The organism is Chitinophaga flava (assembly GCF_003308995.1).
GTDB classification, from domain to species: Bacteria; Bacteroidota; Bacteroidia; order Chitinophagales; family Chitinophagaceae; genus Chitinophaga; species Chitinophaga flava.
The window spans coordinates 230,687-461,372 of the sequence record NZ_QFFJ01000002.1; the positions used below are offsets into that span (position 1 = coordinate 230,687).

The following is a 230,686-nucleotide window of genomic DNA, read 5'->3' on the forward strand; positions in this document are numbered from 1 at the left end:
TGTTGTTATATCCCCAGAGGTACACGTCCTTTGTATCACCGGTCTTATATTGCTCAGTAAGATTTCCCTTTTCATCATAAGCTGAAAAATTCGTTTCTATATAATCCTGCGGGGTATTATACTGACGGTAAACACCAGGATGAATTTTATTTCCGTTGAATAAACTGAAACTGAGTTTTCCGCCACTGGTAATTGCTGTGGCTACTGAATCCACGTTTTCCAAAGGCTGCAGATAATTTTTACCCAGTAAGGAGGCCTTCATGTTTTGTTCAGCGGGTGTGAGTCCCCATACAAAATCTGTATTGGCAGTATAAGGATAGTGGTAAGTGTTGCTTTTTATAGTACCATCGCTTTGTCCGGTCTGTACCTGCCTGAGTAACAGCTGGTCTTTATAAAGATCATAGTTATTGGTTGTAACGGTGACAAATGTACCGGCGGGGGTGAACAAGGAATCTATTTTACGATTGAGCACGTAACTGCTTACTGTAGTTTGAAAAAAATTGCAGTCGGCATTATAAGGTATTTCACTCTGATTACGAGGCCATTCCCTGTCTGTATGCCATTGATCCATAAGATCATGGTAATACGACTTAAATCTTATACCGGTTGCACCACCCGGACTTGCTGCGCCATAATCATATGTTGTCCGTTTCACAAGCGTCCCGCTCCGATTATAGAAGCGTTCACTCAACAACAAGCCCCTCGATGAGCTATTGTCAACAGGTGGAACCAGTGGAAAAGCGTCAAAGGATTCATCTGCCAGAAAACTAAAGGTTCTGTCTACCCAACCATTTCCATCTTCAATGGTCCTCACTTCAGGGTATACAACATACGATCCCCCCTGTGCTGCCAGCGGATAGTTACTGGTCGCGTGCAAAGCCAAAAACCTACCACTCATCGATCCCGGATTCTGCGACGAGATAAAATGTAGAGGAGTGCTTAACAAGCCACAGGTGTAAGTTGAGTCGGTAGAATACAGTTGATATCTATATCGTGTTGTATTGGTTTTATTGCTCACCGGATCATAGTCCCTGATTTCTTTCACCCTGACACCACCTACATTCAGATTGTTTTTATTAAAGTATCCATAGGGCGTATCAATAGAATCTGTACGTAAAGTCGATTCTACCCAACTACCGTTAATAGCTGTGAGTGAGCAGGTATTACCATATTTATATACCTCTATCCGGTAATATCCATTTTGTATATCCAGTGTCCAGGGGGATAACCCATAGAGATTATTTATCTCATAACCATACGCATCACCAGGGTAGTTAAGCTTAAATAACTTCATATGAACACTACTGCAATCATATCCGTTAGCATCTAGAAAGAGGTTTAGCAAGGCTCCTCCATCGGTGCTGTTGATGGTAAATTCGTGCACCATACAGGGGGCCGGATCATCAATATAATTAAGGAAGTCTGTCCGGGTGAATTGTTGTGTCAGCGTATAAAGATCATCCTGGTAATGTTCCCAGTTGGTTATCTGCAGCGCAGTGTTTCCTTCATATGAGAACTCCCGGTATCCACCGGTAGGGAAAATAATTTTGGTAAGTATATTGGAAGCCGCATAAGCTGGTACTGCGGAGCGGTCCGCCTGTCCCGAACCATGGTACGTTACACCTTTATACTTGTAAACATAATTGGGAAAATAGACGTAACTATTGTATTGATTATTAAAATACCCCCAATGGTCCACTGCACCAGACATTCTAGCTGGTAAATTGAAGTCCTCATTATATTCAAATTTATACACTGCACTATCTGATCCAATACCGCCAGATTCGGTAAATCCATTCAATTTGAGTCTTCTGACAGAAACATCTTCAGCTGCGCTAAAATATCCCATGTTAAAAGCTACCCGTTTTCTGAGTATCCCGTTTAAATCATACAACTCAATGCTGTTTACTTTAGGTACCCATTTATTTTCATCCATCCGGTTGGTATCTGTGTTCAACAAGATGTAGCCAGTACTCCCATCAATACGGGATAATTGGTATTCGCCAACCCTGGTTTGTACCAGGGCCCTGTCACTGCTTACATTAAAGCCGGAAATGAGATCTAGTGGTGCGACCTCCAAAAAGCCGCCAGAGAAGGTGTTGAATAGGCCTCCGGAAAGTATATAACTATACTTTAATATACTTTCCTCGTTCATATCATATACCTCAGTCAGGTACCAGCTATAAGAAGATGTCCCTTGTTTTGTATTACTCGGGTTACTAACACTTGTGTAAGTATAGTCACTTGTGTTGTAATAACTGGCTGTCTTGTTTTTATTTTTACCAAAGTAGTATTTACGTCCGTTTTCATCTGTAATGATCCAATGCCGGATGCCATTATTCGGGATACCAGCAGTATCATATTCTATTTTGATCCCTGCGTTATCAGAGATAAGAATACTGCCATCTTCCCGGAATAAAAACTTTCCACTCTTACCATTAAAATTGTAATAGAATATGTCCGGTTCCTGGTCTCGTGGAAGGATTGTGGCGTCCCATACATCTGTGAGATTGGCACAATTGAAAGCGGATGGCTTGATATAGCTTAGGCGACCATATAATCTGTCGTCTTCTATACCATTCACAGTTTGTACAATTCTACCCGCTCCATCAGAGAGACTAAAACCCTGGCCTACGCAGCCAGGCGCTTCTTCCACCCGAATGCCTCCTGTGTTGTTATATTCCAGCGATATCGCCGCTCCCAGAGAGCCGCTTTGTAAACTCATTAAAGGAAAGCTAATAGGAACCGTTCCTGTATAGTTGCCAACAGGGCGTTCCAGCACTTTAAAAATGGATGCTGCATTCGGAGAAAGCGGCTTGACCTGGGGGATATTATTCTGAAATTGTGCTGTGGTATTGAAAAACAGCATACATAGGAACATGCTGAGTACAGGGAATTTACAAAACATAACAACAATGATGTATAGGTCAGAAAATTTCGGGGATACAGGTTCGTCAACAGTTCGATTCCAAAGGTCTATGGTCTATTTGCCTACCAGAGCGCTATTTTTTTCTTTCAGGGTATTGATTTGTTTTTGCATATCAATTATGTACAGTGTCAATTCTTCTACCTTTTGTAACAATTGTTTATTAATGGCGCCAATATCCACCCCCTCTTTTTTAACTTCCTGTTCGGTCGGAATATTAGGCAGGTGTCCATTCTTCTTAATGAAGGTTTCCACATATTGTAAAGAAGGTAGATTATAATCGGTACTAAATACATAATCAGGCCATTCTGTAGCAGTAACCTTCACCCTTTGTGCGGTGATAGTTCCTGCTACCGCTAATTTCGACTGCGGGTTGAGCGTACCAATACCAACATTCCCATTGTTAGCGTTGATGATCGTATTGTTTCCTTGATTGTTAATTTGTACGGGTTTGTTTGCAAAGCTCTGTATATAGGCAAAGTTACTATCTGCTCCTAATCCCAACCTCATTCCAGCTTGTAAAACACGCAGCGCATAAGTAGTAGAAGTATTGAGATCAATCATGCTCCCATTTTGAATTTCCGCATTTCCATTAACAAGAAGTGCGTGTATACCATCATCAACAGGATTATTAATAAGCGTTCTACCACCTGTAGTTACTACTCCTCCAAGGTTATTTAAAAAGAGTGGTAAAGGTCGATTCAGGGTTCTGTCATATGCTCTTACCACACCACCTGTATCTGACTTGTATAATAGCTCGAGTCCACTTCCACTCAATGGCATCTTGTTTTGCCCGCTTATAATCAGGTAGTTATTCGTGACATTTCCACTATCTGTTACACTTTTCAAAGTTTCCTGTGCATTTACAGACATGGATAAATAAGTAAGGCAAATAAGTAGGAGTTTCCTTTTCATAGATTTTATAGATTAAGTATCAACTTACCCGGAGTATGGTTGTTTGGGATGAGCGAATTGTATGGGATTAAAATGCCAGAATGGTGGCGCGCTAGGGCCTGGGGTATCCAGCTTATTTATACTTACTAATAGGCCGTTGGACCATAAAAATAAGCACGTTTATCGAAGGTAATTAGCAGTACTGTTGTTGGATCGCAGCAATATTGGGAAAGTAAAATATGTTGCAGAAATAGGGTTGAGATGAGAGGATTGTTTAAATATGGAGCCCCATCATTAATAAATCTAGGACTTAAGTCCTGGATTTATTAATGATCCTTCATACGCTAATATCCGGGATTCTGATTGATATTTGGATTGGCGCTTGTTTCTGCTTCCGGAATCGGTTGTAATCTCCTGAAATCTGTTGTTTTCACTGTCGGATAACTGGTATATCCTTTTACGCCCATATTCTGCCGGGTTATTTCTGCGTTGGTCCTGGTGAGATCAAAGAAACGGAGCCCTTCAAAGGCCAGTTCCTTGCGTCTTTCACGGAGGATGGCATCTGTCAGTGAAGTGCCGGTATAGGTGTAGGCAATGAGTTTGTTGTCTCTGTTTTGTGCTACCTGGTTCAGATACAGCAGGGCAGTGGTTTCGTCACCGAGCCGTGCATAGGATTCGGACAGCGTTAGTAATACTTCGGCGTAACGTAAGAGCTTTATTTCGTCTTTATCGGTTTTGGCGGCATTTTGATATTTGTTGACGAAGTAGGCCTGGTAGCTACCTCTGGTACCGTCGATAATCAGTCCACGGCGTTTATCCGTTGCCGTATATAACGCATAGGTATCATCGGTCACGAGCAGGTCGCCGAGGCCACTGCGGGAATAGATGTAATCCAGGCCTTCCGGACCGTTATTGGCGGCGGCGGAGTTGTTGAGTTCAAAGATGGATTCCAGTTTATCAGTACGGGCTGCTGCGCCGCCCCAGTAGGCATTGAAGCTGGCATCATCGGTGGCAAGGGTGTAGCCGCCGTTTTTAACCACCAGCAGGGCGGCATCGCGTGCATTGGCATAGTCGCCTTTGTAAAGGTAAGCTCTTGCCTGCATCGCTTTTACGGCATACTTCGCAATGAAGTTGGAGTTGGTGGCATGGATAGAAGGTGTTACATCCGGCATGATCTTGTAGGCACTGTCGAGGTCACTGATGATCTGGTCGTATACCTGTGCTACGCTATTACGTGCCGGCGTGATAAAGGCTCCTCCTATATCGGTGGAGAGTGTGATCAGCGGAACACCATCGGCAGCAGGTTTTACGGTGTAAGGTGTAGCAAACCAGTTGACCAGATTCAGATAACACAGGGCTCTGATGGCATAGGCTTCCCCTCTCAACTGGTTTATATTGTTGTTGACATTGAGACGGGAGCCAATGATCCGGTTGGCCTGCAGGATACTGTAGTAGCTCTGTGACCACAGTAGTTTGGCTTCAGGGCTTCCGGCTACAAAAGTATAACTGTACTGGGTAAGTAGCCTGCTGGAATTGGTGCTGCTGAGATACACATTATCTGCCAGCAGATCACCGAATACCACTGCGTTTCGGCCAAACAGGAAGTAGTTGTCCAGATTGCGGTATAAGCCTGCCAGTGCTTCCATCATATCGCCGTCGGTAAGAATCCCTTTTGATACCGAAACGGAAGTAGAAGGCTCTTCATCCAGAAAACTTTTGCCACAGGAAGAGATCAGCAACATGCCGGCAAGCAGCACTGACAGGTATCTGTATTTGAATTTGTTTTTCATCTGATAAAAAAATTTTAGAATCCGACATTAATCCCGAACGTGAAAGTTTTATACTTCAGCATATTCTGGTAGTCAAAGCCTGAGTAGCTGACTTCAGGGTCAAAAGGAAGGCGGTCGTCGAAGGTTTTTGTCCATAGATTGGTACCACGTCCGTATACATACAGTTTGTTGATGCCTAGTCGTTTTGCCAGTGCTATTTTACTGAGATCATAACCTATGCTGAGATTTTGTAAGCGGATATGATCACCGCGATACAGCCGGTAGGTACTGGTGGAATTATCGGTGGTGGTGGAGTATTTGGGAACATCTGTCTGCTGGCCGGGAGTAGTCCAGCGGCGGTCATAGATGAACTGGTACTTGTTGTAGGTGTAATAGGCGCCGGAGGTAAAGTATAGATCAGACGCACCGTATACCCAGTAGCCCAGATTATAGTTGAAGTCTACGCCTACGCTGATGCCTTTGTAGGTGAACACATTGCTGAAGCCACCCACATATTTGGGGATAGACTGACGGTCGAGTACCACGTAGGCCGCTTTCGAAATATCGGTGGTAGTAGTGCCATGACTGCCATCTGTATAATACAGCGGACTTCCAGTCTGTGGATCTACACCGGCAAACTCCTTCAGGTAATAGTTATTGAAGCTGTATCCTTCTTTTAGATAAAACATGTCGTTGCGTTCCGGAGTGCCTTTGGGGAGCCGGGTGATCTCGTTTTTGTTAAGGGCCAGATTAAAATTGCTGTACCAGTTAAAGTCTTTGTATTTCAGTACATCGCCTTTAATGGTAAATTCCCAGCCTTTGTTGAGCATGGCGCCTACGTTCTGGCTTACACTGCCGAAACCGGTGGTGAGTGAGGTATTCACGGCGCGGATAAGTCCATCGATATTATTGCGGTAATAGTCTACGGTTAGTATAAAGCGGTCATTGCTAAAGCCGATATCGGCGCCGGCATCAAATTTTTTGGAGGTCTCCCAACGCAGATCGGTATTACCGATGATGGAGTACTGGCTGCCATTGTAGCCGGCGTAACTGTAGCTGCTGCTGTAGTTGATTTGTGGCATCCAGTCGTAGTTGCCGAGGTTGGCGTTGCCGGTGGTGCCATAGGATGATCTGAGTTTGAGTGAGGAAAGGATATGTTGTTGCTGGAAGAATCCTTCTTCGTGTACATTCCAGGTGCCGCCTACAGAGTAGAAGCTGGCGTTGCGATTATTGCTGGGAAACCGGGAAGAGCCATCTCTGCGGAAGGAGGCGTTGAGTGCATATTTATTCCGGTAGTTAATGCCAGCATTGGAATACAGCGAGGTGAAAGCGTAGTTGCTGTACTGGCCATAGGCGCCTACGGCAGTAGCTGCGTTGCTGAGGGCTGTCAGGTCTTCATGGGCAGATGGAAAACCGTTGCCTACGGCTGCCAGCAGGTATTTTTTGGATTTCTGGGCTTCATAACCAACAGAAGCGGTCACATAAAAATTATCATATCCGGGTATATTGTAACGGTAGTCCAGCTGGTTGCGGGTGAGCCAGTTGAAATAACGGGAGTAATAGTTTTTGCTGGTACCGCCGGCGGAAACGCCATCACCCATGACCGGGTTCAGGAAAATAGTTTCCTCAAGTGTATTGTAGTCCACGCTGAAATAGCTGGTATAGGTAAGCTGGTCCCATATATTCCATTTCAGTTTGGTGTTGCCTAGTACTCTTGTTTCAGAGAGGCGTTTGCTGTCGTTTTTAGCGATCCATAAAGGATTGTATACGCCCGGGAAGTTAGTGTTGCCACTCAGGCTGGTGTTGATAGAGCCGTCGTCGTTATAGGCCAGCTGAAAGGGTCTTAATACGCGGGCGGCATAGGTAGGATTACCGGAGTATTGTGTGCTGTACGGTGTGTTCTGGTCTACGTTAGACACGTTGATACCTGCAGACAGCAGGAAACGTTTATTGATCTGATGGTCGAAGTTGATCAGGCCGGAGATTCTTTTGAAATCGGCGCCGATGGTGGTGGCCTGCTGATCGAAGTATCCGGCGGAGGCAAACAGTTTGGTTTTTTCGGTACCGCTGTTGACACTTACATTGTATTGTTGTTGACGTCCATTGCGGGTTACGAGGTCGTACCAGTTGTTGCTTTTGCCACTGTTTAAACCGTATTTGTCAGCGAGGTCTTTTACCTGGGCATCGGTATAACCGGAATTGGTGAGGCCTTCTCTGAACAGTTCTGCGTATTGATTGGCGTTGAGGGGCTGACCTGCATGCGGCAATCCTATAGGGCTGGAAGTACCTGCTTCGGCGTCTGCTCTGACCTGTGTTTTGCCGAAGCGTCCTCTTTTGGTGGTGATCACAATAACGCCGGTGCTGCCGCGGGAGCCATAGAGAGCAGTGGCGGCGGCATCTTTCAGTACATCGATGCTTTCAATATCGTTTTGATTGATGCCGGCAAGTGCGTTGGAGGTGGTAACGGTACCTGATAATGCGCCGGAGTTGACAATCATACCATCTACCACAATCAGTGGATCTGATGACAGGGACAGTGATCCCAGGCCACGGATACGGATGTTGACGTTGGCGCCGGGTTGCCCGCTGGTCAGCGGAGCCGATATGCCGGCTACTTTTCCCTGCAGGGACTGCATAAAGGAGGAGAAAGGTTTGTTTTCGAGTGCACTTCCGCTGATGGTGCCGATAGCACTGGTATTGGCGGCTCTGGTGGTGGTACGGTAACCGTCTGTTACCACTACTTCATCCAGCAGGCGTATGCCAGGCCTGAGTCGTACATTGACAGTGCTGTTGCCTGCTTTTATTTCCTGGGGAAGATAACCCATCATGCTGAAGAGCAGGACAGCGCCACGGGGTACCTGTTTAAACTGATAATGGCCTCCTGCGTCTGTAGTGGTAGCTTGTGAGGTGCCGGATACTTTTATGAGTACGCCCGGCATGGGAGTGCCGCTGCTGTCTGTGACGATACCGCTTACGCTCACTGTGTCGGATAAATTGCGGAAGGTATTACCGGCAGCGGATGTCCGGAGGTTGCACAGGAAAAGGAAAAACAGAGCCAGCGTGGCCATCAGCGGCCATCTCGGAGTACCAGGTTTGCGGATGCTTCCGGGGAGCAAGGCATAGATATGACCCCTGGCATGGATGTTAAAAACCATATGTTTTAATTACAGGTTAAAAATAGAATACCCGGGACCGGATATACCGGCCCTTATGTTGGTTGCTTAGGTCTGTGGTTGTACCGGCATGCCTTTCCCGCGATCAATGTTCACATAAAAATCCTGTATCAGTTTTTTGCTGATGATAACATGAAATTCAATATTGCTGGTATGACGGATGTTTAAATCGGCAGCCAGAGAGGATGCCGGTTTTGTTGGTTGATAAATTTGATAATTTCCCCGCTGGCCAGGAAAATGCTCCGGTGCTTTGCAGGATCGTATTAATTTATTTGTATACGAATATACATTTATTTTGTATACAAAAAATTAAATTTTGAAAAAGGAATGGTAACAGTAGTCTTTCCTGTTTGTTTATTGAAAAAGCTAAAATGATAAAATAAGTCCCTGTTTATGGGAAATGTTTACTTGATTTATGTTGTTTTGTTTACAAAATGTATCTATAATTGTGGTCGGCTTTGGCCGACCGTTTATCTGTGAATGTAATTATCAACCAGCATGTGCACCATGAAAAATTGCAGCCGATCAGCCTTTTCCCTGTTGTTATTACTGCTAACCCTCACCAGCCTGGCACAACAGCAACAATGGGATGCTGATAAAGCAGCTGTCAATTCCAAAACCACCGAAATCATCAAAGGCCCCGGTAACATCAGATGGGCCACGCTGAAAAAAAATACGCCAAATGATCCTTCTACCCCCGACCTGACCTTTACAATAAACATCCCACGGGAAGGTACCTACGAAATAACCACCGTAGCCACCACCGAACAAAACATGGACACCCTCATAAAACAAGGGAAAGTACCTGGCATACTTCTGAAAATACAGGTCAACCAACAACGGCCTACACAACGCATCGTATTCGATTCCTGGAACCACGGCTCCCAGACTGCCGGTAAATTCGACCTGAAAGGAAAACAACAGAAAATCAGCATATGGCTTCCAAAAGGTATCCGCCTGCAATCCATCGGTCTTAAAACATATACGCCCCCCGCAGTACCCGCCGCCGCCCAACAGTATAAACCTTCCATCATCCCGCCGGCAGCAAGACCCCGCTTATGGCTAAACGAAAAGTCCTTGCCCATTGTCAGAGCCCGGCTCAATACCGGCGATAACCAACCTGCCTGGAATAAAGTAAAAGAAGCAGCCCTCCGGCCTTTTCCCTTTGCCTACAATCCCCAACAGGAAATATTTTACAACGAAGCCGCAGAGAAAGCTGCCGAAATGAAAGCTTTCTACTACCTCATGACCAGCGACAAAAACATAGGAAGGGAAGCAGTGCAGCTCATGATACACTACCTCACCATGCTGGAATTCGGCAATGTAAAATATGGTGATATCACCCGCGAAATAGGCCGTGCCATCTATACCGGCGCATTGGTATACGACTGGTGTTATGATCTGCTCAGCAGCGGGGAAAAACAAATACTGTATCAAAACATGATGCGGCTGGCCCGGGAAATGGAAATAGGCTGGCCCCCCTTCGATAACAGCGCCATCAATGGTCATGGCAACGAAGCACAGGTCAACCGCGACCTGCTGGCCATGAGCATCGCCATATATGACGAAGATCCGTTGCCCTATCAGTATACTTCCTACATCATCCTGGAGCAGCTCGTACCCATGCGCCGGTTTGAATATACCTCGCCCAGACACAACCAGGGCGTGGATTACGGCGCTTATCGCTTCGGATGGGAAATGCACGCCGCCTGGCTTTTTTACCGCATGACCGGACAAACCGTATTTGATGATAACATCAAAAACCTGCCTTCCTGGTGGCTGTATATGCGCCTGCCGGATGGCACCATGTTGCACGATGGAGATATGTTCAGTGTAAGGGCCCATCGCCGGCCCGGCTACTGGAAACAGCCGCAGACCATGCTTCTCAGCTATGCTTATGCCAATGATCCGCTGATAAAGGGAGAATTTGAAAGAGAAGGTGGTCTGCCCGACAACCCCGTGTTATTCCTGCTGGTGAACGATCCTGCGCTGAAAGCAGATACCAGCCTGCAATCACTTCCACTCACCCGGGACTTTGGTCCGGTGATAGGTGGCATGATCGCCCGCACCGGATGGAACAATGCTCCCGGCAGCAATGATGTGATCGCTCAGATAAAAGGAGGGGGCTATCATTTTGGTAATCACCAACATGCCGACGCAGGCAACCTACAGATATATTATCACGGCATGCAGGTAGGAGATATTGGCCTGTATCTGTCTTACGGTACCCCCTACGATTTTAATTTCAATAAACGCTCTGTTTCTCATAGCATGATGCTGGCCAGAGATCCTGCAGAACCGCTGCTGTTCCGGACGACAGCCAATGATGGTGGTTCCCGTTTTAACCAGCGTTTTCCGGTTACCCCGCAGGAAACGATCTCCGATCCATGGTTTAACTACGGTACTGTGTTGTCTGCAGCTTACGGCCCCTCCGCCCAAACGCCGGACTACAGCTATTTTATGGCTGATCTGACTGCAGCCTATACGAATAAGATGAGCAATTATACGCGTGGTTGCTGTTTCCTGTCGCTTGGCAGAGAAGACGTGCCGGCAGTCATCATCCTCACCGATGATATGACTACCACCCAATCTTCCTTTAAAAAATACTGGCAGATCAATACACTGAAAAAACCACTGCCTACACCAACAGGTTTCCAGCTCCATAATGAAGTAGATAACGTAACCGGCTATACGTATGTGGACATGCTCTTGCCATCAGCCAACAAACGCAAGGTTGTAATCCTGGGTGGAGACAGTGCTGCCAGCACGTTTGGGACGCCCTATGCTGTTAATACAGCTAATCCTGAAGCAAATGGATATCGTATCATGGTATCTCCCGGGAAAGAAAATAAACGGGACCGCTTCCTGACAGTTTTTCAAATGGCGCAGCAAGGAGCTGCTCCATTGCCGGTACACTTTTATGAAACAGCGCAGTGTTATGTGATCTCTCTGGCCGACCGCTTGGTGGTGATGCCCCTCGGCGCCCATATGATAGATAGTACCTTGCAGCTCCCCATTCCCGGCGCCGGGCCCTGTGAGGTAGTACTGAACGGCATGACACCTGGCTTTTGGAATATAAAAGGAAAGAATAATACGGTGGATATCAATGTTAATATTATCCCCGGCAAAAACACCTGTACTTTCCAGGCTGCTGCAGGAGAGGAATACAGCATTTCGCCCGGCCGCTCTTATGAAGGAAAGCAGATGAAGTTACCCTAATGTCTGGCCGGAGACAGCCACCAATTGTTTGATATCGGTGATACAAATCTTTTTGCCGTGTGTAGTCAGTATGCCGGCTGCTTTAAAGGATGAGAGCAGTCTGGCTACATTCTCAATGCCGGTACCTACCATATTGGCCAGGTCACTGCGTGAAACCTGCACCAGGATATCTTCTCCGGGAGCTGTCTCATCTTTGAACTTCTCCCGTAAAACAATCAGCGTAATGGCAAGTCGTTCTTTGACGGTGCGTTGGGTAAAGGCAGAGATGGTGTTGGATAGTACAGTAAATTCGTGGCTCAGTGTTTTCAGCAGTCTGCGTGCCAGTACGCGGGAGCTGCTCAGCAGCTGCAGAAAATCTTCTCTGGGAATGAGGGCAATCACACTGTCTTCGATGGCTGCCGCAGAATCCGGATAGATACCGCCGGCCAGCAGCGTATGATAACCCACCAGTTCACCGGTATTAGCAACATAGATGATCTGCTCCTTACCTGTTCCGTCTGCCCGGTATTTTTTTACTTTTCCTTTTTTTATGTAGAAGATATTGGTAGCGATTACTCCTTCCCTGAAAACTACTTCCCCTTTATGATAACGCAGGTCTGTCATCCGGGAGCAGAGAAACATGTATTCCTCTTCCGGAAGACCAGTTAAAATAGACTGTGATTTGAAATTCCATTTGTCAATGGGAAAAAGGCCTGCCAAACTCATCTGTAGTGGATATGATCAAAGGTAACTTTTAATTTTAAAATGCTAGTTTTGGGCGCTATGAGCATCCGGGACATCTTTCCAATAGACAAATGGAATTTCAGGAGCGAATCGGTGCTCACCGATCTGCCGCCGGAGGTGTATGAACTGCTGATGGCTCACCGGGAAGAAAGGAAATATAGAAAGAATGAAATCCTCTTCCGGGAAGGTGCTTTCCCTTCGGGCATTTTTTATATTGTCAGCGGGAAAGTGAAAAAATACAAGGCAGACAAGGATGGCCGGGAACAGATTGTTTACCTGGCCCATAGTGGCCAGCTGCTGGGTTATCATGCTGTGCTCTCAGAGGAGCGTTATCCGGACACCGCTGCTGCTATAGAAGACAGTACCATCGCATTTATCTCCAAAGAAGACTTCCTGCGTGCACTCGATCATTCTCCTTTATTCACCACCAGATTGCTGACTGCGCTTAGTCACGAGTTTGCTGTATTGGTTAATAACCTGACCATGTTTGCACAAAAAACAGTCAGGGAAAGGTTGGCGTTGCAGTTGATTATTGTCGGGGAAAAGTTCAGAATAGCAGGAGAAGAGGGGATGCCGGTAATCATTGATCTGAGCAGGGAAGACCTGGCCAACCTGGTAGGTACCGCCAGGGAAAATGTAATAAGAGTGCTGAAGGAATTCAAAAAAGAAGGGTTACTCGAAACCCGTGGAAGGAAAATTATTATCAGCGATATCAACCGGCTGGTGGATATTGCAGGGCAGCCATAGTACGGCGGACCTTATACATCATCTTCAGCATCCGGATGCGAAACAGATCGTAAAAAACAGTTATCACCAATACGCTGGCCGGCAGATAAAAAGTAGCGTAATGTAGCCGCAGAAAAGCATAACCTCCAACGATACCACCTGCCAGAAAAAAGAAAATAATCACCAGACGCAGGGTCACCTTTTTGCGGATATCTGTCTGATGGTGTTGTCGTGTGGATAACAATGTGTACAGATCAATGCCCAGATCGGTGAACATTCCTGTCAGATGCGTGGTGCGCACCACATAGCCGGAGATGGCCGATACCAGCGCGTTTTGCATGCCCATGGCAAAAAGAAGACTCCCCGCAAAAAATTCTGTTTTAACGATACTGTGATCAAAAGTATGCCCCAGGCTACCTACCATGATGAGGATGCTGATTTCACAGAGTATAGGAATCACATACCGCCATCTTTTAAAACGCCCTGTTTTATTGACACAGTAACTGGAGAAAAATGCACCCACCAGAAATAACAGTAACCATAAACCTACCATACGGGCGGCCCGGAAGTCGCCTGTAGCAAGCTTCTGGGCCAGCAACGCTGCATGTCCGGTGACATTGGTGGTCAGTACGGCAAAGGCGAAAAGCCCTGCCGCATTGACCATGCCGGCCGTGAAACATAACAGTATGGCCAGTCGTAGGTTGTGTCTGTAATTTCTTTTTTTTCCCGTATGGCGTAACATAGGGTCAACATTTTCAGGGTCTTTTGATCCACATCTTTAAAAGGAAATCCACACTGGCATCTACCAGCTGGTATTCAGGTGGTAGCTCATCTTCCATACTGTGAAAGGTGACAACACGTGTTCCCGCAGGCTTATATAACAGCCCCTGAAACATCTGCCGGCAGTAGTAATGATACAGGCTGGCAGAATATTCCATAGTATGATCAATATGTCCTTCGTCTGCCAGGTTTTCGAAGAAAGCATTGTAAAAATAGAAATGATCAAAATCGTCAAAATCTATCTGAGTGAAATTACCATTGATAAAATGCACATTCTCCAAACCGGTATGTTGTTGGGCTGCCTGTGCAAAATGATGTAACTCCCTCCGTTGTTCGATACCATAAAAAGTGGCCTCCGGATAATGATGGCCGCCTATCAAACAGAATTTACCGACGCCACTGCCTACGTCCAGTATTTTTTTTCCTTCGCCTCCGGCCAGAAACCTTGCTGATTTCCGGGCTACTTCTACCGGCGTCCAGTGACGCTTGGACAGCCGCTGTATCCGCTCCGGATATAACCAGTCAAAAGCTGCATCATTAACAGACCACACAGGTCTCACTGTAATATCTTCCATGTTTGGATGCAAAGATAGCAGTAGTGGCTTTCTGCAGTGGTGATACTTTTCAATAAAAAAATTGCAAAAGATCACTTTATCGGAGACTGGGGGCAGTTAATATTGGATAAGAAGAAGATAATTTCTACAAATGCAACCCATTGATTAACACCTAAATTTAAAACCTGAAAAAAATCAACCTTAATACTAACCGCATCACTGGCTGGTTTCATAGGAAGCCGGTCCCGGACATCGGCCTGAAGGCTTCCCGGGCTGTTCCGTCAGGGAAAAGCCATTAATAGTTGCAGGAATTAAATACGTAAATCATCTTCATAAAATATGAAAAAACTGCTGATAGGCATGCTGGCATTGGCGATGGCCAATATCGCTGCTGCACAGAAATTTGAAGGGCTGGCCCCTACACCACCGATGGGCTGGAACAGCTGGAATACTTTTCAGACTGCCATCAATGAAAAAATGATCATGGAAATGGCGGATGTACTGGTTTCCTCCGGTATGAAAGACGCCGGTTACAACTACCTGGTCCTCGATGACGGCTGGATGACCATGGAGCGGGATAGCCTTGGAAACCTCGTCCCTGACCCAAAGAAATTTCCACATGGCCTTAAAGCGGTAGTCGATTATGTGCATGCGAAAGGACTGAAGTTCGGTATGTATAACTGTGCCGGTACTTTAACCTGCGCCAAATATCCGGGCACACGTGGGTATGAATATCAGGATGCCCGCAACTATGCGGCATGGGACATTGACTACCTGAAATATGACTGGTGCAATACCCATGGCATCAACGCTAAAGAAGCCTATACGACCATGAGCAACGCCCTGCGTAAAGCCGGCCGCCCTATGATTTTCAGTATCTGCGAATGGGGTGTCAACAAGCCCTGGGAATGGGGCGCCCCTGTAGGTCAGCTCTGGCGCACCACGGAAGACATCTACCAGGTGTTCGACTCTGTACATAGCCACGGCACCTGGGATGCGCTGAGCGTTATGCGTATTGCCGATCTCCAGGATTCCCTGCGCCGCTACGCCGGTCCTGATCACTGGAATGATCCGGATATGCTGGAAGTAGGCAATGGGATGACCTATGCAGAAGACAAGACCCATTTCTCTCTCTGGGCCATGATGGCCGCTCCGCTGATGGCTGGCAATGATATCCGCAAAATGACAAAGGAAACAAAAGAGATCCTTACAAATAAAGATATCATCGCCATCGACCAGGACCCGCTGGGGATACAGGGATTTAAATATTCAGATAAAGACAGTCTGCAGATATGGTTCAAACCATTACAGCATGGCGACTGGGCTGTTTGTTTTCTGAACAGAAGCAGTCATGATGCAGCTGTCAGCTTCAATTGGAAACAAACACCTGTAGTAGACAATGTCTTTCATCACACTTTAAATACAAACATTCAATACACCCTGTACAACGTATGGACAGGTAAAAATGAAGGCACTACAAAGAAACCTTTCAGCGCTACCATAAAACCACATGATGTAGTGATGTTCAGATTAAAGCAATAGCAAAGACGAATGAAAAACCACTTACTGGCCCTGTGGATCACCTGTTGCAGCATCGCAGCACAGGCGCAGGGCCCCACTTTTACCACCACCGATACCGCCATGCAACAGGCCAGTAACTGGGCCTTCCAAATGGTACAACATTACAGGGGCAATCCAGCTGATCCCATAGGACCCTGGTATGAAGCGGCCCTGCCATCCCGCAACGCTTTTTGTATGCGCGATGTGGCACATCAAACTATCGGCGCCTCCATCTGCGGCCTGGACAAGGAAAACCGGAACATGCTGACAGCCTTCGCCCGGAATATTGCCGCCAGCAGAGACTGGTGCTCTTTCTGGGAAATCAACAAATACGGAAAACCTGCACCGGAAGACTATAGAAACGATAAAGAATTCTGGTATAACCTGAATGCCAACTTTGATATCATCTTCGCCTGCTGGAAACTGTATAACTGGACAGGCGATAAACGCTACATAGAAGAACCGGTGTTTGTCAATTTCTTTGAGAAAACCGTTCAGGAATACATCCATCAATGGACCCTGCAGGCAGATTCCCTGTTGACACGTCCGCTGCATCCCAATGCCCCGGCATCTTTCAACAACGCTGATTATTTCCATCGCTGCCGCGGCCTGGCATCCTATGTGGAAAACGTACCAGACCTGAAAGCAGGCGTAGACCTGATCGCCACCATTTACCGGGGATTGCTCTCGTATTCATCTATCTTGAGTTTACAAGGAAACACTACCAAAGCCGCTCTGTATAAACAGATGGCAGAACACTACCGGGAAAAAATCGATCAAAACTGGTGGAATGAAAAAGCTGCTCGTTATTATACCTGGTATGATGGCGCTGGTCAGTTCGGGACCGGTGAAGGTGAAATGTTCTTGCTCTGGTTCGATGCGCTGAAAGATACCGCCAGAAGCCGTCATACAATCACCCATCTTGTTTCCAATCCCTGGAATGTGGAAACTACATCCTATCTTCCTGTCATACTGTATAAACAGGGCTACTGGCAAAAAGCCGCTGATTATATCCTGCAACTTGCAGATAAAGCCACGCCCAGAAGAGAATATCCCGAAGTATCCTTTGGCGTAGTGGAAGGCATCGTCAGCGGGCTAATGGGAGTAGAGCCGGATGCGTCCCACCAGCGTATCACAACGCTATACCGCGGCGCCACAGGAAACAATACCACCCTGGATGGCCTCCGGGTGCTAAACACGACCATAATGGTCAACCATGCTGATAAGAAAACCATCTTCCACAACAAGGGAAAACAACCTCTGTTATGGAGAGCTGCCTTTGCAGGTAACTATGATAAAATTATCCTGCATAAGACAGCTAGACGCGCCAGTCATCGGAAAGACAATAGTGGGAACATGATTTCATATATTGACGTTAAAGTAGAAGCAGGAGAGAAGGTGGAAGCAGATGTGAATTGAGCCCGGTATTAACTTTTGCATATTAACGACTTAACTAATTCTCTTTATAAATGGGCAGCTCCAAAGCCAGATAAGTCTTTGGAGCTGCCCATTTGCTTAGAGCAAATCGTAACTATTACATGTTACGCATAAGAAATAACTATCTACTTCGTTTTATAAAAAAAACTCCCTTCTTCAACCGTGGGCTTCCAGTTTTCGGATTTCAGGTTATCTACTTTCAGGTTGTCAAAAAGTTTTTTGCTACCGGTGATTGTCATGGTAAACTGGTTTTGATCATGCATATTCTTTTGATCCAGTATATAGCCCAACCGGTATTCATTTTCCTGTACAATCTTTTCGATCAATGGCGTTAAATATTCACTGATTGCTTTAGGACTGGAGAATGCGCCCGTGTTTGGAAATTGTATTTCAAAACTACCTTCATACCTGAATTGAGGACTGTAGGCAAAAAGAAAAGTCGTGTCAGATTTTTGTTTGGCTAAATACTGTTTGTATTCTTCCTTATTTGAAAATGTAACCTTTTCCATTTTGTAATCAAATGGATATTTCTTACTGAGTTTTTTAACCTTTTCAATATCAAATTTATAGGTGTGCCCGTCGTACAAGGCACTCTTCAGGGTGGGATTCACAATCCAGGACTTCACCAGGCTGTAGTTTTGAATGATGCTGACAAAGAATGGTGGATTTTCCATTGAATTTTGTACTTCAGCGCCGGTGGTTAGTTCTGTCATCACTGTTTTTATTTCCGCAGGATTATCTATATAGAAATTCAGATGCTTAGAAGTTTTTGCTTTGTCATAGGGTGGATAGTACCCTATGAGTTTTGTGTTATTGTCGACCTTTAATGAGTCGAACATCGGACGCTCCTGCGCTGATAGGGTTAGGGATAAAACGAGGGTGGTAATTAAAAAAGCTGGCTTAAGTATAGGTTTTGTTTTCATGATGCTGTAGTTGTCTATATAAGATAAAATAAGATGGGCATATAAACAAAAGCACTGTAGGATTGGTACCGGTTTTCTGACATCTAATGCAACCACCAAAAGCGGGCAGGCATTGTAGTTTTTATTGCGCAATCTGTCCTTTAAACACCACTAAATACATTGAGCAACGCTAAATGAGCTCATCCCGGAACAGGAATGATGCTTGTCTGAAGAAAGGAGTAATGTTGAAGATATCGAGCGTACCAATAGGGCCTGAAGATGGCTTGGATATTGCAAAAAATCCTTCCAGGTCGGTTTGTTTTAACCAATATAGATAATTCGTATGTCAGGTAATGGTGAAATAAAGGTTGAACTGAAGGGTGGACCGCAGCTGATGGCGATTCTGCAGGTTCCCGAGGCTGCTAAAGGATTGGTGATTTTTGCACATGGAAGCGGAAGCAGCCGGTTAAGCCCCAGGAACAATTTTGTGGCAGATATCCTAAATAAACACCAGATGGCAACCCTGCTTACCGATCTTCTGACTCCTGCAGAAGATGAAATATATGAAAACCGCTTTAATATCAATCTTTTGAGTAATCGCTTGATAAAAGTATCAGAATGGTCGATGGAACAAGCTGCGCTGCAGCAATTGTCTGTTGGTTATTTTGGTGCAAGCACTGGTGCTGCAGCGGCTTTGCAGGCTGCTGCGCAGAACAACAGGATTGAGGCTGTAGTAAGCCGTGGTGGCCGTCCTGATTTGTCAAAAAATCTGTCACAGGTACAAGCACCAACATTGTTAATCATCGGTTCGCTGGATATAGCTGTCATTGAGCTGAACAAGCAGGCTTATGATGAGCTTCGGTGTGAAAAGAAAATAGAGATCGTACAAGGTGCTTCACATTTATTTGAAGAGCCCGGGACCCTGGACAGCGTATCCAATCTCGCTGCTGATTGGTTTGAACGATATTTAATCAGGAAGTTTCCTGGCAGCCCACTTTAAAAAAAGGGTTATGTACTTTATTGATCGATATGATGCAGCAATGCAGTTGGCAGATAAATTAGAAAAGTACAAGGGGGAAACCGGTGTGGTGCTGGCCGTGCCGAGGGGAGGCGTTCCTATAGGCTATTACCTGGCTAAGCACCTGGATTTTGCATTGGACTTACTGATGGCCAAAAAGATTGGTCACCCTTTGCATGAAGAGTATGCTATCGGTGCAGTGGGATTGGAAGATGCCTTTATAGATGAGAAAGACAATATACCTAATGAATACCTTAAAGCACAAATAGACCTTATTCGTTTTGAACTAAAGGAACGTTATAAGAGATTCATGAACAGAGAGGAACCGGTGGATATAAGTGGCAAAACAGCTATTGTGATCGATGATGGGATTGCAACAGGAAGAACTATTTTAGTCACCCTGAGAATGCTGCGTAACAAGCACCCCAAAAAGCTGGTAGTGGCCGTACCTGTTTCCTCTCAGGAAGCTGCGGAACGCATTAAAAGGGAAGTGGATGAGTTTATATGTTTGTATATGCCTGTCCCTTTTTACGCAGTAGGCAGGTTTTACGAAAATTTCAGACAGATTGATGATGAAGAGGTGATGACCCTGTTAAGGGAATTAAATGAAAGAGATAGACAAGCTGAGTAACACCCACTTTTAAAAATACGTCATCCCTATACTGATCGTTTTATAAAAGCAGTATTTTGTGATATAACATTTATCACGAATCTCTTTTGTATCATGATTTATTTAACGCAGCTTTATAGACTCAGAGCTTATGGAACGCTACCATTACTTCAGACAGTTTCACGATATCAGTTTGGCAGATTATCATTTGCTGATAGAAAATCTGCAACACCGCTCCTTTAAAAAAGGCGATTCCATTATTGTACCAGGACAGATTCAACGGGATCTTTACTTTGTAAAAAGCGGCGTACAGATGGCTTCCTTTGAGGGCGACAAAACTTATGTCATTGACTTTAGTTATTTCCCTTTCTTATGTGCTATCGCTGAATCCTTTTCATTTCAGGTACCTTCCAAATACTTTTTAACCTGCCTGACAGACAGTGAATTGGAGTATATCAGTTACGAACAGCTACAAGGACTGCTTGACCAATCCCAGCAAATAGAAAGACTCTTCAGACGAATGATCGAAGCTATGTTGGCTGGTATGGTTGATCTTCATATTAACCTTCGCGCCATGACCATAGAAGAACGGTACAGGGTATTTTGCCAGAGAAGCCCGCAACTGCTGCATCTGGTGCCACACAAGTATATTGCCTCTTATCTGGGTATAGACCCGACGAATTTTAGCAAGTTATTTAATCAGGTGAAATTTTGATCTTGGTGTAGACCAAGAATTGTTTGTCCGTCGCTTCGGAGCTTTGTAACAAACAAACACAAAGCTATGAGTACTATCGAAACCAGTGGAAGCTATGCAAAGGTAAACGGACTGGAAATGTACTACGAAGTGCATGGACAAGGAAAACCGCTTCTTCTTCTACCCGGAGCAGTCTCCGGAGTCAATACCGCCTTCGGTAACCTGATTCCGCTACTGGCAACAGACAGGCAGGTCATAGCCCTGGAGTTTCAGGGCTATGGACATACAGCGGATATCCCTGAACGCCCGCTTTCATACGAACAATTTGCAGATGATGTTATTGACCTACTGCATATGCTGAATATAAGAGAAGCAGATATTTTTGGATACAGCACCGGAGCAGGAGTAGCATTGCAGATAGCCATGCGCCAACCAGCTCTTGTCAGTAAACTTATCCTGGCTTCCGTTACTTTCAATAGCAGCGGGCGCCATCCGGAACTCATTGGATTGGAAGCCCTGCTTACTACCGAAGGCATGAAAGGTACTCCCTATGAGGCAGAATATCTAAATACCGCCCCGCGGCCACAGGACTGGCCTCGGCACCTTGAAAAAGTAACAGCATTCAACAAAAGGATGCAGGAATGGTCTGCCGATGACATCCGAAAAATTAAGGCTCCTGCATTGATTATCGCTGGTGATGCAGATATCGTCCGGCTGGAGCATGTGGTGGAATTGTATAAACTATTGGGAGGCGGTAGTATGGGTGAGTTGTCAATGCCCGATTCACAACTGGCCATATTACCCGGCACGATGCATACTACATTAACAAAGAAAACCAATTTATTAATGGCAATGATTCCCGGTTTTCTCTGAAAGCCTTTCCTGATCTGATCTATATTGCTCCTTAATATACCACGCTAATAAACCCTTTCTTTATCCCCATACCATTACCAAACCGGATCACATAATAATAAGTATCTACGGCCAGGGGCTTGCCATTCACTTTGGCATTCCAGGAATTATCGTAGTGTTTCTTTTCATAAATGATCTTACCGAACCGGTCAAATATCTGCACTTCATTATCAGGATAGAGATCGATATTCTTTACAATCCAATAATCATTAATACCGTCTCCATTGGGTGTCACGATATTAGTGGCGGTTATTTCATTCAGGTTGTCTGTTGCTACCAGCGTGAAAGTTTGCGTGGCAGTTAGCCCGTATTGATTTGCACCGGTAACGGTATAGGTAGTGGTGGCAGATGGTCGTACGGTAAGGATGGCCGTATGTTGCCCGTCGATAATGCCATTGGCATCTGCCCACTCATAGGTGAAGGCGCCGGTGGCAGTCAGTACTGCTGTTTCGCCTTTGGAGATACTATTTCCCTTATCGCTCCGTATGCTGAGTACCGGTGCGGTGTTATTGGCAATCTCCAGGGGGTGGCTTACTGGTGTGGCGGCCATGTAGTTGTTATTCCCTGGCTGACTGGCGGTGATCGTTACTGTACCCGCCCCAAGTATCTGCACCTGGTTATTATTGATGATGGCCGCAATAGCCGTATTACTACTGGTATAAAGGATCGGCAAGCCGGAGCTGGCCGTAGCAGTAAGTGTAAATACCGGATCAGTACTTAGTTTGGTTGGCAGTGCCGTGAAATGTATGCTTTGACCAGCCAGGCCGATGCTGAGTATGCCATCTGTAAAGCGGATATCATAGTTCTTCGCTGTGGCCCCGCTGGCGGTGATTGGATAATTACCTGCCGGAGAGCTGACAGTAGCCGTGGTGTTTAGCTGAACGGGTGTAGTCAATACTGTTTCATCGTCCCTACCCACAAAGCCACTATAGCTTGCATGCAGCGGTGGATTAGGATCCCCGAATATCCTGGATTGGTTGTCTGCTGTGATAGTTAACAACCGCTGCTTGATGACCAGATTGGCAGGGGTATACTGTAAGTCGTAATTGCTGTTAAGACTTAAATCGTTTTGACCAATGGCATAGGTACCGACATTTTCACCAACTATACGACGTAAACTACCTGTAAAGGCATCACCATTGATTAGCGCTGGCGTACAAGTATAAGTCAATGCCGGATCAGTGTCTCCATAGTTTTTGTTTTGTGCATTTGCGGTAACCGTAATTGTTTTTTTGTTGATGATAAGATTTGCGCCGGTATAATTTAAAACGTAGTTGTTGCTCAATGCCAGACTAGCTTTATTAATGACATAAGTACCGATGTTTTCCCCCGGGTTGCGGCTTAGACTACCTGTAAAAGCATCGCCATTCACCAGAGCCGGCGTATAAGTATAAGTCAGAGCCGGATCAGTGTCTCCATAAGTTTTGTTTCGTGCATCCGCTGTAACTGCAATTGTTTTTTTGTTGATGATAAGATCAGCACCGGTATAGTTTAACACATAGTTATTGCTCAATACAAGGCTGGCCTGGTTAATGGCATAAGTCCCGGCATCTTCGCCTGTTATCCTGCTCAGGCTCCCTGAAAAGGCATCACTGTTTACTAAACCCGGGGTATAGGTATAGGTCAGTGCTGGATCTGTATCTCCATAAATCTTATTTTTTGCATCAGCTTTCACTGTGATAGTTTTTTTATCAATCGTAAAATCAGCGCCGGTGTAAGTCAGTGCGTAATTATTGCTGAGTGTCAGTGTGTGCTGTGTGATTGCATAAGTGCCGGTACCTTCCCCCGGATCGCGGCTAAGCGCGCCGGAAAAACTATCACCATTGACTAAAGCGGGTGTATAGGTGTAAGTCAATAGCGGATCTGCATCGCCATAGGTTTTGTTTTTAGCTTCCGCTGTCAGGGTCACGCTCTTTTTGCCAATACTCAGGTTAGCGTTGGTATAATTGATCGTGTAATTATTACTCAGGGCCAGGGTATTTTGATTGATGGAATAATTACCGACATCTTCCCCGGTTGTTCTGGTCAAACTGCCGGTAAAGACATCGCTGTTCTGTAAAGCTGGCGTATAAGTATAAGTCAGTAAAGGATCTGTATCGCCATAGTGCTTGCTTTTAGCATCAGCTGTTACGTTGATCGTTTTTTTGCCGATCACCAGAGCTGCGCCGTTAAAGGCAAGAAGATAATTGGAGTTGAGGTTTAAAGTGCCCTGCCCGATAGCATAACTGCCCACATCCTGTCCTGCTGCGCGGCTCAGACCACCGGTAAATACATCGCCATTGATCAAAGCCGGTGTGAAAGAATAGGTGAGTGTGGGATCACTATCTCCATAAGTCTTGCTTTGTGCATCGGCTGTTACTGTGATGGTTTTAGGATCGATCACCAGTGAAGCATTGTGATAGTTCAAGGTGTAGTTATTATTCAGTACCAGTGTGTTCTGGTTGATAGGATAACTACCGGTATTTTCTCCTGCTGTACGGGTCAAACTACCAGTAAAGGCATCTCCGGTGATTAAAACAGGGGAATAGGTGTAAGCCAATACAGGGTCTGCATCGCCATAGGTTTTGTTTAGTGCGGTGGCATATACATCGATGGGCTTTTTGTTAATGCTAAAGTTTGCCCCCGAATAATTAACGATGTAGTTATTGCTGATGGACAGACTGCCCTTTTGGATGGCATAGTCACCGATGTTTTCACCTGCATCACGACTCAATACACCCGAGAATGCATCGCCGCTTTTTAGCGCCGGGATGCAGGTATAGGTCAATACCGGATCAGCATCGCCATAGGTCTTACTTTTTGTATCAGCTGTTACCATGACCGTTTTTTTGCTGATAGTAAGAGTAGCAGGGGTGTAAGTAATGGCGTAATTGCTGCTTAATGCCAGGGTGTTCTTGTTAATAGCATAATTACCTGCGTTCTCACCGGGCGTACGATTGAGCCTACCGGTAAACTGATCACTGCCGATCAGGTTGGGTGTGTAGGTATAAGTTAGAACGGGATCCGGGTCGCCATAAGTCTTGTTTTGGGCATCGGGAGTCACCGTGATGTTTTTGGGATAGATAACAAGAGGCTGTACAACATCACTCGCCGCTGAGTAGGATGAATTACCTGCCTGACTGGCAACGATGGACGTGTTACCCGCTTTCAGTATGATGATGGTATTCCCTTGAATCTGCGCAATGGAATTGTCCAGGCTGGAAAAAGTGACCGGGTTACCGGAACCGCCGCCGGTGGCGCTGAGCGGGATGGGATCATCACCATAGTAGTGGTTAGTTGAAGGCAGGGAAAACTGGATGACCTGCGCGATCATTGCCCTGGTCACTGTGATGGTGTAGGTTTTGATGGTGGTTCCATTCTGGGCTGTCACCTTTACGTTGATGGTGTTGTCACCCGTGTTTAAAGGCAGATCAGGCGTTGCTGTACCGCTGACCACCGTGCTGAAACTCCCACCGTTGATCTGTACAGCAATCGTGGCATTGGGCTCCGCTTTGGTGGGGGTAACGGTAATGCTGGTGACGGAATTATCTACCGTAACCTGGTAATTGGTGGTAGCGGAATTAAAGCTTAGGGTGCCTGTACTGAGCGTCAACGCCGACAGGTCGGCATTGGCAGACTGGTAAATATAAACCCAGGCGGAGCCGTTGCTCATAAGGTCTGCCGGTCCGCCGGTAATAGCCGTAGTGCCATCCGCACTCAGGTCTACAGAAGTCCCCAGTCTGGAGGGCTTTATCGGGTTAGCACCTACCAGTTTATTGCCGGATTGGGTCCAGCTGCTACCTGTACGGCTAAACGTCCAGATGGCGCCTATCAGGCTATTATCGCTGGAACCTCCCTCTATTAGGGTATTCCCGTCGGCACTCACCCCTACAGAGCTGCCCTGCCGGGCCTTGCCTACATTGCCTGTTCCCACCAGCTTATTACCTTGCTGGCTCCAGGTGCTGCCACTGCGGGTAAATACCCATACGGCGCCAATGGAACCATTATCGCCAGGTCCGCCTATCACAGCCGTATTTCCATCGGCGCTGATGGCGGTGCATTGGCCAAACTGGTTAGTAGAGGTCGCGTCTGAAGGAGTGAACCGGGAACCCTGCTGGGTCCAGGAGTTGCCACTACGGGTAAATATCCATGCCCATAGTCCATTGGATCCCATCAGGGCAGTGTTACCATCTGCACTAAGTGCCACACTATATCCCTCGCCGGTGCCCGGAAATCCGGTAAATACAGCCAGCTTGGAGCCTTGCTGGCTCCATATGCCAGCACTGCGGGTAAACACCCACATGGCGCCCTGCTGGTTGTTATCCATATATCCACCCACCAATGCTGTATTCCCATCTGCACTCAGCGCCACATCGAAACCCTGCTGGGCTGCGCCTGTATTGCCTGTTCCTACCAGCTTATTGCCCTCTTGTGTCCAGGTATTGCCACTTCGGGTAAATACCCATACCGCGCCCTGCTGGCTATCATCCATGTTTCCGCCTATCAGCACTGTATTCCCATCTGCACTGATCGCTACGGCGTTGCCTTGCTGAGATGCACCTATTCCTCCACTACCGGTAAGCGTGGCCGCTTTTGACCAGCCTCCTCCGCTACGGGTAAAGATCCAGGCCATCCCCTGATTGCTATTACCAGCTGGTCCTCCCACAATAGCCGTATTCCCATCAGCGCTGATCGCTACTGATTGTCCCATATGAGGGGTTCCTCCTGGACCCATGAGCTTGCCGCCCTGTTGAATATTGGGTACCGGAGTTGGCACCACAGTAAAACTCGTGGCACTGGTCGCATTGCCATCCGCCGTGTTTACTACCACCGCTGCGGTAGTAGTGCCTGGCATTACCATCACCACTACCTCGGTAGCACTTACTGAAACAGTGATCGCGTTCACGCCGCCCACACTTACGGTGGGGCCATTATCCAATCCTGTCCCTTGAATTTTTATCAGCGTACCTACAGGCCCCGAAGCTGGTGCAAACGAATTAATCATCGGTGCAGCTCCCGCTGCCAGGGCTAATATCCCTAAAATGGTAAGTAAAAGTATCTTCTTCATAAATGACTTGGATGGGAATACAAAGGAAGCTTATCCTTACCGAAATATATAAAAATCTATGCATGCAAAATATGCACAGAATAGTAAAAATTATGAATGTGTATAATAATCAATGGGTTAAATAAAAAAGCCTTTTTGTGTTACAGGAGGACGCTTACCATCCTAACCAGTTTTTTTATTACACGCGGCCCTTATTTCACTGCTTTCATTTTGCAGTCTTTAACATAAGTATGGAACAATTGCTAGTGCTGGAATTTATTTTTGGATGAAGCAAATTTTTATCTTCCTGAAAGAAATTATAGATACCCTGTTTGCGTTCATGCCAGGTGTTCAGCCAGTTTTCCATTGCATCTGGCGTGGTTATGTTGAAGTCTGTCCCCGGTGCGGCTGTTGCTTTTGCTATGATCTCTGCGGTAGTCATTCTTTTCTGCTCCCGCATTACAATTTTCGGTTGTAGCGCATCGATCTCATTGATCAGAGATTGGATAAACTCCAGAAACACGGTTTCTTCAGTAAAACGAACAGGGTCTATTGTTTGAAAACGGGACGAAAGCTCGCTGATCAACGGGCCACGGTAACTAACGCGATAGCCTATAGGAAGTGCTTCATCGCTGCCACTCCATTTTAGGAAGGTTTTCTACATTTAATTAAAAAGAGTGGGTAGTTTTCGGATACTTCTGTAATTTCAAATAATCCAACCTGGTCAAACGCTGCATGGATCGATTCTCTATCGTAGAAAAACATTTTAACTCCACCAAACATTTCGTAACGGTCCTTGCTTAAAAACTTGCCTTTGCCATAGGTGTCAGCTTCTTTCGAGATCACTGTAAAAACCATGTAGCCATTATCAGACAACTGATTATAGCAATCACGGATTAATTTCTTCCTTTCATTACTATTCAATAAATGAATTAGAGCGTAGCAAAATATTCCATCATATCTGTAATTATCAAATGGCATATCAGTTACAGAGCCATGATGAATAATCATATCTGTACCATAATGTTTTCTTGCCATGTCGATAGCAGTTTTTGATATCTCAATTCCTGTTACGGTTATCCCATTGTCTCTGAAAACCTGGGCATTCCGGCCATAACCTATTCCAGGGATAAGCACATTCCTTACCGCTTTTTCAACAAAAAAATCTTTTGTCAACAGGGCTGAATTCGATGGCTCAAAACCCCACATCTCCTGCTTTTCTGTAAAGGCGGTTTCCCAGAACTCTGGTTGCCCGGTTTCATCCTTCATGTTGAATATTTTAAGTTGCAATAAAGGTACAAAAAGACATACACCGTCTGATGTTGGAGCATTTGTCTTTGTTACGCTCTTTGAGAAATACAGTTGTATTAAGGAATTTAACTCATTAAATTTCTGGCTGTTTTACTTGTTAATATTAAGATATTTTACATTCGTGCGAGGCTTCGTTATAATGAAATATTTTCCTTATTTTCGTTACAAGTAGCATCTTACAGATTATTTAACCCCAAAAAATTGCAACATGAGTGTTAATAACGGAGATGGAAATAGCCCTTACCAAGGTTCTTTAGTTTTCACTAACACAACACTCTCATTTAAAGGAACTACCATTCAACTAAGAAATGTTACCCGGTTTACTACCTATCAGGTGAAACGATCTCACAGAATATCTCTAATATTACTTATAACGTCTATCATAGTATTTTTTCTGTCCTTCTCATGGAAAGGAATGGGCTATATTACAGTTATCACAGGAGCAATTGCCGGATTTGGAATCTATGAATATTTTCGGCTTAAATTATATGCGCTTGTCATTGAATTAAATTCTTCTTCTCACTATACATTCAGTAGCGTAGACAAGGAAGGCATTTTAGAGGTCTGCAGAAGACTTACTGCTGCTATGACAAGTGAAGCTCCAGTCAATACGACTGTAAATTTTAACAGTGACAAGATAGTATTTGGCGACCATGTGGCTCGCGATAAATACGAAGTGAATGATTCAAATATTGCTAAAATGGGAACATTCAACAATAATACTGAAACACCAATATGAGTAAGAATGATGAAGTTATGGGAGACAAAATAACTATAAATAACTCCGCAATCGGAGCTGTAGGAAGTGGTGCCGTTAACTACGGAAACGTGACTTCCTCATCAGAAAATTATGATTATAGTTTAATGCTTGAAGAAATCATAAAGCTTAAAGATGCGATTCGCGCAATGTCACAAAGTGATGCGCAAATACTTGCCTTATCTGTCCTCATTCAGGCCGAAGAAGGAGCATCAAGCCAAAATGGGCCGGTCATGATAGGTGCGCTGCGGAAATTGAGTTCTTGGGTATTTAATGTGGCGAAGGATATAGGAGTGAATGTTATTTCAAACTATATAGGGAAATAATATTCATTATTGAAATCCGGTTAACTGCATTTCCGGTTATTAGTTGGTATAATGAAAAAGAGAATTTAGTTAAACTGGATTTTGTTAAAAATCCATAAACAGAAAAAAGGCTTCCAAGTATTACTTGAAAGCCTTTTTTTCGTAGCGAGATCGGGACTTGAACCCGAGACCTCAGGGTTATGAATCCTGTGCTCTAACCACCTGAGCTACCTCGCCATATCCGTCTGTCTTGAACAGTCATTCTCAAAACGGGAGTGCAAAGATAACGGCTAATAAATGAAAAATCAAAATGTACAGTCCGTTTTTTTTATAATTTTTTTTCCTCATCATCGGCTGCGTCGGATGGTGGGTTGCTGGAATCCTTTGTGGTAGTACCTTTCCACTTGATCAGTACTTCTTCTTCGATAGAGCGGATATGCAGATCACGTTGTGGGAAAGGTAGTTCTATACCGGCTTTATTGAGGGCGTCATAGATAAAAGTCAGTACCCGGCTTTGTAGTGAGCCGGCGTTGCCCAGGTCGGAGATCCAGAAAAACACCTGGAAATTGACGGCGTTGTCGCCAAACTGGGACAGCTGTATAACTGGTTCTGGAGAGGTGAGTATCCCTTCCTGGTTGGTGAAGGCGCTTTTGATGATGGTGGTCACCTGTTCAATATTGCTGCCATAACCTACGCCCAGCATGAAGTTGACGCGACGGGCACGGTTGGTCAGGGTCCAGTTGATGAGTTGTTGGGAGATGAGGTCGGCATTAGGTACTACAACGGTAGAGCCGTCATAGGCAGAGATTTTACTCGAACGGATACCGATCTCTTTTACGATACCGGAGCGGGGACCGATCTCTATCACATCACCTACTTCTATAGGTTTTTCAAAAGCCAGAATGATACCGGATACGAGGTTGTTGACGATATTCTGTAAACCGAAGCCAATGCCTACGCTGAGGGCGCCGATAACGATCGTCAGTTTGTCCATGGGTATGCCGGAGGCTGCGAAAGCCAGCAGAATACCGCCGGCGAGTACGGCCAGCCTCAGCAATAACAGGGTGGAACCAAACCGCGGTTTCTGTGTAGGGGTGGCGCTCTGGCCGGTATTGCCAAACATATAGGCGATCAACTGGGAGGCTACAAAGGCGATCCATATCACCAGCACAAAAATGATCACGCTGCTGAAGGTGAAGTCTGAATTACCGATATGTCGACTGGTAGAAAGAAACTGGATGATATCGGCGGAAATAGCATCATACAGATAGAGGTTGCGGGCTACAATGATGAGCCAGCCAACGAAAGCCAGCACGGTCAGGAATGTCTTCAGTTTGGTTTGCACATCCTGGTAGTCCATAAAGGAGATGAAAGTGCTGGAGTTTTTGTTGGCTTCTACCTGGAGGAAAACCGCTTCCAGTAATATCTTCACCAGTACATAAAGGTTGAGGGCCATGACAGTATTCACAACCGCGCTGGACCCGAAAATTTTGGCGCTGCCTACCCGCGCTAACAGCACCATCAGCAGGGAAAGAGCGCTGGTGGCGATAAACAGCTTGATAACAGGCCGGGTATATTTCGGTTGGACAAAACTGGTCAGGGTGGTTTCTTTCAGCAGGCGGAAACCCAGCAATATACAGAGAACTGCGCTGATGAGCAGGCCCCATTGCTCGGCATAGGTCACTTCTATCAATAGATTATTGAGAGAATAAACGAACAACAATACCATCAATAGTTGCCAATACCGGAACAGTGTTTTGGGTAGATCGGTTTTGAAGAGATAGCTGAGCGCAAACATAGTAAGTGCCCAGATGATTTGAGTGTAAAGGATAGGGTAGCGGACTGATAGTACCGACGACAACGTAGTCACAAAAATAATAGTACAGGCTATCGGGTGCCGGTATACATAACGGGCATGGTGCAGGATGGCTTCCGCTTCCTGTTCGGGGTGGTTACGCTGTACATGATGCACATTGCTCCGTGTCCATAAGGCAAAGAGGGTGGCTAGGAGTATCCACACGATGAATATCGGCCACTGTATAGAAAAAAATATGGTCAGCACACGGGTGCTTTTATGAAGGGAACGATCTACTACCGGAAAAAATTCGAGAGGGTTGATGCTGTCGCGATGTGGCCTCCAGATGTAGCGATAGTCCTTTGAAAACATATTGGCAGAAAACTGTTGCAGCCGGTAATCACTGTCTTCCAGCAGATTGGAAACATCGATATAGCGGTTGGCGATCTTGTTTTGTAACAGTCCTATTTTAACCAGGCTGATTTTATTGGCACTGTCTACCGATCGGTATTTGACGATCAGGCGGGTGAGTTGTCCTATGTAGAAGCCATACAACTCATCTTCTGCCGGAATACTACGCATGGAAGTATCCTGGCGTAGGGAATGGAGCGTGTCGTTGATAGCTACCAGCTGGTTATAAAAGGAAAAGAGGTTGTTCTGCCAGCCGCTGAGTCTACGCTGTAGTTGTTCGAGCATCACCTTGTTAGTGTAAATATCGTTGACGTTGGGAGTACGTCCCAGCCCGGCAATATTCTCGCGGATAAGTGCCAGGGATGTATCTATCAGTGGTATCTCCCTGCTGATGTTGATAGTGTCAAACCCGCGGCGCAGGCTGCTCATCAGCTGATTGAGCAGCAACGTATAACCTTCGATCCGGCTGATGATAACCGCAACGGCGGTATCAGATTTTTTGAGTTTAGAGGTGTCCCGGGCCAGATTGCTGATATTTTTACGGATAGTGGCACTGTCTATGGTGGCCATGTGGATGGTGTGGGGGATGGGAGTTGTTTTTTTGCGCTGCGCGCTGAGAGGTAGGGCGATGATCAACAGGAGCAATACCAGCAGGGGCCGGCAGCAACGCTGCAATATGGATATAACCTTAATGGACATATGAATAGTGTGAGAACGGATGATATCCCTTACAGGAACATTTTTTACGCCTAAATGTTTCACACGCCAGAACATTTCCTTTACCTGTCCGTTAAGTTTTTAGGCAGATGCCCCGAATGCTTGTGAGGTAGATATTTACGCAGTAATTTGTAGGAATCGAAAACTCGTTTATGAAAAGAGAAGCTATTGTTGCAGCCCTGAGAAAAGACCTGGAGCCATGGGATGTTATTGTGGCCGGTGGTGGTGCTACCGGCCTTGGTGCTGCCCTGGAGGCCGTCACCAGAGGATATCGTACCCTGCTGCTGGAACAGGCCGACTTCGCGGCCTCTACTTCCAGTAAAAGCACCAAACTCGTACATGGAGGTGTCCGTTACCTGGCACAGGGTGATGTGTCCCTGGTAAGAGAAGCCAGTATAGAACGCGGCCGCCTCGCCCACAACGCTCCCCACCTCGTCCGTAACCTCAGTTTCGTGATTCCCACTTTCAACGCCTGGGAAAACATAAAGTATACGATCGGCCTTAAAATGTATGACTGGCTGGCCGGAAATCTCAGTCTTGGAAAGTCAGTACATATCTCCCGCAAAGATACCCTGGATAAGCTCTCTACCTTGAAAAAAGACCGCCTCGCCGGCGGCGTCCTGTACCACGATGGCCAGTTCGATGACAGCCGCCTCGCCATCAACCTGGCCCAGACCATCTCCGATAAAGGCGGCACTGTATTGAACTACATGAAAATCACCGGCCTCCGCAAAGATGGAGAAGGCAATATCAGCGGACTGACGGTAAGGGATACACTAAATGATGGCCCGGAAATTTTCCTCAATACCAGGGCGGTGATCAATGCCACCGGTGTTTTTGCAGATGATGTCCTGGAAATGGACAACCCCGACGCACCTAAATCTATCGCGGCCAGTCAGGGTGTTCATGTGGTACTCGACAGCAGTTTTCTGCCTGGCCACAATGCACTCATGATACCGTCTACCAGCGATGGCCGCGTGTTGTTTGTAGTGCCCTGGCACAATAAGGTGGTAGTAGGTACCACCGATACACCGGTCAATCACATCAGCCTCGAACCACATGCACTAGAAGCTGAAATCAACTTCATCCTGCAAACAGCCGGACAATACCTCGTCCGGGCGCCCCAACGCAGCGATGTACGCAGCGTATGGGCAGGCCTGCGACCACTGGCTGCCGCCAAGGCAGAAGGTCATAAAACCAAAGAGATATCCCGCAGCCATAAAATCATCGTGGCCGCCTCCGGCCTTGTCACTATCATTGGTGGTAAATGGACTACCTATCGCCGCATGGCGGAAGATGTGTTGCATCAACTGGAAAAATCCCTGCGCTGGAAACAAACAGAATCCCAGACCCAGGAAATGCTGGTCCATGGCGCCACTCCTAATGTCAACTGGGACGATCCCTGGTATTTCTACGGCAGCGATGCACTATATCTGCATCAGCTGGTAGCCACCCAGCCCGATATGCAGGAAGTGCTGAGCGAACCATATTATATTTTAAAAGCACAGGTAGTATGGGCTGTAAGAGAAGAAATGGCCCGGAATATTGCGGATTTCTTGGCCAGAAGGGTACGCCTCCTGTTTCTGGATGCCAGAGAAGCTTTACGTATAGCCCCCGCCGTTGCCGCTATTATGGCAACTGAACTGATTAAAGATGAACGCTGGGTAAACGAACAACTGAAAACCTTCGAAACCCTCGCTCAAGGGTATATCTTATCCTGATATATGATTTAGGGATTTGAAGAAATCTCCAAATCCCTAAATCAAAAAATCGTACATCAAATTCCTACATCCACTTTACTTTTTCTGCCAATGGCTTGATTCGTTTTCCTGGCTGTGCCGGTTCGTCGGTATAACCCAGATAAAAGAATCCCAGCACCTGGTCATCATCTCCCAGGCCCAGATAATCCTGCATGGCAGGATGGTAGGTCATACCTCCTGAACCCCAGTAGGCGGAAATGCCCTGAGCAGTAGCGCCCAGCCACATATTCTGCACAGCGCAGGATACTGCTGCCACCTCTTCTACAACAGGAATTTTAGGATTGCTGCCCCGTTTCATGCAGATGGCAATCACGTGAGAGGCCAGGTTACCCTGATCTTTCAGTTTGTCGTAGTTGCCGGGGATGAACTTGTCGGCAGCCGTATGTTGTTTGTACAGGTCGGCATGGTCAGCACAAAACTGCTGTACTTTGTCTCCACTGTAAACAATAAAATGCCAGGGCTCTGTATAGCCATGGGTAGGAGCCCAGTCAGCCAGCTGCAGCAGTTGTTGTATGGTATCGTCGGCCACTTTTTTACCGTTCATGCTGGTGGGTTTCACCGTGCGGCGGGAGGCAATTATTTTTTCCAGATAGCTGGTCGTTGTATTTATTTCCATGATCTTGTTTTAATCGGTTAAATGTTTTCCAGGGCAGTTTTCATGGCTGCCGGCAGTTTCATAACTTTCCGGAGGTTATAGTCAAAGCATATCATGCCGGTTTTGGCATCGGCGATAGTAATAGACTGGCCATTGCGCTGGGTGGTAATATGATAGAATAACTCAAAGCCAAACGCACTATATTCCCCGGCAGCCATTTCCACGGTGAAGATATCTCCGTGAAAACCTTCGCCTTTATAGGCAACGGCTACGTCGCTCATAATCAGGCCGGTATTGGCTTCCAGGTCTAGTTCTTTGTAGCCGGCCTGCTGCACAAACTGCATACGGGCTTCGTGCATAATAGAGAGGATGGCATCATTGCCTACATGTCCTCCATAGTTAACATCCTGTATCCTGATAGGTATCGTTGTGCTGAATCCGAGTTTTTCCGGTAAGTCTATTTTTATTCTGGCCATTATTTTTTAGGTAGATGGTTTTGATGTAGAGGATGATTTTAAAATCAAAAAATTCCTAAATCACAAAATCGTAAATCAATATGATTGCAGGAAGGCCACGAATTTTTCGAAGGCCCGGCCCCGGTGGCTGTATTGGTTTTTCTCTGTCAGGTCCATTTGGGCGAACGAACGGTCTGCTCCTTCCGGAATAAAGATAGGATCGTAGCCGAAACCTTTTTCTCCCATGGTATGGGTGCTGATATGGCCCTGGCTGACACCTTCAAACTGATACTCCTTGCCATCCAGTATCAGGGAGATGACGGTACGGAAACGGGCCGCTCTGTTGGTGACACCTTCCATTTCAGTCAGCACCTTGGCGATATTGTCGGAGGCCAGCTTCTGTTCGCCGGCATAGCGGGCGCTTAATACACCCGGAGCGCCCTGAAGGGCATCTATTTCCAGGCCGGTATCTTCCGCAAAACAGTTCTGTCCCGTCATCTGGTGGATGGTGCCGGATTTCTCCCTGGCATTTTCTTCCAGTGTGTCGTGTGGCTCGGGGATATCGATATCAATACCGGCTTCATGCAGGGTAATGATCTCAAAGTGATCACCCAGCATAGAACGGAATTCTTTAACCTTGTTCTCGTTATTGGTAGCAAAAATCAGTTTCATCTTCAAATAGCAAAAAAATTATATAATAACCTAGATACCTAATAGTTGTTTTAGTCCGGCCCATAATTTGGCTTTCAGTATTTTGTCGGCCCCGATCAGCTGGAGCTCATCAGAAAGCAGCAGGGTAGTGGAGTTGGCAGTCACTATCTGATACAATGGCGCATCAGTAAGGCCTAACGGCCCCGATGCTGTGCCAAATACAATGGCCTTCTCTATTTTTACGGCAGACTGCCAGCCAGCGAAGCCCAGTTGAGGGTAGTGAGAGGCGTTAATAAGCGACACATCCTGCATGCTTAGTTTACAGGCATTTAATATATTGGTAAGGAGGTTGAATAATTCATCATTTAAGTAGGCTTCATTTTCGTTTTGTATGAAGAGCGCAATGTTTTTTTGATTTTCTCCTAAATATTTGACTTTCGGCACCTCAATTTGCTGCGCTGCAACCGGCATGCTTTTCCCGGGAATGATGGGCTGGGTGAAGATTTTAGCCAGATAATACGGATCAAGTTCCAATTGCTCGAGCGACATATTATTATGATTTAATTTAATATTAAAGTCCGGCGTAGGGAAAAATCAGTTTATTTGCACTGCCGTAGGCCGCAACTGCGCCCTACCCCGGGACGAAAGTGTAAAAATATTGAGATAAAATTGATTAACCATGATGGTAGCTAAATCAACAGTAAAGGAAGAAGCATTACAGAAGATCAAAGTCACAAAAACTACGCATAGCCGTTTAAGTGAAGTAGATTTTAATAATCTGGTATTCGGTAAAAAATATGCAGACCACATGCTGGTTGCTGATTTTGATGGAAAAGCGTGGGTAAATGCCGAAATCATGCCTTTTCAGAACTTTTCTGTAAGTCCTTCCAATGCAGCCTGGCACTATGGACAGGCTATCTTCGAGGGCATCAAAGCCTATAAAGATCCTCAGGACAACCCGATGATTTTCAGGCCTTACGATAACTACAGAAGATTTAATACCTCTGCGGAAAGAATGGGGATGCCCGAAGTACCCGAGTGGCTGTTTATTGGTGGCATGGACATGCTGATAGATCTGGACCGCAACTGGATCCCTACAGGACCTGGCTGCTCCCTCTATCTGCGTCCCTTTATGATTGCCGCTGATGAGTTTATCGGTGTACGTCCTTCCGATACCTATCGTTTTGCCATTATCAATTCTCCATCCGGACCATATTTCAATAAGCCGATCAAACTGCTGGTGCAGGACAAATATGTACGTGCTTTCCCGGGTGGCGTTGGATATGCTAAAGCTGCGGGTAACTATGGTGGTACCATGTATCCTACCATGCAGGCCAAAAAGCAGGGCTACGACCAGATTCTCTGGGTAGACGGCTATGAACATAAATACCTGCAGGAGTGCGGTACCATGAACGTATTCGTGATCATCGGCAATACAGCCATTACACCTGATCTGTCTCAGGGTACTATCCTGGAAGGGGTAACCCGCGCCAGCGTAATCGACCTGCTCAAAGATCTGGGCCTCACCGTGGAAGAAAGACCTGTTTCTATTGATGAAGTGGTGAACGCCTATAAAAACGGTACCCTTAAAGAAGTATTCGGTACTGGTACTGCCGCTGCACTGGCTTACGTAGAACAGCTGGATTACCTCGATACTGAGATCAAACTGGATACTGCTACCTACAAAATCGGAGCTGAAGTTATCCGCCGTCTGGATGCCATCCGCACCGGCCGTGAAGAGGATAACCGTAACTGGAATTATCATGTAGGCAATGAATAAGGGAATTACATATTATTAAAATAATGAAAATAGGCCGTTTTAAACGGCCCTATTTTTTTATGGTAGTTTCTGAAGGAAATCATACCTTTGCAATCCGGATTTTTGATGTCCTCTTTTATACCAAGATAGATTACCCAGTCTCCGACTACAGGAAATTCAAAGCCGGTAAAAAATATTCGAAACAATTTTGTTATTCACATATATAGTTTTACCTTTGCCCTCCCAAAATCCCTTATGGGAAATTTGGATGTCATTGTAAACCGACATAAAAAACTAGGTAAAGAATGCCTACTATACAACAATTAGTAAGAAAAGGAAGAGAAATTATCCGGGCTAAGTCCAAGTCCAGGGCATTAGATAGCTGCCCTCAGCGTCGCGGTGTTTGTACCCGTGTGTACACAACCACGCCTAAAAAACCTAACTCCGCTTTACGTAAAGTGGCAAAGGTACGTTTGACCAATAAAGTTGAGGTGATCGCTTATATCCCAGGTGAAGGTCACAACCTGCAGGAGCACTCTATCGTACTGATCCGTGGTGGTAGGGTAAAAGACTTACCAGGTGTTCGTTACCACATTGTTCGCGGTTCCCTGGATACTGCCGGTGTGAAAGACAGAAAGCAGAGCCGTTCCAAATATGGTACTAAAAAGGAAAAGGCTAAAAAATAATCAATTATAAATAGTCGTAATTTTCAATAATGAGAAAGCAAGCTGCAAAAAAATTGCCTCTGGCTCCGGATCCTCGGTTTAACGACAAGCTGGTAACACGCTTCGTTAATAACGTAATGGAACAAGGAAAGAAGAGCATTGCCTATAAAATTTTCTACGATGCTGTGGATAAGGTGAGCCAGATGACCGGAGAAAACGGTTATGAGGTTTGGAGAAAAGCATTAAACAATGTTACTCCTGCTGTTGAAGTTAGAAGCCGCCGTATCGGTGGTGCTACCTTCCAGATCCCTGCTGAGGTTCGTCCTGATAGGAAAGTTTCCCTGAGCATCAAATGGCTGGTTCGTTTCGCTGGTGAAAGAAACGGTAAGAGCATGGCAGATAAACTGGCCAATGAAATCGTAGCAGCAAGCAAAGGTGAAGGCGCAGCGTTCAAGAAAAAAGAAGATACTCACCGCATGGCGGAAGCTAACAAGGCTTTCTCTCACTTCAGAGTGTAGTTTTAGCCCTCACGGGCAACTCAATATATTTGGCAAACAGTTCCTCTTCGGAGCTGTTTGCCTTTTTATGTGTGGATAAGTAGTGCTTTTAGTGTGAATAACCCCTGCATTACCCCGTTGATAAACTAAGCCTCCCACTATCATGGCGGATTTGCCAGGACATCATTTGGCATGATCTAAATGTGGATAACTGCACAATTTCCGTATAAACAGCCCGGTATTTCAACTGCTCCCCCGGAGTTCTCCCTGATCCTCCCCTTATCTGCTGTCCCTCTACACTCGTTGGTTTTTAAACCTCGGCTTTAATACGCATGCCGTGTTGAATGGTTGCCAGTTCCCATATTTATCCCCCGTCAACAACATTTCAATACCTCCTTGTCGACCACTGACATCTGGCCCGTTTCAAACTTTCCTCCCGGACATAAAAAAGCCGTCAGGAGATCCTGACGGCCTTTACTAATTGGATAGATATACTGCTTATCTCACATTGACCAATACCTTAATCTTCCCAATCTCACCAGTAAATTCTTGTAATGCCTTTCCGATCGCCTGGCCAGTTTTCAGAACACCCAGATCTGCTTTCATAGCATAACCAGGTTTGCTGGCTGTAACCAGGATATCCCCACGATGAATCGGACCGTTTTCATTGCATACCTTGGTAGGAATCACACCAACCACGCCCAGTGGCACCTTGTTGGAAATATCTGTGTTGATATCCTCCTCTGACATTAACACCCCGGGTTTGGTGGCATATACACCTACCACCAGGGATGAATATGCACCGGTGGACTTTTCGAGGGTACGGTCTGTACCTGTAGCAATCGCCATCACATCACCCGGCTCGTATTGTTGTATGTTACCGGTTACATCAAAAGCTTCAGCCATATCCGCACCTCCTGTTTGGGTACCGCCATTAAAGAAACCTCTACCTGTATTGTCTATACGGGCTACATTGATACTTTGTTTTTGAAAGACAGCAAGATTACCATTGGCGCTGGGATTAGTATGATTAATAAAGAGATCATCGCCTTTCCCGTTATTGGTAATCAACAACACAGGGCTGTTACTATTACCCCCTGAATTAGTATTGATAAAGTGGGCTGCTGTCCCTGTAGAAGAACTAGTTGCCTGAAGCGCATCTCCTGTACCGCTGTTAGTAAGACTGAAAAGGCTGCTAGCAGTGCTTCCAGTACCAGCATAGGGGAGGGTAACTGCTCCTGCCGCTCCGGTTGCTCCAGTTGCTCCTTGAGGTCCTTGAGGTCCCGTTGCTCCAATTACCCCTTGATCACCTTTATCTCCCTTGTCACCCTTGTCTCCAGTCACTCCCTGTACGCCTTGAGGTCCTTGTGGTCCGGTTGCTCCAATTACCCCTTGATCACCTTTATCTCCCTTGTCACCCTTGTCTCCAGTCACTCCTTGTACGCCTTGAGGTCCTTGTGGTCCGGTTGCTCCAGTTACCCCTTGATCACCTTTATCTCCCTTGTCTCCAGTCACTCCTTGTACGCCTTGAGGTCCTTGTGGTCCAGCTGCTCCAGTTGTTCCCTGATCACCTTTATCTCCCTTATCACCAGTCAACCCCTGTATGCCCTGTAGCCCTTGATCTCCTTTGTCCCCCTTATCGCCTTGGTCTCCTTTATCACCCTTATCGCCTTTGTCACCTTTATCACCATGGTCGCCCTGATCTCCTTTATCGCCCTTATCACCTTTGTCACCTTTATCACCATGGTCGCCTTGGTCTCCTTTATCACCCTTATCGCCTTTGTCACCTTTATCACCATGGTCGCCCTGGTCTCCTTTATCACCCTTATCACCCTTATCGCCTTTGTCACCTTTATCACCATGGTCGCCCTGGTCTCCTTTATCACCCTTATCGCCTTTGTCACCTTTATCACCATGGTCGCCCTGGTCTCCTTTATCGCCCTTATCGCCTTTGTCGCCTCTATCACCCTGGTCGCCCTGGTCTCCTTTATCGCCCTTATCGCCTTTATCACCATGGTCGCCTTGGTCTCCTTTATCACCCTTATCGCCTTTGTCACCTTTGTCACCATGGTCGCCCTGATCTCCTTTATCGCCCTTATCACCTTTGTCGCCTTTATCACCATGGTCGCCCTGGTCTCCTTTATCACCCTTATCACCTTTGTCACCTTTATCTCCATGGTCACCTTGATCTCCTTTCTCACCGGGATCCCCTTTACATCCTTTTTCTCCCTGAGGCCCCTGAGGTCCGCATGACCCCGCAGGCCCTTGTTCACCCTGAGGTCCCTGAGGTCCCTGAGGTCCTTGTGGTCCTTGTTCACCCGGGTCTCCTTTCACGCCCGCTGCTCCCGGATCTCCTTTATCTCCTTTCATACCCGGACTGCCAGCTGGCCCGGTTTGTCCTACAGGTCCAATCGGCCCAACTGGTCCTGCAGGCCCCATATCACCTTTGTCGCCTTTAGCACCCGCCAGTCCGGGATCTCCTTTGGAGCCCGCTGGTCCGGAGTCTCCTTTATCTCCCTTATCCCCTTTAGGACCAGATACGCCGTTGGCAGCATACAAGGCATAAGGTACGCTCGCACAGGAAGAGGTGCCCAGCTCCTGATAGCTGCCGCCATCAGCAGAGGCTTCCACCTTGATGAATTGATTGGCATTTGCCCAGGGAACTGCACTGAAATTGCCGCTGGTGGGGTTTCCTGCGCCGATCTGCAAGGTAAAGAGCCCCAGCTGGTTGGTGGTAGTGTTATGTGTTTCCTGGTATTGTACCGGGCCGGACGGAGAGCCACCTAGAATGGTGATCCTCACTTTTATATTTTCATTGGCCAGCATAGTGCCGTTGTTATTCCTGGCCACTGCCTGGTAGTTGATCGTTTTGAGTCCGTTTTGTGCATAGAGCTGTAAGGAGAACAGTGTGCAGCAAATGATAAACAAGTATCTTTTTGTCATAACTGGTGTTTTATACAGTAATTGCTTAATGTGTTATATCTGGGGTTACAGTAGTGGTAGTATGTCTGCCGATGTTGTACATCAGTGAAAATTTCAGGGTTCTTCTTTCTCGTAAACTGTTGGAAGTGGGGATGAGGTAAGCCATATCCAGCTCCAGATTGGCCACTCTTACACCGAGGCCGCTGGTAAAATGTTGCCGGTAACCTTTATTGGGATGCTCATAAAAGTAGCCGGTCCGTACAAAGAAGGATTGTCTGTAAGCATATTCAAGGCCGCTGCCAATTGTAAACTCCCGTAGCTCTTCCTGGAAGCCTCCGGGAGCATCACCGAATGAGGAGAAAATGGCGTTGACAACACTTCGGTCGGGATCTCTGCCTTTTAATATCTGGCCGGAGCTGTCATAGAGGGGTGGGGTAGGAACAAGTAATTTGTTGATGTCTACCGCTACAGTAAACTCATGGTCACCGGTATGTACAAACGTATAACTGCCGCCTATCCGCAGGTTCATAGGCAAAAAGCTTTTCTGGCGGCTGTCGTCTGTATACGAAAGTTTAGTACCAATGTTGGTGATGCTGATACCAAAACAATACCGGTTGCTGAAATCCAGATAATCCTTGCTGTTCTGATAATAGTAGCTGACATCACCTGCCACGGCTGAGGCTGGCTTTTGCTGTAATCCGTTGAAAGAGCCCTGTCCAAGCTGACTGCGGATATAACGCATACTGATGGCCATCGACATATGTGCCCCCAGCTTGCGGGAATAGGCTCCGTCTATAGCAAATTCCCGGGGAGAGTAGTTCTGGAGCGTAGTCCCGTTTTCATCCCGGAAGGTGACTTCCCCGTAGTTAAAATACTTCATGGAAGCCCCGATACCTTCGTTTGCATTCAGATTCTTGTAGGCCGATACAAAAGCCATGTTTGACTTGTAATTGTTCAGCTCCCACATCCAGGGGGAGTAGGTGGCACTTACACCCCAGTCTCCCGCAAATACAATTTTGGCCGCATTGGCAAAAATGGAGTTGGCGTCCGGACTAATGCCTGTGGCGGCATCACCCATACCACTTGACCTGGCATCGGGGTTTACCAGCAGAAAACTTGCGCCAATATTAGGTGGCTGCTGGATTGTTTTTTGTGCATGAACGGCTGGTATGGCAGCCAGCATGCAGGAAAGAAGTAGAATTACTCGATCATGTTTCATGATTACGACGTTTAATTACTGCACAATGAGTTTTTCGAAGTAAATATTGACCCCCACTTTCAGCACAACCGTGAAGATTCCCGCTGCAAAATGGTTGACCGGTATCACTACCGTGGATTTACCCTGTCCAACCTGGTGCATCCTGTTGTACACCTCTTGCCCTGCAGTATTGAGTATCAGAATGGTGATCGCCGCGTCGGCGAGCATCTCAAACTGTATTTTTACACTGGTAAGGGCCGGGTTGGGAAACAGTATGTAGTCTTTTACAGGACTCTTCCCGGGTGGAAGGGGAGGAAGCTCGTAGGGTTGCTGAAATCCCTGCGTCAGCAGAAGCCGTCCGTCTGTAATAGGCAGTACAACCGGTTCCCCTATCGTATATTGAATCAATATCTGATTGAGGTTACCGCTGCCGCCATTACTGCCAACGACCTGCCTGTTCAGGATCAGTTGCGCGTTCGCCTGGGTGCATAGCGCTGCCAGCACCATCAGCGCAATAATGCACTTGGAGATAAACGATGTCATAAATTGTGGAGTTAAAAGGTGTGTATAAGCAATAAGAAGCTGTTTCCGACACCGGAAATGAAGGTCCGGCGCCGAAAAATGAATGCAAACGAAACAGCCACCTTATTGATTAGGAGGAATGTACAGGTGTAGCCATAAATTTTTCACTTTTGGAATGAATAGATAGATTGATAGATTGATGATGAAATGGTGACAGAAATAGATAAATACAGAAACAGACCCAGGATCAGGTATCGCCCCGGGCAAGGTATAGATATGGCAAAATTTTGATAAGCAGGTATGATAAAGCCAGGTAATCTTCTGGGGGAATTAATGCTAGCCAGATTATTCTACATGACAATGACAATATACTATGTGAAATGGAACTTGGGGGATTATGCTATTAGCACTCGATAATAACACGAATATCAACGAATTATCGATCTGAGCAAATGCTTACTTTTCCGATGGCAGATTTTGACTGAAAAATGGTAGGTATCAGTATAAAACCGGTTAAGGTATTTAATACTATTTTAATTTAAATTAATGTGTTGAAACGCCCGTGCTTGTTAAAAAGAAATAACAATTGCACAATGTCGCGCGTTTTATTTATTGCTAAAAATAAATTACCTTTGCCCCCCAAATTGCATTATTTAGTCATTTTAATATTATGGCAGACTTAAGATTTCAAAGGAACTTTGGTATTGCGGCGCACATCGATGCGGGTAAAACCACTACCACAGAGCGTATCCTGTATTACACAGGTAAATCCCACAAAATTGGTGAGGTGCACGAAGGTGCTGCCACCATGGACTGGATGGCACAGGAGCAGGAGAGAGGTATTACCATCACATCTGCTGCTACCACTTGTTTTTGGAATTTCCCAACCTTACAAGGTAAAGCTCTTCCAGACACTAAGCAATTTAAATTCAACATCATCGATACCCCAGGCCACGTGGACTTCACCGTTGAGGTAGAACGCTCCCTGCGTGTACTGGACGGTCTGGTGGCCCTGTTCTGCGCCGTTTCCGGTGTTGAACCTCAGTCTGAAACCGTTTGGCGCCAGGCTAACCGCTACCGTGTACCCCGTATCGGTTTCGTTAACAAAATGGACCGTTCCGGTGCCGACTTCCTGAACGTGGTAAAACAGGTAAAAGAAATGCTGGGTGCTAACCCCGTTCCTTTAACCCTGCCTATCGGTGCTGAAGATACTTTCAAAGGTGTGGTTGACCTGATCACCATGAAAGGTATCATCTGGGACGAAGAAGGTAAAGGTGCTACCTACCAGGAGATCGAAATTCCGGAAGACATGAAGGAAGAAGCGAACGAATGGAGAGCTAAACTGGTAGAAGCCGTTGCTGAATACGACGATACCCTCATGGAGAAATTCTTCGAAGATCCTAACTCTATCTCCGAAGCTGAAATCCACGAAGCAATCCGTAAAGCTACCATCGATATCGCTATCATCCCTATGATGTGCGGTTCTTCCTTCAAAAACAAAGGTGTTCAGAAAATGCTGGATGCGGTTTGCCGTTACCTGCCTTCTCCAATGGACATCGAAGCGGTTAAAGGTACAAACCCTGACACCGGTGAAGATATTGAACGTAAACCAGATGCTAAAGAACCACTGTCTGCACTGGCTTTCAAAATCGCAACCGATCCTTTCGTAGGTCGTCTGGCGTTCTTCCGGGTTTATTCCGGTCACCTGGATGCGGGTTCTTATGTACTGAACACCCGTACCGGCAAAAACGAACGTATCAGCCGTATCATGCAGATGCACGCTAACAAGCAGAACCCGATCGATTTCATCGAAGCTGGTGATATCGGAGCTGCTGTTGGTTTTAAAGATATCAAAACCGGAGATACCCTGTGTGATGAAAAATCACCGATTATCCTGGAATCTATGACCTTCCCAGAACCAGTTATCAGCATCGCTATCGAGCCTAAAACTCAGGCAGACGTTGATAAAATGGGTATGGCACTGGCTAAACTGGTAGAGGAAGATCCTACCCTGAAAGCTAAAACTGACGAAGAAACCGGCCAAACCGTACTGAGTGGTATGGGTGAGCTTCACCTGGAAATCATCGTTGACCGTATGCGTCGCGAGTTCAAGGTAGAAGTTAACCAGGGTGCTCCGCAAGTAGCTTACAAAGAAGCCCTGACTACCAAAGTTGAACACCGTGAAGTATTCAAAAAACAAACCGGTGGTCGTGGTAAATTCGCTGATATCCAGATCGAAATCGGACCTGCTGATGCAGAATGGCTGAAAGAAAATGACGGTAAAGCCTTCCAGTTTATCAATGATATCTTTGGTGGTGCTATCCCTAAAGAGTTCATTCCTGCTGTACAGAAAGGCTTTGAACAGTCCCTCAGCCAGGGTGTTCTCGCTAACTTCCCGCTGGTAAACCTGAAAGTGCGTCTGTTCGACGGTTCATTCCACGCAGTAGACTCCGACGCTATGTCCTTCGAACTCTGCGCCAAACAAGCCTTCCGTGAAGCTGCCCGCAAAGCTAAACCAGTTCTGCTGGAGCCTATCATGAAAGTGGAAGTTCAAACTCCTGACCAGTACATGGGTGACGTTACCGGTGACCTCAACCGTCGTCGCGGTATGCTGGAAGGTATGGACTCCAAAAATGGTGTTCAGGTTATCAAAGCTAAAGTTCCATTGAGCGAAATGTTCGGTTACGTAACGCAACTGCGTTCACTGTCTTCCGGCCGTGCTAGCTCCATCATGGAATTCTCTCACTACTCTCCGGCTCCGAACAACGTAGCGGAAGAAGTGATCGCGAAAGTAAAAGGTAAAGTAAACGCCTAATACATATTTTTTCCATAGAAAAAGGTTGTCCTGCGCAAGCGGGACAACCTTTTTTACTTACATGAACATGCTATTGTCAGTTGCCCTTTTTTTAATAAATTGAGATACATAACCTGCAACTGAACGTACTTTTTGCCAAATGCCAGGGTCCTGATCTTCAGGACCTTTTTTATTGATTTTCTTTCCATAATACTAGGGGGTACAATCTGTTTTTTCGTCATACTAGAGAAAATGCAAACTAAGAGCCTGTATTTTTTTTATTACTGATAGCCGACTTAACCACAATATGATTCTTGAATTAATACAAGTACCTCCTGCAACTGTTAAATACGAAACGGGTGAGCAGATAGCACTGGCACCCGGCCTGGATGTGATTCTGCCCTGCTGGAACCCATCAGGGCCCTGGGTGGAATCGCTGATTAGGCACTATCACGAGGTAGTCCGTCTCATGGGCGATGTCCCTGTTCAGCTGATTCTGGTCAATGATGGCTCGCTCCGTAACTTCACCAGCCAGCATATATCCTGGCTCGAAGCCGCTATCCCCGGTATTATCATCGTCAGCTATGAACAAAACCGTGGTAAAGGATACGCTGTCAGAGAAGGTGTGAAAAACGCACGCCACGCATTCCAGGTATATACCGATCTCGATTTCCCCTTCGGCGTTGACGCTGTCAGAAAAGCATACGACCAACTCCAGAAAGGCCTCGACGTAGTAGCTGGTGAAAGAGGTGCCGCCTATCTCCGGGAACTGCCCCGCAAAAGACGTGTCATTACCCGTATCAGCCGCCTGCTCAACAAAACAGTGCTCCGCCTCAAGGTAAATGATGCCCAGGCTGGCCTCAAAGGATTTAACGCTCACGGAAAATCCATTCTCCTCAATACCACCATCGACGGTTTTCTGTACGATAGTGAATTCCTCTACAAAGCAGGTAAAAATCCCCGCCTTAAAATTGGTGCAGTTGATGTATTTTGCCGCCCCGGAATTAGCTTCAGCGCTTTTAGAATCAAGCTGCTGCTGAAAGAACTTAGAAATTATTGCCGGATTATTATCAGTGCTAACTAACTATGAATCAGGAGAAAAGGATATTGATCAGTGTAGACGTGGAAGAATTTGATATCCCGGAAGAATTTGGACGGCAGGTACCCCTGCAGGAAAAACTGGAAATATCCAGAAAAGGCCTGCAAACAACCCTCGACCTTTTTGATAAATACAACGTACGAGCCACCTTTTTTATCACCGCCTACTGGGCCCAGCATTACCCGGAACTCATCAGGCAGGTGGCCGCCAAACATGAGATCGCTTCTCATGCCTATTATCACAGCTCCTTTTCTGATGCCGACCTGGAAGGGTCGCGCTTAGCCCTGCAGGAAATCAGTGGCCAGCAGGTACGTGGATTCCGTATGCCCCGCCTTCGGAAAGTAAACTTGCAGGCCCTTAAAGAAGCCGGATACCTCTACGACGCCTCCCTTAACCCTACCTGGCTGCCTGGTCGTTACAACAACAGACATCTGCCCCGGACCATGTTCCGTGACAATAACATGTGGATCATCCCTTCTTCCGTTTCCCCTCTCATTCGTTACCCCGTGTTCTGGCTCAGTGTTAAAAACGCCCCCCTGTGGATAACCCGCCACTTTAGTAAAGCCATTCTCAGAAAGGATAACTACCTCTCTTTTTATTTCCACCCCTGGGAACTGGTGGATATCCGTAATTATGCCCTTCCTTCCTATATCAGCCGCATCTCCGGTAATAAAATGGAGCAGAAAATGGAAGGATTCCTGAAATTCCTCCAGCAACAAGGCCGTTTTTGCGCCCATATCGATATGCTGTGACCCACTGTTGAAAACTTGTGCAGATTAGAAGGGGTATCTAGCTCAACAACATCGAAGGTTGATTGTTATAGCTCATATAATAAACTTAAATATTATGGGACGGAGAAGCCCCGTAAAGTGGATTAATAAGATATTTTTATATTTTTTTTAACAAAATGAAAGCTATATAATTCATTTTCAGTAGTTTTGTTTAGTTAAGAAATGCATGTGTTTGTGATTGTTTGAAACGCTTCCTCATACCCAAATTATCCCCTGCCGCTAAGATTGTCTGGTTCATTGTCCAAATGTGAAATATCATTGGCTATGGCTGTAGAACTCAAATCCTGATTTGGGTTTTTGCCTATGGGCATATTTTATTCATTCAGTATGTTAAATGTTAAAACTAAAAAGCACACTATGAAAAAAATTCGTCTCTTAACCCTTATTGCATTCGGAGTATTGATGGGATCAACCGTTAAAGCACAGATCCAGAAGGGAAATATTATGATCGGTAGCAGTCTGACCAATCTCGGTCTTAATTTCCAGAAAGAAAGCACGGTTTTCAGCTTTGACCTTACCCCAAAAGTCGGGTGGTTTATAAAAGACGGACTGGCAGTTGGCGGATACGTGGATTTTGGTCTGACAACAAACAATCCTGGTACTAATACCCGCTATGGTGCTGGAGCCTTCGGCCGTTATTTCTTTGAAGATAAAAATATCAGAAAGCTCGAATTCTCCAAGAGAGCAAGGTTCTTCGCGGAAGCTAATGTAGGCTTTGCGGGAACCAATATCGCCAACGGAGCTTCTACCAATGGTCTTGGCATTGGTATTGGCCCTGGTCTGGCTTACTTTATCACACCAAACGTGTCGTTGGAAGGATTGCTGAAATACGACCTTACTATTGGTTTCGGTAGCTCTACTACCTCTCACAGACTCAATCTGGGCGTAGGTTTCCAGATTTATCTGCCTTCTGCAAAGGCTAAAGCCATTTACAAGGAAGAAAGAAGTGGCAAATAACTCGCAGGCAAGCAAAAAAACGACAAAAACAAGCAAAAAAGAAGGAACTGGCAGACATCGCTGATGGCGGCCAGTTCCTTTTTAGTTAGGATTCCTACTGTATTGAATGGGGTGAACAGAGAGATGACAAATGAACCGATTGAATAATGATTGAATAATGAATAGCAATTACATTTGTGGCGTAACCAGTTGATACCGGTTATTGGGATTGCCGAAAACCATGAAAAGAGTAGGCATTATGTACTTAAATTGTTTGTTATGAACTGGGAGAAATTTATCTGGTGGCTCATCAAACTCCTCTTCTGTCATCGTGATGATGATGATCATCATCCTCGCGGATAATTATCCGTTGGATGATATTGGGATCGCCGAAAACCATGAAAAGAGTAGGCATTATTTTTTAAATTGTTTGTTATGAGCTTCGAAGAATTTATCAGACTGCTCCTCAGATTGTTAGCTTGCCATTGCCACCATCGCGATGATGACGATGATGATGATCGTGGTGGCTGCAAACCTCGTGGTTGATACCCGATGAGATTTGCTCTTAACCCTAGCTTGTTTGCCACCCCCAGACCGCACGAACAATGAGAATGCCGAAAACCATGTAAAAGCGTAGCTGAGATTAAAACTTTTTTCTATGGTCATCGTGTACTCTTTACCTGTAAAAAGGTTGTAATGCGTTGCTGATGTCCGCACTGGGCGGCATTTGGCGTAAGAGCATTTTGTGTTTGTTACCCGCAGAGCCATGACTAACGTCATGGCTTTTTTTTGTTTAGTTCGGTATCCGAATGAATAAAATGAACAGTCTGGTTTTGAATGAATTAATTGAATCGTTGTTTTTTGATTGGAAGCCCCTATTTTGCGATGTGGCCAGTACCTGAGTGGCCATTGGGGACGCTGAAAACCAATAACAGAGTAAGCATTAAATCTTAACCATTTTCGTATGATAAACACAATCTGGGATGCTATCCTGAAATTCCTCCGCACAGTGTTTGGTGCCCTGTAATCCTTACAGATTCAGGGTTTTCTTTGCTTATTTACCCTGTGATTGCCGAAACACATTGTTTTCAGAAGCCATGGCTTAGCTATGGCTTCTGTATTTTAAAGCATTTTTTAGTAGGATTCCTCTCGTTTTTTAATTTTTCAGATAGAAGAAATGTCATATTCATGACGGGCTCTAACCTTCCATGGTAAATGAAAATAGCGTGTTCAGCGGATTGAACGAAGATGTATTTGAAATAAATGAAATGAATAAAATGAACGTATGTTATTCTCTGGATAGGTTTTACTTTTATCAGGTTGGTTCTCCTATGAAGCCAATTGGGATTGCCGAAAACCATAAAAAGAGTAGGCATAACAGGTGTAATTCCATTCCTTATGAATTTACTTAACCAACTGATCGCTGCCATCGTTGCACTGCTGCAATCTCTGCTGGGAGGTCTGTAATTAATGATCCCCTCGTAAGGGAATCAGTCTCTACAAGTGCACTTTTTTTCCCTTGCAACGCATTGCTCCGGGCCACAGGTAGCCCGGAGCTTTTTTTTATGCCCGGAAGGGAAGTAGAGAAGTTAGTTTGCTGCTATGCAAGGCTATTACCAATCCGCTTCGGATACTGGATGGGAATCGCCGCCAGTCCGCTATAGTATTGGAATGAACAGGATGGCCAAATTCGATGATAATGAATGAAATGAACTCATGCGTATTGAGGGATAGCCATTAAATTCGGTCCCGGATATTGAAGCTCCAACTGGGATTGCCGAAAACCAGTCAATAGAGTAGGCATTCATCTTGAAAACCTATAAACCATGGATTTGCTCAATCAACTGCTGACCCTGATTTTAAACCTGCTGAAATCTTTATTAGGTGGTATTGGTAATACTAAACCTTTGTAAGAGGATTCGGGTACTACTGTATCTGCTTTAAACTAATTCAGAAACCGCTTCATTTTGCTACAGCTTCAAATGGCAGAATGAGGCGGTTTTCTTTTTGTACCATTGCTACTTATGCTGCTACTTTTTACTCCGACTCCGGAATCCCGCTAAGCGGAACTAAAAATTTTTTGTTTTGATTTTTGTTTTCCTATATTTGTCGAAATCAGCATGTCAACTAAGCGTAAGACTTAATACGCACAAAATGAATGTTTTCGGAGGTTTAATTTCATAAAAATCCTCTCTCCATAATCCCCCTTTCCGTGACCATGGCATAGTTTGCCAGGCTTCTTTTATTTTTTTCCTGAGAATTATTTGCCAATTAAAAAAAACCGGGTTACCTTTGCCCTCCCAATTTGTAACGGGAAAAAACACTGAAGAAGTTCATTGCATATGTCTCAGAGAATAAGAATCAAGCTGAAGTCCTACGATCATAACCTGGTAGATAAGTCTGCTGAGAAGATCGTTAAAACCGTGCGTAACACGGGCGCCGTGGTAACAGGTCCAATTCCTTTACCTACAGAGAAGAAAATTTTTACGGTACTGCGTTCTCCGCACGTAAATAAGAAAGCGCGCGAGCAGTTCCAGCTCTGCACTCACAAACGTTTACTGGATATCTATACCTCCTCTTCCAGGACCGTTGATGCACTGAGTAAGCTGGATTTACCTTCTGGCGTAGAAGTTGAAATTAAAGCATAAGGACAACAGCAAGGCTGGGCAAAAGGCCCGCCTTTTATTGATTTATGGTTACTGATTGATTATCAGTTAGTAACAATTTTAACAAAAACACATAGGTCGCGCCTTCTGGGCGGCCGCCCAATAAAGTATTTAAACCGCCCATCCTGGGGATAGCTAGAAATCCCCCAGGCGCTGGGTAAAATCATATAAAAAATGAAAGGTATTATTGGTAAAAAGATTGGTATGACCAGTATCTTCGAGGCCAATGGTAAGCAAACTGCTTGTACCATTATCGAAGCAGGTCCCAACGTTGTAACTCAGGTAAAAAGCCTGGAATCAGATGGTTACAATGCAATTCAGGTTTCTTTCGGCGACAAGAAAGAAAAACACACTACAAAAGCTGAGCTTAATCACTTCGCGAAAGCAAGCACCTCTCCCAAACGCTTTGTTAAAGAATTCCGTAATCCAGACGTACTGAAAGCCCTCGGTGAATCAATCACCTGCGAAATCTTCGCTGAAGGTGAGTCCGTTGACGTTGTAGGCACTTCCAAAGGTAAAGGCTTCCAGGGTGTTGTTAAACGCCACGGATTTAGCGGTGTGGGTGAAGCTACCCACGGTCAGCACGACAGAAGCAGAGCTCCTGGTTCTGTTGGTGGTTCCTCTTATCCTTCCCGCGTTTTCAAGGGTATGCGTATGGCCGGCCAGACAGGTAACGAAAGAGTGAAAGTGAAAGGGCTGAAAATCCTGAAAATATTCCCTGAAAAGAATTATATCCTGGTAAGTGGTTCCGTTCCCGGCCACAATGGTTCAATCGTTTTAATCCAGAAGTAACATGCAAGTTGATATTTTAAATATAGAAGGTAAGAAAACCGGAAGGTCTATCGAACTTCCTGAAGAGATCTTTGGTGTGGAACCTAACAACCACGTGATCTACCTGGCTGTTAAACAGTATCTCGCCGCTCAGCGTCAGGGTACTCACAAGGTAAAAACCAGAGCTGAAGTAAAAGGTGCTTCCCGTAAACTGCACAAACAAAAAGGTACTGGTGGTGCCCGTAAAGGTAACATCCGTAACCCGCTCTATAAAGGTGGTGGTACCATCTTCGGACCTAAACCTCACGGTTGGGGTATCAAACTGAACAGAAAAGTAAAAGATCTCGCTAAGATCTCTGCCCTGTCAGTAAAAGCTAAGGAAAACAGCATCATCATCGTTGAAGATCTGGCTCTCCAGGCTCCTAAAACCAAACAATTCGTTGGTATCTTAAAGAACCTCAACATCAATGTAGACGGTAAGAAGACTATGTTCGTCACTCCGGAATACAATGACAATGTTTATCTGTCTTTAAGAAACATCCCTACTGTTGACGGTGCTATGCTGAGCGATATCAATACTTACGATATCATGAACAGCAACTACATCGTGTTCACAGAAAGCGCTGCTAAAATCTTCACCGAAGAGCCTGCAGAAGCGTAAGGGTTGAAAACCAATTAAATAACAAAGCTACAAGCTCACGGCTTAAAAGCTATAAGCTATAAGAAGATGAAACTTTCAGACGTTTTAATCAAACCGGTAGTATCCGAAAAGGTGAACAAATCCACCGAAAAATTCAACCGCTTCTACTTCATTGTTGACAAAAAAGCCAACAAACTGGAGATCAAAAAAGCAGTGGAAGAATTCTACGGTGTGTCTGTACAGGATGTTAATACTGCCGTAATGCCAGGTAAAGCAAAATTCCGCTTTACTAAAGCTGGCTTCATCGCAGGGAAAAAACCGTCTTACAAAAAGGCGATCATCACCCTCGCAGCTGGTGAAACTATAGATCTGTATGCTAACATGTAGTGCCTTTCCGGCCTAAACAGCCGGAAGATGGATGTATATGCAGATCATCAATTAATAATTATCAATAACATTTAACTTTTTAGGAAGTAATGGCACTGAAGAAGTTCAAACCAATGACGGCCGGTACCCGCTGGAAAATAGGCAACGCTTACGCTGAGCTGACCACGGATACTCCCGAAAAAAGCCTGCTCGAGCCCGCTAAAAGATCCGGTGGTAGAAACGCTCAAGGTAGGATGTCTATGCGCTACATCGGTGGCGGTCACAAAAAAGCCTACCGTGTAGTAGACTTCAAACGTGAAAAAGTAAATATCCCAGCTACTGTTAAATCGATCGAATACGATCCGAACCGTAGTGCTTTCATCGCGCTGTTAAGCTATGCAGACGGTGAAAAACGTTATATCATCGCTCCGCAAGGTCTGCAGGTTGGTGGTATCGTTGTTAGCGGTGAAAACGCTGCTCCTGAAGTAGGTAACGCGCTGCCGCTGAAAAACATGCCACTGGGTACTGTTGTTCACAACATCGAGTTGCAGCCTGGTAAAGGTGGTGCTATCGCAAGAAGCGCCGGTGCCTATGCCCAGCTGTCCAACAAGGAAGAAAAATACGCTGTACTGAAAATGCCTTCTGGTGAACTGCGCAAAGTGCTGAACACCTGTATGGCTACTGTAGGTACTGTTTCCAACTCCGACCACGCCCTGCAGTCTATCGGTAAAGCAGGTGCTAACCGTTGGAGAGGTATCCGCCCCCGCAACCGTGGTGTGGCTATGAACCCTGTAGATCACCCGATGGGTGGTGGTGAAGGTAAATCTTCCGGAGGCCATCCTAGATCCAGAACAGGTAAATATGCGAAAGGTCTGAAAACCAGAAAACCGCATAAGAGCTCTGATAAACTGATCATCAGCAGGAAAAACGGTAAAAAATTATAATATTTCGGAATTCGGGTCCCGCTAATCCCGGGACCCGAAATTGGAAAAATCATAAATAAGTAGACATGGCTCGTTCCATAAAAAAAGGTCCTTACGTAGACCAGAAATTAGAGAATAAAATCGTTAAAATGAACGCTGGCACCAAGCGTACCGTTATCAAAACCTGGAGCCGTCGTTCAACTATCACTCCTGATTTCGTTGGTCACACTTTCGCCGTACACAATGGCAACAAATTCATTCCGGTTTATGTAACGGAATTTATGGTTGGCCACAAACTGGGCGAATTTGCTCCTACACGTAACTTCAGAGGACACGCTAACAAGAAAATGTAAATTATAGTCTGAGGTTTGAGGTTTGAGGAAGGCTCAACCCAATCTCAAGCACCAGGCGTCAGACATTAAATAATAAAAGAAATTAATAACAATGGAAGCAGTAGCTAAGCTGAATAATAATCCTACATCTACCCGCAAAATGCGTTTGCTGGCAGACTTAATTCGTGGTCTGGATGTGGAAAAAGCTTTGAATATTTTGAAATTCCATCCAAAGCACCCCAGCGTTCCTTTAGAGAAACTGCTGGTATCTGCTATCGCAAACTGGAAAGTGAAGAATGAAGGTGCCCGGGTTGAAGATGCGAATCTGATCGTTAAAACCATCTTCGTGGATGGCGGCCGCACCCTGAAAAGAATGCGTCCTGCTCCACAAGGTAGAGGTTACCGTATCCGCAAGAGAAGTAACCACGTTACGATTGTGGTAGATGGTAAAAATGCACAGTAAGCGTTTCATACCAAAGAGATAGAAATTAAAACTATTTAAACTAATAGACAAATAACCAGAACATGGGTCAGAAAACAAATCCTATTGGTAACAGGTTAGGTATCATCAGAGGATGGGACTCTAATTGGTATGGCAGCAAAAAAGATTTTGCTACCAAACTGATCGAAGATAACAAGATCAGAACTTATCTGAATGCCCGTATCAACAAAGGCGGCATCTCCAGAGTTGTGATTGAAAGAACTTTAGGTAAGTTGATCGTTACTGTGCATACTTCCAAACCAGGTATCATCATAGGTAAAGGTGGTAACGAAGTTGATCGTATCAAGGAAGAACTGAAAAAACTGACTGGTAAAGAAGACGTACAGATCAATATCCTCGAAATCCGTCGCCCTGAGATGGATGCCAATATCGTTGCTGAAACTATCGCTAAACAAATTGAAAGCCGTATCAACTACAAACGTGCTATCAAAATGGCGATCGCTACTGCACTGAGAATGGGAGCTGAAGGTATCAAAATTAAAGTAAGCGGCCGTCTGGGTGGTGCTGAAATCGCCCGTGCGGAAGAAGTGAAACAAGGTCGTGTGCCCCTGCATACTTACCGCATGGACATCGACTACGCTTCCCTGTTCGCTTTGACTGTATATGGTAAAATCGGTATCAAAGTATGGATCTGTAAAGGTGAAGTACTGGGTAAACGCGATCTGAACCCTAACTTACTGAGCGGTAAAGAAGGTGATAACCGCGGTGGTGGACGTGAACACGGTGGCGAAAGAAGAGAACACGGTGGAGAGAGAAGAGATCGTGGTGGCGAAAGAAGAGGCGGTGGTGAACACCGTGGCGGTGGCCGCAGATAATCTCTGTTGGCAAAGCAATCATTAACAATTACTATTAACATTAACAATATAGACGATGTTACAGCCAAAAAGAGTGAAACATAGGAAGATGCACAAAGGCCGCATCAAAGGGAACGCTAAAAGAGGCGCTACCCTCTCCTTTGGTACATTCGGTCTTAAAGCATTAGAACCTAAGTGGATCACCGACAGGCAGATTGAAGCTGCTCGTGTAGCCCTCACAAGGCATATGAAACGTGAAGGTAACGTATGGATCCGTATATTCCCTGACAAACCTATCACTGCCAAACCATTGGAAGTAAGGATGGGTAAAGGTAAAGGTGCTCCTGACCATTGGGCAGCAGTAGTAAAACCAGGTAGAATTTTATTTGAAGCTGATGGCGTTCCTTTACAGGTAGCGAAAGAAGCAATGGAACTCGCAGCTCAAAAACTGCCCATTAAAGTAAAATTTGTAACCAGCCGCGACTACGTTGCTTAATTACAATCAATTACAAAATATTCCCCCGCCTGCAGCCCCCGCTGCAATCGGAACAAATAAAATACAATGGCAAAAGAAAAGCTGGATCTGAAAGGCCTGAACATTCAGGAGCTCCAAGAGAAAATATCTGCAGAAGAGCTGCGCCTGAAGAAAATGAAATTCGGTCACGCAATTACGCCTATCGAAAATCCCATGAGCATCCGCTCTGTGAGACGCGATATCGCACGTATGCAAACCGAACTGCGTAAAAAACAACTGGGCTTCTAAGCATTCGTATAACAAAATTTACCTCCCCCCGGAGGATTAAATATTTCAACAATGACGACCGAAAGAAAATTAAGAAAAACCAGGATTGGTGTGGTGTCCAGCAACAAAATGGATAAAACCATTACTGTTAAGGTGGAACGTAAAGTGAAACACCCTATCTATGGTAAATTCGTTAAAAAAACTACCAAGTTCATGGCGCACGACGATAAAAACGAGTGCAGCATCGGTGATACCGTGAAAATCGCGGAAATCCGTCCTATGAGCAAAAACAAATGCTGGAGACTGGTAGAAGTTATCGAAAAAGTAAAATAATTTATTATTTGTTTCAAGCTGCTGCCGGCCAACCCGGTGCCAGCCGCTGATAAAACAACAAACTCATTACGATGATACAACAAGAATCAAGACTGAGTGTCGCAGACAACAGTGGTGCAAAAGAAGTTCTTTGCATCCGCGTGTTGGGTAACTCCGGTCAGGACTACGCTAAAGTGGGCGATAAAATTGTGGTGACTGTAAAGGATGCTATTCCTGGTGGTGGCGCAAAAAAAGGTATGGTTACGAAAGCCGTAATCGTTAGAACCAAAAATAAATTACGTCGTAAAGACGGATCTTATATCCGTTTCGATGATAACGCCGTTGTACTCCTCAACAACTCAGACGAACCACGCGGTACCCGTATTTTCGGTCCGGTTGCCCGTGAACTGAGAGACAAGGGTTATATGAAAATTATCTCCCTCGCTCCTGAGGTATTATAAGATTTGTTAATTTATCCATTTTGGTATTCCGGGTTTTTCTCAGGAATACCAAAATGGATAAATGTCAAAATATTTCTTATCTTTGCAGCCCGTTTGCAAAACGACAAAACATTAATCAAGCGAAACAACTGTTTCGCTTGGCGTTTATAAATAAATCAAAGTGATGAAAACTAGATTTAAGCCTAAATTCAACATTAAGAAGGGCGACCTGGTTGCGGTGATTGCCGGCGACGACAAGGACAGGACTAAAGCACGCAAAGTGCTGGAAGTTCACCCAGACAAAGGCCGCGTTCTTGTAGAAGGCGTTAACATTATTACCAAGCATACCAAGCCTACTGCTCAGAACACCAAAGGTGGTATCGTAAAGCAGGAAGCTCCGATTGCTATCTCCAACGTGATGCTGTGGGATGCCAAAGCTGGTAAACCTACCCGTGTAAACAGACAGCGGGAAAACGGTAAATTAATTCGTATCGCTAAAAAATCAGGGGAGGTAATTAAATAATGGCTAACACTAAATATACTCCAAGACTGCAGAAAAAATACCTCGACGAAGTGGCTCCTGCGCTGATGAAGAAATTCGCTTACAAAAGCGTAATGGAAGTTCCCCGTCTGGTAAAAATTTGCCTGAACCAGGGTATCAATGGCGCAGTAGGTGATAAAAAACTGGTTGACATCGCTGTAGATGAAATGACCCGTATCTCTGGCCAGAAAGCAGTAGCTACCCTGTCCAAAAAAGATATCTCCAACTTCAAACTCAGGAAAAACATGCCTATCGGCGCCCGCGTAACACTGCGCAGCACCAATATGTTCGACTTCCTGGACCGCCTGGTATCTGTATCCCTGCCTCGTGTACGTGACTTCAAAGGTGTTAACGAAAAAGCTTTCGACGGTCGCGGTAACTACACCATGGGTATCACCGAACAAATCATCTTCCCTGAGATCGATATCGATAAAGTAACAAAAATGTCCGGTATGGATATCACTTTCGTTACTACGGCTAAAACCAACGAAGAAGCTTACGAGCTGCTGAAAGAAATGGGTATGCCGTTCAGGAATATGAAAAAAGATAATCAGTAATTCGAAACGATAATATAATTATGGCAAAAGAATCCGTAAAAGCCAGACAAAGGAAAAGAGAAGCCATGGTAGCAAAATTCGCTGAAAAGCGTGCTGCCCTGAAAGCTGCCGGTGACTACATGGCACTGGATCAACTTCCTAAAAACGCTTCTCCTGTTCGTCTGAAAAACAGATGCCAGCTGACCGGTCGTCCTAAAGGATACATGCGTCACTTCGGCCTCTGCAGGAACATGTTCCGCGACCTGGCACTCGCAGGTAAAATCCCTGGCGTAACAAAAGCCAGCTGGTAATTCCCTGATTTGGATAACTGGTAACGACCGGTTATCTGAATCATCATTTAAGTTATTTGATTCCCATCTTTTTCGATTGGATATCGCATTGTAAACATTATCAAACTATTTAAACAATGGTTACTGATCCAATAGCAGACTTCCTGACCAGAATCCGGAACGCGCAAATGGCCACTCACAGGATCGTGGAAATTCCAGCTTCCAAGCTGAAAAAACGTATCACAGAAATTCTGTACGACAAAGGTTATATCCTGAAGTACAAATTTGAAGAAGATAACAAACAAGGCGTTATCAAAATCGCCCTGAAATACGATCTTCAAACTAAAGAGCCCGCTATCAAGGAACTGCAACGCATCAGCCGTCCAGGTCTGCGTCAGTACGCTAAACCGGAAGACTTCAAACGCGTTAAAAATGGCCTCGGCGTGGCTATCATCTCCACCTCCAAAGGTGTAATGACCGACAAAGAAGCTAAAGCTCAGAACGTAGGCGGCGAAGTAGTTTGCTACGTTTATTAATATATTGGTTTACAGGTGGTTATGCTACCTGTAAACCCAAACGGCTATCTGACAATTAAGCTTTCTATACGGCGCTGAACACGGATAACCGATCAAACAATATCAAAAATATACTTAAACTCAAGTTATGTCACGTATAGGTAAAGCTCCTATCAAATTAGCAAGCGGTGTTACTGTTACTGTTTCCCCTGCTAATGAAATAACCGTAAAAGGTCCTAAAGGTGAACTGAAAAGATCCATCGACAGAGACCTGAAAGTAGAGGTGAAAGACGGAGTATTGACTGTAGTTCGTCCTACTGACCAGATCCGCCACAAAGCACTGCACGGTCTGTACCGCGCACTGATCTCCAACATGGTGGTTGGTGTTACTGAAGGCTTCAAAAAACAACTCGAACTCGTGGGTGTGGGTTACAAAGCTGCCAACAATGGTCAGCTGCTGGATCTGGCTCTGGGTTACTCTCACAATATCATCATCGAAATTCCAAAAGAATTGAAAGTGGCTACCCTGACTGAAAAAGGTCAGAACCCTAAAATTATGCTGGAAGGTATCGACAACCAACTGCTGGGCCAGGTAGCGGCTAAAATCCGTAGCCTCCGCAAACCAGAGCCTTACAAAGGTAAAGGTGTTCGCTACAGTGATGAAGTGGTTCGCAAGAAAGCTGGTAAGTCAGCAGGTAAATAATTTTTTTAACCAGCTGATCAGCCAATGGCTGATTAGCTGGTTTTAACAATATATCCCGGCAGCATCGGGATAAACAAAATAAAACTCAACAATGAGCACAAAAGTTAGCAGAAGGGATAAAATCCGCTACCGTATCCGTAAAAAGATCTCCGGTACTGCCAGAACACCGAGATTATCTGTGTTTCGCAGCAACAGCGATATCTATGTACAGCTGATCGATGATACCAACGGTACTACCCTGGCATCAGCTTCTTCCCGTGATAAGGATATCAAGGCACAGTCTGGTACCAAATCCGAAAAATCCAAAATGGTAGGCGCTGCCCTGGCTCAGAAAGCCGTTGCTTTAGGCCTCACCAAATGCATTTTCGACAGAAGCGGATATTTATATCATGGCCGCGTTAAAAGTGTAGCGGACGGCGCAAGAGAAGGCGGTCTCCAGTTCTAATTCCTGGATCCGAATTTTATCATTCTGAACAAGTAATTCTTATAAAACAAAATGGCAAAGAATTCATTCAATAAAGTAAAGGCCGGTGATCTGGAGCTGAAAGAAAAAGTGGTAGCGATCAACCGTGTTACTAAAACCACCAAAGGCGGTCGTACTTTCAGTTTCTCCGCTCTGGTAGTAGTAGGTAACGAAAACGGCGTTGTTGGTCACGGTCTTGGTAAAGCTAAAGAAGTACAACAGGCTATCACCAAAGGTATAGACGATGCTAAAAAGAACCTGATCAAGGTTCCTGTTATGCACGGTACTATCCCTCACGACCAGTTTGCTAAAGAAGGTGCTGCCAAAGTATTGATCAAACCTGCTGCTCATGGTACAGGTGTGATCGCGGGTGGTTCTATGCGTGCAGTACTGGAAAGCGCTGGCGTTACGGACGTTTTGGCTAAATCCCTGGGTTCTGCCAATCCGCACAACGTGGTTAAAGCTACTTTCAAAGCACTGGGCATGTTACGCGAACCAATCAGCGTAGCTAGAACCAGAACTGTTTCCCTGAAGAAAGTTTTCAACGGTTAATCCTTTCATAAGGTTCAACCTTCAGAAAACATATATCTCATGGGATATATTGACACTCATTATTAACAATTAAATTACTCCGCCAATGGCGGATAGGGATTTATGGCAAAGATTAAGATCACTCAAGTGAAAAGTGGTATAGACCGTCCTGAAAGGCAGAAACTGACCTTGAAGGCACTGGGGCTGACTAAAATGAACGCTACTGTTGAGGTAGAAGCTACTCCTCAGGTCCTGGGAATGGTTCGTAAAGTAGACCATCTGGTAAAAGTAGAAGCAGTTAACGCTTAATTTAAGTAACACTGCTGTGGGATTGTCCGTTGACAATCTTACTTTTACATTTGTATCTTTACAAAGACACTTTTTTATATTTAATGCGAGCGGTTAATTTCCGCGTAAGTAAAAACAATTAATTATGAATCTGCATTCATTAAAGCCTGCACAAGGCGCCGTACATAAAGAAAAACGTCTCGGACGTGGTGAGGCTTCCGGTAAAGGTGGTACCTCTACAAAAGGTAACAAAGGTATCCAGCAACGCGCCGGTTACGCCAGTAAAAGAGGCTTTGAAGGTGGCCAGATGCCTATCCAGCGCCGTATGCCTAAACGCGGTTTCAAAAACAACAACCGTGAGGAATACACCATCTTCAACCTGGGTCAGCTCGATCATCTCGTTGAAAAATATGGCCTGCAGGAATTCAATCTCGAAAACCTGTACATGAACGGCCTGGTTAACAGAACCGCCAAAGTTAAGATACTGGCTAATGGCGAACTGAAAACCAAGGTGACTGTTAAAGTGAACGCGATTAGTGAGAAAGCTAAACAGGCCATCGAATCTGCAGGTGGATCAGTAGAACTGGTATAAGACTTTACGACTGAGGAGACGCCTACGGAGTAGTGCGTCTTTTCATATTTAATAGCGCTATTAAACCTTTATCTTCCTGTGAAGAAATTTATCGAAACGATTAAGAATATCTGGAGTATCGAGGACCTGCGTAATCGCATCTTAACTACCCTGCTCCTGGTCCTCATTTACCGTGTGGGATCTTATATAGCTTTGCCCGGTATTGATGCAAACGCGCTCACTAACTTTGAAAAAAATTCTAACCAGGGAATTCTGGGACTGGTAAACATGTTTGCCGGTGGATCGTTTTCAAGGGCCTCCATTTTTGCACTGGGTATCATGCCCTACATTTCTGCGTCAATTGCTATTCAGCTGTTAACCATAGCTGTACCTTATTTCCAGAAACTGCAGAAGGAAGGTGAAAGCGGACGTAAAAAAATCAATCAGTATACCCGCATACTTACTGTGTTGGTAACCGGATTCCAGGCAAGTGCTTACGTAGCTTATCTGCGTAATCAGTCAGGTGGCGCTATTATACCCGAATATGGTACCTTCTTCTTCTGGCTCTCTACCACCATCGTCCTTACAGCAGGAACCCTGTTTGTAATGTGGCTGGGTGAAAAGATCACAGATAAAGGTATCGGTAACGGTACTTCCATTATCATCATGATGGGTATCCTCGCCCGCCTTCCGCAAGCCATCATCGCTGAATTCTCCAGCAAAGTGGCAGGCTCCGGTGGTCCGATCCTCTTCCTGATTGAAATTGCAGTCTTTATCATGATTACCGTGGGTCTGATCCTGCTCGTACAAGGTACCAGGAAAATACCCGTTAACTACGCCAAACGTATTGTGGGCAACAAACAGTATGGTGGTGTACGCCAGTTCATCCCCCTCAAGGTGAATGCAGCCGGTGTAATGCCTATCATCTTTGCCCAGGCTATCATGTTCATCCCTGCTACAGCGATCGGTTTTGCTACCAACTCTGAAAGCGCTTCCGGTTTCATCCGTGTTTTCAGTGACCATACCAATGGCTGGTACAACCTGATCTATGCTGTACTCGTGATTGTATTCACTTACTTCTATACTGCGCTGATTTTCAACCCCACTCAAATGGCGGATGAAATGAAACGCAACAATGGTTTCGTTCCCGGTGTTAAACCAGGAAAAGCTACCGCCGATTATATCGGTGCTGTGATGGACCGCATTACCCTCCCGGGCGCATTTTTCCTGGCCCTCGTGGGTATCATGCCAGGCCTGGCTGCAGCATTCAAGGTTAACAGCAACTTCGCCACCTTCTTCGGTGGTACCTCCCTGCTCATCATGGTAGGTGTTATCCTGGATACTTTGCAGCAGATCGAAAGCCAGCTCCTGATGCGCCACTACGATGGCCTCATGAGCACCGGCCGTATCAAGGGCAGAACAGCCCCGGCTAATGCATAAGTAATTGTCTGTGGGTCTTAAAAGCCCGTTCCGACAAACGCAATAAAATAGCCACAGAAGCTTCTACGCTTTGGTGGCTATTATATTTTGTTAAAGCCGCCAGCTCCCGCGGTTTTATAACCGCCCTGAAAGAGCTGACAGCAAAAGTTTACTAAAGATGATTCATTATAAGACGAAGGAAGAAATAGAGCTGATCCGCAAAAGCGCACTCCTCCTCAGTGCAGCCCTGGCAGAAGTGGCCAAAGCCCTGAAGCCCGGCATGAGCACCCTCGATGTAGACGCTGTGGCCGACAGGTTTATTGTGGAAAACGGGGCTGTGCCCTCCTTTAAAAACTATAAAGGCTTCCCCAATGCCTGCTGTATTTCTGTGAACGAGGAAGTGGTACACGGTATACCCAACAAATATGTGCTGAAAGACGGTGATATCCTCACCGTAGACGTAGGCGTATATATGAACGGTTTCCATGCCGATAGCGCTTATACCTTTGGTATCGGCAACGTAGCAGAGAATATACGCCGCCTTATGGGGGCTACCAAGGCTTCCCTGTACAAAGGCATCGAAAAGGCCATTGTAGGCAACCGGGTTGGTGATATCTCCTATGCAATACAGGAATATACCGAAAAAGAACGCGGATATGGCGTCGTAAGGGAACTGGTAGGGCATGGCCTGGGCCGTAACCTCCACGAAGATCCGCAGGTGCCTAACTATGGTAAACGTGGCAGCGGGCCTGTGATGAAAGAAGGACTGGTGATCGCCATCGAACCGATGATCAACCTGCGCAGCAAAGACGTGGAATACCTGGAAGATGGATGGACAGTGGCTACCCGTGATAAAAGTCCTTCCGTACATTTCGAGCATACCGTGGCAGTAGGAAAAGGAAGGGCAGATGTGTTGTCTTCCTTTACTGAAATCGAAAAAGCAGAAAAAAATAACCCGGAGCTGAATTCAAATTACTAAAAACTATTAGTGTATTTGGTTCATAGTTAAGGGGTTTTAAATAACGATTGACAGGCATTGATACCCGGATCGGCAATATTAATAATAATTCAGGTAAATTTTTCTATTTCAAAAGATAAATGCTATCTTTGCAGTCCTAAAAATTTTTATGGCAAAACAGGCACTCATTAAACAGGATGGAATTATATTAGAAGCCTTGTCAAACGCTATGTTCCGTGTAAAACTGGAAAATGGGCACGAGATCCTGGCCACCATTTCTGGAAAGATGAGAATGCACTATATACGCATTCTGCCAGGAGATAAGGTGGGCGTGGAAATGAGCCCATACGATTTGTCAAGAGGCCGTATAATTTTCAGATACAAATAGGCGAGGAGCGGATTTGTGAAGTCAGGCAGAGTAATTAACAAAAAATATAACCTTTTATAAAATAATAATCATGAAGGTAAGAGCTGCAATCAAAAAAAGAAGTGCGGATTGTAAAATAGTTCGTAGAAAAGGTGTTCTGTTGGTGATCAACAAAAAGAACCCTCGCTTCAAACAACGCCAGGGTTAATAGTGCCCCGGACGGAATTTGATTTTTTAATCAGAATCATAAAATCTAAAATATAAATATGGCACGTATAGCCGGTATAGATCTTCCTAAAAATAAAAGAGGAGAAATTGGCCTCACCTATATCTTCGGTATAGGCCGTTCTACCGCCCAATATATCCTGAACAAGGCGGAAATTGATGTAAACAAGAAAGTGAAGGATTGGAATGACGATGACCAAGCTGCCATCCGTAACATTATCAACGGCGAGTTTAAGGTAGAAGGTCAGCTGCGTTCTGAAGTGCAAATGAATATCAAGCGTCTGCTGGATATCGCTTGCTACCGCGGTCTGCGTCACAGGAAAGGCTTACCGGTGAGAGGTCAGCGTACACGTACCAACAGCCGTACCCGCAAAGGTAAACGTAAGACAGTGGCTGGTAAGAAAAAAGCAACTAAGAAATAATAAATAATCCCAGGTTGAAATCCCAAATTCCAAACGTGGGGTTTGGTTTCAATATCAACATTGATCGGAAGATTTGGGATCTGGAATTTCATATTTGGAATTTAAATAACTATGGCAAAAGCAAATAATACAAAAACTGCTGCTAGTAAAAAAAGGGTAGTAAAAGTAGATAACTACGGAGACGTACACATCTCCGCCAGCTTTAACAACATTATTGTGAGCATCACCAACAAACATGGTCAGGTTATCTCCTGGTCTTCTGCTGGTAAAATGGGCTTCAGAGGTTCTAAAAAGAACACTCCGTACGCTGCTCAGCTGGCTGCGCAGGATGCCGCTAAAGTTGCTATGGACGCCGGTCTGAAAAGAGCAGATGTATTTGTAAAAGGCCCTGGAGCTGGTCGTGAAAGCGCTATCCGTGCTATCGCTAACTCCGGTATCGAAGTGAGCATGATTAAAGACGTTACGCCTTTACCTCACAACGGTTGCCGTCCTCCTAAGAAAAGAAGAGTATAGCTTTATATATTTACAGATTCCAGATACCGGGCTTCAATAGAAGTTGGGTATCTGGACTTTGTAATTTATATTTATAAATTGGGTGTATGATCAGGTTTTCAGATTTTTTGAAGAGCATACATCATTAACTAAAAAATCTAAAGTATATTTAAATCATGGCAAGGTACACAGGCCCAAAGACCAAAATTTCCAGAATTTTTGGCGAACCCATTTTAGGTAATGGTAAATATTTAGGTAAAAACAGCAACCCTCCGGGTCAGCACGGTGCTAACCGCAAACGTAAACAGTTAGGCGAATACGCAACACAGCTGAGAGAAAAACAAAAAGCGAAGTACACTTACGGTCTGCTGGAAAAACAATTCCGCAACCTGTTTGACGAAGCTACCCGTAGAAAAGGTGTTGCCGGTGAAGTATTGATCAAATTGCTGGAAGCACGTCTGGACAACACTGTTTTCCGTCTGGGCATCGCACCTTCCCGCCCTGCTGCCCGTCAGCTGGTTTCCCACAAACACATCACCGTTAACGGTATCGTGGTAAACACTCCTTCCTTCCAACTGAAACCAGGTGATGTAATCAGCCTGAAAAACAAAACTGCCAACAATTCCGCTCTGACCAGCGTTATTCGTGGTAAAAATCCTAAATTCAGCTGGCTGGACTGGAATGAGAAAGAAATGAAAGGCGTATTCATTGCTTATCCTGAGAGAGAGAGCGTTCCTGAGAATATCAAGGAACAACTGATTGTAGAATTGTACTCTAAGTAATAAATATTAGTCCATGGCTTATGCCATGGACTAACTTCATATTTAAACTAATAAATCTATCATATCAATGGCAATTTTAAATTTCCAGAAACCTGATAAGATCGTATTGCAGAAGTCTACCGACTTTGAAGCTCAATTCGAATTCCGTCCATTAGAACCAGGTTATGCTGTGACTGTCGGTAATGCGTTGCGTCGCGTACTGTTGTCTTCTTTGGAGGGCTATGCCATTGTGGGTATAAAAATTGAAGGTGCTGATCATGAGTTCGCTACACTGAGAGGTGTTACTGAAGACGTTACCGAGATCATCCTGAACCTCAAACAGGTTCGGTTTAAGAAGATCGCTGAAAACGATGTAGCAAACGAAAAGATCACGCTGTCCATCAAAGGGAAAACAGAATTCCGCGCAGACATGATCGAAAAAGCCACCAGCGCTTTCCAGATCATGAACCCTGAGCTGCTGCTCTGCACCCTGGACCCTTCTGCCAAACTGGATATCGAACTGACCATCGGCAAAGGCCGCGGTTACGTGCCAGCTGAGGAAAACAAACCCAAAGATGCAGTATTCGGCTACATCGCTATCGACTCTATCTTTACGCCAATCAAAAACGTAAAGTACAGCATAGAAAACACCCGTGTGGAACAAAAAACCGACTATGAGAAACTCATCATGGAAGTTATCACAGACGGTACCATTCACCCGGAAGAAGCAGTAAAACAAGCTTCCCGTATCCTCATCCAGCACCTGATGATCATCACCGATGAAAACATCAGCTTTGATACCAAAGACGCTGAAAAAGAAGATGTGGTAGATGAACAAACACTGCAACTGCGTAAGATACTGAAAACACCACTCGAAGATCTCGATCTGAGCGTACGTGCATTCAACTGTCTGAAAGCAGCTAAAATCAACTCTCTGAGCGAACTGGTACAGTACGAGCAGGAAGAACTGATGAAATTCAGAAACTTCGGTCAGAAATCCCTCAGCGAAATCGAACAAGTGCTGGGCGAAAGAGGCCTCCACTTCGGTATGGATCTGTCCAAACTGAAACTTGAAGAAGAATAATCGAACAATACCAGATGCCTTGCGGATGACAACCATTTGCAAGGCATCCTTTATTTTTAATAAGTACCTTACAATTCCTGACACGGTGTAAGGGTAAAACAAAAAATGTCATGCGTCACGGAGTTAAATTAAACAAATTAAGCAGAACAGCCTCTCACCGTAAAGCCCTGATGTCCAATCTGGCTTGCGAATTGATCAGCCACAAACGTATCACCACTACTCTCGCTAAGGCTAAAGCCCTGCGCGTTTATGTTGAGCCGCTGCTGACAAGAGGTAAATCCGATACTACTCACAACCGTAGGATCGTGTTCAGCTACCTGCAGGACAAAGAAGCTATCACTGAACTGTTCGGTACGATCAGCGAAAAAATAGCTAACCGTCCTGGTGGTTACACCCGTATCATTAAGCTGGGTAAACGTTTTGGGGATAATGCAGAAGTAGCCCTGATTGAGCTGGTTGATTTCAACGAAATCTACGGTGCTCCAACAGAAAAAGCTGCTGCTAAGAAAACCCGTCGTGCTGGTGGTGCCAAAAAGAAAGCTGACGCTGCTGGTGCAGAGAAAGCTGCTGATGCCACTGAAGAAAAATCAGCTGAGTAATTTTATATTACGATACAAAAAAGGACAAAGCATCGCTTTGTCCTTTTTTTATGTCTAAATAAATGTATTTATTTTGTAATATTATACCGCGTTTCCCACGGGAAAAGACCATAACCTAATCCATCTACCTATGAAATACCTGCAATGCGATACCTGTTCGCACACCAATGCCCTGAAATCTGAATACCTTACCTTTTGTGACAACTGCGGTAAAAAACTACCCAATACCTTCGCCGACTGGCGTAAAGCCCATCCACTGGGTTCTTTTTCTGAATATCAGCAATCGGTAGGCATCTCCATAAAAGAAAAAAAGCCCAACAAAACTGCCATCTGGCTCAAAAAACAGCTGCAGCCCGCCAACAAGGGAAAAGTCATTGTCTTTTTCTCTCTGGTACTGGTACTGCTGGCCACTGCCGGCACACTATTCGGTAAAAGGGCGGTGTTTACGTTACTGTACGCCAAAGTGCCTAAATCCTATCTGTATTCCAGCTGGCAAACTGCCACTATCGGCCGTCAGGCACTAGAAATAAGTACCCCTGTCAAACTATGGATACATGATCAGGCCCTGGCCCCGGAAATCGCTAAAGTGACCGAATATGCCAAAAGCTACCGGAATGAAGAGGGGGGAGGCATACAGATAACAGTAAACATGTACAGCTACTGGGAAAATGTGGCGAATAACCTGGAAAACGCAGAGGATGACACGCGGCGTACCACACAGCAGGACGACCTCTCCGATATCCACTCCAAATCTATACCGGTGCTGATTTCCGGTATGTCGGGCAAACTGGAGGAAGGTAATTACCTCTACAAAGGCGGGATCAGGCTGGCATTCCAGAACCTGGTAGTGGTAAAAGGGAAGAGTCGCTGGGAGATCCTGATCCGCTACCGCGACGATGATGCAGTGGCGCCTCAGGTCGCTCAAAGGGTACTTAAATCGTTAAAAATTAAATAAACGGTCAGTAAAGGCAAAAAAAATCTGCATTTAAACCTTGCATTTCATAACTTTGCACGGTTTTTTATCCGAACCTTCAGGGCCCATAGACCCTTGAAGGTTTTTTTTAAAATATAAAACAAGAACAGATACCAGAAATGCCTCAGACAAGAACCATCCAGCCTGCCATACTGTTGCTCGACGACGGTACGGTTTTTCAGGGAAAAGCTTTTGGGAAAATTGGCACTGCCGCCGGTGAGTTAGCTTTCAATACCGGTATGACGGGTTACCAGGAAGTGTTTACAGACCCTTCTTACAAAGGACAGGTACTTATCATGAACAACTGCTATATCGGCAACTACGGCACTAAGAAAGAGGACGTAGAGAGCGGCAGTGTGAAGATAAGTGGTCTGATTGCGAAAAATATCGCGTACAACTATTCCAGGAAAATGGCCGATGAATCCCTGGAGAAGTTCCTGACCGATAACAACCTGGTGGCCATCTATGATGTGGATACCCGTGCACTGGTATCACATATCCGTAGTAAAGGTGCTATGAACTGCATCATCTCTTCCGAAACCCTGGATGTGGAAAAACTGAAGGCTGAGCTGGCTAAGGTTCCTTCCATGGAAGGATTGGCTCTTTGCCAGGAAGTGACCACCAAAGAACCTTATACCGTAGGTGATCCCAACGCCGAAATCCGCATTGCGGTGATGGACAACGGTGTGAAGAGAAACATGCTGAAATGTTTATCTGAAAAAGGTGCTTATCTGAAAGTATTCCCTACCGACACCAAATTCGAGGTATGCGAAGAATTCAAACCCAACGCTTACTTTATCTCCAACGGTCCTGGTGATCCGGCTCCGCTGAAATATGCGGTAGAAACCGTAAAACAGATCCTGGCTGCTGAAAGGCCACTGTTTGGTATCTGTCTCGGACATCAGCTGCTGGCCCTGGCCAACGGTATCCCTACTTACAAAATGCACCACGGTCACCGCGGTCTGAACCATCCGGTGAAAAATCTCAAAACAGGTCTGTGCGAGATCACTACCCAGAACCACGGTTTTGCAGTGGACGCTGCTGCTGTTGCTGCCAGCGAACAGGTGGAAGTGACCCACATTAACCTGAACGATAATACCGTAGAAGGGATCCGTATCAAGAACAAACCAGCTTTCTCCGTACAATACCACCCGGAAAGCACACCTGGTCCGTTCGATTCCCGCTATCTGTTTGATGATTTCTTTGAAATGATCAAAGCCAATAAAAAATAAGGCAGATTTTTTTCTGAATAAGACTGTATATAACTGAGACGGTCCCGAGGAATCGGGACCGTTGCATTTTAAAATTCCACGTTATGAAAACAAACGAAAATACTATGCGATTAGGCATTAGCTTTTCCGCCGTTTTATTACATAACAATATTATAAAAAAAAGGTGTGTAATAGTGAATTAGCAGGATGAAAATTTTGGTTGACAAGACCAAAATGATGATTTTCGGCAGTTTTCAGGCAAAAATTGGTTAGTTAGGACAAAAAAATACGGCTCTGTGATCAGAGCCGTTTGCCTTTATAAATTCCACGTTATGAAAAACTGATACAAAAATACGATATTTTGCTAAAACGTTTTAGTAAGCTTTATACTTTTTACAGATTGCTGATAATTCTCTTGCTGTATTGTGGATTCAAAGTTCGCTCCAAAAAAACGTTTGTTGAAATTCTGCAGGTTAAATTTTTCTTAAACAAGTTTAGATCTTGCAATCTATCGTATATGTAAATATTTTTATTTTTGAATTTTTTCTGTTCTTTTTGTTATTCTGTATCAAATGTACAAAATAAAATATGAAAAAACCAAGAGTTCAATGTTAAAAAATCGTGTTTTATTGGACAAAAACAAATATTAAATTATTTATAATATATTTTGTTTTCAACCTTCACATTTCATAACTCCTGGTTTTTTCGAATAATTATTTGTTGGTACGGCCAGGATAAACTTCCAGTGCTTTTTCCAGGCAAACTATTGCATGACGAATATCGTCCTGATTCAATACATAAGCCAGCCGCACTTCCTGCTTACCCAGTCCTGGCGTAGCATAAAAGCCGGTTGCCGGAGATAACATCACCGTTTGTTTTTCATGTTCAAAGGATTCCAGCATCCATTGGCAGAACTTGTCGGAATCATCAATCGGCAAGCTGGCCATGGCATAAAATGCACCACCTGGATTAGGACAGAACACGCCAGGAATCGCATTCAGGCCAGCCACCAGTACATCACGACGACGCTGGTACTCAGCCTTAATACCATCGAAATAATCCAGTGGCAGATCCACAGCTGCTTCACCTGCAATTTGTGCAAAAGAAGGAGGGCTCAGTCTGGCCTGGGCAAATTTCATCGTTGCGTCCAGTACTGCCTGGTTCTTGGTAACAAAAGCTCCAATACGGCCACCACAGGCGCTATAACGCTTGGAAATAGTGTCCATCAGGATCACATTGTCATCCATGCCTTCCAGGTTCATCGCTGAAAAATGGGTGCCGGCATAACAGAATTCCCGGTAAGCCTCATCGGAGAACAGGAACAGGTTATGTTTCAGACACAGCTGTTTCAATACTTCCATCTCTTCCTGACTGTACAGATAGCCAGTAGGATTGTTAGGATTGCAAATCAATATTGCCTTCGTACGTGGCGTGATAGCCGCTTCAAAAGCAGACATGGCCGGTAAGGCAAAACCTGTTTCAATGCTGGCGGTAATGGTTTTGATCTTAATCTCCGCTTCTACGGCAAAACCATTATAGTTCGCATAAAAAGGCTCAGGAACGATTACCTCGTCTCCCGGATCCAGGCAAGCCATAAACGCAAACACAATCGCTTCGGAACCACCGGTGGTGACAATGATCTGGTTGTGGTTCAGGGAAATATTGAACCGATCGTAATAAGTCACCAGTTTACGGCGATAGCTCTCATTACCCGCGCTGTGGCTATATTCCAGAACCTTGAAATCAGTATGCCGTACAGCATCAAGGATAGGTTTCGGTGTCTCAATATCAGGTTGTCCGATATTCAGATGATATACCTTCACACCTCTTTTTTTGGCTGCTTCGGCGAAGGGAACAAGTTTTCTGATGGGAGATGGCGGCATTTGCACGCCTCTCTGGCTAATGGTAGGCATAAAATTGTTTTGATCTTTTGCCTTGCAAAGATAGGGAAGATAGGGGTTAGGCAGGGCAACAAAAGTGGGGCGTATAGCAATAAAAAAGGCTGCCTCTTATGAGACAGCCTCTTAAATATTGTGCTGACAATAAGACTAGTTATTGGCTACTGTACCAGTCAGGTGCAGTTCTTTGTCCTGGTCAACGCCTTTGAACTTCACCCAGATGGTTTTGTTCTGCTGGCCTAAACCGTTGGCACTGTAGTTAGCAGTGATTTTACCCTTTTTGCCTGGCAGGATAGGCTCCTGAGTCCATTTAGGTGTAGTGCAGCCGCAGCTTGCGCGAGCAGCTTCAATCAAAATTGGTTCTTTTGAGATGTTAGTGAACTCGAAATCAACAGTTACTGGTTTGTTTAAAGCTGTTTTTCCGAAGTCCACAGTTTCTTTGGCAAATTTAACTTTTGTATCTGCCGGATTTGTCTGTGACTGTGCCCACAAAGCTGTAGTAATCAACAAGCTGGCGAATAGGGACAAGATGAATTTTTTCATTTTCATATGATGGTTTTAGCACAACTGGTTAAAAAATATAAATTTCTTTTTGACCAGAAACAAATTTACGGCCAAAAAGTAATAGTAACCTTGTAATTTATTAAAATGTTATTAAAAAAAATCAGATTATTTTAAATGGGGTATGGCTTGTGATTTTTCAACTGTATAATTAACCTTACTTTTGTGCTTTAACCAATAGGCATGATAGAAAATAAAGCACTATCTATGAATATAGAAAGCCGGTTGTCATTCGAAGAGTTCCGTAAGGAAGTGTTAAATGACTACAGGTTGGCCTGTGTAAGCAGGGAAGTTAGTTTGCTGGCCCGCAGAGAAGTTCTCACGGGTAAGGCTAAATTTGGCATTTTCGGGGATGGTAAGGAAGTGGCGCAGGTGGCGATGTCCAAATACTTCAAGCCTGGCGACTTCCGCTCCGGTTATTACCGCGACCAGACTGTTGCGTTTGCCACTGGTATCGCTACTCCCGAACAATTCTTTTCCCAGTTATACGCTGATCCTGATCAACAGCACGATCCTTTTTCCGGTGGCCGGCAAATGAACTCACATTTCGCTACGCCCAACCTCGATAAGGATGGTACCTGGCTCAATCTCGCGGACATGAAAAACTCCGCTGCAGACATGGCGCCTACTGCCGGGCAGATGCCCCGCTCCGTAGGTCTGGCCTATGCTTCCAAAATGTTCCGTGAAGTGGAAGCGCTCCATGATCTCAAACAGCTCTCCGATAACGGTAACGAAATCTGTTTCGCTACTATCGGTGACGCCTCTACCTCCGAAGGCCATTTCTGGGAATCCATGAATGCTGCGGGTGTATTGCAGGTGCCACTGGCTGTATTTGTATGGGATGATGGTTATGGTATCTCCGTACCGCGTAAATACCAAACCACCAAAAACTCCATCAGTGTAGCACTGGAAGGTTTCCGGAAAACAGATGGCACCAATGGTTTTGATATCTACAATGTAAAAGGCTGGGATTACGCCGGTATGTGTGAAGTGTTTGAAGCGGCCATCCGCAAAATACGCGAAACACATGTGCCCGCCCTCTTCCATGTGGAAGAGATCACGCAGCCGCAGGGCCACTCCACCAGCGGTTCCCACGAGCGTTACAAAAGCAAGGAACGCTTGTCCTGGGAGAAGGATTTTGACTGTAATCTCAAAATGAGATCATGGATCCTTGAAAACGCTTTGTGTGATGAGGAAACACTGGTGAATATTGAAGCAGAAGCCAAAACTACTTCACAGGATGCCCGTAAGGCCGCCTGGGAAAAATATATCACCCCTATCAAAGCGGAAGTACAGCATTTTATAGCACTGGCCACTCCGGTTGCCGATGTTGCAGGTGCCAACGCTGAACTGGTATCTCAGCAGGTGCGTGAGTTGCAGGCCAACCGCGAACCGCAGCGCAGGGATATCCTGAAAGCCGCTTCCATCATCCTGGTAAAACACAAAGCACTGAAAGCAGATCCTGTTGTGCAGGCTTTGCAACAGTATTACAATAACTATCTCCAGGCAGAAAAAGAAAACTACAATTCCTACCTGCACGCTACAGGTGCTAATTCCATACTGAACGTGCCAGTAGTGCCGGCGGCCTACAACGAAGACGCCATCACACTGAACGGGTATGAAGTGCTCAATAAATATTTCGACCAGCTGATCTCCAACAACCCGAAAGTATTTGCTTTTGGTGAAGATGTGGGTAAGATCGGTGACGTAAACCAGGCCTTTGCCGGTTTACAGCAGAAACACGGATCTCTGCGTATAACCGATACCGGTATACGTGAACTTACCATCATGGGACAGGGCATTGGCATGGCCCTCCGCGGACTGCGCCCGATAGCCGAAATTCAGTATCTCGACTATCTGCTGTACGGACTGCAGCCGCTCAGCGATGATGTAGCTTCCCTGCAGTATCGTACCAAAGGTATTCAGCATTGCCCCATCATCGTGCGTACCCGTGGGCATCGCCTGGAAGGTATCTGGCATAGTGGTTCACCGATGGGCATGATCATCAACTCTCTCAGAGGTATGAACGTATGCGTGCCCCGCAACATGGTGCAGGCAGCCGGTATGTACAATACCTTGCTGCAGGCCAACGAGCCGGCACTGGTGATCGAATCACTCAACGGTTACCGGCTGAAGGAAAAACTGCCTTCCAACCTGGAAACCTTTACCGTACCGCTGGGCATACCGGAAGTACTGAAAGAAGGTGCCGATGTAACCCTGGTGACCTATGGCTCCATGACCCGTATCGTGGAGGAAGCCATTGTAACACTGGAAGAAATGGGTATCTCCTGCGAACTGATAGATGTGCAGACCTTACTGCCTTTTGATATTCATCACAGTATTGTGAAATCACTGCAGAAAACCAACCGTATCGCCTTTATTGATGAAGACGTACCGGGAGGTGGCACTGCCTTTATGTTCCAGCAGGTAATGGAACAACAGGGTGGCTACCGTTGGCTGGATGTGGCGCCTCGTACGCTGAGTGCGCAAGCTCACCGTCCTGCTTATGGTTCTGACGGCGATTATTTCTCCAAACCTAATACAGAAGACGTAGTGAAGATGGTGATGGAGATGATGGAAGAATAGTTTCTTATCTGACTAAAATAGGCGAAGCCACCGTAAATGCATCAATCTGCATATGCGGTGGCTTCTGTTTTAAAATTAAGCAGTTATTGCAAGCTTAGTAGGTTCATTCATTATGACGCAGCAAAGGTGTGGTTTTTTTCAACAGTGCAGAAGGGGAGCAGGCTGAGTTAATAATTATTTAATTCATCATGTATATTTAGCAATCAAACAGAAGAATATGAAAAACATCGTTGTACTGGACGGATATGCATTAAATCCGGGAGACCTGGACTGGGCTCCACTGAAAGCGCTGGGCAATGTTACGATATACGACCGGACGCCGGAAAGTGAGGTGGCAGCAAGGGCGCAGGGAGCGCATATCCTGCTGACCAACAAGGCTATTATCAGCGCGGATACGATCAACAGTCTGCCATCCCTGGAGTACATCGGGGTGATGGCTACGGGCTACAATGTGGTAGATATCGCAGCGGCTACAGCCCGTAAGATACCGGTTACCAATGTTCCCGCTTACAGTACTGCTTCAGTGGCGCAGCTTACCTTTGCCCTGATACTTGAATTATGCCATCACACTGGTTTGCATGCAGAGAGTGTGAGGGCCGGAGAATGGAGCAGCAGTGTGGACTTTAGCTATTGGAAAACACCCCTGACAGAACTGCAGGGCCGTACCTTGGGTATTATAGGGTTTGGTCAGATAGGGCAGGCGGTTGCGAGGATAGCACTGGCTTTTGGGATGAAGGTGATTGCCAGTCACCGGCATCCGGAGCGTGACCGGATGGAGGGTGTAGCCTTTGTAGACCAGGCCACCTGTTTCCGGGAAGCAGATATTGTGTCGCTGCATTGTCCGCTGAATCAGGAGAACCGGGAGTTTGTGAATGCTGCGTTGTTGCGGACGATGAAGAAGACGGCTTTTCTGATTAATACCAGCCGGGGGCCGTTGATTCAGGAAGCAGACCTGGCGTTGGCTTTACAGGAAGGTGTGATAGCTGGTGCCGGATTAGATGTGTTGTCTGTTGAACCACCTGCGGCTGATAATCCGTTGGTGAAGGCGCCAGGTACGATTATTACGCCGCATATAGCATGGGCTACACTGGAGGCGAGGGGTCGGTTACTGCGGGTGGCTATCGGGAATGTAGAAAGTTTTTTGAATGGTGTGTGTCAAAATAATATCAATAAAATACAATAAAATATTATTGTATGAAATTTAGCATGTGTTTATAGTTTTTACTATTTCCCTTATAAATAACTGTTATTTTTAGTTTGATGAATGAATACACTGAACTGTTTTCTGAAACTGAACAGAATGATAACCTGTATTAGTATAATTTTGAAAACGTACATTTTACCCTTATTGATTTAAAATATATAAAAATAGTACGGTACCTTCTTCGGTCGACCGCGTTTCTAATTCAGGAAGTCACTTTCAAAATTCAACCGAAATATGAAATCACGTATTCTTTTGGTAGAGGACGATGAATTTTTTGCAAAAGTGCTCAAGCGCCAGCTGGAGCGTGCCAATTTTGAAGTTACGCATGCTGTAGATGGGCAGGCCGGTTGGGAGAAGTTTCAGGAAACGATCTTTGATCTGTGTATTCTGGATGTAGTCATGCCAAGGAAGGATGGGTTTACACTGGCCGGAGAGATCCGTGCGATGGATTTCAACATTCCTATTGTATTTACATCTTCCCGTTATATGGAGCAGGACAGGTTGCAGGGGTTTGATATAGGGGCGGATGATTACCTGGTAAAACCCTTTAATACGGATGAACTGATCAGCCGTATTAAAGTTTACATTAAACGCAGCCGTCTGCTTCGGAGTGAGAAGCGGATTGTTTATACTGTCGGTAACCTCATATTTGACTATTCCCAGCTTCAGCTGCGGCATAAAGACAATGAGGTAGACAACCACGTCCGGATCGCACCCAAGGAGGCGGAACTACTGCGCTATCTGTGTGAAAACTCTAATAAAAAGCTCAAACGGGAACATATCCTCGCCAGTGTCTGGGGTCAGGACGGCTATCTGGCACAACGGGTGATGGACGTATACCTGAGTCGTTTACGCAGGCATATTGCCATGGACCCGTCTATCAGGATTGAAACCTTCCATGGAAAAGGTCTTATGCTGGTCATCAATGAGATGGACCGCACTCACATCATTGCGAAAGCCTGAGGGCTTATTGTTTATTAAACCTGATAAAAAAAACGTCCCGGTGTATGCCGGGACGTTTTTTTATAGAGAAAAGTCATTATTTCAGATTGTAGAAAACCTGCTGTACGTCGTCGTCCTGTTCCAGACGATCTACCAGTTCCAGTACTTCTTTGGCTTGTTCTTCGCTCAGTTCCACGGTAGTGGTAGGGATACGTTTCAGCTCTGAGCTGATCACTTCCAGGCCTTTGTCTTCCAGTGCTTTGGCCATATTACCGAATTCGGTGAATGCTGCACGGATGATGATATTGCCTTCGCTGTCTTCTCCGATTTCTTCCAGACCGAAATCAATCAGTTCCAGTTCCAGTTCTTCGAGGTTCTGGCCGGCATTTTTTACTTTAAACTCACCTACACGGTTAAAAAGGAAACCTACGGAACCACTGTTACCGAGGCTGCCTCCACCTTTGGTAAAGTGCATACGCAGGTTGGCCACAGTACGGGTAGTATTGTCAGTAGCAGTATCGATGATTACTGCCACACCATGAGGGGCATAACCTTCGTATACAACTTCTTCGTAATCAGTCTTGTCTTTACCTTGTGCACGCTTAATAGCTGCGTCCACACGGTCTTTAGGCATGTTTACGCTTTTGGCGTTGAGTATGCAACGACGGAGAGCGGGGTTGTTGTCCGGATCAGGGCCGCTGGCTTTAACAGCAATGGCGATCTCTTTTCCGATTCTTGAAAATGCTTTTGCCATCTTGTCCCAACGGGCAAACATGGTTGACTTTCTTACTTCAAATATCCTTCCCATAATGGGTTATAAATTAATTATTTGTGAATGATAAACAATTGGAAGTATTTACCCCAAAAGGCTACTAAAGATGCAAATTTAGAGAACTTTCGGGGAAAATAGAGCCTCTTTATAACAGAAAACCGCCCGGGACGAGCCTGAGCGGTTTTCTGTTTATATTCTTTTATAGTTTTAGAGCAGCACCAGCAGCCTATTCACCGCGTTGGCCGATCTTACTGTTTTTCTTGCTATAGGTGAAATAGATGATGAAACCGAGTCCCATCCAGATCGCCAGCCTTAACCAGGTATCCCAGGGCAGTGCACCCATCATGATCACACAAATGATGATGCCCATGATTGGAACGAAAGGCACCAGCGGAGTTTTGAATGGTCTTACTGCATCCGGCTGTTTTTTGCGCATGATGATAATACCGATACATACCAGTACAAAGGCAAACAGGGTACCGATGCTCACCATTTCTCCCACTACATGCACAGGCACAAAAGCGGAGAAGAGGCTTACAAACACCATGAACAGCAGGTTGGATTTGTAAGGAGTACGGTATTTAGGATGTACCTGGGAGAATGTTTTAGGCAATAAACCATCTTGGGACATGGAGTAAAACACGCGGGACTGTCCCATCAGCATCACCAGGATTACGGAAGTGTAACCCGCGATGATAGCGAGGATGATAGCTTGTTGCAGCCAGCCGTACGGAGTTTTCGCAATGGCGATAGCTACCGGAGCTGCGCTGTCTTTAAATTCCTTGTAGTTGGCGAGGCCAGTCATCACATGCGAAAACAGCACGTATAAAATGGTACAGATGGCCAGAGAGCCCAGGATGCCGATCGGCATGTCTTTCTGCGGCTTTTTGGCTTCCTGTGCTGCGGTAGATACAGCATCAAAACCGATAAAGGCAAAGAACACCACAGCCGCACCACGCAATACACCAGAGATACCGAAGTGGCCAAAGCCTTCATTGGCAGGGATGTAAGGGTCGTAGTTAGCCGGGTTTATATGGCTCCAGCCCACTGCGATAAATACCAGTACCACCGCTACTTTCAGCGCTACGAGCAGGGCGTTGGTAAAGGCGGATTCTTTGGTACCGCGTATCAGCAGCATGGATAAGCATATCACAATGAAGATAGCAGGCAGGTTCAGCCAACCATGTACAGTAGTACCATCCATCATGGTGATGGTTTCAAAGGGAGAGGCTGTTAGCTGGGCCGGTAGATGGATATTAAAGTGGTGAAGGAATTTCACCAGATACTGTGACCAGCTGATGGCTACGGTAGCTGCGCCCAGTGCATATTCCAGTACCAGGTCCCATCCGATGATCCAGGCCATAAATTCGCCCATAGTGGCATAGGAGTACGTATAGGCACTACCTGCGATAGGGATCATGGAAGCAAATTCGGCATAGCATAAACCTGCAAAAGCGCAACCAATGGCGCCTATGAGGAAAGAGATCGTTACAGCTGGTCCTGAGTTATTGGCTGCAGCCAGACCGGTGAGGGAAAACAGCCCCGCACCAATGATGGCGCCAATACCCAATGCAATCAGGTTGGTAGCTGATAATGTCCGCTTTAATCCTTTTTCCGACTCGCTCGCTTCATTTAGAAGTTGGTTTAAAGATTTTGTTCTGGAAAATAAAAGACCCATACAAAAGAAAAGTTGTGGTTGATGTTTTTAAGGTAGTTTAGTTCTGTTGTGTTGTAAGTCGATCGTCAAATATAACATCTAAAATCTATAACCCTTACTTTTATTTTGCCCGGAAAAGGCTTATTTGTAGCGGCAGAACCTTATTTTTGGGAAATTTTCCGGTTACAACAATTATTAAATTTTTTAAAAAAGAAAAATCCTGGCGTCGCATGAAGAAATCATCGAATCGGCTGACATTGTTCATTTTTATCGCCATGTTGGTTGGTATTGGTACTGGTTATGCTGTTTATTCCATTTATAGCGTTCCCGCTGCTGATCTCTTAAAGAAAGGTGTGATCCTCCCTGGCGGCGAAGGAGATACTCCTCAGATCTTTGCTGATCGGATTTCTATTCTTACAGATATTTTCCTGCGCCTTGTAAAAATGATCATTGCTCCCCTGGTATTTTCTACACTGGTAGTGGGCGTGGCTAAAATGGGTGATATCAAAGCGGTTGGACGTATAGGCGGTAAAACCATGCTGTGGTTTATCAGTGCAACCTTTGTATCATTGTTTTTGGGTTTGATACTGGTAAATTTAATGAAACCGGGAGTGTCACTCAACCTACCGTTACCTGATACTCACGCTGCTTCCGGCGTTGCCAAGGCGGATATGTCGCTCAAAGGATTTTTCCATCACGTGGTACCCGACAGTGTGATCGATGCGATGGCTAAAAATGAGATCCTGCAGATCGTAATATTTGCACTTTTCTTTGGTATTGCAGCTGCTGCTGTTGGAGAAAAGGCGCAACCGGTGGTAAAACTGATGGACAGCGTAGCGCATATTATGCTGAAAGTGACCGGTTTTGTGATGAACTTCGCCCCTTTTGCCGTATTCGGTGCAATGGCGGCCATTATCGCTACAAAAGGACTGGCAGTATTAATGGTGTATGGTAAGTTCATCATACAATTTTATGCAGGTCTTTTCAGTTTATGGATAGTACTGGCTTTTGTTGGATGGATTATTCTTGGTAAACGGGTATTCCGGTTACTGGGTGGTATTAAAGATCCGCTGTTGCTGGCTTTTGGTACTGCCAGCAGTGAAGCAGCCTATCCCCGCACCATGGCAGAACTGGAGCGGTTCGGTTGTGATAACCGTATTGTAAGTTTTGTATTACCCCTGGGCTATTCCTTTAACCTGGACGGTTCCATGATGTATATGACATTCGCCAGCCTGTTTATTGCACAGGCTTATGGCATGCACCTGAGTATCGAACAGCAGATCACTATGCTGCTGGTGCTGATGATCACTAGTAAAGGTATTGCTGGTGTCCCCCGTGCTTCTCTGGTAGTGATTGCCGGTACCCTGTCGATGTTCCATATTCCGGAAGCGGGGCTGTTGTTGTTACTGGGCGTGGATCACCTGCTGGATATGGGCCGTTCTGCTACTAACGTAATTGGTAATGCCATGGCCACTGCCGTGGTATCTAAATGGGAGAATAAGCTGGGAGAAAGCGATGTTACGGATGTGTTAGTTAACAAATAGATAACAGTTTTATTCTTAATTTACGGATTCTGAAAGATTTATAAGCATGGACCAGATTTTAGAGTTTTTTAAACACCTCATTAATCCCTCGTGGATTATTGAACACGGTGGCCTGTACCTGTTACTGGCGATTATTTTTGCGGAAACCGGTTTATTTATTGGTTTTTTCCTTCCCGGCGATTCCCTGCTGTTTGTAGCAGGTATTTATAGTGAAGATCTCTGCCGGAGTTTTCATGACATGCCATTTTTTGTGGTAATGCTGATGATTGCACTGGCTGGTGTGTTGGGCAACATGGTAGGCTTCTGGTTCGGTCAGAAATCCGGTCCGTTATTATTTAAGAAAAAAGATACTTTCTTCTTTAAGAAAAAACACCTGCACCAGGCGCATGACTTCTTCGTGAAGTATGGTGGCGGCGCCATCTTCCTGGCCCGTTTCCTGCCTATCATCCGTACGTTTGCTCCTATTGTGGCCGGTATCGTGCAGATGGAAAAAAAGAAATTCATGTTGTTTAATATAATTGGTTCCTTCTCCTGGGTATTTTCCATGATGCTGGCAGGCCATTATCTTGACAAACTGTTCCCAACTCTTAAAAATCATCTGGAGCTGATTATTCTGGTGATTATTCTTGTTACCACATTGCCGGTTATAATAAAGCTTGTCTCCGGTAAGGTCAAACATCCGATTGATCACGACCCCAACAAATCGGAAGTCACCAGTGCATCAGATACGACTTTATAAAAAATTTTAAAAAATGGGCTACAATTAGCCCATTTTTTTTATTTTGAGCGTTATTTATTTTATCAACCAAATATCAAATGAAAACTGATAGCCGCTCTGTCTCTATCTTTAATATAGCCGTTATTGTTGCTTCCCTGGGCTATTTTGTAGATATCTATGATCTTCTCCTTTTTACCATTGTCCGGGTGCCTAGTTTAAAGGAACTGGGATTACCACAAAACGAAATTGATGCCGGCGCAGGTTTGTTGCTGATTAATATCCAGATGCTGGGATTGCTGATCGGAGGAATTGTTTGGGGCATCGTTGGCGATAAAAAGGGCCGTTTGAGTGTATTGTTTGGCTCCATCCTGATTTATTCCGTGGCCAATATTGCCAATGGTTTTGTGCATAGCATCAATGGTTATGTACTCTGGAGATTTGTCGCCGGTTTTGGTCTGGCAGGGGAGCTGGGGGCAGGTATTACCCTGGTATCTGAGATATTACCGAAAGAAAAGCGAGGATATGGTACGATGATCGTAGCCACAGTAGGGGTTTCCGGAGCGGTGGCGGCCAATCTGATCGCCAAGCTGGTAGGAGACTGGCGAATCTGTTATTTCATTGGTGGTGGTTTGGGCCTTTGCCTGCTGATTCTGCGGGTGAGCGTGATGGAATCGCATCTGTTCAATGAGGTGCGTTCTTCAACTGCAGCCAGGGGTAGTTTTTATGCGTTATTCACCAGCCGGGAGCGGTTTTTCAAGTATCTGAAATGTATGTTACTGGGTGCGCCTACCTGGTTTGTGGTAGGTATCCTAATTGCTTTTTCCAACAAGTTTGCCAAGGAAATGAATGTGAACGGAGCTATCAATCCTGGTGATGCGGTGGCTTTCTGTTATGCGGGGCTGACGTTGGGAGATTTTTCTTCCGGGTTGATCAGTCAGCTGTGGAGAAGCCGGCGTAAGGTAATGCTGTTGTTCCTGGTGTTTACTGGTATTATGGTAACGGTTTATCTCAATATGTTCGGTGCGCAGACCTGGATGTTTTATACGGTGTGTTTCCTGCTGGGCTTCAGTGTGGGGTTCTGGGCTATTTTTGTGACCATTGCGGCAGAGAGTTTTGGTACCAACCTACGGGCTACGGTAGCCACTACGGTGCCTAACTTTGCAAGGGGCATGTTGCCGCTGATCTCCCTGTTGTTTATACAGGTACAGCATTATTTCAGCTTCTTGCAGAGCGGGGCGATAGTAGCGGTGATTTGTATTGGTATTGCTATGATTGCTGCCTGGAAAATAGAAGAGACATTTGGAAAAGACCTGAATTATCTGGAAGAGATATAGGTTAATGGTAAGCCTCCAGCATTTTATCCAATAATTTGTTCAGCTGACCGATTTCTTTTTCGTTCAGAGATTTGAAGGAATCGTTCAGCTGATTGATTTCTGCATCGATGGCGCTGAGTAGTTCCAGGCCTTTGGCAGTAATTTTTACATCTACAGCTCTTCTGTCGAGTTCGCAGCTTTTGCGTTCTACGAAGTCAGCTTTCCTGAGTCTTTCCACGAGACGGGACACATCGCTCATTTTGTCGAGCATTCTTTCTTTCAGCAGGTTGATACTGGCGGCTTTGGGGTGTTGTCCGCGAAGGATGCGCAGTATGTTAAATTGCTGCATGGTGATGTCGTAACGTTTGAAAAACTGCTGATGGCGGGAGGTGATCCAGTTACCGACGAAGATGAGGCTTACAAGTCCCCGTTGATAATCATCTCCGAAATTTTTTTGTGTAATGAGTTTTTCAAGATTTGACATACGCTGTTGCTGAGAGTTAGCGAAATGGGTGCCTGGCTGATTAGAAGTATTTCATTTATACGATTTTATATGCAGGCTGATATCAAAATTACGAATCTTTTTTAACACAAATTAACATTGGGGGTTATGAATGATGCTGGTATTTTTCCCGGTGGGTATAAACAGTGAGGGCTGACCGGAAAGTTTTTGATAACTTTCTGATCAGCCCTGCAGGTAAGAAGTATATGCGATTATGCTGTAGCAGACTGCATTTTATCGAGCACGTCCATCACTTCCTTCACGTGTTGGGCGGAAGTGTTGAGCAGTGCTTTTTCATCTTCATTAAGTTTCAGTTCCAGAATTTTTTCGATACCGTTTTTACCCAGGACTACAGGAACGCCGAGGTAGATATCTTTCAGGCCGTATTCGCCGGTGAGCCATGCACAAACCGGGAAGATACGTTTTTCATCTTTTACGATAGCTTCAACCATCTGTGCGGCTGCGGCTCCCGGAGCATACCAGGCGGATGTGCCGAGGAGGTTGACGATTTCGCCGCCACCTACTTTGGTGCGTTGAATGATGGCTTCCAGTTTGTCTGCTGCTACCAGTTCAGTAACAGGGATACCGCTAACGGTGGTGTAGCGGGGGAGAGGAACCATGGTATCGCCGTGGCCGCCCATCAGGATAGCCTGGATATCTTTAGGGGAACAACCGATTTCTTCGGCCAGGAAGGCGCGGTAACGGGCTGTATCCAGGACACCGGCCATGCCGAACACCTTGTTGCTGTTCTTTTTGGCAGTCAGGTACGCACAGTAGGTCATTACGTCGAGCGGGTTGCTGACAACAATGATAATTGCGTTGGGAGAATGTTTGGTAATATTTTCAGTAACTGATTTAACGATATTGGCGTTGGTGGAAATCAGGTCGTCACGGCTCATACCGGGTTTACGGGGGAGGCCGGAGGTGATTACTACCACATCGCTGTTGGCCGTTTTGGTATAATCATTAGTGACCCCGGTAACCTTGGTGCTGTAATAATCAATGGGAGCTTGCTGCCATGTATCCAGCGCTTTTCCTTCAGCTGTTCCTTCCTTAATATCCAATAAAACCACTTCTTGTAGAAAATCTCTATGGGCCAGCACGTTGGCGCAGGTTGCGCCCACATTTCCTGCTCCTACTACTGTAACTTTCATTTTGTAGATAGCTTTAAAAGTGAAGAATGATTATGATAAATAAATGTAATGATTCGGGATCAGATAAGCCTGGTATGGCTTTGCTTTGGCTGGTATTCCCTATTTCTTCAGGTAGTGAACCAGGGAATCCAGTTTCACAGTGCCTTCAAAGCCCTTGATGAACTGTTGTTTTTTGTCATACAGGTAAAGTCCGGGGAAGTAATGCAGGTCATAGAAATACATGATCTGGCGGGTGGGTTCGCTGGCCATAATAACATTGGGATAATTCTTAATGTTATAATGGTCATAGTATTCCTTCATCTGTTCTACTTTAAAGGGCGTTATCATCAGGATCTGGGTACGTTTGAATTTGTCCAGGTTTTTCAGCATTTCTTCTGTCAAATGCTTGCAATGGTCACAATCTACGCTAAAAATAAAAACCATTGTTTTTTCATTTTTGCGAAGGTCGTTTTTGGTGATGGTATGCCCATCTACCATGGTGAGGGGGAATGCCGGAATGACAGGAAATTGCAGATAAGCAGGTTTGGAAGGGGCGGCACTCTGAGCCTTCAGGAACATTGGTAGACAACACAATACAAATAAAAACACATTACGCATATGCAAAAAATTTCTGTGATTTAAAATTCAATTTACCCCTTTAATGTCATTTATTGGAGAAAAAAGACGAAAATTGGGCTGAAAAGTCACTAATCTGCCTAATTTTAGGAATTAGTTGATTGTTCATATGCAAAAATTTCTACTTTTGCAATCCGTATAAATTTTTAACTTAAAATCAGTAACCTATTTATGGCTACCACCGCAGATATCAGAACAGGATTAATCATCAAGCTGGATAACAGTTTGTATTCTGTTGTAGAGTTTGGTCAAAACAAAACCGCCCGTGCTGCAGCGAAAGTTTGGGCTAAATTGAAAGGCGTTGATAATTCCCGTTCTATAGAACACACTTGGAACTCCGGTGATACCATTTTCCCGGTTCGTATTGAGAAAAAACCATTTCAGTTTTTATACAAGGATGACACCGGCTACAATTTCATGGATAATGAAACTTTTGAGCAGATTGCTATGCCCGAGCAGAGCATCGATGCACCTCAGTTCCTGAAAGAAGGTCAGGAAGTAGCAGTACAGATCAACACTGAAACTGAACAATACATGTCGGTAGAACTGCCTGATAAAATTGTGGTACTGGTAACTTACTCCGAGCCTGGTGTAAAAGGTGATACTGCTACCCGTACACTGAAACCTGCTACTGTAGAAACCGGTGCAACCGTAATGGTGCCTCTGTTTGTAGAAGAGGGTGAACTGATCCGTGTGAATACCAAGAATGGCGAATACATCGAAAGAGTAAAAGCGTAATCCGTTATTAGGTTGGATGGTCCGGATGTTTGAGTAAGCATTATTGTTTATGACGCGATATCCAGATGATTGTCCATGCAAATAACCCAATCTCGCATATTCTATATAATTTATAAACCAAAAATTGTCTACATGGACTTTAAACAGATTCAGGAACTGGTAAAGATGATCAACAAATCCAATATCAGTGAACTGAGCATTGAGCAGGACAAGTTCAAGATTACAATAAAACAGAAAGATAACGAAGTACAACAGGTAATCACTGTTCCTGCGGCCACAGCGCCCATCCAAACGGTAGCAGCTGTAGCTCCGGCAGCCGCACCAGTATCTGCAGCAGCCACGCCAGCCGCTGCTGCGCCAACTGCACCTAAAGCAGACAACCTGATCACTATCAAATCTCCAATGATCGGTACTTTCTACCGCTCTGCTGGTCCAGATAAACCTCCTTTTGTCAATGTTGGTGATGAAGTAACTGCTGGTAAAGTAGTTTGCATCATCGAAGCGATGAAATTATTCAACGAAATTGAAAGTGAAGTGAGTGGTAAGATCGTTAAAGTACTTGTTGACGATGCTTCTCCGGTAGAATATGATCAACCTTTGTTTTTAGTAGAACCGTAATAACAGCCATTAGCTTTTAGCAGTTAGCCTTTAGCCTCTGACAGTATTTTATGTTGGGTTAAAGGCTAACTACTAAAGACTAATGGCTGAATGTTATTTGCTATTACATCAACTTATAAGGAAAACAATGTTTAAAAAAATATTGATTGCCAACCGTGGTGAGATCGCCCTTCGGATTATCCGTACCTGTAAGGAAATGGGTATCAAAACGGTTGCAGTTTATTCTACTGCAGATAAAGACAGCCTGCATGTGAAGTTTGCGGATGAAGCAGTGTGTATTGGCAAGCCACAGAGCAGCGAATCTTACCTGAATATCCCTCACCTCATGGCCGCCGCCGAGATCACCAATGCTGATGCTATCCACCCCGGATATGGCTTCCTGGCTGAAAATGCCCGTTTTGCCGAAATCTGCGGAGAGCATGGTATCAAGTTCATCGGCCCCACTCCGGATATGATCCGTAAAATGGGCGACAAGATGACGGCGAAAGAAACCATGATTGCAGCCGGTGTACCGGTAATCCCCGGTTCTGAAGGCCTGCTCCAGAGCGTGGAAGAAGCCAAAGTCCTTGCTAAAAACATGGGCTTACCCGTGATTCTGAAAGCTACTGCCGGTGGTGGTGGTAAAGGTATGCGCGTGGTATGGGATGAGAGTGAGCTGGAGAATGCCTACAATATGGCAAAAAATGAAGCCCGCGCCGCTTTCAACAATGACGGTATCTACATGGAGAAATTCGTGGAAGAGCCCCGTCACATTGAAATCCAGGTTGCAGGTGACCAATATGGCAAAGTATGCCACCTGTCTGAAAGAGACTGTTCTATCCAGCGTCGTCACCAGAAACTGGTAGAAGAATCTCCTTCTCCTTTCATGACACCCGAACTGCGTGAGAAAATGGGTGAAGCTGCCATCAAAGCTGCCAGCGCTATCAACTACGAAAGCGTTGGTACTATTGAGTTCCTGGTAGATAAACACCGTAACTTCTACTTCATGGAAATGAACACCCGTATCCAGGTAGAACACGGCGTGACAGAAGAGGTGATCAACTTCGACCTGGTTAAGGAACAGATTAAGATCGCAGCCGGTATTCCTATCTCCGGAAAGAACTATACTCCTCAGATGCATGCCATCGAGTGCCGTATCAATGCGGAAGATCCTTACAACGATTTCCGTCCTTCTCCGGGTAAGATCACTACCCTGCATATCCCTGGTGGCCACGGCGTACGCGTGGACTCCCACATCTATGCTGGTTATGTGATTCCTCCGTATTACGATTCCATGGTAGCTAAAATCATCACGATGGCACAAACCCGTGAGGAAGCTATCAATACTATGGAGCGCGCACTGAGCGAATTCGTGATCGAAGGTGTTAAAACTACCATTCCTTTCCATCAGCAGCTGATGCGGGACGAGAACTTCCGTAAAGGAAACTTTACGACCAAGTTTACCGAAACCTTTAAGCTGGTATAACACTGACGGATATACGTTAATAAAAAAGTCCTCCCAACCGGGAGGACTTTTTTTGTTTTAATAGTACTTGTTTTAGTATTGATAGTGAAGCTCCGCCTGCCGGATCTGGTTATCGAAAATCTGGTATTCCTGGCCATGAGAAGGGGGACCTAGTTTAACAGGTAGCCCGAAGTTGTTGTAGGTGGTAGCTTTGAAAGGGTTGTTTCTACTGTAGTCTCTGTCAATAAACTGCCAGATGGGATGTAGCTGGTGGAAATTGATATTGTTGTCGTACTCGAAGTATTCGTCTGAAGCGGTGACACAGTTTGTGTTACAGAGGGGCGGCAATTCCTCTTCTGTCCGATGGACTTTATACAGGTTACCATCAGCATTGTAGTAAAACTCTCTGGTGGTCTTCACTGCTGGTTGGTGGTGGTATAGTTGGATGGCTATTTCCTTGTTGATTCTGTTTTTATAGTCATAGGTGAAGTGATGTATCCAGATGGTATCACCTGTTTTTATAATAGGTTCACCTTCTGGGTTGTACCTTCCAAAAACGAAACCAGTGTCTCTGATGATACGGCCGGCATTGTCGTAAACAAATTTCCGGGCAAATTCATATATGTAATAGGGCGTATCATAGGCGCCTATGACCACTGCGAGGCGGTTGTGTTTATCATACCTGAACAGCTGATTGGGATAGCCGGTGGAGACAAAACTTCGGAGGATGGCGGTAGGGTTGCCTAAGGCATTGTATGTAAAGTGTAGGGTATCAGCATGATAAGGCATTAGTCCGGTTATTTTGGAAAGTTTTACGGGCGGCAGACAGGGGGCTGATGGGTAGGGCTTCTGACATCTGGTTAGGAATAAGAGCGCGAGCAGGCTGCAGCAGAACAGGGTAAATAGATTTTTTTTCATGTGGGATAAATTTTGGGAGTTAGTGAAAAGAGCTACAGGAGAGGGCATTCGGGGTATAGGGATAAGAAGGTGGGGCGGTTAAGAGGGATAAACAAAATTAACAAAGGTGGCTGCAAAAATAAAGCCCCGGATAAAAATCCGGGGCTAATCATACACCAAAACAATCTTACGGTTTTATCGCAAGAAAAGCAGTTCTCTATATTTAGGCAGCGCCCATTTTTTGTCGTCCACCAGGAACTCCAGTTTATCGGAGTGGTAGCGGATAACATCAAAGTACGGCTTAATCTTTTCGCAGTAGTCGATCGCTTTTTGACGGCTGTCGGTCAGTTTGTTGGTGACCTTACGTTGCTCGATCATGGCCTGAACATTTTCACTGATTACGTTGATATGTTCAGATATTTTAGCGGCGATTTGTGTTTGTGCTTTGTAGGAGGCGTCTCCCAGGCCAATTTCTTTCAGTCCGCGGATGTTGCTGATCAGTTCATTGAGGTAGCTGATAGCGGAGGGCAGAATGGTGTTAGTGGCCAGGTCGCCGATTACACGGGCTTCGATTTGTACTTTTTTCACGTAGTCTTCCAGCAGGATCTCGTGGCGGGCGTGTAATTCTTTTTCTGTGTAAACGCCGGTTTCGGTATACAGCTGAGCGGCTTTTGGAGTAACCATCGCATCCAGCGCTTTAGGCGTGGTTTTGATGTTCTGTAAGCCTCTTTTTTCAGCTTCTTTTTCCCATTCGTCGCTGTATCCGTCGCCTTCGAACAGAATTTTTTCCGAATCTACAATATATTTCCGAAGAGTTTGCATGATGGCAATCTCTTTTTTCTCACCTTTTTCGATCAGGCCGTCCACTTCTACTTTAAAGTCGGTCAGGGTTTTGGCCACGATGGTGTTCAGCACGGTCATTGCGGAGGCGCAGTTGGCAGTAGAACCTACGGCACGGAACTCAAACTTGTTGCCGGTGAAAGCAAAAGGAGAGGTACGGTTACGGTCGGTGTTGTCCAGCATCAGCTCCGGAATGTGGCGGTGCAGGTCGAGTTTGAGGATGGCTTCATCCTGTTCGTCGAATTTGTTGCTTACGCGGGATTTTACTTCCTGCAGTACTTCGTAGAGGTATTTACCGGAGAATACGGAGATGATGGCAGGAGGTGCTTCGTTGGCACCCAGACGGAAGTCGTTGCTGGCGGAAGCGATCGCTGCTCTCAGCAGGTCGGCGTAGTCGTGTACTGCTTTGATGGTGTTCACGAAGAACGTGAGGAACATCAGGTTGGTTTTCGGTGTTTTACCGGGAGCCAGCAGGTTTACACCGGTGTCGGTGGCCATGCTCCAGTTGTTGTGTTTACCTGAACCGTTGATGCCTGCGAATGGTTTTTCGTGCAGCAGTACTTTCAGTTTGTGGCGTTTGGCCACTTTATTCATGATGTCCATCAGCAGGGAGTTGTGGTCCACTGCGATGTTTACTTCTTCAAATATAGGAGCACATTCGAACTGGGAAGGAGCTACTTCGTTGTGGCGTGTTCTTAAAGGAATACCCAGTTTGTAGGATTCTTCTTCGAAATCGCGCATGTAAGCGTATATACGCTCAGGGATAGAACCGAAGTAGTGGTCTTCCAGCTGCTGGCCTTTGGAAGGTGCGTGACCTACCACGGTACGGCCGGTCATGAGCAGGTCAGGACGGGCGTTAGCCAGGTTTTCATCTACCAGGAAGTATTCCTGTTCCCAACCGAGGGTAGGGGTTACTTTGGTAATATTTTTATCGAAATAGTTGCATACGTCTACTGCGGCTTTGTCGATAGCGACGAGTGCTTTCAGCAACGGAGCTTTATAGTCCAGTGATTCGCCGGTATAGGAAACAAATATAGTAGGGATGCAGAGGGTTTTACCATAACCCTGTTCCAGAATAAACGCAGGAGAAGAAGGATCCCAGGCTGTGTAGCCGCGGGCTTCGAAGGTGGCTCTTAAACCGCCGTTAGGGAAGCTGGAGGCGTCAGGTTCCTGTTGTACCAGGGCGTCGCCGTCAAAAGTTTCCAGGGCAGTGCCATCACCTTTGAGGGTGAAAAAGGAGTCATGCTTTTCAGCAGTGGTGCCGGTTAATGGCTGAAACCAGTGAGTGTAGTGGGTTACACCTTTTTTCATAGCCCAGGCTTTCATGCCGGAAGCGATTTGCTCCGCCATTTTGCGTTCCAGCTTGGTGCCATTTTTAATTGAGTTCATCAGGCTTTTGTAAGCCTCGTCACTCAGATATTCCCTTACAATTCTTCCGGCAAAAACATTGCTGCCGAATACTTCGGTGATTTTACCGTTGTGTTCGGGAAGTGTGGTGTCTACGCCAGCTAATCCTTCCAGCGCGGTGAAACGTAACGATTGCATGCTGTAATTAATTTTACACAAAAGAACACATATGCCGCTGGAAATGCAAATTATTTGTTCACTTTAACCAAAAAATTACATTTCGAAGTTAAAAAAGAGAGTTTTTTTAACAAATGAATAAAAAAAAGAGCTTGCTATGATCTGAAACTGATAAATTAAAAAATTTATAATATGATTTTAGGGCTTCAATGAACGGAGACCATATTATCCCCTCATTTTTATAGGGCTACAGCCTTACCTGAACGTTTTTAAACGCTCAAATACCACCTGCATTTATTTGAACCCATTCATCTGACCTCATCTATGGTGTCAAATGAACTTGTACCATGACTCTTGTACCCAGTTTCTTTGGCATTTGCCGTAAAATCTTGTAGGTTTGCATCTTCTTTTTAATTACTCGTTTTATATACTAAACTACATGCAAACCACCGTAGAAATTGCTGAACAGCTGGGCCTTACTGCTGACGAGTTTGAACGAATTGTATCTGTCTTGGGGCGTACGCCCAATTTTACCGAACTGAGCATGTACTCCGTAATGTGGAGTGAACACTGCTCTTACAAAAACTCTATCGTGTGGCTGAAATCACTACCTCGTGAAGGCGACCGCCTGCTCGTAAAAGCTGGTGAAGAAAACGCCGGCCTGGTAGATATCGGCGATGGATACGCGGTTGTGTTTAAAATAGAATCCCATAACCACCCCTCTGCCATCGAACCCTTCCAGGGCGCTGCTACCGGGGTTGGTGGTATTCACCGCGACATCTTCACAATGGGTGCACGTCCTATCGCGGCACTCAACTCCCTGCGCTTCGGTAATATCAACGATAAAAAAACACAGCACCTGGTGAAAGGTATCGTACACGGTATCGGACACTATGGTAACTGCTTCGGCGTTCCTACTGTAGGTGGTGAAACCTATTTCGAAGACTGCTATGGTACCAACCCCCTGGTAAACGCCATGAGCGTGGGTATCGTAAAAGTAGGCCAGACCGTTTCCGCTACCTCACATGGTGAAGGCAACCCTGTTTTCATCGTAGGTTCTGCAACCGGTAAAGACGGTATCGGTGGTGCTTCCTTCGCTTCCGCCAACATCACGGAAGACAGCGCGGAAGACCTGCCAGCAGTACAGGTAGGAGATCCCTTCCAGGAAAAGAAACTGCTGGAAGCCTGCCTCGAAGTTATCAAAACCAATGCTATCGTAGGTATGCAGGATATGGGCGCTGCCGGTATCACCTGCTCTACTGCCGAAATGAGCGCCAAAGGCGAACATGGTATGCACATCTGGCTGGATAAAGTACCTACCCGCCAGGAAAATATGAAAGGTTGGGAAATGCTGCTGAGCGAAAGCCAGGAACGTATGCTCATCGTAGTGAAAAAAGGACAGGAAAAACCAGTACTCGATATCTTCGAAAAATGGGACCTGCACTGCGTTCAGATCGGTGAAGTAACAAAAGATACCAACCTGAAATTCTATATGAACGGTGAACTGGAAGCTGACGTTCCTGCTGAAAGCCTCGTGCTCGGCGGCGGCGCTCCCCAATATCACCGCGCTTATACCGAACCAGCTTATTTCCAGAAAATAAAAGCATTCGATATCCAGAACATCCCGGATACCGACCACGCTAAATTTGTAGCTGAAAGAATCATCGCACTGCCTAACATCGCTTCCAAACGCTGGATCTACAACCAGTATGACAGCATGGTGGGTACTGCCAACGCTACTACCAACGCTCCAAGTGATGCACCGGTAGTACTGATCAAAGGCTCCAAAAAAGCACTGGCGATGACCACCGACTGTAACAGCCGCTACGTTTTTGCGGACCCGCATAAAGGTGGCCAGATCGCTGTGGCAGAAGCTGCCCGTAACATCGTTTGCTCCGGCGGTGAACCAGTAGCCATCACCAACTGTCTCAACTTCGGTAACCCTTACGATCCGGAAGTATACTACCAGTTTGTACACGCTGTTCAGGGTATGGGCGAAGCCTGCCGCAAGTTCAACACTCCTGTTACCGGCGGTAACGTGAGCTTCTACAACCAGTCTCCTGATGGTCCGGTATATCCTACTCCAACCATTGGTATGGTGGGTATCCTCGACAGCATCGACCAGCGCATCACGCTCGACTTTAAACAAGCCGGCGACCTGGTGTACCTGATCGGCCGCAGCCGCAACGATATCAGCAGCTCTGAATATCTGCACAAAATCATCGGTATCGAATTCAGCCCTGCTCCACACTTCAACCTCGAAGAAGAGCACCTGTTGCAACAGGCTATCACCAAACTGAACAAAGCAGGACTGATCCAGTCTGCACACGATGTCAGCGAAGGTGGTCTGTTCATCACCATGATGGAAAGTGCTATGTCTAAAGGCCTGGGCTTTGAACTGCACCTCAATAACAAATTCCGTAAAGATGCCTACCTGTTCGGTGAAAGCCAGAGCCGTGTAGTCGTAACCGTTAAACCGGAAGACAAAGAGAAATTCGAAGCACTGATGCACGGTCTGATAGACGCTACCGATGTTTCCGTACGCTACGAAAAAGTAGGTGTGGTAACCGGCGATCATGTGAAAGTAGACAACGAAGACTGGGGTAAAGTAAACGACTGGAAGAAGATCTATGATACTTCCATCGAAGAACACCTGAAATAGTTTTTCGTCAACGTATAAAAAAGCGAAGACCGGCATTTGCCGGTCTTCGCTTTTTTTAATGTATGAATGATAGATTTGATCAGAATGCATAACGGAAACCCAGGTTAAACCTCGCACCGTTGCCTTTGATATAGGAATCTGTTCTTACTCTGGCTTGTGACATCACCGGGTAATAATCCGCATTCAGCAGATTGTCAACCCCCAGCCGTATTGAGGCTGCTTTGTTGAAACGGTAGCCGGTATACAGGTTTACCAGATAAAAATCGCTCACCAGTCCACTACCCAGATCATAATCTTTGGTGGCCGGATTGGGGTCGAAGTGTTTGCGTACGCCGGAATAGATATAATACACGCCCAGGTCCCACTGTTTCAAAGGAGAATAGTTCACATTTACGGTCATCTTATCCGGAGTAATACGGGTGGTAGGCAGCCATGTTTTAACACCGTTTACTTCCTTTTTACCTTCTACATGAGTATAAGCAGCGCTGGCAGAGAGGTTGGGTAGTATTTGATAACCAGCTGTGAGTTCGAAGCCTTCTACCCGTTCAGGGGCACGCTCCGGAACGGCCACGCCATTCACGTCTTTCAGGCTGGTACCTAGGTTGGAGGTGCTGATAAAATAAGAGCCGGAAGCATTAAACCGGCCGATGTTGCTATTAAAACCGGCTTCGTAGTTATCGGTGATGATGGCTTTGGTTTCAATGGTGCCGATGCTGGTGGTGCCATTGCTCACGGCCTTGGCCAGTCGCAGCGTACGACCCAGATCATACAGGGAGAAGCTCTGGGAATAGCTGACAAAAGGATTAAACGCAGGGAAACGGGTATAACGCAGGCCTGCATTGAATACCAGCGCCTCATAAGGTAGATTGCCGCCTTTTACCAACACGCCGCCGGCATAGTTACCGAACTTGATGGTGGTATAGTCAGGAATATCGAGGCGGATATTTTCGTAGCGTACACCGGCTTTTACCAGAAAGTCCTTGAACAGATAAGTCTTCAGCTGTGCATAAGGCGCCAGATTTTTCATGTTCATTTCCGGTACAAAAGGCCTACCATCGGTTAATGGCTGGGCTGTTTTATCATTGAGAATATCTACACCCCAGGTAACATCACCATGCAGATTGGGATGGAAATTAAATGGAGTATTGAGATTTACGCGGGCACCCATTTTTTTGGAAGTGATGGCAGAGTTACCGGGTGGAGCGTAAAAATCAGAATATTCGAATACCGTATAGAAGTCCTGGTAGTACAGGTTTACGTTGAGGGAGGTATTCCCAACCAGATTTTTGCTGGTATAGTTCAGCCAGGCGTTATGGTTGTAGGGCGTGCCCTGTTTATCGCCGGGATTGGTACCCACTACACCAACAATGGGACTTTGTCCGAATTTTCCACCGGAATCCACGTAGGTGCTGTTCTGCATGGTACGGTAGTAGTTGTACATTACCTCCAGCCGGTTGTTGGCGTTGAAATCGTAACCCAGTTTGGCGAAGAGGTTAACGTTTTCATTCTGGCTGAGTGACTGAAAAGGAGCGATTACCTGGCCTTTGGCGTCTTTGTTGACCCCGGTTTGTTCGTAGGTACCACTGACTACATAATCAAAACGGTTGATCTTACCAGAAAACTGCTGAGTCACGCGTGCACCCAGACTATTGGCTGCATGTGTGAGGGAACCGCTGGTGCCGATGTCGGTACTGCCGCTGAAACGCTTTTCGGGATTGGCTTTGATGGTGATGAAATTAATGATGCCACCATCAGCGCCGTTGCCATAGATGGCGGTAGAGCCTTTGATGACTTCCACTCTTTCGATTACAGACACATCAATGCTGCGCATGTCTTTGTCACCATTGCGCAGGGGCGTGGATTGCGGAACTCCATCAATCATGATCAGCATACCACGGCCGCGGAGGGTTTGTCCTTTGTTGGTGGAGGTGTTGGAGCCTAATGTGAGGCCCGGCACATTCATGCTGAGGAGCTGATTGATGTCGGTGGTGATGGCACTTTGTTCACGCAGTTGTTTGCCGCTGATGATGGTGATAGAGGAAGGTACTGTGCCCAGTGTTTCCTTGTTACGGCTGGCGGTGACTACCACCTCATTTAATCCTACATCGGAAGATCTGATGGTGAGAGCCAGCGCGGTAACGCTGTCGGAGATGGTAACAGGTTGTTCCAGGGTGGTGTAACCTATGCCAGTAACGATAAGGGTATACTGACCGGGTTTTATATTGTTGATGGTAAAAGAGCCGTCAGGTCCTGAAAGAGCGTGTTTCTGAGTGCCGGAAAGATAGACGCGCAACATGGGCACCGCTGTTTGTGCGGTGTCGCGGATGGTGCCGGTAAGTTTTTGTGCATTTGCCTGTAAAGTAATCAGTAGTGCCAGAATGCCCAGGTATTGTTTCATTTTCAATGCTGATGTTTTTTAATCATGTATTTCCGGCGGTACCATATCAGGATACCGGATATGGAAAGGATGCCGGGTGTCAAGCCTAACAGGGAGTAGAGGATTTTAACAGGGATGCCGCCGTAGTTGCCGAAATGGAGCGGGGCCATGGCAGCGTTGAATTTGTCTCCAAGGGGTGCATGGCTGAAATTGACTGTTTTTTTCACGTTGCCGTTAAGGTCGAAGTGTACGGATGAGCTGTAGCGGCCCCATATGGCGGCTTCGTGGGCATGGCCAAGTATTCGTATTGGGTCGCCGGCCTTTTTGGGCGGACGGATACCCATTGCTTCAAAGCCTGGTATCTGATCAGCGGCTTTGGTCAGCAGTGTTTCGTAATCGATGGGTAGTATGGGAGCTCCGGTGTCTGAAATGCTGGTACTTTTCCGGTTGTCGAGGACTTTGAGTTCCATCATAAAACCGGTAAAGGCGATCAGGAGGTTGAACAAAAGGGCCCATACGCCTACAATACGGTGGAGGTTGCGCCAGCGCCGGGTTGGGCTGTTCCATTCCGGTTTTACGCGGAATGCAAGCACTTTAAATACTGATTTGCGGTATACCCAGCAGCCAGTGAGCAGGGAGATAAATAGCAGAATACCGGTCACCAGCATGATTTTGGCACCTGTTTTACCACTGAGCAGGGAGAAGTGCAGGTAAACCAGAAAGCCGGAAAAATAGCCGGTATTGGTATGTTGATGGATGACCTCTCCGGTATATGGGTTGAGGAAGAGGTATACTTTAAAATCGGGGCCATATTCAGCCCTTACGATGGCAGGTTCTTCCGGTGTTTGTGGCAACCGTGAGAAAAATAGATAGGGTGTTCCGCCGCGGAGCGATTTGCCGGCATTGTCCAGCAGTTCAAACAATGGCTTCCGCTGTGGACCGGGAGTAAGGTGCCAGGTTTCATGGTGGAAGGCTTCATCTATTTCTTCGCTAAAGACAAGCAGACTGCCTGTGATGCTTACAAATAACAGCATCAGGCCTGCGATGAGACCGGTGACACGGTGTATGCTAAAAAGCTTTTGATGCCAGTATTGTTTCAATTTCCTTATCAGTTTAACCAGCTGCCGGTAAAAATTTCAGGGGTGGGCACGAAAGTGCTATATCCTCCTGGTTGATAGAATCGGTAAATATCTGTTGTACCGGCTATTTGCTGCAGTGGCGCAAAGTTACTGCTGTACAGCGGGAAGCGTTTACGCAATGAGGAAAATTAATGATCGGAGTGGGAAAAAGACGATGTATCAGGTGATTAGCTGATTTATTGTTGCAGTACAATACTTTAACAAGCTATTAACAAAATACCACAATCGTGTTATATGATACTGAGAAATCTAATCTATTTTTGGAATGTATCAATGATACAATATCTGAATCTGAAAAAAGAAATCTATATAAAATACTTGGAATCACTTGGTTATTCCAAATTCTATGAAGACCATATACTCTACCATGTCCTGATGAAAATTTAGTGAAATTTTACACCTAGTGAAAGAACGATTTGAGTAGGGCTGAGGAAACTCAGCCCTTTTGTTTTTTTGTAAACAGATGATTTTAAATGAATTGTAATAAAATAACAATGCCCATCCTCGGATGGGCATTGTTATTTTATAGAAAGAAGAGTTAGAATTATACCATTGGGATTTCAGCCACCTGGTAAACTTTCTCATCAAGCTTGGCTTTTGTTTCGCTGAAAGCTTTCAGTGTCAGTTCGATATCTTCGTCTGTGTGAGCAGCAGTCGGGATGAGGCGGTAGATGATCTGTCCTTTAGGAATAACGGGATATACCACGATAGAGCAGAAGATGTTGTAGTTTTCGCGGAGGTCGAGGCACATAGCGGTCGCTTCCGGAATATCACCCTGCAGGTAGATCGGAGTAACGGGGGAGTTGGTCCGGCCGATATTGAATCCGCGGCTTTTCAGGCCGTTCTGCAGTTTAGTCACATTATCCCACAGTTTCGCTTTCATTGCCGGATTTTTACGCATCAGCTCTACTCTTTTCAGGTGGCCGATAACGATAGGCAGCGGAATGGATTTAGCGAAGATCTGGGAGCGCATGTTATAGCGCAGGTAGTTGATGATAGCTTTTTCGCCGCTGATGAAAGCGCCGATAGAAGCACCGGATTTAGCGAAGGTATTGAACAGGAGGTCGATTTTGTCCTGTACGCCTTGTTCTTCGCCGGTACCGGCACCGGTTTTACCCATGGTACCGAAGCCGTGAGCGTCGTCTACCAGCAGGCGGAATTCAAATTTATCCTTTAAGGCAGCGATTTCTTTCAGTTTACCCTGATCACCGGCCATACCGAAAACACCTTCAGTCACTACGAGGATACCACCACCCTGAGCATTAGCCAGGTCGGTTGCACGTCTCAGCTGTTTTTCACAGTCTTCGATATCGTTGTGTTTAAACACATAACGTTTACCGGGGTGCAGACGCAAACCATCCAGGATACTGGCGTGGCATTCTGCATCGTATACAATAACGTCCCTGCGTCCGCAAATGGCGTCGATGGCACTCATAATGCCCTGGTAGCCGTAGTTCAGCAAGGTGGTATCTTCTTTGCCCATGTAGTCGGAAAGCTCTCTTTCCAGCTGCTCGTGATAGGTAGTGTTACCGCTCATCATGCGGGCGCCCATCGGAGAAGCCAGGCCGAAATCGGCAGCTGCTTTCGCATCTGTAGCCCTTACTTCCGGATGATTCGCCAGCCCCAGGTAGTTGTTGAGGCTCCAAACTATTTTTTCATTGCCCCGGAATTTCATGCGGGGACCTATTTCTCCTTCCAGTTTAGGAAATGCGAAATAGCCATGGGCTCTGTCTGAATGCTCCCCAATGGGACCCATGTGTTTCAGCAGTTTCTCGAAAATATCCATACGCTATATTATGTAATAGTTAAATGCTCGCTTAAAAAGAGGCCACAAAGGTATTAAAATATTGCTTTTTGTAAAGTTCGTTTACTTTTGTCATCGTCATTTTATAACTTCCTATAACCGGTCTCCGCCGGCAAATTTACACTTATCTTATAAAAAGTAATAATATCTAATGAAAAGGACCACCCTTCTTTCCCTGGCGCTGTTTATGACTGCACCGGCTGTTTGGGCACAGAAAGCGACTTCTCCCAAACCCATCAATCATCAGGCATCAGCCCAGAACACCAAAACAACAACGAACAAACCAAAACTAGTAGTCGGCGTAGTAGTAGACCAGATGCGTTGGGATTATCTCTATCGCTATGGTAGCAGATACACCGCCGGAGGTTTTAAAAGACTGTTGCAGGATGGGTTTTCCTGCGAAAACACCCTGATCAACTATACACCTACCATCACCGCATGTGGCCATACCTGTGTGTATACCGGTTCGGTACCGGCTATCCATGGCATCATTGGCAACACCTGGTACAGCAATGAAATAGGCCGTACCATGTATTGCGCGGAAGATACTACTATGAACACTGTAGGTAGCACCTCTGCCGCTGGCAAAATGAGTCCGCGTAACATGCTGGTGACCACCATTGGTGATGAACTGCGCCTGTCCAACCATTTCCAGAGCAAGGTAGTAGGCGTAGCTATCAAAGACCGTGGCGCCATTCTGCCTGCCGGCCATAGCGCCAATGCCGCCTTCTGGTACGATGGCAGCACCGGCAACTGGGTTACCAGCACCTACTATATGAACGAACTGCCGGAATGGGCACAACAATACAATCAGCAGAAATGGCCCAAACAATATCTGGCCAAACCCTGGACTACCCTGTATCCTGTTGCTACCTATACCCTCAGTACAGAAGATGAAAAACCATACGAAGGAAAATATAAAAACAGCACTACCGGCACTTCTTTCCCGCATGACCTGAGTGCCGCAGCCAATGGTTCCATTGCTGCTTCTCCATTTGGAAACACGATGACGCTGGAATTCGCCAAAAAGGCGATGGAAGCTTATAACATGGGTAAAGGAGAAGTGACCGATTTTCTCGCTGTCAGCCTGTCTTCCACCGACTATGTAGGACATCAGTTCGGGCCTAATTCCATCGAAGCAGAAGATACCTATCTGCGTCTGGACCAGGATCTGGGAGCTTTCTTCCAGTACCTCGATGCCAAAGTAGGCAAAGGTCAGTACCTGTTTTTCATCACCGCCGATCATGGCGTGGCACATGTGCCTGGCTTCCTGCAGGAAAACAAACTGCCTGGCGGAACCTGGGACGACCGTGCTGCTGTGAAAGAACTGAATGAAAAAATAGACGCCAAATTTGGAGTAAGCGCGATCAAAGCCGTGGATAACTATCAGATATGGCTCAATAACGATGCTATCGCTGCTTCTGGCAAAAACCGCAACGATATCCAGGAGTTTATCATTGCAGAGCTGCTGAAATCACCTGCTATCGCCAAGGCTTTCCCAACCAAAGACCTGATGGTGACAGTATTACCGGAGCCTATCCGCACTATGATGAGCAACGGTTATAACACCAAACGCAGCGGCGATATTCAGATCGTATTGACCCCTGCTTATATCGATGGCGGTAAAACCGGAACCACCCATGGTTTGTGGTATCCTTATGATGCGCATATTCCGCTGGTATGGATGGGCTGGGGTGTTAAGCCCGGCAAAACCAACCGTACAGTGGGTATGACGGATATTGCTCCTACACTGGCGGCGATGTTGCATATACAGATGCCAAGTGGCAACGTTGGCCAGGTAATTCATGAGATTACTCATTAAAAGTTTATTCCTTATATTGCCTTAGGATATTGCGCATGGCCGCTGTATTAGCGGTCATGCGCAATGCATAATTTTACTGTTATGAAGTTTTTCCTGCTGCAATATGAAGTAGCTTTCCGGATAGCCACCATTACCCTCAACCGGCCGGACAAGCGGAATGCGCTCAATGGAGCGATGGTGGCGGAGCTGAGGCAGGCCTTTGCTGCTGCCGCAGCGGATGAAGATGTAAAAGTGATTGTATTAAAAGGGAATGGCGAGGCTTTCTGTGCCGGGGCCGACCTGGATTACCTGCAGCAACTGCAGCAGAATACCTATGAAGAAAACCTGGCCGACTCCAAAGAGCTGATGCAGCTTTTTAAGGAGATCTACCAGCTCGATAAAGTTGTGATCGCACAGGTGGAAGGTCATGCAGTGGCGGGTGGTTGTGGCCTGGTAACGGTTTGCGACCTTAGTTATGTGGTACCGGAGGCAATGCTGGGTTATACTGAGGTGAAGATTGGTTTTGTACCGGCACTGGTAGCGGTGTTTCTGGTACGGAAGATAGGAGAGGGCAGGGCCCGGGAACTACTGCTGACGGGCAGGCTGGTAACAGCTGAAAAAGCGGCCCGTGATGGTTTGATCACGGCTGTAGTACCTGCTGCTGAAATAACGGCACATGTGGCTAAAGTAGCCACCAGCCTATGTAATGAAGCATCCGGCAATTCTCTGAAAGTGACAAAAAAATTGATTGGCACGGTGTTGGACCTACCTATGAAAAACGGACTGGAGCATGCAGCTGAACTGAATGCAGCCACCCGAGGACATGAAGACTGTAAACGTGGGATAGCTGCGTTTCTGAATAAAGAAAAGCTAGTATGGTAGCCTGTTTTACCAGCACCGATCAACTAACCAACACACCACATACTATGTCATACCGGTTGTTTTTAACTTTTTTCCTTTTATGGCTGACCAGCCCTATACTGGCACAGCGAACTATTTCTGACGCGAAAATCATTTACAAGATGGACCTGCCGCCTGAGCAGCTGCAAACAGATGCCATGCTGGAGGGAAGTACCCTGACCCAGTATATGCGCGGGCAGCTCAGCAGGATAGACATGGATTTTAATGTTGTTAAGTATACCTACCTGATCAATACTAAAGATGAAACGCTGACTACGCTGATCGATCAGCATGGTACCAAGTATATGATCCGGGCCAAAAAAGATCAATACGAGAAAGAGCTGAAGCAATACGAGAACGTTCAGTTTAAAGACCAGCCTGAAACGCGGCAGATTGCGGGTTATACCTGCAGGAAGACTATTGGTACCCTGCCGGACGGGAATACTTTTGAGGTTTATTACACACCGGACCTTGTGCCGGAAAACAGGCATTATAACCGCCGTTTTGTAAATCTGAAGGGTATACCCCTGGAGTTTGAGATACTGACGAAAACGGGCTCTAAAATGCGTGTAATCGCTACCAAGGTAGAGCTGTTCCCTATTCCTGCTTCTTATTTTGATGTTCCCAAGACTGGTTATAAAGTAGTGAGTGCGGAGGAGTTGAAAAACATGTAATCTGCGCCAGTAAAAAGGCCTATCAAGAAGTTGTTAAACTTTTTGATAGGCCCATATTTGTATTAGAAGAAACGTTAAAGTCAACCTTTCTTAAGCGGCAGGATAATCTGCAGTTTCTGAAAGTTCATATTACCAGGCTGCTGTGGTGGTAGTACAGTGTATGGCACTACATAGGTCATATTGCCTTTGGTGTAGGTCATAACCGACTGGAAATTTATCACATTGGTATTGGTAAATTTGAAATTGGAGTTGATGCTGCCTGTAAATCTGTAACCGGCGTCCAGGGCCAGGTTTGTTTTGGGCATGGCAGTATTCAACACAAAATGGATGTTGTCAGTTTTCTTCGCCTTTTCTTTTTCATTATCTGAAGGCAAAAAGCTATTATTTGCCCATGCACTGATAGCGAACAGCGCCATAGCGCTCGCCAGGAGGCAAGACAATGAAAAGGTCTTCGATATGTGGATATTCTTTTTCATTGTAACACAAATATACAAACTTTTCGTTCTATTATATAACAAATTCTTAACGCAAGTTACAATAAATTCTTAATAAAATGTTAAAAAATTTATAAACGGTTTGTGTCGCTGCATTTTGGCGGATACATAAAAGTCTTATATTTACATTAATGAGTAAAGATTTTTCTTTTTTAAACGAGGATTTTGATGATCTGAGAGACTTGTTGCAGCAGTTTGAAAATCTGAGGGCGGGTAAATCTCACTCTTTTCTGGACGAGGACTCCTTTGAGCAGATCATAGACTATTATGACGAGCAGGACGAAGTGCCAATTGCTTTGCAAGCCGCCGAAATAGCCATCGCACAGTTTCCCTTTTCTTCTGCACTCCTTCTCAAAAAGGCCAACTTACTGATAGAAACCAAAAAGTATAAAGAAGCCTTACAGTTACTGGACAAAGCCGCCTTGCTGGACCGCAACGATATCAACCTGTATATCCTGCAGACAGACGTGTATCTGGCATTGAACCAGCATGAAAAGGCCGCGGCGGTTTTGAATGAGCAGATTGACCAGTTTGAGGGAGAAGACAAGACAGAGCTGTTACTGGAACTGGCGGATGTGTACGATGACTGGGAGGAATTTGAAAAGGTGTTTGATTGTCTGAAGATGGCGCTCGAACATGAGCCCGGCAACGAGGAGGCTTTGCATAAGATCTGCTTCTGGACGGAATTTACCGGCCGCAATGAAGAAAGTATCCGCTTGCACAACTATATCATCGATGAAGACCCCTATAATCATCTGGCCTGGTTCAACCTGGGCACAGCTTTCCAGGGCCTTAAACTGTACGAAAAAGCGATAGACGCTTACCAGTACGCGGTGGCCATTGACGAGAAATTCGACTATGCATACCGCAATATGGGAGATGCCTACATTCGCCTGCGTAAGTATGCAGACGCGATTGAAGTGCTGCAGAAGCATCTGGAGATTGCCAAGCCGGAAGATGTGATTTACGAGGCCATTGGCCACTGTTATGAGAAACAGCGTAAATACACACAGGCGCGGTACTATTATCGCAAGGCATCCCATCTGAGCCCCAACGATGACAAGCTGTATTACAAGATAGCAGCAGCTTACATGATGGAGGAAAATTGGGAGAATGCTATCAAATCGCTGCTTAATGCATTGAAAATTAACAAACAGAGTGCAGAATATAACATGAGCATCGGCGAATGTTATCTGGAAATGGGCCAGGAAAAGGAAGCGCTGTTACATTTTGTGAATGCAGTGCGTATCCGTCCGAAAAGTATGCAACCCTGGCTGCAGTTGGTAAAAGGGCTGTATATTTTTGGTTTTCTGGAAGAAGCCCTGGACCAGCTGGCCAATGCCGAAGAAAAAGCCGGCCGCAAACCGGTGTTTCAATATTACCGCGCCGCTGTCCTCATTGCCATGGGGAAAACAAAAGAAGGGCTTCTGCATCTGGAAACCGCCCTGCAACAGGCTCCCAAGATCCTGAAAAAACTGGTGGAGCTGGACCCGGCCATCCTGCAGCATGTGAGTGTAGTAGACCTGGTTGCTCAATACCGCCGGAAACGTTAACCTGTGTTATTTACTTTTAAAATAAAGTATACTTCTTATTTTTGCGCCGGCTTTTTAAATTTTGTCATGAACAAAGGCCATCGTATTTCCGGTTACTAAAATTGCAGCTAAACTATCCCGACTTATTTGCCTGGCGAAAAATAGTATGTGTTTTACTGACCAATAAGAAGATAAAAATATTTCAAATGAATTTTAATCTGACACAGATCCCGGAAAGGACAAAGAAACCCCGCAATCATGGTCTTACCATGGTGATGGACAAGGGGCTTAGTTTGGAAGAAGCAAGAAATTTTTTATCGGCGGCGGGACCCCATGTGGATATCCTGAAACTGGGTTTTGGTACTGCTTTTGTCACGCCCAACCTCCGAGCGAAAATTGAGCTTTACCAGTCGGCCAACATCCCGGTATATTTTGGCGGTACTTTGTTTGAAGCTTTTCTGATCCGTAATCAGTTTGATGAGTATGTGAAACTGATAAAAGATTATGGTATCAACTACATGGAAGTGTCTGATGGCTCTATCACCATCCCGCACGCAGAAAAATGCGGGTACATCGAAAAACTGTCCAAAGTAGGCCTGGTCCTGAGCGAAGTAGGTTCCAAAGATGCAGAACATATTATTCCTCCCTATAAATGGATCGAATTAATGAGAGCAGAGCTGAATGCCGGCTCCTCCTATGTGATTGCAGAAGCCCGCGAAAGCGGTAACGTAGGTATCTATCGCGGTACCGGTGAAGTGCGCGAAGGCCTGGTACAGGAAATCCTCACCCAGATCCCCGCCGAAAAAATTATCTGGGAAGCACCACAAAAAGCACAACAGCTGTACTTCCTGGAACTGGTAGGCTGCAACGCCAACCTCGGTAACCTCGCTCCACATGAGGTGATCTCCCTGGAAGCTATGCGCGTAGGGCTGAGAGGTGATACTTTCCACCTGTTTCTCGACAAAGAATAATTCCCGCAGGGATATTTTGATGTAGGGATCCGGTTATTTAGAATGCAGCTGATAAGACATTGTAAATAACCAGATCCCTAAATTTTTTCCATCAAAAAGTAGCATATGAAAACATATGGCCTCATTGGTTATCCGCTCAGCCACTCTTTTTCCAAAGGATTTTTTACCAAAAAATTTGAAGCTGAAAATATAACCGGGCATCAGTACGAAACGTTTCCCATCCCCGCCATCACTGAGTTTCCGGGCTTACTGGCACAACATCCGGACCTCTGCGGTCTTAATGTGACCATTCCCTATAAAGAACAAGTCATTCCTTATCTGGATGAATTAAGTGATGCTGCTGCCCGCATTGGTGCAGTCAACTGTATCCGTTTTAAAGATGGCAGAAAAAAGGGGTTTAATACCGATGTGATAGGCTTCCGTAACTCGCTGCAGCCATTGTTGCAACCCTATCACAACCGGGCACTGGTGCTGGGAACTGGCGGTGCTGCCAAAGCAGTTATGTATGCCCTCCAGGAGCTGAATATACCTTACACCGTAGTGAGTCGCAATGCCGGCGATGATACCATCGCCTACAGTTCACTAAACGAGCAGATGATGGAAACACATACGGTGATCATTAATACGACCCCACTGGGCATGTATCCCAATATCCATGAGTGTCCGGATATACCTTATCAATACATCAGTTCACATCATCTGCTGTACGATCTGGTATACAATCCACCCGAAACAATGTTCCTGCAAAAAGGCCTGGCACAAGGGGCTGTTACCAAAAACGGCCATGAGATGCTGATCCTGCAGGCAGAAGCTTCCTGGGACATATGGAATGAGCAGTAATACATCTATCTGAAAAAACAAGAGCGCAAAGAATTTTCAACATGAAAAATTCTTTGCGCTCTTTGATTTATTGGCCGTCGGCCAACTATTGTGGCTTGATCATATAATACATGCAGGTGGTCACAAAATTGCGGATAAAAGGAATAGCCGCAACAGGTTTCCATTGCTCACGGGCACTTACGCCGAATTTGTATTTATAGATGGGATTGATCAGGTAAAATCTGCGTTGGGTGATCTTATAGCCCTGGCGTTTTACAATTCTCTCGAAACGCTCGATGGAGATGCCGGTAGATTTTACTTCCATCAGGTCCTGTACGATATCGTCTTCTTCTCCAAATAACCGCAAAACACCCCGGTAAACCGGTGTAGGAAGCAGGTGTATGTAGGGCACCATACTCAGGAACTTGTTGTGGCAGATCTGCTGGTGGCCGCCATGTGGCATGTACCAGGGTGGAAAACCAAAGTACACCTGCCCGCGGGGCGTGAGCAGCTGCTTCAGGTGGCCGATAATTTTCTCCTGGTCGGGAATATGTTCAATGGCATCTTTGAGGATGATCACATCAAAAGAATGACGGAATTCTCCCAGAAAATCAACATCGTAAATATTCCTGGCAATTAATTTCAGCTGGCCGGCATCTACATACTGCTGCAGGAAACTTTTGGCTAGTTCTATCCTTGCCGGTGCAAGATCTACTCCCACACAGTTGCATCCTTTTTCCAGCAATGGTGTGAGTACGCCGCCTTCTCCGCAGCCTACCTCCATTACGCGCAGGCCCTCCATCTGTGGAAATTCCAGCTGGATAAAAGGCACTACATAGTCGCGCGAGTTGTCTACCTGCTGCTGAAAACGGAGTGTGGCGTTCTTATGGTGTTCTAATGACATGTTTGCAAAATTGCGTGAATTTATGCAAAAGCTTCAAGCTTTTGGTAGTTAACTGTTAGAATATTTTTTCATATAATATGAGCAAACATAGTATCGGCCAATATTTAACAGCTTTAGGTGATTTAGTTATCTTTGCGGGATGCAAACGACAGACAAGATGAATTACCAGGAAGGAGCTGTCATCCTGGTCAATAAACCGCTGACATGGACTTCCTTTGATGTGGTACGTAAAATAAGAAATTTAACCAAGGCTAAAATAGGGCATGCCGGTACGCTGGACCCACTGGCAACAGGTCTGCTGATCTGCTGTACTGGTAAAATGACCAAAAAAATCAACGAATACCAGGCACAGGAGAAGGAATATACCGGCAGCTTCACACTGGGCGCTACTACGCCCACTTTCGATATGGAATCGGAGCCGGAGAACTTTAAAGATATCAGTGCTATAGATGAGACCGCCTTAAAAGCCGCTACGCAGGGTTTTATGGGTGAAATCATGCAGTTGCCACCGATACACTCCGCTATCAAACAGAATGGTAAACCTATCTACCTGCTGGCCAGAAAAGGAGTGGATGTAAAAGTAGAACCCCGCAGGATCACTATTTCCGAATTCGAGATCACCAAAATAGAACTACCTGTTGTACACTTCCGGGTAGTATGCAGCACGGGCACGTATATACGTTCTCTTGCCAACGACTACGGCGCAACACTGGGCTGCGGTGCATACCTGAGTGGTTTATGCCGTACCCGTATCGGTGATTTTAAGCTGGAACATGCGGTAGATATGGAAACATTTATCGCTGCCAACAGCATCCCTAAAACGGATAACCAATAGCCAGATTCCAGATAATATTGTTCCGGCGCCATTGACTGCTGGAGAGATCCCATTCGCTGAGGTACCAGCCATTTTTATTATTGGTATTGTAAGGTACCTTCACGGGGATGCCCCAGTCAAGCCGGATCAGGAAGAAGGAGAAATCCAGGCGCAGGCCCACGCCTGTGCCAATGGCCAGGTCTTTATACAGCTTATCGAAACGGAATTCGGAGCCGGGCCTGGTCGAATCTTTGTTGATCATCCAGATATTACCCATATCCAGGAAGGTAGCGCCTTTAAGGTTGACAGTACCGCCAAACATGCGTAGCAGGTCGAAGCGGTATTCTATGTTACCTTCCAGTTTCATATCTCCGGTTTGATCAGGGAATATCTGGGCACTGGTGGAAGTATCTTTAAAAGAGCCGGGGCCCAGGGTACGCAGGCGGAATGCACGGATGCTATTAGGGCCGCCAGCGGTGAACTGTCTTACATAAGGTAATACAGAAGAGTAACTGTAAGGAATACCGATACCCGCATACAGCCTGGTGGCCAGTCCGCTGTGGTTGTTCAGTCTCCAGTAATGGCGGTAGTCTGCTTCCGTCTTCACAAAGTTTGAAATGGTTACCCGGGTGAGGGATTCCACATTGGATCTTTTACCAGTGACCGCATCTACCAGGCTGTTGATCCCATTCAGCCATAACCCTGATTCTTCAATGTTTATTCTGAAATAGCTGTAATGCCGCGGATGCAGCAGATCATTGTTGCTGAAAATAAATGAAACACTTTCGCCGCCGATGAGTGCCGGCTCAAAACTACGTTTGAGGTAAGGGTTTTTGTTTACCGTTGTATCTCTGAACTCCGGATTGAGGTTCACACCTACATAGTTCAGGATGAAAGGTCTTACAATCCAGCGTTTATATGCACTTTCATTCCAGTCATAACCATAGGTGAGGTTGATGCTGGTGATATCGAACTTTTGTATACGGGACAGGTAGTTGGCGCCCAGGGTAAGCCTGGTTTTTACGTTGGACCTGGGAGCCTGCCGGATATTAAAAGGCAGGGCAAAGCGGGGCCAGGTAAGGCCTATCTCTCCACCAAATTCTCTGGATTGCAATACCCATTCACTGGGTTGTTTTACCAGTTCGATGCCGGTATTGAGGCTCATACTCAGCTGGGTAGCGCTTTTGCTCAGGTTGATGTGCCGGTAGTTGAGGCTTACACCGGAGCCCAGCGTATAGTCGGAACTGTTACTCACCTCAAAGTTGACCCCAAGTTCCTGACGGCGGCGGGGAGTGAGGAAGAGGTAAGCATCGAGGGCCCTGGCGGTATCTTTGTTTTCCTTGTATTGCAGGGTCACAAACTGCCATACACCGAGGTCATAGAGTTTGTTGACCGTATTGTTATACTGTTGTAATGAATATGTTTCACCCGGCCGGAGCAGGATAGACTTGGATAATATTTTAGGTTTGAGAATATCCTGGTGAGAGCGTATGGTAATGTATTTGCGTTTATCTTCTTTGAGGGTGCTGTCATTGGCGTTGCCATTGAGTGGAAAGTCGGGGTAGGCATAAATACTGCTGATATGATAAAGCTGCCAGGTGGCGTTGGCGGAATCTTCCGGGTTTTTGACGTGGATTTCCACGTCCATAGTGGGTTTTTCGCGGCCTTTGTTTTCATTGAAGATATTGACAAAACCTTCAAATGGGTTGAGGCTGTTGCGGAAGAGGGCCTTGTTGAGGGTATCCACTGTAAACTCAATCGCATCGCGGCCAAACTTATAATAACCGGCATCTCTGATGACACGGGTAAGGCGTTCCCTTTCAGACGAAAGGGTGGCTGCTTTATAGGCAATCCCTTTTTGTATCAGGGACAGTTTCTCATGAGCCTTAACAATAGCGAGGATATTGGAGTCCGGCACATCGTACGTGATCTTGTCGAGTACAAAGTTGCGGCCGGTATTTACGGTATAAGTGACACTGGTTTTATGTCTTTTTTCTTTGGAGGAGGCATCAACGGAAGCATAGAAAAATCCCTGGTTGTGCAGGTAGCTGGTCATCCGGGAAATGGACTCTCTTGTTTTGGCAGAATCATAAACCACTGGTGCTTCCAGGTTTCTTTTGGAGAGTACCAGGTTCCAGAACCAGTTGGATTTTTTCTCGTTATACTTCTGATTATACAGGAATACCTTGATGCGGGTGTTAAGTAATTTTTTGTTGGGCTGTTGGGTCATCAGCGATTTGGAAGATAGAGAGCTGCGGATATCCTGTTTTTCGGCGTTGAGGATTTCACCATGCACCTCTACTTTGCTGCTGATATATAAAGACTGGTCCTTTTGCAGGTATTTAGTGTTGGAGCATGCGCCCAAAGTGAGTATTACAGCCAGTAGCAGCAAATATCTCAGCATAGAAATCCTTGAATTGGGTAGCGGCTGCATCACGGACGAAACGTTATTATTATTTTAAAATGGTAACACTGAACCCTACCTCCAAGTAAGCCTCTTCTTGGCTGATTAAAAGAAATCGTGTAGGTTTGGCCTCATGTTGTCAAAGGCGCAAATTAAATATATTCAATCATTACAGCACAAAAAAAACCGTCAAAAATCCAGCCAGTATATTGCGGAGGGTGACAAGATCGTACAGGAACTGCTACAGGCGGGCATGCCCGTAAAGGCGGTATATGCCACCGGCTCGTGGCTGGAGCAGCATAAAAGTCTGCTGACTGGTTTGCCGGCAGATGCAGTAAAGGAAGTGGATAATATGGTCCTGAAACAACTGTCTGCACTCACCACCCCCAATAATGCCATGGCTCTGCTGGATATGCCACCTGCAGATAACAGCCTTCCTGCGGAAGGTACCGTGGTGCTGGCCCTCGAAGCGATCCAGGACCCGGGGAATATGGGTACACTTATTCGTATAGCCGATTGGTTTGGCATCCGTCAGATCATCTGTTCGCCGGATTGTGTGGACGTTTATAACCCTAAAACCATTCAGGCTACTATGGGCAGCATCGCCCGGGTACAGCTGAAAGAACAGGATATCCCCACACTGCTGCAACAGAGTAAACTGCCTTCTTATGCCGCTACACTGCACGGAAAGGATATTACTGGTTTCCAGGCAATCAAAGAAGGTATTATCCTGATTGGTAATGAAGGCAGAGGATTATCCGATACAGTGATATCTCTGGCCACCCACCGGATCACCATCCCCCGTTTGGGAGGGGCCGAATCCCTTAATGCCGCCGTGGCCGCCGGTATCATCTGCGGCAGATTACTGATTTAATGTGATGTGAATGTCCCGTTTGTTACCTTTTTGTTTATTGTTATTGTGTTTCGCCTGCCGCCATACAGCACAGCGACAGGTAACACCTGCCTTCTACTACTGGAAACAGGCATGGACCGGTAATGCCACCGAAATGCGCTACCTGAAAGGCTTACCGGCCAAACGGCTTTATATAAAAATGTTTGATGCCGATCTGGACCCGGCTACCGGAAAACCAGTGCCCGTGGCCGTATTCAAACAACAGGCACCTCTGCCAGATAGTATAGACCTCGTGCCCGTAGTGTTTATCATGAACGAGGTATGGCAAAATCCCGATACTGCCCTGGCTGCCAATATCAACAAGCTGCTGGAAAAACTGTGTAGTAAGATCCCTGCCGGCCGTATCCCCGAGATACAGATAGACTGCGACTGGACGAAAAGCACCAGAGATGCTTATTTCGCTTTCATCGGTCAGCTGCGGCAACAGTCTTTTTTTAAAGGGCGCCAGTTGTCTGCCACTATCCGGATGCACCAGGTGAAGTTTGTGACCAGCAGTGGCGTTCCTCCAACAGACAAAGGCCTGCTGATGTGTTACAATATGGGAGACCTGCGAAAACCAGGTGATCACAACTCTATCCTGGACCAGGAAACCATGCAGTCATATATCAGTAGCGACCGGGTTGCCACTTATCCATTACCTTTGGATATCGCTTTACCGCTGTTTGACTGGACCGTATTATTCAAAGCAGGTCGTTATGCAGGCATCCTGCGTAACATCGGAGATGCTGCATTGCGGGACACTTCGCTGTTTGCCCGCTCCGGGCGCCGGCAGTATACTGTTATAAAAGACAGTCTTGTTAATGGGTATATGCTGCAGGCAGGGAACGTTGTTCGCCGCGAAACCAGCGACAACAAAGAGCTGGAAGCAGTAGCCCGAATGGTGGCCCGGCAACGGCAGGACTATGCCCCCGTCGTTATTTTTTATCACCTGGATTCAGTAACCCTTCATAATTATCCGTTGGATGAACTACAGAAAATTTATCGTCTTTTTTATTAGTTTTTGTGTCGTGCTGTTCGGCAATGTGATCTATACTCTGTCCTGCGGGCCGGAGATGGACCCTTACGACTATTACATTTCTTTCTTTAATCCCTACCAGTCCGGAAAAGGATACGAGCCGTTTTATTATACCTCGATGACCAGCTTCTATGATGATGCCACACCATCTGAAGAAGAAGCGAATGTGAACGACTGGCAGCAATTCACCGGCAATAAGGCAACGCCAGCGGATATACGACAATACATCTATACCTATTCCAGGGAACAGATGGCGGCCGTAACGGTAAAAAGCACTGCCTCCCTGCCTGACAGCGTACGCAATAATACTTTCACCAGATTTCTGCAGGAAGACAGAAACCAGGACGCTGCCCGCTATCTGCTGTTTGCCAAAACCTGTGAGCCGGCTGTAAGTGCGGCTGACAGATGGTCTGAGCCTCCTCATGATGTTCCGCAGATGACTGCTTTATTGAAAGAAGCAACGGAGCTGTATGACAAAACCAGTAATAAGGAAATTCGGGAACGGTATGCTTTCCAGCAGATAAGGCTGATGCACTACACTGGCCAGTATGCAGATGCAGCTTCCGCTTTTGATAAACTGTTTAAAAAGTCAGGTTCTACGCTGATATATTATAAGGCCCTGGCATTGAAGGCGGGCGCGCTGCAGCATCAGGGTGATTCCGTACAAAGTACTTATCTGTTTTCCCGTGTATTTGATAAAGCACCTGCATTACGTACCAGCTGTTTTATTAGCATGACATGGGCTAATGCGCCGGAAAACGCTGTATATGCATTGTGCCGTGATAATCATGAAAAGGCCATGGTAGCTGCTGTATATGGTTTTGGTCACAATTCGCCTTCCCTGGAGCCGCTAAAAAAAGCTTATGCTTTTGATCCATCTTCTCCGGCCCTCAATGTATTGCTGGGGCGCGAAATCAGCAAGCTGGAAGCCGATTTCCTGGACAAAGCTGTTTCCACTTCCACTGACTCTGTTGCGATGGCCACTATCAAAACGCTGTCGCCGGAACTGACTACTATCGTTGATACCCGTATCCGCCCTATGACCACCTGGATGAACAGTGTGATCGAGAAGGGTAAAGTGAAGGATGTTGCTTTCTGGCAGGTATGTGCAGCCTACCTTTCTTATATGAGCCGCGATTATACTGCGGCCAGAACAATGCTCGACAAAACAGAGCATAAAGATCCGGAGATCAAAAATCAGTGGGAAGTGGTGAATCTGCTGGTCAATATCAACCAGCAAAAAACAATTGACAGCGCTTTCGAAAATAAAATGCTAGCTACTTTTAAATGGCTGGATGGACAAGTAGTAAAACGGAATAACAACGACTGGTGGTCTTCCGGGCGTGACCGGTTTTTTAACAAGACCTACCGCAACCTGCTGGGCGCTATTCTGGCTCCAAGATACCACCAGCAGGGAGATTTCGTGAAAGAAACGTTGATCCGTGGCCGTTGTGATGAGCTGGATACCTATGATTATTTTCTGTCCGGTCAGTCTGCTACTGACCAGGTACAGGATGTGATGACTTCTGCGCAGCTGCTGCAGCTGCATAGCTTTATGAAGTCGGCTGGTAAAACGCCGTATGAAGCTTACCTGGTTTCTTATTTCCCTAAAAAACTGGACCTGCCTCGTGTAATCGGGGAGAGCTATCTGCGGACACATGATTTTAAAAGTGCCCAGACCTGGTTCCGCAAAGCGGGTAGCCAGCAGGTGTCTTACCAGGTTTTCCAGGACCAGCTGCAGGATTTTGGAGAGGATACTGCTGATGCCGCGCATCGCAAAGCGATCACTCAGTTACAGTTCTGCGACCGCATGTTGGCCCTGCAAGAAAAAATGAAGACGCCACCGGTAGATGCCAGGGTGTATTATGACTATGCTACTGCCTTGTTTAACCTTACTTATTACGGTAAAACATGGTCTTTTGTGAGGAGTTCCCGTCATTCATATTACTGGTATACAGCAGCTTGTGAAAAAGATCCGTTTGAACGCCAGTATTTTGGTTGTTATGCAGCAGAGGCATATTATCTGAAAGCTGCGCAAGTGGCCACAGATAATGAGTTCAGAGCAAGATGCTTTTTTATGGCGGCACGTTGTTCACAAAAACATGTCACACCGATGGAGAATGATAAAAAATATTATTCAGCGTTGGTACGTAACCGTTATTTCCCTGTGCTGAAGGCCAATTACTCCCAGACGAGTTTTTATCAGGAGGTATATGGGCAATGTAGTTACCTGCGTGATTTTGTGCGGACTGCCCGGAAATAGATTATTTGAACTGGATAGCTTTTACTGGTGTGATCCTGCGGATAATCAGTGATGGTATCAGCAGCACCAGCAGGCATATGGCCATAGTGCCGAAATTGATCACCAGGACTTCCTGCCAGCGTACAGAGATAGCGGCCACCGACATGTAATACGACTCTTCCGGGAGTTTAAAGATGCCGGTGGCCTGTTGCAGAAAGGCCAGGCCCAGCCCGAAGAAATCGCCGATAAGTATCCCGGCAAGGATGATATAACCTGCCTGGAAAACAAATACTCTTTGAATATGCCAGTTGCGCATGCCCAGTGCTTTGAGGATGCCCACCATATTGGTACGTTCCAGTATCAGTATAAGGATGGCGGTGATCATGTTGATAACCGCTACAATGGTCATGATAACAATGATGATCAGTTCATTCTGATTCTGTAACTCAAGCCAGTCGAAGATATTGGGATAGATATCACGGATGGTGCGGGTAAATAGCTGGTCGGGCAATACGTTGTTGTCGATGATGCGGGCGGTGGTGTCCATGAGATGATAATCATTCAGCATGATCTCATAACCTCCTACCTGAGCAGGTTCCCAGTCATTGAGACGGCGAACGAGATTAAGATCACCAATCACATAGGTTTTATCGTATTCTTCAATGCCTGTTTTATAAATACCGGATACCAGTAGTTTACGGGCACGTGGCGGCAGTCCGTTGCCCTGGATGAAGTAAATGATGACTTTATCATTTACTTTTACCTGCAGTTCCTGCGCCATGTTGGCGGATATCATGATCTCCGAGGTGTAGCTGGTATCGCTGAATTGCAGTGGCCTGCCGGATTGGAGGAAACGTTTCAGCTGTGGCCAGTCATAACTTTTATCCACTCCTTTGAAGATGATACCGTCGATTTCCTTTTCAGACTTGATGATGGCTGATTTGGTAGCATAAGGGCTGATGGTTTTAATACCGGGTACCCGTTGGATGCTGTCTATCAGGGTAGGAGTGGAGGTAAAGGGAATTTCTTCTGTCAGTGGTCCGGCATTGGGTTGGTATTGGTTGACATGAAGATGTCCCCAGAAACTGAATATCTTATCCTGGATTACTTCCTGAAAGCCGTTGACCAGGGCTGTTGCCAGGATCATTACCGCTACGCTTACTGCGGTGGCAGCAACAGCGATGTTGATAATGAACTTTGAAAAAGAGGATGCTTTGTTGAAAGCAATCCTTCTGGCAATAAAAGAAGATAATTCCATTATGTTGTTTTCTGGCTATTAAAGCAAATGTAGGAAATCAAAAATGTCTAAATAACTAAATCTCTAAATAAGCAAATAATCGTAACTTGAATACCATCAATTAGCCAGTATGCGTACAGCAGCAATTCTTTTATGGGTGGTCCTGGCAGCAAGCCTGTTTTCCGCGAGGGTAATGGCCCAGTCAAATGTCATTACACCGGACCATGTTTATTACAACAATATTAAGTCGGTCAAATTCAATCAGACGGGAGATCCTCTCAGTATGCCCATGTACACGATCGGTACCGGCGAAAAGCTGGAGTTGTCTTTCGATGATATGGACAATGACGTGAAAAACTACTACTATTCTTTTGTACTCTGTAATGCAGACTGGACGCCGGCTCAGGTAAACCAGTTTGATTACATGCGCGGTTTTTCAGAGACCAGGATACTGAATTACAAAATGTCGAGTGTGGCCTTACAACGTTATACTCACTATAGTGTACATCTACCGGGCACCAACAGCTATCCGATCAAGTCGGGCAACTATCTGTTGAAAGTTTACCTGGACAGTGACACCACACAGCTGGCCTTTACCCGCCGTCTGTACGTGGTGGAAAACAAGGCCGGCATCGCCGGATTTATTCAGCAGCCTATTACTCCGAAACTTTTCCGGACACATCAGAAAATAAATTTTGAGATCAACACCGGCTCTCTGAATATCCAGAATCCTTTTGATCAGATCAAGGTGGTCATCCTCCAAAACTATCGTTGGGATAATGCAATCACCAACCTGAAACCGCAGTTTATCAATGGTAACACCATCAAATACAATGCAGAAATGGATTGTATAATGCCCGCCGGGAAAGAATTCCGCTGGATAGATCTGAGAAGCTTCCGGCTGCAGACAGAAAGGGTACGTCACTCGGAATATCATAGTAACAGCACCGATGTTTTTGCAGTACCGGATGTTGAAAGGGCAGATAAATTATACCAGTTTATCAAGGATCTCAACGGTAAATATTATCTGGCTACCATAGATAACTATGATCCCAATTTTGAAGGGGACTACGCCTCTGTGCATTTTTCTTTTCTGGCACCGGAGCCTTATGCCGGATATGATATGTATCTTTTCGGAGAGGTGACCAACTACGAATGCAACAGCAACAGTAAGATGACCTATAATGCTGCCAGCCGGGCTTATGAAGCGACGTTATTTCTGAAACAGGGATACTATAATTATATCTATGGCCTGGTAGATAAAACAGTTCCCAATGCTAAATTCAATACCGAACTGACAGAAGGTGACTACTGGGAAACGGAAAATAATTACACGATTCTGTTATATTTCCGTCCGCTGGGTGGAAGGGCCGATGAGCTGGTATCCAGTGTGACGCTCAATTCTATTCTGAATCGTAAATAACGTACGATATTATACTAAAAGCAAAGTCCTGATGATACCATCAGGACTTTTGCATTTTTAACAATAAAACACCTTAATATAACAACAAAACAACTTGTACATTTTATGAGCCGACGGTTTGCCGGAGTTTCACAATGTTGGCGGCGCCGCGTTTGATAATGATGCGAGTGCCTCTGTCGAAAGTGAAATAGCGGTAGAACCAGTTGATGAATACCACCAGTTTGTTTCTGAATCCCAGAAGGCTCATGAGGTGCACGACCATCCATACCATCCAGGCGATGTAACCGCTGAGACGCGTATTGAAAATTTCAGCTACGGCCCTGTTGCGTCCGATGGTGGCCATACTGCCAAGATCTTTGTAGTAGAAGCCTTTCATGGTTTTATTTTCCATCATCAGGCGGAGATTGTGGGCCAGGTTTTTACCTTGTTGAATGGCTACCTGTGCCACCATGGGATAACCTTTCGGGAAACGCGGATCGTTGGTCATTTGTGCGATATCACCGATAGCGAATATATTATTGAATCCTTTGAGCTGGTTAAATTCGTTGACAAGTATACGGCCGTTGGGTAATATGATATCCTGCGGCAAACCCGCTACAGGTACACCTTTTACGCCGGCAGACCATAAAAGGGATTGTGATTGTATCTTTTCACCTGTGCTGAGGATGGCAGTATTACCATCATATTCTTTTACGCCGGTGTTGACCAATACTTTTACCCCTACGTCCTGCAGTGCTTTCATGGTGTGCTCAGACGTTTTTTCACTGAAAGAAGCCAGCACTCTGGGGCCTGCTTCAATGAGATATACCTCCATCAGTGATTGAGGCAGTGTTGGGTAGTCTTTGGGCATGATATATTTGCGTAATTCAGCGAAGGCTCCTGCAAGCTCTACGCCGGTGGGCCCGCCACCTACCATGATGAAGTTGAGCTTGGGTTTTATTTCCTCCGGATCTTTCAACAGCAGACTTTCCTCAAACTGTTTCACCACATAATTCCTGATCTGTACTGCTTCGATGAGCGATTTCATGCCGATAGCATGTTGTTCGATTGCCTTGTTGCCGAAGAAGTTAGTATTGCTACCGGTAGCAAACACGAGGTAGTCGTAACGTATTTCCCCTATACCTGTTTCGAGGATATTGTCTGCAGTCCTAACTCCCGTGACTTCCGCCATTCGGAAGACCAGGTTTTTCTGTTTGCTGAAGATACCTCGGAGTGGGAAGGCGATGCTGTCGGGTTCCAGGCCTGCGGTAGATACCTGGTAGAGCAAAGGTTGGAAAAGATGGTAGTTGTTTCTGTCCAGCAAGACTACCTGAACTGGTGCATGTTTAAGCTGTTTGGCCAGGTTAATACCGCCAAATCCTCCACCTACAATTACGACGCGCGGTTGAGCAGACTCCGGAATATTGGGCTGAATCATAGTTCATCTATTTATTTTATATAGCAATGTGGATGTGGCATTCTCATGATTAACACTGTATGTAAAGCTCAAATGCTGTACCAAGTGCTAATTTTTATCAAAGTTATGAAACTTTCAGAAAAAAATGAAAAATAACTGTGATGAGAATGATTTTTCTGATAGTCCTGATGAACTGTAGATTTTTTGGACTGTGATATTTTTTGATGCCGGGTGATGATGCTGATGTGCGAAGATTAGGTTTGATTTTTTGTGTGCAGAGATGGATGGAGGAAGATATTGTTTGCTGATGTTTGTTTTTTGAGGAAGGCGATTGATTGGTAACAGAATGATGAGGAGATAGGATGGTATTTGCAGAGATGGGGAAGAAGATGATTTGTAAGATAGATGATATCGGAGGATGATGGAGGAGAGAGAATAGTGGTTTGTTGTAGAGATGAGGTAGATAGTTGTGGTGAAAAAAAACATTCCAGCCTCTGTATGATTGAAGGCTGGAATGTTCCTATCAAAATAAAAAAATCTTCATTAATAAAAGTGATTTCCGCTTATCAGAATTATCGGCATCCATCAGGAACTCTTATTGATTCAGCAACCCTTTATAATATCGCAGTTACTCTTTTTAATTCTGTAACGCGTTATATATCACAGTTGCAGCGATGGCTCCCGCCAGCGGACCGACGATAGGTATCCAGGCGTAAGCCCAGTCGCTGCTGCCTTTGCCGGGAATTGGCAGAAGAGCATGCATAATGCGGGGGCCCAGGTCTCTGGCGGGATTGATGGCATAGCCGGTAGGGCCTCCGAGAGACAGGCCTATGGCCAGCACAAGGAGGGCGACAGGCAGTGCGTCGAGCGAACCGATGCCGGTAGTGGGTTTGGTGATGTAGAAGATAGCCAGTATAAATACGAGGGTGGCAATAAACTCAGTGAGGAGATTATACCAGGGTGTTCGTATAGCCGGTGCGGTGCAGAATACTGCCAGTTTACCGGCGGCATCATCGCTGGCATCGAAATGTTTTTTATAGCAAAGCCATACGAGGAGGGCGCCGAGCATGGCTCCTAACAGTTGGGCTCCTATGTACGCCGGTACAAGCGACCAGCTGAAAGATCCTTTGATGGCCAGTGCAAGGGTGACGGCAGGATTGAGGTGGGCGCCGCTGTACTGTCCGGCGCAGAAAACGCCTACAAATACGGCCATGGCCCATCCCATGGAGATAACGATCCAGCCGCTCTGCTGGCCTTTGGATTTGCTGAGTACTACGTTGGCAACTACGCCATCGCCAAGGGCGATGAGAAAAGCGGTACCGATGATTTCGGCTAATAATGGTGACATGTGTGGAATTTTTTATTCTTCTGTCCAGGCCTGGGCTGCTTTGATAGCTCGTTTCCAGTCTTTACAGAGTTGATTACGTTGTGTTTGTTCCATAGTTGGGTCGAAGGTGGCATCTATTTTCCATTGCTGGTCGATAGTTTCGATGCTGTCCCAGAAGCCAACGGCCAGTCCGGCGAGGTAGGCGGCGCCTAGTGCGGTGGTTTCGGTGATCCTGGGTCGTACTACACGCACCTGCAACAGATCTGATTGGAATTGCATCAGGAGGTTGTTGCGGGTAGCGCCGCCATCCACACGCAGTTCACTGATGGGCATGCCGGCATCCGCTTCCATGGCTTTGAGCACGTCCATGGTCTGGAAGGCGATGCTGTCGAGTGCGGCGCGGGCAATATGGGCAGAGCTGGTACCGCGGGTGATGCCGACCATGGTACCACGGGCATGCTGGTTCCAGTAGGGGGCGCCGAGGCCGGCGAATGCCGGTACAAAATATACGCCGTCGCTATGTGGTACGGTGGCGGCCAGTTTCTCCACATCTACAGAGTGATGAATGATACCAAGGCCGTCGCGCAGCCACTGTACTACTGCACCACCGATGAAGATGCTGCCTTCCAGGGCATAGGTTGTTTTACCATTGATCTGCCAGGCTACGGTGGTGAGGAGGTTGTTATGTGAGGGGATGGGTTTGTCGCCGGTATTGAGCACCATAAAACAGCCGGTGCCATAGGTATTTTTGAGCATACCGGGAGCGGTGCACATTTGTCCGAACAGGGCTGCCTGCTGGTCGCCGGCGATGCCTGCAATCGGAATACGGTAGGGGGTGAGGGAGGCTTCGGAATAGCCGTATACTTCACTGGAAGGTTTAACTTCAGGCAGCATAGCGGCGGGGATGTTGAAGAGTGACAATAGTTCCTCATCCCATTTCATATCGTGGATATTAAACAACAGCGTGCGGGAGGCGTTGCTTACATCGGTGATATGCAGGTGTCCGTTGGAGAAGTTCCAGGTGAGCCAGCTGTCAACTGTACCGAAGGCCAGTTCGCCGTTTTCGGCTTTGCGTCTGGCTTCGGGGACATTATCGAGTATCCATTTTATTTTGGTGGCAGAGAAGTAGGCATCGATACGCAGGCCTGTTTTGTCTTTGATCAGTTGTTCCTTTCCTTCTTTGATGAGTGTGTCGCAGTAGGCGGCAGTACGGCGGTCCTGCCATACGATGGCATTATGAATGGGTTTGCCTGTTTTGCGGTCCCATACGATAGTGGTTTCGCGTTGGTTGGTGATGCCGATGGCAGCGATGTTTTCGCCTGATATCCTGGCTTTGAGCAGTACTTCTGCTGCTACGCTGGCCTGTGATGTCCATATTTCCATGGCATCATGTTCTACCCAGCCGGGTTGCGGAAATATCTGTTTGAATTCTTTTTGAGCAGTAGCCTTGATACTGCCGTCGTGATCGAAGATAATGGCGCGGGAACTGGTGGTTCCCTGGTCGAGGGCAAGAATATATTTCCCCATCCGTAAGTTGTTTAGTGGCTAACAATTTACAAAAAAAATCCCCGGCGCAAGAACTGCACCGGGGATACACCATCTAAAAAATATGTTGAAAATTACATTTTCTTGGCATCATCCAGGAACTTAGCCAGGCCGATATCCGTTAACGGATGTTTCAGCAGGCCAAGGATGGAGTCTAACGGGCAAGTACATACGTCGGCACCTACTTCAGCACATTTTACAATGTGGAGGGCGCTACGGATGGACGCTGCCAGGATTTCAGTTTTAAAGCCCTGCAGGCTGTATATCTGAGAGATCTGAGCGATCAGTTCAACACCGTCCCAGTTGCTGTCATCGATACGTCCGATGAAAGGAGATACGTAAGCGGCTCCTGCTTTAGCAGCCAGAATAGCCTGACCAGCAGAGAATACCAGCGTACAGTTTGTTCTGATACCGTTTTCAGAAAACCATTTGATGGCTTTTACACCTTCTTTGATCATCGGCACTTTCACCACAATATTCGGGTGGATGGCAGCCAGCTTTTTGCCTTCTTCAACGATAGATTTAAAATCAGTAGAAAATACTTCGGCACTCACATCTCCGTCCACGATATCGCAGATATCTGCGTAATGTTTGAGAATAGCGGCTTCTCCCTTGATACCTTCCTTCGCCATCAGGGAAGGGTTGGTAGTCACTCCATCCAGTACGCCGAGATCATGAGCTTCCCTGATCTGATCAAGATTCGCTGTATCGATAAAGAATTTCATACTATTAAAAATTAGTTTGTAAGGATCTGCTTTGAGTCATTTTGCGGAGTACACTGTCATTAGTGAAGAGGTGAGAGAATAGTAACCAGATGACTATTGACAAGCAACTAATGACCTTTAAAAAAGAAAAAAGGCAAGTTACTTATATCGCACCGCTTCAACCACCTACCCTTGCTACATTCCTGTCCTGGGGGAGTTCAGCAGGAGCTGGTCGTATAAGACTTGCCGGTTGCAAAGGTAATGCAATTCACTGAAAATCCAAATTTTGTGAAAGAAATCTCAAAAAAAATTTTCAATATGCCTGTGTTGCCTATTATTTTCCAGTTAAAAAATCAATGAAATATGTATGTGTTTCATTTGTTATACCTGAATTTTTTTGTATCTTGTTGGCTAATCCCGCACTGTAGCTCACTCCGTTGACTGCAGTCATTTTTCATTATTTCATCAAAAACAATATCCTTATGGACAACGCAGCAAGTGGTGCCATCTTCGCATTAATGCTCCCTCTTCTTTTATTCTTTTTAGCTTTTGGGATTTTCTACATCATTTGTAACTGGAAAATCTACAAAAAAGCTGGTTTTGAAGGATGGGAATGCATTGTACCTATCTACAGCACTATCATCATGTTAAGAATTATCGGTAAACCATGGTGGTGGTTGCTGTTGTTCATGATCCCCGGTGTCAACATTATTTTTGCCATCTGGGCTACAAACCTGCTCAGCAAAAGCTTTGGAAAAGATGTGGGCTTTACCCTGGGCATATTATTCCTGGGCTTTATCTTTATTCCTATCCTGGCATTCGACCGTAGCATCGTTTATCAAGGCCCTGCCGGCGATCCCAACGGTATCCGTCCAATGGAAGATGTGAACACCATCGGCACAAATGCTGCTTAATTCCTTACCTTAAATCCACTTAACCTATGGAATCATTTAATGATACAAAAAACACCGACCTGCTCAGCGATCTGGAAGAACCGGCTCCAGAGTTGGCCAGCAAAGGCCTCCGTTTCGCCAATTATCTGGTCGACTTTCTGGTGATTTTTGTCGTTCTCATATGCCTTATGAACTTTGCTCAACTGGCCATGGCTGAAATACAGGTGATCTACATCGTGTTTTTCCTGCTTTATTACAGTATCATGGAAGGACTGATGAACGGCCGGACCATTGGTAAAATGGTAACCGGAACCCGTGTAGTAACCAGGGATAACGAACCGATCAGCTTCGGTAAGGCCCTGGGCCGCTCTGCTTCCAGACTGGTGCCTTTTGAAGCATTCAGTCTTTTGTTTGGCGACGCTGCCTGGCACGACAACTGGACAAATACTATCGTAGTAAAAAACAAATAAAGATAACCAGCGCGTAAGCGTCTGTATAAAACGAAGAGCGCGGAGATTTCCTCCGCGCTCTTCGTTTTATACTATTGTATTAATTGTCTTTCGTCGTGTAGTAGTTGTAATCATTCAACACTGTTTCCAGAAAACTGGTATTGGGTAGCTCAGACTGGATATGCAGCACTTCTTTTACCCGATGGGCCACTTTGGCCGCCAGCACTTCATCTTTGGCTTTGAGCGCCTTATCGAGTAGCTCTTTTACCTTGTTCATATCCCTGTCGGATAAACGGGTGATCTGCGGAAACTGTGGCTGGTAGTCTGTTGCAGACATATCCCTGAAGATGGTTTCTTCAATGCTTCCCGTTCTTTTGATGTTGATCACAATTGTACCGGCTACCACATCGCCCAGACGTTGACTGTAAGGAGTACGGGCTATCGCTACTACCGGGATGATTACCGGAATAAGAAACATAAAGAACAGCAGTGGCGACTCTATCATCCGGAAGATCCAGCGGATCAGATGCTGACTGACGGTTGGCTGGTTGCCGGTAAGACTTACCACTTTCAGATGCATCAGTTTTTTCCCGGGAGTCTGGCCTCCCATCGATATTTCCAGTACCAGAAAATATAACATCAGCGGAAGGGAAAGAATCAATGTTAAAAGTACCTGGGTAGTAGTATTGCTAAAATGAAAAGATACCAATACCATATACATCATCAGATAATAGCAGAGCCGGATCCCGAAATCAATGAGCCAGGCCAGAAAACGCTTCATTGCATCCGCCGTTTCAAATTCAAGATCAATGTTAAAGGAAGTTGGTATTTTTATGTTGCTCATACTCAAATTTACATATTTGTTTATATATTGTTAAACGATTTAGTAAGTTTGCTGATACTCCCCATAGTAACCCGTTACTGCAGGTAGATATCAAGACTTAAAAGGGAATTTGACTCACTATGAGAGAATCATTGTTTATCAAGAAAAATTTGCCCCGCTGGAAAAAAATCCAGGAGGAGCCCACCGATGACCCTGATGAGATGGCGGAAAGATTTGTTTCCTTACTGGACGACCTCTCCTATGCCAAAACATTCTATAGCTTTAGTAAAGTAACCCGCTATATCAACGGCCTGGCCGCCGGCATTTACCAACGGATATATCAGAACAGGAAAGAAGAAGTAGGCCGTTTTCAATTATTCTTCCGTTTTGAACTGCCATTGCTTTTCCGGCAATATCACCGTTTGCTGCTGTTCACCTTCTGTTTCTTTCTGGTGTTCTGTATCATCGGTGCTTTTTCTTCTGCCCATGATGAAACTTTTGTGAGAGGATTTCTGGGGGATGAATATGTGAATATGACAGAAAGAAATATCGCCAATAATGATCCTTTTGGTGTTTATAAGGACGGTAATCCCTTGCTGATGTTCTTGCGGATTGCGGTCAACAATATCCGGGTGGCGCTGATGTGTTATGTAGGCGGTATCTTTCTGGGTATTGGCTCTTTGTACCTGTTGCTGCAAAACGGTATTATGCTCGGTGTGTTTCAGTACATCTTCTTTTCACACGGCCTGGGATTTAAATCTGTGCTGGTGATATGGATACATGGCACGCTGGAAATTTCCAGTATTGTAGTTTCCGGTTGTGCCGGGATTATACTGGGTAAAAGTATCTTGTTCCCTGGTACCCGTAAAAGGCTGGAGTCTCTGCGCAAAGGTGCGAAAGACGGAATCAAGATCATGGTGGCGCTTATCCCTGTGTTTGTAGTAGCAGCTTTTCTGGAAGGTTTTGTAACCCGCTATACCGGAATGCCGCTGTGGCTCAGCCTTCTGATCCTCACAGGGTCTCTGTGTTTTATGGTGGGATATTTTATCCTCTATCCCATTCACCTGCACCGCAAAGGATATCGTTTAAATGCTGCCGGTAAAGTAGTCTTTCCTTTTTCCCGGCCAAAGTAACTGATGATGAAAATTGATTGTAGAAAATATGTGAAACGCCTGTTGCTGCTGATCATGCTGTGTATCCCCCTGAAAGGGCTGTCACAGCAGCCTGTGGCCGGAGATCAGGAAACAAAAAAAGGACAGGAAACAAATGTAACTCCTTCCATACCGTACTACGACAAACGAACTGTATCTGAAGCCGTGATCACAAAGTTGAAGCAGGATAAGAAGATGCAGTACCGTGATGAAGATGCGAAGAAGTCCCGCTCCGGAGAAGGCTTTTTCCGTGCGTTGGCTGCGCTCTTTCTTTTCATATCCAAAATCCGGTTTATGGCTGCCATTTTATTGCTGGCTTTTCTGGGATTTCTCTTGTTTCGTTTCATGAAAAACAATGGTATGAGCATCTTCCGGAAGCCCAAAGAGCTGGAAGTAACAGAGGAAATACACGAAGAAGATTTACGGAGTGCTGGTGAATATGAAGATAAGATCAGGGCTGCTATTGCTGCCAGAGATATCCGGCAGGCCGTACGGTGGTGGTATTTGTATACGTTGTTTCAGCTGGCCAACAGACAACTGATCATCCCCGGAAGGGAAAAAACGAACAATGACTATCTGCGCAGTATGCGTAATACACCTTACTATAAAACGTTTTCCACACTGACACTGGACTATGAATACATCTGGTATGGCGGGTTTGAAGTCAGTGAAGCGCAATTCAGTGCCATGGACCAACAGTTCAGGGATTTTAATCATCAATTAGGCAAAGCTTCGTGAAAAAAAGGACTACCTATATCATTATTGTCGTTGTAGCATTATTACTGGTAATGCTGGCGTTGTTTAGTAACAGTGACTTTGTTAATACTGAACAGCTGTCCACCAACATGGAAAAGGCTTCCTTTTCAAGCAAGGATAAAAAGGCCGGCGGGACTTACGTGGCTTTTAAAACATTGCCGGAACTTTTTGCAGGCAGGCCTGTACAGGTGGTTGCCAAACCCTTTGCCACCACGTATGCCAAAGAAGCGGAGTTGCATGGTTCCTACAACGCTTATATCATTGTAGCTAATGAACTGTTTGCCACAGAGCGTGATGTAGAGTCGATGCTGTATTATGCTTCCCTGGGAAACTTCCTGTTTATCAGCGTTAACCGGATGGACCCGCTGCTGGCCAAAAAGCTGAAGTTTACCGTAGTGGATGGAGAGAACTTTCAGCAGAAAAAATCCAATACTGCCCAGCGATATAAAGATTCCTCACTCAATCTGGACACCGCTTTCAGCTATATGGGTATGATCAGCGGCAGCTATTTTTCCAGCATAGATACCGCTACCACCAAGGTTTTTGGGATGAATTACAAAAGCAGACCTAATTTTATCGGGATGGCTTATGGTGACGGTTTTGTTTATGTATCCCTCAACCCTTACACATTCAGTAACTATTTCCTGCTACATCAAAACAATATTGCTGCGCAGGAAATACAGATGTCCTATCTGCCGAATGACGCTACCAACGTATATTGGGACGATTTTTATTGTCATCAGTATGGTCCGCAGTCGGGTGATTTCAGCCAGTGGCAGGTGCTGATGCGTTACCCTGCCATGCGCTGGGCCTTATGGCTGGCAGTGTTGCTGTTGTTGTTGTATGTAATTTTTGAAGGTAAACGAAGACAGCGTATCATCCCCGAAAAGCCGGCGCTGGCCAATAACTCGCTGGAGTTTGTAGATGCTGTCGGACAGCTGTATTATCAGCAACGCAACAACTACAACCTGGCTCACAAAATGATCATTCATTTGCTGGAGTATATCCGTTCCCGTTATTATCTCAATACTAATCATTTGAACGATCAGTTTGTTGAAGCACTGGCTAAAAAAGCGGCCATGCCTGAAACAACTATCCGGGAACTGTTTTCCATGCTTCATCAGATACAGCTGGCAGGCGAGGTAAGCGACGAACAGCTGGAACATTTCTATCAACTCATTCAACATTTTTATTTAAATACGAAGTAAATAATGGACATCAATACCTTTCAACCCAGGACTGATTTTACCACCTTACACGAAGGCGTAGAAGCGATCAGAACACAGATAGGGAAAGTAATTGTGGGGCAGCATCAGATGGTGGATCTGTTGATAGCAGGCCTGCTAACACAAGGCCACGTGCTGATTGAAGGGGTACCCGGCGTGGCAAAAACACTGACAGCCAAATTGCTCGCTCAGTGTGTGGACGCAGATTTTTCCAGAATACAGTTTACACCAGACCTGATGCCAGCAGACGTGCTGGGGACCTCTGTATTCAATCCTCAGACAAGAGAATTTGAATACAAAAAAGGACCCGTTTTCAGCAACCTGGTACTGATAGACGAAATCAACCGTGCCCCGGCCAAAACACAATCTGCTCTTTTTGAGGTGATGGAAGAAAGACAGATCACCAATGATGGTACTACCTATACTTTGAACCGTCCGTTTATGGTGATAGCCACTCAAAACCCTATCGAACAGGAAGGCACCTACCGCCTGCCGGAAGCACAGCTGGACCGTTTCCTCTTTAAGCTCGAAGTAAAATATCCGGATCTGCAGGAAGAAGTCGCTGTATTACAAAGTGTGCAACGTCTCAATGGCACTACTGATCTGTCGAAAGTGATCTCCAAAGTAGTAACGGCTACACAGGTAATCGAATTCCAGAACCTGGTACGTCAGGTGCGGATCGAAGAAAAATTGTTGCACTATATCGCTGCTGTTGTCCACGAAACCCGTATGAACGCTTCCCTTTACCTGGGCGCTTCTCCTCGTGCATCCATTGCCGTTATGAACTGCGCTAAAGCCATGGCTGCCATGCGCAACCGTGATTTCGTGATCCCTGATGATATTGTGGAAATGATGCCGCATGTATTGCGCCATCGTATTATGCTGACACCGGAAAAGGAAATGGAAGGTATCCGTACGGATGATGTGATAGCCCAGATTCTCAAGATGGTGGAAGTGCCAAGATAAGCTTTAACTATGTCTTCATCTGTCAGAAATAATTTATACCAGCAGCTGTTTTTCACCAACCGCCTGTATCTGGGGTTAGGTGTCAATATCCTGTTGTTTATCATCGCCTTTTTTGCGCCGGGACTGCTCAATATCGCCATCCTGGCTTTTGGGGTCCTGCTGGCTTTATTACTGCTTGACATGATCTTGCTGGTGATGAGACCGGTTAGCATCCTGGAAGCCAAACGCGTAGCCAGTGCCCGTTTCAGCAATGGAGATGAAAATGAGGTACTGATCACCTGTATCAATCGTTATCCTTTTCCGGTATTGGTAACTGTGGTGGATGAACTACCCTTTCAGTTCCAGGACCGGAATTTTTCGCTGCAGGCAAAGATTGCAGCCGGAGCAGAACATGTTTTCCGGTATGTAGTAAGACCCGTTGAAAGAGGGGCGTACAAGTTTGGTTACACCAATGTATTTATGCAAAGTGCGTTGGGTATTGTAAACAGACGGTTGATTTTTGATACAGAACAAACTGTGAATGTATATCCCAGTTTTCAGCAACTGCGGCATCACTCTCTGTATTCCTACATGAACAGGCTCAATGAAACAGGTGAGCACAAACGGAGGGTGATAGGCCACAGTATGGAGTTTGATCATATTAAGCCTTATACAAAAGGAGATGATGTGCGGATGCTCAACTGGAAAGCGACTGCCCGTTCCGGTAACCTGATGGTGAATAATTATGTAGAAGAAAAATCACAGCAGGTATATTGTGTTATAGACAAAGGGCGCACTATGAAGATGCCTTTTGAGGGGATGACTTTGCTGGATTATGCTATCAACGCTTCGCTGGTGTTCAGTAATGTGGCGTTGAACAAGGGCGACAAAGCGGGGCTGGTGGCTTTCACCGAACAGGCTGTGGAAGTGTTGCCATCCAGCAATAAAAAAGTACAGCTTAATAAGATTCTGGAATCGTTGTATGCCCAGGAAACAAAGTGGCAGGAAAGTGATTACGAAGCATTGAGTGTGCAGTTACGCAGTCACTTGTCACAACGTTCGCTGCTGATATTGTTCACTAATTTTGAGTCGATGTCGAGCCTGCACCGGCAGTTACCTTTTCTGCGCCGGCTGGCCAAATATCATCTGGTGCTGGTTGTATTTTTTGAGAATACAGAACTGAAGAAGGTGACGGAACTGGAAGCGCAGGATGTGGAAGGTATTTACAAACAAACGATTGCCCAGAAGTTTGCCTACGATAAAAAGCTGATCGTGAAAGAGCTGGCTAAATATGGGATCATGTCATTACTGAGTACACCGGAGCAGCTGACACTGAATGTGGTGAATAAATACCTGGAATTAAAAGCGCGTACACTGATTTAGCATATTACTGCCTGCGACCTCTTGGCACCGGCCGTCCTGGTGGTGGCGGAAGATCTGGATCAGGCATTTGTTTTACTGGTACAACCGAATGAATAAACATATCGGGGTTGGGTTTGTACCAGGCATCTATTGTAACTGTTTTAACGGTATCGTTTTTCTCTATTAACAGGTCCTGCCCAAGGACCTGGCCGGCAGAAGTCTTAAAATGCAGCTGCGCGGTATCCAGTGGCAGCACTCTGCCACTGCTGAATTTCCCTTCCACATTGATATAATAACGGATGTCCCGCTTGATGCTGTCTGCGTAGTGGTTAAAACGCATGCCTATCAGGTGTGGCAGGGTGATGGTGGCTTCCAGCGGAGGATTATTTTCGATGGTAACGGTGAGGGTTATACGATAATGTTGTTGTATCAGTTGCTGCCGGTTAAACAAGAGAATACCATTCTGTACCTGGCCGTTGGAGGAACTGATCTGTATTTTGTTCCAGCGGAGGTTACCCTGCAGCAGGCCGGCGGTTTGCCGGGTACTGCTGTCGCTGTAGGTATATTGTAGTCCAATGGGCACGCGGTCGTATAATTCGGAGATAGCGGTGGTATCATACCAGGCGTTGATACGAACAGCTTTAACCTGCTGGGCGTGAGCCAGCAGGTTGATTAGCATGAATACGATCAGCAGCAGGTGTTTTTTCAAACTCTTCGGTGTTTATCGTACGGACATTTGTCTGGCGACGTACTTGCCGAGTATGTCAAACTCCAGGTTGATAAGATGTCCTGGGCGCATGAACTGAACATTGGTAAAGGAGAACGTATATGGTATGATGGCCACGGAGAACTCCTTGTCGGTGATATCAAAGCAGGTGAGGCTGATGCCGTTCATACAGATACTGCCTTTTTCCACGATCAGTCCGGCAAATTCGGACGGATAGGTAAAGCGGTACAGCCAGCTGCCATTTTGTTCTTCGCGGGAAATGCAGGTTCCGGTGCCATCTACGTGTCCCTGTACCAGGTGTCCGTCGATGCGTCCGTTGAATACCATGGCTCTTTCCAGGTTTACCTTATGGCCGGGTACGAGCAGAGAAAGATTCGTTTTCTGCAGTGTTTCGGCTACGGCTACGGTTTCGTAGGTATTGCCCTGTACGTTGGTAACGGTAAGGCATACACCGTTATGGGAAACGCTCTGGTCTACTTTTAATTCACCGGCGATAGATGATTGCAGGGTGATGACCAGGTTGGAGCCTTCTTTACGTGTGGATATTACTTCTCCTAGTATTTCTATGATTCCTGTGAACATGAAGCGAATTTAAGAAAAAAACTATACCCTCGGTTTCCATGGAATTTCTTCCACGCCGAGTTTGTGTCCGGTCCAGCGGGCGAGTACAAACAGGTAGTCGCTGAGGCGGTTGATATATTTGAGTACGAGTGGTTCGATGAACATATTGTGTTCCTGCATGCCTACGCAGAGTCTTTCGGTGCGGCGGCATACGCAGCGGGCGATATGGCAGGTGGATACGGCCACATGACCGCCGGGGAGAACGAAGTGTTTCATGGGTGGCAGTTCATCATTCATTTTATCGATGCTGGATTCCAGCAGCTGGATGTCTGCTTCATGAAGGTCGGGTATTCTCATTTTGGTTTCCTTGTCGGGGTCGCAGGCGAGTGCAGCGCCGACGGTAAACAAACGGTCCTGTATTTCCTTCAGGAGGTTTTTGGTGTCGGGGTCTGCCGTGTAGTCGTTGACCAGGCCAATGTAGGAATTAAGTTCATCCACGGTGCCATAGGCATCGATGCGGAGGTCACTTTTAGGCACTTTGGTACCGCCGATAAGGGATGTTTTCCCTTTATCGCCTGTTTTGGTGTATATCTTAAGCGACATTGTTTTTTTATGCAAAATACGAATTACGGGGTCGTAATCGTCCCGGAGTGGGCTTCTTTTTTCCCATTGATCCTGTCGGATTCGATAACACCGTCTCTCAACCGGATAACTCTTCTGGCGTGCTCGGCGATATCTTCTTCGTGGGTAACGAGTACAACCGTGTTGCCGGAAGCGTGGATAGCGCCGAATATTTCCATGATCTCGATGGATGTTTTGGTATCGAGGTTACCGGTAGGTTCATCGGCGAGGATGAGGGCGGGGTCATTTACCAGGGCACGGGCGATGGCCACACGCTGGCACTGTCCACCGGAGAGTTCGTTGGGTTTGTGTTTGTAACGGTCGCCGAGTTTTACCTTTTCGAGCATCAGGCGGGCTTTTTCTTCCCTTTCTTTTTTACCGATGCCGGCATATATCAGCGGAACGGCCACATTTTCAAGGGCTGTGAGGCGGGGCATGAGGTTAAACTGCTGAAAAACAAAGCCTATTTCCTTTCCGCGAACAGAGGCCAGGTCATTGTCCTCCATTTTGCTGACATCATGGCCACTCAGGATATAACGGCCGCTGGTAGGGGTGTCCAGGCATCCAAGGATGTTCATGAGTGTGGACTTACCGGAGCCGGAAGGTCCCATAAGGGCTACATACTCATTTTTAAAGATGTCCAGGGATACCCCCTTGAGTACCGGCAATTCATTTTTGCCGAGAAAATAACTTTTTCTGATGTCTTCCAGGTGGATAACGGACTTTTGCATGGTGATTATTTCTTTATGACTTTCGGCACCTCGAAATATTCTGGGGTGGCTGCAGGTGCGTTTTGCAGGCCTTCTTCCCGGGTTATGGAAGGTATCACCCTGTCTTCCCGGAATACATTATAGTCGGCCGTGAGGTGTAACAAGGGTTCTACGTTGGTGGTATCCAGTTCGTTCAACTTCTCCACAAAAGTGATCATCCGCTGCAGATCGCCACGGATCTCCGCTCTATCCTGCTCGTTAAATTCAAGTCGGGCCAGATCTGATAACTGTTGCACCAGGGCGTCGTTCACTTCCATAATCAAATTAAATCAAAAAATAATAAAATATATCGGGTAAAATGATGGTATCTCAAAAATAGGGATAAACGGAGAGCTTTCAACTTTTGCCCAGCGCCTTTTTGGGCAATTTGTTATAATTTTTTTACAGAACAGTATCCTATGAAGTGCTAAAACCTAGCAGCGATTATTTAAATTGCGCCCTGTTATGGCTACAGAAAAAGAAATTGTGGTGAGTGGCATCCGCCCCACCGGTTATTTGCATTTAGGCAACTATTTTGGCGCTATCCGTAATTATATTCGGATGCAGGAAGAATTTAACTGCTACTTTTTTGTGGCAGACTGGCATTCCCTGACTACCCACCCGAATCCGAAAGATCTGCAAACCAATGTAATGCGGGTACTGGCAGAAAATATCGCTTCCGGCCTCGATCCGGAGAAAGTGACCCTGTACGTACAAAGCGACATCCCGGAAATAGCAGAACTGTACCTGCTGATGAATACGCTGGCCTATATGGGGGAACTGGAGAAAGTCCCCACCTTCAAAGACAAGGTAAGACTGCAGCCCGACAACGTAAATGCCGGTCTGCTGACCTACCCCGTGCTGATGAGCGTGGATATCCTGATCCAGCGCGCCGTAAAAGTGCCGGTAGGTAAAGACCAGGGACAACACCTGGAAATGGCCCGGAACTTCGCCCAGCGTTTTAACAGCCGTTATGGAGAACTGTTCCCCGAACCGGAAGCTTTCAACTATGGTGATAACCTGGTACGCATCCTGAGCCTTGATGGCAAAGGTGGCAAAATGAGCAAGAGCGAAAACGAAATGTCCACCATCTATCTTTCTGATGAGGATGATAAGATCCGCCAAAAGCTGAAAAAAGCACAAACGGCCAGCGGTGGCGTTCCTGGTGAGCCGATGCCTGAATCCGTACAGAATCTGATCGAGATCATGAAACTGGTATCTACTCCTGATACCGTTCAGTTTTACATAGATGCCTATAATGCCGGAACTATCCGCTACGGCGATATGAAAACACAGCTGGGTGAAGACATGGTGCAGTTTATTGCGCCCATCCGTGAAAGAGCAAAGTCCCTGCAGGAAGACACTACCTATCTGCGTAAAATCATGAAGGAGGGTGCTGAAAAAGCAAGGGCGAATGCGGCACAAACTTTGCAACAGGCCAGAAAACTTATCGGTTTAAACTATTATTGAGATAGTCAGTACTGGTAGCTATTTTCAATAATAACGACCTATCAATTTAGCATGGCAAAACAAAATAAAATCAAACATATCGCGATCGCCGGCAATATCGGCGCGGGTAAAACTACGCTCACCGAAATGCTTTGCCGCCACTACAAATGGCACCCGCAGTATGAAGATGTAGAGCACAATCCCTATCTCAACGATTTTTATGAAGATATGCCCCGCTGGTCTTTCAACCTGCAGATATACTTCCTCAACGGAAGATTAAAACAACTGCTGGAGATCCAGAACGGGAAAGACACCGTGATACAGGATCGTACCATCTATGAGGACGCGCACATCTTTGCACCCAACCTCTACGAAATGGGCCTGATGACCAAACGGGATTTCGATAACTACTTCAACTTCTTCCAAACGCTGAAAAGCATGGTGAAACCACCGGACCTGCTGATCTATCTCCAGGCTTCCGTACCTACGCTGGTAGCACAGATTCAGAAAAGAGGAAGAGAGTATGAAGAAAATATCCGGCTCGACTATCTGAAACGCCTGAACGAATATTATAACAACTGGATTGAAAAATATGATGAAGGTCCGTTGCTCGTAATTGATATTGATAAAAATAAATTTCCGGAGAGTGATGAAGACCTGGGTGAAATTATTTCCAGGATTGATTCTCAGCTCTATGGTCTCTTCTGATTACTGATTGGAAGAACAGATAATTGCCCCGTCCGGCTTGTGCCAGACGGGGTTTTGTTTTTTCAGGAGAAAATTTTTTTCACGTTAAGATGTGATTAACATTTGCCTGCTTCGCAGGACATATTTTTGTTGAACAGTGAATGTTTGTTGACCGATACATTTTTTGTTAAACCCTTTTTTGCAATGAAGATATTGCTATTGACCATTGTTTGTGTGCCTTGTATGTTAGTAACATCAGCACAATCTTTATGGATGCCACTGGGAAAGGATATTGGCAGTGCCAGTTACAGCCGGCATTTTCAGGATGTGGTATCAGCCGCTTATCAACCTGCGGGATTATCCTGTTTACGTACGTTTTCAGCGGGCTTATATGCAGAACAAAGATTCCGGTTACAGGAGCTGCCGCTGTATATGGCTATGGCGGCTTTTCCTGTAGGTGCCGGTGCGTTTGGACTGCAGTTTTCCCGGATAGGTAGTAGTGCTTACTACCGGCAAAGCGCCGCGCTGGCATATGGAAGATCGCTGGGGCGCAAGGTTGGCCTGGGGATAGGGTTCAATTATGAAACGGAAGTTTTGCCAGGATATGGTTCCCGTAGCTGTCCCGCGGTGACCGGTGGTGTGTTGTATCATCCCGGTATATGCTGGCATGTTGGTCTGCGGGTATATTATTCACCACAGCAGCCTGCTGTTTATAGTGCCGGTATCGGATGGGAAGCAGCAACCGTTTTTTTGCTGACTGCCGAAGTGGTAAAAGCCGCCGATGAAGCCGCATGGATGAGAGCAACAGCCAGTTACAGGATAGCACCGCCACTGGCATTGCAATGGGGAGTAGCCACCAGGGCACCTTTTCATCATGCAGGTGTCAACATTTATTGGCATGCGCTGCGTGTTATGTTTGCAGCCGGCTTTCACCCGCAGTTGGGCATTACACCTTCAACCACTATCATATGGCAGCGGGATTCTACAGAATGATAGGCAGCGTGCTATTGCTGTGTGGTAGCTGGCTGAAGGCAGAAGCCAGGCAGGAAGAATCCATGCCACCCCTGATGGAGAATGCCCTGGAAAACGAAACAGCCGGCAATGATGCGCTACCGGAAGATGATGCCAACTGGCAACGGCTGGAAGCTTATACTCGTCATAAGATACAGCTCAATACCGCAGATGAGGTCACATTGCAGTCGTTAGGAATGCTGACCGCACTGCAGATCAGTAATTTTATAGCCTATCGGCGTTTGCTGGGGAATCTCGTGAGTATTTATGAATTGCAGGCGGTGCCTGGCTTTGAGCCGGAGCTGATCCGGCAGCTGCTGCCCTATGTCAGGGTCGGCGATGATCTGGCTCCTCATTATACCTTGCACGACTACCTGCATAAAGGTGATCATGTGTGGCTGCTCCGTTATAGCAGGCAGCTGGAGAAAGCACGGGGATACCGGCATACTGACAGTACGCCGGCAATGTACAGGGGTAGTCCTGATAAGGTATTGTTAAGGTACCGCTATAGCTTTCCCCGTTATATCAGCTGGGGGATCACTATGGAAAAGGATGCAGGGGAGCCGTGGGGCGGTTACCGCCGTCAATACGGTTTTGATTTCTATAGTGGGCACCTGTTTCTACGGAATATAGGCCGGCTGAAAGCGGTGGCTATCGGTGATTTTACGGCCAACCTGGGTCAGGGGCTGCTCAACTGGCAATCGCAGGCTTATGGAAAGGGAGCTGCAGTCATGCATATAAAAAGGGAAGGGGAGATACTACGGCCCTATACCTCAGCAGGGGAGTATTATTTTTTCAGAGGAGCTGCCGCCACCTGGCAGCAAAAGGCATGGCAGATAACCATCCTGGCTTCCTGGCGCCAGCTCGATGGAAGTCTCAATGCTGCAGATACCTTGCAGGATGTATCGGCCACTTCACTGGTAAGTAGTGGTTATCACCGTACCCTCACCGAAATATCGAAGAAAGGAAGCATACAACAACTGAGCAGTGGTGGAAATATAAGGTACCAAACGCGGCGCTGGCAGGTAGGTGTTAATATGATCTCACACCGGCTTACACCGCCATTGCAAAAGGAACAACACCCTTATAATCAGTTTGAGTTCAATGGTGCACAGCTGACCGGCGTCAGCGTAGACTACGCAGCTTACTGGAAAAATGTCCACCTGTTTGGAGAAGCAGCAGTGAGTGATAACAGGAAACCTGCCCTGATACAGGGAATACTGACCAGTTTATCGCCCGCAGTGGATATGTCGGTCGTATACCGGTACTATGATAAAGCCTATCAGTCTTTTTATGCCAAAGGGTTTGGTGATAACTACCGGACTGTCAACGAAAAAGGTTTGTATACAGGTCTTTCAGTACAGGTTACACCCCGATGTAAGCTGGACGCTTATACGGATATTTTTCATTTCCCCTGGCTAAAATACAGGGCAGATGCACCATCTGATGGATCGGAGTTTTTATTACAACTAACGTATGCGCCGGATAAAAAGAAGCGTTTTCTGCTGCGGTTCAACAGCAGAAAATATGAAGAGAACCTGCTGGTGTCCGGTAATGCATTAAAAATATTATCAGGTATAACTACGACGCATATACGATTTCAGGGAGATTGCCAGTACCGGCAATACTGGTCTTTTAAAGTGCGGGGAGAGTACAGCCGGTATATGGCAGCTACTGGCAATCAGACAGGCTGGATGTTTTATGGTGATGTAGCCTGCCGGCTACCACGGTGGCCTATAACGGTGAATGCCAGGCTGGCGCGTTTTCAAACCGATAATTATGATACCCGCATGTATGCTTATGAACGCAGTGTACTATACGACAATGCAGTATCTCAGCTGTATGGACGGGGATGGGAGTATTATCTGAATATGAAGTATAAGGTGAATAAACAGCTGTCGTGCTGGATGCGTGTCCATCAGACAATTTATCCAGGTAAGCAGGTAATTGGTACTGGATGGGACGCATTATCAGGCAACAAGAAAACCTTTTTTCAGTTGCAACTAATGCAAACGTTATAGATGATTATTGAAGAATATTAATTTTTATCCATTTAAAATATTGATTATTAATTCATTATGCACTTTGGGTCATTTCCTGTTAAAATAATGTTAAGTACAAAGGATTTAGCATTCATTTTTTTTATAACTTGGAGTTGTTCAACCAAAATCTAAATCCTAAAAAAATAAATAACCAATGAGCTGCTTTTACCTTAAAGCTTGTGCCCTTTAGCAGTGATTTCCCCTGCTTGTTTTAGGTTTCTCGTTTGCTTGTTTTGCTCGTTTGCTTGTGATACAATTTAGAAATGGTTTTTTTGCTGTTACACCTTAAGCAAAGTTAATCAGATGCCTGAGTTTTAGCGTATGACACCGATAGTGGTATATGCAGCTGTGACTGCGTATACCAGGATATGATGCCAGTATATAAACGTAGGACGGACGTCCTCTTTCTTTTTCAACCAAATCTGAATCTTTTTTATGAAAAAGGTATTACTCCTTTTTGCCATGCCTATGGCAATTGTAAGTCTGGTCCATGCACAAGAGCGCCAGGTTACAGGTACCGTTAAGGGCAGCGACGGAAGCCCGGTATTAATGGCTACCATACAAATCAAAGGTACTTCCACAGGGACCACCACAGACAAGCAGGGGCATTTCAGTCTGACTGTTAAAGACTCAAAAGCAGTGCTGATTGTCAGAAGTGTGGGCTTCCTCACCAGGGAAGTAACAGTAGGTGATAATCCAACATTATCAGTCGTTCTGCCGGTAGATACCAAAGCCTTACAGGAAGTGGTAGTCACTGCCCTCGGTATCCGCCAGGAGAAAAAAGCAATCGGTTATTCTGCCCAGGATGTAAAGGGTGATGAATTAACCAGAACAGCTCCTTCTAACCCTCTCTCTGCCCTTTCCGGTAAAGTAGCCGGTGCTACAATCATCTCAGCATCCGGTACCCCGGGAGCTGCAGTGAGAGTGCAGTTACGCGGTGCTACTACCATTTTGGGCAGTAACCAACCCCTCTTTGTAATTGACGGTTTGCCGGTGGATAACAGCGAAACAAATACCGGCAGCGACGCTTCCGGTACTGCAGGCGTAATGCAATCCAACAGGATGGTTGACATCAACCCCGATGATGTTGAAAATATCACTATCCTGAAAGGCCCCGCCGCTGCTGCATTATACGGTAGCCAGGCCTCCAACGGAGCTATCATTATTACCACCAAAAAAGGAAAACGCTCCGCCGATGGCAGAACCTTCAATGTTTCTTATGGTGTTACCGTGAATTTTGACCAGGTGAATAAATTGCCCGACAGACAAACCAAATACGGACAAGGTATGTACGGAATCCTGTCCAGGCCTGACTTTGTACCCGATACCCTCTTTGCACTCGGCTTTGGTAATGCTGCCAAATCCTATTCATACGGTCCGGCTATAGACACATTGGTATATGACGGTGACAAAAGTTATCTGTGGGACTCCAACGGCAGACTGGTAGGTAAAAGCTCCAACCCAGGCGGGAAAGCAGCCAATATATATGATCCGTATAAATTCTTCCAGACAGGAGTAGGGGTACAACACAACCTGGCCGTGACCGGCGGAAATGCCAACCTGGGTTATCGGGTGTCTGTTTCCCACTTCAACCAGGAAGCTATTATCCCACAAAATAATTTCAAGAAAACCACTGTCGCATTTTCGACAGATTATAAATACAACGATAAATTTAATGTCATCACCTCTCTCAACTATGTTAACTCCGGCGGTAGCCGCCCGCAACAAGGTAGTAACACCAGTGGTGTAATGCTGGGCCTGCTCCGTACCACCCCAACTTTCGACAACTCCGGTGGTACCAGCGGATCTACAGATCCAAGGGCTTACATGTTACAGGACAACTCCGGTAACCAAAGAAGCTACCGCGGAAAAGGAGGATACGATAACCCTTACTGGACCGTGAATATGAACCCTTACCATGATGATGTGCAACGTGTATTCGGTACCGTAGGAGCTATCTACAAACCATTTGAATGGTTATCTATTACAGAAAGGTTTGGTGGTGATTATTCACTGGACAATCGTAAACAGATTTACTCCAAAAACTCCGCTGGCTTCCCTTCCGGACAGTACTTTGAAGACCAGCTCAGCACACTCGTTATTAACAACGACCTGTTTGCAACATTGACCAAACACGCTGGCAAATTCGACTACTCCTTGCTGGTAGGTCAGAACGTGTACGACCTGAAAACAAAATACCTGCACACCCAGGGTGATGGCTTTAGCTCCAACGATTTCCAGGGTGTTACCAATACTTCCAGCAACAGCCTGTCTATCGGCAACACCCGCCAGCGCCGCGTGGCCTTTTATGGAAAAGCCAATGTAGCATTCAGTAACTACCTGTTCCTGGAATTAACAGGCAGGTATGAAGGAAACAGTACCTTGCCCACTCAAAACCAATTCTTCTTCTATCCGGCTGCCAGTCTGGGTTATATCTTCTCAGAAGGACTTAACCTGAAAAGCAATGCTTTCACCTATGGTAAAGTACGCCTCGCTTATTCCAGCGTGGGCAGGGGCTTAAATCCTTATAGTCTCCAGACTTATTACACGCAGGCCGGTGTGGGCGATGGCTGGACAAATGGTGTGAGCTTCCCGTACAATGGTCGTGTAGGTTTCCTGACCAGCGGAACATTGGGCAACCCCCACCTGACGGCTGAAAAAACCAATCAGCTCGAAATAGGAACAGAACTGCGTTTCCTGGATAACCGTATCGGACTTGATTATACCTATTACAGAGGAAAAAGTAATAACCTGTTGAATGCTGTTACCATTGCCAGCAGCAGTGGTTACGGACAAGTATACCTGAATGCTGCTTCCATGCAGAACCAGGGCCATGAGGTAACACTGACCCTGGAGCCGGTTAAAACAAAAAATTTTAACTGGAATATGGCTTTCACCTATTTCCAGAATCGTAACAAGGTGCTGAAATTAGCCGATGGTATCGATCGTTTCGATTTCAATGGTTTTACCGGCATATTCGTTTCTGCTATTGTGGGTAAACAATATGGCTCTCTCTACGGTACCGGCTATTTGAAAGATGCACAAGGCCATTTGGTGATTAATGATAAGGGCGCTCCCGGCGACGGAGCTTATGGCCTGCCTATCGTATATGACCCACTGCAGTACCTCGGTGATGTAAACCCTAAATGGTCCGGATCCGTTGGCAACACCTTTACCTACAAAGGCATCTCCCTCTATGTATTGTTTGAAACCAAACAGAAATTTGATATGTGGAACGGTACCTGGGGTGCCATGACCAACTTCGGAGTAAGCTCCAATACTCTGGAGAGAGGAACGCAGAAAGTATTTGACGGTGTAAAAGGCCACCTGGACGATAACGGTCAGCTGGTAACCAAGGGCGAAAAAAATGACATAAAAGGAGATATTAATGCAGACTACTACACTGGTGTAGGAAGTGGTTTTACAGTAAACGAACCCTTTGTCCAGGATGCTAGCTGGATCCGCTTGCGTGAGGTGTCCCTGGGATATCGTATTGACGGAAAAAAACTGTTTAAAAATAAACGTTTATTCGATGCCGTTACTGTAACCGCAATCGCCAGAAATCTTTGGCTGCATACCAAATACACTGGTGTAGACCCGGAAACAAGTTTGTTCGGAACGCAGGAAGCACAAGGGTTTGACTATTTTAACAACCCTGGTACCAAAACCTATGGTTTCAGCCTGAAATTCGATTTCTAGTTGTCATTTTACCCATAAAAAAGAAACGATCATGAGACGCTTACATATATTATCCATCGCTTTGGGCACAATGATTTTAATCATGTCCAGCGGTTGCAAAAAGTACCTCGATGTTAATACAGACCCGGACCGTCCTTTGAATGCTCCTCCAGGGGCTGTTCTCTCGGGTTCTCAGGTCGCACTGGCCTACGTATTGGGTGGTGCCGATTTTTCTCTGGTAACCGGTATTCTCACTAATCAGGTAGATGGCGCTGACAGACAGTTTGCTGCCTATCAGAAATATCTTCTGGTAGCTGATAACTTCAGTAACCCCTGGGGAACGATTTATCAGAATGCTATGAACAACTTTGTGGAGCTGAGGAAAGCAGCAGAAGAAAAAAAGTATCCGTACTTTGCCGGGATCAGCAAAGTGCTGACTGCATATACCCTGTGTGCCAGTACTGATGTATGGGGTGATATTCCTTACAGTGATGCGTTCAAAGGACTGTCTTTCCAGTTTAAGTCCAAGTACGACAAACAACAGGATATCTATAAAACAATAGATCAGCTGATCACTGATGCACTAAAAGATCTGAATACACCTACCAGCGCAGCCGGTACATTACCTGGCAGCAGTGACCTGATGTATGGCGGCAGTACAGCTGCCTGGATAAAATTCGCTAACTCCATCCGTCTGAGGATACTGATCCATCAAACCAAAAGGGACCCTAACGCTGCACAGAAAGTAGTGGACGCTGCAAGTGCCGCTGGTGGCCTTATCAGCACTGGTAAAGATGATGCGCAGCTAAATTTCCTCAATGATGAAAAAAGAGCCAATCCGCTGTATCAGTTTAATTCACAGCGTGACGGATATGCTAGTTATGGTGCGTCTTTTCTATTCACACAGATGGAAGCCCTGAATGATCCCCGTACTGATAAGTATCAGCCTGGTGGTTTCTATGATCAGATCAGTTCACCGGTATTATACATTACCAGCTATGAAGTAAACTTTATCCTGGCGGAAGCACATGCCAGACTGGGACATGTGGCGCAGGCAAAAAGCTACTATGAAGCTGCTATCAAAGGCTCTTTCGATAAAGTAGGTGCTGATATAGGTGGCTACCTTACGGAGACAGGAGTAAGCTTTGACGATGCTACCACAGATGATGCAAGGCTTTCCCTCATCATGACCCAGAAATATTACGCTATGTATCTGCAATCAGAATCTTTTGCAGACTGGCGCCGTACGGGTATTCCAGCGCTTGTTTCCAAAAATCCCGGACAGGAAATTCCCAGACGTTTACCCTATCCGCAAACAGAACTGTCTTACAATAAAGACAATGTGCCTACTGGCATCACACTGACCTCCAGAGTTTGGTGGGATCAATAAGATTTTACCAGTTTAAATAACGAAATAAAAAAAGAGGGCTTATTTGAGCCCTCTTTTTCTATTTTTGTAGGGCTAAATCATACAAATATGGAAAATCAGCACGAAGAGCAGAATCAGCTTAACATCGAGTTAAATGAAGAGATTGCAGAAGGGCAATACGCCAACCTTGCTATAATCACACATTCCAACGCCGAATTTGTAGTGGATTTTGTTAACGTGATGCCCGGCCTGCCCAAGGCTAAAGTCAAGTCCCGCATCATTCTTACCCCTCAGCATGCCAAGCGCTTCATGAAAGCTTTGCAGGATAATATCAAAAAATATGAATCCGTTCATGGTACAATTCAGGACCAGGAGCCGGTTTCAATGCCAATGAATTTTGGAGGTCCCACTGCTCAAGCGTAAAGTACCATGGAACATATTTATTCTTATCATCATCTGACGGAGTTTACCCGGGAAGTTTTTATTCGCATGGGTTGCTCTCTGGAACACGCTATGCTTGCCAGCGAAGTGTTGGTAGCCGCGGATCTCAGGGGTATCGATTCTCATGGGGTGGCGCGTTTGTCTGGTTACGTACGTTTATGGGAAGCCAAACGTATCAATGCCCGTCCGAATATCCGTATTGTACATGAAACCCCCAGCACTGCTGTAGTAGATGGTGATGCCGGCCTTGGCCTGGTAGTAGCGCCCTACGCAATGGAGGTGGCCATAAAGAAAGCTGCCGTCGCAGGTACCGGCTGGGTGAGCGTAAAAAACTCCAACCACTTCGGTATAGCAGGATACCATGCCATGAAGGCACTGGACCACGATATGATCGGTATGGCCATGACCAATGCCAGTCCGCTGGTAGCCCCTACTTTCGCCAAAGAGCGGATGCTGGGCACCAATCCTATCGCAGTGGCTATTCCTGCAAAGGAACAGCCAGCTTTTGTGGCCGACTTTGCCACTACCACTGCTGCTAATGGTAAACTGGAAATATTACAGCGTAAGAACCTGGAAGCACCCTATGGATGGATTCAGGATAAAGAAGGTAATCCCAGCACCAACCCGCACGAACTCAAGGATGGTGGTGCATTGCTGCCACTGGGAGGCGACCGTGACCACGGAAGTCATAAAGGGTATTGTTTGGGAGCAATAGTTGATATATTTTCGGCCGTCCTTTCAGGCGCTAATTACGGACCCTGGGCACCGCCATTTGTGAGTTTCCTCCCACTGGCGCCCGATCCTGTAGGAGAAGGCCTTGGACATTTCTTCGGAGCCATGCGCGTAGATGCTTTCCGCCCTGCGGAAGAATTCAAAACGCATATGGACACCTGGATCAGCCGTTTCCGCGCCGCCGTGCCGGTAGAAGGTAAACAGGTGCTCATCCCCGGTGATCCCGAAAGAGAAATGCAACAGCATCGGCTGCAAAACGGAATACCCGTACTGGCGCCGGTAGTAAAAGATATGCAGGAAGTAGCGGCTAAATTCAAATTGAATTTTTAATTCTCAATCATTCATATAAACCGCCCGGGAGCAGCTTTAAACTATTCCCGTTGCAGACAAAAACAAATATACGCAGATGAAAGTGTTAAAATTTGGTGGAACCTCCGTGGGAAAACCAGAGCGCATGCATTCAGTAGCACAACTGATCACCGCAGATAATGATCAGAAAATTGTGGTACTGTCTGCCTTGTCAGGCACCACAAACTCACTTGTGGAAATCAGCCAGTCATTGTCAGAAGGCAAAAAAACACAGGCGAAGCAGCAGATAGATAAGCTGGAAAGCCACTACCGGACCTTTTGCGAAGAACTGGTGAAGCAGGACGATGGCCGCGCCAAAGCTAAAGCCATCGTTGATGAACACTTTGAATTTCTGAATATCATACTGAAGATATCTTTCAATGAAGCATTGAATAAAGATATCCTCGCCCAGGGTGAGCTGCTGTCTACCCGCCTGTTCTGCGCATATCTGGAAGAAGCCGGCATCCCTGCCGTACTGCTGCCAGCACTCGATTTCATGAGCATCGATGAATACGAAGAACCGGAAATTCCTAAAATCAAAATCAAACTGGCTAACCTGATCAGCCAGCATAAAGATCAGTATATCTTCATCACACAGGGATATATCTGCCGCAATGCCAAAGGAGAAGTGGATAACCTGAAACGCGGTGGTAGTGATTATTCTGCTTCCCTGATCGGAGCTGCTATCCAGGCTTCTGAAATACAGATCTGGACTGACATTGACGGTATGCATAACAACGATCCTCGTGTGGTGAAAAAAACTTTCCCCATCGATCAGTTGTCCTTCGATGAAGCTGCAGAACTGGCCTATTTTGGCGCTAAAATCCTGCACCCGGCTTCTATCTGGCCTGCCCAGCATTTTAATATCCCGGTGAAGCTGCTCAACACCATGCAGCCGGAAGCAAAAGGCACCATCATCACCGAACTGCCTAATGGTAACGGTGTGAAAGCCATCGCTGCAAAAGATGGTATCATCGCCATCAAGATCAAATCCAGCCGCATGCTGCTGGCATACGGTTTCCTCCGGAAAATATTTGAAGTATTCGAAAAATACCGCACACCAATCGATATGATCACCACTTCTGAAGTGGCAGTATCACTTACCATCGATAGTCAGGTGAACCTTGATCAGATCCTGAAGGAACTACAGCCGTTCGGTACCGTGGAGCTGGACCACCACCAGACCATCGTTTCTATCGTAGGTAACGAAGTGGCAGCTACTCCTTCCATCATCACCAAACTGTTTGATGCATTGGAAGGCACACCGTTACGGATGATCTCCTACGGCGGTAGCAGACACAATATTTCCATTCTGGTTAATGGCCAGTACAAGGATAAAACCCTGCAGGTGCTTAATAAAGGGCTGTTTGGCCTGGAATAGTCCGGCAGAGAAAAATATAAAAAGAGCGGCTGTACCCACAGGTACAGCCGCTCTTTTTATATATGGATGTTTTATACTTTTCTTAGCCGCTGATCAAATACAAACGGTTGGGTGGTGATGATGGAGATATTGGCTGCCTCGGGATGCAGCGGATTGATGAGGTAGTTAAATTCTTCTGCAATCACCACAGAAGGTATTTTGAGTATGGCATAACGCGCTGTGTCCACCCATTCGTCGCCGATACATTGTAGTTCAGGGAATGGTGCAAGTGATTGCCAGCCTGAAGGCAGGTCCTGTTTGGTGATAGTTCTGATGGCAATATCGTCGGGGATGTGGATAGTGGCAATACAGAAGTCCTGTACAATATTTTTTAGCGGGATATGTACCAGTACTTCCAGCGCAGACAGCGCTCTGCTGCCAGCGGTGTATACGATCGCATGCCCCGGGCTGTTCCACCGGCCGCCGTATAACCGCGCACCTGTGCCTGTAAGATCATTGATGTAAGCGCACTTACTGATCCTGTATACTTCCATGGATGAAGGTTGATATTATGCAAAAAGTCCGTGTTCTATACGCCCCAGCTCATCCAGTATGAGCTGAAAACCAAAAGTGGTGTCGAGGAGCGAAATAGGGAGTTGATAGTTGAAGGCTGGGAGTGGGGTACGCATCCATTCCTTGAAATTTTCCAGATTACCGAAAACTTCGGTACCCCTTTGGTAAAGCTGGGAGAGAAGAATGGCGCGTTCGGAGGTGTCGGCAGAAAGTTTGGCGTCATCTGCATACCGTTGTAAGGTCCTTTCCGAGATATGCAGCACTTGCGCCAGTTCTGCCAGTGAAAAAGAAAGCTGGCGGCTCAGATTTAATAACGCTCTTTTCAGCACGCCACTGCGGGATAGCTGAATAAAATCAAAATAACCACTACCGGGAACATAGGCTGCTCCTGGTTCTTCCACAACCATTAATGCATTCTCCTGCACATGGTATTTTTTAGCATGTTTCATAATGCCTGACATTTGACACAAAAATACAACATTTTGTCGTGTTATCGGATTTTTTTATCCTCGAAATAGCCGATCTTTCGCATCTGGCTGATTTCCAGTGTGATAACGCTGTATTCAGCAACTACCTTGCCCTGCAGGATATAAAAACCACCCTTCTGAAAAGGGTATTGCCGCAGGCTGTCAGGAAAATGTACTGTATCAATAAAATGACCATCCCGGTCGAGGAAAGTGCCAAAACACATCGGCTCACCTTTGGATGTGCGCATAAACTTGGTGGTGACCAGATAACCCAGGGTAGTGACAGGTAGATGGATATACTTGTTGAAATTACGGGAAGGGATATACGCAGACTGATCATGCGACAGCACCTCAAAAGGTGATAGCAGCGGGAATCCCAGCAGATCAATTTCATCGAAGGCGTCTTCATGTACATGGTAGGCCAGTTCCGGCAGTTCACAGTCAACCGGTGCCGCGCTGAAGAGCGACATGGTATGGGAGGAGGTATTGGTATCTTTCTGACGCACCAGCAAACTGCTTTTCCACAACAGCTGTTTTTTAGTATGTCCGGTGAAATGAAAACAGTCGATGCGGATCAACAGCTCCAGCTGTTCTGCACCAGGGGCTATTCTGGCACAAAAATCTTCCAGATGCAGGTAGGGGCCGTATTGCCGGCGCTCTTCCAGTATTCGTTCTGCCAGCGCCTGTTCCAGCCCTTCTACATGAATAAAGCCTACATATACATCTTCCCCTTTGATATTGGTAGAATAGTCGCTGTTGTTGATGCAGGGCGGATGCAGCCGGACACCGGTTTTTTTCAGCTCCCGGAAATACAGTTCCCGGTTATAGAAGCCACCGAAGTTATTGATAACGGCCACCATAAACTCTGCCGGGAAGTAGGTTTTCAGATACAGGCTTTGGTAACTCTCTACGGCGAAGCTGGCGGAGTGGGCTTTGGAGAAGGAGAAGTTAGCAAAACTGGCAATCTGCCGCCACACTTCCACCGACACTTCATAAGGCCGTCCCAGTTTAGCGCAGTTGGCAAAAAATCTTTCCTGGATCTGCTCAAATTCTTTAGTACCACGGTATTTCCCTGCCATGGCCCGCCGCAGCGTATCTGCATCGGCTAGTTCCATATTAGCATACTGGTGGGCCACTTTGATCACATCTTCCTGATACACCATAATACCAAAGGTTTCCTTCAGCAGATTCTCAATAATAGGGTGCAGATAAGTAACAGCAGCGGGATTGCGATAACTTTGAATGTATTGTTTCATCATGCCCGACTGGGCTACTCCCGGCCGGATGATAGAGCTGGCGGCTACCAGCGCCAGGTAATTGTCACATTCCAGTTTCTGCAGCAGCTGCCGCATGGCAGGAGATTCAATATAAAAACAACCGATCGTATTCACCTTTTTCAGGTTTTCCCGCACTTGAGTATCGATGGTGAAAGCTTTTACATTGTGAATATCGACGTCTACATGTTTGTTTTCGCGGATAAGACCGATCGCATCGCGGATATGTCCCAGGCCGCGCTGACTGAGGATATCGAACTTATACAGCCCGATACGTTCCGCCTGCCACATGTCCAGTTGCGCGGTGCTGAAGCCTTTGGGCGGCAGGTAGGTGGTGCAGTAATGATGAATAGGTTCATCGCTGATAAGAATACCGCCGGCATGTATACTGAGATGGTTGGGAAAAGATTTTTCCTGGTCCATCAGTTTGCTGAAATGCAGGATTTTGCGCTGGATATTGTCTTCATTCAGCTGTATGTTGAAACCGTTCTCCAGAATCTTATCGATTTCTTTTTTGGGAAGTCCATACACCTTGCCCATCTCCCGGATAATGGCATTGGTCTGGAAAGTGGTGACAGTGCCCAGCAGGGCGGTATGTTCCCTTCCGTATTTATCAAAAACATACTGAATGATCTCGTCGCGGTCACGCCAGGAAAAATCGATGTCAAAGTCCGGTGGTGAAGTGCGGTAAGGATTCAGGAAACGTTCAAAAAACAGGTCCAGTTCTATCGGGTCTACATCTGTTATTTTCAGGCAGTAGGCTACGATGGAGTTGGCGCCGCTGCCGCGTCCTACGTAAAAGAAACCTCGTTCCTGTGCGTAGCGGATAATATCCCAGGAGATGAGAAAGTATGCTTCAAACTCCAGCTGGGCAACGATTTTTAACTCACTCTCTATACGGCGTACTGCTTCCGGATTGTCTTTGCCGTAGCGGTATTCCATGCCTTCATAGGCCAGTGTCCGCAGTTTTTGCCGGTCTTCTTCCACACTGCTGAGAAAACATTTCCGGTTGCGGGGAACGTTCATTTCCATGTCTACCGTGCAGGTTTCCAGGATACGAAGGGTGTTTTCCACAATATGGGGGTATTGCTCAAAATGCTCCACCATTTTGGCGGGATGAATGAACTGGTCGTGGATAGTGCCGGTGGTATGGGGTTCTAGCTGGGAGATGAGGATGTTCTGATCGATGGCGCGCAATATCCGGTGTAGTTCAAAGTGTTCCTTGTCCTGAAAGGTGACAGGATGCATGACCACCAGTTTGTGGCGGATACTGAAGGTGTCTACGCGGAACAGCTTATTGATATCACGGGGTTTAATGCCTAGTAGTTCATGTGGGAGGAGTGTCTCGGGTGCGAGGCTGCCCCAGGTATAGATGGCGTAGGTGCCGGGTAGGGCCGGGGCCCGGTCAGGGAATGGTTGGCCGCTATGCAGGTATTCAGAAAGAAACTGGTTGATCTGATACCAGCCTTCCTGGTTGCGGGCCAGGAGTATGTAGCGGAAAGTGGTTTGCTGATGGCATTCCACGCCCAGCACCGGTTTGATCAGGTGTTGCCTGCATTGCTCCACAAACTCCCAGGCATCGGAGGTGATGTTGATATTAGTGAGGGCCAGGGTGGTAATGCCCAGCTGAGCGGCTTTTTCGACCAGCATGCCTGCGGGCATGGTGCCGTAGCGCAGACTGAAAAATGTTTTACAGTTCAGGTACATGGTGTCATCCTTTGTAGTATGGCATGATATCTTTTTGCACAGGATATTTCCGCTGGCCGGGAGGGGCCACATTGGTGCCTTTCATGAGCAGGTCTGCGCCGAAGCGGTTTTTGATATGGTCGATAGCCTGATAAAGGGCGATCATTTCCTGGCTGTCGTCGAAGAGATTGATCTGGTAGTTGCCTTGTACGAGGTGGCTGAATCGTACGCCGATAAGGCGTACCAGCAGGCGGCGGTCATACAGTTTTTTAAACAGGTCTTTTACTTTTTCGAGCAATACATGATCGGAGCAGGAGTAGGGGATAGACATTTGTTTGGTGACAGTTTCAAAGTCGGAGTACCGGATTTTGACGGTCACGCAGCCGGTCAGTTTGTTCTGCTGGCGTAGTTCAAATGCTATTTTTTCGGTCATGCGTACCAGTTCGGCATGGAGGAATTCCATGTCGATGGTATCTGCAGGGAAGGTGCTTTCGGTGGAGATGGATTTTTGTTCATAGTAGGGCACTACTGGAGATTCGTCGATGCCATTGGCTTTTCTCCAGAGGGAGATGCCGTTTTTTCCCATCCAGGCTTCCAGCAGGGAGATGGGCACCTCGCTCAGGGTTTTGACGGTTTCCACACCACGGCGTCGGAGCTGAGCGGCGGTTTCCTTGCCTACCATGGGTATTTTCTCGATGGAGAGAGGGGCGAGGAAATTTTTTTCATGGCCGAACAGTATTTCCAGTTGTCCGTTAGGTTTGGCTTCGTCGGTGGCTACTTTAGACACGAGTTTGTTGGATGCGAGGCCGAAGGAGATGGGCAGGCCGGATTCTTTTATGATGGCTTTTCTCAGTTCCGTGGTCCATTTGAGGGAGCCGAAAAATTTATCCATGCCGGAGAGGTCGAGATAAAACTCATCGATGGATGATTTTTCGTACAAAGGAGCTTTGTCGGCGATGATGCTGGTCACTTCCCGTGATTTTTCGCTGTAGCGGTCCATGTCGCCGCTGCGGACGATGGCATGGGGGCAGAGCCGTAGGGCAGTTTTCATAGGCATGGCCGAGTGGATGCCATAGCGGCGTGCTTCATAACTGCAGGCCGCTACTACGGCGCGGTCGCTGCTGCCGCCTATTAACAGGGGTTTGCCTTTCAACCGGCTATCCTGCTGGCATTCCACCGACACAAAAAAACAATCCAGATCAAAATGCGCGATAGCACGCTGTTGTAACGTGAGCATATAATTCCTGTTTAACAAAGCGATAGGCGGATGGCAGGCCGGGCGTAAGGTCAGCATAGACAGTGATCAGCAGGGCCTGCCAGCCGTAATCACTTTTGTAGCCGCAAGTTACTAAATTTATTAGTAATGCTAAAATAATTAGTATTTCATGGATCGGATTTTATCCCCATTTTCAATTTTCCTATCTTTGATACAACATATCAGACGGGCAATCTGTAGTATAAGGGAATGGTAATGAGGGAATAAGGCGAAAGTGAATGTTGATCTTTTAAACTATCTTCCCATGAAACAAACCAATGCATTGAAGGAGTTTCTCATCCTGGCCCTGCTACTCTTGCCCATGGCTTATCTGGCCATTATCTGGAACAATCTGCCGGTGGATATTCCAACAAGCTTCGACAGGAGTGGGAATCCGGAAGGGATAAATGGCAGAACAGGTTTTCTGCTGTTGATGATCTTTCAGTTTGTGACCAACGCATTGATCTATGCGCTGTTCCGTTATATTCCCCCGGAAGAAAGCAATAGTCCGGTGGTGTCTACGGTTGAACAGCGGGAATATTACCGGGTACGGTTTGCCATACACATTTATCTGGCGTTGTTCTCCTGTTTGATTATCTTTATGGTGAGTCTGGGTAAACCGTTCGAAATGGCGCGCTGGGCTTTTGTGATGATCGGTGTGTTGGTGATCGGTATCGGGTTGTATCTGCGGAAACTGCAAACAACGCCCAACCATTACATCGGGGTGCGAACGCCCTGGACATTGCAGAGCGGTGAGATATGGACCAAAACGCACCAGATGGCGGCTACTTTATGGATCAGTGCTGGTGTGGTGATGATCATTATCAGTTTTTTCCTGCCGCTGATTACCGGGGTGTTTCTGATTTTTTTCGGGGCTATTGTACTGGCAGCCCTGCCTTATATATACTCCTTCCGGTTGTATAATAAGGACAAAGGATAAGTATTTCGTAGTGGTCAATCAATAAAAAGAAAATGGCGGTCAATTGACCGCCATTTTTCATCAATAAGTTTTGCTTGATATTAGTACCAGGCTGCACCCAGTGCCTGACGGAAAGGCCAGGGAATAAGGGCCAGGATCAGGATAAATGCAATGCTGTAGAATATAAGGGCCAGCTTGTGTTTCTGGGCATCGGAAGTGGCTTTTTTCACTTTGGATTTGCCGATATGAACCAGGGCGATGGCAATTACAGCCATAAGAGTGTGCTCAACAGTAAAAAAGCGCAGCGCAGGATTTTTCATAGCAGCGCCCATGTCTGCCAAACCAGCTTTTGCTTTCTCACTAAATACAAAAAATAACAGCAGTCCTACCAATAGCTGGATATCACAGAAGATCATAAAAAATAATCCTGCTTTATTATCGGCTGCGGTGAACGGCGTTTTGCCGGAAACGCCCTTAAATGCGCGGATAACTGCCCAAAGCCCAGCTAATACGATTGCCCATCTCAGAATGGAGTGTAGATGTACCATAACATGTTGATTTTACCGGGCAAAAATAAGCGAAGCGGCTTGAATATATTTGGGATTTTATAAAATTATTTGCTAATTTTGTTAGCAAGGTACTAAATTATTTAGGTTATGTCCGTAGTATGTCAGAATTTGAAATATCTGCGTAAGCAAAAAGGCTGGACGCAGCAAGAGTTTGCAGACAAACTGGGCATCAAGCGTTCTTTGCTGGGTGCATACGAAGAAGAGCGTGCGGAGCCACGTACGGAGGTGCTGGAACAAGTCAGTGACATGTTCCGGGTTTCCATCGATGACCTGCTCCGGCGTGATCTCGGTTCCCAGAAAGATAATTTCCTGGAGAAGCGCCGCCAGCAGAAACTGGGTAGCGCCCGCCAGGCGATACAGTTTGTACCGGTGAAAGCTGCCGCCGGTTACCTTGCCGGCTACAATGACGATGAATTTATTGAGGAGCTCAATACCTTCACCCTGCCTATGCTGGGTGCCGGAGATTACCGCGCCTTTGAAATTGCCGGTGATTCCATGTTGCCTGTTACCTCCGGTTCCGTTATCGTATGCCATAAGGTAGAAGGCTGGGAAGAAATCAAAAACAATGAAACCTATGTGGTCATTACTTCCCGCGAAGGCATTGTTTTTAAAAGAGTGGTGAAAAACACCCGCTCCAAATCCCGGCTTACACTGGTATCAGACAATCCCCAGTTTGAGCCTTATCCGGTGGAAATGGAGGATGTGCTGGAATTATGGCAGTCTGATGCTGTCATCAGCAAATCCAGCCAGCAAAGCCGTATGAGTGTCAACCACCTGGCTGATATGGTCAGCCACCTGCAGGACCAGGTAAGTCTCCTGAAAAAGAAAATCAAAGATTAACGTCACCGGTAATGGGATTTTTTGATAGAATGCACCGGTGAGCAGTGGAATGGATCAATTCCTTTTCCCCTGCATATCAGTACTATACATCAAAAAATCCCGGAATCGGAAATTGGTTTTTTGTTTTTATAAAATGTTATGTTATCTTTGCGTTCCTAAAAAATAAGAGGCAAAAATTATGTTGATCATTGATTCTAAAGATTGCGAAAACATAGACAAGGCGCTTAAAAAATATAAAAAGAAATTTGAGAAAGCACGCATCTTGCTGCAGCTCAGATCCCGCCAGTCTTTCACTAAACCATCTGTTAAACGCCGTACCCAGGTGTTAAAGGCTGTTTACAAACAACAGCTGGCGAGTGGTAAACTTGAAGCTTAGTCCTTGTCTTTAGCCATCACTGGCTGACAACTCAAAATATTTGATGATTGTAAGGTTATTTGATAACTTTACAATCATCAATCTTTTTGCGTTGAACGAAGTACTATATTCCTTAGCCGAGCGGTTCATCTCCCATATCCAGCTCGAAAAGCGATACTCAGAGCATACTTGCACCGCCTATCGCAACGATCTCCTTCAATTTTTCGATTATACTACGGCTGCCTACGGTAATGTGTCCGTAGGAGATATTACCCACGTAATGGTCCGCAGCTGGCTCGCCAGCCTGATGGAAGATGCCATGACAGCCAAAAGCGTTAACCGGAAAATATCCTCCCTTAAATCCTTTTTCAAATTCTGTATCCGCCAGGAGCTGCTGCAGCAGACCCCGATGACCAAAGTGGTAGCGCCTAAAATCAGCCGCCGCCTGCCAGGATTTATTGATGAAAAAGGGATGAAAGCCCTGGAAGACAACCGCAGCCCGGTATCTGTCACCTCACCCATTATTTTTGCAGACGACTTCGAAGGAGATACCCATCGCCTTATTTTCGAAATATTTTACCAGACCGGTATCCGTTTGTCGGAACTGATCTCTTTACAGGAGTTCAGGGTCGATAAAGGTAACCTGTCCATTAAAGTGATGGGCAAGGGAGGAAAAGAACGGATTATTCCGATCAGCAACCGGTTATATGACCAGATCAGTGAGTATATGGCACAGAAACGCCGGCAACTGGAAGAATTTGAATCTGGTGTACTGTTGGTGCATCCGCATAGCGGGCAGCGGTTATATCCCAAATATGTGTACCTCATGGTACGCAAATACCTGACGGACCACGAAATCACTACGTTCCGGAAGAAAAGTCCGCACCTGCTGCGGCATACTTTCGCCACACATCTGACAAACAACGGGGCCGACCTGAAAGCGGTAAAGGACCTGTTGGGCCACGCCAGTCTTACTTCTACACAGATTTATACACATACAACGATAGAACAGCTGAAGAAGGTTTACCAGCAGGCGCATCCTAAGGCGTAACGCACATTTTTTGCACCTTTAACAAAATATTACGCATCAGAAGATCATTGCATTACAAAAGTGAGTATATTTAATACAGAAGTTCTTTCACAATCAAGAGAATGCCTATGACCATAGTTTACTAACTAGAACCTAGATTGTTAAATATTAAAAAATTAGTGTTATGAACGTTCAAATTCAAACTGTGCATTTTGATGCTGATTCAAAACTGATTGATCACGTGAACAAAAAATTGCAGAAGCTGAGCACCTTTTACGATCGGATCATCAGTGTGGATGTGTTTTTAAAGTTGGATAATTTAGCGCATCAGGTTAAAGATAAAATTGCCGAAATAAGAGTACGAATTCCCCGCCAGGACCTCTTTGTGAAGCATGAGTCCAAATCCTTCGAAGAGTCATTTGACTTAGCTTTTGACTCCTTAGTCAACCAGGTTAAAAAGCAAAAGGAAAAGAAATTTCAATAATTTTTTAAAATAATTTTGGAAATATCAATCTCTTTGCTACCTTTGCCATCCCGATTCAAAAAGAGGGTCGGTAAAAGGTAGCAAAGTTCTTTATGGTAGGGCGTTTTCAGCGAGACAGATAAATTTTTAAATATTTGTAACAAACTGAAAAAAAGATTTTGAGATTTGAAAAAATCAATTAATTTTGCGCTCTCTTTCAATGAGTTACTTTTTTGAAAGCAATGTTTTTTGAAAAGATGCCAGCATAGCTCAGTTGGCCAGAGCTACTGATTTGTAATCAGTGGGTCGGGGGTTCGAATCCCTCTGCTGGCTCCACGATTTTAATCTACATCATCTCCTGATGATCAGATGTCAAAATCAAAAACAATTGGGCAGGTTCCAGAGCGGCCAAATGGGGCGGACTGTAAATCCGCTGTCTTTCGACTTCATAGGTTCGAATCCTATCCTGCCCACAAAACGGCGTGTTCCGCCTTTGCCCTTGCAGAGGCGGAACTTAGTTGTTGAGTGGAAGGTGAGTAGTTCAGAAGTGAAGAGTTTGGTCCTGTGTTACAACAGCCTTTATGTTCTTTTATTTATTTGGGAATACTTTAAACAGTGCAATTACCTGTTGTTTAAAGTGTCCATTATGCGGGAGTAGCTCAGTTGGTAGAGCGACAGCCTTCCAAGCTGTAGGTCGCGGGTTCGAACCTCGTCTCCCGCTCGCATAATATTCATGCAATTTTCAAGCTGTTGTAGCTCAGGGGTAGAGCACTTCCTTGGTAAGGAAGAGGTCGAGAGTTCAATTCTCTTCAACAGCTCTTTGAATTTTAGAAGAGAAGAATCATTGTGGTGAGATCATTTCACAACAAACCAACTCCATAAAATTCGAATTTCGGATTCGAATTTGTAAATTCCGCACTCCGAAATAAAACTTAGCGTTGTAGCTCAATGGTAGAGCAACCCACACCTATTTACGGGAAGGACGTGAGTTCAATTCTCATCAACGGTACAAGTTTGTAAAACCGTTTTTTTAAAACAACTATCAATACAATCTTTACAAACCATCTAAAAAGAAAATACAATGGCAAAAGAAACCTTTAAGCGGGATAAACCCCACGTAAACATTGGTACCATCGGCCACGTGGACCACGGTAAAACTACCTTGACTGCTGCCATTACCACAATTCTGGCGAACAAGGGTCTGGCTGAGAAGAGAGGCTATGATGAGATCGATGCGGCTCCTGAAGAAAAAGAAAGAGGTATCACTATCAATACAGCTCACGTAGAGTATCAGACTGCTAGCCGTCACTATGCTCACGTTGACTGCCCTGGTCACGCTGACTATGTGAAAAACATGATCACCGGTGCCGCTCAGATGGACGGTGCTATCCTGGTGGTTGCCGCTACAGACGGTCCTATGCCACAAACAAGAGAGCACATCCTGCTGGCTCGCCAGGTAGGTGTACCTCGTATTGTTGTTTTCATGAACAAAGTTGACCTGGTTGACGATCCTGAGCTGCTGGAACTGGTTGAGATCGAGATCCGTGACCTGTTAACTTCTAACGGCTTCGACGGTGACAACGTTCCTGTTATTCAGGGTTCTGCTACCGGTGCTCTGGCTGGTGACGCTAAATGGATTGGCGCTATCGACCAACTGATGGAAGCTGTTGATACTTACATTCCGCTGCCTCCTCGTCCGGTTGATCAGGACTTCCTGATGTCCGTTGAAGACGTATTCTCTATCACTGGTCGTGGTACTGTTGCTACCGGTCGTATCGAACGCGGTCGTATTAAAGTGGGTGAGAACGTTGAAATCGTAGGTCTGCAGGAAGAACCACTGAAATCTACTTGCACTGGTGTTGAAATGTTCAAAAAACTGCTCGACGAAGGTGAAGCTGGTGACAACGCTGGTCTGCTGCTGCGCGGTATTGAGAAAACTCAGATCCGTCGTGGTATGGTTATCTGCAAACCAGGTTCTATCACTCCGCACACTGAATTCAAATGCGAAGTTTACGTACTGAGCAAAGAAGAAGGTGGCCGTCACACTCCGTTCTTCAACAAATACCGTCCTCAGTTCTACTTCCGTACAACTGACGTAACTGGTGAAGTTGAACTGCCAGCAGGTGTTGAAATGGTTATGCCTGGTGATAACGTAACTCTGACTGTAAAACTGATCCAACCGATCGCTATGGACAAAGGTCTGAAATTCGCTATCCGCGAAGGTGGTCGTACAGTAGGTGCTGGTCAGGTTACTGAAATCCTGAAATAAGTATCTCACAATACTAAAAGCCATTAGCTTCAGCTATTAAATGTCAGGATTTATTATTATATTTGCTGACTGCTGAGAGCTCAACGCTAATGGCTTTATACACGGGTATGGTGCAACGGTAGCATACGGGTCTCCAAAACCTTTGATCTGGGTTCGAATCCTAGTACCCGTGCCAGGTTAATTAAAAATATATAGATGGTTGAATTGTTATTATTATCAAATAGAACAATTCAACCATTTTTAGGCTTTAATCAATTGACCATAAATCGTTAACTTTACAGAATGAATAAGATCAGAAACTACTTCCGTGAGTCTTATCATGAGTTGGTCTACAAAGTATCCTGGCCTACCTGGCAGGAACTGCAGTCTTCTACCATGATCGTGCTGATAGCGACCCTCTTTGTTACAGCGTTGGTATGGGGGATGGACGCCGCTTCCAATTTTGTGTTAGCACACTATTACGAAATATTCAAAAAATAGGAACATGGATGCAACCAATATTCCTGCTCAGGAAACAAAGTGGTATGTACTCCGCGTTGTTAGTGGCAAGGAAAAAAAAGTGAAGGAATACCTGGATATTGAAGTGCGCAGGTCTGATTGGGGAAATGTGATCACTCAGGTGTTTCTGCCGGTGGAAAAAGTTTACAAGGTGCAGGCTGGTAAAAAGGTGATGCGTGAAAAAAACTTCTACCCCGGTTATGTGATGATTGAAGCCATCGATGGTAAAATGACAGACGAAGTGATCCAGGCCATCCGTAACGTGTCTGGTGTAATCCACTTCCTCGGTAAGGAAAAACCAATTGCACTCCGTAAAGCCGAAGTAAACAAAATGTTAGGTAAAGTGGACGAACTGAGCGATCAGGGACTCACCATGAGCGAACCTTTCATCGTCGGCGAAACCATCAAGATCATCGACGGCCCGTTCAACGATTTCAACGGCGTAATCGAAGAAGTGATCGAAGACAAAAAGAAACTGAAAGTAACTGTGAAAATCTTTGGCCGTGCCACCCCTGTAGAACTCAACTTCATGCAGGTAGAAAAATTAGCATAGTTACCACAGCTATAACTTTATTGAAAAAGCGTTCCGGAATGCCGGAACGCTTTTTTACTTTTATTATTTACCAGTTTATTGATCTGAAAAACGATGAAACGACTGATCAGCACCCTAACCTGTAGCTTATTACTCCTCCAGGCAACCGCCCAGATCCCTGTAAAAAAAACGACCACTACGGCAGCACCCGCCATCACCTTCACGGCTATTCCTGATTCTGCGACGGGTTCCTCCGCATCTATGGCCGCTTATCTGGCTGCCCACAGTGAAAGTAAGCTGGCCGCCCTCCGTTCTCTGTATAGCTGGATGTCTTCCCATATTCAGTACGATATGGTGAACACCTTTAAACCCGACTATTATAAAGATACCACAGACGCCATCAGGAAAACCCTGCAAACCCGTACCGCTGTATGCCAGGGATATTCTGCCCTGTTTATGGATGTATGCCGGAAAGCCGGGATACCTGCCTGGCAGATAAGCGGGTATACACTGACCAACGGAAAGGTAGATAATGCCAGTCACGCCTGGGTGGCTGTGTTGCTGGACAACGAGTGGCAGCTGATAGATCCTACCTGGGGATCGGGTGGGGTGATCAACAATAAATATATAGCTAAAATCAACTGGAAATATTTCCTGGTATCACCGGCTGTATCAATTAAAACACATGTACCCTTTGATCCATTGTATCAGTTCCTGGAACAGCCGTTAAGGCACGATGAGATACGGGACGGAAAATGGGCAGCCGGTGCCGGCAGGCCTCGTTTTGCCTACCGGGATACACTGGCAGCCTTTACCAGTATGTCTTTACAGGACAGGGCAACCAATGCCGTGGCCAGGATAGATCGTTACGGGGTAACCAATCAGATGGTTTCTGCTGAAATGACCTACCTCATCAATGTGATGACGGTAGAAAAGCACAATGCGGAAGTGACCGCCCAGAACGGTGTGATTGACCGGCTCAACGCGTGTAGCAGTCGGTACAACCGGGTAGTCAACAGTTTTAATGACTATGTGGTGTTCCGGAATAATCAGTTTTCCCCTTCAAAGCCTGACAAGGAGATCCGGGAGTGGGTAGACGGCATGATGAGTAAGACTACGGAAATAGAACAGCAGTTACAGGGGCTGACGATTACAGATCCGGGGAATCGTCGTGTGCTGGCGGAGTTAGAAGAGTCGGTGACACAAATGAAGCGGAGGCTGGCGGAAGAGCAGGCTTTTGTGACAAAATATATCAAAACGGGAAAGCTTTTCCGGAAGTCGCTGTTTTATAAATTGGCATTTTAGGTGTAACTTTGCCGCTCCCCGGATAATAAGGATTTTTTTGTGTGAATGCAATAGATTTGTAAAAAAAAGGCGTCTGGTAGCAAAAAGGATGCCCAAATTCAAATACTTTTTGTTGTTTTCGTATTAATAATTACCTTTGCATCCCCTTTAAAAGGTTATTTTGTTCCTTTTAAATTTGGGAGTTCTCTGCTTTGCAGGGGGCGTTTTAACCAAATTAAATCAAATAGTATGGCAAAAGAGATCGCAACGTACGTGAAATTGCAGGTTAAAGGCGGCCAGGCCAATCCTGCACCTCCAATTGGTCCCGCTCTGGGTTCCAAAGGTGTGAACATCATGGAGTTCTGCAAACAGTTCAATGCCCGTACCCAGGACAAAATGGGTAAAGTATTGCCTGTACTGCTGACTGTTTACACTGATAAATCTTTCGACTTTGTAATCAAGACTCCTCCGGCTCCTGTACAGCTGCTGGAAGCTGCTAAAATACAAAGTGGTTCCAAAGAACCTAACCGTAACAAGGTGGGTAAAGTTACCTGGGCTCAGGTAGAAGCAATCGCACAGGATAAAATGCCTGATCTGAACTGCTTCACACTGAACAGTGCTATGAAAATGGTAGCTGGTACTGCTCGTAGCATGGGAATTACTGTAGAAGGTAAAGCACCCTGGGAAAACTAATTGTTCACCTGTTAAGGCAGGAACTTTAAATCATTTTGACAATGGCAACAAAAAAGAGAAAAGTCGCTCAGGCTAAGGTGGATAAAAACAAGGCGTATTCGCTGAAAGAAGCATCCAACCTGGTAAAAGAGATTAACTGTACTAAATTCGACAGTTCTGTCGATTTACATATCCGCTTAGGCGTTGATCCTAAGAAAGCTGACCAGGCTATCCGTGGTTCCGTAACGCTTCCACACGGTACTGGTAAAACAAAGAGAGTTTTAGTGCTTTGCACACCTGACAAAGAAGCTGCCGCTAAAGAAGCTGGTGCTGATTTCGTAGGTCTGGACGAATTTATCCAGAAGATTGAAGCTGGCTGGACTGATGTTGACGTAATCGTTGCAACTCCGGCTGTAATGCCTAAAATCGGTAAACTGGGTAAAATCCTGGGTCCCCGTAACCTGATGCCAAACCCGAAAACCGGTACTGTTACCAACGATGTAGCAGCAGCAGTAAATGACGTGAAAGGTGGTAAAATTACCTTCAAGGTTGATAAAGCTGGTATCATCCACGCTTCTATCGGTCGTGTTTCTTTTGCTTCTGATAAAATTGAGCAGAACTCTATGGAGCTGATCAATGCTATCATCAAGCTGAAACCAGCTACAGCAAAAGGTACTTACCTGAAAGGTCTGTCCATGGCCAGCACAATGAGCCCTGGTATTGCAATCGACACTAAATCTGTTCAAAACTAATTGATCACGAGTGTGTAGTCTTTTTTCCGCAAGGAAATGGCTTGCTACAAACGTAATAATATGAATAAAGATCAAAAAAATGAGGTGATCGAACTGCTGAAAAGTAAGTTCTCTCAATATAGCAACTTCTACATCACTAACACCGAATCATTAACGGTAGCGCAGGTGAATAACCTGAGGAAAGTTTGCTTCGATAAGAATGTGGAAATGAAGGTGGCTAAAAACACCCTGATCCGCAAAGCACTGGAATCACTGGACAACGAAAAATACGCTGGTATCTACGATTCACTGCACGGTGTAACTGCCCTGATGTTCTCTGACAGCCCGAAAGAGCCTGCAGTAATCATCTCCAGCTTCCGTAAAGCTAACAACAAACTGGAAAAACCAGTTCTGAAAGCAGCTTTCGTAGCAGACGAAATCTTCGTTGGCGACAACCAACTGACTGCCCTGACCAACATCAAGACCAAAAACGAACTCATCGGAGAAATCGTTGGTCTGTTGCAATCTCCTGCAAAACGCGTTATCGCTGCTTTGCTGGAAAAAGGCAAGAAAGAAGGCGCCGTGGAAGAAGCTCCCGCTGCAGAATAATCTGGAATTCAGGTATTTGGTCATTTAAATATTTAAATAATCAAATATCAAAATTTCACAATAACAATGGCTTCCAAGTCACAATATATAATTAACATCATTACAAAAAATTACTTAAAAACATTATAAAATGGCAGACGTAAAAGCATTAGCCGAACAATTAGTAGGTTTAACTGTTAAGGAAGTACAAGAACTCGCAGACGTACTGAAAAATGAGTACGGCATCGAACCAGCAGCTGCTGCTGTAGTTGTTGCTGCAGGTGGTGGTGAAGCTGCTGCTGCAGAAGAAAAAACTGCATTCAACGTAGTTCTGAAATCTGCAGGTGCATCTAAACTGAACGTTGTTAAGGTTGTAAAAGACCTGACCGGTCTGGGTCTGAAAGAAGCGAAAGAACTGGTTGACGGCGCTCCTAAATCTGTAAAAGAAGGCGTTAGCAAAGCAGAAGCAGAAGATCTGAAAGCTAAGCTGACTGAAGCAGGTGCTGAAGTTGAAATTCAGTAATTCTTTGCTTAGTATACATCTTTTTCAAGGTCAAAAGTGCTCCTGCACTTTTGGCCTTATTCCCTTTGGGAAAGTGTCTTTTTCAGGAGTCAAAACGGGGAATCACCCAAGGTGACTTTGACCATGTGTAGAAGGCATACTTTATTGAGGATGAATATTGGTAAAGAAATCTTAATTTCCCTAATTCTTACAAGTCATATAACTGCTAACTTCGAATATGTCTCTAAAAAAAGCCCAAACAAGCGAAAGAGTAAATTTTGGAAAGATCAAACAAGTTACTGAGACACCGGATCTGTTGGCTATCCAAATCCAATCTTTCAAGGATTTCTTCCAATTAGAAACCACACCAGACAAACGAAATAACGAAGGCCTTTTTAAAGTATTTAAGGAGAACTTCCCGATTACTGATACCCGCAATATCTTCAATCTGGAGTTCCTTGATTATTTCGTAGACCCTCCGCGCTATACCATTGAGGAGTGTATTGAACGTGGGCTTACCTACTCTGTACCGTTGAAGGCCAAACTGCGCCTCAGCTGTAACGATGAGGAGCATGTGGATTTTCAGACTATTGTGCAGGACGTGTTCTTAGGTAACATTCCCTACATGACCCCAAGAGGTACTTTCGTTATTAATGGTGCTGAGCGCGTAGTTGTATCCCAGCTGCACCGCTCTCCTGGTGTATTCTTTGGTCAATCTGTTCACCCGAACGGAACGAAGATCTACTCTGCAAGGGTGATCCCGTTCAAAGGTGCCTGGATGGAGTTTGCGACAGACATTAACAATGTGATGTACGCTTACATCGACCGTAAGAAGAAGTTCCCTGTTACCACACTGCTGCGTGCTATCGGCTACGAAACCGATAAGGACATCCTGCAGCTGTTTGGTATGGCTGATGAAGTAAAAGCAGACAAGAAAAGTCTTGATAAATATGCCGGCAAAAAGCTGGCTGCCCGTGTTTTAAGAAGCTGGGTGGAAGACTTTGTGGATGAGGATACCGGTGAGGTGGTAAGTATTGAGCGTAATGAAATTATGCTCGAACGTGACAGCATTCTGGACGAAGCAAACATCGAGACCATCGTAGATATGGGCCTGAAGAGCGTTTTCGTACAGAAAGAAGAGGTGAGCGGCGATTTCTCCATCATCTACAACACATTAAATAAGGATACATCCAACTCCGAGCTGGAAGCCGTTCAGCACATCTACCGCCAACTGCGCGGTGCCGATGCGCCGGATGACGAAACAGCAAGGGGTATCATCGATAAATTATTCTTCTCCGACAAACGTTATGATCTCGGAGATGTAGGTCGTTATAAAATCAACCGGAAACTGGGTCTGTCTACTGCACTCGATATGAAAGTGCTGACAAAAGACGATATCATTTCCATCATCAAATACCTGGTACAGCTGACCAACGGTAAAGCAGAGATCGACGATATCGATCACCTGAGCAACCGTCGTGTACGTACTGTGGGTGAGCAGTTATATGCTCAGTTTGGTGTTGGTCTGGCTCGTATGGCCCGTACCATCCGTGAGAGAATGAACGTTCGTGACAACGAGGTATTTACGCCGGTAGATCTGATCAATGCGAGGACCCTGTCTTCTGTGATCAACTCCTTCTTCGGTACTTCTCAGTTGTCTCAGTTCCTCGACCAAACTAACCCGCTGTCTGAAATCACGCACAAACGCCGTATCTCCGCTCTCGGTCCCGGTGGTTTGAGCCGTGAAAGAGCAGGCTTCGAGGTGCGTGACGTTCACTATAGCCACTACGGCCGTCTGTGTACGATCGAAACACCGGAAGGTCCGAACATCGGTCTGATCTCTACCCTCTGCGTACACGCGAAAGTGAACGAAATGGGCTTCATCGAAACTCCTTACCGTAAGGTTAACCAGGGTAAGGTAGATATGCATAGTGTGGAGTTCCTGAGCGCTGAGGAAGAAGATACTGTGAAAATTGCACAGGCAAATGCTCCTTTGGATGACAAAGGAAACTTCATCAACGATAAAGTTAAATCCCGCGAAACCGGCGACTTCCCGATCCTGGACAGACAGGACGTGGAGTTCATGGACGTAGCGCCTAACCAGATCGTAGGTCTGAGTGCTTCCCTGATTCCGTTCCTCGAACATGATGACGCCAACCGTGCGTTGATGGGATCAAACATGCAACGTCAGGCCGTGCCACTGCTGAATCCGGAAGTTCCTATCGTAGGTACCGGTCTGGAAGCAAAGGCAGCACGCGACTCCCGTCTGCAGATCACTTCAGAAGGAAAAGGCGTGATCGAATTCGTGGACGCCAAAGAAATACATGTTCGTTACGAGCGTGACGAGCTGCAGAAACTGGTGAGCTTCGAAGACGACCTGGTAATATACAACCTGACCAAATTCGTGAAAACGAACCAGAGCACCTGTATCAACCTCAGACCTTGCGTTAAGAAAGGTCAGCGTGTGGAAGTAGGTGACTTCCTGACCGAAGGCTATGCTACCCGCGGTGGTGAGCTGGCGCTGGGCCGTAACATGAAAGTGGCCTTCATGCCATGGAAAGGTTACAACTTTGAGGATGCGATCGTAATCTCTGAGCGTGTTGCACGTGAAGACCTCTTTACCTCCATCCACATCGATGAATACGAACTGGAAGTACGTGACACCAAACTGGGTGAGGAAGAACTGACCCCAGATATCCCGAACGTGAGCGAAGAGGCGACCAAAGACCTCGACCAGAACGGTATTATCCGTGTGGGCGCCCACATTAAGGAAGGTGACATCCTGATTGGTAAAATCACTCCGCGTGGTGAGTCTGATCCTTCTCCTGAAGAAAAACTCCTCAGAGCGATCTTCGGTGACAAGGCTTCTGATGCGAAAGATGCTTCCCTGAAAGCACCTCCATCTACAGAAGGTGTGGTGATTGACAAGAAGCTGTTCAGCCGCGCGAAAAAAGATAAAAACTCCAAGACCCGTGAAAAAGCGGCGATTGAGAAACTGGAGAAAATCCACCAGAAAAATACGGAAGACCTGCTGGAAGTGCTGATGAGCAAGTTGCTGGTATTACTGAAAGACAAAACGTCTCAGGGTGTTACCAATACTTACGGTGAAGTGCTGATTTCCAAAGGTTCCAAATTCTCTCAGAAGAATCTGGTGAACGTTGACTTCATGAATGTGAACCCGCTGGGCTGGACTACCGACGAGGTGACCAACGACCAGATCAACACGCTGCTCCACAACTACAACATCAAGTTCAACGAGGAGCTGGGTCGTTACAAACGTGAGAAGTTTAACATCTCTATCGGTGACGAGCTGCCTGCTGGTGTACTGAAACTGGCTAAGGTTTACCTGGCCAGCAAACGTAAGCTGAAAGTGGGTGATAAGATGGCGGGACGTCACGGTAACAAGGGTATCGTAGCCAAGATCGTGCGTGATGAAGACATGCCGTTCCTGGAAGATGGTACACCACTGGATATCGTACTGAACCCGCTGGGTGTACCTTCCCGTATGAACCTTGGACAGATCTATGAGACTGTACTGGGTTGGGCAGGTCTGAAGCTGGGCGTACGTTTCGCTACACCGATCTTCGATGGTGCCACTACAGAAGAAATAGCCGGATATATCAATGAAGCAGGTCTGCCAAGCTTTGGTCACACTTACCTGTATGATGGTGAAACGGGTGACCGCTTCCACCAGAAAGCAACCGTGGGTGTTATCTACATGCTGAAACTGAGCCACATGGTGGATGATAAGATGCACGCCCGTTCTATCGGACCGTACAGCCTTATTACCCAACAGCCTTTGGGTGGTAAAGCACAGTTTGGTGGTCAGCGTTTCGGTGAGATGGAGGTGTGGGCACTGGAAGCATACGGTGCAGCCAATATTCTGCAGGAATTGCTCACTATTAAATCCGATGATATCGTTGGTCGTGCCAAAGCATATGAATCAATTGTGAAGGGTGATAACATTCCGAAAGCGGGTGTTCCTGAGTCCTTCAACGTATTGATCCATGAATTGCGTGGTCTGGGTCTGGATCTGAAATTTGACTAAGAGCTTTTAGCTACCAGCCATTAGCCCCGCGGCTAATGGCTGATAGCTTGGATATTTCGCAGGAATAAAATTTTTGTCGCTGGCTTAACACCAACGGCTAACAGCTAAAAGCTATAAACAGATGGCTATCAAAAAAGAAAATCGTCCTAAATCAAATTTTAACAGCATTACCATCAGTCTGGCTTCTCCGGATGTAATTCTGGAGCGTTCTTACGGTGAAGTGCTGAAACCTGAAACTATCAACTACCGTACTTACAAGCCAGAACGTGATGGTTTGTTCTGCGAAAGAATATTCGGTCCTGTAAAGGATTACGAATGCTATTGCGGAAAATATAAGCGTATTCGTTATAAGGGTATTGTGTGCGACCGTTGTGGTGTTGAAGTAACGGAGAAAAAAGTTCGTCGTGAAAGAATGGGCCACATCCGTCTGGTAGTGCCTGTTGTACATATATGGTATTTCAAATCGCTGCCAAACAAGATTGGTTACCTGCTGGGGATGTCTTCCAAAAAGCTGGAAACCATCATTTACTATGAAAGATACGTAGTAATTCAGCCAGGCGCGAAACAGGAAAAAGGTATGAACTATGGTGACCTGCTCACTGAAGAAGAATACCTGGACATCCTGGATACCCTGCCTAAAGACAATCAGCTGTTGCCGGATGAAGATCCCAACAAGTTCATTGCCAGAATGGGTGCTGAAGCGGTAGAAATGATGCTGGCCCGTATTGAACTGGACAGCCTTTCTTACCAGCTGCGTAACCAGGCTGCTACTGAAACTTCCCAGCAACGTAAAGCGGAAGCGCTGAAACGTCTGAGCGTAGTGGAAGCTTTCCGTGAGGCCAACGGCCGTGTTGAAAACCGTCCTGAATGGATGGTAATGCAATATATTCCTGTAGTACCGCCTGAACTGCGCCCATTGGTGCCGTTGGATGGTGGCCGTTTTGCGTCTTCCGACCTGAACGATCTGTACCGCAGGGTGATCATCCGTAACAATCGTCTGAAACGTTTGATCGAAATTAAAGCACCGGAAGTGATCCTGCGTAACGAAAAACGTATGCTGCAGGAAGCGGTGGACTCTCTGTTCGACAACTCCCGTAAATCCAATGCGGTGAAAGCCGAAGGTGGTCGTGCGCTGAAATCTCTCTCCGATGTACTGAAAGGTAAACAAGGTCGTTTCCGTCAGAACCTCCTCGGTAAACGTGTGGACTACTCCGGTCGTTCTGTTATCGTGGTAGGTCCTGAGCTGAAACTGCATGAATGCGGTCTGCCAAAAGATATGGCGGCAGAGCTGTTCAAACCGTTTATCATCCGTAAACTGATTGAAAGAGGCATCGTTAAAACCGTAAAATCAGCTAAAAAGCTGGTAGACCGGAAAGAAGCGGTGGTTTGGGATATCCTGGAAAACGTACTGAAAGGTCACCCGGTGTTGTTAAACCGTGCTCCGACCCTGCACCGTTTGTCTATCCAGGCTTTCCAGCCTAAACTGGTGGAAGGTAAAGCGATTCAGTTGCACCCGCTCGTGTGTTCTGCGTTCAACGCCGACTTCGATGGTGACCAGATGGCGGTACACGTGCCTTTGAGCAATGCTGCTATTCTGGAAGCCCAACTGCTGATGCTGTCTTCCCACAACATCCTCAACCCGCAGAACGGTACGCCGATCACCCTGCCTTCTCAGGACATGGTACTCGGTCTGTATTATATCACCAAGGGTAAGAAAACCATAGGTGACGTAGTGGTAAGAGGTGAAGGCAAAGCATTCTACTCTGCTGAAGAAGTAATCATTGCGCTGAATGAAGACCGCATCGACCTGCATGCCCACATCCGTGTAAAAACGACTGTGCGTAATGCTAACGGTGAGCTGGAAAGAAAACTGATCGAAACTACTGTAGGCCGCGTACTGTTCAACCAGTTTGTGCCGAAAGAAGCTGGTTATGTAAACGCCCTGCTGACCAAAAAATCACTGCGTGAGATCATCGGTGACATTATCAAATACACAGATATCCCTAAAACAGCGAAATTCCTGGACGACATCAAACAATTAGGTTTCCGCATGGCGTTCCGTGGTGGTCTGTCATTTAACATCAATGACCTGATCATTCCGGAAGTTAAGCAAGACATGATTGATGCTGCTGCCGGTGAAGTTGACGAAGTTTGGGATAACTATAACATGGGTCTGATCACCAACAACGAACGTTACAACCAGATCATTGATATCTGGTCACGTGTGGATACGAAGGTGACAGAAACCCTGATCCGCGAACTGGCGACAGACAAACAGGGCTTCAACTCTGTATACATGATGCTTGACTCCGGTGCGCGTGGTTCCAAACAACAGATCAAACAGCTGGCTGGTATCAGGGGTCTGATGGCTAAGCCACGTAAGAGTGGATCTACCGGTTCCGAGATCATTGAGAACCCGGTATTGTCCAACTTTAAAGATGGTCTGAACGTATTGGAATACTTCATCTCTACCCACGGTGCCCGTAAGGGTCTTGCGGATACGGCGCTGAAAACGGCGGATGCGGGTTACCTGACCCGTCGTCTGGTGGACGTAGCACAGGACGTGGTAATCAACGAAGAAGACTGCGGAACCCTGCGTGGTATCGCTACTGCTGCGTTGAAAGACAACGAGGAAGTAATCGAAACTCTGTACGACCGTATTCTGGGACGTACTTCCCTGCACGACGTGTTTGATCCTCATACCGAGGAACTGGTGGTGGCTGCCGGTGAACAAATCACAGAAGACATCGCTCATAAAATTGAAGACAGCGCCATAGAAACTGTAGAAATCCGCTCCGTACTGACTTGCGAAAGCCGTCGTGGTGTGTGCGTGAAATGCTACGGTAAAAACCTGGCCACTGGTTATACAGCACAGCGTGGTGATGCAGTAGGTATCATCGCTGCCCAGTCTATCGGTGAGCCTGGTACACAGTTGACACTGCGTACCTTCCACGTGGGTGGTGTGGCTGGTTCCACTTCCGTAGAATCCGGCCTGCAAGCTAAATTCGAAGGTACTATCCAGTTCGATGGCTTACGTACTACCACTTACGAAAACAACGAAGGTGAGAAAGTACAGGTGGTTATCGGCCGTACCGGTGAGCTGCGTATCATGGACGTGAAAAACGATCGTCTGCTGGTAACAAACAACATTCCGTACGGTTCCACCCTGCTGGTGAAAGACGGACAGAGAGTGAGCAAAGGCGACCAGATTTGTACCTGGGATCCATTCAACGCCGTTATCGTGTCTGAAATTCCTGGTAACATCCGTTTCGACAGTATCATTGAAGGTATCACCTTCCGTGAAGAAGCGGACGAACAAACCGGTCACCGCGAGAAAGTGGTTATCGAAACCAAAGACAAAAACAAGATCCCGTCTATCTATGTAGATGGTAATAAAGAGGTGAAATCCTACAACTTACCAGTAGGTTCCCACATCGTTATCTCCGAAGGAGACCACGTAAGGGCCGGCCAGGTAATTGTAAAAATCCCACGCGTTATCGGTAAACTGCGAGACATCACCGGTGGTCTGCCTCGTGTAACTGAGCTGTTTGAAGCACGTAACCCAAGCAACCCTGCCATCGTTTCTGAAATTGATGGTGTGGTAGCCTTCGGTAATATCAAACGTGGTAACCGTGAGATCATCATCGAAAGCCGTGAAAGTCAGATCAAGAAATACCTGGTGCCGTTGACCCGTCACATCCTGGTACAGGACGGTGACTTCGTGAAGGCCGGTACTTCCCTCTCCGACGGTTCTACTACTCCTGCAGACATCCTGGCTATTAAAGGTCCGTTTGCCGTACAGGAATACCTGGTAAATGAAATCCAGGAAGTATACCGCTTACAGGGTGTGAAGATCAATGACAAACACATCGAGGTGATCGTTCGTCAGATGATGCGTAAAGTAAACATTGAAGATCCTGGAGATACCCGCTTCCTCGAAGGAGATACCGAAGATAAATTCGACTTCTTTGAAGAAAATGATATGATCTTTGATAAGAAGGTTGTAACTGAAGCTGGTGAATCTACTACGCTGAGAGCTGGTCAGATCGTAACCTTACGTCAGGTACGTGAAGAGAACTCCCTGTTACGTCGTGCAGATAAGAAACTGGTTGAATTCCGTGATGCAAATCCGGCTACTTCCAGCCCGCTGCTGCAAGGTATTACCAAAGCGTCTCTGGGTACCCGCAGCTGGATGTCTGCCGCATCGTTCCAGGAAACTACGAAAGTACTTTCTCAGGCTGCGATCAACGGTAAGATCGATGAAATGCTGGGTCTGAAAGAAAACCTGCTCACAGGTCATCTGATCCCTGCAGGTACAGGTTTGCGCGAATTCGAGAACATGATCGTAGGCTCCAAAGAAGAATACGATATCCTGGCATCTTCCAAAGAAGTGTTCCAGTTCGACGAAGAAGAGTAACTGTGATTTTTTTGATGTAAACTGATTCGCCTGATAGGCGAAAATATAAGCGAAGACCTCATTGATGTAACGTCAATGAGGTCTTTTGCTTTTATGATCTATGATCGAAGATCTTATTGATTATTATTACATTGATGAGGTTTTTGCTTTTATGCCTCTTCTTATCAGGAGAATCGTAATAGATGAAAAAAAATGTGGTCATCATCAGCGGTTTTACTACTTTACATCCGGTTTAAAAATGATCCGGATTTCATGAAAAAACTGCTTATTGTAGCATTGATATTGCTGATGGCGGCAGCAGCGTGTAAAAAGAATAGTGATACAGCTATTCCTGTTACCCAGTCCAGTTTTATGTTTTTTAACGGGGTGCCTGAGGCGGTATACGATATCCGGCTGGACTCCTTCTCCATGGCAACTGGTGTGGCCTTTGGAAAGAACACACCTTACCAAACATTCAGAGCCCAGTTGTACACTATTTACCTGATAGATCAGCGTTTCCCGAATGATACCATAAGAGTGGGGCAGATCAATCTGCGTAACAAGCGGTCTTTTTCTTCCTATATTGGATTTGACTCGGCCAACAAGGTACGAGTGTTCAGGACGATAGAAGATGATCTGACACCACCACCGCCGCTGAACATGAAGTTCCGGGTAGTGGACTTCAGTGAAGCCTATCGTTTCAACGGAACCAGTGTAGGCATAGACGTATTTTCCCAGAATGATCGTATTTTCAGGGGGATAGGATTTACCCAGTTTACACCGTTCGTTAACTTGCCTGGAGATAGCACCTATCAGCTTAACTTCCCGCGTACGGATTCTAACTCTATTATCCCGAACCGGCTGCCATTCCCCGTACAAACGGGCAAAATCTATACACTGGTGACGGTAGGAAATGCAATGAGTTCGGAGACCTTCAAGACATTTACCATCACCAACAATTAGGAACAACGAGGGTAAAATCAAGCTTCAGCGCGGGAAGCAAGTGTATTGCCATAATAAAAAAGCTTCGTTAAAAATGGCAATACGGATTTGAAAATCCGCTAAAAGCCTTATTTTAGCCCTTCTATTTTCAAAAAACCTATTAAAGGAGTAAATCTACCTATCAACATGCGCATTCGTAAACAATTCGTGACAAAAGGATTATTAGCGGCATTAGCAGCCGGTTTATTCATGGCCTGCAATGGCAACAAGTCTGGCAACAACGCGCCCGCTACTCCAGCCGCTGGTACCAACGCTCCGGCAGCGGCAAGTTTCAAAATTGCTTACGTAGACCTGGACTCCCTGGAAGCGCATTTTGAATATTTTAAAGAGAAAAAATCCCAGCTGGAACAGAAGCAACAAGGTATGGACAACCAGCTGAAAGCCAAAGCCAGAGCTTTACAGAGCGAATACCAGGACCTGCAGCGCAAAGCGTCTACTCTTACCCAGGAACAAGGCGAAGCAGCACAACGCTCACTGATGGCTAAACAACAACAACTGGAGCAGGAAGCACAGAACATGCGTGCAGAATATGCTCAGAGCGAAACCAAGTTTAACGAAGAACTGCAGAAAAAACTGGATGATTTCCTGAAATCCTTTAATGCAGACAAACGTTTTGCTTACATCTTCTCTTACCGTACTGGTCAGAGCAACATCCTGTATGTTGATTCTTCCTACGATGTGACTGCCGAAGTGATCAAAGGCATGAACGCCAAAGCATCAGAAGCTCCTGCCAAATAAGAAGCTTTCCAGACAAGTAAAATAACAAGGCAAACAATTAAAAATTTGTCTACCTTATAGTCCCGGTTTTTCAACGAACCGGGACTTTTTAATTCTACCTTATGGACATCAACCAAAGTAAATCTTTCAAGCCTACACTGGGCTTACTGGACTCCACCATGATCGTGGCCGGCTCTATGATAGGCTCCGGTATTTTTATTGTAACTGCAGAAATAGCCCGCAGCGTGGGCGGCGCCGGCTGGATTACCGCTATGTGGGTACTGGCCGGAGTGGTAACGTTGATTGCCGCACTCAGCTATGGTGAACTATCAGGCATGTATCCTAAAGCAGGCGGACAATATGTTTACCTGCGGGAGGCGTATAATCCTTTTATTGCCTTTTTATTTGGCTGGACACAGTTCGGTGTTATTCAGACCGGTACCATCGCCGCTGTGGCTGTGGCTTTCGCTAAGTTTACCGCTTATCTGGTGCCTGCCTTCAGTGAAAAAAACATACTCTTTTCAACCGGCGGATTTCAGATTACAGCAGCACAGATCGTGGCTATAATCTCCATTATCCTGCTCACCTTTATCAACACCCGCGGTGTAAAGCATGGGAAATTTATACAGACCGTGTTTACTCTGGCCAAACTGTTATCCCTGTTTGGTTTGATCATTTTTGGTTTTATGCTGGGGGCTAAAGCTGAGATCTGGCATGCTAACTGGCAGGACCCCTGGAACCATTTTTCACTGCAGATGGTGAATGGAGATACAGTGGTGAAATCGCTGACAGGGCTGGCATTCTTTGGTGCTATCGCTGTATCGATGAAAGGGTCGTTGTTTTCGAGTGATGCCTGGAATAACGTCACCTTTATTGCTGCAGAGATAAAGAATCCGGCCAGAAACATTGGCCGCTCGCTGTTTCTGGGCACTTTCATTGTAACCATCATTTATGTGAGCTGTAACCTGATGTACCTGGCTGTATTGCCACTGCACGATATCGCTTTTGCTGCGAATGACCGTGTGGGTGTGGCTGCTGCAGAGAAAATATTCGGCGGTATCGGGTCCGGCATTATTGCAGTGATGATCATGATTTCCACTTTTGGCTGCAACAACGGGTTGATCCTGTCCGGTGCACGTATTTATTATACGATGGCGGAAGACGGGCTGTTTTTCCGCAAAGCGGCCGAACTGAATAAAAACAGTGTGCCTGCACATGGTTTGTGGATTCAGTGCGCCTGGGCTTCCATGCTGTGTCTTACCGGCCGCTACAATGACCTGCTGGCGCTGGTGATATTTGGCGTACTGATTTTTTATGTGCTGACGATCCTGGGCATATTTATACTGAGAAAGAAGCGCCCGGATATAGAAAGGCCCTATAAAGCACTGGGATATCCTTTGCTGCCGATGATATATGTGGTAGTGGCTTTATCGCTCGCAGCGTTATTGCTGGTATTCGAATCCAACTACACTTTACCGGGACTTGGGATCATTTTATTGGGTATTCCTTTGTATTTCCTGGCCATGCGGAACAAGGGAAAAGCCGCTGTGTAGCTAAAAAGGACAAAGAAAAACGAAATTTAACACAAACGTTGTATGAAATTCCGGGGTCACTGCAGTTATAATAGCAGTGACCCCATTTAATTTGCATCAAGAGACGGACAGAACAGGTGCTGATGAACCCTACTGATAAAGCAGAAAACCCTATAGTAAAAACAAAAAACCGGTATAACCACATCACAACGGAGTAAACGCTGCATGCAGCATTGATTAGATATAACTTTGAAATGTATGCCGTGGAGTATTTGTTAGGTTAGTTGTTGTATGTAAGAAATTTTATGGACCCTCAAAAAGTAAAGCCATCAGAGTTAAATATATTTCTACATCTAAAGAAATTACCAAAAAATATTTATTGCCAACTTGTGATGTTTAACGACATCATACAATTAGAGTATAAAAATATCAGGCGATAGAAAGGTATCTCAACCCCAGGATAACCATTAAAAGCCTACACGATTTGCATTCTCGAACATTCACATGACAATCTTTTACAACAAGCGTATGGTTTCTACCGTGCGCTTCTTTATTTTTGCTATATGTTTACATCAACCTCCAACAGTATATTTGATCAGAGCATACTGGATTATCATCAGAATAATGATGTGCATCAGGCCATCAGCAATCCCTATGAAAAAAGCAGCATTGAGCATCTGCTGTATCTGAAAAACTGGATTGATACGGTGCAGTGGCACCTGGAAGATATTATCCGCGATCCGAAGATAGACCCGCTAGAAGCGCTGCACATCAAACGTTGGATCGACCGTTCCAACCAGGAGCGGACCGATGTAGTGGAATATATCGACAGTTATTTCCTGGATAAATACAAACATGTTGCGCCGGTAGCGGATGCTGTGATCAACACAGAGAGCCCTGCCTGGGCGATAGATCGGTTGTCTATCCTGGCGCTTAAGATATACCATATGCAGGAAGAAGCTACCCGTGCCGATGCTACTGCAGCACACCGGGAAGCCTGCCAGCGTAAACTGGATATTCTGCTGGAACAACGTACCGATCTGAGCACCGCTATTGAAAGGCTGCTGACCGACATCGAAGCTGGTAAGAAATACATGAAAGTGTACAAGCAGATGAAGATGTATAATGATCCTTCACTGAACCCTGTATTATACAAGGGAGAAAAATAAATCCAGTCTTTGACTATTACTAGAACTATACTGGTGACGCGTCTTTCCGCCCTGGGAGATGTGGCGATGACCGTGCCGGTGATGAAGCAGGTACTGGAAGAAAATCCGGAAGTACAGATCGTTTTTGTAACTAACAAAAATTGGGGTGCCTTATGCGCCGGTATTCCCCGGCTGATATTTTTCCCGGCAGACGTAAAGGGCGAGCATAAAGGAATACCGGGACTTTACCGGTTGTTCCGCAGTGTCAGCAGGCAGTATAAGATTACGGCTATTGCGGATCTGCATAATGTGTTGCGTTCGAAGATTATCCGTACCTTTTTTCGTTTCAGTGGTAAGCCGGTGGCTGCCATTGATAAGGGGCGTGCGGCTAAAAAAGCGCTCACCAGCAAGGAAAATAAGGTATTACAGCCGGTGATCAGCACTATTGAGCGTTATGCACTGGTTTTCAGGCAATTGGGACTGAAGTGCACGATGGGACATCAGCCGGTTTTTGCACCGCAGGCCCTGCCGGAGCGGGTTTTAGCCGTTACTGGTGCAAAAGGAACACAGCAATGGATAGGACTGGCCCCCTTTGCTACCTACCGTGAGAAGATGTATCCGTTGGAGAAAATGGAAATTGTGCTGGCCGAGCTACTGAAAACAGGAAACCAGCGTGTATTGCTCTTTGGCGGAGGGAAAAAGGAAGTGGAGCTGCTGAATGCCATGGCTGAGCGTTATCCGCGGGCACAGGTAGTGGCAGGCCGGTTCTCCCTGCAGGAGGAAATGGCGCTGATCAGCCAGTTGAACGTGATGATTAGTATGGATTCTGCCAATATGCACCTGGCTTCGCTATACGGGGTGCCGGTTATTTCGGTATGGGGCGCCACTCATCCGTTTGCCGGATTTATGGGATATGGTCAGTCTGATGCCAATGCAGTGCAGATCACTGATCTGAGCTGCCGGCCCTGTTCCGTATTTGGTAATAAACCTTGTTTCAGAGGGGATCATGCCTGCATGGAATGGATAAAACCAGCACAGATAGTAGAAAAAGTAATAAGTGCCGTAGGTTGAAAGTGCCTGTGGATAAGTGATTCAAAGGATATTTGAAAAAAGTTGCAAGTTTTTTTTGCAGAAATAAAAAAAGTTATACTTTTGCCATCCCAAACAACAAGGGAATTGCCCAATAGTATAATGGTAGTACGACAGATTTTGGTTCTGTTTGTCTAGGTTCGAATCCTGGTTGGGCAACGAAAAGAAAAGGCCGGAAAAATTTTCCGGCCTTTTCTTTTTTAAAAAATCCTCTTTCATTTCCCGCCTGTTGCTAAAATTTTACGATCACCCTGTCGTAAGAAATTTACCTAGCTTTACACTTTCTAAAAACGAGCACGCATGAATTTTTACACACGTAAATGGGTGAAACCGGAAGATCTGAATGCACATGGTACTTTGTTCGGGGGCAGTTTGTTACGATGGATTGATGAAGAAGCAGCGATTTATTCCATTATTCAGCTGGGTACTAATCGCTGTGTGACGAAATACATGTCTGAGATCAATTTTATTAATTCTGCCCGTCAGGGAGATATTGTGGAGTTGGGGATTAAAGCGGTGCATTTTGGCAGAACGTCACTGACGCTTACCTGTGAGGTGAGAAACAAGATCACCCAGAAAAGTATTCTGACTATCGATAAGATCGTTTTTGTGAGTGTGGATGAAAAAGGAGTGCCGGCACCGCATGGTAAGACAAAAATAACGTACACGGATGAACGTCTAAGAGAGGAATAATATCCGGGAAAAGGAACAAAATTAAAATGCAGCAGTGGCGAACAACTGCTGCATTATCTTTTTATAGCGTTTTGCCGAAAGTGGGAGAACTACAACGGATCAGGCCGGTAAGTTACGCTTGTGGAGTCCAGGCAGGATGGTTTTTCAATGTTCCCAGGACTGAAGTCCTGGGCTATGACTGAAGTCCTGGGCTAAGATTGAAGTCCTGGGAACATTGTAAATTCCTTGGATGAACTCTGTGATACAAAAGTACTTACCTGTTGCGGATCTCCGGCATTTGTAGCATCTACACGTTTACTACACGGCTGTTTTTTTGATATCTACAAAACATCTACAAGTTGTATTTTTGGCGCATGAACCATATCCTAAAAATGAGGGTGGTAATGATGTTTGTCACCCTGTATATGCTGACGGCGGGTAATATTTTTGCGCAGACTGTGCAGGATTCGCTGAAGCAAGTATTGAAACAACCAGGCTTAACACCGGAAGAGCAGGTGATGACCCGTATCAGGATGGGGAGGGCGTTGGTGGACGGCAGCCGCAAAGATGCGATTGCCGCTACAGAGACAGCCCTGGCGATGAGCCGCTCTTTAAAAGACAGTAAATATCAGGCACTGGCACATTCCGCGCTGGTGTCCCTGGAGTATACGGCGGAAGACACAACACTGGCGACCCATCATCTGGACAGTGCTTTCCTTTTTGCCAAACAATCAGGCGACCCGCTTACACTGGCGAGTGTATGGTATCGCAAGGGATGGCTGGAAAGCCGTATAGGCAAGCCTCACGAGGCAGTGAAGAGTTTTCAGGAATCGCTGAAGCTGGGAAAAGGGCTACCTGGTAATATCTACGAAACCAGCGTTTATTACAATCTCGCCGCCATTTATTCTGACTGGAAAGATACGGATAACCAGTACCGTTATGCCCTTGCCAGTCTGGTATCGGCCCGGTTAAGATCTGATCCTGACGATATGTGCAATGCCTATCAGGCTATGGCCACCAGTTTTGAGTACCAGTTTGACGGAGATAGCAGCAAACGCGTATTTCTGGATTCGGCGTTATACTACAACCGTAAAGCTATTGCTACTTACGAGGCGAATGCAAGCCGTATCAGTTTTCGCAGTACCATTGCTCTGCTGGCGCTCAATACCGCCAATCTGTATGATCAGTATTTTCCGCGCCCTTACCGCGATAGCGCGCAACGTTATCTGGATATAGCGCTGAGGATTGGCAAGGAGACTAACCAGCAGGAGGTAGTGGCGAGTTGTTATGGGATGATGAGCAGTTTTGCCCTGAATGATGGCAACTATAACCGGGCTTCGGAACTGCTGCTGGCCGGACTGATGGCACTGAAAACCTATCCTACGCCAGACAACCGGCTGATGGCTCATCTGATGGAAGCCCTTTCAGATGTGGCGGAGAGAAAAGGAGATCTGCCTACTGCCTTACAATACGCCCGTGAATACAGCCGCTACTATGCCAAAGCTTTTGATGCCGACCGTATGGCCATTGCCAAACGGCTGGAAGCTCAGTACCAGGCCCGTCAGCGGGAGCAGGAGCTGGTGTCGCTGCAGGAGAAGGCAGCTTTCAACCGTAAACTGAATGTAGTATATATAGGGCTGATTGTAGCCTGCCTGGTGGCACTGCTTTATCTGTTCCGTTCTTATCATTTCCGGCTGCAGTCCACCATTCAGCAGCAAAAGCTGCTGGAGAAGGAAAAGCAGGACGGAGAGCTGTTGATACGCCTGAAAGAACAAGAATCCATACGTCTGCAGCTGGAGAAGCAGGAGGCAGAATTGCAGGTACGCCTGCAGGCGGAAGAAGCAGCCCGGTTACAGGCAGAACAACAACTTATACAAACGCAGAAGGAACAACTGCAGAAAGACCTGCTGGCTGGTACTTTACAGGTAGAGCAGAAAAATGAACTGCTGCAATCCCTGCAGGAAAAATTACAGGATAAATCTGTACAGCCTGATCTTGCCAAACAGATTACCCGTATGATCGAGATGCATAAACGGATGGACAAAACCTTTGAGACCACCCGTTCGGAATTTGAAAATATCCATCCTGAATTTTTCCGGAAGTTGCAGGAGAAAGCCAATAATACGCTTACCAAACTGGACCTGAAACATTGTTCCTATATTTCAATCGGGTTGTCTACCAAAGAAATAGCGTCCCATCTGGGCGTGGCTCCCAAAAGTATCCTGATGTCGAGATACCGTATTAAACAGAAACTGGGGCTGGGCAAAGATGAAGGACTGGATACCTATCTGATGGCCTGGAGAGAAAATAACCCGCTGGGCGGAGCCACAGCGGGTGAAGTAAGTGGGGCAGGATGAAATGAGGGGTAATGGATGAGATGGGGTTTGGATGAATGGGGACGGACGAAACCGGGGTAATGGATAAAGATGGGGTTTGGATGAAAGGGGTTTGGATGAAACCAGGGTAATGAATGAAAAAGGGCAATGGATGAAATGGGGAATGGATGAAATGTAGCTGGCAATCTATTGTTGCAGGAAAACAAATTTGTTTTCGAAGAACTTTCCGATTACTGGTATGGGTTTTTGCACACCGCTATTGGCATTGATGATCCCGAATATCATAAATATCAGGGGGAGGATACTTAGTATAGACAGTGGCGTATATAGTGCCGGTATGATGCTCAGCATTACCCCAACGACCACAGACCATAGCAGGCTTGTTATTGCTAGGCCCAGTGCCTGTTCGAGATGATACGTTACCAATGTGTCTTTGTTTTCCTTGCTCTTAACAAATGCGATAATCCAACCGATAATCGTGATGTAAGCGATGATTGCCCATTGTTTTGTTTTCATAGTTGCGCTGACGGTTTAAAAATGATAAAAGGATAAAATAGAAATCAGGGCAAAGGTAGGCTGTGGGGCAAACGATCCTGTTTTTGTAGATACTACAGTGGGTCTACAGGGGTGCAAAAGGTATATCTACAAAAGATATACATCTCTCATAAAGAATTAATAATCAATAAATTGTGTTGGTCGTTGTTCGGTGTTCGGCACCCCATCCGGACAGTTGGCGGCAGATAGGTACCAGTGATTTTCCGAGTTGGGTGAGTTGGTAATCGACACAAGGTGGCACACTTGCATATACATTTCTGATGATTAACCCGTTCTTTTCCAGGGCCCGCAATTCCAATGCGAGCATTCTTTCTGTGATTTTAGGTACCAGTTTTTTTAATTCACTGTAACGAACAGGTTCATCGCCGAGGTTGGTGAGGATCAGTAGTTTCCATCGTCCACCGATGAGATCCAGTGCATAAGCAAGATCGCAGGTGTTATTCAATATTTCTCTATTCAGATTGTTGGTAGAGGTTTCCTTTCTTCTGGTCATGGCTTACAATTTTGTTAGTACCATACAAGCGGCTGTAGCCGCGGTACGAAGATACTTACTCTCTAATTTCGTGGCAACATTAATAGAAGAACCATGAAAAAGCTGGCATATATCGGTTGTTTGGGGATGATCGGCATTATTACCACAGAGTTTGGGGTCATTGGTATATTACCACAGGTAGCGGCCCACTATCATATTACGATTGACCAGGCGGGCATATTACTCAGTGCTTTTGCGTTGGTGATAGCATTTACGGGGCCTTTTATGACATTGCTGGCATCTGGTTTTGACCGGAAGAAGGTGATGTTGCTAGCGATGGGCCTGTTTGTATTGTCTGCAGCCGGATCTGCATTAGCACCGCCTTTCTGGCTGTTGCTGGTACTACGGATGTTACCGGCTTTTCTGCAGCCGGTGTATATCTCTACAGCGATTGCGGCAGCGGTAGGTTCGGTTGATAAAAAAGATGCTCACCGGATGATGTCTGTTGTAATGGGAGGTATCAGTATTGCTACTGTGACAACGGTTCCGTTGTCTACCTGGCTGGCAGGACGGTTTAACTGGGAGAGTGCTTTTATCATGCAGGCTGGTGTGAGTATGCTGGCCATTGTGGGGATATGGTTACTACTGCCGCCGATGCCGGCAGGGGAGAAGAAGTCGTATGGTGCACAACTGAAGATATTGGGCAGAAGTGATTTTCTGCTGACCTCCTGTATCAACTTTGTGATGATTGCGGCCTGGTTTAGCAGTTACAGCTATTTCGCGGATTACCTCAGCAAGGAGAAACATATGAATGAAGAGATGATCAGTAGTATGATGTTGCTGTTTGGCATTACCGGGGTAGTGGGTAACTGGCTGGCGGGCAGGGTAATCGGAAAGAATATGGTGCTGGTGACGCTGGTGTTGCTGGGAGGAACGATTGTTATTCCGATAGCCTTATCCTTTTGTGGATATGAAGGCTGGCCGGTGGCTGGTGTTATTGCCTTGTGGGGGCTGTGGTATGCACCTTGTTTTCTCGCCGGTGGGGCAAATATGATTTCGGCAGCACCGGATGCGTTGGAATTCGCTAACAGTCTGGCTGTTTCGTTTGGTAACCTGGGTGTATCAGTGGGTACCGCTGTGAGTGGCATGGTGATCGCGACACATAGTGTGGCTTATGCGCCCTGGGTAGGGATGGTATTTGGGCTGGTGGCGATAGGGCTGGTACTGTGGCGGGGCGTGTTGCGCAGCAGGAGTAGTAATATGGTGTGCGTGGCACAATGATTGTGCCGCGACCAGTATGAGCAAATCGATCTTTCCTACTATGATGCGTGCGGTTGGACTGGGCGTAGTGTCCGGCATGCGTAGTGTGATGGGGCCGGCTTTTGCCAGCCAATACGCCAATCGTTATCCTTCCCGGCAGCTAAACGGTAGTCCGTTGGGGTTTATGCAAAAGGAAAATGTGATGCGAGGGCTGCAGACCATAACCGCCGGAGAGCTGGTAGCAGACAAGGTACCAGGTGTACTGGACCGTATTTCACCGGGTGGACTGGTGGGGAGAGCTGCTGCCGGTGGACTGGCCGGAGCTACCGTATATCAGTCTGGTGGTGATAAAGCCTGGCGCGGTGCATTGATTGGTGCTGTGGCGGCAATAGCTGCTTCTTACGCCTTTTTTTACCTGCGGAAATACGCCGGAAAAAAGTATAATTTAAAAGATGCTTTTGCCGGCGGGGTAGAAGATGTACTGGCTGTAGGTCTTGGTGTTGGTGCTACTGCCCGGAAATAAATTGTCCGCAAATGAACGAAGGGTGCACTGAAAACGGACAAAAATATTTTCTTACTGATTTGATTATCAGCCATTTATTTCAATGGCATTTTATTGGTGCCCCGGATGTATCTTTCAAAAAACATCCGGAATGCTTCGTAATTATCTGAAAACCACTTGGCGTAATCTTGTTAACAATAAAGTATACAGTGCGCTTAACATCCTGGGACTTGGTACCGGCATGGCAGTGGCCTTGCTGATCACCTTGTGGGTAGTGAATGAATATTCCTATGACCGGTTTTTACCGGGGCATGAACAGCTGTACCAGGTTATGAAAAACAACCCCGATAACAACGGGGGACTCAGAACAGTGGGAACTGTATCTATGCCACTGGCAGAAGCGTTACGGAAAGATATTCCCGGTATCCGGTATGTGTCTGTCACAGACTGGCCTTACAATCATGGTCTGATTGCCGGCGATAAAAAACTATATCTTCAGGGTAGCGGAGTGAGTGAAGATTATCTGCGTATGTTCCGCTTTACCATGCTGGAAGGTGATCCCAATACTGCTTTACAGGAGCCCTATTCAATAGTGTTATGTGCATCCACGGCCCAGACATTGTTTGGAACTGCTGATGCCATGAATAAAACTGTCCGCATCGATAATCAGCATGATCTGAAAGTAACCGGTATCATTCAGGACGTACCAGCCAACTCTACTCTACAGTTTAAATATCTGATACCTTATAATTATCTGATACAAACACAGCCCTGGATGCAAGCTGCGCGTAATGATTGGGGTGATAACGGTTCCCAGGCCTTTGTAGCTCTGGAGCCGGGAGTATCCTTTGCAGCGGTGTCGGCACAGATAAAAAATATTATCCATCGTTATAATGCACAGAGGAGTGAAGAGATTTTTCTGCATCCGATGGACAGATGGCGCTTGTACAGCAATTTCGAGAACGGGAAGGAGAGTGGCGGTTTTATCACTTATGTCCGGATGTTTACGCTGATTGGGGTATTGGTATTATTGATTGCCTGTATCAATTTCATCAACCTGTCTACTGCCCGTTCTGAGCGGCGGGCCAGGGAAGTGGGGGTACGCAAGGCTATTGGTTCTGGGCGGCGTGACCTGATAATACAGTTTTTGCTGGAGTCGTTGATGATCACTTGTCTGGCGGCGGTATTGAGCGTTGGAATAGTGCAGCTGGTGCTGCCGGCGTTTAACCAGGTGGTGGCCAGTGAGCTGCATATACCTTATGATCAGCCGTTGGCATGGGGCGTGTTGTCCTTGTTTATTCTGGTTACCGCAGGACTGGCGGGAAGCAGGCCGGCTTTTTATCTTTCTTCCTTTGAGCCGGTGAAAGTGCTGAAGGGTGGCCATCAGGCTGGCAAGGCGGCGGTGCTTCCCCGCAAAGTACTGGTGGTAGCACAGTTTGCAGCATCTGTGGCGCTGATCATCAGCACTATTATTATCTATCAGCAGATTCAATATGCCAAAAAAAGGCCGGTGGGTTATAGCACTTCCAGGTTGTTATACACCTTTATGAGTGAAGATATGAAGCGTAGCTACGATGCGCTACGTCAGGAATTGTTGCAGAGTGGTATGGTGGAAAGTGTAGTGAAAGCTTCCAATCCGATAACATCCATCTGGTCGCGTACAGTACTGGAGCAGTGGAAAGGCCGTCAGGGAGATCAGCCACTGGTTGTTTCACAAATTGATGTATCATCAGGCTATTTCAACGCGATGGGCATGCAGGTGAAGGAAGGGCGCGACTTTCATGAGTTGCGGGCGGCAGACTCAGGTTATGTGATTGTTAATGAAGCAGCCGTAAAACGTATGGGACTTACCGCTCCGGTAGCCGGACAGCAGATCAGCTGGAGAGGCGGGGATCGTGTAGTCATTGCCGGGGTAGTAAAGGACGCCGTGATGGAATCACCTTTCAAACCAGTAGAACCAGCGGTGTTCACCCATGATGACCAGGATGCTACCACTTTGTTATTCCGTTTGTCTGATAAGGTAGATATGCATACCGCCCTTAAGAAGATCACTCCTATCTTCAATAAACATAATCCAGGTTATGCCTTTGACTATGTTTTCGCAGCCGATAGTTATGATAAAAAGTTTAATCTGGAGACGCTGGCGGGCAAGCTGGCCGCTGTTTTTGCCGTGTTGGCTGTTTTTATCTCCTGTCTGGGACTCTTTGGTCTGGCTGCCTATATGGCTGCACAACGAACCCGGGAGATCGCTATCCGCAAAGTGATGGGGGCATCCGTAGCGCAATTGTGGTTGTTGTTATCAAAAGATTTTATGGCACTGGTATTTATTGGTTGCTGTATTGCCGTGCCAGTGGCCTTTTACAGTCTGCAGCACTGGCTGGATAAATACGCCTACCATGTCAGTATTGGTCCGGGCGTATTTATAGTAGCGGCAGCCGGTGCGTTGCTGATCACCATCTGTACTATCAGCTACCAGGCTATCAGGGCGGCACTGGTGAATCCGATGCGTAGTCTGAAAGCAGAATAAGTAAATTTGTTTTTATTAAAAAAAGGGCTACATTTGCGTCCCGTAAAAACGGTGCCTAATAGTATAATGGTAGTACGACAGATTTTGGTTCTGTTTGTCTAGGTTCGAATCCTGGTTGGGCAACATAAAAGGAAAAGCGCTGCAGTATTATACTGCGGCGTTTTTTGTTATTACCCATATCTTCTTTAAAAAAATCAATCCAAGGGTTCAGCATTAAAAGAATTGTTGGTTATTTTTATTCCCTATCGATATCAATCCCCTTAATATTCCCGTTATGAAAATCAGTAACTCCAGTAACTTGAAGTCCCTTCATCGCTGTGATTTTATCAAACAGACAGCTTTATTTACCTCTTCGGCATTTTTATCATAACCATGATTATGAATTTACAGATCAGCAGGGTCAGATAGGGTATGATATTATTATGAAGGAGACAGATCCTGCATTAGTCAAGTTACAGATAGATCTTTTCTGGGTGGCACATTCATCGAAACGTAGTCCACATGAGTTATTCCAGTTACAGCCCGGTCGTTTTGTGATGTGGCATATAAAAGATATGGACCGCGATAAAAAATATACTGAACTGGGGCATGGAACAATAGATTACACGAAGATTATGCCCGATATGTCGCTGGGAGGAATGCAATACTATTTTGTGGAACAGGGAGATTATTTTAAAACGAGCCCTTTTCAAAGTATTACAGACAGCGCTGCTTATGTGAAGAAGAAACTAAATAAATGGGTTTAATCTAGTTTACCACCGCAACCTGCGGTGGTATTTTTTTATAGGTTGATTTATGGCTTCTAATCAAGGATGTTTTTTGAAAATCGTTAGGACCTATTAGGCTTTTTATTGAGATTTTATATCTAGTTTACTGCCCCGATTACCAGGAGCTGTCAGAAGGGGGATTATTCCCCTATTTTTCCGCGGGAACCAGCCTACATTTGATTATCCATGATTGTTATCTGCGCATCTTGCCATCTGCCTAATTCTTACTTCCGAGCTTACTTCCGGTGAAATCCCCTGATGGCAGCCACGATATTGGGGGAATACGTATTTATATCAAGAGTTTGTCCAAAATAGCTATTTTCTGCAAAAATATAACTGGAGATCCGGAATGCCTGGCCACAGATTGTATTTGAATGTTATGCCACTTACCAGCAATGCAATTATTTAATCATTAAACACTTACCCAAATGGAACAAACATTTGATGTTACTGCTTTGCAGTACCCCTTTCCCTGTGCAACCAATCCCCATGCAGCAGAAGTAGAAAGTAAAATAGGAGGATGGATAAAAGCTCACTATGATTTTCTTCCGGAAAAAGTAAAGAAGAAATACATGCATACCGGCGTAGGTCTGGCGGCCGGGTGTATGTTTCCGAGAGCAGATATTCACCAATTGACCGCTATTTGTCGGTTTTATCTATGGGCCTTTATTGTTGATGACAGCTTTGAGTATGCCTCTGTAGAGGAGATTCACCGTATTCAGGATAAATCGATGCCCGTATTGAAAGGGCATGATGTGCTTCCTGATTCGGCCTTGAATCATCAGTTGCTGATATTAAGAAGAGAACTCATGATGTTTGCATCAGAATCCTGGATGAACAGATTTTGCAGAAACCTGGAGTTTTATTTTGAAGGAGTAGTTATGGAGATACCTTACCGTAAAGATTTATGTTTCCCTTCTTTTGAAACTTTTTATGATATCCGGGAGCGCTCTGTGAATGTACATCCACTGGTAAATCTAGCAGAAGCTATTACCGGGATTTCACTACCGGATAATATTGCCTATCATCCGGTAATGCAGGAGATTGCTCAGTTGACTTGTCGTATTCTTGCGTGTTGTAATGACTTGCTGAGTGCTTTCCTGGAAAAGGGGCATGACGTTTTGAATCTGGTGTTAATGCTGGAACATAATAAAAAATGTAGCCTGAAGGAAGCATACCATGAAGCATTACAGATCCATGATAAAGATGTAACGCGGATGTGGGAGCTCAAGAATAATCTCCCTGATTTTGGTATTTATACAGAAACTGTAAATGCCTATATCGAGAATCTGGAGTTGATGATACGTGGGCACCTATATTGGACGCAGCTTTATACAGAACGCTACAAATCCAATAACGGACATCCTTCCGGAGAACTCAAGGCTGATCAGCTTAAAGTAGATCAACTTAAAATTACTGTATAACACGACTGAGGGTTTGGTGCAGTACCTGGAACTCGATTGGTTTGGCGACAAATTCGGTTGCACCCGCATTCATCATTTCATGTCGTGATTCAGCAAAGCTGTCTGCGGTAGTGATAATAACCGGAATATGCCTCAGGTTTATATCCTGACGGATATTTTTGAGTGTTTCCCGACCATCCATAACAGGCATCTGGGTATCCAGCACAATAAAGTCCGGCCTTTCACTCCTGGCCTTTGTTAACCCTTCTTTACCGTTAACGGCTTCAACCAGCTGACACCCTGCAGCTTTAAAATAACGGTACAGTATCATCCGCGACATAGTATCATCATCAATGAGCAATACCTTTTTATTAATTAAGTTACATAGTTCGTTTTCTGGTTGGGGGGTGTGCTCTAATGAAATATTTTCCAGCATTTCAATGAAACGGATAGTAAAAGTAGTCCCTTCTCCTTCCTTACTTTCCAGCTCAAGTGTTCCGTTCAGTAATAATACCATCTGACGTGCGATATACAAGCCAAGCCCTGTACCTTCTATAAATCCATTGCCATTGGTCACAAAGGGATCAAAAATAATCTCTTGTTGTGATTTGCTGATGCCAATACCCTGATCTTTAATTTTGATAAAGAAATCATTTATCTGCCTGTATACAGATATTTTTACTTCTCCATTTTTAGGTGAGAATTTAATTGCATTGGATAAAATATTGGTAACAATCTGAGTCAATTTTATCTTGTCAGTATTTACTTTCCCAGATAAGCAATCATCTTCCACCTGTAGTATCAGATCTACTTTCTGAGATTGGGCCAGATACCGATGCATCTGGACAAGCTCACTAATCCAGGTGTTCACGGGAAAAATGACTTTATGCACATTTTCTTTGATGCCGGATTCAATTCTACTAAGCTCCAGTACATTATTAACAATATTTTTTGCAAAAATGCTGGATGAGTTCAGATGGGTAACAAGCTCCATGATTTCACCCAATTCCTGGTTGGTTGCTGCCTGCGAGGCTACTTTGGTTTCCAGTAACTGGCCAATTCCCAGAATGGCATTTAGAGGAGTCCTGATTTCATGATTTGTTTCCCGTAGATAAATCCTTTTTGATTGATTGGCTTGTTTTAGCTGCAGAACTGTATCTTCCAGTGATTGTGAGTAGTTTTTTAATTTATTGTACCATGCTCTTCTGTCTCTAACATAAAAAACAATAATGATAGCAATAAAAGAAAGGAAACATGCCAATGCAACCCACCTGAAAATAAACTGGTTTCGCATAGATAACTCATAGGGAGGAAAAACCTGGAAGTAAAAATTTAATTCCATCGCTATGATTGTTAATACAGTTGCCGTAAATCCTACTATCTGAAGCAATTTGCTGGAGTATAAGAAAAGTGTCAGGCAGAAAAGAAAAACACAAATTAACGTTAGGTTGATGACCTGTCCCAGAATTATATCGAAGTATAAAGTAGTGAGGCAATAAAGTACAAGCATACTAATACTGGCCGCTTTATACCGGCGTTTGCTGTTGAAATAAATAATACTCAAAAAGCAGATTCCTTCAAGGTTAGCTGGAATCAAAATCCCTAGAAGATCGGTAAAGAGGTAAAATATAGTTCCTATGCTTATAGCAAGTGAACCGGTCAGAAGACTAAGTGTATTGATAATGCGCACTTTTTTGTGTTCTTCTTCTGACAAACCTGCCGTACCCGCCTGGGTGAGCGATTTAATACTTTTCAGTAACGCCTGGAACATAATTGTAGGTTTTCTCGAAAATCAATATACAGTTGTAGCCTTATTTTGAGGTTGAGGTGTGTTTCCACATGCTAATTTATTCATAAAATAGGAGAGTTGGCAATTAATTGTAATTTAGTTGCTTATAGTTAACTAGTGATGCCATGTCCGACGTGATTACGTACCGTTACCCAGTCCCTTCTGTACTCCATACCGGCGCTGCCCCCGGACTTTTCCTGGCAGGATATAGTGAAATTGAAAAAACGACTGCGCCTTCGTTTTTCCAGGGAACCCTTGAACAGCCTTATATTACAGCGTGTTGCCTGATAACGTTGGCCAATGTGGTACGATCCGGTTTTACGCTGACACCTGCGCAGGCGGCCTTCACCAAAGATCCGATTGTGACAGCGGGAGCCAGCAAACTACGGTTTGAAGGTTTCTCCCAGTGTGCGGGCGTATATGGTCGGGTGGATGTGCTGCCGGGTGGCCATAATGGCTCCTTTCCGGCCAACGGTACTGTGAATGTGGATTTTAACCAGCCGATGATCAACGCACTGGGAGCTATTGGTCGTAATGATACTATGCAGCTCACAGTAGGTGCCCGGGAAATCAGCCTGCAGGACCAGGAAGGAGGGATGGTCACCGAAAAGAAAGTACCCCTGCCTATAAAATGGATCAAAGGACTGACTACTGTGCAACTCTTCCTGGCAGCATCCGACCTGCGATATACCTTCAATAAAGTACAGCTGCGGCAGCTGTTTCAGGGACTGCCCAACGGCACTGTGAAAGCGGATTATTACCTGATGGTACGTAATAATAAACCTGTGCTCTCTCCTGTAAAAAATGCGCAGGCCATCTGTATCGGAGGTGTACACCGGCTTCGGTTACTGGAGCCATTGTTGCCGCTGGCAGATGAGTTGCAGGTATTTGCTCATCCTGATATGCAAAGTACCACCTGGCAGCTTGTTTTCGGAAATGTCCGGTTTAGTCTGAGCCTGTCGCGCGAAGCCTGGCGTGGTTTTTCAGGTGAAGGTGCCGCATTGGACGCTTTGATTGCGGATGTGCCGGACCACCTGATTGCCGCACTGGATAAATATGGTTATGCTAATCAGGAGTTTAATGCTACGCTACTGGCGATAAAGGAACAGGTCAGCTTTGAGCAGATAGACCAGCTGACGGCCCGATTGGCCGCTATGGGCCTGTTGGGATATGATCCCGACAACAACCTTTATTTCTATCGCCGGCTGCCATTTAAACTCAACAGGATACTCAGTCTCAATCCCCGCATGAAAGAGGCTGAGCAGTTGCTGGCAGAAGATAAAGTAGCGATCATCTCTCAACAGCATGATAAAGTGGAAGCACGGGTTGCCGGCTCCGGTGTCACACATACGGTAACAGTGGATGGAGACAACGCCCGCTGCACCTGTACCTGGTTTGCCCGCCACCAGGGAGAACGTGGCCCCTGTAAACATATTCTCGCTGTACGTAAAAAAGCCAATTGATCATTAACCCAAATAAGTATTGTCATGACACACCAGGAAGAACTGGAGCAGCTTTTGATCATGGAAAGGGAACAGGATATAGTACCTTTTCTGCAGAAATTATCACAGGAAGAAAGGACGAAGTTAAAACCTGCCTTATCCAAACTAGTGACCTTTTACACAGAAATAGTTCCAATAGCCAACAATAGCTGGCATACCAGAATAACCTCACGTCAGTCTGCCATGCTAACTATCGCGACTTTCGTTTGTTATGATAAAAAAGCTTTCCAGGCAACTTCTTTTCACTTTACACTTTTCCGGGAAAACCTGCTGGAAAAAATAGTTTCCTGGTATGTGCCCGACTGGTTCAATGAATGGATGCAGGAAATGGCTGAAAAAGAAATACTGCCGGGAAATGTAAAATATACCGCACTGATGGAACTGCATGCTGGCGGGTTTCTGACGCTGACGGCCCCGCTGATCACCAGCAGACTGCCTGCAGCCATCTTTGTGAATGAAGGTAAAGGAACACATTACAGCCCCGACGTATTGTTACAATATCCGGAAACGATGTCCGAACATTTCTGGTATCTCTTTGAATACCCATCCAATATACATTTCAGCGATCGGTGGCAAAATGTTGCCAATAAAAAGAGTATAACAGAAGAGCCTAACTGGAAAGGTCTTATCCTACGGTATACCAGTGATGGAACAATCAACCGAATGCGTGTGCTGGCGGAATGCCTGAACACCGCCAACAGAGGCTTCAATAAGTTGCTGACAGGATGGTTTCTGGATCTGTTGATATCCCTGAAACCCACGCAGGAAGAACTACTACAGTTACAGCCGCAGTTACTCCTGGCCCTGGACTCGCCTCAAAGCAAGGCGGTGACCACAGCCCTGAGCTATCTCAAAATATTATCTGCTGAAAAAAAATTCGATCATCAGTCCTTCTTTGATCATCTTCCGCAAGTGATTGCTATGGATAAAAAATCCATGCTTGTTACCACTATCCAGATATTGGAAAAAGCCGGTAAACAACATCCGGAGATAAAGCAGCGGGCCTGTATAGAGCTTTGCCAGGCTTTTCTTTCCAAAGAAGAAGATACGCAGGCCAAAGCCGCCAAACTGATATTGCAATGGGGTGATAAAACATCTGCCGTTTTAAAAGAGCAGCTGGGCCAATACAGCAGCAGTATGCTGACAAGCACCCGCAACTCCCTGCAGGACTTTATGGACAGTGATATGCAGATAGATACCATTGCCGCAGAAGTGATAACGGAACAATTACCACTTATAGGAGAACATAACCGCATCGGAACAGAAGACCTGGTATTCTTTGCCAGTCAGGCTTTTGAGAATAATGCCCCTCATCATATCGATCTGTTGCCGGCCATGTTGTTGTCTGCACAGGGAACGATCACCACAGACCTGTTGCTGCAGCTGGAACCGGCTTTTCAACGGGCTGCGGTTGTTTTTAAACGTCCGCCGGGTACTGCCGGTCTGCTGGACGTAACCATGTCGCTCTTTTTCCTTAACTACGGCAAATGCATGGCCGATACTAACGCAGACTATACCGCACGGCTAAACGAAGTTAAACAATCACAGCACTGGTGGCGTATGCGTCATGAACTGCCTGAGCTGGCAGACTGGAAAACTTCCCGTACAGAGAACGGCATTTATATACCCCACCGGAAATTGCTGGTGCTGGCACTGGACAAAATAAAGCGGGGAGATACTTTGCCTTTGTTGTCTACCCCTACGCATCAACCGGCATGGATAGATCCGGTAATACTGGTGCAGCGGCTGCAGCAATACCAGCAGCAACAGGCAGCGCCTGATATACTGGACCTGCAGGTAGCTATTTCCCGTTGTGCTTTACAGGATACCAGCGAAGCGCTAACCCTTGTAAAACAGCTGCCGGAAGATGAATATAAACGGCTGCTGCTGTTTTTACTGGATGCGGAAGCTTTGCCTCAAGGGCCGTTTACCCTGGAAGCGGCATGGATGCAGGTCGGTCTTGTGAAAGCGCCGGAAACCATTTATGATGCCTTTGCCGGTTTTTCGTATAACCGCTTGCCGAGAGAGATACTGACAGGCTGCTTTAAATGGGAGACGGCGAAAAAGCCTTACAAGGCGTACGGAAGATATAACCCCGAAACCCGCGATTATGACCGCTATTGGGCAGAAGAAACCGTGATGGAAATTACTTTTCCTGAAGCTGAAATACTGAATGGGCCCTCGCCACTGTTGCAGGAATATCTGAACGGTGTAGGTAAATATATGTCTGTTTCCATTACTGATGTGGCCCGTATTTTACTCCTGGTACCGCATCATCCGGATGTATTCCTTGCCCGTATTATGGCATCCTGTCAACGTTCTTCCGGTTACTATGAGGTACAGGAAACCGGTATGGTGATGCAGGGCATTCAGATGTTGCATGAACTGGATATTCCTGTGTCTGATATGATGTATCTGTTTGTTGCCCTTAGTATACTGCATGGTGACAAGACGGTACGTAACTACTCCGCCGAATACTGGAACAGCCGTATCTCCGGCCGGATCAGCAGTCAGCGCCTGGGACAGACAATAGGCTTGCAGCAACGGGTGGCGTGGGCGCCAATGAAGCGGTTGACTGACCTGCTCAGTGCTAATATGCAGATCAGCCGGCAGCATAACGAAGCAATGGAAGTACTGCTGACAGCCTGTCTGGAGTGTTTTGAAGAAACGCCGGTAAAAGACCTGAAGAAACTGCTGGAAGTGTATAACGAAGTGCTGGCTTTGAACGGCAGTAATATCAGTAGCCCGGTGATTGCTCAGCTGCTGGCCACATGGCAGGGCAACGCCACGCTGAAGAAGACTGCCAAACAACTGCAGCAGCTGGTTACAAAGGAATAGACCATTTTTTCTGTGTAATTTTAGAGAAGAAATACCAGACCTGATCTCATGTCTCATGCCAAGAAGCTGATAGTAATTATACCGATGGAGGGTACCTCCCTGCTGGATGTTGCGGGGCCCTGTGATGTGTTTTCACAGGCCAGCAAGATACTTCAGTCTGATCCCCTGCACGAAGATGAAGGGTATGAAATACTGTTGGCCTCGGCGGCAGATAGCGGTCATCTGAAAACAGGGAGTGGTGTGGAGCTGGTATGTCCGGTAGCAGCCACCGATCTGGACCGTCCGATTGATACTTTGCTGATTGCCGGCCTTGGGAAGGAATTCCTGGAGAACAGTCATCACGATTTTTACAAATGGTTACATAAGATATATCCCGGCCTGCGTCGTATAGGCTCTGTATGCATCGGAGCCTATGCGCTGGCAAGGGCAGGGATTCTGGACGGCCGGCGTGCCACCACCCACTGGCAGTACAGCCAGGATTTCCAGGAACAACACCCTGCTGTAAAGGTAGATACCAACCCTTTTTATACCTGTGACGGGAACGTATATACGTCGGGCGGACTTGCCTCTGGTATAGATCTGGCACTGGCACTGCTGGAAGAAGATTATGGCCGGGAAATGGCTGCGCTGGTAGCAAAAAAAATGGTCATCTACCTGAAAAGACCCGGCTACCAGTCACAATTTGGTGAGCTGCTGGACAATCATCAGCTGGCTCATACCATGGCCGGCAGGCTGCGTCCCTGGATGCTGCAGGAGCTGAACCAAGACCTGAGCGTGGAACGCCTGGCCGAACATATGAATATGAGTCCCCGCAATTTTGCCCGCGTTTTCCTGCGGGAAAGCGGTCTTACCCCCGCCAAATATGTGGAAAAACTGCGGGTGGAAACAGCCCGTAAATTCCTTGAAGAAAGCGACTTCAGTATGGAACAGATCGCAGAAAAATGTGGCCTCGGCGGCATGGTGTCCATGCGACGGGTATTTCTCAGACATCTCTCCGTTTCCCCCAGCGATTATCGCCGCACTTTCCGTACTGCCCTGCATACTTAATGCTTGGCAGAAATTGTATATTTTTCGTCATTTGAGACAAGAAGTTGCCAGGGTACTTTTGTAGTGTAACCAAAATTGTTCAAAACGATGAAAATAGCTATCAACGGATTTGGCCGTATCGGAAGGATGACGTTACGGGCATTGCAACATAAAAACGCAGAAGTAGTGGCCATCAATGACCTCATGTCTGCTGATATCCTGGCCCACCTTTTCAAATATGATACAGCACATGGTAAATACCCCGGTACCGTTACACATACAAACACCCACCTGATCGTTGACGGAAAAGAGATCCTGCTTACCAATGAAAAAGATCCTGCCAACCTGCCCTGGAAACAGCTGGATGTAGACATAGTTATTGAATCTACCGGCAGGTTCACCCATCGTGACCAGGCCCAGGCCCATATCCGTGCCGGTGCCCGTAAAGTGCTGATCACCGCACCCGCTTCCGGAGGCGTAAAAACTATTGTACAGGGCGTAAATGATAATATCATCACCGCGGAAGATGAAATATTATCTACTGCTTCCTGTACTACCAACTGCATTGCTGTGCCATTATTTCTGCTCGATAAAGAACTGGGTATTGAATCCGGTTTCATGAGCACTGTACATGCTTTCACGATGGACCAAATGCTGCAGGACGGACCACATAAAGATTTCAGAAGGGCAAGAGCGGCCACCCAGTCTATCATCCCTACCACCACCGGCGCAGCCAAAGCCATCGGGGATGTGTTACCTGATCTCAAAGGAAAGCTGGACGGCGTTTCCTACCGTGTACCTGTGATAGATGCCTCTATTGCAGAGCTTACCCTCACCGTGAAAAAAACTACTACAGCAGCAGCTGTCAATGAATTGCTGAAACAGGCCGCAGCCAACGATCTGAAAGGCATACTGGAATATACCGAAGAACCTTTTGTTTCAGCAGATTTATTAGGCAATACACATTCCTCCATCATAGATGGTACATTGACCAGAGTAATTGGTAACCTTGTGAAAGTGGTAGCCTGGTATGATAATGAAGTGGGTATATCTAATAGAATAGCAACTATGATGGCTATGATGAAAACTGATGCTCCTGATTTAGGTAGATAAGAGCGGATTGATAATATTTTTGATAAAATAAAAACACCCATTGATTTTGATATCAATGGGTGTTTTATTTGTTGCATTATTCTTTTATTCAATCTTCCAACATCAGGAGCATCAGAAAAATCAGATGCATCACAGTTGTTATTGATAATTATAGTTATCCCAGTAAGGCAATACCCCTCTTTTATCCGCTGGTACCCAGAAGATAGGTGAGGTGGTATTGTTCTCTCCGGCTACTTTGGAGAAGTTGTCCGGATTGTTGGTGAGTTCTATAGTAGGGTAGTGTACTCTTTCCGGCATGGGTTTCCATACGGAGCTATGCCAGGTGAATGGCTCGAGTTTGGGGTGACGGGTTCTTCTCAGTTCGGCCCACAGTTCGTATGGTTGCAACAGATTGAGGTGGATGTATTTCTGCTGCATGAGTATTTCCATTTTATCATCCAGTGTGGCCGCAGCTGTGAACTGTGCTTTGATCTTTTCTCCCCATGCGTCGATAACAGCGCCTGTTGGCCTGTTGGGATACAGGAGAGAATCGATAGTACCTCTTTCGTAGGTGCTGAGCTGGTTGATAGTATACCAGAAATTGATGGAGTGCACAACTTCATCTTTGATATGTTCTTCCGCAACTTTGCCGGTATTTCCCAGATTTTTTAATGCGATCTCAGCGAGCAGGAGGTCTACTTCACCCTGTGAAACCATGTACACCGGCATGTTTTCATTGCGGTGGAAAGTAGCATGGTTGTAAGTGGATTTAGTATTCCGTTCAAGGCTGAGTTTAATATTATCTGCATACGCATAATACTTCTGGCCGCTGTTGTAAAGTGCGGTCTGTTCTTCTATATTGGCAGAAACACCGCGATAGTCTTTGAATTTGGTAGGCATGGCCAGTACGGGCAGGCGTGGATCATCGATGCCTGGCTGATAGGTGGAGTCACCGTAGTTCAGCCGCTTCATGATGATGTTGGGGATGAAGGAGGCATAAGTGTTTTCATAAAGTCCACGCTGCCAGGTGCCACCACCCAATACATCTATCTTGTACCACATTGCCCAGTTCAGATCTGCGGCAGGCAAGGGTTTGCCCAGTGCTTCCTGGATCAGTGGTTTAGCAAAAGTTTCGTCTACACCAGCCATGCGCACCAGCAGTTTCAGGCGGGTGAAGTTGATAAAGGCGATCCATTTGTTGATATCACCTTTAAATGCATAGTCCTGCTGACGGAAAATAGTTTTTGCCGGGTCAGACATCTGGTTGAATGCATTAGGCAGATCATTTACCAGTGTTCCCAGGTCTTTGATGATAGATACGTATACCTGTTTCGCATCATCATATTTTGGGAAGAGGTGCTGTGTGCCGCCTTTTACACCCTGGAAGGCATCAAAGTAGGGAATGGAATTAAAGAAGTCCACCAGTTTGCCGCACTGATACAGCTTTACAAAAGTGGCCAGTTTAAGGTATACATCTCCATCTGCTTTCATTTGTCCGGATCTCAGTTCTACAGAGTCTTTGATCACTTCGTAGTTTTTCAGTTTGGTATAACTGTTTTCGAAGAAAGACTGTTGGGAGATCGGCGTATCATCAAAGCCGTTGCCGCTTACCAGATCGTTGTAGCTGCCAAACCAGTCGTACCGGTAAGAAATATAACGCTGAGCTACCTGTTCGTAGCCGGTGATACCGGTACCGGGGTTCATCAGGTAATACCATTCTCCGTAATCCTGTACAAAAATTTTATTGTTGGTGATCAGTTGTGTGAACAGGCCTGGGATGACATCGGTAACGTTGGCATTGAGCTTGTCCGGATCATAAAATCTGCTCTCCACATCTTTTTTGCAGGCGGTGAGACCAGTGAAGGCCATCAGTGCTATATATAAGTATGATTTTTTCATGTTTGTCCATTTAATCGTTAGAAAGCTACATTCAGCCCTAAGGAGTAGGTCCGTTGTGTGGGGTAGATGGTATTTTCCACGTAGGTATCGGCACCCAGTGCACCTTCCGGATCTATGTTAGGAATGGATTTGTAGAGGTAAAACAGGTTACGGGCAGCTGCGGTCAGAGTAAGACGTTGCAGCTTCATACGTTTTACCAGGTTGCGTGGTACTTCGTATGACAATGCTACTTCTCTCACTTTTACGTAGTTGTTTTTATACAAACGGTCTGGCGGGAAAGAGGTAGCCAGGTCGTTGGCATAGCTCATGTAGTAGGAGGAAGCATTGGTCATCTGGGTGTTGGGTACAGATTTGCCACTGGCATCCTGCATTACGCCAGGGAGAATGATACCGTCGTGATATACTTTACCGTCGCGGGAGGCAGCAGGAGCGGGATTGTTATGCTGCCAGGCTACCTGATTGCCGGAGGCATCGAGGTAATAGGCGAGGCCGCCATGCGCTTCGTCTCTGTATTGCAGGGTACTTTCCAGCTGGCCTACACCGGTAAGGCGGTTGTTGGTATAGGAGAAGATAGTACCGCCAGATTTATAGTCGAGACCTATGCGGAGGTTGAAGTTTTTGTAATTAAAATCGGAGATGATACCACCATAAAATTTAGGCATGATGTTACCAGCAGCGATTGTTTTCTGGTTGTTGAGTGAATACATACCGTTGGAGCCGACAATCTTGTTACCGGCATCGTCGCGGAGGTAGTCGTACATCATAATATCACCGTAGGGGCGTCCTTCATCTGCGTGGATAGATGCAGCGGAGCCGTTGATCAGGTTGGAGATGGGGTTGTTGACAACGCCGGGATAGAGTTTTACGACTTTAGAACCCTGGCTGGCGGCGTTGAGGGTGATATCCCATCTGTAGTTTTTACCCATGAGTGGTGTACCGGTAAGACCCAGTTCGAGGCCCCATGCCTTCACGTCGCCTACGTTTATTTTCAGCCCTGTGGAGCTGGAAGCAGGAGAGATCGGGAGGTTAAAGATCTGGTTATAACGGTGATTGCTATACGCAGAGAAGTCGATGGTCAGGCGGTTATTCCTGAAGAAGGAGTTGTTGATACCGATTTCGAATTCTCTTTTGCGCTCGGGTTTGAGGGCACCGGGAAGGATGGCTTCGGGCGGTGTGATAGAGAGCGCAGTAGTGCCGGACAGACGGGTGAAGCTGTAGAGGTTGTTGGCGAAGTAACGGTTGGTACCATTACCTACATCGGCCCATGACAGGCGCAGTGTACCGCTGTTCATGCCAGGTACGGTGAAACGTTCGGTATAGTTCCAGTTGAGGGCTACACCCGGGTAGAAATATCTGTTATTTGCCGGAGGCAGGGTAGAGTTCCAGTCCATGCGGCCCTGCATTTCCAGGGTCAGTTCACTTTTCCAGGAGATAGAGGCAGAAGCTAACCAGCTATAGAGTACGTCGTTACCTCTTCTGAAGTTTCTGATCTTATCCAGATTGGCGGCAGAAGCTGTACCGGCTTCATTGTTGAAGGAGTAGAGGTCTGCGAAGTTGAGGCCACCAACGACGTTGCTACCGATATAATCAGAGGAACGTAAGCGGTAGGCGCCACCGGTATAGGCAAAAAGGTGCAGTTGGTCTGACATGAAGGAGCGGTTGTAGTTCAACAGCGCCTGATAGGTTTGTACCGTAGCATTTTCCTTGGCTACACCAAAACCGCCACCAGCAACGCTGGGTAATACTCTGGTCACACTTTTTTCGGTGGTATAGGTGGTATTATCATAGTCCAGACCTGCCTGACCTACGAGGAAGAGGTGTTTGGTAAAGTTGAGGGTAGCTTTGACAGAGGTGATCATATGTACCTTGTCATCTTTCAGGGAGTTCTGGGAACGGTCCCAGAGGAAGCCGCCGAGGTTGGAGAAAGCGGTAGGAACGCCTGCATTGGAAAGATCGCGTTTATAACCGGTTTCGTCGGTATAGAACGGGTAGATACGGTTATAGTCGTAATCCAGCGGCAGACCCCATGCGACGGAACCATCGTTTGAACCGCGGCGGTTCATGCTGGTAATGTTGTAGATGTTGGATATAACTTCGAAGCTGGCGAGGTTGGAGGCTTTGATATTACCATTGAAGCTGAAGGTATTTCTTTTCTGCCAGGAGTTATCACCGCTGATATCCTTATAGTAGTAGTTGGTATAGGAAGCGCGGACACTGCCTTTATCGTTGCTGCCGGCGATGGCCACGTTGCCGGTGGTAGAGTGTCCGGTCTTGAAGAGAGACAGGAAGTTGTTGTTGTGCGGTGAGTTTTTAACCATCGCACTGTCATAGAACATTACATCAGCGCCGTCGAATTTAGGACCGAAGCTGAAACGTTTGTTGGGGATAGTACGGACTTGTTTACCGTTGATAGTAGCGTAGGTGGTATCATAAATATTATCACCGAGGCCATATTGGTTTTGCAGTTTCAGGTAAGATACCGGTTGTTCTGCTGTGTATTGGATAGAACCTGTCATACCCATGCCGGTGGTATTACGGCCGCTTTTGGTGGTGATGAGTACCACGCCGTTGGCAGCATCACTGCCATACAGTACGGTTGCTTTCGCGCCTTTGAGGATGACCATTGATTCGATATCGGCCGGGTTGATATCGTTGATACCGGCGCCATAGTCGAAGCCCTGGCCTGTAGTACCGCCAATGGATGTTTTACGGTCGCTGAGGATAACACCGTCTACTACGAACATCGGACGGATGTTCTGATCGGGGTTCATACTGGCGGCGCCGCGGATATTAATTTTGATACCTCCCTGCGGACCGGCGGCGCCCATGTTCACACCTACGCCGGCAGCTTTACCGTAGAGGGCGAGGAATGGGTTCATGGTAGCACCGGCTTTAGTGAGTTCTTCTCCTTTGATGGTGCTGATAGCATAGCCCAGTGTGCCTTTGGGGCGTTTGATACCGAGGGCTGTCACCACCATTTCATTGAGGCCGTTGGAAGCAGCCTGCATAATCACGGAGACAGTGTTGGAGCTACCTACAGTAACGCTGGTGGGCTGGAAGCCGATAGAGGAAAACACCAGTACCACGTTGCCTTGCGGCGCTTCGATACTGAAGCGGCCGGAGGCATCGGTAGCGCCACCGATTTTGGTGCCTTTTACCAGATAGGTAGCACCTGGCACAGGGGCGCCGGTGCTGTCTTTTACAGTACCGGTGATTTTTCGTTTATCCTGCTCCGTTATAGCGGGCAGTGAGCTGAGTTTTTCAGCTTTGTTTTCTTTTTCTTTCAATGCGATCACTTTACCGATGATCTCATAGCTGAAAGGTTGTTCTTTGAACAATACAGACAGTGCTTGTTCGAGTGAAGCATTTTCGATGTGTATATCCACCGGTCTGCTTTTTTTCAGCAACATGTCTTCATACCAGAAGTTGTACCCTGACTGTTTTCTGATGTCTTCGAAGACGCTCAGCAGCGGTGCATGTTTGCGGGAAAGTGTGATCTGCTGGGACATAGACCTGGCACTGATTTGCAAGCAGGCGACTGTCAGTAACAGTGTTACTATTTTGAGTTGCATAATCAATCTTTTTTTGATTGTCAGATGGACACCTGATTTTCGGCGGACGAGTGAGCGATCAAGAATAGTTGAGAGTAGCCCAGGCACGCGGGAGGCCTTTGCATGACAATGATATTTCATACATTTGGGAAGTTTGAGTTTAGAATAGTTTGATACGGAGATGTGTCATACTGACTCAGACATTTGGCCAGGGGCGGGTGAGATCGCTCCTGGTTTTTTTATGCCGGAACAGTAGCAGGTTGTTAGGGACCTTTGTGCATGTTTTCGTTTTTGATTTTGGCTGTAATAAAATGATGATGCTAAAGTTGATTATTGCATTACAATCAGTTGTTCATTTTCCAGTTTAAAATGTATTCTGCTGATTTCGAGCAGGCGTAACAGTGCAGACAAGTCGGCTGATCTGGGAATGTCTCCGGTGAATGTTCTGGTGGGAATTTCTCCCTTAAAAACGACCTCAATATTATACCATCTTTCTATCTGTCGCATGATGGTACGGATATCGGCGCTTTTGAAGGAGATGAAGCCATTTTTCCAGGCAATGGCGAGGTTTGTGTCGGCATTGTCGATGACTTCCATGGTCCCGTTTTCGTTGCTACGTGACTGTTGTCCTGGTTTGAGTATATGGTTGACGGCCTGCTGGCTTACCCTGACGGATCCTTGCAGCAGGGTTGTGCTGATACTTTTTTCATTGTTGTAGGCCATGATATTGAAGTTGGTGCCTAGTACGGCCACTTCTGTATTTCCGGCTGTTACAAAAAATGGCTGGGCGGAATTGGGTTGTACTTCAAAATAGGCTTCCCCGGTGAGGGTGACAGTTCTTTTAGGCCCTGTGAATGCGGTGGGATATCTGAGGGAAGAAGCGGCGTTTAGCCATACCCGTGAGCCATCGGGTAGTACGAGGCTGTATTGTCCGCCTTTGGGTGTGCTGAGGGTATTCCAGCTGATGGTGGTGCTGGCGGAGGTATTTTGTGGTTTATAGATCAGTTGGCCGGCGTTGGTTTGCAGGCTTACGGGGCCTTGCTGCGCGATCTGCCCGTTCATACTGCTGTCCAGTTCGATGCTGGCACCGTTGGCCAGGGTGAGGATGGCTTTGTCTGTGCCTGGCTGGATAATGTTATGCCGGGTGGTGATGGGGGGATGATATGACCGTTTTTTCCAAAGTAAAGCGGCGCCGACAGCTATCAGCAGGAGCACGGCGGCAGCCCATGATTTGAAATAAAACGTTTTAGCAACAGGACGCCTTTCGGCTCGTTCGGGCAGGATACGTGCAAGGATAGCATCCGACTGGGTGTCGAATACATTTTCTTCTGCTTCGGCCGACTGCATCCATGCTTCTTCTATCATCCATTCCAACCGGACATCCTGATCTTCCGTTTTCAGGAATGTTTTCAGTTCCTCCAGTTCGGTGGCGGTAGCGGTATGGCTGGCATAGCGGCTTAACAGGTATTTTAATCTGTTATTGTCCATCAGCAAAGGTCATCTACCTATATAGACAGCAGCAGGGGGTAAAAAGAGGTAATCAGTTTTAAAAAAAATTATTTGAGCAGCAGGAAAAAGAACAAAAGGTTGCTTTCGGGGTGGGTGAGTGCATAGCTGCGGATGGCACGCAGGGCGAGTACCATATGTTTTTTGACTGTTTCCCGGGAAATAGCCATCCGCTCTGCTATTTCGGCCTGTCTTAAACCTTCGTCGCGACTGAGCAGATAAACCTTTTGCCGTTGGGCCGGCAGTTCGGCCACCGCCTGGTCAATGATCCGGCGGAAACAGGCATCAGTGCTTTCTTCATAAGGATTGTCGGTGCTGGCGGAGAGTGTCAGTTCCCATTGTTGTTTATGTTCCAGTTCGCGGCCCAGTTTTTTCAGAAAGGAGAAAGTGTAATTCTTGGCCACCATATAGAGATAGGGATGAAAGTGATGGACCTGACTTAGTTTCTCTTTTTTTTCCCATATTCTGATAAATACTTCCTGTACGATTTCTTCGGCCATGGTGATGGAGCCGGTAAGCTGAAATACAAAAGCGCCCAGTCGCTGATGGTAAGCATGAAAAAGCCGGGCAAAGGCGGCTTCATCGCCTTGAGATACTAATAGGAGTAAATCCGGTTCACTATTTAAATACGTTTTCTCCAAGTGAAATAGGCTGTATTATGGCTCTGTGTTCTGGTTGATGTTATGATAAATATAGGGATACTTTTAGAATTACGAATTTTTAAGTGCGAAGATCTGAGCGATTTTGATGTCTCGCTTAGATCTTCGCACTTAAAAATTCGTAATCCGTATTTCGTGATTATTTTTTCTCTTCGTGGTATTCCTGTTCGGTATTGATAGACCAGATATTGTTTTTGGTGGTAATACCGGCAGCGATGTTGTCTACAGCTACCATAGCGGTAAGCATGGAGTGGTCTGAGTTGTTGTATTTATGCATACCGTTGCGTCCAACGAGGAAGAGGTTACCGAAGGAGTCCAGATAGTTGCGTATTTCGTCGAACCGGTTGTAGGTGCCGAAGTAGGCGGGATAGGTTTTTTCCATCCGGAGCACGGTAGCATCGAGTACATCTTCTTTTCTTGCGAGCCCTATTTTACAGAGTTCGTGTATGGCTGTTTCCCTGATTTCGGTATCACTCAGTGCCCAGAAATCATCTCCTTTATTACAGAAGTATTCCATGCCTACCCAGGTGGTATCAGGATCTTTCACCATGTAGGGGCTCCAGTTGTTGAAGAGCTGGAGGCGGCCTACTTTCACATCTTTTTCCTGGATATAGATCCAGGTGTCCTGGAGGGTGATGGGGGTATGGGTTTTTGTTTTTGCGTTTTCGAAGCTGAGGTTTTTGAGCAGTATACCGATGGTGATGAAGTCGCGGTATAAGAGTCCGGCTGCTACTTCCCTGACGCTGGCGGGTACATCGGTTTTGAGGCCGGCCACCAGTTCCTGTACGGGCATGGTGGAGAAGAAGTAGTCTCCTTCGAGCAGGGTTTTTTCGCCGGTGGTTCTGTCTACTGCTTCGATGGCGGTGATACGGTCGCCGGTGGCGATGATACTGGTTACATCGTGTTGCATGAGGATGGTGGCGCCTTGTGCAGTAACCTGACGGGCCACTTCTTCCCAGAGTTGGCCGGGGCCGTGTTTGGGATAGAGGAATTGTTCTATGAGACTTGTTTCAACATTTTTTTGTTTGATGTCTTTGGGTTTGCTGGCATTCCAGGCTGATTTGGCCGCATGGGCGATGGCTTTACCAATAGAGATGCCTTTGATGCGCTGTGCGCCCCATTCGGCGGATATTTCATTGCAGGGAACGCCCCACACTTTTTCAGTATAATGTTTAAAGAAGAGCAGATATAATGTTTTCCCAAAGCGGTTGATCATAAAGTCTTCCAGGGTTTTTTCATTTTTCCTGGGGAAGAGTTGGGCGTACAGATAGGAGATCATGATTTTGATGGTGGTCATGATACCGAGTTTGCGCAACGTGTCTATCGAAAGCTGAATGGGATAGGTAAAGAATTTTTTCAGGAAGTAGATCCGGGAGAGGCGTTTCCTGACCAGCATGATGAGGTCTGGATTTTCGGCCACGAGGGTGTCAGTCGCTGTTTCTTTTTTAGGGACTTTTATTTCTCTTGTTTTCTGTTGGTAGCTGATGGTGAATATTTCAGCAGCCTCTTTGTCGAGTGGCATCACGGTCATCCACCAGTCCATCACGCGGTCTGATTTGGAGAAGAAGCGATGGCCTCCGATATCGATACGGTTACCTTTATAGTTGACTGTTTTGGAGATGCCACCTATATCTGTGCTTTTTTCCAGTATTACCGGTATTATATCAGTGCGCTGGAGTAGTTCATAGGCAGCGGTAAGGCCAGCAGGCCCTGCGCCAATGATAATAGCTTTCTTTTGCATGAGATAACAGAGATTGTTGAGTGAATAGTTATTTGAGGTCTGTAAGTATCTTGTCCGTTCGGGGTAAGTCGTTATGGGGCATCAGAAAATGCAGGGGTGCTCCCCGTACATGCAAATGAATAGTGGTAGACTTGAAAGCTGGCATATTATAATGGTTTTTCGCAAGCTGTTCCTCCTACAGGAACGCTTGTTTTTTTGAGGGCAATCATTACAGGGCAACACAGCCAGATACGCTATTTTGCTGTGTATACAAGTATAAGCCACGGAACTGAAATGGTATTTCAGGTACGGTTAATGTTGGTAGTTTTGGGGGTTAAAATTTCCATTTGTAGAAGTATACCGGAGCGTCTTTTCCTTCGCTGATGGTGACATAGCCGTTATTGCCGGGAGTGATGGTAATACCTTCGCCCTGTTTTTCTATCACATAGGGGAGCTGGCGGGCCGGTTTGGCCATGGCCTGTTCTACGGTTTCGTTGGTATCGCGGTGCCAGTAATAGATATCAGTGAGGGTTTTGATCACGATATGATGTCCGTCTTTGGAGATGTCGCCGGCGGTGACCCAGGTGTAGGGGAGGGTGATCAGTTTTTCGAGGCCGGTTTTATCGCCGTCTTTGAAGAAGAGCTGGTCGGTTTTGTAGAGGCTGACCATTCTTTCTCTTTTGCTGACGATATATATTTTTTTGCCGATAGGATCGATCATCAGGGTTTCTGCATCCCTGGGGCCATTGGGATACTGAAGGGAGAGCACATCGGGAGTAACGGAGAGGTGTTTGCCGGGAACGGTGGTGGGCTCTTCGAAGCGATAGATGCGGATATGTTTGCGAACACCTGCATTATCACCGATATCGGCCACATATACGTAATGTTTGCCTTTGGTGGGGCCTATGCCTTCTGCGATATCTTCCATGTCGCGGTTGGTGACGTCTTTTAGTTTGACGGTGCAAACGAGGTTGGCCTGACTGTCGAGCAGGAAGGCTTCTGCTTTATTACCGCTGTCGTTGTGGGTCCAGTAGTATCCGGGCAGGGTGGTGCTGGAAGCAATACCGGAAGCTTCAGTGATCTTGTCGGAAGACACATTGCCCAGAACAACGGGTTTGACGGTGGTATTATCTTTCACTTCCTGTGCCATTGCACCGGAAAAGGTCAACAGCAGGGTAATGAGCAGAACAGGTAATCGCATGGGGCAATTTACTTAAATAATGCGACTGTTTTTTTTAATCCTTTTCTAATAAATATTTGAACAACAAGGGGGTATCTTCGGTTTATATGATCATGAAACACCCTTCTTCCTGGATTACCATGATAACGGTAATCCTGTTGTCATTGCCTGCTATGGGCCAGTCTGATTATATTAGTCTCGGAAACAAACAATACCAGTTGCTGGAGCGGCTGGACATCCGTACGCGGCATGATACCCTGCTGGGATTTACCACCGTGAAACCATATGACCGCCGCAAAATGACAGAGCGGGTGTTGTATATTGATTCATTGGATAAAAGAGGCGTATTGCCGTTTCCGTTATCTTCCACCGACCGGTATAATATCCGTCGGCTGATAATGGACAACTGGGAGTGGGCGCCGGCATATGCCGATTCATTCCGGGTGAAACCCGTGTTTGGCGTGTTTTATAAAACGCCGGCCAACCTTTATGCGGTTAGTACCAGTAACTTCAAACTGGCCATCGATCCGCTACTGAACCTGCAATTCGGTAGGGCCAACGATGGTACCGGTAATATCTATACGAACACGCGTGGCATTATGCTGAGAGGAAATATAGCCAACAAAGTAGGCTTTTATAGTATCCTGACCGACAACCAGGAAAAGGACCCGGCTTATGTACGTGATTTTGTGGCCCACAATGGTGCGGTGCCCGGAGAGGGCTTTTATAAGCCATATCGTACAAGTGGTTATGATTATTTTGATGCCCGTGGTGGAATCTCCTTTAACCTTGCCAAATATTTTGATATTCAGTTTGCCTATGATAAACTCTTTATCGGTAATGGTTTCCGCAGTCTGTTTCTTAGTGATTTCAGCAGTAATTACCTTTATCTCCGTATCAGTACCCGCATCTGGAAGTTTGACTACGAAAATATCTTTGCACAAACCATTGCTCCTTTTCCTCCCTATGGTTCAGATGGCCGCGCGATGCACCCCCGCAACTATATGATGATACACCATTTAAGTCTGCAGGTGGCGAAATGGTTGAACCTGGGCTTCTATGAAAATGTGATGGAAGATGGTAAGAACGGTCTGCAACTCAGTTACCTGAACCCTGTGATTTTCTACCGTTCGGTAGAGCAGCAGTTGGGGGCCGCTGGTAAAGCCAATGTAGGCTTTGATTTCAAATCAAACGTTACTTCTTCAGTACAGTTATACGGACAGCTGCTCATCAACGAGTTTGTGACAAAGGAAGTGTTCCATTACAGTCGTGGTAGTTACGTCAATAAACAGGCATTCCAGCTGGGTGCTAAATATATTGATGCTTTCTTTGTTCATAATCTGGATGTCCAGGCGGAAGTGAATTATATCCGTCCGTATACCTACACCAATTTCGATAGTACCACTAATCTGACCCATTATCGGCAGCCGCTGGCACACCCGCTGGGGGCCAATCTGAAAGAGTTTATTGGTATCGCCCGGTACCAGCCTCTTCCGCACTTGTACCTCACAGGCAAGCTGATGTACCATTTGCAGGGGCTGGACTCTGCCGGGGTTAACTTCGGAGGTGATGTTTCCCGTGGTTATGAAACCAGGCCCAGGGATTACGGTTTTTTCATCGGTAGTGGTACGCCGGTTAAAAGCACAACTGCCGCATTAAGCGTCTCCTGGGAGATATTCGAAAATATGTTTATAGATCTGAATAGCACTTACCGGACATACAATGTACAGGGGCAGCCTAATACCAGTACTTTCTTTTATACTGTTGGTTTCAGGGTGAATCTGCAGCCGAGGGAGTTCAATTTTTAGCGAAGAAAAAATTTTTGCTAAAAAATTTGTTAGTTATGGGAAATGTTCTACCTTCGCGTTCCTGAATTGACAATGCCTGATAGTATAACGGTAGTACGACAGACTCTGACTCTGTTTGTCTTGGTTCGAATCCAGGTCAGGCAACAAAATTAAAACCGCTTTTATAGCGGTTTTTTTAGTTTTAGTACTGTAGTAATCTAGTAATTCTATGTTAACCTGGTAATCCTGAAAAATATCTATCTTTTGCACCAATTACGTATATCCCTTACAGTGGTAGAAGAAAAAAAATGTTAACTGTAGCAAAAGAAATTATCCCTGTAGTGTTTAGTGGTATATCCTGAAGATCCTATTGTGTTTGTAAGCTGCCCCGGAATCACCAACAATTTTCAAAAATATATCTATGAAAAGAATTGTGTTATTTATTGTTATCTGTACCCTGTCCCGCATGACTGTAACCGCCCAGAACGGGCCGCTGAAATTTCAGGATAATCCACTGGTGTTTTACGGACAAGATGGGCACTGGGAAGCCCGGCAGGATGCTTTTTCCAATCTCGTATGGAAAAGCTATAGCACCCAGTATTTTATGATCAATGATACTTATTTTTTACAAAACGGAAATGTGGGTATCGGTATTCCTGCACCTACTGCCAAGTTACAGGTAGCGGGCAATATAGTAGCATCGGAGTTGGTTGTATTAAATGATCCGGGTAATAATACCACACCGTACCTTAGTGGCCTGACTATTTACAACAGAGGGGCAAGTGGTAATTCTTATGGGTGGAAATGGCAAACGGCATCAGTTGGCGGTGGCTTTGGCGTGTATCCCAATTCTATGGAGTTATGGGAATATCCTGATGTGGATAACTCCAATAACTGTTGCCGTGGAAGGCTGAAGATTGCAAAGTCCACAGGAGTTAATGTGTATCCACAAGCCGTGGTTATTGACGGTAATGGCAATCTGGCACTGGGAGGCTATACCGATGCAGGCAATAACACACTTTCTGTTAATGGTAGTGTTGGTATTGGTACGAATAATGCACAAGGATATCGTTTAGCCGTTGTCGGTAGTATGATTGCCGAAAGAATCAAAGTAAAATCACAAGCTAGCTGGCCGGATTTTGTTTTTCATCATGGCTATAAATTACCGTCACTGGCAACACTTGAAAACTATATCAAGGAAAATCAACATCTGCCTGAAATCCCTTCTGCTGCGGAAGTACAGGAAAATGGCATTGATGTGGGAGAAATGAACCGGAAACTGTTGCAGAAAGTAGAAGAGCTGACTTTGTACATCATCGATTTACAAAAACAGGTCAACGAACTCAAAAAAAATCAACATCAGGATAAGTAATGTAAAAAAGAGTCCCGTAGTTTCAATTACGGGACTCTTGCTAAATAATTACTTCATCAGTTCTTGAATAATAAATAGTGGGATAGCCGGCTTCATCATGCTTTGTATAAATTTCCCTGAACCCGATTTTTAATAATATCTTCTCCGATGCAATGTTGGCGGGGTCAATAGAAGCATAGATGGTTTTAAACTTCAGTTTTTCAAAGCCATATTGAACCATCCTGGCCGCCACTTCGGTAGCCAGTCCTTTACCCCAATATTCTTTTTTAATGGCGTAAATGAGTTCGTAATCATTGATGGCTTTTGAAAATACTATTCCGCAATACCCAATAAACAGGTTATTTGATTTGTGTATAACAGCCGACATTCCAAAACCCTTACTGGCATAGTTTTCAATGGATACTTCTATCCATTTCTGAGTCAGTTCTTTTGACAGGATGCCATCGCCAACGAATTGCATTAGTTCTTCATTGCTACAAATGCTAAACAAGTTGTCAAAATCAGTCACTTCAATCTCTCTGATCAATAGCCTCTCCGTTTCAAATATTATTTTATTCATCGTGTTTTTAATTCACTTCTGCGGCTCAGTGTTTACCTGATTATTTCTTTTACACTTTCAATAAATGCATCAATCTCATCTAAGGTGTTGTAATAATGTGGCGAAGCCCTGACAGCCCATTCTACCCCTTTTTCATCAAAATCAATTATACCAAAAGCCCTGTAACTGGCTACTACATTTATTTTTCTTTTTAATAGTTCATTTACAATATGAACCGGGCCCGAATCTTTAACATTAAATGTAACCAGCCCGCCTTGCTCCGGCCCTTTGTCTAATACTGATATCCGGTCTATGGCTGCCAGTTTTTCACGGATAATGCCTGAAAGTAATTTGACCTGCTGCCAGATTTTTTCTTCACCAATAGTTCTGCAATATTCTATAGCAGCTTTTGTCCCTATTACAGTAGAGTAGGCAAACTCCCAATCTTCATACCGCTTTGCATCCGGCTGTTGTTTGTAAGTATCTTTTGTTGTCCACTCTGCACCTCTCATATCAATGAATAATGGCTCCAGGCCGGTATGTAATGCCTTATCCGAAATATACAATGCACCTGTGCCGCGGGGACCTCTTAAAAATTTTCTACAAGTAACACTTAAAAAGTCACATTTCAATTTTTGCACATCCAGTTTCATTTGCCCTGCACTTTGGCAGGCATCTAAAATATACCAGGTTTTATCAGGATAAATATTTAGGTATTCCTCATAAATGTTCGCAATTTCATTTACTGGTTGCACCAAGCCGGAGTTAGTAGGGATATGTGTTATCGCCAATAATTTAGGGAGGTGCTTGTACAATTTATCTTTTAAGTCATTTAAATCAACCCCGCCAATAGCTGCATTATTGATGTGAATTATTTTGACGCCTAACCTTTTTTGTAAAGACAAAAACTGAATCTGATTAGACACAAAATCATCACAATCTGTCAGTATTACATCTCCCGCCTTAAATGGAACAGAGGATAAAGCTCTCGTATAGGAATCTGTTGCACTTGCCGTAAAAGCAATATTTGCGGGCTTGCAATTGAATAATAAAGCTGCCTGCTCATAAAATGCTTTTATCACGGCGGACCTTAATGCAGATGCTTCATATCCGCCTATTTCCGATTCTAATTTTATATGGTCGAGTTGTGCCTGTGTAACCACATCTGGCATTAAACCGGCGCCTGCATTATTCAAATGAATAACATTTTTAGTTCCGGTCGTTTCATTTCGGAACTGCTTAACTTCTGCCTCTGTAAATACACTACCAGTAGGCAGTAGTATCTGGTTGTCTGAAACTATCATACGTTAATAATTTTAAAAGCAAAATTACCGGCGTTGCAGCGCATAATTTTTGCGTTATTAATTTATCAGCGACTAATTTCATTTATGTTTGTACAACAAATGGGTAAATTATGCAACCACTTGATAAGTACGATAAAGAGCTACTAAGGCTACTCCAGCAAAACAATAAATTTACTACGGAAGAGCTAAGCAGCAAAGTAAATCTTAGCCAGAGTGCTGTTCAAAGAAGGATTACCCGGCTGCGAAATGAAAAGGTAATTGAAGCGGATGTTTCAATTATTTCACCCGCAGCGGTGGGAATCGGTATTACCTGTGTGGTTGATGTGGTATTACATGAAGGTAGTTCCAAGGCAATTGATAAATTTAAAGCAGCCATGAAAAATTGTATTGAAGTGGCACATTGTTATTATGTTACCGGTACCTACGATTTTGTCTTAATAATTAATACAACAGACATGAAACATTTTGAAGAATTTTCGAAAAAGCACCTCATGGATAATCCCAACCTCAAACACTTTTATACACATGTGGTAATGGATAAAGTTAAGGTGAGTTATGGGGTGGGTATTTAGGCAGCCAATGATAAAAGAGATATTGAAAAAATTGTGAAAGAGGTGACTATTTTTTGTGGGTTGTTAAACAAGCCTTTAATTTGATAGTATCATTTCAAAAGATTATAAAAAGCGGGCCGCTATGTTGTAAAACATAGCGGCCCGTTTCGTTTTTTATACTACGCTACAGGCTCAAGATCATTTAATTCAGCGGTGGTAAAAACTTCCGACCTGATATAGAATCTCACGCCTAGTGGTATTTCCAGCGAGAAGCTGCTACCTCTTCCGGGTGTGACGTCCAGTATTAGCCGGGTATGTTTCCAGTATTCAAACTGATCGCGGTGCATATAAAACCGGCAGCCTTCTACTTCTCCGAGGCATACATCACTGCTGCCGGTAATAAATTCACCTGCGCTGAAGCACATAGGCTGGCTTCCATCGCAACAACCGCCGCTTTGGTGGAACATCAGCGGCCCGTGGTCGTTTTTTAATCTGTTGATCAGTGCAACAGCCTGCGCTGTGGCGATTACGCGTGCTACACTCATAATTGGCGGTGGTTTAGAAAAAGCCCAGCTTTACTTTGCTGTAGGAAATGAGCATGTTTTTGGTCTGGCGGTAGTGGCTGAGCATCATTTTGTGATTTTCTCTGCCGAAGCCCGATTTTTTATAGCCGCCAAAGGGGGCGTGAGCGGGGTAGGCATGGTAGCAGTTGACCCATACGCGTCCTGCCTGGATAGCCCGTGGCACCTGGTACAGCTCGTGGGCATCGCGCGTCCATACGCCGGCGCCGAGGCCATATAAGGTATCGTTGGCGATGTCTATTGCTTCCTGGGTGGTGCGGAAGGTAGTCACACAGCTTACAGGGCCAAAGATTTCTTCCTGGAAGATCCTCATTTTGTTATGGCCTTTGAAAAGGGTAGGCTGTATGTAATAACCGTGTTCCAGCCCGCTGTTCTGATGGAAAGCATCTCCGCCGCAGAGCACCTGGGCACCTTCCTTTTTACCGATCTCCAGGTAGCTGAGGATTTTGTTGTATTGATCTTCTGATGCCTGTGCGCCCATCATGACGGTGGCATCCAGCGGGTGTCCCATTTTAATGGCTTGGGTACGTTGTATCACTTTATCCATGAATACGTCGTAAATTTTTTCATGGACGAGGATACGGCTCGGACAGGTACATACTTCGCCCTGGTTGAGTGCAAACATCACTGCACCTTCCACGGCTTTGTCGAAAAATTCATCATCTGCATCGGCTACTGATTCAAAGAAGATGTTAGGGCTTTTGCCACCGAGTTCCATCGTAACCGGGATGAGGTTTTCGGAAGCATACTGCATGATGAGGCGGCCGGTGGTGGTTTCACCGGTAAAGGCCACTTTCTGTATGCGGGGTGAGGATGCCAGTGGTTTACCAGCTTCCGGTCCGAAACCGGTTACGATATTGAGTACGCCTGCGGGCAGCAGGTCGCCTATAAGCTCCATGAGGCACATGATGCTGGTAGGTGTCTGTTCTGCCGGTTTTACTACTACACAGCATCCTGCAGCCAGGGCTGGCGCTATTTTCCAGGCGCCCATCAGCAGGGGAAAGTTCCATGGGATGATCTGTCCTACTACGCCGATAGGTTCGTGCAGATTGATGCATACGGTATGCTCATCATGTTCGCTGATGCTGCCTTCCTCGCTGCGGATAACGCCGGCAAAATAACGGAAATGGTCTATTACCAGTGGGATGTCGGCGGCACGGGTTTCGCGGAGAGCCTTCCCGTTGTCGATCGTTTCTATGATAGCGAGGTAGTCGAGGTTGTCTTCAATCACCTGGGCAATCCGAAGCAGGATATTACTGCGATAGGTGGCAGCTGTTTTGCTCCAGCTGGCAAAGGCCTGATGGGCTGCATCGATCGCTTTTTCTATATCCCGGGCATTGCCCCGGGCGGCCTGGGTAAATACTTTACCGTCAATAGGAGATATATTATCAAAATATTCACCGCTGTCTGGTTTCACCCATTGACCACCGATATAATGTTCATATCTGGCTTTGAATTCCGGCCGTTCTGCTATATGAGGGTCAGGAATACCAGCTGTTGCTGTACTTTTCATAACGGACTTTTTTGATGAGGAAATACTGCGCGCTGTACTGCCTGTGGCTGCTGTGGCGCTATAATGCTAATTTGCTAAACATAACGGGGTTGATAGCAGATTTTCGTACTTATCTATAGCACAATCGTACCTATCTTTTATTTTCTGCGTGGAAATTCAGTAAATTGATATTCGTAAAAAGTGATGGTTATGCCGGTAAAAAATTATGTGGACCATATAGATTTTACCCATCCCAGGTGTTTGCAACAGCTGGTAGAGAACAGGCGTATCTATAACCTGAAAAACTGCGAGCTGAATATCTTTGAGAGTTATCAGCAAGCGTATAAAGTACCATTGTCTTTTGGTGATTTTGTGATCACCAGTATGATAAGAGGTAAAAAAGTGATGCATCTGCCCGACCGGCCGGCATTTGAATATTATCCTGGTGAATCAGTGATTGTTCCCGCCAATGGAGCTATGATCATCGATTTTCCGGAAGCAACACCAGACAACCCTACCCAGTGCATTGCACTCACAGTAGATGATATGTATATCCGTAATACCCTGCAATATCTGAATGATCATTACAACAGTGAGCCTACCGAAAAAAATGAATGGCGCCTGCAGTTTCACAAATATCATTTTGAGAATGATGAAAATATCACGGATGTCATCAACAAGCTGGTACGCATTTGTCACAGCGCAGACCTGAGCAAAGACATCTATGCAGACCTTAACATGAAAGAGCTGTTGATTCGTATCTTACAAAGCCAGCATCTGCAGGTAATTGAGGAAGAGAGCGCAGTAGACAGCAACAACAGCCGCCTGCATTTTGTATTGCATTATATCCACGAACATCTCACAGAAAAAATCGCGGTAGATACGCTCTGTAAAAAAGCTTACCTGAGCCGCAACATATTCTTCAAATGGTTTAAAGAGCAGTTTGGCATCACCCCACTTGAATATATTAACCGCGAGCGGATCAAACTGGCCAAACAGCTGCTGGCAGACAACAGATATACCGTAAGTCAGGTGGGCATGCAATGCGGATTCAATGATACCAACTATTTCGTCCGTCTCTTTAAAAACACTGAAGGCATCACCCCTGGCGCTTATCAGCTCATCTGCCGGAAATAACCATTTCCCTTTTTCGTCAATTAAAAATACTTTGTACTTTGTAGCATTGCTGACGCGCAGCATTACAACCCTATGCTTAAAAAATGACGCAACACAACCGGACTGTCTCCGCTGCCCAGATCAATGAGGGCTTGCGTAACCAGGATAAAGATGTATTCCATCACCTGTACAATACCTACAGCAGGGAACTCTATCTGCTCGCCTTCCGTTGGGTACAGGATGAAGGGCTGGCAAAAGATATGGTACATAATCTGTTTGTACACCTCTGGGAAAAAGGGAATACCCTCACGATTACCGGAGAGGTACGACATTACCTGTTCCGCGCCATTACCAATATGTCCATCAATGAATTAAAGCGCCGTTCCCGTACTGTCAGTGAAGAATTACTACGTTTTGAATCAGATACCGCTTCCTTTTATGAGATCGCAGATTATATCCTGTTTCAGCAGGAGCTGTTAAACCACCTGGCGCCATTGGCGCCCCGTTGCCGGGAGATCTTTATCCTGAGCAGGGTGCAGGGCCTGGAACCGGCCGAAATAGCGGAAAAACTGGGTATTACGCTTAATACAGTCTATTATCAGCTGTCGGTGGCACTCAGTTCTCTGCGTGATACCCTGCTGCCGAAAAAAAAATTACGCTGACATCAAAGTTTATCATTTCTCAATTGTCATAATAGTATACAGCCATGAAAAAAGAGGAAGTACCAGCGTTCATCATAGCCTGTTTGTCTGAACCAGACAATGCAGCGAAACAGCAACAGTTGAAAGACTGGTTGCTGGAAGATGAAACGCATGCGGCCCTGCTGGCGGATTACAGCCGGCTGTGGAAAACAACAGCAGCGCTGCCGGAGCATGATTTTGACGTGGCAACCGGATGGGACAACCTGCAACTGGCGACTGTAGCACGTAAACAGCCGATGCCAACCATCTTCCGCCGCCACTGGTGGAAAGTGGCCGCTGTATTGCTGCCGCTGACAATCCTGGCAGGATGGTGGTGGATAAATGAACAACAGGGAAAGGAAGTGGTCACCTATATTGCGCAAGGCAACTTTAAAGACAGCCTGCGACTGCCGGATGGTTCCGTTGTTTTTATGAAACCGGGCAGTATCCTGCACTATCATAAAAACTTCCGGGACCGGGCGGTGGAACTACAAAGCGGTGAAGCATTTTTCGATATCGTACAAAATGAGCAACAACGTTTTGTTGTAAACGCTGCCAATGCGGCGGTAGAAGTACTGGGCACCTCCTTTAACGTTAAAACCTCTACCGATTATACAGATGTAGCCGTATGGGACGGAAAGGTGAAACTGAGTGCTGCAACAGGAGGAGAAGGAGTGATACTAACGCCGGCGACTATGGGAAAAGTAGATGGTTATACCGGTAAGGTGGAGACGATGGAAGGGGCCTTTGAATACCGCTGTGGATGGGCTAATAATGACCTGAGTTTTAACAACCAGCCGCTGATTACGGTATTGAATACACTGTCTTCCTTTTATCATGTGAGGATAAGCGTTGCAGATACGACCATGTTAGATGAAAATATAACGGCACGATTTAAAAATATAACGCTTGAAGAAGCTTTGGGAGTAATCAGGGAAATGCTTGACCTGAAAGCAGACCATATTTCCGCGGCGGAGTTTGTACTGAGAAAGATGAAGTAGCATACCTACATCACAACATTCTGATCATAATTTTATATTACCGGCTAACCTGTAATGCCTGGCCATTGGCCTGTGAGCTTGTTATGCCTGTAATTTCCATATGATATCTTTTCTGCAGAAAAGGTAATTGCCAGCGGCTGTCTGTTACTGTATATGTATCAACTAAAATCAAATGCGTAGTAGCATGAAAAAAGTTAAATTTATCTGTACGGTCATTATGATCGTTTTAACCTGTGCCCGCGCGTTCGCGCAAGACAAATCCTCTGTACTGACGAAGCGGGTATCCCTCGAAGTTACCGACAAACCTGTGCCTGAAATCCTGACCCTGATTGAAAAGCAGCTCAGTGTTTCATTTGCTTATCCCAATGAAGTTGTGAACGGGCGTGGTAACTTCTCCTTTAAAGAAAAAAATACCCAACTGGAAAACATCCTCAAAGTATTGTTTCCAGCGAGCAGCTTTCAGATCAAAGCTATGGGTACACATGTGGTGATCAAACAGCTGCCGAAAGTACAAGGCCCGCTGATCCAGCTCAAAGGCCGTATCATGGACAAACAGACCGGAGAAGCATTACCTGGTGCGGTGATCACTTCCCGGGAAACGGGTAAATCAGTGGTATCCGGCGAAGATGGTTCTTTCACTTTGTCTGCTCCGGAAGGAGGTACTTATCAGGTAGCTTTTATCGGTTATGAAACTGCTGTGAATACAGTCAGGGGCAACAAATCCGCTGATGTACAGCTGGTCCGCCGTATTGCTGAAATGAACACCGTAGTGGTGACAGCACTGGGCATAGGCCGCCAGCAGCGTTCGCTGGGTTATGCTTATACCGATGTAAAAGGTTCTGATTTTACCAAAGCCAGGGAAAACAATCCCGTGGCCTCTTTAGCAGGAAGAGTGGCCGGCCTCGATGTAAACATGACCAACAGCGGTGTAGGCGCTTCTGTAAAAGTGACCCTGCGCGGTGTAAAAGTAGTGGGTGGCGATAACCAGCCATTGTATGTGATTGATGGAGTGCCTATCAACAACTCCTCACCCGGACAGGCCGATAAATACGGTGGTTACGATCTGGGCGATGGTACCAGCATTATCAACCCCGATGAAATAGAAACCATGTCGGTGCTGAAAGGTGGTGCTGCTACTGCATTATACGGCAGCAGAGCATCCAATGGCGTTATCCTCATCACCACCAAAAAAGGAAATAACAAAGGGCTGGAAGTAGAAGTAACTTCCAACGCTGTGCTGGAGAAACTCAATAACAGCTACGATTTCCAGGAAGAATATGGCTCCGGCCGTGCGGGACAGCTGCCCCGTGATGCTGCCACCGCCCGCACCTACACACAATCCAGCTGGGGCCCCAAACTGAGCGCCGACAGTACAACATGGCTGTGGAATGGTAACAGGGTGCCCTACGTAAAAGCTGTTAATCCTATCCAGAAATTTTTCCGCGAAGGCCTGACACTGTCCAACTCCATCGCCATGGCTACCGGTAATGATAAAAGCCAGCTGCGTTTTACTTATACCAATCTGCACAACAAAGACATTGTACCGGCCAGTGGACTGGATCGCCATAACTTCGCCATCAGAGGCACTTCGAAGCTGACCGATAAACTGAGCATCGATGCCAAGGTGGCTTATCTCAGTGAAAAAGTTAATAACCGCCCGGCTTTGTCCGATAACCCGAATAACATCGGTTATGTATTGAGCGGTATTGCCCCCAACATCTCCATAGACTGGCTTAAAGAATACAAAGACCCCAAGACCGGTGATTACATAGACTGGAATAATGAACCCTATCAGGTAAACCCCTACTGGGCATTAAACGAACAGCCCAACAACAGTAAACAGGACAGACTTACCGGTTTCGCGATGCTGAAATACCAGCTCACCCCATACCTGAGCGTACAGGGCCGCACCGGTACCGATTATTCGAAATTCAGCTTTCGGGAGTTTACAGAATTTTCCTCACCCTTTAACACCACAGGAGCGATTGCCCTGAAAGACCGCACCTTGCGGGAAACCAATTCCGAACTGTTGCTGACTTTCAGCAAACAGGTAAAGGATTTTCAGATAAACGCCAACCTGGGTACAAACCGCATGGACTATGAAGAAAATGTACTCGATACCAGAGGAAGAGATATCAGTGTCAGAGGTATTAAAAGCATCAACAACTTCAGGACAAAACTCAGCGAAGAAACCGTCAACCGCAAACGGATCAATTCTGTGTATGGCGCGCTGAGTGTGGCTTACAAAAACTATCTGTACCTGGACCTGACAGGTCGTAATGACTGGTCTTCTACGCTGGCCACTGGAAAAAACTCCTTCTTTTATCCCTCCGTATCTGCCAGCTTTGTGTTCTCCGAACTGATGCCGCAGAATGAACTGCTGAACTTCGGTAAAATCCGTTTATCCGTGGCGCAAACCGGTACGGATGCAGTTGATCCCTATCAGTTGAAAATAACCTATGCCAACAACCCCAATATTCCGATGGTGGGAGGTTATTCTATCGGCGGCGTAGCTGTGGACAGGGTTCCTTTCGAAGGACTGAAACCCAGTATCAGCAAGTCTTACGAAGCAGGTATCAATCTGGTGATGTTGCATAACAGGGTAAACATGGATGTTACCTTCTACAAATCCAATACAAGAGATCAGGTGTTGTTCCCTACCATTACTTCTGCCAGTGGCTATACTACGGCCGCCATCAACTCAGGCAATGTGCAGAACAAAGGTGTGGAAGTAGCATTGGGCATCAAACCCATCGTATCCAAAAATTTCAACTGGGATATGAACATTACCTGGGCCCGCAACGTAAACAAGATCCTGGAGTTAAGCCCGATGGTTTCCGGTTATTATACCCTGGCATCTGCACGTTGGGCTAATGCCTCCATTGTGGCCCAGGAAGGAGAGGAGTATGGAATTATTGTAGGACGTAAGTTCCTGAGAGATGATAAAGGCACGGTGGTGCTGGATGATAAGCTGCTGCCCCGTTATGAAGCCGAAGATACCCGTCTGGGTAACGGCCAGTTCAAATGGATTGGTGGTATCAACAATCGTTTTGCTTATAAAAACTTTGCATTGTCTGTGTTGCTGGATGTCAGACATGGTGGACATATCTACTCCATGACTAACCTGCGTGCTTATGCCAACGGCCGGCAGAAAGGAACCCTGGAAGGCCGCGAAAGCTGGACCCAGTCTGAAAAAGAAAGAGTGGCTGCCGGTGTTGAGCCTGCCAACTGGAAACCAACTGGCGGTATTTTCGTAACCGGTGTACAGGAAGATGGAGTAGACGGAAATGGTAATAAAAAATATAAATCAGCATCCGGCTTTGTAAGCCCGCAGGTATACTGGACACGTATTACAGACAATATCCCTGAAGCGTTTATCTATGATGCTTCCTTCGTGAAAGTGCGTCAGATCACACTGGATTATCATCTCCCTAAAAGCATTCTGCGCAAAACTATGATCCGCGATCTGACGGTGTCACTCGTAGCGCGCAACCTGTTCATCTTAAGTAAAGATGTACCAAACATCGACCCTCAGTCCAGCTACAACAACAGCAATGGCCAGGGTTTTGAATATGGTTCACTGCCTACCCGCCGCTCTTATGGTATCAACCTGTATGCAAAATTTTAAATCCATGAAGATGAAAAATATTTTTCTACTAATATTCACCGTACTGCTGTTAGGTAGTTGTACGAAAGATTTTGAAACGATCAACGAGAATCCTACCAGAGGCAATACCATTGCACCAGGACAACAGCTGGCAGCAGCTGCCTATTTTCTCAGTGGTGGCCGTGAGGCAGGATATGCGAATCTGCACATTTTTCAGCCGATGGTACAATACATGAATGGTGCTTATGGACAGCGTGTCGGTTCCAAGTTTGTACGGGATGATTTTTTTAATGAACGTGTATGGGAGATCTTTTATAACCGCAGCCTCAAACAGCTGATCGATATGCTGCACCGCTGCGACAATGACCCGCAGCTGGTGAATTACATGGCTGCCGGCCGTATCCTGAAAGTATACATCTTCTCCATCCTGACAGATACCTACGGAGATGTGCCCTACTCCGAAGCAGGCTTGGCCTATTATAAAAATATCTATACACCCCGCTACGATAAGCAGGAAGATATCTACAACGATCTGTTCAAAGAGCTGACCGAAGCAGTGAAACAGTTTGATGCTACCAAAGACAGATTAGAGAATGATATTGTATATCAGGGTGATGTGGCCAAGTGGAAAAAACTGGCAAACTCCCTGCGACTGAGACTGGGCATGCGTTTGTCTAAAGTGGATGAAAACAGGGCCAGACAGGAAGTACAGGCTGCTATTGCCGGTGGAACCTTTACCAGTGCCAATGATAATTTTAAAATGGTACATGAAGAGTATGCCTATCCCGATCTGCGAGGTAATGGTTTAGCACAGGCCTTACAGGAAACACAAACCTATCTTTACAGCAACGGTAGCGCCACTTTTGTGAACTACCTGAAAGCTGAAAATGACCCCAGACTCAGCGCCTTTTTTATTAACAGAGATAGCAGAGGAAGAGATATCACTCACCTGACCAATTATATGCCGATTGCACCAGGTTTGTACTGGTGGGATGAATGGGGCGCCTGGAGAGCACCCGATGGTACTATGATAGAACAGGCCGACAAATTCTGCAAAGTCAACACACCTTTTTATCAGTTGAAAGCGCCGTTCCTGCATTTCGGATATGCGGAAGTGGAATTCCTGAAGGCCGAGGCGGCTGTCCGCGGATGGACCGGTGATGATGCCAACCAGCATTACCAGGAAGCTATCCGGACTGCGATGAAACAGCTGGACATGTATCCTGGTATGAATCCGGTAGACCCTCAGAAAGCATCCGACTTTGTGACTGCTCATACACTGACCGCCGGCAAAGAGCTGGAACAGATCAATATGCAGAAATGGGTGGCGCTTTTTCCTAATGGTTATGAGGCATATGCCAATCTGAGAAGGACAGGCTTTCCCAAAACGTTGCCGGTAAAAGATGTAGACGGAGAATCTGTCACCGGTGGAGTTATGCCACGCCGGCTGTTTTATCCTGCTACAGAGGCATTTAACAATACCAAAAATTATAGAGAAGCATTGAATAGGATCGGTGGTAAAAATGATTGGTTAAAGAGGGTTTGGTGGGACAAATAATGCGTTGTGGACAAGAGGGGATCTCTTCGGAGATGCCCTCTTTTTGTTTTATATAAAAGAGAAAAAACCAGACGACCGGATAAAAAAATCCAGTCGTCTGGTTTGCTTCAAGCTAGCCATGGATAAGGGTTCTAATCTTCCAGTATTATCCCCGCGTCTTTCCAGCCTGTATCGGCTACGAACTTAGCTGACCCTTGTACCGGTCCTTTAAAAAATTGCTGACCATTACGATTAACCGTCACCGTAACAAGAGGAGCTGGGAGATTGGCGAAACCAGCCCTGCCATCACGGGTATAACGCAGGGTAAATACCTCGAGTTTCAGTAAGATGCCATTATTCCCTTTGTTGGTAGTAATGCAGTGACGAAAGATCCGTGTTTCACCAGGAAGCAGTGTTTCATTGTTCACGCGCATGGCCAGGGTAGCAGATCTATTCTCTAATTGCATATTTGCCGTGAGCGTGTCAAAGCGTGTCGCCATGTCCTGATAACTCTTTGTTAACTGCATATGGGTATTTAACCCGCGAACTAAAATATGGGTAGACTCGCCATACTTTATAGTACGGATGGCCGATACGCAAGTACCGGTTTCTTCATCGGGATAGGCATTTTTTAACTCCACGAAAGCTGACAGGCCGGGATTTTTAGCGTAGAACCAGCAATCAAGATCAAAGGGTGGTTTGCCATATGCTGTGAACCGGTCTTTAATTTCTTTTAATACAAAGGGAGAAACAATGCCATCGCTACTGGTAATCGTTCCTGTGATGGTATCGATGTTATTGCTTTGCATAGACATCAGTTTGAAATACTGAGGGTGGATAAATAATTTATCCAGGAGCGTATCAGGATTTACTGGTTGGGGAGAAGGCAGCGCTGCCAGTTTCATAGTACCATCCTGCTGGTCCGGCGTTATCAGATTCCATAGCCTGGAAGTTGCTCCTATCGTCGGTTTGCCAGCGACGTTATTAACGTATCTCTTCATAGCACTATCTCCTGCAAGGGAGTGGGGCGGTATCTGCTGCAGATCACCTGTGATCAGATGCCTGATCCAATCGTTTTTCAACTGAACAGAATCCTTTACTGCAAGCCGGTTGGTATATACCGTACTTTGTGCATATACGGAGCACTGCCAGCATAGACATATGATCAATAAATATTTCCTTTTCAGCTTCATGTACTAACTTATTTGTCTTCTAAAATGATGGTTAAATCGGTGACACTATTGTCCAGGCTCACGAGCCGGGAACCTGGATCGCCCTGGAGTTCTACATTTTCAAATGTGCTCCCATTTTTAAGGACGGTTAATTTGACGGTGTCAGGCAGTGCCTGCAGGGTATACCCTCCTTTTTCAGGAAGCGTGTATCCGTTTACGTTATATACTAGTATTCCTGTGCGTGGGAATCTGAAATGTGCCGTCTGATTGGGTAACAAGATGGACTGATAGCCGGTCTTTATCTCCAGGCAGGCATTCCGGGTATGATTGATGACCGATACTTTGGTCAGGGTGGCGGGGTCCACAGGCAGGCTGTCTGCTGTTGGCCATTGATAACCAGTCAGGCAAACCGTGCCGCGCATATTCTGTAGATTATACAGGATGGTATCTTTGTAATAGGCCAACTGAGAAACATTATAGTTGACCGCTGTCATACCATCTTTATCCGGCCATCCTAGGGCTACCAGCTTGTAGTTTCCGATTTTACTGCTGTTTGCCAGTCGTGCTTTTACTTCAAATGGAGCATAGCCCTTTGCATAAGATGCACTGATGAAATATCCCGGTTCTTTGGATACCTGTGTAAGAATACCATCACTGCTGGTAATATCCAGATAAATGGTGTCGGTTAATATACCACCACCATTCAAACCTGGTAGAAGAAAAACCCCGAGGCCATACTTGTTGTCGTTAAATGGCTGTAAGATGGTTTGGATATTACCGGGGGTATAAGGAGCCATGGCCAGTTCACGGGTGACCGGATTTATGGTCAGCGCGCTGTCCCTTAATATGCCTGTACCATCCTTTATGGTGAATTTTTTTGCATCCGCATAGGCTTTTAATGCCTGTGCTGTAACGAGTGTGTTACTACCGGCATCTGCAAGGGTACTGTCTGATGTTAGACCCTTTATCCAGTGGCCATTGAGCGATATTGAATCTTTCACAATTACTCTGCCTGCTGTTACTGTTTGGGCGTTCCCCCGTGACAATACAAACAAGGTTAGTAAAACAATATTTAAAATGTATCTCATAGATAAAATTTATTCGCAGATGATTGTTGCGTCCTTCCAGGATGCGTCCAGCATAAAAGACTGGAAAAGTGGTGAGGATGAAATCAGTTCTCCATTCTTATATAACTTCACATTGTATCGTATTTTTCCATCGGCGTATAATGCGTTAAGCCCATATACAGATGAAATCATATAGGAAGCAGAAAGTCCGAATTTTTCAAATTTACTGATGGGATACAGTGTATTACAACTTTCGCCGGGCAACAGATAAAAAGCGGGATTGGACCTTATATAGTATATATAATTACTTCTGTTGTATATTTTCAAACGCATGGTGGGGGCCGTATCGATATCTTTTATTACCATTCTAAACCGGATATAATCATGCAGATTGCTCATGCTAAACTGTATCGTGTCGAGGTAATTGGCTTGTTGCCAGGTATCCAGTGATCTGTAAACCACTGCAAATGTTTCCTGCCCTTTTAAAGTCTGCGTGGAAGATAACTGAATCGTTTTCCCGGGATGGTTGTTGATAAAGGAGCAGGAGATCTTAAAGGGTGGGCGCCCTTTTGCGAAAGCAACATCCGGTTGATTTCCTCTTACCACAAGCGGTGTTACAATACCATCGCTGCTGGTTACCGTAAAAGTAATGGGATCAAAAAATCCAATCATCGAATCTTTCTCCGGTCTTATAATCAACTTAAACAGCGGAGGAACTAACAAACGATCGTCAAAATCGGGCATCAGCGGAACCGGCGCCAGAGCCAATGCTCCTGTAGTTGGTATAAGTGTCAGCATACTATCTGTACGACTGGTTTTCCCCGGTTGGGTAGCCCGATCTATGTATTGTTTCCAAGCGGCGCTGGTGGAGACAGACTGGTCTGATGCATGCTGCATCGTGTTATCGTTTCCAAAATGCCTGATCCAGTTTCCATTGATGGCGATGGAATCTTTCACGATCAGGCGATTGACATTGAGTACACTTTGAGCAAAGACAGACAGGTGTATGCAGCAAATGCAGCAAAGCAGGGTTAACTTATTCATATAGTTGTTATTTAATTCTAACATCACGTACATATATGGTAAGATCAGATACGGGAAGTGTTACGGAAAATTCCGGATACGGCTGTTCAGGATCATAACGGGTAATTCCGGATAACTGGCCATTTGTCCATATTTCAAATTCAACGCTCGTTGTTAATGGCAGCTCGAAGGAGTAGGTGTCATTGATTGTTTTGAATACCTTCCCCGGGTTAAGGGAATAGCGGTATATACCCTGACCTGAGTATATACGTTGGCCAATCCGTTCAGACATGCCAGGTAAAACTATATCACTCCAAAAACCAACGGCGACATCATTGGTAAGATTTATCAGTTTTGTATTTAGGAAGGAAAATGGTCCCGGAGGCTGGTCGGCAATTTTATCGTAAGAAATTTCAATCCGGATATTATTCTCTACCACTCCAGGCTTTTCAATAATGATAGAGTCTCCGGGAGCGTACATACGGGATAGAACATACTCGGGATAGGTTGGATTATCCCAACGTTTATACATATTGAGGTATGTAAACCATCCGGAATCGACAGCTACAGACTTGCATTTTATAGTAAAGGGTGGTTTGCCGAAAACATATTCCCAGCCAACTTTACCGGGTCGGGTTGTTAGTGTCGTAACAATACTATCTGAACTGATAAACTCAAAATCATAAGATTGGGCAGTCTTGCCTGGTACGTACCTACAATGGATGTCTACCTTCATGGCACGCGGTTTCATAGAAAATATATCAAACAGGGATTGTAGTGAAAACCTGTTATTGGCTGTATCATTCAATGCCTGAAGGATATACTTCTTTAGCGCGCCATCTGTTGAAATACTTTTATCACTGGCAGACTTCAGCGTGCTGTCGTTGTTAATACTGTTTATCCATGCACCTTTGAGCGATAATGAATCTTTTATGGCAACACGATTGGCAGAAATATTACTCTGAGCAAAAGTGAAATGGGTTGTCAGTATTGTGAATAAAATACTGTAAATTAAAAATTGCTTCATTGTATGATAGGTTAATAGTATTGTTCATGCAAAGTACTGCCGGCAAAGCCGGCAGCCTTGTATGTACGGGGCAACAGAAGATATTATCTTGCGTAAAACCTGATCACCGTTTTGGAAGTAATGCCGGAGAAGAACAGTTTTTTCTCGATAAAGTAGGCGTACTGATCCAGTTGGATCACGTTTGCTTTTCCGCCGGTAAGTGGAAGATCGTCGAGTATGTCTTTTTCTCCGGCGGAGCTGCCAATGCTCAATGTTATGTCTGTGGCGGGTATTACAACGATTTTTTCAAGCAGGTTGTTTCTTCTGATGCCATAGGAGCCGTTTGTTTCATAGGTGGCTTCTTCTACATCTTTTGACCGCAGCTGCAATGATAAACGATGAACTGCTGCAATTGTAGCCAGTACATCTTCTCTGTCCTGGTTATAATCACTGGAAATTTCATTTGGCAGATTACTGAGTCCGACTTGTTCCTTTGTTACCTGGTGAGGATTTGATACATTGGAAAAATGCGTCTGCAATTGTTCATAGTCTGCTTTGGCATTCAGGTGAGACCGTAAATTCTGTACATTATCGATATCTATTGTATCCTCCAGCCGATGCAAAAAACTATCGATAAGATCCCAAAACTGTTGCTGGGTGGGATAATCTCCTGTTTCAAACCAGCTTTTCAGCCTGTTTCTGTCTTGTATTGGCATATTATCGTTTAATGATTAGGTAATCGAATGATATATTCTGATAGTCCGTGGAATTCTCTTTGATCAACAGATCGAATCCGTTATAGTCAAGGTTTTTAACGGTATAATGACAATCATTGTCATTGTTCCAGTAACCGCGGCTTCTTAATGAGCCTACCACAATGTAGGAGTCGTAGATATACTTACTGAATCTGACTCTGATGTTCAGGTCATCTACGATATCCGGCAGGTCAATCGTTCCGGACAACAAAAATCTGCTGGCAGCTGCAAGTGCGGCAGTTGTGGCCAGTACTGCGGGGTTGTTGGATGTAGGATCGCTGGATATGGCGTTGGGGATGTTTCCCAGACCAATATCTGCTTTGGTCAAACCATGGGGGTTTACAGCCGAGCGATGCGCCAGAAAATTCGCATTGAGCGTACTTAAATTGTTGTTCAGGGTGCTAATGCTGTCTTTCAGCGAGGCGAGGCTATCCAGTCTTACCAGATCGCTGTAAGGAAAACCTCCGCTACCGAAGCGTGCGTACCTGTTAAACAATACGGTTCTGGAGACGCCGTCTTCAAAGGTTACGGGTTTGTTGTCATCTATGATGATGTAAGTATTTTGTTTGGGGCCACCTACAAATGGCAGCAGCTCTCCATCATGTAAAATCCAGCCGTCGGCCACGATCGTGCCATTTTCCAACATTCCGGAAACAATGACCTTGTTGCCGCAAACTCTTGCCAGACCAGTCAATGCATCGCGATAGGATGATTGCATGTAGGCCAATACATCTTGTGTTAAAGGGAAACCGCCGAGGTTACCAAAATCCACTCGTTTATTACTCATGTCAGTTGTATTTTATATTCTTTACTGGCTAATTTATAGCTGTCGATGAATGCCCGCATTTCATTTTCAGCGAATCTTAAACCTGTTGGCAGCAGCACTATGAAGTCTACGCTTGCAGCGTTGGTTTCGCTGGTAGTATAAATGTAATGCGGATGGTTTGCGTCGAGGTACAGCGGTTTAGTTTCCGCGTCCTGATATACATATGCCTGTTCACGGATGTAGGGGTCTGAGATGCGTATGCGTCGTAATCCGAAGTCATAACGGTCATTGAGTGCCCAGGTCAGATAGCATACCTGCGGAGTGATGCTTAACCTTTTGAGATTAGCCTTCCTGTTGGAACGGAAGTCGTTGTACAGCAGCTGCACAGGATAGGTGAGTGCTATGAGCCATTCTATCATACGGGGCTTGCGTAGGCGGGGAGGTAATAACGCCGTTACAAGCCGCCTGAAATCTATCTCGAATATCTTCATCATATAATAGTGCTTTGAGGGATGTAGTGAATATCGAGATCATGTTCCTCGTCGATGCTGAGATAGCCGGCATCGGGCTGATACATCACATCGAATGCCTTGAATGGTAAGCTCCCGTAGCGGGCTTCTGCCTGCAATATCTGAGGAATCACCACTCCGTCTACCTGTTGTAATGCATCTGTGAGATAGGTGAGTACCAGCCAGCCGTTAAAGGGCAGTTGGGTCAGGTAGTTTTTAATAGCTGCCACCACAGGGTTGGGTCCATTGCCATCGAGGCGGGAGCCGTTACCGTCCAGTACAAGCGGGTTATAATAGATATTGATTTTTAACCGCAGGTTATCAGCAGGATCAGAGCTGACCAGCAATCTTACGCCTGCATCCTTAACGGTATTCATATAGGTGGTGAAAGACAGCAACTGGTCCGGGGTTAATTTTTTCAGGTTGCCCTGATTGGAGGCCGCTTTTACACGTAATGCCAGCACACCTCTGCCATCGGTTTGTTCCACAATGGCGCAAAGGTTTACTACTCTGCTGGCTGTGATCTCCTCTGTGGTGGCGTTGGTATTGTCATACTCATCGCTTTCCTGTTTGAGGTTAAAGCCATATTGAAACAGTTTTGCTTTTTCGGCATACCATTTCATACTATGTGGTTTCATACGGCTGATGAGATCATTGACCTCCTGCTTATGCAGATCAAATAACTGGTCGAGTGTCCATTGGCAAACGGCCACTACATAAACAAACAACCGGTAGATGGAAGTATTGCTGATATTGTTGAGCGCCTGCAATTCCCTGGTGGAAGCTATTTTATCGATAATCTGCGATTGTATTTCTTGAATTGTTCTTGCCATTGTTAACTAATCTTGAAGTCAATGCCTATACCCATAAATCCAATACCTCCCCGTGAGATGGTTGCTGAATCAAGGGTGAGAGATGTACCGGGGTAAATATTAAAGTCCCTGTAGTATGTTGTCACCGAGTTGTCCAGTATCGTGGCCCCCGTTGTTTCCAGGACCTGTCCGCCCGTTAACTCGTCGGTAATGTTGATATCATTCAACATGGCGATGGTGAAAACGCTGCTGATACTACCGGTTTCGCGGAGGACAATATCAAACAGGCATTGATGGGGTTTAACTGTTATTGCCATATGTTGCATCAATATTTAAGTGTCCATTTTCGTCGAGCCGGATGCTGGTGACTTTCATACCGTCTCTTTCAAATTCCGGTTTTATGTCACTCAGGAAGGCATACCGGTCTTCATCTTTCAAAAAGGAAGGCAGGCCAATCCCGGTAGTGGGAAATTCGCGCCAGTCGCCACGATTGCTCATCAGCAGCAGTAATTGATTCTGCATGGTGCATTCCCCTGTTTCGAGGTCTGCTTTTACAAAAGAGAGGTCACCGCTTTCATTCAGAAGTATATCAATCATTGGATGGTATATTTTAATGGACCAGAAGGTGTTACCGGGCCGCCAGTGGCCGATGTGAGCCCTGAAATATAAGTGATCTCTATTGCCTTCACCTCGGCGATGACTGCTTTGGCTATCTTCTCCGCGATCCTGTCCATGGCTCCGGGGGCATCACTTTTTTCGTTTTCTTCACTAAAAGCTGCACGGATGCTGGCTTTCAGTCTAGCTTCATTCATCATCTTTTAAAAGATTTTTAACCCGGTTTTTAATTTGTTGAAAGGTAGTGGCGTTTACGAGGTTGATGGTAGGGCCGCTTTGTGTGGTGAAACGCATTTGTAAGATGGCATCGAGCAAATCGTCGAACAGCTTACGCAGTGTTTCATTCTCCCGTTTAAACAAGTAGCCCTTATCATCAACATTCATCGTTGTATTACCAATTTTGTAAAGCACGCGGCTTACTTCATGTACGGTCAGTACCACGTAGTCATCGGTACCGTCTATACGTGCGAGCAACACATTGCTGCCTGTTTTGGGAACGAGCAGTATCTTACCACCGTCCTTAATGACACTCTTCAGGCGCACGTCAGGGATTTTATACCCATCCAGCAATTCCACTGCTACAGTATCCTCTTTATCGTCTACTGACTGTACAATACCCTGAAAGATTGTTTCAGGACCGTATTTCGAAGCGAAGCTGGCCATCGCTGCCGCGATATCATGAATTTCCTTTGACATCGGTAATTATTTTTTCTGACTGATGGTTATTTCCCTGGTGGCGTTTTTGGGACCATAGGTGACAGCGGTGCTTTGAACATAGTACAATGCCGTTTTTTCGTTGAATTTCAGATCCTCGAGATACACGGTATCACCTGGCTGTATGTAAGGTTGCAGGAAGCAGGTGATTTTACCTTCGTATCCTTCATAATTCATGGTATTGGTATATTTTTTACCAATGTCATCCAACGTTGTTTTGTCTGTTACATTTCTGGCACTTTTGTTTTCACTGCTGCTGGCGGTATTGGTGGCGGCAGTACCATCTTTTTTTGCGGAGGTGACTTTTACCGTCACCCTGGATGCAGGCCCTTTTTTGTATTTGAGCTGATCATTACTGATTACATTATATCCCATCCGCAGATTAATCGTTGATGCTTTGCCGTGCTTGTTCAGCAGATTAACGGCCAGGGCTTCACCGTCAAAGAACAGTTCGATAGGGAAGGCGGCTTTGAGGGCCATCAGTACCTGGAGGCCGTTGACGTTTTTCAACTCCCATTTATCGATCACCATCCCTGGAATATCATCAGCAAGCGTCAATCCGGTACCGGCGATGACCTTCTGCAATAGTTCCTTGAGGGTGGTTTTGCCTGATTGTTCGTTGAAGTTTTTGTTACGAAGTTTATAGCTGAAACCTTCGCAGGTAATCACCACGTTTTTTGCG

The 230,686-nt window shown here is 45.9% G+C and carries 203 protein-coding genes, 10 tRNA genes and 1 other RNA gene (2 of these 214 cut by a window edge); 135 read left to right on the forward strand and 79 right to left on the reverse strand.

Features of this window, described 5'->3' with window-relative positions; translation table 11 throughout:
* The 4 genes from DF182_RS17205 to DF182_RS17220 all read right to left on the reverse strand — a co-directional run.
* Positions 1-2,881 carry the 5' portion of an RHS repeat domain-containing protein gene (locus tag DF182_RS17205; RefSeq protein WP_161964169.1) on the reverse strand. Its footprint begins 326 nt before the window's first position, so 2,881 of the gene's 3,207 nt are visible here — the first part of the coding sequence; the start codon lies at positions 2,879-2,881; its stop codon lies beyond the left edge, outside the window.
* A gap of 102 nt (positions 2,882-2,983) precedes the next feature.
* Entirely contained in the window at positions 2,984-3,841 is an 858-nt protein-coding gene (locus tag DF182_RS17210) for a tail fiber protein (RefSeq protein WP_147243461.1), read from the reverse strand.
* A gap of 323 nt (positions 3,842-4,164) precedes the next feature.
* Positions 4,165-5,610, reverse strand: a complete 1,446-nt coding sequence (locus DF182_RS17215) for a RagB/SusD family nutrient uptake outer membrane protein (RefSeq protein WP_113617088.1) — start codon at positions 5,608-5,610, stop codon at positions 4,165-4,167.
* 14 nt (positions 5,611-5,624) lie between these two features.
* The gene (locus tag DF182_RS17220) at positions 5,625-8,744 is read right to left on the reverse strand and encodes a SusC/RagA family TonB-linked outer membrane protein (RefSeq protein WP_113617089.1); all 3,120 of its coding nucleotides are present in this window, start codon (positions 8,742-8,744) and stop codon (positions 5,625-5,627) included.
* Between the two features lie 525 nt (positions 8,745-9,269).
* Between DF182_RS17220 and DF182_RS17225 the strand changes: the two genes are divergently transcribed.
* Positions 9,270-11,981 (forward strand): hypothetical protein, encoded by a 2,712-nt coding sequence (locus DF182_RS17225; RefSeq protein ID WP_113617090.1) that lies wholly within the window; start codon positions 9,270-9,272, stop codon positions 11,979-11,981.
* On the opposite strand, the gene DF182_RS17230 is transcribed toward DF182_RS17225, so the two are convergent.
* Complete coding sequence (locus DF182_RS17230; protein ID WP_113617091.1) at positions 11,973-12,686, reverse strand: Crp/Fnr family transcriptional regulator; 714 nt, start codon at positions 12,684-12,686, stop codon at positions 11,973-11,975. The genes DF182_RS17225 and DF182_RS17230 overlap by 9 nt on opposite strands.
* 39 nt (positions 12,687-12,725) lie before the next feature.
* On the opposite strand from DF182_RS17230, the gene DF182_RS17235 reads away from it, so the two are divergent.
* Positions 12,726-13,451: a Crp/Fnr family transcriptional regulator gene (locus DF182_RS17235; RefSeq protein ID WP_245957480.1), complete on the forward strand. Its 726-nt coding sequence runs from the start codon at positions 12,726-12,728 to the stop codon at positions 13,449-13,451.
* Here DF182_RS17235 and DF182_RS17240 read toward each other — a convergent pair.
* Both DF182_RS17240 and DF182_RS17245 read right to left on the reverse strand, forming a co-directional pair.
* Positions 13,417-14,172, reverse strand: coding sequence for a YoaK family protein (locus tag DF182_RS17240; protein ID WP_113617093.1), 756 nt, complete (start codon positions 14,170-14,172; stop codon positions 13,417-13,419). The genes DF182_RS17235 and DF182_RS17240 overlap by 35 nt on opposite strands.
* Before the next feature lie 13 nt (positions 14,173-14,185).
* Positions 14,186-14,785, reverse strand: coding sequence for a methyltransferase domain-containing protein (locus DF182_RS17245; protein WP_113617094.1), 600 nt, complete (start codon positions 14,783-14,785; stop codon positions 14,186-14,188).
* Between the two features lie 318 nt (positions 14,786-15,103).
* On the opposite strand from DF182_RS17245, the gene DF182_RS17250 reads away from it, so the two are divergent.
* Complete coding sequence (locus tag DF182_RS17250; RefSeq protein ID WP_113617095.1) at positions 15,104-16,306, forward strand: glycoside hydrolase family 27 protein; 1,203 nt, start codon at positions 15,104-15,106, stop codon at positions 16,304-16,306.
* A 9-nt stretch (positions 16,307-16,315) separates the two neighbouring features.
* Entirely contained in the window at positions 16,316-17,743 is a 1,428-nt protein-coding gene (locus tag DF182_RS17255; RefSeq protein WP_113617096.1) for a glucosidase family protein, read from the forward strand.
* A gap of 143 nt (positions 17,744-17,886) precedes the next feature.
* Here the strand turns inward: DF182_RS17255 and DF182_RS17260 are convergent, their stop codons facing one another.
* The gene (locus DF182_RS17260) at positions 17,887-18,684 is read right to left on the reverse strand and encodes a hypothetical protein (protein WP_147243462.1); all 798 of its coding nucleotides are present in this window, start codon (positions 18,682-18,684) and stop codon (positions 17,887-17,889) included.
* Positions 18,685-19,006: 322 nt separating this feature from the next.
* Between DF182_RS17260 and DF182_RS17265 the strand changes: the two genes are divergently transcribed.
* The 4 genes from DF182_RS17265 (at position 19,007) to DF182_RS17280 (ending at position 21,858) form a co-directional block, all read left to right on the forward strand.
* Positions 19,007-19,663 carry a dienelactone hydrolase family protein gene (locus DF182_RS17265; RefSeq protein ID WP_113617098.1) on the forward strand — a complete coding sequence of 219 codons (657 nt, stop codon included), beginning with the start codon at positions 19,007-19,009 and terminating at the stop codon, positions 19,661-19,663.
* 10 nt (positions 19,664-19,673) lie between these two features.
* Positions 19,674-20,312 carry a phosphoribosyltransferase gene (locus DF182_RS17270; RefSeq protein WP_113617099.1) on the forward strand — a complete coding sequence of 213 codons (639 nt, stop codon included), beginning with the start codon at positions 19,674-19,676 and terminating at the stop codon, positions 20,310-20,312.
* Between the two features lie 130 nt (positions 20,313-20,442).
* Positions 20,443-21,006 (forward strand): Crp/Fnr family transcriptional regulator, encoded by a 564-nt coding sequence (locus tag DF182_RS17275; protein WP_113617100.1) that lies wholly within the window; start codon positions 20,443-20,445, stop codon positions 21,004-21,006.
* 66 nt (positions 21,007-21,072) lie between these two features.
* Complete coding sequence (locus DF182_RS17280; protein ID WP_113617101.1) at positions 21,073-21,858, forward strand: alpha/beta fold hydrolase; 786 nt, start codon at positions 21,073-21,075, stop codon at positions 21,856-21,858.
* Positions 21,859-21,889: 31 nt separating this feature from the next.
* On the opposite strand, the gene DF182_RS17285 is transcribed toward DF182_RS17280, so the two are convergent.
* The 3 genes from DF182_RS17285 to DF182_RS17295 all read right to left on the reverse strand — a co-directional run bounded on the left by DF182_RS17285 (position 21,890) and on the right by DF182_RS17295 (position 28,192).
* On the reverse strand, positions 21,890-26,944 hold the full coding sequence (locus DF182_RS17285; protein WP_113617102.1) for an MBG domain-containing protein: 5,055 nt from the start codon (positions 26,942-26,944) through the stop codon (positions 21,890-21,892).
* 205 nt (positions 26,945-27,149) lie between these two features.
* On the reverse strand, positions 27,150-27,509 hold the full coding sequence (locus DF182_RS17290) for a hypothetical protein (RefSeq protein ID WP_147243463.1): 360 nt from the start codon (positions 27,507-27,509) through the stop codon (positions 27,150-27,152).
* A gap of 59 nt (positions 27,510-27,568) precedes the next feature.
* Positions 27,569-28,192 carry a class I SAM-dependent methyltransferase gene (locus DF182_RS17295; RefSeq protein WP_113617104.1) on the reverse strand — a complete coding sequence of 208 codons (624 nt, stop codon included), beginning with the start codon at positions 28,190-28,192 and terminating at the stop codon, positions 27,569-27,571.
* A 250-nt stretch (positions 28,193-28,442) separates the two neighbouring features.
* Here DF182_RS17295 and DF182_RS17300 point away from each other — a divergent pair, with 250 nt between their 5' ends.
* Together DF182_RS17300 and DF182_RS17305 are read left to right on the forward strand one after the other, a co-directional pair.
* A complete protein-coding gene (locus DF182_RS17300; RefSeq protein WP_113617105.1) occupies positions 28,443-28,973 on the forward strand; it encodes a DUF6232 family protein in 531 nt (176 codons plus the stop codon).
* Complete coding sequence (locus DF182_RS17305; RefSeq protein WP_113617106.1) at positions 28,970-29,317, forward strand: hypothetical protein; 348 nt, start codon at positions 28,970-28,972, stop codon at positions 29,315-29,317. Before DF182_RS17300 ends, DF182_RS17305 begins: the two co-directional genes overlap by 4 nt.
* 142 nt (positions 29,318-29,459) lie before the next feature.
* Here the strand turns inward: DF182_RS17305 and DF182_RS17310 are convergent.
* Positions 29,460-29,533, reverse strand: a tRNA-Met gene (locus DF182_RS17310).
* A 91-nt stretch (positions 29,534-29,624) separates the two neighbouring features.
* On the reverse strand, positions 29,625-32,201 hold the full coding sequence (locus DF182_RS17315; protein ID WP_161964170.1) for a mechanosensitive ion channel family protein: 2,577 nt from the start codon (positions 32,199-32,201) through the stop codon (positions 29,625-29,627).
* A gap of 170 nt (positions 32,202-32,371) precedes the next feature.
* Between DF182_RS17315 and DF182_RS17320 the strand changes: the two genes are divergently transcribed.
* Entirely contained in the window at positions 32,372-33,940 is a 1,569-nt protein-coding gene (locus tag DF182_RS17320; protein WP_113617108.1) for a glycerol-3-phosphate dehydrogenase/oxidase, read from the forward strand.
* Between the two features lie 64 nt (positions 33,941-34,004).
* Here the strand turns inward: DF182_RS17320 and DF182_RS17325 are convergent, their stop codons facing one another.
* The 4 genes from DF182_RS17325 to DF182_RS17340 form a co-directional block, all read right to left on the reverse strand.
* Complete coding sequence (locus DF182_RS17325; protein WP_113617109.1) at positions 34,005-34,595, reverse strand: nitroreductase family protein; 591 nt, start codon at positions 34,593-34,595, stop codon at positions 34,005-34,007.
* Between the two features lie 17 nt (positions 34,596-34,612).
* A complete protein-coding gene (locus DF182_RS17330) occupies positions 34,613-35,050 on the reverse strand; it encodes an acyl-CoA thioesterase (RefSeq protein ID WP_113617110.1) in 438 nt (145 codons plus the stop codon).
* Between the two features lie 75 nt (positions 35,051-35,125).
* Positions 35,126-35,701 carry an RdgB/HAM1 family non-canonical purine NTP pyrophosphatase gene (gene rdgB, locus DF182_RS17335; protein ID WP_113617111.1) on the reverse strand — a complete coding sequence of 192 codons (576 nt, stop codon included), beginning with the start codon at positions 35,699-35,701 and terminating at the stop codon, positions 35,126-35,128.
* A gap of 30 nt (positions 35,702-35,731) precedes the next feature.
* The gene (locus DF182_RS17340; protein WP_113617112.1) at positions 35,732-36,229 is read right to left on the reverse strand and encodes a hypothetical protein; all 498 of its coding nucleotides are present in this window, start codon (positions 36,227-36,229) and stop codon (positions 35,732-35,734) included.
* Between the two features lie 130 nt (positions 36,230-36,359).
* On the opposite strand from DF182_RS17340, the gene DF182_RS17345 reads away from it, so the two are divergent.
* The 3 genes from DF182_RS17345 to rpsG all read left to right on the forward strand — a co-directional run bounded on the left by DF182_RS17345 (position 36,360) and on the right by rpsG (position 38,622).
* The gene (locus DF182_RS17345; RefSeq protein WP_211327157.1) at positions 36,360-37,460 is read left to right on the forward strand and encodes a branched-chain amino acid aminotransferase; all 1,101 of its coding nucleotides are present in this window, start codon (positions 36,360-36,362) and stop codon (positions 37,458-37,460) included.
* Between the two features lie 284 nt (positions 37,461-37,744).
* The gene (gene rpsL, locus DF182_RS17355) at positions 37,745-38,125 is read left to right on the forward strand and encodes a 30S ribosomal protein S12 (protein WP_012789278.1); all 381 of its coding nucleotides are present in this window, start codon (positions 37,745-37,747) and stop codon (positions 38,123-38,125) included.
* A 29-nt stretch (positions 38,126-38,154) separates the two neighbouring features.
* Positions 38,155-38,622, forward strand: a complete 468-nt coding sequence (gene rpsG / locus DF182_RS17360) for a 30S ribosomal protein S7 (protein WP_113617114.1) — start codon at positions 38,155-38,157, stop codon at positions 38,620-38,622.
* Positions 38,623-39,099: 477 nt separating this feature from the next.
* Here the strand turns inward: rpsG and DF182_RS17365 are convergent, their stop codons facing one another.
* Genes DF182_RS17365 through DF182_RS17375 form a run of 3 tightly spaced genes read right to left on the reverse strand, consistent with a single transcriptional unit; the run spans position 39,100 to position 43,264 of the window.
* A complete protein-coding gene (locus tag DF182_RS17365) occupies positions 39,100-41,544 on the reverse strand; it encodes a collagen-like domain-containing protein (protein ID WP_113617115.1) in 2,445 nt (814 codons plus the stop codon).
* A 25-nt stretch (positions 41,545-41,569) separates the two neighbouring features.
* Complete coding sequence (gene porV / locus DF182_RS17370; protein WP_147243464.1) at positions 41,570-42,742, reverse strand: type IX secretion system outer membrane channel protein PorV; 1,173 nt, start codon at positions 42,740-42,742, stop codon at positions 41,570-41,572.
* A 15-nt stretch (positions 42,743-42,757) separates the two neighbouring features.
* Complete coding sequence (locus DF182_RS17375) at positions 42,758-43,264, reverse strand: T9SS type A sorting domain-containing protein (RefSeq protein WP_113617117.1); 507 nt, start codon at positions 43,262-43,264, stop codon at positions 42,758-42,760.
* Between the two features lie 649 nt (positions 43,265-43,913).
* Here DF182_RS17375 and fusA point away from each other — a divergent pair.
* The 4 genes from fusA to DF182_RS17395 all read left to right on the forward strand — a co-directional run bounded on the left by fusA (position 43,914) and on the right by DF182_RS17395 (position 48,884).
* Positions 43,914-46,058 (forward strand): elongation factor G, encoded by a 2,145-nt coding sequence (gene fusA, locus DF182_RS17380; RefSeq protein WP_211327158.1) that lies wholly within the window; start codon positions 43,914-43,916, stop codon positions 46,056-46,058.
* Between the two features lie 286 nt (positions 46,059-46,344).
* Positions 46,345-47,121 carry a glycosyltransferase gene (locus tag DF182_RS17385; protein ID WP_113617119.1) on the forward strand — a complete coding sequence of 259 codons (777 nt, stop codon included), beginning with the start codon at positions 46,345-46,347 and terminating at the stop codon, positions 47,119-47,121.
* 2 nt (positions 47,122-47,123) lie between these two features.
* Positions 47,124-47,888 carry a polysaccharide deacetylase family protein gene (locus DF182_RS17390; protein ID WP_113617120.1) on the forward strand — a complete coding sequence of 255 codons (765 nt, stop codon included), beginning with the start codon at positions 47,124-47,126 and terminating at the stop codon, positions 47,886-47,888.
* A gap of 396 nt (positions 47,889-48,284) precedes the next feature.
* The gene (locus DF182_RS17395; protein WP_113617121.1) at positions 48,285-48,884 is read left to right on the forward strand and encodes a porin family protein; all 600 of its coding nucleotides are present in this window, start codon (positions 48,285-48,287) and stop codon (positions 48,882-48,884) included.
* A gap of 453 nt (positions 48,885-49,337) precedes the next feature.
* Here DF182_RS17395 and DF182_RS17400 read toward each other — a convergent pair whose 3' ends face one another.
* Complete coding sequence (locus tag DF182_RS17400; protein WP_113617122.1) at positions 49,338-49,643, reverse strand: hypothetical protein; 306 nt, start codon at positions 49,641-49,643, stop codon at positions 49,338-49,340.
* Positions 49,644-51,205: 1,562 nt separating this feature from the next.
* Here DF182_RS17400 and rpsJ point away from each other — a divergent pair.
* From rpsJ to carA, 32 genes are all read left to right on the forward strand, one after another.
* Positions 51,206-51,511 carry a 30S ribosomal protein S10 gene (gene rpsJ / locus DF182_RS17410; protein ID WP_012789286.1) on the forward strand — a complete coding sequence of 102 codons (306 nt, stop codon included), beginning with the start codon at positions 51,206-51,208 and terminating at the stop codon, positions 51,509-51,511.
* 192 nt (positions 51,512-51,703) lie between these two features.
* Positions 51,704-52,321 (forward strand): 50S ribosomal protein L3, encoded by a 618-nt coding sequence (gene rplC, locus DF182_RS17415; RefSeq protein WP_113617124.1) that lies wholly within the window; start codon positions 51,704-51,706, stop codon positions 52,319-52,321.
* Position 52,322: 1 nt separating this feature from the next.
* Positions 52,323-52,961, forward strand: a complete 639-nt coding sequence (gene rplD / locus DF182_RS17420; protein WP_113617125.1) for a 50S ribosomal protein L4 — start codon at positions 52,323-52,325, stop codon at positions 52,959-52,961.
* 66 nt (positions 52,962-53,027) lie between these two features.
* On the forward strand, positions 53,028-53,327 hold the full coding sequence (gene rplW, locus DF182_RS17425; protein ID WP_113617126.1) for a 50S ribosomal protein L23: 300 nt from the start codon (positions 53,028-53,030) through the stop codon (positions 53,325-53,327).
* An 89-nt stretch (positions 53,328-53,416) separates the two neighbouring features.
* Positions 53,417-54,250 carry a 50S ribosomal protein L2 gene (rplB, locus tag DF182_RS17430; RefSeq protein ID WP_113617127.1) on the forward strand — a complete coding sequence of 278 codons (834 nt, stop codon included), beginning with the start codon at positions 53,417-53,419 and terminating at the stop codon, positions 54,248-54,250.
* Positions 54,251-54,315: 65 nt separating this feature from the next.
* Complete coding sequence (gene rpsS, locus DF182_RS17435; protein ID WP_113617128.1) at positions 54,316-54,582, forward strand: 30S ribosomal protein S19; 267 nt, start codon at positions 54,316-54,318, stop codon at positions 54,580-54,582.
* Positions 54,583-54,673: 91 nt separating this feature from the next.
* Positions 54,674-55,024 carry a 50S ribosomal protein L22 gene (gene rplV / locus DF182_RS17440; RefSeq protein WP_078666979.1) on the forward strand — a complete coding sequence of 117 codons (351 nt, stop codon included), beginning with the start codon at positions 54,674-54,676 and terminating at the stop codon, positions 55,022-55,024.
* A gap of 62 nt (positions 55,025-55,086) precedes the next feature.
* Positions 55,087-55,878, forward strand: a complete 792-nt coding sequence (gene rpsC, locus DF182_RS17445) for a 30S ribosomal protein S3 (protein WP_113617129.1) — start codon at positions 55,087-55,089, stop codon at positions 55,876-55,878.
* A gap of 55 nt (positions 55,879-55,933) precedes the next feature.
* Entirely contained in the window at positions 55,934-56,353 is a 420-nt protein-coding gene (rplP, locus tag DF182_RS17450) for a 50S ribosomal protein L16 (protein ID WP_078666981.1), read from the forward strand.
* Between the two features lie 66 nt (positions 56,354-56,419).
* Complete coding sequence (gene rpmC, locus DF182_RS17455) at positions 56,420-56,620, forward strand: 50S ribosomal protein L29 (RefSeq protein WP_113617130.1); 201 nt, start codon at positions 56,420-56,422, stop codon at positions 56,618-56,620.
* Positions 56,621-56,671: 51 nt separating this feature from the next.
* On the forward strand, positions 56,672-56,932 hold the full coding sequence (gene rpsQ, locus DF182_RS17460) for a 30S ribosomal protein S17 (RefSeq protein WP_113617131.1): 261 nt from the start codon (positions 56,672-56,674) through the stop codon (positions 56,930-56,932).
* Between the two features lie 71 nt (positions 56,933-57,003).
* Positions 57,004-57,372, forward strand: coding sequence for a 50S ribosomal protein L14 (gene rplN / locus DF182_RS17465; RefSeq protein ID WP_078666984.1), 369 nt, complete (start codon positions 57,004-57,006; stop codon positions 57,370-57,372).
* A 163-nt stretch (positions 57,373-57,535) separates the two neighbouring features.
* Positions 57,536-57,874: a 50S ribosomal protein L24 gene (rplX, locus tag DF182_RS17470; protein WP_113617132.1), complete on the forward strand. Its 339-nt coding sequence runs from the start codon at positions 57,536-57,538 to the stop codon at positions 57,872-57,874.
* On the forward strand, positions 57,874-58,449 hold the full coding sequence (rplE, locus tag DF182_RS17475; protein WP_113617133.1) for a 50S ribosomal protein L5: 576 nt from the start codon (positions 57,874-57,876) through the stop codon (positions 58,447-58,449). Before rplX ends, rplE begins: the two co-directional genes overlap by 1 nt.
* A 20-nt stretch (positions 58,450-58,469) precedes the next feature.
* The gene (gene rpsN, locus DF182_RS17480; RefSeq protein WP_113617134.1) at positions 58,470-58,739 is read left to right on the forward strand and encodes a 30S ribosomal protein S14; all 270 of its coding nucleotides are present in this window, start codon (positions 58,470-58,472) and stop codon (positions 58,737-58,739) included.
* A gap of 116 nt (positions 58,740-58,855) precedes the next feature.
* The gene (gene rpsH / locus DF182_RS17485) at positions 58,856-59,254 is read left to right on the forward strand and encodes a 30S ribosomal protein S8 (protein WP_113617135.1); all 399 of its coding nucleotides are present in this window, start codon (positions 58,856-58,858) and stop codon (positions 59,252-59,254) included.
* A gap of 127 nt (positions 59,255-59,381) precedes the next feature.
* The gene (gene rplF, locus DF182_RS17490; protein WP_113617136.1) at positions 59,382-59,936 is read left to right on the forward strand and encodes a 50S ribosomal protein L6; all 555 of its coding nucleotides are present in this window, start codon (positions 59,382-59,384) and stop codon (positions 59,934-59,936) included.
* A 91-nt stretch (positions 59,937-60,027) separates the two neighbouring features.
* Positions 60,028-60,381 carry a 50S ribosomal protein L18 gene (gene rplR, locus DF182_RS17495; protein ID WP_113617137.1) on the forward strand — a complete coding sequence of 118 codons (354 nt, stop codon included), beginning with the start codon at positions 60,028-60,030 and terminating at the stop codon, positions 60,379-60,381.
* A gap of 51 nt (positions 60,382-60,432) precedes the next feature.
* Positions 60,433-60,951 carry a 30S ribosomal protein S5 gene (gene rpsE, locus DF182_RS17500; protein WP_113617138.1) on the forward strand — a complete coding sequence of 173 codons (519 nt, stop codon included), beginning with the start codon at positions 60,433-60,435 and terminating at the stop codon, positions 60,949-60,951.
* Between the two features lie 102 nt (positions 60,952-61,053).
* A complete protein-coding gene (gene rpmD, locus DF182_RS17505; RefSeq protein WP_113617139.1) occupies positions 61,054-61,239 on the forward strand; it encodes a 50S ribosomal protein L30 in 186 nt (61 codons plus the stop codon).
* 124 nt (positions 61,240-61,363) lie between these two features.
* Entirely contained in the window at positions 61,364-61,810 is a 447-nt protein-coding gene (rplO, locus tag DF182_RS17510) for a 50S ribosomal protein L15 (RefSeq protein ID WP_113617140.1), read from the forward strand.
* Positions 61,811-61,888: 78 nt separating this feature from the next.
* Entirely contained in the window at positions 61,889-63,229 is a 1,341-nt protein-coding gene (gene secY / locus DF182_RS17515; protein ID WP_113617141.1) for a preprotein translocase subunit SecY, read from the forward strand.
* A 157-nt stretch (positions 63,230-63,386) separates the two neighbouring features.
* The gene (gene map / locus DF182_RS17520) at positions 63,387-64,187 is read left to right on the forward strand and encodes a type I methionyl aminopeptidase (RefSeq protein WP_113617142.1); all 801 of its coding nucleotides are present in this window, start codon (positions 63,387-63,389) and stop codon (positions 64,185-64,187) included.
* Between the two features lie 148 nt (positions 64,188-64,335).
* Positions 64,336-64,554, forward strand: a complete 219-nt coding sequence (gene infA, locus DF182_RS17525; protein WP_012789309.1) for a translation initiation factor IF-1 — start codon at positions 64,336-64,338, stop codon at positions 64,552-64,554.
* 70 nt (positions 64,555-64,624) lie between these two features.
* Positions 64,625-64,741 carry a 50S ribosomal protein L36 gene (rpmJ, locus tag DF182_RS17530; protein WP_073083232.1) on the forward strand — a complete coding sequence of 39 codons (117 nt, stop codon included), beginning with the start codon at positions 64,625-64,627 and terminating at the stop codon, positions 64,739-64,741.
* 58 nt (positions 64,742-64,799) lie between these two features.
* Positions 64,800-65,180 (forward strand): 30S ribosomal protein S13, encoded by a 381-nt coding sequence (gene rpsM, locus DF182_RS17535; protein WP_078666996.1) that lies wholly within the window; start codon positions 64,800-64,802, stop codon positions 65,178-65,180.
* 111 nt (positions 65,181-65,291) lie between these two features.
* Entirely contained in the window at positions 65,292-65,693 is a 402-nt protein-coding gene (rpsK, locus tag DF182_RS17540; RefSeq protein WP_078666997.1) for a 30S ribosomal protein S11, read from the forward strand.
* A gap of 155 nt (positions 65,694-65,848) precedes the next feature.
* Entirely contained in the window at positions 65,849-66,454 is a 606-nt protein-coding gene (gene rpsD / locus DF182_RS17545; RefSeq protein WP_113617143.1) for a 30S ribosomal protein S4, read from the forward strand.
* A 67-nt stretch (positions 66,455-66,521) separates the two neighbouring features.
* Positions 66,522-67,517, forward strand: coding sequence for a DNA-directed RNA polymerase subunit alpha (locus tag DF182_RS17550; RefSeq protein WP_113617144.1), 996 nt, complete (start codon positions 66,522-66,524; stop codon positions 67,515-67,517).
* Positions 67,518-67,627: 110 nt separating this feature from the next.
* Positions 67,628-68,116: a 50S ribosomal protein L17 gene (gene rplQ / locus DF182_RS17555; protein ID WP_113617145.1), complete on the forward strand. Its 489-nt coding sequence runs from the start codon at positions 67,628-67,630 to the stop codon at positions 68,114-68,116.
* Positions 68,117-68,246: 130 nt separating this feature from the next.
* Positions 68,247-69,071: a hypothetical protein gene (locus tag DF182_RS17560; RefSeq protein WP_113617146.1), complete on the forward strand. Its 825-nt coding sequence runs from the start codon at positions 68,247-68,249 to the stop codon at positions 69,069-69,071.
* A 137-nt stretch (positions 69,072-69,208) separates the two neighbouring features.
* A complete protein-coding gene (gene carA, locus DF182_RS17565; protein WP_113617147.1) occupies positions 69,209-70,321 on the forward strand; it encodes a glutamine-hydrolyzing carbamoyl-phosphate synthase small subunit in 1,113 nt (370 codons plus the stop codon).
* Positions 70,322-71,013: 692 nt separating this feature from the next.
* Here the strand turns inward: carA and DF182_RS17570 are convergent.
* Together DF182_RS17570 and DF182_RS17575 are read right to left on the reverse strand one after the other, a co-directional pair.
* A complete protein-coding gene (locus tag DF182_RS17570) occupies positions 71,014-72,213 on the reverse strand; it encodes a pyridoxal phosphate-dependent aminotransferase (RefSeq protein ID WP_113617148.1) in 1,200 nt (399 codons plus the stop codon).
* Positions 72,214-72,348: 135 nt separating this feature from the next.
* Positions 72,349-72,747 (reverse strand): DUF1573 domain-containing protein, encoded by a 399-nt coding sequence (locus DF182_RS17575; protein ID WP_245957481.1) that lies wholly within the window; start codon positions 72,745-72,747, stop codon positions 72,349-72,351.
* A 195-nt stretch (positions 72,748-72,942) separates the two neighbouring features.
* Here DF182_RS17575 and DF182_RS17580 point away from each other — a divergent pair, with 195 nt between their 5' ends.
* The 3 genes from DF182_RS17580 (at position 72,943) to DF182_RS17590 (ending at position 77,512) form a co-directional block, all read left to right on the forward strand.
* Entirely contained in the window at positions 72,943-75,345 is a 2,403-nt protein-coding gene (locus DF182_RS17580; RefSeq protein ID WP_113617149.1) for an alpha-ketoacid dehydrogenase subunit alpha/beta, read from the forward strand.
* Positions 75,346-75,562: 217 nt separating this feature from the next.
* Positions 75,563-76,528: a D-2-hydroxyacid dehydrogenase gene (locus DF182_RS17585; RefSeq protein WP_113617150.1), complete on the forward strand. Its 966-nt coding sequence runs from the start codon at positions 75,563-75,565 to the stop codon at positions 76,526-76,528.
* A gap of 255 nt (positions 76,529-76,783) precedes the next feature.
* Complete coding sequence (locus DF182_RS17590; protein WP_113617151.1) at positions 76,784-77,512, forward strand: response regulator transcription factor; 729 nt, start codon at positions 76,784-76,786, stop codon at positions 77,510-77,512.
* Positions 77,513-77,588: 76 nt separating this feature from the next.
* On the opposite strand, the gene DF182_RS17595 is transcribed toward DF182_RS17590, so the two are convergent.
* Together DF182_RS17595 and DF182_RS17600 are read right to left on the reverse strand one after the other, a co-directional pair.
* On the reverse strand, positions 77,589-78,299 hold the full coding sequence (locus tag DF182_RS17595) for a YebC/PmpR family DNA-binding transcriptional regulator (protein WP_113617152.1): 711 nt from the start codon (positions 78,297-78,299) through the stop codon (positions 77,589-77,591).
* Positions 78,300-78,489: 190 nt separating this feature from the next.
* Positions 78,490-79,941, reverse strand: a complete 1,452-nt coding sequence (locus DF182_RS17600; protein WP_113617153.1) for an amino acid permease — start codon at positions 79,939-79,941, stop codon at positions 78,490-78,492.
* A gap of 209 nt (positions 79,942-80,150) precedes the next feature.
* Between DF182_RS17600 and DF182_RS17605 the strand changes: the two genes are divergently transcribed.
* The 3 genes from DF182_RS17605 to DF182_RS17615 all read left to right on the forward strand — a co-directional run bounded on the left by DF182_RS17605 (position 80,151) and on the right by DF182_RS17615 (position 83,516).
* Positions 80,151-81,464: a dicarboxylate/amino acid:cation symporter gene (locus DF182_RS17605; RefSeq protein ID WP_113617154.1), complete on the forward strand. Its 1,314-nt coding sequence runs from the start codon at positions 80,151-80,153 to the stop codon at positions 81,462-81,464.
* A 46-nt stretch (positions 81,465-81,510) separates the two neighbouring features.
* Positions 81,511-82,203, forward strand: a complete 693-nt coding sequence (locus DF182_RS17610; protein WP_113617155.1) for a DedA family protein — start codon at positions 81,511-81,513, stop codon at positions 82,201-82,203.
* A 77-nt stretch (positions 82,204-82,280) separates the two neighbouring features.
* Positions 82,281-83,516, forward strand: coding sequence for an MFS transporter (locus tag DF182_RS17615; protein WP_113617156.1), 1,236 nt, complete (start codon positions 82,281-82,283; stop codon positions 83,514-83,516).
* A 1-nt stretch (position 83,517) separates the two neighbouring features.
* Here DF182_RS17615 and DF182_RS17620 read toward each other — a convergent pair whose 3' ends face one another.
* From DF182_RS17620 to DF182_RS17630, 3 genes are all read right to left on the reverse strand, one after another.
* Positions 83,518-83,979, reverse strand: coding sequence for a MarR family winged helix-turn-helix transcriptional regulator (locus tag DF182_RS17620; protein ID WP_113617157.1), 462 nt, complete (start codon positions 83,977-83,979; stop codon positions 83,518-83,520).
* Positions 83,980-84,209: 230 nt separating this feature from the next.
* Complete coding sequence (gene mdh / locus DF182_RS17625; protein WP_113617158.1) at positions 84,210-85,151, reverse strand: malate dehydrogenase; 942 nt, start codon at positions 85,149-85,151, stop codon at positions 84,210-84,212.
* A 99-nt stretch (positions 85,152-85,250) separates the two neighbouring features.
* A complete protein-coding gene (locus DF182_RS17630) occupies positions 85,251-85,748 on the reverse strand; it encodes a peroxiredoxin family protein (RefSeq protein WP_113617159.1) in 498 nt (165 codons plus the stop codon).
* Positions 85,749-85,937: 189 nt separating this feature from the next.
* On the opposite strand from DF182_RS17630, the gene efp reads away from it, so the two are divergent.
* The 3 genes from efp (at position 85,938) to accC (ending at position 88,587) form a co-directional block, all read left to right on the forward strand.
* On the forward strand, positions 85,938-86,504 hold the full coding sequence (efp, locus tag DF182_RS17635; protein ID WP_113617160.1) for an elongation factor P: 567 nt from the start codon (positions 85,938-85,940) through the stop codon (positions 86,502-86,504).
* Positions 86,505-86,636: 132 nt separating this feature from the next.
* Complete coding sequence (gene accB / locus DF182_RS17640; RefSeq protein WP_113617161.1) at positions 86,637-87,122, forward strand: acetyl-CoA carboxylase biotin carboxyl carrier protein; 486 nt, start codon at positions 86,637-86,639, stop codon at positions 87,120-87,122.
* 127 nt (positions 87,123-87,249) lie between these two features.
* The gene (gene accC / locus DF182_RS17645; RefSeq protein ID WP_113617162.1) at positions 87,250-88,587 is read left to right on the forward strand and encodes an acetyl-CoA carboxylase biotin carboxylase subunit; all 1,338 of its coding nucleotides are present in this window, start codon (positions 87,250-87,252) and stop codon (positions 88,585-88,587) included.
* A gap of 72 nt (positions 88,588-88,659) precedes the next feature.
* On the opposite strand, the gene DF182_RS17650 is transcribed toward accC, so the two are convergent.
* Both DF182_RS17650 and DF182_RS17655 read right to left on the reverse strand, forming a co-directional pair.
* Positions 88,660-89,484: a hypothetical protein gene (locus tag DF182_RS17650; protein ID WP_113617163.1), complete on the reverse strand. Its 825-nt coding sequence runs from the start codon at positions 89,482-89,484 to the stop codon at positions 88,660-88,662.
* Positions 89,485-89,658: 174 nt separating this feature from the next.
* Positions 89,659-91,848 carry a glutamine synthetase III family protein gene (locus tag DF182_RS17655; protein ID WP_113617164.1) on the reverse strand — a complete coding sequence of 730 codons (2,190 nt, stop codon included), beginning with the start codon at positions 91,846-91,848 and terminating at the stop codon, positions 89,659-89,661.
* Between the two features lie 418 nt (positions 91,849-92,266).
* On the opposite strand from DF182_RS17655, the gene purL reads away from it, so the two are divergent.
* Positions 92,267-94,489: a phosphoribosylformylglycinamidine synthase subunit PurL gene (purL, locus tag DF182_RS17660; protein ID WP_113617165.1), complete on the forward strand. Its 2,223-nt coding sequence runs from the start codon at positions 92,267-92,269 to the stop codon at positions 94,487-94,489.
* A 79-nt stretch (positions 94,490-94,568) separates the two neighbouring features.
* Here purL and DF182_RS17665 read toward each other — a convergent pair whose 3' ends face one another.
* From DF182_RS17665 to DF182_RS17675, 3 genes are all read right to left on the reverse strand, one after another.
* Positions 94,569-96,887: a TonB-dependent receptor gene (locus tag DF182_RS17665; RefSeq protein ID WP_113617166.1), complete on the reverse strand. Its 2,319-nt coding sequence runs from the start codon at positions 96,885-96,887 to the stop codon at positions 94,569-94,571.
* Positions 96,888-96,889: 2 nt separating this feature from the next.
* Positions 96,890-97,966 carry a PepSY-associated TM helix domain-containing protein gene (locus tag DF182_RS17670; protein WP_113617167.1) on the reverse strand — a complete coding sequence of 359 codons (1,077 nt, stop codon included), beginning with the start codon at positions 97,964-97,966 and terminating at the stop codon, positions 96,890-96,892.
* A gap of 583 nt (positions 97,967-98,549) precedes the next feature.
* Complete coding sequence (locus DF182_RS17675) at positions 98,550-99,791, reverse strand: aminotransferase class I/II-fold pyridoxal phosphate-dependent enzyme (RefSeq protein ID WP_113617168.1); 1,242 nt, start codon at positions 99,789-99,791, stop codon at positions 98,550-98,552.
* Positions 99,792-99,960: 169 nt separating this feature from the next.
* Here DF182_RS17675 and pafA point away from each other — a divergent pair, with 169 nt between their 5' ends.
* From pafA to DF182_RS17690, 3 genes are all read left to right on the forward strand, one after another.
* Positions 99,961-101,631, forward strand: coding sequence for an alkaline phosphatase PafA (pafA, locus tag DF182_RS17680; protein WP_113617169.1), 1,671 nt, complete (start codon positions 99,961-99,963; stop codon positions 101,629-101,631).
* Positions 101,632-101,712: 81 nt separating this feature from the next.
* Entirely contained in the window at positions 101,713-102,492 is a 780-nt protein-coding gene (locus DF182_RS17685) for an enoyl-CoA hydratase/isomerase family protein (RefSeq protein WP_113617170.1), read from the forward strand.
* On the forward strand, positions 102,486-103,184 hold the full coding sequence (locus tag DF182_RS17690) for a DUF4412 domain-containing protein (RefSeq protein ID WP_113617171.1): 699 nt from the start codon (positions 102,486-102,488) through the stop codon (positions 103,182-103,184). Before DF182_RS17685 ends, DF182_RS17690 begins: the two co-directional genes overlap by 7 nt.
* An 80-nt stretch (positions 103,185-103,264) precedes the next feature.
* Here DF182_RS17690 and DF182_RS17695 read toward each other — a convergent pair whose 3' ends face one another.
* Positions 103,265-103,660, reverse strand: coding sequence for a hypothetical protein (locus DF182_RS17695; protein ID WP_147243466.1), 396 nt, complete (start codon positions 103,658-103,660; stop codon positions 103,265-103,267).
* Positions 103,661-103,809: 149 nt separating this feature from the next.
* Between DF182_RS17695 and DF182_RS17700 the strand changes: the two genes are divergently transcribed.
* The 3 genes from DF182_RS17700 to DF182_RS17710 all read left to right on the forward strand — a co-directional run bounded on the left by DF182_RS17700 (position 103,810) and on the right by DF182_RS17710 (position 107,021).
* Complete coding sequence (locus DF182_RS17700; RefSeq protein ID WP_113617173.1) at positions 103,810-105,231, forward strand: tetratricopeptide repeat protein; 1,422 nt, start codon at positions 103,810-103,812, stop codon at positions 105,229-105,231.
* A 185-nt stretch (positions 105,232-105,416) separates the two neighbouring features.
* The gene (locus DF182_RS17705; RefSeq protein WP_113617174.1) at positions 105,417-106,181 is read left to right on the forward strand and encodes a phosphosulfolactate synthase; all 765 of its coding nucleotides are present in this window, start codon (positions 105,417-105,419) and stop codon (positions 106,179-106,181) included.
* Between the two features lie 105 nt (positions 106,182-106,286).
* On the forward strand, positions 106,287-107,021 hold the full coding sequence (locus DF182_RS17710; protein ID WP_113617175.1) for a shikimate dehydrogenase family protein: 735 nt from the start codon (positions 106,287-106,289) through the stop codon (positions 107,019-107,021).
* A gap of 85 nt (positions 107,022-107,106) precedes the next feature.
* On the opposite strand, the gene DF182_RS17715 is transcribed toward DF182_RS17710, so the two are convergent.
* Positions 107,107-107,904 (reverse strand): class I SAM-dependent methyltransferase, encoded by a 798-nt coding sequence (locus tag DF182_RS17715; RefSeq protein WP_113617176.1) that lies wholly within the window; start codon positions 107,902-107,904, stop codon positions 107,107-107,109.
* 139 nt (positions 107,905-108,043) lie between these two features.
* On the opposite strand from DF182_RS17715, the gene truB reads away from it, so the two are divergent.
* Positions 108,044-108,739, forward strand: a complete 696-nt coding sequence (gene truB, locus DF182_RS17720; protein ID WP_113617177.1) for a tRNA pseudouridine(55) synthase TruB — start codon at positions 108,044-108,046, stop codon at positions 108,737-108,739.
* On the opposite strand, the gene tamL is transcribed toward truB, so the two are convergent.
* Positions 108,720-111,122 carry a translocation and assembly module lipoprotein TamL gene (gene tamL / locus DF182_RS17725; protein WP_161964171.1) on the reverse strand — a complete coding sequence of 801 codons (2,403 nt, stop codon included), beginning with the start codon at positions 111,120-111,122 and terminating at the stop codon, positions 108,720-108,722. The genes truB and tamL overlap by 20 nt on opposite strands.
* A 133-nt stretch (positions 111,123-111,255) precedes the next feature.
* Between tamL and DF182_RS17730 the strand changes: the two genes are divergently transcribed.
* The 3 genes from DF182_RS17730 to DF182_RS32445 are packed head-to-tail and all read left to right on the forward strand — an operon-like array spanning position 111,256 to position 115,313.
* Complete coding sequence (locus tag DF182_RS17730; protein WP_113617179.1) at positions 111,256-111,996, forward strand: TrmH family RNA methyltransferase; 741 nt, start codon at positions 111,256-111,258, stop codon at positions 111,994-111,996.
* Between the two features lie 10 nt (positions 111,997-112,006).
* Complete coding sequence (locus tag DF182_RS17735; protein ID WP_147243468.1) at positions 112,007-113,032, forward strand: hypothetical protein; 1,026 nt, start codon at positions 112,007-112,009, stop codon at positions 113,030-113,032.
* A complete protein-coding gene (locus DF182_RS32445) occupies positions 112,998-115,313 on the forward strand; it encodes a hypothetical protein (RefSeq protein WP_161964172.1) in 2,316 nt (771 codons plus the stop codon). The genes DF182_RS17735 and DF182_RS32445 overlap by 35 nt, the downstream gene beginning before the upstream one ends.
* Before the next feature lies 1 nt (position 115,314).
* On the opposite strand, the gene DF182_RS17745 is transcribed toward DF182_RS32445, so the two are convergent.
* Positions 115,315-116,550, reverse strand: coding sequence for an ABC transporter permease (locus DF182_RS17745; protein ID WP_113617181.1), 1,236 nt, complete (start codon positions 116,548-116,550; stop codon positions 115,315-115,317).
* Positions 116,551-116,659: 109 nt separating this feature from the next.
* Here DF182_RS17745 and DF182_RS17750 point away from each other — a divergent pair, with 109 nt between their 5' ends.
* A complete protein-coding gene (locus DF182_RS17750; RefSeq protein WP_113617182.1) occupies positions 116,660-117,952 on the forward strand; it encodes a type IX secretion system plug protein in 1,293 nt (430 codons plus the stop codon).
* 103 nt (positions 117,953-118,055) lie between these two features.
* Here the strand turns inward: DF182_RS17750 and DF182_RS17755 are convergent, their stop codons facing one another.
* The 5 genes from DF182_RS17755 to ffs form a co-directional block, all read right to left on the reverse strand.
* Positions 118,056-119,369, reverse strand: a complete 1,314-nt coding sequence (locus DF182_RS17755; protein WP_113617183.1) for an NAD(P)/FAD-dependent oxidoreductase — start codon at positions 119,367-119,369, stop codon at positions 118,056-118,058.
* 616 nt (positions 119,370-119,985) lie between these two features.
* Positions 119,986-120,696, reverse strand: coding sequence for an MIP/aquaporin family protein (locus DF182_RS17760; RefSeq protein ID WP_113617184.1), 711 nt, complete (start codon positions 120,694-120,696; stop codon positions 119,986-119,988).
* A 12-nt stretch (positions 120,697-120,708) separates the two neighbouring features.
* Positions 120,709-122,202, reverse strand: a complete 1,494-nt coding sequence (gene glpK / locus DF182_RS17765) for a glycerol kinase GlpK (RefSeq protein ID WP_113617185.1) — start codon at positions 122,200-122,202, stop codon at positions 120,709-120,711.
* 92 nt (positions 122,203-122,294) lie between these two features.
* Positions 122,295-122,945 carry a fructose-6-phosphate aldolase gene (fsa, locus tag DF182_RS17770; RefSeq protein WP_113617186.1) on the reverse strand — a complete coding sequence of 217 codons (651 nt, stop codon included), beginning with the start codon at positions 122,943-122,945 and terminating at the stop codon, positions 122,295-122,297.
* A gap of 128 nt (positions 122,946-123,073) precedes the next feature.
* Positions 123,074-123,173, reverse strand: an RNA gene (gene ffs / locus DF182_RS17775) — signal recognition particle sRNA small type.
* A gap of 233 nt (positions 123,174-123,406) precedes the next feature.
* On the opposite strand from ffs, the gene DF182_RS17780 reads away from it, so the two are divergent.
* Together DF182_RS17780 and DF182_RS17785 are read left to right on the forward strand one after the other, a co-directional pair.
* Positions 123,407-123,838: a DUF5684 domain-containing protein gene (locus DF182_RS17780; RefSeq protein WP_113617187.1), complete on the forward strand. Its 432-nt coding sequence runs from the start codon at positions 123,407-123,409 to the stop codon at positions 123,836-123,838.
* A gap of 26 nt (positions 123,839-123,864) precedes the next feature.
* Positions 123,865-124,287: an RDD family protein gene (locus tag DF182_RS17785; RefSeq protein WP_113617188.1), complete on the forward strand. Its 423-nt coding sequence runs from the start codon at positions 123,865-123,867 to the stop codon at positions 124,285-124,287.
* A 79-nt stretch (positions 124,288-124,366) separates the two neighbouring features.
* On the opposite strand, the gene DF182_RS17790 is transcribed toward DF182_RS17785, so the two are convergent.
* A complete protein-coding gene (locus tag DF182_RS17790) occupies positions 124,367-125,110 on the reverse strand; it encodes an RDD family protein (RefSeq protein ID WP_113617189.1) in 744 nt (247 codons plus the stop codon).
* 119 nt (positions 125,111-125,229) lie between these two features.
* Here DF182_RS17790 and DF182_RS17795 point away from each other — a divergent pair, with 119 nt between their 5' ends.
* Genes DF182_RS17795 through DF182_RS17815 form a run of 5 tightly spaced genes read left to right on the forward strand, consistent with a single transcriptional unit; the run spans position 125,230 to position 130,550 of the window.
* Positions 125,230-126,222, forward strand: coding sequence for a stage II sporulation protein M (locus DF182_RS17795; protein ID WP_113617190.1), 993 nt, complete (start codon positions 125,230-125,232; stop codon positions 126,220-126,222).
* Positions 126,223-126,225: 3 nt separating this feature from the next.
* Positions 126,226-126,978, forward strand: coding sequence for a DUF4129 domain-containing protein (locus DF182_RS17800; protein WP_113617191.1), 753 nt, complete (start codon positions 126,226-126,228; stop codon positions 126,976-126,978).
* Positions 126,975-128,204 (forward strand): DUF4350 domain-containing protein, encoded by a 1,230-nt coding sequence (locus DF182_RS17805; protein ID WP_113617192.1) that lies wholly within the window; start codon positions 126,975-126,977, stop codon positions 128,202-128,204. Before DF182_RS17800 ends, DF182_RS17805 begins: the two co-directional genes overlap by 4 nt.
* A 3-nt stretch (positions 128,205-128,207) precedes the next feature.
* Complete coding sequence (locus DF182_RS17810) at positions 128,208-129,188, forward strand: AAA family ATPase (RefSeq protein WP_113617193.1); 981 nt, start codon at positions 128,208-128,210, stop codon at positions 129,186-129,188.
* Between the two features lie 9 nt (positions 129,189-129,197).
* Positions 129,198-130,550: a DUF58 domain-containing protein gene (locus DF182_RS17815; protein WP_113617194.1), complete on the forward strand. Its 1,353-nt coding sequence runs from the start codon at positions 129,198-129,200 to the stop codon at positions 130,548-130,550.
* Positions 130,551-130,554: 4 nt separating this feature from the next.
* Here DF182_RS17815 and DF182_RS17820 read toward each other — a convergent pair whose 3' ends face one another.
* Genes DF182_RS17820 through gatC form a run of 5 tightly spaced genes read right to left on the reverse strand, consistent with a single transcriptional unit; the run spans position 130,555 to position 133,465 of the window.
* Positions 130,555-131,238 (reverse strand): hypothetical protein, encoded by a 684-nt coding sequence (locus DF182_RS17820; RefSeq protein ID WP_113617195.1) that lies wholly within the window; start codon positions 131,236-131,238, stop codon positions 130,555-130,557.
* 12 nt (positions 131,239-131,250) lie between these two features.
* Positions 131,251-131,838 (reverse strand): riboflavin synthase, encoded by a 588-nt coding sequence (locus DF182_RS17825; RefSeq protein ID WP_113617196.1) that lies wholly within the window; start codon positions 131,836-131,838, stop codon positions 131,251-131,253.
* A 21-nt stretch (positions 131,839-131,859) separates the two neighbouring features.
* Entirely contained in the window at positions 131,860-132,420 is a 561-nt protein-coding gene (locus tag DF182_RS17830) for a cob(I)yrinic acid a,c-diamide adenosyltransferase (protein WP_113617197.1), read from the reverse strand.
* Positions 132,421-132,443: 23 nt separating this feature from the next.
* Entirely contained in the window at positions 132,444-133,169 is a 726-nt protein-coding gene (locus tag DF182_RS17835; RefSeq protein ID WP_113617198.1) for an ABC transporter ATP-binding protein, read from the reverse strand.
* A 5-nt stretch (positions 133,170-133,174) separates the two neighbouring features.
* Positions 133,175-133,465 carry an Asp-tRNA(Asn)/Glu-tRNA(Gln) amidotransferase subunit GatC gene (gene gatC, locus DF182_RS17840; RefSeq protein WP_113617199.1) on the reverse strand — a complete coding sequence of 97 codons (291 nt, stop codon included), beginning with the start codon at positions 133,463-133,465 and terminating at the stop codon, positions 133,175-133,177.
* Positions 133,466-133,652: 187 nt separating this feature from the next.
* Between gatC and trpS the strand changes: the two genes are divergently transcribed.
* From trpS to DF182_RS17885, 9 genes are all read left to right on the forward strand, one after another.
* The gene (gene trpS, locus DF182_RS17845; protein ID WP_113617200.1) at positions 133,653-134,657 is read left to right on the forward strand and encodes a tryptophan--tRNA ligase; all 1,005 of its coding nucleotides are present in this window, start codon (positions 133,653-133,655) and stop codon (positions 134,655-134,657) included.
* A 51-nt stretch (positions 134,658-134,708) separates the two neighbouring features.
* Positions 134,709-135,344 (forward strand): deoxynucleoside kinase, encoded by a 636-nt coding sequence (locus DF182_RS17850; RefSeq protein WP_113617201.1) that lies wholly within the window; start codon positions 134,709-134,711, stop codon positions 135,342-135,344.
* A 183-nt stretch (positions 135,345-135,527) separates the two neighbouring features.
* Complete coding sequence (locus tag DF182_RS32450; protein WP_161964173.1) at positions 135,528-136,316, forward strand: hypothetical protein; 789 nt, start codon at positions 135,528-135,530, stop codon at positions 136,314-136,316.
* Positions 136,292-138,355 (forward strand): ComEA family DNA-binding protein, encoded by a 2,064-nt coding sequence (locus tag DF182_RS17860; RefSeq protein WP_161964174.1) that lies wholly within the window; start codon positions 136,292-136,294, stop codon positions 138,353-138,355. The genes DF182_RS32450 and DF182_RS17860 overlap by 25 nt, the downstream gene beginning before the upstream one ends.
* Positions 138,356-138,811: 456 nt before the next feature.
* Positions 138,812-142,075 (forward strand): SusC/RagA family TonB-linked outer membrane protein, encoded by a 3,264-nt coding sequence (locus DF182_RS17865; protein WP_113617204.1) that lies wholly within the window; start codon positions 138,812-138,814, stop codon positions 142,073-142,075.
* A gap of 31 nt (positions 142,076-142,106) precedes the next feature.
* Entirely contained in the window at positions 142,107-143,444 is a 1,338-nt protein-coding gene (locus tag DF182_RS17870; protein ID WP_113617205.1) for a SusD/RagB family nutrient-binding outer membrane lipoprotein, read from the forward strand.
* Between the two features lie 87 nt (positions 143,445-143,531).
* Positions 143,532-143,846: a DUF3467 domain-containing protein gene (locus tag DF182_RS17875; RefSeq protein WP_113617206.1), complete on the forward strand. Its 315-nt coding sequence runs from the start codon at positions 143,532-143,534 to the stop codon at positions 143,844-143,846.
* Between the two features lie 6 nt (positions 143,847-143,852).
* Positions 143,853-144,926, forward strand: coding sequence for an Ldh family oxidoreductase (locus DF182_RS17880; RefSeq protein ID WP_113617207.1), 1,074 nt, complete (start codon positions 143,853-143,855; stop codon positions 144,924-144,926).
* 76 nt (positions 144,927-145,002) lie between these two features.
* Positions 145,003-146,325, forward strand: coding sequence for an aspartate kinase (locus tag DF182_RS17885; RefSeq protein ID WP_113617208.1), 1,323 nt, complete (start codon positions 145,003-145,005; stop codon positions 146,323-146,325).
* Positions 146,326-146,396: 71 nt separating this feature from the next.
* On the opposite strand, the gene DF182_RS17890 is transcribed toward DF182_RS17885, so the two are convergent.
* From DF182_RS17890 to dinB, 4 genes are read right to left on the reverse strand one after another with little or no spacing between them, the layout of a single operon-like run.
* Positions 146,397-146,858 (reverse strand): RES family NAD+ phosphorylase, encoded by a 462-nt coding sequence (locus DF182_RS17890; RefSeq protein WP_113617209.1) that lies wholly within the window; start codon positions 146,856-146,858, stop codon positions 146,397-146,399.
* Between the two features lie 15 nt (positions 146,859-146,873).
* Complete coding sequence (gene parS / locus DF182_RS17895; protein ID WP_161964175.1) at positions 146,874-147,326, reverse strand: type II RES/Xre toxin-antitoxin system antitoxin; 453 nt, start codon at positions 147,324-147,326, stop codon at positions 146,874-146,876.
* A gap of 41 nt (positions 147,327-147,367) precedes the next feature.
* A complete protein-coding gene (locus tag DF182_RS17900) occupies positions 147,368-150,325 on the reverse strand; it encodes a DNA polymerase III subunit alpha (RefSeq protein ID WP_113617211.1) in 2,958 nt (985 codons plus the stop codon).
* A gap of 4 nt (positions 150,326-150,329) precedes the next feature.
* A complete protein-coding gene (gene dinB / locus DF182_RS17905) occupies positions 150,330-151,541 on the reverse strand; it encodes a DNA polymerase IV (protein ID WP_113617212.1) in 1,212 nt (403 codons plus the stop codon).
* 283 nt (positions 151,542-151,824) lie between these two features.
* Between dinB and DF182_RS17910 the strand changes: the two genes are divergently transcribed.
* On the forward strand, positions 151,825-152,499 hold the full coding sequence (locus DF182_RS17910) for an SdpI family protein (RefSeq protein WP_113617213.1): 675 nt from the start codon (positions 151,825-151,827) through the stop codon (positions 152,497-152,499).
* An 80-nt stretch (positions 152,500-152,579) separates the two neighbouring features.
* Here the strand turns inward: DF182_RS17910 and DF182_RS17915 are convergent, their stop codons facing one another.
* Entirely contained in the window at positions 152,580-153,026 is a 447-nt protein-coding gene (locus DF182_RS17915; protein ID WP_113617214.1) for a hypothetical protein, read from the reverse strand.
* Between the two features lie 108 nt (positions 153,027-153,134).
* Between DF182_RS17915 and DF182_RS17920 the strand changes: the two genes are divergently transcribed.
* From DF182_RS17920 to DF182_RS18060, 28 genes are all read left to right on the forward strand, one after another.
* Positions 153,135-153,887: an XRE family transcriptional regulator gene (locus DF182_RS17920; RefSeq protein WP_113617215.1), complete on the forward strand. Its 753-nt coding sequence runs from the start codon at positions 153,135-153,137 to the stop codon at positions 153,885-153,887.
* Between the two features lie 178 nt (positions 153,888-154,065).
* Complete coding sequence (gene rpsU, locus DF182_RS17925; RefSeq protein ID WP_078667072.1) at positions 154,066-154,263, forward strand: 30S ribosomal protein S21; 198 nt, start codon at positions 154,066-154,068, stop codon at positions 154,261-154,263.
* A gap of 91 nt (positions 154,264-154,354) precedes the next feature.
* Complete coding sequence (locus DF182_RS17930) at positions 154,355-155,293, forward strand: tyrosine-type recombinase/integrase (protein ID WP_113619625.1); 939 nt, start codon at positions 154,355-154,357, stop codon at positions 155,291-155,293.
* A gap of 163 nt (positions 155,294-155,456) precedes the next feature.
* Positions 155,457-155,756: a ribosome hibernation-promoting factor, HPF/YfiA family gene (gene hpf / locus DF182_RS17935; RefSeq protein ID WP_113617216.1), complete on the forward strand. Its 300-nt coding sequence runs from the start codon at positions 155,457-155,459 to the stop codon at positions 155,754-155,756.
* Positions 155,757-155,994: 238 nt separating this feature from the next.
* Positions 155,995-156,071: transfer RNA gene (locus DF182_RS17945), tRNA-Thr, on the forward strand.
* Between the two features lie 54 nt (positions 156,072-156,125).
* Positions 156,126-156,208, forward strand: a tRNA-Tyr gene (locus DF182_RS17950).
* Between the two features lie 175 nt (positions 156,209-156,383).
* Positions 156,384-156,456: transfer RNA gene (locus DF182_RS17955), tRNA-Gly, on the forward strand.
* Between the two features lie 25 nt (positions 156,457-156,481).
* A tRNA-Thr gene (locus DF182_RS17960) sits at positions 156,482-156,553 on the forward strand.
* A gap of 116 nt (positions 156,554-156,669) precedes the next feature.
* A tRNA-Arg gene (locus DF182_RS17965) sits at positions 156,670-156,744 on the forward strand.
* 72 nt (positions 156,745-156,816) lie between these two features.
* Complete coding sequence (gene tuf / locus DF182_RS17970) at positions 156,817-158,004, forward strand: elongation factor Tu (RefSeq protein ID WP_113617218.1); 1,188 nt, start codon at positions 156,817-156,819, stop codon at positions 158,002-158,004.
* Positions 158,005-158,105: 101 nt separating this feature from the next.
* A tRNA-Trp gene (locus tag DF182_RS17975) sits at positions 158,106-158,179 on the forward strand.
* A 107-nt stretch (positions 158,180-158,286) separates the two neighbouring features.
* Positions 158,287-158,484, forward strand: a complete 198-nt coding sequence (gene secE, locus DF182_RS17980; RefSeq protein WP_113617219.1) for a preprotein translocase subunit SecE — start codon at positions 158,287-158,289, stop codon at positions 158,482-158,484.
* A gap of 4 nt (positions 158,485-158,488) precedes the next feature.
* Positions 158,489-159,055 carry a transcription termination/antitermination protein NusG gene (gene nusG / locus DF182_RS17985; protein ID WP_078667076.1) on the forward strand — a complete coding sequence of 189 codons (567 nt, stop codon included), beginning with the start codon at positions 158,489-158,491 and terminating at the stop codon, positions 159,053-159,055.
* A 93-nt stretch (positions 159,056-159,148) separates the two neighbouring features.
* A complete protein-coding gene (locus DF182_RS17990) occupies positions 159,149-160,339 on the forward strand; it encodes a transglutaminase domain-containing protein (protein WP_113617220.1) in 1,191 nt (396 codons plus the stop codon).
* Between the two features lie 228 nt (positions 160,340-160,567).
* Entirely contained in the window at positions 160,568-161,011 is a 444-nt protein-coding gene (gene rplK / locus DF182_RS17995; protein WP_113617221.1) for a 50S ribosomal protein L11, read from the forward strand.
* 41 nt (positions 161,012-161,052) lie between these two features.
* Positions 161,053-161,742, forward strand: a complete 690-nt coding sequence (gene rplA, locus DF182_RS18000) for a 50S ribosomal protein L1 (protein WP_211327159.1) — start codon at positions 161,053-161,055, stop codon at positions 161,740-161,742.
* 60 nt (positions 161,743-161,802) lie between these two features.
* On the forward strand, positions 161,803-162,330 hold the full coding sequence (gene rplJ, locus DF182_RS18005; RefSeq protein ID WP_113617223.1) for a 50S ribosomal protein L10: 528 nt from the start codon (positions 161,803-161,805) through the stop codon (positions 162,328-162,330).
* A 130-nt stretch (positions 162,331-162,460) separates the two neighbouring features.
* Positions 162,461-162,832: a 50S ribosomal protein L7/L12 gene (gene rplL, locus DF182_RS18010; protein WP_113617224.1), complete on the forward strand. Its 372-nt coding sequence runs from the start codon at positions 162,461-162,463 to the stop codon at positions 162,830-162,832.
* A gap of 217 nt (positions 162,833-163,049) precedes the next feature.
* Positions 163,050-166,859: a DNA-directed RNA polymerase subunit beta gene (gene rpoB, locus DF182_RS18015; protein ID WP_113617225.1), complete on the forward strand. Its 3,810-nt coding sequence runs from the start codon at positions 163,050-163,052 to the stop codon at positions 166,857-166,859.
* A gap of 121 nt (positions 166,860-166,980) precedes the next feature.
* Entirely contained in the window at positions 166,981-171,276 is a 4,296-nt protein-coding gene (gene rpoC / locus DF182_RS18020) for a DNA-directed RNA polymerase subunit beta' (RefSeq protein ID WP_113617226.1), read from the forward strand.
* 252 nt (positions 171,277-171,528) lie between these two features.
* Positions 171,529-172,218, forward strand: a complete 690-nt coding sequence (locus DF182_RS18025; protein ID WP_161964176.1) for a DUF4397 domain-containing protein — start codon at positions 171,529-171,531, stop codon at positions 172,216-172,218.
* 165 nt (positions 172,219-172,383) lie between these two features.
* A complete protein-coding gene (locus DF182_RS18030) occupies positions 172,384-172,995 on the forward strand; it encodes an OmpH family outer membrane protein (RefSeq protein ID WP_113617228.1) in 612 nt (203 codons plus the stop codon).
* 101 nt (positions 172,996-173,096) lie between these two features.
* Positions 173,097-174,527 (forward strand): APC family permease, encoded by a 1,431-nt coding sequence (locus DF182_RS18035; RefSeq protein ID WP_113617229.1) that lies wholly within the window; start codon positions 173,097-173,099, stop codon positions 174,525-174,527.
* Positions 174,528-175,069: 542 nt separating this feature from the next.
* Positions 175,070-175,675: a DUF4254 domain-containing protein gene (locus DF182_RS18040; protein WP_113617230.1), complete on the forward strand. Its 606-nt coding sequence runs from the start codon at positions 175,070-175,072 to the stop codon at positions 175,673-175,675.
* Between the two features lie 9 nt (positions 175,676-175,684).
* Positions 175,685-176,725: a glycosyltransferase family 9 protein gene (locus DF182_RS18045; protein ID WP_211327160.1), complete on the forward strand. Its 1,041-nt coding sequence runs from the start codon at positions 175,685-175,687 to the stop codon at positions 176,723-176,725.
* A 106-nt stretch (positions 176,726-176,831) separates the two neighbouring features.
* A tRNA-Gln gene (locus tag DF182_RS18050) sits at positions 176,832-176,902 on the forward strand.
* Positions 176,903-177,043: 141 nt separating this feature from the next.
* A complete protein-coding gene (locus DF182_RS18055) occupies positions 177,044-177,436 on the forward strand; it encodes an acyl-CoA thioesterase (RefSeq protein WP_113617231.1) in 393 nt (130 codons plus the stop codon).
* Positions 177,437-177,789: 353 nt separating this feature from the next.
* Positions 177,790-179,772, forward strand: coding sequence for a LuxR C-terminal-related transcriptional regulator (locus DF182_RS18060; protein WP_113617232.1), 1,983 nt, complete (start codon positions 177,790-177,792; stop codon positions 179,770-179,772).
* Positions 179,773-179,937: 165 nt separating this feature from the next.
* Here DF182_RS18060 and DF182_RS18065 read toward each other — a convergent pair whose 3' ends face one another.
* Complete coding sequence (locus DF182_RS18065; RefSeq protein WP_113617233.1) at positions 179,938-180,267, reverse strand: DUF4870 domain-containing protein; 330 nt, start codon at positions 180,265-180,267, stop codon at positions 179,938-179,940.
* 163 nt (positions 180,268-180,430) lie between these two features.
* Positions 180,431-180,799 (reverse strand): winged helix-turn-helix transcriptional regulator, encoded by a 369-nt coding sequence (locus tag DF182_RS18070; RefSeq protein WP_170148842.1) that lies wholly within the window; start codon positions 180,797-180,799, stop codon positions 180,431-180,433.
* A 93-nt stretch (positions 180,800-180,892) separates the two neighbouring features.
* Here DF182_RS18070 and DF182_RS18075 point away from each other — a divergent pair, with 93 nt between their 5' ends.
* From DF182_RS18075 to DF182_RS18100, 6 genes are all read left to right on the forward strand, one after another.
* Positions 180,893-182,059, forward strand: coding sequence for an MFS transporter (locus DF182_RS18075; RefSeq protein WP_113617234.1), 1,167 nt, complete (start codon positions 180,893-180,895; stop codon positions 182,057-182,059).
* Positions 182,060-182,099: 40 nt separating this feature from the next.
* Complete coding sequence (locus tag DF182_RS18080) at positions 182,100-182,561, forward strand: DUF4126 family protein (protein WP_113617235.1); 462 nt, start codon at positions 182,100-182,102, stop codon at positions 182,559-182,561.
* A gap of 130 nt (positions 182,562-182,691) precedes the next feature.
* The gene (locus tag DF182_RS18085; protein ID WP_113617236.1) at positions 182,692-185,067 is read left to right on the forward strand and encodes an ABC transporter permease; all 2,376 of its coding nucleotides are present in this window, start codon (positions 182,692-182,694) and stop codon (positions 185,065-185,067) included.
* Positions 185,068-185,119: 52 nt separating this feature from the next.
* Positions 185,120-185,190, forward strand: a tRNA-Gln gene (locus DF182_RS18090).
* A 299-nt stretch (positions 185,191-185,489) separates the two neighbouring features.
* Positions 185,490-185,813, forward strand: a complete 324-nt coding sequence (locus tag DF182_RS18095; RefSeq protein WP_113617237.1) for a sugar phosphate isomerase/epimerase family protein — start codon at positions 185,490-185,492, stop codon at positions 185,811-185,813.
* A gap of 449 nt (positions 185,814-186,262) precedes the next feature.
* Positions 186,263-187,258 (forward strand): terpene synthase family protein, encoded by a 996-nt coding sequence (locus DF182_RS18100; protein ID WP_113617238.1) that lies wholly within the window; start codon positions 186,263-186,265, stop codon positions 187,256-187,258.
* Here DF182_RS18100 and DF182_RS18105 read toward each other — a convergent pair.
* On the reverse strand, positions 187,248-189,008 hold the full coding sequence (locus DF182_RS18105) for a hybrid sensor histidine kinase/response regulator (protein WP_113617239.1): 1,761 nt from the start codon (positions 189,006-189,008) through the stop codon (positions 187,248-187,250). The genes DF182_RS18100 and DF182_RS18105 overlap by 11 nt on opposite strands.
* A gap of 143 nt (positions 189,009-189,151) precedes the next feature.
* Between DF182_RS18105 and DF182_RS18110 the strand changes: the two genes are divergently transcribed.
* From DF182_RS18110 to gap, 4 genes are all read left to right on the forward strand, one after another.
* On the forward strand, positions 189,152-190,489 hold the full coding sequence (locus DF182_RS18110; protein WP_113617240.1) for an SWIM zinc finger family protein: 1,338 nt from the start codon (positions 189,152-189,154) through the stop codon (positions 190,487-190,489).
* A 24-nt stretch (positions 190,490-190,513) separates the two neighbouring features.
* A complete protein-coding gene (locus DF182_RS18115) occupies positions 190,514-193,366 on the forward strand; it encodes a DUF6493 family protein (protein ID WP_113617241.1) in 2,853 nt (950 codons plus the stop codon).
* Positions 193,367-193,414: 48 nt separating this feature from the next.
* Positions 193,415-194,413 carry a GlxA family transcriptional regulator gene (locus DF182_RS18120; RefSeq protein ID WP_113617242.1) on the forward strand — a complete coding sequence of 333 codons (999 nt, stop codon included), beginning with the start codon at positions 193,415-193,417 and terminating at the stop codon, positions 194,411-194,413.
* 87 nt (positions 194,414-194,500) lie between these two features.
* Positions 194,501-195,505 carry a type I glyceraldehyde-3-phosphate dehydrogenase gene (gene gap, locus DF182_RS18125; protein WP_113617243.1) on the forward strand — a complete coding sequence of 335 codons (1,005 nt, stop codon included), beginning with the start codon at positions 194,501-194,503 and terminating at the stop codon, positions 195,503-195,505.
* Positions 195,506-195,643: 138 nt separating this feature from the next.
* On the opposite strand, the gene DF182_RS18130 is transcribed toward gap, so the two are convergent.
* From DF182_RS18130 to DF182_RS18155, 6 genes are all read right to left on the reverse strand, one after another.
* On the reverse strand, positions 195,644-197,383 hold the full coding sequence (locus tag DF182_RS18130; protein ID WP_113617244.1) for a SusD/RagB family nutrient-binding outer membrane lipoprotein: 1,740 nt from the start codon (positions 197,381-197,383) through the stop codon (positions 195,644-195,646).
* A 17-nt stretch (positions 197,384-197,400) separates the two neighbouring features.
* Entirely contained in the window at positions 197,401-200,955 is a 3,555-nt protein-coding gene (locus DF182_RS18135; protein ID WP_161964177.1) for a SusC/RagA family TonB-linked outer membrane protein, read from the reverse strand.
* 309 nt (positions 200,956-201,264) lie between these two features.
* Positions 201,265-202,422 (reverse strand): FecR family protein, encoded by a 1,158-nt coding sequence (locus DF182_RS18140; protein WP_113617246.1) that lies wholly within the window; start codon positions 202,420-202,422, stop codon positions 201,265-201,267.
* A gap of 68 nt (positions 202,423-202,490) precedes the next feature.
* Positions 202,491-203,081, reverse strand: coding sequence for an RNA polymerase sigma-70 factor (locus DF182_RS18145; RefSeq protein ID WP_113617247.1), 591 nt, complete (start codon positions 203,079-203,081; stop codon positions 202,491-202,493).
* A gap of 157 nt (positions 203,082-203,238) precedes the next feature.
* On the reverse strand, positions 203,239-204,915 hold the full coding sequence (locus DF182_RS18150; RefSeq protein WP_262511116.1) for an NAD(P)/FAD-dependent oxidoreductase: 1,677 nt from the start codon (positions 204,913-204,915) through the stop codon (positions 203,239-203,241).
* 238 nt (positions 204,916-205,153) lie between these two features.
* The gene (locus DF182_RS18155; protein WP_113617249.1) at positions 205,154-206,020 is read right to left on the reverse strand and encodes a hypothetical protein; all 867 of its coding nucleotides are present in this window, start codon (positions 206,018-206,020) and stop codon (positions 205,154-205,156) included.
* 86 nt (positions 206,021-206,106) lie between these two features.
* Here DF182_RS18155 and DF182_RS18160 point away from each other — a divergent pair, with 86 nt between their 5' ends.
* From DF182_RS18160 to DF182_RS18170, 3 genes are all read left to right on the forward strand, one after another.
* Entirely contained in the window at positions 206,107-207,807 is a 1,701-nt protein-coding gene (locus DF182_RS18160) for a hypothetical protein (RefSeq protein WP_113617250.1), read from the forward strand.
* 73 nt (positions 207,808-207,880) lie between these two features.
* Positions 207,881-207,951: transfer RNA gene (locus DF182_RS18165), tRNA-Gln, on the forward strand.
* A gap of 256 nt (positions 207,952-208,207) precedes the next feature.
* Positions 208,208-209,158 (forward strand): hypothetical protein, encoded by a 951-nt coding sequence (locus tag DF182_RS18170; RefSeq protein ID WP_113617251.1) that lies wholly within the window; start codon positions 208,208-208,210, stop codon positions 209,156-209,158.
* A 40-nt stretch (positions 209,159-209,198) separates the two neighbouring features.
* On the opposite strand, the gene DF182_RS18175 is transcribed toward DF182_RS18170, so the two are convergent.
* Positions 209,199-209,717: a GNAT family N-acetyltransferase gene (locus tag DF182_RS18175; RefSeq protein ID WP_113617252.1), complete on the reverse strand. Its 519-nt coding sequence runs from the start codon at positions 209,715-209,717 to the stop codon at positions 209,199-209,201.
* Positions 209,718-209,749: 32 nt separating this feature from the next.
* The gene (locus tag DF182_RS18180) at positions 209,750-211,000 is read right to left on the reverse strand and encodes an aminotransferase class V-fold PLP-dependent enzyme (protein WP_113617253.1); all 1,251 of its coding nucleotides are present in this window, start codon (positions 210,998-211,000) and stop codon (positions 209,750-209,752) included.
* A 110-nt stretch (positions 211,001-211,110) separates the two neighbouring features.
* Between DF182_RS18180 and DF182_RS18185 the strand changes: the two genes are divergently transcribed.
* Positions 211,111-211,572: an Lrp/AsnC family transcriptional regulator gene (locus tag DF182_RS18185; RefSeq protein ID WP_113617254.1), complete on the forward strand. Its 462-nt coding sequence runs from the start codon at positions 211,111-211,113 to the stop codon at positions 211,570-211,572.
* A 158-nt stretch (positions 211,573-211,730) separates the two neighbouring features.
* Here the strand turns inward: DF182_RS18185 and DF182_RS18190 are convergent, their stop codons facing one another.
* Together DF182_RS18190 and DF182_RS18195 are read right to left on the reverse strand one after the other, a co-directional pair.
* Entirely contained in the window at positions 211,731-212,096 is a 366-nt protein-coding gene (locus DF182_RS18190) for a DUF779 domain-containing protein (RefSeq protein WP_113617255.1), read from the reverse strand.
* Between the two features lie 13 nt (positions 212,097-212,109).
* Positions 212,110-213,645 (reverse strand): aldehyde dehydrogenase family protein, encoded by a 1,536-nt coding sequence (locus DF182_RS18195; protein WP_113617256.1) that lies wholly within the window; start codon positions 213,643-213,645, stop codon positions 212,110-212,112.
* A 189-nt stretch (positions 213,646-213,834) separates the two neighbouring features.
* Between DF182_RS18195 and DF182_RS18200 the strand changes: the two genes are divergently transcribed.
* From DF182_RS18200 to DF182_RS18220, 5 genes are all read left to right on the forward strand, one after another.
* The gene (locus DF182_RS18200; RefSeq protein WP_113617257.1) at positions 213,835-214,761 is read left to right on the forward strand and encodes an AraC family transcriptional regulator; all 927 of its coding nucleotides are present in this window, start codon (positions 213,835-213,837) and stop codon (positions 214,759-214,761) included.
* A gap of 83 nt (positions 214,762-214,844) precedes the next feature.
* Positions 214,845-215,402, forward strand: coding sequence for a sigma-70 family RNA polymerase sigma factor (locus DF182_RS18205; protein ID WP_113617258.1), 558 nt, complete (start codon positions 214,845-214,847; stop codon positions 215,400-215,402).
* A gap of 44 nt (positions 215,403-215,446) precedes the next feature.
* Positions 215,447-216,421 (forward strand): FecR family protein, encoded by a 975-nt coding sequence (locus DF182_RS18210; protein WP_113617259.1) that lies wholly within the window; start codon positions 215,447-215,449, stop codon positions 216,419-216,421.
* Positions 216,422-216,605: 184 nt separating this feature from the next.
* The gene (locus DF182_RS18215) at positions 216,606-220,049 is read left to right on the forward strand and encodes a SusC/RagA family TonB-linked outer membrane protein (protein ID WP_161964178.1); all 3,444 of its coding nucleotides are present in this window, start codon (positions 216,606-216,608) and stop codon (positions 220,047-220,049) included.
* A gap of 10 nt (positions 220,050-220,059) precedes the next feature.
* Positions 220,060-221,586, forward strand: a complete 1,527-nt coding sequence (locus tag DF182_RS18220) for a SusD/RagB family nutrient-binding outer membrane lipoprotein (protein WP_161964179.1) — start codon at positions 220,060-220,062, stop codon at positions 221,584-221,586.
* Positions 221,587-221,717: 131 nt separating this feature from the next.
* Here the strand turns inward: DF182_RS18220 and DF182_RS18225 are convergent, their stop codons facing one another.
* The 13 genes from DF182_RS18225 to DF182_RS18285 all read right to left on the reverse strand — a co-directional run.
* Positions 221,718-222,758: a hypothetical protein gene (locus DF182_RS18225; protein ID WP_113617262.1), complete on the reverse strand. Its 1,041-nt coding sequence runs from the start codon at positions 222,756-222,758 to the stop codon at positions 221,718-221,720.
* A gap of 8 nt (positions 222,759-222,766) precedes the next feature.
* Positions 222,767-223,825 (reverse strand): hypothetical protein, encoded by a 1,059-nt coding sequence (locus DF182_RS18230; RefSeq protein WP_113617263.1) that lies wholly within the window; start codon positions 223,823-223,825, stop codon positions 222,767-222,769.
* Between the two features lie 9 nt (positions 223,826-223,834).
* Positions 223,835-224,848, reverse strand: coding sequence for a hypothetical protein (locus tag DF182_RS18235; RefSeq protein ID WP_147243469.1), 1,014 nt, complete (start codon positions 224,846-224,848; stop codon positions 223,835-223,837).
* A gap of 7 nt (positions 224,849-224,855) precedes the next feature.
* A complete protein-coding gene (locus DF182_RS18240) occupies positions 224,856-225,854 on the reverse strand; it encodes a hypothetical protein (RefSeq protein ID WP_113617265.1) in 999 nt (332 codons plus the stop codon).
* Between the two features lie 83 nt (positions 225,855-225,937).
* Positions 225,938-226,549 (reverse strand): hypothetical protein, encoded by a 612-nt coding sequence (locus DF182_RS18245; protein WP_113617266.1) that lies wholly within the window; start codon positions 226,547-226,549, stop codon positions 225,938-225,940.
* 1 nt (position 226,550) lies between these two features.
* A complete protein-coding gene (locus tag DF182_RS18250; RefSeq protein WP_113617267.1) occupies positions 226,551-227,375 on the reverse strand; it encodes a hypothetical protein in 825 nt (274 codons plus the stop codon).
* A complete protein-coding gene (locus DF182_RS18255) occupies positions 227,372-227,848 on the reverse strand; it encodes a hypothetical protein (protein WP_147243470.1) in 477 nt (158 codons plus the stop codon). The genes DF182_RS18250 and DF182_RS18255 overlap by 4 nt, the downstream gene beginning before the upstream one ends.
* Positions 227,845-228,696 (reverse strand): nucleotidyltransferase, encoded by an 852-nt coding sequence (locus DF182_RS18260; protein WP_113617269.1) that lies wholly within the window; start codon positions 228,694-228,696, stop codon positions 227,845-227,847. Before DF182_RS18260 ends, DF182_RS18255 begins: the two co-directional genes overlap by 4 nt.
* Positions 228,697-228,698: 2 nt before the next feature.
* A complete protein-coding gene (locus tag DF182_RS18265) occupies positions 228,699-228,992 on the reverse strand; it encodes a hypothetical protein (RefSeq protein WP_113617270.1) in 294 nt (97 codons plus the stop codon).
* Entirely contained in the window at positions 228,976-229,272 is a 297-nt protein-coding gene (locus DF182_RS18270) for a hypothetical protein (protein ID WP_113617271.1), read from the reverse strand. The genes DF182_RS18265 and DF182_RS18270 overlap by 17 nt, the downstream gene beginning before the upstream one ends.
* Entirely contained in the window at positions 229,269-229,490 is a 222-nt protein-coding gene (locus DF182_RS18275) for a hypothetical protein (protein WP_113617272.1), read from the reverse strand. The genes DF182_RS18270 and DF182_RS18275 overlap by 4 nt, the downstream gene beginning before the upstream one ends.
* Positions 229,480-229,986, reverse strand: coding sequence for a hypothetical protein (locus DF182_RS18280; RefSeq protein WP_113617273.1), 507 nt, complete (start codon positions 229,984-229,986; stop codon positions 229,480-229,482). The genes DF182_RS18275 and DF182_RS18280 overlap by 11 nt, the downstream gene beginning before the upstream one ends.
* A gap of 6 nt (positions 229,987-229,992) precedes the next feature.
* Positions 229,993-230,686, reverse strand: partial view of a hypothetical protein gene (locus DF182_RS18285; protein ID WP_113617274.1) — the 3' portion only. It continues 269 nt past the right edge of the window; 694 of the gene's 963 nt are visible here — the last part of the coding sequence; its start codon lies beyond the right edge, outside the window; its stop codon occupies positions 229,993-229,995.

Excerpts from the sequence above, each read along its gene's own strand:
- DF182_RS17210 (WP_147243461.1), bottom strand. The coding sequence starts at position 3,841 with ATGAAAAGGAAACTCCTACTTATTTGCCTTACTTATTTATCCATGTCT.
- DF182_RS17215 (WP_113617088.1), bottom strand. The coding sequence starts at position 5,610 with ATGAAAAACAAATTCAAATACAGATACCTGTCAGTGCTGCTTGCCGGC.
- DF182_RS17220 (WP_113617089.1), bottom strand. The coding sequence starts at position 8,744 with ATGGTTTTTAACATCCATGCCAGGGGTCATATCTATGCCTTGCTCCCC.
- DF182_RS17225 (WP_113617090.1), top strand. The coding sequence starts at position 9,270 with ATGAAAAATTGCAGCCGATCAGCCTTTTCCCTGTTGTTATTACTGCTA.
- DF182_RS17230 (WP_113617091.1), bottom strand. The coding sequence starts at position 12,686 with ATGAGTTTGGCAGGCCTTTTTCCCATTGACAAATGGAATTTCAAATCA.
- DF182_RS17235 (WP_245957480.1), top strand. The coding sequence starts at position 12,726 with ATGCTAGTTTTGGGCGCTATGAGCATCCGGGACATCTTTCCAATAGAC.
- DF182_RS17240 (WP_113617093.1), bottom strand. The coding sequence starts at position 14,172 with ATGTTACGCCATACGGGAAAAAAAAGAAATTACAGACACAACCTACGA.
- DF182_RS17245 (WP_113617094.1), bottom strand. The coding sequence starts at position 14,785 with ATGGAAGATATTACAGTGAGACCTGTGTGGTCTGTTAATGATGCAGCT.
- DF182_RS17250 (WP_113617095.1), top strand. The coding sequence starts at position 15,104 with ATGAAAAAACTGCTGATAGGCATGCTGGCATTGGCGATGGCCAATATC.
- DF182_RS17255 (WP_113617096.1), top strand. The coding sequence starts at position 16,316 with ATGAAAAACCACTTACTGGCCCTGTGGATCACCTGTTGCAGCATCGCA.
- DF182_RS17260 (WP_147243462.1), bottom strand. The coding sequence starts at position 18,684 with ATGAAAACAAAACCTATACTTAAGCCAGCTTTTTTAATTACCACCCTC.
- DF182_RS17265 (WP_113617098.1), top strand. The coding sequence starts at position 19,007 with ATGTCAGGTAATGGTGAAATAAAGGTTGAACTGAAGGGTGGACCGCAG.
- DF182_RS17270 (WP_113617099.1), top strand. The coding sequence starts at position 19,674 with ATGTACTTTATTGATCGATATGATGCAGCAATGCAGTTGGCAGATAAA.
- DF182_RS17275 (WP_113617100.1), top strand. The coding sequence starts at position 20,443 with ATGGAACGCTACCATTACTTCAGACAGTTTCACGATATCAGTTTGGCA.
- DF182_RS17280 (WP_113617101.1), top strand. The coding sequence starts at position 21,073 with ATGAGTACTATCGAAACCAGTGGAAGCTATGCAAAGGTAAACGGACTG.
- DF182_RS17285 (WP_113617102.1), bottom strand. The coding sequence starts at position 26,944 with ATGAAGAAGATACTTTTACTTACCATTTTAGGGATATTAGCCCTGGCA.
- DF182_RS17295 (WP_113617104.1), bottom strand. The coding sequence starts at position 28,192 with ATGAAGGATGAAACCGGGCAACCAGAGTTCTGGGAAACCGCCTTTACA.
- DF182_RS17300 (WP_113617105.1), top strand. The coding sequence starts at position 28,443 with ATGAGTGTTAATAACGGAGATGGAAATAGCCCTTACCAAGGTTCTTTA.
- DF182_RS17305 (WP_113617106.1), top strand. The coding sequence starts at position 28,970 with ATGAGTAAGAATGATGAAGTTATGGGAGACAAAATAACTATAAATAAC.
- DF182_RS17315 (WP_161964170.1), bottom strand. The coding sequence starts at position 32,201 with ATGTCCATTAAGGTTATATCCATATTGCAGCGTTGCTGCCGGCCCCTG.
- DF182_RS17320 (WP_113617108.1), top strand. The coding sequence starts at position 32,372 with ATGAAAAGAGAAGCTATTGTTGCAGCCCTGAGAAAAGACCTGGAGCCA.
- DF182_RS17325 (WP_113617109.1), bottom strand. The coding sequence starts at position 34,595 with ATGGAAATAAATACAACGACCAGCTATCTGGAAAAAATAATTGCCTCC.
- DF182_RS17330 (WP_113617110.1), bottom strand. The coding sequence starts at position 35,050 with ATGGCCAGAATAAAAATAGACTTACCGGAAAAACTCGGATTCAGCACA.
- rdgB (WP_113617111.1), bottom strand. The coding sequence starts at position 35,701 with ATGAAACTGATTTTTGCTACCAATAACGAGAACAAGGTTAAAGAATTC.
- DF182_RS17340 (WP_113617112.1), bottom strand. The coding sequence starts at position 36,229 with ATGTCGCTCGAGCAATTGGAACTTGATCCGTATTATCTGGCTAAAATC.
- DF182_RS17345 (WP_211327157.1), top strand. The coding sequence starts at position 36,360 with ATGATGGTAGCTAAATCAACAGTAAAGGAAGAAGCATTACAGAAGATC.
- rpsL (WP_012789278.1), top strand. The coding sequence starts at position 37,745 with ATGCCTACTATACAACAATTAGTAAGAAAAGGAAGAGAAATTATCCGG.
- rpsG (WP_113617114.1), top strand. The coding sequence starts at position 38,155 with ATGAGAAAGCAAGCTGCAAAAAAATTGCCTCTGGCTCCGGATCCTCGG.
- DF182_RS17365 (WP_113617115.1), bottom strand. The coding sequence starts at position 41,544 with ATGACAAAAAGATACTTGTTTATCATTTGCTGCACACTGTTCTCCTTA.
- porV (WP_147243464.1), bottom strand. The coding sequence starts at position 42,742 with ATGAAACATGATCGAGTAATTCTACTTCTTTCCTGCATGCTGGCTGCC.
- DF182_RS17375 (WP_113617117.1), bottom strand. The coding sequence starts at position 43,264 with ATGACATCGTTTATCTCCAAGTGCATTATTGCGCTGATGGTGCTGGCA.
- fusA (WP_211327158.1), top strand. The coding sequence starts at position 43,914 with ATGGCAGACTTAAGATTTCAAAGGAACTTTGGTATTGCGGCGCACATC.
- DF182_RS17385 (WP_113617119.1), top strand. The coding sequence starts at position 46,345 with ATGATTCTTGAATTAATACAAGTACCTCCTGCAACTGTTAAATACGAA.
- DF182_RS17390 (WP_113617120.1), top strand. The coding sequence starts at position 47,124 with ATGAATCAGGAGAAAAGGATATTGATCAGTGTAGACGTGGAAGAATTT.
- DF182_RS17395 (WP_113617121.1), top strand. The coding sequence starts at position 48,285 with ATGAAAAAAATTCGTCTCTTAACCCTTATTGCATTCGGAGTATTGATG.
- DF182_RS17400 (WP_113617122.1), bottom strand. The coding sequence starts at position 49,643 with ATGACGTTAGTCATGGCTCTGCGGGTAACAAACACAAAATGCTCTTAC.
- rpsJ (WP_012789286.1), top strand. The coding sequence starts at position 51,206 with ATGTCTCAGAGAATAAGAATCAAGCTGAAGTCCTACGATCATAACCTG.
- rplC (WP_113617124.1), top strand. The coding sequence starts at position 51,704 with ATGAAAGGTATTATTGGTAAAAAGATTGGTATGACCAGTATCTTCGAG.
- rplD (WP_113617125.1), top strand. The coding sequence starts at position 52,323 with ATGCAAGTTGATATTTTAAATATAGAAGGTAAGAAAACCGGAAGGTCT.
- rplW (WP_113617126.1), top strand. The coding sequence starts at position 53,028 with ATGAAACTTTCAGACGTTTTAATCAAACCGGTAGTATCCGAAAAGGTG.
- rplB (WP_113617127.1), top strand. The coding sequence starts at position 53,417 with ATGGCACTGAAGAAGTTCAAACCAATGACGGCCGGTACCCGCTGGAAA.
- rpsS (WP_113617128.1), top strand. The coding sequence starts at position 54,316 with ATGGCTCGTTCCATAAAAAAAGGTCCTTACGTAGACCAGAAATTAGAG.
- rplV (WP_078666979.1), top strand. The coding sequence starts at position 54,674 with ATGGAAGCAGTAGCTAAGCTGAATAATAATCCTACATCTACCCGCAAA.
- rpsC (WP_113617129.1), top strand. The coding sequence starts at position 55,087 with ATGGGTCAGAAAACAAATCCTATTGGTAACAGGTTAGGTATCATCAGA.
- rplP (WP_078666981.1), top strand. The coding sequence starts at position 55,934 with ATGTTACAGCCAAAAAGAGTGAAACATAGGAAGATGCACAAAGGCCGC.
- rpmC (WP_113617130.1), top strand. The coding sequence starts at position 56,420 with ATGGCAAAAGAAAAGCTGGATCTGAAAGGCCTGAACATTCAGGAGCTC.
- rpsQ (WP_113617131.1), top strand. The coding sequence starts at position 56,672 with ATGACGACCGAAAGAAAATTAAGAAAAACCAGGATTGGTGTGGTGTCC.
- rplN (WP_078666984.1), top strand. The coding sequence starts at position 57,004 with ATGATACAACAAGAATCAAGACTGAGTGTCGCAGACAACAGTGGTGCA.
- rplX (WP_113617132.1), top strand. The coding sequence starts at position 57,536 with ATGAAAACTAGATTTAAGCCTAAATTCAACATTAAGAAGGGCGACCTG.
- rplE (WP_113617133.1), top strand. The coding sequence starts at position 57,874 with ATGGCTAACACTAAATATACTCCAAGACTGCAGAAAAAATACCTCGAC.
- rpsN (WP_113617134.1), top strand. The coding sequence starts at position 58,470 with ATGGCAAAAGAATCCGTAAAAGCCAGACAAAGGAAAAGAGAAGCCATG.
- rpsH (WP_113617135.1), top strand. The coding sequence starts at position 58,856 with ATGGTTACTGATCCAATAGCAGACTTCCTGACCAGAATCCGGAACGCG.
- rplF (WP_113617136.1), top strand. The coding sequence starts at position 59,382 with ATGTCACGTATAGGTAAAGCTCCTATCAAATTAGCAAGCGGTGTTACT.
- rplR (WP_113617137.1), top strand. The coding sequence starts at position 60,028 with ATGAGCACAAAAGTTAGCAGAAGGGATAAAATCCGCTACCGTATCCGT.
- rpsE (WP_113617138.1), top strand. The coding sequence starts at position 60,433 with ATGGCAAAGAATTCATTCAATAAAGTAAAGGCCGGTGATCTGGAGCTG.
- rpmD (WP_113617139.1), top strand. The coding sequence starts at position 61,054 with ATGGCAAAGATTAAGATCACTCAAGTGAAAAGTGGTATAGACCGTCCT.
- rplO (WP_113617140.1), top strand. The coding sequence starts at position 61,364 with ATGAATCTGCATTCATTAAAGCCTGCACAAGGCGCCGTACATAAAGAA.
- map (WP_113617142.1), top strand. The coding sequence starts at position 63,387 with ATGATTCATTATAAGACGAAGGAAGAAATAGAGCTGATCCGCAAAAGC.
- infA (WP_012789309.1), top strand. The coding sequence starts at position 64,336 with ATGGCAAAACAGGCACTCATTAAACAGGATGGAATTATATTAGAAGCC.
- rpmJ (WP_073083232.1), top strand. The coding sequence starts at position 64,625 with ATGAAGGTAAGAGCTGCAATCAAAAAAAGAAGTGCGGATTGTAAAATA.
- rpsM (WP_078666996.1), top strand. The coding sequence starts at position 64,800 with ATGGCACGTATAGCCGGTATAGATCTTCCTAAAAATAAAAGAGGAGAA.
- rpsK (WP_078666997.1), top strand. The coding sequence starts at position 65,292 with ATGGCAAAAGCAAATAATACAAAAACTGCTGCTAGTAAAAAAAGGGTA.
- rpsD (WP_113617143.1), top strand. The coding sequence starts at position 65,849 with ATGGCAAGGTACACAGGCCCAAAGACCAAAATTTCCAGAATTTTTGGC.
- DF182_RS17550 (WP_113617144.1), top strand. The coding sequence starts at position 66,522 with ATGGCAATTTTAAATTTCCAGAAACCTGATAAGATCGTATTGCAGAAG.
- rplQ (WP_113617145.1), top strand. The coding sequence starts at position 67,628 with ATGCGTCACGGAGTTAAATTAAACAAATTAAGCAGAACAGCCTCTCAC.
- DF182_RS17560 (WP_113617146.1), top strand. The coding sequence starts at position 68,247 with ATGAAATACCTGCAATGCGATACCTGTTCGCACACCAATGCCCTGAAA.
- carA (WP_113617147.1), top strand. The coding sequence starts at position 69,209 with ATGCCTCAGACAAGAACCATCCAGCCTGCCATACTGTTGCTCGACGAC.
- DF182_RS17570 (WP_113617148.1), bottom strand. The coding sequence starts at position 72,213 with ATGCCTACCATTAGCCAGAGAGGCGTGCAAATGCCGCCATCTCCCATC.
- DF182_RS17575 (WP_245957481.1), bottom strand. The coding sequence starts at position 72,747 with ATGAAAATGAAAAAATTCATCTTGTCCCTATTCGCCAGCTTGTTGATT.
- DF182_RS17580 (WP_113617149.1), top strand. The coding sequence starts at position 72,943 with ATGATAGAAAATAAAGCACTATCTATGAATATAGAAAGCCGGTTGTCA.
- DF182_RS17585 (WP_113617150.1), top strand. The coding sequence starts at position 75,563 with ATGAAAAACATCGTTGTACTGGACGGATATGCATTAAATCCGGGAGAC.
- DF182_RS17590 (WP_113617151.1), top strand. The coding sequence starts at position 76,784 with ATGAAATCACGTATTCTTTTGGTAGAGGACGATGAATTTTTTGCAAAA.
- DF182_RS17595 (WP_113617152.1), bottom strand. The coding sequence starts at position 78,299 with ATGGGAAGGATATTTGAAGTAAGAAAGTCAACCATGTTTGCCCGTTGG.
- DF182_RS17600 (WP_113617153.1), bottom strand. The coding sequence starts at position 79,941 with ATGGGTCTTTTATTTTCCAGAACAAAATCTTTAAACCAACTTCTAAAT.
- DF182_RS17605 (WP_113617154.1), top strand. The coding sequence starts at position 80,151 with ATGAAGAAATCATCGAATCGGCTGACATTGTTCATTTTTATCGCCATG.
- DF182_RS17610 (WP_113617155.1), top strand. The coding sequence starts at position 81,511 with ATGGACCAGATTTTAGAGTTTTTTAAACACCTCATTAATCCCTCGTGG.
- DF182_RS17615 (WP_113617156.1), top strand. The coding sequence starts at position 82,281 with ATGAAAACTGATAGCCGCTCTGTCTCTATCTTTAATATAGCCGTTATT.
- DF182_RS17620 (WP_113617157.1), bottom strand. The coding sequence starts at position 83,979 with ATGTCAAATCTTGAAAAACTCATTACACAAAAAAATTTCGGAGATGAT.
- mdh (WP_113617158.1), bottom strand. The coding sequence starts at position 85,151 with ATGAAAGTTACAGTAGTAGGAGCAGGAAATGTGGGCGCAACCTGCGCC.
- DF182_RS17630 (WP_113617159.1), bottom strand. The coding sequence starts at position 85,748 with ATGCGTAATGTGTTTTTATTTGTATTGTGTTGTCTACCAATGTTCCTG.
- efp (WP_113617160.1), top strand. The coding sequence starts at position 85,938 with ATGGCTACCACCGCAGATATCAGAACAGGATTAATCATCAAGCTGGAT.
- accB (WP_113617161.1), top strand. The coding sequence starts at position 86,637 with ATGGACTTTAAACAGATTCAGGAACTGGTAAAGATGATCAACAAATCC.
- accC (WP_113617162.1), top strand. The coding sequence starts at position 87,250 with ATGTTTAAAAAAATATTGATTGCCAACCGTGGTGAGATCGCCCTTCGG.
- DF182_RS17650 (WP_113617163.1), bottom strand. The coding sequence starts at position 89,484 with ATGAAAAAAAATCTATTTACCCTGTTCTGCTGCAGCCTGCTCGCGCTC.
- DF182_RS17655 (WP_113617164.1), bottom strand. The coding sequence starts at position 91,848 with ATGCAATCGTTACGTTTCACCGCGCTGGAAGGATTAGCTGGCGTAGAC.
- purL (WP_113617165.1), top strand. The coding sequence starts at position 92,267 with ATGCAAACCACCGTAGAAATTGCTGAACAGCTGGGCCTTACTGCTGAC.
- DF182_RS17665 (WP_113617166.1), bottom strand. The coding sequence starts at position 96,887 with ATGAAACAATACCTGGGCATTCTGGCACTACTGATTACTTTACAGGCA.
- DF182_RS17675 (WP_113617168.1), bottom strand. The coding sequence starts at position 99,791 with ATGGATATTTTCGAGAAACTGCTGAAACACATGGGTCCCATTGGGGAG.
- pafA (WP_113617169.1), top strand. The coding sequence starts at position 99,961 with ATGAAAAGGACCACCCTTCTTTCCCTGGCGCTGTTTATGACTGCACCG.
- DF182_RS17685 (WP_113617170.1), top strand. The coding sequence starts at position 101,713 with ATGAAGTTTTTCCTGCTGCAATATGAAGTAGCTTTCCGGATAGCCACC.
- DF182_RS17690 (WP_113617171.1), top strand. The coding sequence starts at position 102,486 with ATGGTAGCCTGTTTTACCAGCACCGATCAACTAACCAACACACCACAT.
- DF182_RS17695 (WP_147243466.1), bottom strand. The coding sequence starts at position 103,660 with ATGAAAAAGAATATCCACATATCGAAGACCTTTTCATTGTCTTGCCTC.
- DF182_RS17700 (WP_113617173.1), top strand. The coding sequence starts at position 103,810 with ATGAGTAAAGATTTTTCTTTTTTAAACGAGGATTTTGATGATCTGAGA.
- DF182_RS17705 (WP_113617174.1), top strand. The coding sequence starts at position 105,417 with ATGAATTTTAATCTGACACAGATCCCGGAAAGGACAAAGAAACCCCGC.
- DF182_RS17710 (WP_113617175.1), top strand. The coding sequence starts at position 106,287 with ATGAAAACATATGGCCTCATTGGTTATCCGCTCAGCCACTCTTTTTCC.
- DF182_RS17715 (WP_113617176.1), bottom strand. The coding sequence starts at position 107,904 with ATGTCATTAGAACACCATAAGAACGCCACACTCCGTTTTCAGCAGCAG.
- truB (WP_113617177.1), top strand. The coding sequence starts at position 108,044 with ATGCAAACGACAGACAAGATGAATTACCAGGAAGGAGCTGTCATCCTG.
- tamL (WP_161964171.1), bottom strand. The coding sequence starts at position 111,122 with ATGCTGAGATATTTGCTGCTACTGGCTGTAATACTCACTTTGGGCGCA.
- DF182_RS17730 (WP_113617179.1), top strand. The coding sequence starts at position 111,256 with ATGTTGTCAAAGGCGCAAATTAAATATATTCAATCATTACAGCACAAA.
- DF182_RS17735 (WP_147243468.1), top strand. The coding sequence starts at position 112,007 with ATGTCCCGTTTGTTACCTTTTTGTTTATTGTTATTGTGTTTCGCCTGC.
- DF182_RS32445 (WP_161964172.1), top strand. The coding sequence starts at position 112,998 with ATGAACTACAGAAAATTTATCGTCTTTTTTATTAGTTTTTGTGTCGTG.
- DF182_RS17745 (WP_113617181.1), bottom strand. The coding sequence starts at position 116,550 with ATGGAATTATCTTCTTTTATTGCCAGAAGGATTGCTTTCAACAAAGCA.
- DF182_RS17750 (WP_113617182.1), top strand. The coding sequence starts at position 116,660 with ATGCGTACAGCAGCAATTCTTTTATGGGTGGTCCTGGCAGCAAGCCTG.
- DF182_RS17755 (WP_113617183.1), bottom strand. The coding sequence starts at position 119,369 with ATGATTCAGCCCAATATTCCGGAGTCTGCTCAACCGCGCGTCGTAATT.
- DF182_RS17760 (WP_113617184.1), bottom strand. The coding sequence starts at position 120,696 with ATGTCACCATTATTAGCCGAAATCATCGGTACCGCTTTTCTCATCGCC.
- glpK (WP_113617185.1), bottom strand. The coding sequence starts at position 122,202 with ATGGGGAAATATATTCTTGCCCTCGACCAGGGAACCACCAGTTCCCGC.
- fsa (WP_113617186.1), bottom strand. The coding sequence starts at position 122,945 with ATGAAATTCTTTATCGATACAGCGAATCTTGATCAGATCAGGGAAGCT.
- DF182_RS17780 (WP_113617187.1), top strand. The coding sequence starts at position 123,407 with ATGGACAACGCAGCAAGTGGTGCCATCTTCGCATTAATGCTCCCTCTT.
- DF182_RS17785 (WP_113617188.1), top strand. The coding sequence starts at position 123,865 with ATGGAATCATTTAATGATACAAAAAACACCGACCTGCTCAGCGATCTG.
- DF182_RS17790 (WP_113617189.1), bottom strand. The coding sequence starts at position 125,110 with ATGAGCAACATAAAAATACCAACTTCCTTTAACATTGATCTTGAATTT.
- DF182_RS17795 (WP_113617190.1), top strand. The coding sequence starts at position 125,230 with ATGAGAGAATCATTGTTTATCAAGAAAAATTTGCCCCGCTGGAAAAAA.
- DF182_RS17800 (WP_113617191.1), top strand. The coding sequence starts at position 126,226 with ATGATGAAAATTGATTGTAGAAAATATGTGAAACGCCTGTTGCTGCTG.
- DF182_RS17810 (WP_113617193.1), top strand. The coding sequence starts at position 128,208 with ATGGACATCAATACCTTTCAACCCAGGACTGATTTTACCACCTTACAC.
- DF182_RS17815 (WP_113617194.1), top strand. The coding sequence starts at position 129,198 with ATGTCTTCATCTGTCAGAAATAATTTATACCAGCAGCTGTTTTTCACC.
- DF182_RS17825 (WP_113617196.1), bottom strand. The coding sequence starts at position 131,838 with ATGTTCACAGGAATCATAGAAATACTAGGAGAAGTAATATCCACACGT.
- DF182_RS17830 (WP_113617197.1), bottom strand. The coding sequence starts at position 132,420 with ATGTCGCTTAAGATATACACCAAAACAGGCGATAAAGGGAAAACATCC.
- DF182_RS17835 (WP_113617198.1), bottom strand. The coding sequence starts at position 133,169 with ATGCAAAAGTCCGTTATCCACCTGGAAGACATCAGAAAAAGTTATTTT.
- gatC (WP_113617199.1), bottom strand. The coding sequence starts at position 133,465 with ATGGAAGTGAACGACGCCCTGGTGCAACAGTTATCAGATCTGGCCCGA.
- trpS (WP_113617200.1), top strand. The coding sequence starts at position 133,653 with ATGGCTACAGAAAAAGAAATTGTGGTGAGTGGCATCCGCCCCACCGGT.
- DF182_RS17850 (WP_113617201.1), top strand. The coding sequence starts at position 134,709 with ATGGCAAAACAAAATAAAATCAAACATATCGCGATCGCCGGCAATATC.
- DF182_RS32450 (WP_161964173.1), top strand. The coding sequence starts at position 135,528 with ATGAAGATATTGCTATTGACCATTGTTTGTGTGCCTTGTATGTTAGTA.
- DF182_RS17860 (WP_161964174.1), top strand. The coding sequence starts at position 136,292 with ATGGCAGCGGGATTCTACAGAATGATAGGCAGCGTGCTATTGCTGTGT.
- DF182_RS17865 (WP_113617204.1), top strand. The coding sequence starts at position 138,812 with ATGAAAAAGGTATTACTCCTTTTTGCCATGCCTATGGCAATTGTAAGT.
- DF182_RS17870 (WP_113617205.1), top strand. The coding sequence starts at position 142,107 with ATGAGACGCTTACATATATTATCCATCGCTTTGGGCACAATGATTTTA.
- DF182_RS17875 (WP_113617206.1), top strand. The coding sequence starts at position 143,532 with ATGGAAAATCAGCACGAAGAGCAGAATCAGCTTAACATCGAGTTAAAT.
- DF182_RS17880 (WP_113617207.1), top strand. The coding sequence starts at position 143,853 with ATGGAACATATTTATTCTTATCATCATCTGACGGAGTTTACCCGGGAA.
- DF182_RS17885 (WP_113617208.1), top strand. The coding sequence starts at position 145,003 with ATGAAAGTGTTAAAATTTGGTGGAACCTCCGTGGGAAAACCAGAGCGC.
- DF182_RS17890 (WP_113617209.1), bottom strand. The coding sequence starts at position 146,858 with ATGGAAGTATACAGGATCAGTAAGTGCGCTTACATCAATGATCTTACA.
- parS (WP_161964175.1), bottom strand. The coding sequence starts at position 147,326 with ATGAAACATGCTAAAAAATACCATGTGCAGGAGAATGCATTAATGGTT.
- DF182_RS17900 (WP_113617211.1), bottom strand. The coding sequence starts at position 150,325 with ATGTACCTGAACTGTAAAACATTTTTCAGTCTGCGCTACGGCACCATG.
- dinB (WP_113617212.1), bottom strand. The coding sequence starts at position 151,541 with ATGCTCACGTTACAACAGCGTGCTATCGCGCATTTTGATCTGGATTGT.
- DF182_RS17910 (WP_113617213.1), top strand. The coding sequence starts at position 151,825 with ATGAAACAAACCAATGCATTGAAGGAGTTTCTCATCCTGGCCCTGCTA.
- DF182_RS17915 (WP_113617214.1), bottom strand. The coding sequence starts at position 153,026 with ATGGTACATCTACACTCCATTCTGAGATGGGCAATCGTATTAGCTGGG.
- DF182_RS17920 (WP_113617215.1), top strand. The coding sequence starts at position 153,135 with ATGTCCGTAGTATGTCAGAATTTGAAATATCTGCGTAAGCAAAAAGGC.
- rpsU (WP_078667072.1), top strand. The coding sequence starts at position 154,066 with ATGTTGATCATTGATTCTAAAGATTGCGAAAACATAGACAAGGCGCTT.
- hpf (WP_113617216.1), top strand. The coding sequence starts at position 155,457 with ATGAACGTTCAAATTCAAACTGTGCATTTTGATGCTGATTCAAAACTG.
- tuf (WP_113617218.1), top strand. The coding sequence starts at position 156,817 with ATGGCAAAAGAAACCTTTAAGCGGGATAAACCCCACGTAAACATTGGT.
- secE (WP_113617219.1), top strand. The coding sequence starts at position 158,287 with ATGAATAAGATCAGAAACTACTTCCGTGAGTCTTATCATGAGTTGGTC.
- nusG (WP_078667076.1), top strand. The coding sequence starts at position 158,489 with ATGGATGCAACCAATATTCCTGCTCAGGAAACAAAGTGGTATGTACTC.
- DF182_RS17990 (WP_113617220.1), top strand. The coding sequence starts at position 159,149 with ATGAAACGACTGATCAGCACCCTAACCTGTAGCTTATTACTCCTCCAG.
- rplK (WP_113617221.1), top strand. The coding sequence starts at position 160,568 with ATGGCAAAAGAGATCGCAACGTACGTGAAATTGCAGGTTAAAGGCGGC.
- rplA (WP_211327159.1), top strand. The coding sequence starts at position 161,053 with ATGGCAACAAAAAAGAGAAAAGTCGCTCAGGCTAAGGTGGATAAAAAC.
- rplJ (WP_113617223.1), top strand. The coding sequence starts at position 161,803 with ATGAATAAAGATCAAAAAAATGAGGTGATCGAACTGCTGAAAAGTAAG.
- rplL (WP_113617224.1), top strand. The coding sequence starts at position 162,461 with ATGGCAGACGTAAAAGCATTAGCCGAACAATTAGTAGGTTTAACTGTT.
- rpoB (WP_113617225.1), top strand. The coding sequence starts at position 163,050 with ATGTCTCTAAAAAAAGCCCAAACAAGCGAAAGAGTAAATTTTGGAAAG.
- rpoC (WP_113617226.1), top strand. The coding sequence starts at position 166,981 with ATGGCTATCAAAAAAGAAAATCGTCCTAAATCAAATTTTAACAGCATT.
- DF182_RS18025 (WP_161964176.1), top strand. The coding sequence starts at position 171,529 with ATGAAAAAACTGCTTATTGTAGCATTGATATTGCTGATGGCGGCAGCA.
- DF182_RS18030 (WP_113617228.1), top strand. The coding sequence starts at position 172,384 with ATGCGCATTCGTAAACAATTCGTGACAAAAGGATTATTAGCGGCATTA.
- DF182_RS18035 (WP_113617229.1), top strand. The coding sequence starts at position 173,097 with ATGGACATCAACCAAAGTAAATCTTTCAAGCCTACACTGGGCTTACTG.
- DF182_RS18040 (WP_113617230.1), top strand. The coding sequence starts at position 175,070 with ATGTTTACATCAACCTCCAACAGTATATTTGATCAGAGCATACTGGAT.
- DF182_RS18055 (WP_113617231.1), top strand. The coding sequence starts at position 177,044 with ATGAATTTTTACACACGTAAATGGGTGAAACCGGAAGATCTGAATGCA.
- DF182_RS18060 (WP_113617232.1), top strand. The coding sequence starts at position 177,790 with ATGAACCATATCCTAAAAATGAGGGTGGTAATGATGTTTGTCACCCTG.
- DF182_RS18065 (WP_113617233.1), bottom strand. The coding sequence starts at position 180,267 with ATGAAAACAAAACAATGGGCAATCATCGCTTACATCACGATTATCGGT.
- DF182_RS18070 (WP_170148842.1), bottom strand. The coding sequence starts at position 180,799 with ATGACCAGAAGAAAGGAAACCTCTACCAACAATCTGAATAGAGAAATA.
- DF182_RS18075 (WP_113617234.1), top strand. The coding sequence starts at position 180,893 with ATGAAAAAGCTGGCATATATCGGTTGTTTGGGGATGATCGGCATTATT.
- DF182_RS18080 (WP_113617235.1), top strand. The coding sequence starts at position 182,100 with ATGATGCGTGCGGTTGGACTGGGCGTAGTGTCCGGCATGCGTAGTGTG.
- DF182_RS18085 (WP_113617236.1), top strand. The coding sequence starts at position 182,692 with ATGCTTCGTAATTATCTGAAAACCACTTGGCGTAATCTTGTTAACAAT.
- DF182_RS18095 (WP_113617237.1), top strand. The coding sequence starts at position 185,490 with ATGAAGGAGACAGATCCTGCATTAGTCAAGTTACAGATAGATCTTTTC.
- DF182_RS18100 (WP_113617238.1), top strand. The coding sequence starts at position 186,263 with ATGGAACAAACATTTGATGTTACTGCTTTGCAGTACCCCTTTCCCTGT.
- DF182_RS18105 (WP_113617239.1), bottom strand. The coding sequence starts at position 189,008 with ATGTTCCAGGCGTTACTGAAAAGTATTAAATCGCTCACCCAGGCGGGT.
- DF182_RS18110 (WP_113617240.1), top strand. The coding sequence starts at position 189,152 with ATGTCCGACGTGATTACGTACCGTTACCCAGTCCCTTCTGTACTCCAT.
- DF182_RS18115 (WP_113617241.1), top strand. The coding sequence starts at position 190,514 with ATGACACACCAGGAAGAACTGGAGCAGCTTTTGATCATGGAAAGGGAA.
- DF182_RS18120 (WP_113617242.1), top strand. The coding sequence starts at position 193,415 with ATGTCTCATGCCAAGAAGCTGATAGTAATTATACCGATGGAGGGTACC.
- gap (WP_113617243.1), top strand. The coding sequence starts at position 194,501 with ATGAAAATAGCTATCAACGGATTTGGCCGTATCGGAAGGATGACGTTA.
- DF182_RS18130 (WP_113617244.1), bottom strand. The coding sequence starts at position 197,383 with ATGAAAAAATCATACTTATATATAGCACTGATGGCCTTCACTGGTCTC.
- DF182_RS18135 (WP_161964177.1), bottom strand. The coding sequence starts at position 200,955 with ATGCAACTCAAAATAGTAACACTGTTACTGACAGTCGCCTGCTTGCAA.
- DF182_RS18140 (WP_113617246.1), bottom strand. The coding sequence starts at position 202,422 with ATGGACAATAACAGATTAAAATACCTGTTAAGCCGCTATGCCAGCCAT.
- DF182_RS18155 (WP_113617249.1), bottom strand. The coding sequence starts at position 206,020 with ATGCGATTACCTGTTCTGCTCATTACCCTGCTGTTGACCTTTTCCGGT.
- DF182_RS18160 (WP_113617250.1), top strand. The coding sequence starts at position 206,107 with ATGATCATGAAACACCCTTCTTCCTGGATTACCATGATAACGGTAATC.
- DF182_RS18170 (WP_113617251.1), top strand. The coding sequence starts at position 208,208 with ATGAAAAGAATTGTGTTATTTATTGTTATCTGTACCCTGTCCCGCATG.
- DF182_RS18175 (WP_113617252.1), bottom strand. The coding sequence starts at position 209,717 with ATGAATAAAATAATATTTGAAACGGAGAGGCTATTGATCAGAGAGATT.
- DF182_RS18180 (WP_113617253.1), bottom strand. The coding sequence starts at position 211,000 with ATGATAGTTTCAGACAACCAGATACTACTGCCTACTGGTAGTGTATTT.
- DF182_RS18185 (WP_113617254.1), top strand. The coding sequence starts at position 211,111 with ATGCAACCACTTGATAAGTACGATAAAGAGCTACTAAGGCTACTCCAG.
- DF182_RS18190 (WP_113617255.1), bottom strand. The coding sequence starts at position 212,096 with ATGAGTGTAGCACGCGTAATCGCCACAGCGCAGGCTGTTGCACTGATC.
- DF182_RS18195 (WP_113617256.1), bottom strand. The coding sequence starts at position 213,645 with ATGAAAAGTACAGCAACAGCTGGTATTCCTGACCCTCATATAGCAGAA.
- DF182_RS18200 (WP_113617257.1), top strand. The coding sequence starts at position 213,835 with ATGCCGGTAAAAAATTATGTGGACCATATAGATTTTACCCATCCCAGG.
- DF182_RS18205 (WP_113617258.1), top strand. The coding sequence starts at position 214,845 with ATGACGCAACACAACCGGACTGTCTCCGCTGCCCAGATCAATGAGGGC.
- DF182_RS18210 (WP_113617259.1), top strand. The coding sequence starts at position 215,447 with ATGAAAAAAGAGGAAGTACCAGCGTTCATCATAGCCTGTTTGTCTGAA.
- DF182_RS18215 (WP_161964178.1), top strand. The coding sequence starts at position 216,606 with ATGAAAAAAGTTAAATTTATCTGTACGGTCATTATGATCGTTTTAACC.
- DF182_RS18220 (WP_161964179.1), top strand. The coding sequence starts at position 220,060 with ATGAAAAATATTTTTCTACTAATATTCACCGTACTGCTGTTAGGTAGT.
- DF182_RS18225 (WP_113617262.1), bottom strand. The coding sequence starts at position 222,758 with ATGAAGCTGAAAAGGAAATATTTATTGATCATATGTCTATGCTGGCAG.
- DF182_RS18230 (WP_113617263.1), bottom strand. The coding sequence starts at position 223,825 with ATGAGATACATTTTAAATATTGTTTTACTAACCTTGTTTGTATTGTCA.
- DF182_RS18235 (WP_147243469.1), bottom strand. The coding sequence starts at position 224,848 with ATGAATAAGTTAACCCTGCTTTGCTGCATTTGCTGCATACACCTGTCT.
- DF182_RS18240 (WP_113617265.1), bottom strand. The coding sequence starts at position 225,854 with ATGAAGCAATTTTTAATTTACAGTATTTTATTCACAATACTGACAACC.
- DF182_RS18245 (WP_113617266.1), bottom strand. The coding sequence starts at position 226,549 with ATGCCAATACAAGACAGAAACAGGCTGAAAAGCTGGTTTGAAACAGGA.
- DF182_RS18250 (WP_113617267.1), bottom strand. The coding sequence starts at position 227,375 with ATGAGTAATAAACGAGTGGATTTTGGTAACCTCGGCGGTTTCCCTTTA.
- DF182_RS18255 (WP_147243470.1), bottom strand. The coding sequence starts at position 227,848 with ATGATGAAGATATTCGAGATAGATTTCAGGCGGCTTGTAACGGCGTTA.
- DF182_RS18260 (WP_113617269.1), bottom strand. The coding sequence starts at position 228,696 with ATGGCAAGAACAATTCAAGAAATACAATCGCAGATTATCGATAAAATA.
- DF182_RS18265 (WP_113617270.1), bottom strand. The coding sequence starts at position 228,992 with ATGGCAATAACAGTTAAACCCCATCAATGCCTGTTTGATATTGTCCTC.
- DF182_RS18270 (WP_113617271.1), bottom strand. The coding sequence starts at position 229,272 with ATGATTGATATACTTCTGAATGAAAGCGGTGACCTCTCTTTTGTAAAA.
- DF182_RS18275 (WP_113617272.1), bottom strand. The coding sequence starts at position 229,490 with ATGATGAATGAAGCTAGACTGAAAGCCAGCATCCGTGCAGCTTTTAGT.
- DF182_RS18280 (WP_113617273.1), bottom strand. The coding sequence starts at position 229,986 with ATGTCAAAGGAAATTCATGATATCGCGGCAGCGATGGCCAGCTTCGCT.